The 230,686-nt window shown below is 37.2% G+C and carries 227 protein-coding genes, 3 pseudogenes and 1 other annotated feature (1 of these 231 cut by a window edge); of the genes and pseudogenes, 213 read left to right on the top strand and 17 right to left on the bottom strand.

The genetic code is table 11. From position 1 onward, the window contains the following. On the bottom strand, positions 1 to 1,660 hold the 5' portion of the coding sequence (locus ACIQYS_RS04520) for an Rqc2 family fibronectin-binding protein (protein WP_402975569.1). 26 nt of this gene lie to the left of the window's left edge; the window shows 1,660 of its 1,686 coding nt (coding positions 1-1,660); the start codon lies at positions 1,658 to 1,660; its stop codon lies off the left edge, out of view. A 167-nt stretch (positions 1,661 to 1,827) separates the two neighbouring features. Here ACIQYS_RS04520 and gmk point away from each other — a divergent pair, with 167 nt between their 5' ends. The 12 genes from gmk to ACIQYS_RS04460 all read left to right on the top strand — a co-directional run bounded on the left by gmk (position 1,828) and on the right by ACIQYS_RS04460 (position 14,162). Continuing rightward, positions 1,828 to 2,448, top strand: a complete 621-nt coding sequence (gene gmk / locus ACIQYS_RS04515; protein WP_402975566.1) for a guanylate kinase — start codon at positions 1,828 to 1,830, stop codon at positions 2,446 to 2,448. Then, a complete protein-coding gene (gene rpoZ / locus ACIQYS_RS04510; protein ID WP_402818924.1) occupies positions 2,449 to 2,673 on the top strand; it encodes a DNA-directed RNA polymerase subunit omega in 225 nt (74 codons plus the stop codon). 73 nt (positions 2,674 to 2,746) lie between these two features. Next, positions 2,747 to 3,955: a bifunctional phosphopantothenoylcysteine decarboxylase/phosphopantothenate--cysteine ligase CoaBC gene (gene coaBC, locus ACIQYS_RS04505; protein WP_402975563.1), complete on the top strand. Its 1,209-nt coding sequence runs from the start codon at positions 2,747 to 2,749 to the stop codon at positions 3,953 to 3,955. After that, the gene (gene priA / locus ACIQYS_RS04500; RefSeq protein WP_402975560.1) at positions 3,952 to 6,363 is read left to right on the top strand and encodes a primosomal protein N'; all 2,412 of its coding nucleotides are present in this window, start codon (positions 3,952 to 3,954) and stop codon (positions 6,361 to 6,363) included. Before coaBC ends, priA begins: the two co-directional genes overlap by 4 nt. 23 nt (positions 6,364 to 6,386) lie before the next feature. Then, positions 6,387 to 6,875, top strand: a complete 489-nt coding sequence (gene def, locus ACIQYS_RS04495) for a peptide deformylase (RefSeq protein ID WP_402975557.1) — start codon at positions 6,387 to 6,389, stop codon at positions 6,873 to 6,875. Next, positions 6,872 to 7,813: a methionyl-tRNA formyltransferase gene (fmt, locus tag ACIQYS_RS04490; RefSeq protein ID WP_402975554.1), complete on the top strand. Its 942-nt coding sequence runs from the start codon at positions 6,872 to 6,874 to the stop codon at positions 7,811 to 7,813. Before def ends, fmt begins: the two co-directional genes overlap by 4 nt. After that, positions 7,810 to 9,159, top strand: a complete 1,350-nt coding sequence (gene rsmB, locus ACIQYS_RS04485; RefSeq protein ID WP_402975551.1) for a 16S rRNA (cytosine(967)-C(5))-methyltransferase RsmB — start codon at positions 7,810 to 7,812, stop codon at positions 9,157 to 9,159. Before fmt ends, rsmB begins: the two co-directional genes overlap by 4 nt. A 56-nt stretch (positions 9,160 to 9,215) precedes the next feature. After that, positions 9,216 to 9,953: a Stp1/IreP family PP2C-type Ser/Thr phosphatase gene (locus ACIQYS_RS04480; protein WP_402975548.1), complete on the top strand. Its 738-nt coding sequence runs from the start codon at positions 9,216 to 9,218 to the stop codon at positions 9,951 to 9,953. Between the two features lie 2 nt (positions 9,954 to 9,955). Continuing rightward, the gene (pknB, locus tag ACIQYS_RS04475; RefSeq protein WP_402975545.1) at positions 9,956 to 11,944 is read left to right on the top strand and encodes a Stk1 family PASTA domain-containing Ser/Thr kinase; all 1,989 of its coding nucleotides are present in this window, start codon (positions 9,956 to 9,958) and stop codon (positions 11,942 to 11,944) included. A 12-nt stretch (positions 11,945 to 11,956) separates the two neighbouring features. Further along, entirely contained in the window at positions 11,957 to 12,838 is an 882-nt protein-coding gene (rsgA, locus tag ACIQYS_RS04470; protein WP_402975540.1) for a ribosome small subunit-dependent GTPase A, read from the top strand. A 2-nt stretch (positions 12,839 to 12,840) separates the two neighbouring features. Further along, positions 12,841 to 13,509 (top strand): ribulose-phosphate 3-epimerase, encoded by a 669-nt coding sequence (gene rpe / locus ACIQYS_RS04465; RefSeq protein WP_402975537.1) that lies wholly within the window; start codon positions 12,841 to 12,843, stop codon positions 13,507 to 13,509. Continuing rightward, positions 13,506 to 14,162, top strand: a complete 657-nt coding sequence (locus ACIQYS_RS04460) for a thiamine diphosphokinase (protein ID WP_402975533.1) — start codon at positions 13,506 to 13,508, stop codon at positions 14,160 to 14,162. The genes rpe and ACIQYS_RS04460 overlap by 4 nt, the downstream gene beginning before the upstream one ends. 217 nt (positions 14,163 to 14,379) lie before the next feature. Here ACIQYS_RS04460 and rpmB read toward each other — a convergent pair whose 3' ends face one another. Next, positions 14,380 to 14,568 carry a 50S ribosomal protein L28 gene (gene rpmB / locus ACIQYS_RS04455; protein WP_053590016.1) on the bottom strand — a complete coding sequence of 63 codons (189 nt, stop codon included), beginning with the start codon at positions 14,566 to 14,568 and terminating at the stop codon, positions 14,380 to 14,382. Positions 14,569 to 15,381: 813 nt separating this feature from the next. Here rpmB and ACIQYS_RS04450 point away from each other — a divergent pair. The 135 genes and pseudogenes from ACIQYS_RS04450 (at position 15,382) to paaX (ending at position 152,868) form a co-directional block, all read left to right on the top strand. After that, a complete protein-coding gene (locus ACIQYS_RS04450; RefSeq protein WP_142605778.1) occupies positions 15,382 to 15,744 on the top strand; it encodes an Asp23/Gls24 family envelope stress response protein in 363 nt (120 codons plus the stop codon). A gap of 17 nt (positions 15,745 to 15,761) precedes the next feature. Continuing rightward, entirely contained in the window at positions 15,762 to 17,417 is a 1,656-nt protein-coding gene (locus ACIQYS_RS04445) for a DAK2 domain-containing protein (RefSeq protein ID WP_402975528.1), read from the top strand. 135 nt (positions 17,418 to 17,552) lie between these two features. Continuing rightward, positions 17,553 to 18,215, top strand: a complete 663-nt coding sequence (gene sdaAB / locus ACIQYS_RS04440) for an L-serine ammonia-lyase, iron-sulfur-dependent subunit beta (RefSeq protein ID WP_402975525.1) — start codon at positions 17,553 to 17,555, stop codon at positions 18,213 to 18,215. Positions 18,216 to 18,227: 12 nt separating this feature from the next. Beyond that, positions 18,228 to 19,127 (top strand): L-serine ammonia-lyase, iron-sulfur-dependent, subunit alpha, encoded by a 900-nt coding sequence (gene sdaAA, locus ACIQYS_RS04435; protein WP_402975522.1) that lies wholly within the window; start codon positions 18,228 to 18,230, stop codon positions 19,125 to 19,127. Continuing rightward, a complete protein-coding gene (recG, locus tag ACIQYS_RS04430) occupies positions 19,117 to 21,165 on the top strand; it encodes an ATP-dependent DNA helicase RecG (RefSeq protein ID WP_402975519.1) in 2,049 nt (682 codons plus the stop codon). Before sdaAA ends, recG begins: the two co-directional genes overlap by 11 nt. Before the next feature lie 95 nt (positions 21,166 to 21,260). Continuing rightward, a complete protein-coding gene (gene fapR / locus ACIQYS_RS04425; RefSeq protein ID WP_402975516.1) occupies positions 21,261 to 21,827 on the top strand; it encodes a transcription factor FapR in 567 nt (188 codons plus the stop codon). A gap of 16 nt (positions 21,828 to 21,843) precedes the next feature. Then, a complete protein-coding gene (gene plsX / locus ACIQYS_RS04420) occupies positions 21,844 to 22,839 on the top strand; it encodes a phosphate acyltransferase PlsX (protein ID WP_402975513.1) in 996 nt (331 codons plus the stop codon). Continuing rightward, positions 22,832 to 23,782 (top strand): ACP S-malonyltransferase, encoded by a 951-nt coding sequence (fabD, locus tag ACIQYS_RS04415; protein ID WP_402975510.1) that lies wholly within the window; start codon positions 22,832 to 22,834, stop codon positions 23,780 to 23,782. Before plsX ends, fabD begins: the two co-directional genes overlap by 8 nt. After that, on the top strand, positions 23,775 to 24,521 hold the full coding sequence (gene fabG / locus ACIQYS_RS04410; RefSeq protein ID WP_402975507.1) for a 3-oxoacyl-[acyl-carrier-protein] reductase: 747 nt from the start codon (positions 23,775 to 23,777) through the stop codon (positions 24,519 to 24,521). Before fabD ends, fabG begins: the two co-directional genes overlap by 8 nt. A 57-nt stretch (positions 24,522 to 24,578) precedes the next feature. Further along, positions 24,579 to 24,815, top strand: coding sequence for an acyl carrier protein (gene acpP / locus ACIQYS_RS04405; RefSeq protein WP_142537734.1), 237 nt, complete (start codon positions 24,579 to 24,581; stop codon positions 24,813 to 24,815). 143 nt (positions 24,816 to 24,958) lie between these two features. Then, entirely contained in the window at positions 24,959 to 25,717 is a 759-nt protein-coding gene (gene rnc, locus ACIQYS_RS04400) for a ribonuclease III (RefSeq protein WP_402975504.1), read from the top strand. Positions 25,718 to 25,720: 3 nt separating this feature from the next. Next, positions 25,721 to 29,275, top strand: a complete 3,555-nt coding sequence (smc, locus tag ACIQYS_RS04395) for a chromosome segregation protein SMC (RefSeq protein WP_402975501.1) — start codon at positions 25,721 to 25,723, stop codon at positions 29,273 to 29,275. A gap of 14 nt (positions 29,276 to 29,289) precedes the next feature. Beyond that, positions 29,290 to 30,306 carry a signal recognition particle-docking protein FtsY gene (gene ftsY, locus ACIQYS_RS04390; RefSeq protein WP_402975498.1) on the top strand — a complete coding sequence of 339 codons (1,017 nt, stop codon included), beginning with the start codon at positions 29,290 to 29,292 and terminating at the stop codon, positions 30,304 to 30,306. Positions 30,307 to 30,378: 72 nt separating this feature from the next. Next, a complete protein-coding gene (locus tag ACIQYS_RS04385; RefSeq protein WP_402975495.1) occupies positions 30,379 to 30,708 on the top strand; it encodes a putative DNA-binding protein in 330 nt (109 codons plus the stop codon). A gap of 12 nt (positions 30,709 to 30,720) precedes the next feature. After that, positions 30,721 to 32,076 (top strand): signal recognition particle protein, encoded by a 1,356-nt coding sequence (gene ffh, locus ACIQYS_RS04380; RefSeq protein WP_402975492.1) that lies wholly within the window; start codon positions 30,721 to 30,723, stop codon positions 32,074 to 32,076. 103 nt (positions 32,077 to 32,179) lie between these two features. Further along, positions 32,180 to 32,452 carry a 30S ribosomal protein S16 gene (gene rpsP, locus ACIQYS_RS04375; RefSeq protein WP_342600665.1) on the top strand — a complete coding sequence of 91 codons (273 nt, stop codon included), beginning with the start codon at positions 32,180 to 32,182 and terminating at the stop codon, positions 32,450 to 32,452. Between the two features lie 14 nt (positions 32,453 to 32,466). Beyond that, positions 32,467 to 32,700 carry a KH domain-containing protein gene (locus ACIQYS_RS04370; protein ID WP_402975487.1) on the top strand — a complete coding sequence of 78 codons (234 nt, stop codon included), beginning with the start codon at positions 32,467 to 32,469 and terminating at the stop codon, positions 32,698 to 32,700. A gap of 163 nt (positions 32,701 to 32,863) precedes the next feature. After that, positions 32,864 to 33,379, top strand: coding sequence for a ribosome maturation factor RimM (gene rimM / locus ACIQYS_RS04365; RefSeq protein WP_402975484.1), 516 nt, complete (start codon positions 32,864 to 32,866; stop codon positions 33,377 to 33,379). Further along, positions 33,379 to 34,113 (top strand): tRNA (guanosine(37)-N1)-methyltransferase TrmD, encoded by a 735-nt coding sequence (gene trmD / locus ACIQYS_RS04360; RefSeq protein ID WP_402975590.1) that lies wholly within the window; start codon positions 33,379 to 33,381, stop codon positions 34,111 to 34,113. Before rimM ends, trmD begins: the two co-directional genes overlap by 1 nt. A 121-nt stretch (positions 34,114 to 34,234) precedes the next feature. Continuing rightward, a complete protein-coding gene (rplS, locus tag ACIQYS_RS04355; RefSeq protein WP_402975481.1) occupies positions 34,235 to 34,579 on the top strand; it encodes a 50S ribosomal protein L19 in 345 nt (114 codons plus the stop codon). A 267-nt stretch (positions 34,580 to 34,846) separates the two neighbouring features. After that, positions 34,847 to 35,410 (top strand): signal peptidase I, encoded by a 564-nt coding sequence (gene lepB / locus ACIQYS_RS04350; protein ID WP_402975478.1) that lies wholly within the window; start codon positions 34,847 to 34,849, stop codon positions 35,408 to 35,410. A 15-nt stretch (positions 35,411 to 35,425) separates the two neighbouring features. Further along, on the top strand, positions 35,426 to 36,277 hold the full coding sequence (gene ylqF / locus ACIQYS_RS04345) for a ribosome biogenesis GTPase YlqF (protein ID WP_402975475.1): 852 nt from the start codon (positions 35,426 to 35,428) through the stop codon (positions 36,275 to 36,277). 552 nt (positions 36,278 to 36,829) lie between these two features. Beyond that, entirely contained in the window at positions 36,830 to 37,597 is a 768-nt protein-coding gene (locus tag ACIQYS_RS04340) for a ribonuclease HII (protein WP_402975587.1), read from the top strand. Between the two features lie 9 nt (positions 37,598 to 37,606). Continuing rightward, positions 37,607 to 39,454: a hypothetical protein gene (locus ACIQYS_RS04335; RefSeq protein ID WP_402975472.1), complete on the top strand. Its 1,848-nt coding sequence runs from the start codon at positions 37,607 to 37,609 to the stop codon at positions 39,452 to 39,454. Further along, positions 39,451 to 39,744, top strand: a complete 294-nt coding sequence (locus ACIQYS_RS04330) for an EscU/YscU/HrcU family type III secretion system export apparatus switch protein (RefSeq protein WP_402975469.1) — start codon at positions 39,451 to 39,453, stop codon at positions 39,742 to 39,744. The genes ACIQYS_RS04335 and ACIQYS_RS04330 overlap by 4 nt, the downstream gene beginning before the upstream one ends. 131 nt (positions 39,745 to 39,875) lie before the next feature. Continuing rightward, complete coding sequence (gene sucC / locus ACIQYS_RS04325; protein ID WP_402975466.1) at positions 39,876 to 41,036, top strand: ADP-forming succinate--CoA ligase subunit beta; 1,161 nt, start codon at positions 39,876 to 39,878, stop codon at positions 41,034 to 41,036. An 18-nt stretch (positions 41,037 to 41,054) separates the two neighbouring features. After that, positions 41,055 to 41,957, top strand: coding sequence for a succinate--CoA ligase subunit alpha (sucD, locus tag ACIQYS_RS04320; RefSeq protein WP_402975464.1), 903 nt, complete (start codon positions 41,055 to 41,057; stop codon positions 41,955 to 41,957). 58 nt (positions 41,958 to 42,015) lie between these two features. Then, positions 42,016 to 42,897, top strand: a complete 882-nt coding sequence (dprA, locus tag ACIQYS_RS04315; protein WP_402975461.1) for a DNA-processing protein DprA — start codon at positions 42,016 to 42,018, stop codon at positions 42,895 to 42,897. Positions 42,898 to 43,019: 122 nt separating this feature from the next. Next, positions 43,020 to 45,095 (top strand): type I DNA topoisomerase, encoded by a 2,076-nt coding sequence (gene topA / locus ACIQYS_RS04310; protein WP_402975458.1) that lies wholly within the window; start codon positions 43,020 to 43,022, stop codon positions 45,093 to 45,095. 17 nt (positions 45,096 to 45,112) lie between these two features. Next, positions 45,113 to 46,423 (top strand): FADH(2)-oxidizing methylenetetrahydrofolate--tRNA-(uracil(54)-C(5))-methyltransferase TrmFO, encoded by a 1,311-nt coding sequence (gene trmFO, locus ACIQYS_RS04305; RefSeq protein WP_402975455.1) that lies wholly within the window; start codon positions 45,113 to 45,115, stop codon positions 46,421 to 46,423. 72 nt (positions 46,424 to 46,495) lie between these two features. Continuing rightward, a complete protein-coding gene (gene xerC / locus ACIQYS_RS04300; RefSeq protein WP_402975452.1) occupies positions 46,496 to 47,389 on the top strand; it encodes a tyrosine recombinase XerC in 894 nt (297 codons plus the stop codon). 48 nt (positions 47,390 to 47,437) lie between these two features. Beyond that, positions 47,438 to 47,986, top strand: coding sequence for an ATP-dependent protease subunit HslV (gene hslV, locus ACIQYS_RS04295; protein ID WP_402975449.1), 549 nt, complete (start codon positions 47,438 to 47,440; stop codon positions 47,984 to 47,986). Then, positions 47,983 to 49,377 (top strand): ATP-dependent protease ATPase subunit HslU, encoded by a 1,395-nt coding sequence (gene hslU, locus ACIQYS_RS04290; RefSeq protein ID WP_402975446.1) that lies wholly within the window; start codon positions 47,983 to 47,985, stop codon positions 49,375 to 49,377. Before hslV ends, hslU begins: the two co-directional genes overlap by 4 nt. An 87-nt stretch (positions 49,378 to 49,464) precedes the next feature. After that, entirely contained in the window at positions 49,465 to 50,244 is a 780-nt protein-coding gene (gene codY / locus ACIQYS_RS04285) for a GTP-sensing pleiotropic transcriptional regulator CodY (RefSeq protein WP_402975443.1), read from the top strand. A 1,339-nt stretch (positions 50,245 to 51,583) separates the two neighbouring features. Next, entirely contained in the window at positions 51,584 to 51,979 is a 396-nt protein-coding gene (flgB, locus tag ACIQYS_RS04280; RefSeq protein WP_402975440.1) for a flagellar basal body rod protein FlgB, read from the top strand. Beyond that, on the top strand, positions 51,979 to 52,440 hold the full coding sequence (flgC, locus tag ACIQYS_RS04275) for a flagellar basal body rod protein FlgC (protein WP_402975437.1): 462 nt from the start codon (positions 51,979 to 51,981) through the stop codon (positions 52,438 to 52,440). The genes flgB and flgC overlap by 1 nt, the downstream gene beginning before the upstream one ends. A gap of 23 nt (positions 52,441 to 52,463) precedes the next feature. Further along, a complete protein-coding gene (gene fliE / locus ACIQYS_RS04270; RefSeq protein WP_402975434.1) occupies positions 52,464 to 52,769 on the top strand; it encodes a flagellar hook-basal body complex protein FliE in 306 nt (101 codons plus the stop codon). Positions 52,770 to 52,826: 57 nt separating this feature from the next. Continuing rightward, on the top strand, positions 52,827 to 54,416 hold the full coding sequence (gene fliF / locus ACIQYS_RS04265) for a flagellar basal-body MS-ring/collar protein FliF (protein WP_402975431.1): 1,590 nt from the start codon (positions 52,827 to 52,829) through the stop codon (positions 54,414 to 54,416). Between the two features lie 128 nt (positions 54,417 to 54,544). Continuing rightward, positions 54,545 to 55,558: a flagellar motor switch protein FliG gene (gene fliG / locus ACIQYS_RS04260; protein ID WP_402975428.1), complete on the top strand. Its 1,014-nt coding sequence runs from the start codon at positions 54,545 to 54,547 to the stop codon at positions 55,556 to 55,558. After that, positions 55,542 to 56,321, top strand: a complete 780-nt coding sequence (gene fliH / locus ACIQYS_RS04255) for a flagellar assembly protein FliH (protein WP_402975425.1) — start codon at positions 55,542 to 55,544, stop codon at positions 56,319 to 56,321. Before fliG ends, fliH begins: the two co-directional genes overlap by 17 nt. Before the next feature lie 5 nt (positions 56,322 to 56,326). Continuing rightward, the gene (fliI, locus tag ACIQYS_RS04250; RefSeq protein WP_402975423.1) at positions 56,327 to 57,649 is read left to right on the top strand and encodes a flagellar protein export ATPase FliI; all 1,323 of its coding nucleotides are present in this window, start codon (positions 56,327 to 56,329) and stop codon (positions 57,647 to 57,649) included. 1 nt (position 57,650) lies between these two features. Then, positions 57,651 to 58,100, top strand: coding sequence for a flagellar export protein FliJ (fliJ, locus tag ACIQYS_RS04245; RefSeq protein WP_402975419.1), 450 nt, complete (start codon positions 57,651 to 57,653; stop codon positions 58,098 to 58,100). A gap of 8 nt (positions 58,101 to 58,108) precedes the next feature. Continuing rightward, on the top strand, positions 58,109 to 58,708 hold the full coding sequence (locus ACIQYS_RS04240) for a MotE family protein (RefSeq protein ID WP_402975415.1): 600 nt from the start codon (positions 58,109 to 58,111) through the stop codon (positions 58,706 to 58,708). 30 nt (positions 58,709 to 58,738) lie between these two features. Beyond that, complete coding sequence (locus ACIQYS_RS04235) at positions 58,739 to 59,980, top strand: flagellar hook-length control protein FliK (protein WP_402975412.1); 1,242 nt, start codon at positions 58,739 to 58,741, stop codon at positions 59,978 to 59,980. Between the two features lie 2 nt (positions 59,981 to 59,982). Continuing rightward, positions 59,983 to 60,624: a flagellar hook assembly protein FlgD gene (gene flgD / locus ACIQYS_RS04230; RefSeq protein WP_402975409.1), complete on the top strand. Its 642-nt coding sequence runs from the start codon at positions 59,983 to 59,985 to the stop codon at positions 60,622 to 60,624. A 17-nt stretch (positions 60,625 to 60,641) separates the two neighbouring features. Then, on the top strand, positions 60,642 to 61,022 hold the full coding sequence (locus ACIQYS_RS04225) for a TIGR02530 family flagellar biosynthesis protein (protein ID WP_402975406.1): 381 nt from the start codon (positions 60,642 to 60,644) through the stop codon (positions 61,020 to 61,022). A gap of 81 nt (positions 61,023 to 61,103) precedes the next feature. Next, the gene (flgG, locus tag ACIQYS_RS04220) at positions 61,104 to 62,075 is read left to right on the top strand and encodes a flagellar basal body rod protein FlgG (RefSeq protein WP_402975403.1); all 972 of its coding nucleotides are present in this window, start codon (positions 61,104 to 61,106) and stop codon (positions 62,073 to 62,075) included. Positions 62,076 to 62,141: 66 nt separating this feature from the next. Next, positions 62,142 to 62,363, top strand: a complete 222-nt coding sequence (locus tag ACIQYS_RS04215) for a flagellar FlbD family protein (RefSeq protein ID WP_402975399.1) — start codon at positions 62,142 to 62,144, stop codon at positions 62,361 to 62,363. Continuing rightward, positions 62,353 to 62,784: a flagellar basal body-associated protein FliL gene (gene fliL / locus ACIQYS_RS04210; RefSeq protein ID WP_402975396.1), complete on the top strand. Its 432-nt coding sequence runs from the start codon at positions 62,353 to 62,355 to the stop codon at positions 62,782 to 62,784. Before ACIQYS_RS04215 ends, fliL begins: the two co-directional genes overlap by 11 nt. Before the next feature lie 28 nt (positions 62,785 to 62,812). Beyond that, entirely contained in the window at positions 62,813 to 63,811 is a 999-nt protein-coding gene (gene fliM / locus ACIQYS_RS04205) for a flagellar motor switch protein FliM (protein ID WP_402975393.1), read from the top strand. Beyond that, the gene (fliY, locus tag ACIQYS_RS04200) at positions 63,804 to 64,970 is read left to right on the top strand and encodes a flagellar motor switch phosphatase FliY (RefSeq protein ID WP_402975584.1); all 1,167 of its coding nucleotides are present in this window, start codon (positions 63,804 to 63,806) and stop codon (positions 64,968 to 64,970) included. The genes fliM and fliY overlap by 8 nt, the downstream gene beginning before the upstream one ends. A gap of 19 nt (positions 64,971 to 64,989) precedes the next feature. Next, positions 64,990 to 65,352 (top strand): response regulator, encoded by a 363-nt coding sequence (locus tag ACIQYS_RS04195; protein ID WP_402975390.1) that lies wholly within the window; start codon positions 64,990 to 64,992, stop codon positions 65,350 to 65,352. Next, positions 65,324 to 66,040: a flagellar biosynthetic protein FliO gene (locus tag ACIQYS_RS04190; protein WP_402975387.1), complete on the top strand. Its 717-nt coding sequence runs from the start codon at positions 65,324 to 65,326 to the stop codon at positions 66,038 to 66,040. Before ACIQYS_RS04195 ends, ACIQYS_RS04190 begins: the two co-directional genes overlap by 29 nt. Continuing rightward, positions 66,033 to 66,698 carry a flagellar type III secretion system pore protein FliP gene (fliP, locus tag ACIQYS_RS04185; protein WP_402975384.1) on the top strand — a complete coding sequence of 222 codons (666 nt, stop codon included), beginning with the start codon at positions 66,033 to 66,035 and terminating at the stop codon, positions 66,696 to 66,698. Before ACIQYS_RS04190 ends, fliP begins: the two co-directional genes overlap by 8 nt. Before the next feature lie 12 nt (positions 66,699 to 66,710). Then, on the top strand, positions 66,711 to 66,980 hold the full coding sequence (gene fliQ / locus ACIQYS_RS04180; protein ID WP_402975381.1) for a flagellar biosynthesis protein FliQ: 270 nt from the start codon (positions 66,711 to 66,713) through the stop codon (positions 66,978 to 66,980). Positions 66,981 to 66,984: 4 nt separating this feature from the next. After that, complete coding sequence (gene fliR / locus ACIQYS_RS04175) at positions 66,985 to 67,761, top strand: flagellar biosynthetic protein FliR (RefSeq protein ID WP_402975378.1); 777 nt, start codon at positions 66,985 to 66,987, stop codon at positions 67,759 to 67,761. A gap of 1 nt (position 67,762) precedes the next feature. Continuing rightward, positions 67,763 to 68,848 carry a flagellar biosynthesis protein FlhB gene (gene flhB / locus ACIQYS_RS04170; protein WP_402975375.1) on the top strand — a complete coding sequence of 362 codons (1,086 nt, stop codon included), beginning with the start codon at positions 67,763 to 67,765 and terminating at the stop codon, positions 68,846 to 68,848. A gap of 24 nt (positions 68,849 to 68,872) precedes the next feature. Continuing rightward, on the top strand, positions 68,873 to 70,906 hold the full coding sequence (gene flhA / locus ACIQYS_RS04165) for a flagellar biosynthesis protein FlhA (RefSeq protein ID WP_402975372.1): 2,034 nt from the start codon (positions 68,873 to 68,875) through the stop codon (positions 70,904 to 70,906). After that, entirely contained in the window at positions 70,903 to 72,018 is a 1,116-nt protein-coding gene (gene flhF, locus ACIQYS_RS04160; protein ID WP_402975369.1) for a flagellar biosynthesis GTPase FlhF, read from the top strand. Before flhA ends, flhF begins: the two co-directional genes overlap by 4 nt. Then, positions 72,002 to 72,868: a MinD/ParA family protein gene (locus tag ACIQYS_RS04155; protein WP_402975366.1), complete on the top strand. Its 867-nt coding sequence runs from the start codon at positions 72,002 to 72,004 to the stop codon at positions 72,866 to 72,868. The genes flhF and ACIQYS_RS04155 overlap by 17 nt, the downstream gene beginning before the upstream one ends. A 4-nt stretch (positions 72,869 to 72,872) precedes the next feature. Beyond that, positions 72,873 to 73,979, top strand: coding sequence for a protein-glutamate methylesterase/protein-glutamine glutaminase (locus ACIQYS_RS04150; protein ID WP_402975363.1), 1,107 nt, complete (start codon positions 72,873 to 72,875; stop codon positions 73,977 to 73,979). 14 nt (positions 73,980 to 73,993) lie between these two features. Beyond that, positions 73,994 to 76,057 (top strand): chemotaxis protein CheW, encoded by a 2,064-nt coding sequence (locus ACIQYS_RS04145; RefSeq protein WP_402975360.1) that lies wholly within the window; start codon positions 73,994 to 73,996, stop codon positions 76,055 to 76,057. Between the two features lie 223 nt (positions 76,058 to 76,280). Then, positions 76,281 to 76,736: a chemotaxis protein CheW gene (locus ACIQYS_RS04140; protein ID WP_402975357.1), complete on the top strand. Its 456-nt coding sequence runs from the start codon at positions 76,281 to 76,283 to the stop codon at positions 76,734 to 76,736. A gap of 3 nt (positions 76,737 to 76,739) precedes the next feature. Then, on the top strand, positions 76,740 to 77,369 hold the full coding sequence (locus tag ACIQYS_RS04135; RefSeq protein WP_402975354.1) for a chemotaxis protein CheC: 630 nt from the start codon (positions 76,740 to 76,742) through the stop codon (positions 77,367 to 77,369). Between the two features lies 1 nt (position 77,370). Continuing rightward, a complete protein-coding gene (locus ACIQYS_RS04130) occupies positions 77,371 to 77,868 on the top strand; it encodes a chemotaxis protein CheD (RefSeq protein ID WP_402975351.1) in 498 nt (165 codons plus the stop codon). Between the two features lie 110 nt (positions 77,869 to 77,978). After that, positions 77,979 to 78,161 (top strand): hypothetical protein, encoded by a 183-nt coding sequence (locus tag ACIQYS_RS04125; protein WP_402975348.1) that lies wholly within the window; start codon positions 77,979 to 77,981, stop codon positions 78,159 to 78,161. 94 nt (positions 78,162 to 78,255) lie between these two features. After that, positions 78,256 to 79,029, top strand: a complete 774-nt coding sequence (locus tag ACIQYS_RS04120; RefSeq protein WP_402975345.1) for a FliA/WhiG family RNA polymerase sigma factor — start codon at positions 78,256 to 78,258, stop codon at positions 79,027 to 79,029. Positions 79,030 to 79,955: 926 nt separating this feature from the next. Beyond that, positions 79,956 to 80,258: an RNA polymerase subunit sigma gene (locus ACIQYS_RS04115; protein ID WP_402975342.1), complete on the top strand. Its 303-nt coding sequence runs from the start codon at positions 79,956 to 79,958 to the stop codon at positions 80,256 to 80,258. Positions 80,259 to 80,267: 9 nt separating this feature from the next. Then, positions 80,268 to 80,750 carry a DUF6115 domain-containing protein gene (locus ACIQYS_RS04110; RefSeq protein WP_402975339.1) on the top strand — a complete coding sequence of 161 codons (483 nt, stop codon included), beginning with the start codon at positions 80,268 to 80,270 and terminating at the stop codon, positions 80,748 to 80,750. 151 nt (positions 80,751 to 80,901) lie between these two features. Then, the gene (gene rpsB / locus ACIQYS_RS04105; protein ID WP_402975336.1) at positions 80,902 to 81,624 is read left to right on the top strand and encodes a 30S ribosomal protein S2; all 723 of its coding nucleotides are present in this window, start codon (positions 80,902 to 80,904) and stop codon (positions 81,622 to 81,624) included. 90 nt (positions 81,625 to 81,714) lie between these two features. Beyond that, positions 81,715 to 82,599 (top strand): translation elongation factor Ts, encoded by an 885-nt coding sequence (gene tsf, locus ACIQYS_RS04100; RefSeq protein WP_402975333.1) that lies wholly within the window; start codon positions 81,715 to 81,717, stop codon positions 82,597 to 82,599. A 99-nt stretch (positions 82,600 to 82,698) separates the two neighbouring features. After that, positions 82,699 to 83,424 carry a UMP kinase gene (gene pyrH / locus ACIQYS_RS04095; protein WP_402975330.1) on the top strand — a complete coding sequence of 242 codons (726 nt, stop codon included), beginning with the start codon at positions 82,699 to 82,701 and terminating at the stop codon, positions 83,422 to 83,424. Then, positions 83,424 to 83,981: a ribosome recycling factor gene (frr, locus tag ACIQYS_RS04090; RefSeq protein ID WP_402975327.1), complete on the top strand. Its 558-nt coding sequence runs from the start codon at positions 83,424 to 83,426 to the stop codon at positions 83,979 to 83,981. The genes pyrH and frr overlap by 1 nt, the downstream gene beginning before the upstream one ends. A gap of 143 nt (positions 83,982 to 84,124) precedes the next feature. Continuing rightward, positions 84,125 to 84,919, top strand: coding sequence for an undecaprenyl pyrophosphate synthase (locus tag ACIQYS_RS04085; protein ID WP_402975324.1), 795 nt, complete (start codon positions 84,125 to 84,127; stop codon positions 84,917 to 84,919). Next, positions 84,916 to 85,707: a phosphatidate cytidylyltransferase gene (locus ACIQYS_RS04080; RefSeq protein WP_402975321.1), complete on the top strand. Its 792-nt coding sequence runs from the start codon at positions 84,916 to 84,918 to the stop codon at positions 85,705 to 85,707. The genes ACIQYS_RS04085 and ACIQYS_RS04080 overlap by 4 nt, the downstream gene beginning before the upstream one ends. Before the next feature lie 14 nt (positions 85,708 to 85,721). Beyond that, complete coding sequence (gene dxr, locus ACIQYS_RS04075; protein ID WP_402975318.1) at positions 85,722 to 86,870, top strand: 1-deoxy-D-xylulose-5-phosphate reductoisomerase; 1,149 nt, start codon at positions 85,722 to 85,724, stop codon at positions 86,868 to 86,870. A gap of 35 nt (positions 86,871 to 86,905) precedes the next feature. Next, complete coding sequence (rseP, locus tag ACIQYS_RS04070) at positions 86,906 to 88,165, top strand: RIP metalloprotease RseP (RefSeq protein WP_402975313.1); 1,260 nt, start codon at positions 86,906 to 86,908, stop codon at positions 88,163 to 88,165. A 275-nt stretch (positions 88,166 to 88,440) separates the two neighbouring features. Beyond that, positions 88,441 to 92,754 (top strand): PolC-type DNA polymerase III, encoded by a 4,314-nt coding sequence (locus ACIQYS_RS04065; RefSeq protein ID WP_402975308.1) that lies wholly within the window; start codon positions 88,441 to 88,443, stop codon positions 92,752 to 92,754. A 574-nt stretch (positions 92,755 to 93,328) separates the two neighbouring features. Further along, positions 93,329 to 93,808 carry a ribosome maturation factor RimP gene (gene rimP, locus ACIQYS_RS04060; RefSeq protein ID WP_402975305.1) on the top strand — a complete coding sequence of 160 codons (480 nt, stop codon included), beginning with the start codon at positions 93,329 to 93,331 and terminating at the stop codon, positions 93,806 to 93,808. Positions 93,809 to 93,830: 22 nt separating this feature from the next. Further along, complete coding sequence (nusA, locus tag ACIQYS_RS04055) at positions 93,831 to 94,961, top strand: transcription termination factor NusA (RefSeq protein ID WP_402975302.1); 1,131 nt, start codon at positions 93,831 to 93,833, stop codon at positions 94,959 to 94,961. A gap of 25 nt (positions 94,962 to 94,986) precedes the next feature. Beyond that, on the top strand, positions 94,987 to 95,265 hold the full coding sequence (rnpM, locus tag ACIQYS_RS04050; protein WP_093263079.1) for an RNase P modulator RnpM: 279 nt from the start codon (positions 94,987 to 94,989) through the stop codon (positions 95,263 to 95,265). Continuing rightward, entirely contained in the window at positions 95,262 to 95,582 is a 321-nt protein-coding gene (locus tag ACIQYS_RS04045) for a YlxQ family RNA-binding protein (RefSeq protein ID WP_093263075.1), read from the top strand. The genes rnpM and ACIQYS_RS04045 overlap by 4 nt, the downstream gene beginning before the upstream one ends. Before the next feature lie 4 nt (positions 95,583 to 95,586). Beyond that, the gene (gene infB, locus ACIQYS_RS04040; protein WP_402975297.1) at positions 95,587 to 97,809 is read left to right on the top strand and encodes a translation initiation factor IF-2; all 2,223 of its coding nucleotides are present in this window, start codon (positions 95,587 to 95,589) and stop codon (positions 97,807 to 97,809) included. Further along, complete coding sequence (locus ACIQYS_RS04035; protein ID WP_402975294.1) at positions 97,809 to 98,087, top strand: DUF503 domain-containing protein; 279 nt, start codon at positions 97,809 to 97,811, stop codon at positions 98,085 to 98,087. The genes infB and ACIQYS_RS04035 overlap by 1 nt, the downstream gene beginning before the upstream one ends. Positions 98,088 to 98,109: 22 nt before the next feature. Further along, positions 98,110 to 98,454 carry a 30S ribosome-binding factor RbfA gene (gene rbfA / locus ACIQYS_RS04030; RefSeq protein ID WP_402975291.1) on the top strand — a complete coding sequence of 115 codons (345 nt, stop codon included), beginning with the start codon at positions 98,110 to 98,112 and terminating at the stop codon, positions 98,452 to 98,454. Positions 98,455 to 98,526: 72 nt separating this feature from the next. Further along, complete coding sequence (truB, locus tag ACIQYS_RS04025; RefSeq protein ID WP_402975288.1) at positions 98,527 to 99,435, top strand: tRNA pseudouridine(55) synthase TruB; 909 nt, start codon at positions 98,527 to 98,529, stop codon at positions 99,433 to 99,435. Between the two features lie 14 nt (positions 99,436 to 99,449). After that, positions 99,450 to 100,397, top strand: a complete 948-nt coding sequence (gene ribF / locus ACIQYS_RS04020) for a riboflavin biosynthesis protein RibF (protein WP_402975285.1) — start codon at positions 99,450 to 99,452, stop codon at positions 100,395 to 100,397. A gap of 133 nt (positions 100,398 to 100,530) precedes the next feature. Further along, positions 100,531 to 100,800, top strand: coding sequence for a 30S ribosomal protein S15 (gene rpsO, locus ACIQYS_RS04015; protein ID WP_093263058.1), 270 nt, complete (start codon positions 100,531 to 100,533; stop codon positions 100,798 to 100,800). A gap of 367 nt (positions 100,801 to 101,167) precedes the next feature. Further along, on the top strand, positions 101,168 to 103,288 hold the full coding sequence (pnp, locus tag ACIQYS_RS04010; RefSeq protein WP_402975281.1) for a polyribonucleotide nucleotidyltransferase: 2,121 nt from the start codon (positions 101,168 to 101,170) through the stop codon (positions 103,286 to 103,288). A 95-nt stretch (positions 103,289 to 103,383) separates the two neighbouring features. After that, positions 103,384 to 104,619: a M16 family metallopeptidase gene (locus ACIQYS_RS04005; RefSeq protein ID WP_402975278.1), complete on the top strand. Its 1,236-nt coding sequence runs from the start codon at positions 103,384 to 103,386 to the stop codon at positions 104,617 to 104,619. A gap of 1,129 nt (positions 104,620 to 105,748) precedes the next feature. After that, positions 105,749 to 106,021: a YlmC/YmxH family sporulation protein gene (locus tag ACIQYS_RS04000; protein WP_402975275.1), complete on the top strand. Its 273-nt coding sequence runs from the start codon at positions 105,749 to 105,751 to the stop codon at positions 106,019 to 106,021. Beyond that, positions 106,018 to 106,836, top strand: coding sequence for an NAD(P)-dependent oxidoreductase (locus tag ACIQYS_RS03995; protein WP_402975272.1), 819 nt, complete (start codon positions 106,018 to 106,020; stop codon positions 106,834 to 106,836). Before ACIQYS_RS04000 ends, ACIQYS_RS03995 begins: the two co-directional genes overlap by 4 nt. Then, complete coding sequence (locus ACIQYS_RS03990; RefSeq protein ID WP_402975269.1) at positions 106,820 to 107,407, top strand: dipicolinate synthase subunit B; 588 nt, start codon at positions 106,820 to 106,822, stop codon at positions 107,405 to 107,407. The genes ACIQYS_RS03995 and ACIQYS_RS03990 overlap by 17 nt, the downstream gene beginning before the upstream one ends. A gap of 78 nt (positions 107,408 to 107,485) precedes the next feature. Continuing rightward, positions 107,486 to 108,532, top strand: a complete 1,047-nt coding sequence (locus ACIQYS_RS03985; RefSeq protein WP_402975266.1) for an aspartate-semialdehyde dehydrogenase — start codon at positions 107,486 to 107,488, stop codon at positions 108,530 to 108,532. 4 nt (positions 108,533 to 108,536) lie between these two features. Beyond that, positions 108,537 to 109,418 (top strand): 4-hydroxy-tetrahydrodipicolinate synthase, encoded by an 882-nt coding sequence (gene dapA, locus ACIQYS_RS03980; RefSeq protein ID WP_402975263.1) that lies wholly within the window; start codon positions 108,537 to 108,539, stop codon positions 109,416 to 109,418. 153 nt (positions 109,419 to 109,571) lie between these two features. Beyond that, positions 109,572 to 111,239: a ribonuclease J gene (locus ACIQYS_RS03975; protein ID WP_402975260.1), complete on the top strand. Its 1,668-nt coding sequence runs from the start codon at positions 109,572 to 109,574 to the stop codon at positions 111,237 to 111,239. A 289-nt stretch (positions 111,240 to 111,528) separates the two neighbouring features. Next, positions 111,529 to 113,769, top strand: coding sequence for a DNA translocase FtsK (locus ACIQYS_RS03970; RefSeq protein ID WP_402975581.1), 2,241 nt, complete (start codon positions 111,529 to 111,531; stop codon positions 113,767 to 113,769). 155 nt (positions 113,770 to 113,924) lie between these two features. Continuing rightward, positions 113,925 to 114,581: pseudogene (locus ACIQYS_RS03965) on the top strand (GntR family transcriptional regulator). Positions 114,582 to 114,685: 104 nt separating this feature from the next. Continuing rightward, positions 114,686 to 115,765, top strand: coding sequence for a BMP family lipoprotein (locus ACIQYS_RS03960; RefSeq protein ID WP_402975257.1), 1,080 nt, complete (start codon positions 114,686 to 114,688; stop codon positions 115,763 to 115,765). 173 nt (positions 115,766 to 115,938) lie between these two features. Then, the gene (locus ACIQYS_RS03955) at positions 115,939 to 116,100 is read left to right on the top strand and encodes a DNA translocase FtsK (protein ID WP_402975254.1); all 162 of its coding nucleotides are present in this window, start codon (positions 115,939 to 115,941) and stop codon (positions 116,098 to 116,100) included. A 248-nt stretch (positions 116,101 to 116,348) separates the two neighbouring features. Next, positions 116,349 to 117,077 (top strand): GntR family transcriptional regulator, encoded by a 729-nt coding sequence (locus tag ACIQYS_RS03950; RefSeq protein ID WP_402975251.1) that lies wholly within the window; start codon positions 116,349 to 116,351, stop codon positions 117,075 to 117,077. A gap of 47 nt (positions 117,078 to 117,124) precedes the next feature. Next, positions 117,125 to 118,192, top strand: coding sequence for a BMP family lipoprotein (locus tag ACIQYS_RS03945; protein WP_402975248.1), 1,068 nt, complete (start codon positions 117,125 to 117,127; stop codon positions 118,190 to 118,192). A gap of 132 nt (positions 118,193 to 118,324) precedes the next feature. Then, positions 118,325 to 119,875, top strand: coding sequence for an ABC transporter ATP-binding protein (locus ACIQYS_RS03940; protein WP_402975245.1), 1,551 nt, complete (start codon positions 118,325 to 118,327; stop codon positions 119,873 to 119,875). Beyond that, positions 119,865 to 120,911: an ABC transporter permease gene (locus ACIQYS_RS03935; protein ID WP_402975242.1), complete on the top strand. Its 1,047-nt coding sequence runs from the start codon at positions 119,865 to 119,867 to the stop codon at positions 120,909 to 120,911. The genes ACIQYS_RS03940 and ACIQYS_RS03935 overlap by 11 nt, the downstream gene beginning before the upstream one ends. A gap of 1 nt (position 120,912) precedes the next feature. Beyond that, positions 120,913 to 121,872, top strand: coding sequence for an ABC transporter permease (locus ACIQYS_RS03930; protein ID WP_402975239.1), 960 nt, complete (start codon positions 120,913 to 120,915; stop codon positions 121,870 to 121,872). 900 nt (positions 121,873 to 122,772) lie between these two features. Continuing rightward, a complete protein-coding gene (gene yfmF / locus ACIQYS_RS03925; RefSeq protein ID WP_402975236.1) occupies positions 122,773 to 124,050 on the top strand; it encodes an EF-P 5-aminopentanol modification-associated protein YfmF in 1,278 nt (425 codons plus the stop codon). Continuing rightward, positions 124,043 to 125,347 carry an EF-P 5-aminopentanol modification-associated protein YfmH gene (gene yfmH, locus ACIQYS_RS03920; protein ID WP_402975233.1) on the top strand — a complete coding sequence of 435 codons (1,305 nt, stop codon included), beginning with the start codon at positions 124,043 to 124,045 and terminating at the stop codon, positions 125,345 to 125,347. Before yfmF ends, yfmH begins: the two co-directional genes overlap by 8 nt. Further along, a complete protein-coding gene (gene ymfI / locus ACIQYS_RS03915) occupies positions 125,340 to 126,071 on the top strand; it encodes an elongation factor P 5-aminopentanone reductase (protein WP_402975230.1) in 732 nt (243 codons plus the stop codon). The genes yfmH and ymfI overlap by 8 nt, the downstream gene beginning before the upstream one ends. Before the next feature lie 369 nt (positions 126,072 to 126,440). After that, positions 126,441 to 127,247 carry a DUF3388 domain-containing protein gene (locus ACIQYS_RS03910; protein ID WP_402975227.1) on the top strand — a complete coding sequence of 269 codons (807 nt, stop codon included), beginning with the start codon at positions 126,441 to 126,443 and terminating at the stop codon, positions 127,245 to 127,247. Positions 127,248 to 127,263: 16 nt separating this feature from the next. After that, positions 127,264 to 128,121 (top strand): helix-turn-helix domain-containing protein, encoded by an 858-nt coding sequence (locus ACIQYS_RS03905; protein ID WP_402975224.1) that lies wholly within the window; start codon positions 127,264 to 127,266, stop codon positions 128,119 to 128,121. 50 nt (positions 128,122 to 128,171) lie between these two features. Further along, entirely contained in the window at positions 128,172 to 128,750 is a 579-nt protein-coding gene (pgsA, locus tag ACIQYS_RS03900) for a CDP-diacylglycerol--glycerol-3-phosphate 3-phosphatidyltransferase (protein ID WP_402975221.1), read from the top strand. 15 nt (positions 128,751 to 128,765) lie between these two features. Beyond that, complete coding sequence (locus ACIQYS_RS03895) at positions 128,766 to 130,013, top strand: competence/damage-inducible protein A (protein WP_402975218.1); 1,248 nt, start codon at positions 128,766 to 128,768, stop codon at positions 130,011 to 130,013. A 183-nt stretch (positions 130,014 to 130,196) separates the two neighbouring features. Next, positions 130,197 to 131,261: a recombinase RecA gene (gene recA, locus ACIQYS_RS03890; protein ID WP_402975215.1), complete on the top strand. Its 1,065-nt coding sequence runs from the start codon at positions 130,197 to 130,199 to the stop codon at positions 131,259 to 131,261. Between the two features lie 422 nt (positions 131,262 to 131,683). Next, positions 131,684 to 133,246 (top strand): ribonuclease Y, encoded by a 1,563-nt coding sequence (gene rny, locus ACIQYS_RS03885; protein ID WP_402975212.1) that lies wholly within the window; start codon positions 131,684 to 131,686, stop codon positions 133,244 to 133,246. A 52-nt stretch (positions 133,247 to 133,298) separates the two neighbouring features. Then, the gene (locus tag ACIQYS_RS03880) at positions 133,299 to 134,096 is read left to right on the top strand and encodes a TIGR00282 family metallophosphoesterase (protein WP_402975209.1); all 798 of its coding nucleotides are present in this window, start codon (positions 133,299 to 133,301) and stop codon (positions 134,094 to 134,096) included. A gap of 85 nt (positions 134,097 to 134,181) precedes the next feature. Next, the gene (locus tag ACIQYS_RS03875) at positions 134,182 to 134,448 is read left to right on the top strand and encodes a stage V sporulation protein S (protein WP_402975206.1); all 267 of its coding nucleotides are present in this window, start codon (positions 134,182 to 134,184) and stop codon (positions 134,446 to 134,448) included. Between the two features lie 185 nt (positions 134,449 to 134,633). Continuing rightward, complete coding sequence (locus ACIQYS_RS03870; protein WP_402975203.1) at positions 134,634 to 136,376, top strand: 2-oxoacid:acceptor oxidoreductase subunit alpha; 1,743 nt, start codon at positions 134,634 to 134,636, stop codon at positions 136,374 to 136,376. Beyond that, positions 136,376 to 137,242 (top strand): 2-oxoacid:ferredoxin oxidoreductase subunit beta, encoded by an 867-nt coding sequence (locus ACIQYS_RS03865; protein WP_402975200.1) that lies wholly within the window; start codon positions 136,376 to 136,378, stop codon positions 137,240 to 137,242. The genes ACIQYS_RS03870 and ACIQYS_RS03865 overlap by 1 nt, the downstream gene beginning before the upstream one ends. Before the next feature lie 410 nt (positions 137,243 to 137,652). After that, positions 137,653 to 139,200 carry a tRNA (N6-isopentenyl adenosine(37)-C2)-methylthiotransferase MiaB gene (gene miaB, locus ACIQYS_RS03860; protein ID WP_402975197.1) on the top strand — a complete coding sequence of 516 codons (1,548 nt, stop codon included), beginning with the start codon at positions 137,653 to 137,655 and terminating at the stop codon, positions 139,198 to 139,200. Then, complete coding sequence (locus ACIQYS_RS03855; RefSeq protein WP_402975194.1) at positions 139,200 to 139,634, top strand: YlbF/YmcA family competence regulator; 435 nt, start codon at positions 139,200 to 139,202, stop codon at positions 139,632 to 139,634. The genes miaB and ACIQYS_RS03855 overlap by 1 nt, the downstream gene beginning before the upstream one ends. A gap of 123 nt (positions 139,635 to 139,757) precedes the next feature. After that, positions 139,758 to 140,774 (top strand): LytTR family transcriptional regulator DNA-binding domain-containing protein, encoded by a 1,017-nt coding sequence (locus ACIQYS_RS03850; RefSeq protein WP_402975191.1) that lies wholly within the window; start codon positions 139,758 to 139,760, stop codon positions 140,772 to 140,774. Positions 140,775 to 140,893: 119 nt separating this feature from the next. Beyond that, entirely contained in the window at positions 140,894 to 141,742 is an 849-nt protein-coding gene (locus ACIQYS_RS03845) for an ABC transporter ATP-binding protein (RefSeq protein ID WP_402975188.1), read from the top strand. Beyond that, the gene (locus ACIQYS_RS03840) at positions 141,739 to 142,446 is read left to right on the top strand and encodes an ABC transporter permease (protein WP_402975184.1); all 708 of its coding nucleotides are present in this window, start codon (positions 141,739 to 141,741) and stop codon (positions 142,444 to 142,446) included. Before ACIQYS_RS03845 ends, ACIQYS_RS03840 begins: the two co-directional genes overlap by 4 nt. 185 nt (positions 142,447 to 142,631) lie before the next feature. Continuing rightward, the gene (locus tag ACIQYS_RS03835) at positions 142,632 to 142,790 is read left to right on the top strand and encodes a hypothetical protein (RefSeq protein WP_402975180.1); all 159 of its coding nucleotides are present in this window, start codon (positions 142,632 to 142,634) and stop codon (positions 142,788 to 142,790) included. Positions 142,791 to 143,162: 372 nt separating this feature from the next. Next, a complete protein-coding gene (locus tag ACIQYS_RS03830; protein WP_402975578.1) occupies positions 143,163 to 144,482 on the top strand; it encodes a phenylacetate--CoA ligase family protein in 1,320 nt (439 codons plus the stop codon). 25 nt (positions 144,483 to 144,507) lie between these two features. Continuing rightward, positions 144,508 to 145,527 carry an NAD(P)/FAD-dependent oxidoreductase gene (locus tag ACIQYS_RS03825; RefSeq protein WP_402975177.1) on the top strand — a complete coding sequence of 340 codons (1,020 nt, stop codon included), beginning with the start codon at positions 144,508 to 144,510 and terminating at the stop codon, positions 145,525 to 145,527. A 155-nt stretch (positions 145,528 to 145,682) separates the two neighbouring features. Next, complete coding sequence (paaA, locus tag ACIQYS_RS03820; protein WP_402975174.1) at positions 145,683 to 146,636, top strand: 1,2-phenylacetyl-CoA epoxidase subunit PaaA; 954 nt, start codon at positions 145,683 to 145,685, stop codon at positions 146,634 to 146,636. Positions 146,637 to 146,653: 17 nt separating this feature from the next. Then, on the top strand, positions 146,654 to 147,001 hold the full coding sequence (paaB, locus tag ACIQYS_RS03815; RefSeq protein WP_402975171.1) for a 1,2-phenylacetyl-CoA epoxidase subunit PaaB: 348 nt from the start codon (positions 146,654 to 146,656) through the stop codon (positions 146,999 to 147,001). Further along, a complete protein-coding gene (gene paaC / locus ACIQYS_RS03810; RefSeq protein WP_402975168.1) occupies positions 146,998 to 147,810 on the top strand; it encodes a 1,2-phenylacetyl-CoA epoxidase subunit PaaC in 813 nt (270 codons plus the stop codon). The genes paaB and paaC overlap by 4 nt, the downstream gene beginning before the upstream one ends. Before the next feature lie 31 nt (positions 147,811 to 147,841). Then, positions 147,842 to 148,342 (top strand): 1,2-phenylacetyl-CoA epoxidase subunit PaaD, encoded by a 501-nt coding sequence (gene paaD / locus ACIQYS_RS03805; protein WP_402975164.1) that lies wholly within the window; start codon positions 147,842 to 147,844, stop codon positions 148,340 to 148,342. 17 nt (positions 148,343 to 148,359) lie between these two features. Further along, positions 148,360 to 148,662, top strand: coding sequence for an EthD family reductase (locus tag ACIQYS_RS03800; protein ID WP_402975161.1), 303 nt, complete (start codon positions 148,360 to 148,362; stop codon positions 148,660 to 148,662). Continuing rightward, complete coding sequence (locus tag ACIQYS_RS03795) at positions 148,662 to 149,438, top strand: enoyl-CoA hydratase/isomerase family protein (RefSeq protein ID WP_402975158.1); 777 nt, start codon at positions 148,662 to 148,664, stop codon at positions 149,436 to 149,438. Before ACIQYS_RS03800 ends, ACIQYS_RS03795 begins: the two co-directional genes overlap by 1 nt. Positions 149,439 to 149,450: 12 nt before the next feature. Further along, positions 149,451 to 150,224 carry an enoyl-CoA hydratase-related protein gene (locus ACIQYS_RS03790; protein WP_402975155.1) on the top strand — a complete coding sequence of 258 codons (774 nt, stop codon included), beginning with the start codon at positions 149,451 to 149,453 and terminating at the stop codon, positions 150,222 to 150,224. Between the two features lie 14 nt (positions 150,225 to 150,238). Then, complete coding sequence (locus tag ACIQYS_RS03785; RefSeq protein ID WP_402975152.1) at positions 150,239 to 151,756, top strand: aldehyde dehydrogenase family protein; 1,518 nt, start codon at positions 150,239 to 150,241, stop codon at positions 151,754 to 151,756. Positions 151,757 to 151,989: 233 nt separating this feature from the next. Further along, positions 151,990 to 152,868 (top strand): phenylacetic acid degradation operon negative regulatory protein PaaX, encoded by an 879-nt coding sequence (gene paaX, locus ACIQYS_RS03780; RefSeq protein ID WP_402975149.1) that lies wholly within the window; start codon positions 151,990 to 151,992, stop codon positions 152,866 to 152,868. 137 nt (positions 152,869 to 153,005) lie between these two features. Here the strand turns inward: paaX and ACIQYS_RS03775 are convergent, their stop codons facing one another. Further along, positions 153,006 to 153,539, bottom strand: coding sequence for a gamma carbonic anhydrase family protein (locus tag ACIQYS_RS03775; protein WP_402975146.1), 534 nt, complete (start codon positions 153,537 to 153,539; stop codon positions 153,006 to 153,008). A gap of 84 nt (positions 153,540 to 153,623) precedes the next feature. Between ACIQYS_RS03775 and ACIQYS_RS03770 the strand changes: the two genes are divergently transcribed. Beyond that, entirely contained in the window at positions 153,624 to 154,685 is a 1,062-nt protein-coding gene (locus tag ACIQYS_RS03770) for an NAD(P)H-dependent flavin oxidoreductase (protein WP_402975143.1), read from the top strand. 28 nt (positions 154,686 to 154,713) lie between these two features. On the opposite strand, the gene ACIQYS_RS03765 is transcribed toward ACIQYS_RS03770, so the two are convergent. Continuing rightward, positions 154,714 to 155,346, bottom strand: a complete 633-nt coding sequence (locus tag ACIQYS_RS03765; RefSeq protein WP_402975140.1) for a GntR family transcriptional regulator — start codon at positions 155,344 to 155,346, stop codon at positions 154,714 to 154,716. Positions 155,347 to 155,696: 350 nt separating this feature from the next. Here ACIQYS_RS03765 and ACIQYS_RS03760 point away from each other — a divergent pair, with 350 nt between their 5' ends. From ACIQYS_RS03760 to ACIQYS_RS03675, 18 genes are all read left to right on the top strand, one after another. Beyond that, a complete protein-coding gene (locus ACIQYS_RS03760) occupies positions 155,697 to 156,107 on the top strand; it encodes a thioesterase family protein (RefSeq protein WP_402975137.1) in 411 nt (136 codons plus the stop codon). A 22-nt stretch (positions 156,108 to 156,129) separates the two neighbouring features. Next, on the top strand, positions 156,130 to 157,275 hold the full coding sequence (locus tag ACIQYS_RS03755) for a Leu/Phe/Val dehydrogenase (protein ID WP_402975134.1): 1,146 nt from the start codon (positions 156,130 to 156,132) through the stop codon (positions 157,273 to 157,275). Between the two features lie 15 nt (positions 157,276 to 157,290). Further along, positions 157,291 to 158,346: a pyruvate dehydrogenase (acetyl-transferring) E1 component subunit alpha gene (gene pdhA, locus ACIQYS_RS03750; RefSeq protein ID WP_402975131.1), complete on the top strand. Its 1,056-nt coding sequence runs from the start codon at positions 157,291 to 157,293 to the stop codon at positions 158,344 to 158,346. Between the two features lie 3 nt (positions 158,347 to 158,349). Beyond that, on the top strand, positions 158,350 to 159,366 hold the full coding sequence (locus tag ACIQYS_RS03745) for an alpha-ketoacid dehydrogenase subunit beta (protein WP_402975128.1): 1,017 nt from the start codon (positions 158,350 to 158,352) through the stop codon (positions 159,364 to 159,366). A 12-nt stretch (positions 159,367 to 159,378) separates the two neighbouring features. Continuing rightward, positions 159,379 to 160,599, top strand: coding sequence for a dihydrolipoamide acetyltransferase family protein (locus ACIQYS_RS03740; protein ID WP_402975125.1), 1,221 nt, complete (start codon positions 159,379 to 159,381; stop codon positions 160,597 to 160,599). Between the two features lies 1 nt (position 160,600). Continuing rightward, positions 160,601 to 162,040: a dihydrolipoyl dehydrogenase family protein gene (locus ACIQYS_RS03735; protein WP_402975122.1), complete on the top strand. Its 1,440-nt coding sequence runs from the start codon at positions 160,601 to 160,603 to the stop codon at positions 162,038 to 162,040. A 164-nt stretch (positions 162,041 to 162,204) separates the two neighbouring features. Next, positions 162,205 to 163,179, top strand: a complete 975-nt coding sequence (locus tag ACIQYS_RS03730; RefSeq protein ID WP_402975119.1) for an ABC transporter substrate-binding protein — start codon at positions 162,205 to 162,207, stop codon at positions 163,177 to 163,179. Between the two features lie 13 nt (positions 163,180 to 163,192). Next, positions 163,193 to 164,242 (top strand): ABC transporter permease, encoded by a 1,050-nt coding sequence (locus ACIQYS_RS03725; RefSeq protein WP_402975116.1) that lies wholly within the window; start codon positions 163,193 to 163,195, stop codon positions 164,240 to 164,242. Further along, positions 164,220 to 165,017 carry an ABC transporter ATP-binding protein gene (locus tag ACIQYS_RS03720; protein ID WP_402975113.1) on the top strand — a complete coding sequence of 266 codons (798 nt, stop codon included), beginning with the start codon at positions 164,220 to 164,222 and terminating at the stop codon, positions 165,015 to 165,017. Before ACIQYS_RS03725 ends, ACIQYS_RS03720 begins: the two co-directional genes overlap by 23 nt. 162 nt (positions 165,018 to 165,179) lie before the next feature. Continuing rightward, a complete protein-coding gene (locus tag ACIQYS_RS03715) occupies positions 165,180 to 165,971 on the top strand; it encodes a fumarylacetoacetate hydrolase family protein (protein ID WP_402975110.1) in 792 nt (263 codons plus the stop codon). After that, positions 165,968 to 166,726, top strand: coding sequence for a fumarylacetoacetate hydrolase family protein (locus ACIQYS_RS03710; RefSeq protein ID WP_402975107.1), 759 nt, complete (start codon positions 165,968 to 165,970; stop codon positions 166,724 to 166,726). The genes ACIQYS_RS03715 and ACIQYS_RS03710 overlap by 4 nt, the downstream gene beginning before the upstream one ends. Before the next feature lie 20 nt (positions 166,727 to 166,746). Continuing rightward, entirely contained in the window at positions 166,747 to 167,130 is a 384-nt protein-coding gene (locus ACIQYS_RS03705; protein ID WP_402975104.1) for a 5-carboxymethyl-2-hydroxymuconate Delta-isomerase, read from the top strand. Between the two features lie 122 nt (positions 167,131 to 167,252). Next, the gene (gene hpaB / locus ACIQYS_RS03700; protein WP_402975101.1) at positions 167,253 to 168,734 is read left to right on the top strand and encodes a 4-hydroxyphenylacetate 3-monooxygenase, oxygenase component; all 1,482 of its coding nucleotides are present in this window, start codon (positions 167,253 to 167,255) and stop codon (positions 168,732 to 168,734) included. 42 nt (positions 168,735 to 168,776) lie between these two features. Continuing rightward, positions 168,777 to 169,271 carry a flavin reductase family protein gene (locus ACIQYS_RS03695; protein ID WP_402975098.1) on the top strand — a complete coding sequence of 165 codons (495 nt, stop codon included), beginning with the start codon at positions 168,777 to 168,779 and terminating at the stop codon, positions 169,269 to 169,271. A gap of 6 nt (positions 169,272 to 169,277) precedes the next feature. Beyond that, positions 169,278 to 170,204 (top strand): 2,4-dihydroxyhept-2-ene-1,7-dioic acid aldolase, encoded by a 927-nt coding sequence (hpaI, locus tag ACIQYS_RS03690; protein ID WP_402975093.1) that lies wholly within the window; start codon positions 169,278 to 169,280, stop codon positions 170,202 to 170,204. A 12-nt stretch (positions 170,205 to 170,216) separates the two neighbouring features. Continuing rightward, positions 170,217 to 171,737 carry a 5-carboxymethyl-2-hydroxymuconate semialdehyde dehydrogenase gene (gene hpaE / locus ACIQYS_RS03685; RefSeq protein WP_402975089.1) on the top strand — a complete coding sequence of 507 codons (1,521 nt, stop codon included), beginning with the start codon at positions 170,217 to 170,219 and terminating at the stop codon, positions 171,735 to 171,737. 20 nt (positions 171,738 to 171,757) lie between these two features. Further along, entirely contained in the window at positions 171,758 to 172,741 is a 984-nt protein-coding gene (hpaD, locus tag ACIQYS_RS03680) for a 3,4-dihydroxyphenylacetate 2,3-dioxygenase (RefSeq protein ID WP_402975086.1), read from the top strand. A 305-nt stretch (positions 172,742 to 173,046) separates the two neighbouring features. Next, positions 173,047 to 173,664 (top strand): trimeric intracellular cation channel family protein, encoded by a 618-nt coding sequence (locus ACIQYS_RS03675; RefSeq protein WP_402975083.1) that lies wholly within the window; start codon positions 173,047 to 173,049, stop codon positions 173,662 to 173,664. 155 nt (positions 173,665 to 173,819) lie between these two features. Here ACIQYS_RS03675 and ACIQYS_RS03670 read toward each other — a convergent pair whose 3' ends face one another. Beyond that, positions 173,820 to 175,067, bottom strand: coding sequence for an MFS transporter (locus tag ACIQYS_RS03670; protein WP_402975080.1), 1,248 nt, complete (start codon positions 175,065 to 175,067; stop codon positions 173,820 to 173,822). A gap of 89 nt (positions 175,068 to 175,156) precedes the next feature. Continuing rightward, positions 175,157 to 175,894, bottom strand: coding sequence for an SDR family NAD(P)-dependent oxidoreductase (locus ACIQYS_RS03665; RefSeq protein WP_402975077.1), 738 nt, complete (start codon positions 175,892 to 175,894; stop codon positions 175,157 to 175,159). 167 nt (positions 175,895 to 176,061) lie between these two features. Between ACIQYS_RS03665 and ACIQYS_RS03660 the strand changes: the two genes are divergently transcribed. The 6 genes from ACIQYS_RS03660 (at position 176,062) to ACIQYS_RS03635 (ending at position 180,266) form a co-directional block, all read left to right on the top strand. Then, positions 176,062 to 176,949, top strand: coding sequence for a LysR family transcriptional regulator (locus ACIQYS_RS03660; protein WP_402975074.1), 888 nt, complete (start codon positions 176,062 to 176,064; stop codon positions 176,947 to 176,949). A gap of 416 nt (positions 176,950 to 177,365) precedes the next feature. Next, positions 177,366 to 177,839, top strand: coding sequence for a hypothetical protein (locus ACIQYS_RS03655; protein ID WP_402975071.1), 474 nt, complete (start codon positions 177,366 to 177,368; stop codon positions 177,837 to 177,839). Positions 177,840 to 177,993: 154 nt separating this feature from the next. Beyond that, on the top strand, positions 177,994 to 178,383 hold the full coding sequence (locus ACIQYS_RS03650) for a VOC family protein (protein ID WP_402975068.1): 390 nt from the start codon (positions 177,994 to 177,996) through the stop codon (positions 178,381 to 178,383). Between the two features lie 184 nt (positions 178,384 to 178,567). After that, entirely contained in the window at positions 178,568 to 179,053 is a 486-nt protein-coding gene (locus ACIQYS_RS03645) for a GNAT family N-acetyltransferase (protein ID WP_402975065.1), read from the top strand. 258 nt (positions 179,054 to 179,311) lie between these two features. Beyond that, positions 179,312 to 179,632 (top strand): hypothetical protein, encoded by a 321-nt coding sequence (locus ACIQYS_RS03640; RefSeq protein WP_402975062.1) that lies wholly within the window; start codon positions 179,312 to 179,314, stop codon positions 179,630 to 179,632. 136 nt (positions 179,633 to 179,768) lie between these two features. After that, positions 179,769 to 180,266 (top strand): nucleotidyltransferase domain-containing protein, encoded by a 498-nt coding sequence (locus ACIQYS_RS03635; protein WP_402975059.1) that lies wholly within the window; start codon positions 179,769 to 179,771, stop codon positions 180,264 to 180,266. Between the two features lie 286 nt (positions 180,267 to 180,552). Here ACIQYS_RS03635 and ACIQYS_RS03630 read toward each other — a convergent pair whose 3' ends face one another. After that, a complete protein-coding gene (locus ACIQYS_RS03630; protein ID WP_402975056.1) occupies positions 180,553 to 181,389 on the bottom strand; it encodes an NAD(P)-dependent oxidoreductase in 837 nt (278 codons plus the stop codon). A gap of 1,068 nt (positions 181,390 to 182,457) precedes the next feature. On the opposite strand from ACIQYS_RS03630, the gene ACIQYS_RS03625 reads away from it, so the two are divergent. Both ACIQYS_RS03625 and ACIQYS_RS03620 read left to right on the top strand, forming a co-directional pair. Then, positions 182,458 to 183,777, top strand: coding sequence for a GntP family permease (locus tag ACIQYS_RS03625; RefSeq protein WP_402975053.1), 1,320 nt, complete (start codon positions 182,458 to 182,460; stop codon positions 183,775 to 183,777). 123 nt (positions 183,778 to 183,900) lie between these two features. After that, positions 183,901 to 184,029, top strand: a sequence feature (23S ribosomal RNA rRNA prediction is too short). Between the two features lie 5 nt (positions 184,030 to 184,034). Then, positions 184,035 to 184,868: an NAD(P)-dependent oxidoreductase gene (locus ACIQYS_RS03620; protein WP_402975050.1), complete on the top strand. Its 834-nt coding sequence runs from the start codon at positions 184,035 to 184,037 to the stop codon at positions 184,866 to 184,868. A gap of 72 nt (positions 184,869 to 184,940) precedes the next feature. On the opposite strand, the gene ACIQYS_RS03615 is transcribed toward ACIQYS_RS03620, so the two are convergent. The 3 genes from ACIQYS_RS03615 to ACIQYS_RS03605 form a co-directional block, all read right to left on the bottom strand. Beyond that, positions 184,941 to 185,282, bottom strand: a complete 342-nt coding sequence (locus ACIQYS_RS03615; protein WP_402975047.1) for a cytochrome c oxidase subunit II — start codon at positions 185,280 to 185,282, stop codon at positions 184,941 to 184,943. A gap of 335 nt (positions 185,283 to 185,617) precedes the next feature. Next, positions 185,618 to 186,802, bottom strand: coding sequence for an NAD(P)/FAD-dependent oxidoreductase (locus tag ACIQYS_RS03610; protein WP_402975044.1), 1,185 nt, complete (start codon positions 186,800 to 186,802; stop codon positions 185,618 to 185,620). Between the two features lie 39 nt (positions 186,803 to 186,841). Next, positions 186,842 to 187,252: a DUF1641 domain-containing protein gene (locus tag ACIQYS_RS03605; protein WP_402975041.1), complete on the bottom strand. Its 411-nt coding sequence runs from the start codon at positions 187,250 to 187,252 to the stop codon at positions 186,842 to 186,844. Positions 187,253 to 187,704: 452 nt separating this feature from the next. Between ACIQYS_RS03605 and ACIQYS_RS03600 the strand changes: the two genes are divergently transcribed. The 11 genes from ACIQYS_RS03600 to ACIQYS_RS03550 all read left to right on the top strand — a co-directional run bounded on the left by ACIQYS_RS03600 (position 187,705) and on the right by ACIQYS_RS03550 (position 196,572). Further along, positions 187,705 to 188,589, top strand: coding sequence for a LysR family transcriptional regulator (locus tag ACIQYS_RS03600; RefSeq protein WP_402975038.1), 885 nt, complete (start codon positions 187,705 to 187,707; stop codon positions 188,587 to 188,589). A gap of 109 nt (positions 188,590 to 188,698) precedes the next feature. Continuing rightward, positions 188,699 to 189,124, top strand: a complete 426-nt coding sequence (locus ACIQYS_RS03595; RefSeq protein WP_402975035.1) for a carboxymuconolactone decarboxylase family protein — start codon at positions 188,699 to 188,701, stop codon at positions 189,122 to 189,124. 584 nt (positions 189,125 to 189,708) lie between these two features. Then, on the top strand, positions 189,709 to 190,134 hold the full coding sequence (locus ACIQYS_RS03590) for a GNAT family N-acetyltransferase (protein ID WP_402975032.1): 426 nt from the start codon (positions 189,709 to 189,711) through the stop codon (positions 190,132 to 190,134). A gap of 153 nt (positions 190,135 to 190,287) precedes the next feature. Beyond that, on the top strand, positions 190,288 to 190,944 hold the full coding sequence (locus ACIQYS_RS03585) for an HAD family hydrolase (RefSeq protein ID WP_402975029.1): 657 nt from the start codon (positions 190,288 to 190,290) through the stop codon (positions 190,942 to 190,944). 157 nt (positions 190,945 to 191,101) lie between these two features. Beyond that, entirely contained in the window at positions 191,102 to 191,848 is a 747-nt protein-coding gene (locus tag ACIQYS_RS03580) for a class I SAM-dependent methyltransferase (RefSeq protein ID WP_402975026.1), read from the top strand. Between the two features lie 168 nt (positions 191,849 to 192,016). Beyond that, positions 192,017 to 192,916 carry a protein kinase domain-containing protein gene (locus ACIQYS_RS03575; protein ID WP_402975024.1) on the top strand — a complete coding sequence of 300 codons (900 nt, stop codon included), beginning with the start codon at positions 192,017 to 192,019 and terminating at the stop codon, positions 192,914 to 192,916. A 243-nt stretch (positions 192,917 to 193,159) separates the two neighbouring features. Continuing rightward, the gene (locus tag ACIQYS_RS03570) at positions 193,160 to 193,801 is read left to right on the top strand and encodes a histidine phosphatase family protein (protein WP_402975021.1); all 642 of its coding nucleotides are present in this window, start codon (positions 193,160 to 193,162) and stop codon (positions 193,799 to 193,801) included. Continuing rightward, positions 193,794 to 194,243, top strand: coding sequence for an NUDIX domain-containing protein (locus ACIQYS_RS03565; RefSeq protein ID WP_402975019.1), 450 nt, complete (start codon positions 193,794 to 193,796; stop codon positions 194,241 to 194,243). The genes ACIQYS_RS03570 and ACIQYS_RS03565 overlap by 8 nt, the downstream gene beginning before the upstream one ends. A gap of 218 nt (positions 194,244 to 194,461) precedes the next feature. Continuing rightward, a complete protein-coding gene (locus ACIQYS_RS03560; RefSeq protein WP_402975016.1) occupies positions 194,462 to 194,650 on the top strand; it encodes a hypothetical protein in 189 nt (62 codons plus the stop codon). A 175-nt stretch (positions 194,651 to 194,825) separates the two neighbouring features. Continuing rightward, a complete protein-coding gene (locus ACIQYS_RS03555) occupies positions 194,826 to 195,818 on the top strand; it encodes a S66 family peptidase (RefSeq protein WP_402975013.1) in 993 nt (330 codons plus the stop codon). Positions 195,819 to 195,978: 160 nt separating this feature from the next. Then, a complete protein-coding gene (locus ACIQYS_RS03550) occupies positions 195,979 to 196,572 on the top strand; it encodes a YdeI/OmpD-associated family protein (RefSeq protein WP_402975010.1) in 594 nt (197 codons plus the stop codon). Positions 196,573 to 196,667: 95 nt separating this feature from the next. Here the strand turns inward: ACIQYS_RS03550 and ACIQYS_RS03545 are convergent, their stop codons facing one another. Beyond that, positions 196,668 to 197,381: a CPBP family intramembrane glutamic endopeptidase gene (locus ACIQYS_RS03545; protein WP_402975007.1), complete on the bottom strand. Its 714-nt coding sequence runs from the start codon at positions 197,379 to 197,381 to the stop codon at positions 196,668 to 196,670. 552 nt (positions 197,382 to 197,933) lie between these two features. Here ACIQYS_RS03545 and ACIQYS_RS03540 point away from each other — a divergent pair. From ACIQYS_RS03540 to ACIQYS_RS03520, 5 genes and pseudogenes are all read left to right on the top strand, one after another. Continuing rightward, positions 197,934 to 198,047, top strand: a complete 114-nt coding sequence (locus tag ACIQYS_RS03540) for a YjcZ family sporulation protein (RefSeq protein WP_402975004.1) — start codon at positions 197,934 to 197,936, stop codon at positions 198,045 to 198,047. Between the two features lie 441 nt (positions 198,048 to 198,488). Beyond that, positions 198,489 to 198,915, top strand: a pseudogene (fabZ, locus tag ACIQYS_RS03535) (3-hydroxyacyl-ACP dehydratase FabZ). A 56-nt stretch (positions 198,916 to 198,971) separates the two neighbouring features. Next, positions 198,972 to 200,442: pseudogene (locus ACIQYS_RS03530) on the top strand (amidase family protein). A 148-nt stretch (positions 200,443 to 200,590) separates the two neighbouring features. Further along, positions 200,591 to 200,962: a hypothetical protein gene (locus ACIQYS_RS03525; RefSeq protein WP_402975001.1), complete on the top strand. Its 372-nt coding sequence runs from the start codon at positions 200,591 to 200,593 to the stop codon at positions 200,960 to 200,962. 2 nt (positions 200,963 to 200,964) lie between these two features. Then, entirely contained in the window at positions 200,965 to 201,486 is a 522-nt protein-coding gene (locus ACIQYS_RS03520) for a hypothetical protein (RefSeq protein WP_402974998.1), read from the top strand. A 266-nt stretch (positions 201,487 to 201,752) separates the two neighbouring features. On the opposite strand, the gene ACIQYS_RS03515 is transcribed toward ACIQYS_RS03520, so the two are convergent. After that, positions 201,753 to 202,721 carry a DUF2268 domain-containing putative Zn-dependent protease gene (locus ACIQYS_RS03515; RefSeq protein ID WP_402974995.1) on the bottom strand — a complete coding sequence of 323 codons (969 nt, stop codon included), beginning with the start codon at positions 202,719 to 202,721 and terminating at the stop codon, positions 201,753 to 201,755. A gap of 207 nt (positions 202,722 to 202,928) precedes the next feature. On the opposite strand from ACIQYS_RS03515, the gene ACIQYS_RS03510 reads away from it, so the two are divergent. From ACIQYS_RS03510 to ACIQYS_RS03495, 4 genes are all read left to right on the top strand, one after another. After that, positions 202,929 to 203,375 carry an NUDIX hydrolase gene (locus tag ACIQYS_RS03510; RefSeq protein ID WP_402974993.1) on the top strand — a complete coding sequence of 149 codons (447 nt, stop codon included), beginning with the start codon at positions 202,929 to 202,931 and terminating at the stop codon, positions 203,373 to 203,375. A gap of 31 nt (positions 203,376 to 203,406) precedes the next feature. After that, a complete protein-coding gene (gene fosX, locus ACIQYS_RS03505; protein ID WP_402974990.1) occupies positions 203,407 to 203,823 on the top strand; it encodes a FosX/FosE/FosI family fosfomycin resistance hydrolase in 417 nt (138 codons plus the stop codon). Between the two features lie 137 nt (positions 203,824 to 203,960). Beyond that, complete coding sequence (locus tag ACIQYS_RS03500) at positions 203,961 to 204,596, top strand: LysE family transporter (RefSeq protein WP_402974987.1); 636 nt, start codon at positions 203,961 to 203,963, stop codon at positions 204,594 to 204,596. A 76-nt stretch (positions 204,597 to 204,672) separates the two neighbouring features. After that, complete coding sequence (locus ACIQYS_RS03495) at positions 204,673 to 205,902, top strand: transglycosylase SLT domain-containing protein (protein WP_402974984.1); 1,230 nt, start codon at positions 204,673 to 204,675, stop codon at positions 205,900 to 205,902. A 173-nt stretch (positions 205,903 to 206,075) separates the two neighbouring features. Here the strand turns inward: ACIQYS_RS03495 and ACIQYS_RS03490 are convergent, their stop codons facing one another. Beyond that, positions 206,076 to 207,164, bottom strand: coding sequence for a DUF4179 domain-containing protein (locus ACIQYS_RS03490; RefSeq protein WP_402974981.1), 1,089 nt, complete (start codon positions 207,162 to 207,164; stop codon positions 206,076 to 206,078). Further along, the gene (locus tag ACIQYS_RS03485; RefSeq protein WP_402974978.1) at positions 207,148 to 207,723 is read right to left on the bottom strand and encodes a sigma-70 family RNA polymerase sigma factor; all 576 of its coding nucleotides are present in this window, start codon (positions 207,721 to 207,723) and stop codon (positions 207,148 to 207,150) included. The genes ACIQYS_RS03490 and ACIQYS_RS03485 overlap by 17 nt, the downstream gene beginning before the upstream one ends. A gap of 420 nt (positions 207,724 to 208,143) precedes the next feature. On the opposite strand from ACIQYS_RS03485, the gene ACIQYS_RS03480 reads away from it, so the two are divergent. From ACIQYS_RS03480 to ACIQYS_RS03460, 5 genes are all read left to right on the top strand, one after another. After that, positions 208,144 to 208,950: an aminoglycoside adenylyltransferase domain-containing protein gene (locus ACIQYS_RS03480; protein ID WP_402974975.1), complete on the top strand. Its 807-nt coding sequence runs from the start codon at positions 208,144 to 208,146 to the stop codon at positions 208,948 to 208,950. 35 nt (positions 208,951 to 208,985) lie between these two features. Continuing rightward, on the top strand, positions 208,986 to 209,705 hold the full coding sequence (locus ACIQYS_RS03475; protein ID WP_402974972.1) for a nucleotidyltransferase domain-containing protein: 720 nt from the start codon (positions 208,986 to 208,988) through the stop codon (positions 209,703 to 209,705). A gap of 16 nt (positions 209,706 to 209,721) precedes the next feature. Then, on the top strand, positions 209,722 to 210,147 hold the full coding sequence (locus ACIQYS_RS03470) for a VOC family protein (protein WP_402974969.1): 426 nt from the start codon (positions 209,722 to 209,724) through the stop codon (positions 210,145 to 210,147). Positions 210,148 to 210,389: 242 nt separating this feature from the next. Continuing rightward, complete coding sequence (helD, locus tag ACIQYS_RS03465; protein WP_402974966.1) at positions 210,390 to 212,714, top strand: RNA polymerase recycling motor HelD; 2,325 nt, start codon at positions 210,390 to 210,392, stop codon at positions 212,712 to 212,714. A 201-nt stretch (positions 212,715 to 212,915) separates the two neighbouring features. After that, positions 212,916 to 213,971 (top strand): nitric oxide synthase oxygenase, encoded by a 1,056-nt coding sequence (locus ACIQYS_RS03460; protein ID WP_402974963.1) that lies wholly within the window; start codon positions 212,916 to 212,918, stop codon positions 213,969 to 213,971. A gap of 252 nt (positions 213,972 to 214,223) precedes the next feature. On the opposite strand, the gene ACIQYS_RS03455 is transcribed toward ACIQYS_RS03460, so the two are convergent. Together ACIQYS_RS03455 and ACIQYS_RS03450 are read right to left on the bottom strand one after the other, a co-directional pair. Further along, complete coding sequence (locus tag ACIQYS_RS03455) at positions 214,224 to 215,135, bottom strand: aminoglycoside phosphotransferase family protein (RefSeq protein ID WP_402974960.1); 912 nt, start codon at positions 215,133 to 215,135, stop codon at positions 214,224 to 214,226. A 208-nt stretch (positions 215,136 to 215,343) separates the two neighbouring features. Further along, the gene (locus tag ACIQYS_RS03450) at positions 215,344 to 216,075 is read right to left on the bottom strand and encodes a class I SAM-dependent methyltransferase (RefSeq protein WP_402974955.1); all 732 of its coding nucleotides are present in this window, start codon (positions 216,073 to 216,075) and stop codon (positions 215,344 to 215,346) included. 211 nt (positions 216,076 to 216,286) lie between these two features. Between ACIQYS_RS03450 and ACIQYS_RS03445 the strand changes: the two genes are divergently transcribed. The 3 genes from ACIQYS_RS03445 to ACIQYS_RS03435 all read left to right on the top strand — a co-directional run bounded on the left by ACIQYS_RS03445 (position 216,287) and on the right by ACIQYS_RS03435 (position 218,922). Beyond that, positions 216,287 to 216,409 carry a hypothetical protein gene (locus tag ACIQYS_RS03445; RefSeq protein ID WP_402974951.1) on the top strand — a complete coding sequence of 41 codons (123 nt, stop codon included), beginning with the start codon at positions 216,287 to 216,289 and terminating at the stop codon, positions 216,407 to 216,409. Between the two features lie 745 nt (positions 216,410 to 217,154). Further along, entirely contained in the window at positions 217,155 to 218,351 is a 1,197-nt protein-coding gene (locus ACIQYS_RS03440) for an acyl-CoA dehydrogenase family protein (protein WP_402974947.1), read from the top strand. 61 nt (positions 218,352 to 218,412) lie between these two features. After that, entirely contained in the window at positions 218,413 to 218,922 is a 510-nt protein-coding gene (locus ACIQYS_RS03435; protein ID WP_402974944.1) for a flavin reductase family protein, read from the top strand. 181 nt (positions 218,923 to 219,103) lie between these two features. On the opposite strand, the gene ACIQYS_RS03430 is transcribed toward ACIQYS_RS03435, so the two are convergent. Beyond that, the gene (locus ACIQYS_RS03430; protein ID WP_402974941.1) at positions 219,104 to 220,018 is read right to left on the bottom strand and encodes a LysR family transcriptional regulator; all 915 of its coding nucleotides are present in this window, start codon (positions 220,016 to 220,018) and stop codon (positions 219,104 to 219,106) included. A 168-nt stretch (positions 220,019 to 220,186) separates the two neighbouring features. On the opposite strand from ACIQYS_RS03430, the gene ACIQYS_RS03425 reads away from it, so the two are divergent. The 11 genes from ACIQYS_RS03425 to ACIQYS_RS03375 all read left to right on the top strand — a co-directional run. Further along, positions 220,187 to 220,600 (top strand): acyl-CoA thioesterase, encoded by a 414-nt coding sequence (locus ACIQYS_RS03425; RefSeq protein WP_402974938.1) that lies wholly within the window; start codon positions 220,187 to 220,189, stop codon positions 220,598 to 220,600. 35 nt (positions 220,601 to 220,635) lie between these two features. Then, positions 220,636 to 221,508, top strand: a complete 873-nt coding sequence (locus ACIQYS_RS03420; protein WP_402974936.1) for a beta-keto acid cleavage family enzyme — start codon at positions 220,636 to 220,638, stop codon at positions 221,506 to 221,508. Positions 221,509 to 221,599: 91 nt separating this feature from the next. Continuing rightward, positions 221,600 to 222,361 carry a cyclase family protein gene (locus tag ACIQYS_RS03415; protein ID WP_402974933.1) on the top strand — a complete coding sequence of 254 codons (762 nt, stop codon included), beginning with the start codon at positions 221,600 to 221,602 and terminating at the stop codon, positions 222,359 to 222,361. Between the two features lie 129 nt (positions 222,362 to 222,490). Continuing rightward, positions 222,491 to 223,399: a LysR family transcriptional regulator gene (locus tag ACIQYS_RS03410; RefSeq protein WP_402974930.1), complete on the top strand. Its 909-nt coding sequence runs from the start codon at positions 222,491 to 222,493 to the stop codon at positions 223,397 to 223,399. A gap of 121 nt (positions 223,400 to 223,520) precedes the next feature. Beyond that, a complete protein-coding gene (locus ACIQYS_RS03405) occupies positions 223,521 to 224,246 on the top strand; it encodes a VOC family protein (RefSeq protein WP_402974927.1) in 726 nt (241 codons plus the stop codon). Between the two features lie 15 nt (positions 224,247 to 224,261). Beyond that, on the top strand, positions 224,262 to 225,164 hold the full coding sequence (locus ACIQYS_RS03400) for a VOC family protein (protein ID WP_402974924.1): 903 nt from the start codon (positions 224,262 to 224,264) through the stop codon (positions 225,162 to 225,164). Between the two features lie 311 nt (positions 225,165 to 225,475). Continuing rightward, a complete protein-coding gene (locus ACIQYS_RS03395; RefSeq protein ID WP_402974920.1) occupies positions 225,476 to 226,726 on the top strand; it encodes an MFS transporter in 1,251 nt (416 codons plus the stop codon). A gap of 151 nt (positions 226,727 to 226,877) precedes the next feature. After that, on the top strand, positions 226,878 to 227,921 hold the full coding sequence (locus ACIQYS_RS03390) for a dihydrodipicolinate synthase family protein (protein ID WP_402974917.1): 1,044 nt from the start codon (positions 226,878 to 226,880) through the stop codon (positions 227,919 to 227,921). 5 nt (positions 227,922 to 227,926) lie between these two features. Continuing rightward, complete coding sequence (locus ACIQYS_RS03385; RefSeq protein WP_402974914.1) at positions 227,927 to 228,913, top strand: ornithine cyclodeaminase family protein; 987 nt, start codon at positions 227,927 to 227,929, stop codon at positions 228,911 to 228,913. Between the two features lie 16 nt (positions 228,914 to 228,929). Next, a complete protein-coding gene (locus ACIQYS_RS03380) occupies positions 228,930 to 230,369 on the top strand; it encodes an aldehyde dehydrogenase family protein (RefSeq protein ID WP_402974911.1) in 1,440 nt (479 codons plus the stop codon). A 43-nt stretch (positions 230,370 to 230,412) separates the two neighbouring features. Continuing rightward, a partial coding sequence (locus tag ACIQYS_RS03375) for an FAD-dependent oxidoreductase (protein ID WP_402974908.1) occupies positions 230,413 to 230,686 on the top strand: 274 nt, incomplete at its 3' end.

Here is a 230,686-nt window from a genome sequence, read left to right as displayed (position 1 = left end):
CCTCATCCGGCGTAACAAACAGCGTAGTCTGCTCAAAATAAATAACAAACCCAGGTTTAGCCCCACTAGGCTTCTTCACCTGCTTAATCACCGTATAATCGACCGGCACCGAAGCAGACTCCCGAGCTTTACTAAAATAAGCGGCAAGATTCGCTGCTTCTAGCAATGCTACTTCCGAAGGATTATCGGAATGTATAACGACATGGGATCCTGGGATATCCTTAGTATGGAGCCATGTGTCTGATTTTTTGGCTAGCTTGAATGTCACGAAATCATTTTGTTTATTGTTTTTACCAACTGAAATCTCCGTGCCGTCGGATGCGATGAATTTTTCTGGTGTTGGTTTCAACGGTTTTTTCTTCTTTTTGGATGCTCTTGCTTTAAGTAAGCCTTGCTCCATTAGTTCTTCTCGAATTTCTTCAATGTCTGTTGGAGATGCTTGCATCACTTGTTGTAGTAGTAATTCGAAATACGCAATATCGTCTTTTGTGATTTCAAATTGCTGTTCAATTTTAAGTAATGCCGTTTTTGCTTTTGTGTAGCGATTGTAATAACTTTGTGCATTTTGGGTTGCTGTTTTTCGGTTATCTAATGGGATGATGACCGTTTTACCATCCTCATCGTAGTAGTTGACAAGCTCGACTTCTTTTAGTCCTTTTTCTATTGCATAGGAATTTGCCATTAATAGCTCTCCGTATAATTGGAATGTATCTAGTTTTTCGGCTTGTTCGAAATCTTTTTGGAGTTTTTTCATTTTTAGCTTCAATTTGTTTAATTCGTTTTGAAGCCATCTTTCTAGGTCTCCTGCTTGCTGTTTTACACGATCTCGTTCCGCTTTGGCAAAATACACTCGGTCTAGTAAATTTCCTAGCGTTTCTTCGCTAAATTTGTCGCCAGTTAAATGCGTTAGTTTATTCGGTGAATAATACGTTTTTCCGCTTGATTCGACAATTTGTATCGAAGCTCCACCTTGTTTAAATTCTTCCATGTACGTCTTATAAATTTCGACACGATTCGCTCCGTTTTGGAATCGATGTAGTAATTCCTTTGCGTGTAAAGGCGAGAAGCCAGAAATTTGTTCGACGATTTCTTTTGATTCATTTGCCGATTGAATCACGTTTAGTAGTCCCTCTGAATATTCTAAAGGATGGAGCTTATTTTGGGCAGGTGGTGCAATGTAAGGTTGCCCAGGTAAGATCGTCCGGTAGCTATTCATGGAAGGAGATAAATGCTTAATACTTTCTAAAATTAGATTGCGCGTAGGATCGACTAATAGTAAGTTACTATGACGACCCATTATTTCCATATGGATTTCTCGTGTTATGTCGTCTCCGATTTCATTTTTACTTTGAATTTGGAAAATGATAATTCGGTCTGTTTCATGTTGTCGAATAGAATGAATTATGCCACCTTCTAAATGTTTGCGTAGCACCATGCAAAATAGCGGAGGCTGTGCCGGGTTATCGATTGTTTCATTTGTAATTTGTACACGAGAATAAGAAGGGTGTACAGAAAATAGTAATTTATAGTTTTGCCCTTGTGCTCGGATGTGCATTAAAATTTCTTGCGCATTTGGTTGATGTATTTTAGAAATACGTCCTGAAACTAATTGTTGCAGTTCTGTTGTCATTGCTATAGTAAATAAACCGTCAAAAGCCATAATAGTATCCTCTTTCAAAACAATATTGTCTTACTAGCCAATTGCCACACTTTAGGCAATAAACGCTTTTCTAATATGATATCATTTTAAAGGAAACTTGTGTTATAATCAGTAAAGTATATAATGAAACAACGAAACGGAGTAAGCATATATTTGAAGGAGACGTTATGCGAAGAGAAAAAGGTATATTAATCGTTTTATCAGGTCCATCTGGAGTTGGTAAAGGGACAGTGAGAAAAGAATTGTTTTCCGAGCCTGGAACAAATTATGAGTATTCCATTTCTATGACTACGAGACTTCCAAGAGAAGGCGAAGTAGATGGAGTAGATTATTTCTTTAAACAGAAAGAAGAATTTGAACAGTTAATCGGACAAGGGAAGTTATTAGAATATGCCTCTTATGTCGGCAATTATTACGGAACTCCCATTGACTATGTAAACGAAACACTCGATTCTGGGCGCGATGTATTTTTAGAAATCGAAGTACAAGGAGCAGCACTTGTACGAGAAAAAGCACCAGATGCGCTTTTTATATTCCTTGCACCGCCTAGTTTGTCTGAGTTAGAACAACGACTAATAGGTAGAGGGACGGAAACCGAAGATGTGATCAATTCTAGAATCCAAGCTGCAAGACTAGAACTGGAAATGATGCATCTGTATGATTATGTAGTGGAAAATGATGAAGTAGCAAAAGCTTGTGCGAAAATAAATGCCATCGTTGCTGCAGAGCATTGTAGACGTGAACGTGTTGAAAAAAGATATTTAGCAATGTTGGAAGGGGAAATATAAATGTTATATCCATCAGTAGATTCATTAAAAAATAAAATCGATTCCAAATACTCTTTAGTAAGTGTGGCTTCTAAAAGAGCACGACAGTTACAAGAAGAAGGCGGCGAACGTTTAACTTCATACGTATCTGCTAAACAGGTTGGGAAAGCGTTAGAAGAAGTTGCAGCCGGAGAACTGGCGATTGAGTCATCTAACGAAAACATAGTTTACGAAGACGAAGTGTAATAGGATGCATGAAACACCTCCCAAAGAATGAACGGTTCTTTGGGAGGTTGTTATTTAGAGGGGAGAAATTAAGATGTTAACTTCTAAAAAAATAGTCGTTTGTGTAACTGGTGGGATTGCCGTTTATAAAGCGGTTGCACTTGTTAGTAAGCTTACGCAAGCTGGTGCCAATGTAAAAGTGATCATGACGAAATCTGCGATGGAATTCGTACAACCACTAACTTTTCAAGCTATGTCTAGAAATGATGTATATTTCGATACATTCGATGAAAAAGATTCGAGCGTAATCGCACATATCAATTTAGCAGATTGGGCAGATTTAGTCATTGTGGCTCCTGCAACAGCGAATGTTATCGGCAAGCTTGCAAATGGTATCGCGGATGATATGGTGACAACTACTTTACTTGCGACGACAGCAAAGGTTTGGATTGCACCAGCAATGAATGTACATATGTATGAAAATGCAGCAGTTATACGAAATATAGATCAACTTTCAAAAGACGGATATTCATTCGTAGAACCTTCTGAAGGTTTTTTAGCATGTGGCTATGTTGGAAAAGGCCGCCTGGAGGAACCAGAAAAAATTGTACGACTTGTGGAAGACTACTTTTCACCAAAGGACTTACCTCTTAAAGGGCAGAAGGTTGTTGTAACTGCTGGTCCTACGAGAGAAAGAATTGACCCTGTTCGCTTTTTAACGAACTTTTCAAGCGGGAAAATGGGCTATGCAATGGCGGAAGCAGCGGCTGATTTAGGTGCGGAAACGATTCTTATTTCGGGACCTGTCAGTATAAATCCACCTTCTGATGTGAAAGTTATTTCAGTGGAAAGTGCGAAAGAAATGTATGAGGCCGTTTTGGAGCAGTTTGAGACAGCCTCTATCGTCATTAAAACAGCTGCAGTAGCAGACTATAAACCGAAAGAAGTACATGATAGGAAGATGAAAAAGCAACCAGGAGATGCGACGATCGTACTGGAGCGAACAACGGATATTTTAGCAGCGCTTGGTCAAAGGAAAACGACTCAATTATTAATAGGGTTTGCTGCAGAAACGAATGATGTCAAGCATTATGCAAAAGGAAAACTAGCAAAGAAAAATGCGGATTATATTATCGCAAATGACGTAACAGAAGCAGGTTCAGGGTTTGGTACGGATACAAATTCCGTTACATTAGTTGGGAAAAATGATGTGGAAATACATTTTGACCACTTACCTAAAAAGGACCTTGCGCTCCAATTGCTACAAACGATTATGACATTAGAAACAGCTGAGTCAAAATGATTGTAGAAGTAATTGTCGATGTTTCTGCCTATCCAATTGATCGTCCTTTTGATTATATCGTACCCGAAGCATTGGAGACTCTTGTGGAACGGGGAAGTCGCGTGCATGTTCCTTTTGGACCTCGTAAAGTGCAAGGCTTTATAACGAATATAAAAGAAGAAACGGATTTAGATAAGTCAAAGCTAAAAGAAGTGCACTCCATTTTGGACGTGGAACCTATTGTAACAGAAGAGCTATTGAAGTTATCCAAATGGCTGACCAATAAAACACTTTGCTATGAAATAGATGCACTGCAAGTAATGCTTCCAGCGGCTTTGCGTGCTTCTTATAAGAAAAATATCAAGTTAATCGATCCATCTGCACTGGATGAAGATTTTTTAGCTTTGTTCGGGAAAAAAGAGATCGTTTCTTACGAAGTTATTGAAAAGGCTGGTTACTTGCGTTCAATGAAGAAGCACTTAACAGGTGGGGCGCTTCAATTAGAAACGGTTATTAAACAGCATGCTAAAGCAAAAACTATTGTGAAATACAAAGTAACACCAGATAGAGAATTCATTGTCGAACAGTTAAACAGTTTAACGAAACAAGCAGTGAAGCAAAAAGAGTTAATCGAATGGCTATTACAGCAACAACAAACTGCTTTTACGATGCAACAATTGATAGAACTAGCTAACGCAAGTAATAGTACAGTAAAAGCATTAATCGAAAAAGGTGTTTTAGAAAAAGAAAAAGAAGAAGTTTATCGGGAGATTTCTTCTTTGGAATATCATGACAAAGATAAACGATTCCAGCTTACAGAAGAACAAACAAATGCACTAACGAAGATAAATCATGCACAGGAACATGCCGAAAATACGACATTTCTACTACATGGGATTACAGGTAGTGGAAAAACAGAAATCTATTTAAACGCCATCGAAAATTCTATCTTAAAAGGAAAGCAAGCAATCATGCTTGTACCCGAAATTTCGTTAACACCCCAAATGACACATCGTTTTAAGTTGCGTTTTGGTGACCAAGTAGCGGTTATGCATAGCGGTTTATCCATCGGTGAAAAATACGATGAATGGCGAAAGATATGGCGCGGTGAAGTAAAAGTCGTGGTTGGAGCTAGATCTGCCATATTTGCACCGTTCAAAGATCTAGGGATCATCATTTTAGATGAAGAACATGAGTCAACTTATAAACAAGAGGACAATCCTAGATATCATGCAAGGGATGTTGCAATTTGGCGTAGTGAATTTCATCAGTGCCCGGTTATTTTAGGAAGTGCTACACCATCACTTGAATCTTATGCTCGTGCATCTAAAGGGGTTTATTCTTTATTGACATTACAAATGCGTGCGAAAGAACAAGCGCTACCAACTGTGAATGTTGTAGATATGCGGGCGGAGTTGAAAAATGGGAACCGTTCGATGTTTAGTGTTGACCTTGCTGATGCGGTAAGAGAGAAGTTAGATAAAAAGGAACAAATCGTGTTGTTTTTAAATAAACGAGGGTTTTCTTCCTTCGTCTTATGTCGAGACTGTGGAACGGTAGTAGAGTGTAAACAATGTGATATTTCCCTTACGTATCACCGCGCGGGGGAACAACTAAAATGTCATTACTGTGGTCATGAAGAACCTGTGCCAACAACGTGTCCTGAATGTAGTAGTGAACATATCCGCTTTTTCGGCACTGGTACACAAAAAGTCGAAGAAGAAATTGCAAAGTTGTTTCCGTATGCGAGAGTGCTTCGAATGGATGTGGACACGACCAGAACTAAGGGATCGCATGAGCGAATTTTGAAGCAGTTTGGTGATGGTGAAGCTGATATATTACTCGGTACGCAAATGATTGCGAAAGGATTAGACTTTCCAAATATTACACTAGTAGGTGTATTAAATGCCGATACAACGCTACATTTAGCAGATTTCAGAGCAGCGGAAAAAACCTTTCAATTGATGACCCAAGTAAGCGGTAGAGCTGGTAGACATGATAAAGAAGGACAAGTATATATTCAAACGTATACACCAGAGCATTATGCGATTGAACTATCCAAATCCCAATTATATGAACCTTTTTATCATACAGAAATGCTCACACGAAAACAGTATGGCTATCCACCTTTCTACTTTTTAACATTAGTGCAAGTAACACATGAAAATGTCATGCTCGCTTCTGAATATGCAAAGCTTGCGACAGATTGGTTAAGAGCAAATTTATCGTCCACGACAATGGTTGTTGGTCCTACTGCAAGTGCTATTAGTAAAATACAAAATAGATATCGTTACCAATGTTTGATAAAATACAAAAAAGAACCATTATTAATCGAAAAATTACAGCAATTAATAAAAATATACCGTACAGAATGGATAAAAAAAGGCGTTATATTAACGATTGATTTAGACCCTTCAACTATTTTATGAGCTGTTTGAAATGAGGAAATGACATGGCAATTAGACCAATTATTACACACCCGAACGAACTTCTGACGACGAAATGTCGAGAAGTAAAAGTTTTTGACGAAAAGTTAGCGACACTACTTGATGATATGTATGACACAATGATTGCTTCTGATGGAATTGGAATCGCAGCACCACAAATTGGAGAAACGATTCAAGTGGCAATTGTCGACCTTGGGGAAGGGCAAGAAGTTATCGAACTGATTAATCCAGAAGTCGTGGAAATCGGCGGATCCGAAATCGAAGTGGAAGGTTGTTTAAGTTTTCCTGATATTTATGGGGAAGTAGAACGCCCATTTTATGTAAAAGTAGAAGCACAAGATCGCGATGGTGCTTTGTATGAACTAGAAGCAGAGGACTATGAAGCAAGAGCTATTTTACATGAAATCGATCACTTACACGGCGTTTTATTTACAACTAAAGTGATTCGTTATGTAGATTTAGAGGAACTGGAAAATGAGGAGGAAGAAGCATGACCAATATCGTTTTCATGGGGACACCTGCATTTTCAGCACCAATATTACGAATGCTTGTCGAAGAAGGCTATAACGTACTAGCAGTTGTAACGCAACCAGATCGCCCAGTAGGAAGAAAAAAGGTGTTAACTGCTCCCCCAGTTAAAGAAGAAGCGGTTAGACTGGGGCTACCAGTCATCCAGCCTACAAAGCTAAAAGGATCACCAGAACTAAAAGAAATTATTGCGCTAGCTCCAGATTTAATCGTGACGGCTGCATTCGGACAACTATTACCGAAAGAACTTCTTGATGCGCCGTCACTCGGTTGCATTAATGTGCACGCATCACTATTACCTGCTTACCGCGGGGGAGCACCGATTCATCAAGCAATTATAGATGGGCAAGACAAAACGGGCGTAACGATTATGTATATGGAAGAAAAGCTAGATGCTGGGGATATTATTTCGCAAAGCGAAATCCCGATTGCACATACAGATGATACAGGATTGCTTTTTGATAAGTTAAGTGAAGTCGGTTCTAATTTATTGAAAGAAACATTACCGTCGATCATTTCGAAAACAAATAATCGAGTAAAGCAAGATGAGTCACAAGTAACGTTTGCCAGAAATATTTCACGCGAGCAAGAACGAATCGATTGGAACAAATCGGCGTTAGATATACACAACCAAATCCGCGGTTTACATCCATGGCCAGTAGCGTATACTTCGCTCGCAGGGCAAACTGTAAAAGTGTGGAAAGCAGATACAATACAAGTAAAGTCAAAAGAATTACCAGGAACTGTTGTGAAAATTGAATCGGATTATTTTGTCGTGCAAACAGGTTTGGAAGAAGCAATTCGAATAAATGAATTACAGCCAGCTGGAAAAAAGAAAATGTCCGCAGAAGATTATTTGCGTGGCGTTGGTTCGAAATTGCGAATAGGGGATACATTTGAATGACAAAAAAACAAGAAAAAATTTGGACAGGCAATGTTAGGGACGCAGCACTCAATATACTAATGGCCGTAGAAAAGCAACAAGCGTATAGCAACTTATTATTACATCAAACAATTGAAAAATATAAAATTGATGATAAAGATCGTGCGTTATTAACCGAGTTAACGTATGGAACACTGCAATATAAAATGACATTGGACTATTATTTAGAACCATTCATTAAAGGGAAATTAGATGATTGGGTCAAACAATTACTTCGTCTTTCTTTATACCAAATTCATTACTTATCTCGTATCCCGGATCATGCAGCGGTAAATGAAGCGGTCAATATTGCGAAAAGAAGAGGGCATAAAGGAATTTCAGGAGCGGTAAATGGTATTCTCCGTTCCATTTTAAGAGAAGGTGTCCGTTCGACGGAAGAGATAAAAGATGAATTGGAGCGACTTTCGATTGAAACGAGTCATCCACTTTGGATGGTGAAACGATTCGTTTCGGAATATGGTTTTGAAACAACTGCGAAAATGTTAAAGGAAAATAATGAGCAACCTGTGACGACACTTCGTGTGAATTTATTTAAACGAACGGTGGAACAAGTGCTGCATTTATTGACACAAGAAGGGTATGTCGTTGCACAAAGTGAAGTAATTCCCGAATGTATTTATTTGTTTAATGGGCAAGCTGCGAAAACGACCGCTTTTCAAAAAGGTTTCGTCACGATTCAAGATGAAAGCTCCATGATTCCTGCCTACGCACTTCAAGCAGAACCTGGTATGACAGTGCTAGATATGTGCTCGGCTCCAGGTGGAAAAACAACGCATATTGCTGAGAAAATGCGTAACACTGGAAAACTAGTAGCGATGGATATTCATGAACATAAATTAAAGCTAGTAAAAGAAAATGCTGAAAGACTCGGTTTCGATTTTATCGAAACAGTACAAATGGATGGTCGTAAATCCTCGGAAGCGTACGAAGCCGAATCATTTGATCGTATATTAGTCGATGCACCATGTAGTGGCCTAGGGGTAATGAAGCGTAAGCCGGATATAAAATACACGAAAAACGAAAAAGATTTCGCATCGCTAAAGCCAATCCAATTGAATCTACTAGACGAGGCGTATAAGCTATTAAAAAAAGATGGACTTTTAGTGTATAGCACATGTACGGTAGACCGAGATGAAAATGAGGGAACAGCCAAATTGTTTTTAGAGGCGCATCCTGATATGGAACTACAGCGTTTCCCAAGCGTTATTACGAATATAAAAGAACAAGAACAGGAAGGAATGCTCCAACTTTTCCCGCAGGATTTAAGAAGTGATGGATTCTTTGTTGCAATTTTCAAGAAGAGGTAAGCTTCTAAAAGGAAAAATTGTATTTTCTTTTCATTTTAAAAGAGGTGAAGGAAGAAATGAAGTTCGTTGTCGAAACTGATGTTGGCTTAAAAAGGACAGTAAATGAGGACCGGGTGGATGTGTTCGTCCGCGATGATCATCGAATACTTGCGGTTGTTGCAGACGGTATGGGTGGTCATAATGCTGGGGATGTGGCAAGTGAATTAGCTATATCTGAGTTCAAAAAGTATTTTACGACGTATAATCCCGCTGTTATTAAAGCAAAAGATTGGCTCACTTACACATTCCAATCGATTAACCAATCCATAGCTAGGCATTCGTCCATAACTGCCGGCTGTGAAGGAATGGGGACGACATTAATCGCTGGACTATTTGACTACCATAAAGGAATCATCGCTCATGTCGGTGATAGTCGTGTTTATCAAATTACGAAAGAAAAAGTGGTGCAAATAACAAGAGACCATTCTTACGTAAATGTATTAATCGATTCAGGCGAAATAAGTGAAGAACAAGCGAAAACGCATCCGAAAAAAAATGTATTGATGAAAGCAATTGGTACCGAACGAACGATTCAACCTGATTTTTACGATGTAGAATTTATGCCGAACTCTTACTTTCTGTTTTGTACGGATGGATTAAGCAATAAACTAAGCGAAGCCTTTATACAATCCCTCCTCTATTCGGATAAAACGCTTGAAGAAAAAGCAAGTCAATTAGTGGAGGAAGCAAATCAGTCTGGTGGGGAAGATAATATTTCATTAGTCTTACTATCAAACAATGATGAGGAGGTGTAAGGATGTTAATAGGCAAACGAATTAGCGGCAGATACAAATTGCTTGAAATGATTGGTGGAGGCGGCATGTCCAATGTATATTTGGCACATGATATGATTTTAGACCGTGATGTGGCGATCAAAATTTTACGCTATGATTTTTCGAATGAAGAAGAATTACGCCGAAGATTTCAACGAGAAGCACTATCTGCGACAAGTCTTACACACCCAAATATAGTGAATATATACGATGTTGGGGAAGATGGTGATATTCACTATATTGTCATGGAATATGTGAAAGGGGAAACATTAAAACAATACATACAACGGAATGCTCCCGTTTCACCTAAAAAATCAGTAACGATTATGAAACAGCTTACTTCCGCTATAGCAAATGCACATAATAATCATATTATTCATCGGGATGTTAAGCCTCAAAATATTTTGTTGGATGAAGAAGAAAATATTAAAATAACGGACTTTGGAATAGCAATGGCTCTTAGTGCAACTTCTTATACACAAACGAATTCTGTGTTAGGGACAGTCCATTATTTATCGCCAGAACAAGCACGTGGGGGAACAGCTACAAACCAGTCCGATATTTATGCTTTAGGGATTGTTTTGTTTGAACTACTTACTGGTCAGCTACCGTTTTCCGGAGAGTCTGCCGTCTCGATTGCACTAAAGCATTTACAATCCGAAACGCCCTCCATTCGAGCGATTAACCCATCTATACCGCAAAGCTTAGAAAATGTCGTATTGAAAGCAACTGCGAAAGATCAAAAAAACCGATATCGTACGGCAGAGGAAATGGAAGCAGATTTAGCAACTGCTCTATCGCCGGAAAGAGCGGAAGAGGCGAAGTTTGTTATTGCGGTGGATGATGATGCAACAAAAGTATTACCAGTTATTAAAGAACCAGTTTCTTTTGAAGAAGTTTCGGAGACGAAAAAAATTCCTATCCAAAACCCGGCGGCAATGGAGCAGGAAAAGCCAAAAAATAAACGAAAAAAAAGAAAGATAATTGGCGCTATAATAGCAAGTGTTATAGTGCTTGCACTACTTGTTATAATCGTATTTCCTGGATTATTTAAAGCGAAAAAAATAGAAGTACCAGATGTATCCAATTTAGAAGTTGAGTTAGCTATCGAACAGCTAGAAGCGGAAGGATTTACAATCGGTGAGCAAACATTAGAGTTTTCCGAAGACGTGGAAGAAGACCATGTTATTCGGACAACACCGGAAGCAGGTAAAATGAGAGATAAACAAACTGAGATTCATCTCTTTGTCTCTTCTGGAAAAGAAACATCTGCTATTGGAAATTATGTAGGAGAAGATATAGATCAAGTGAAAAGGTTGCTTCAAAATCAATTACTTGATATTAAAGAAGAAGAAATATTCGACTCTAAGCCTGTTGGAACGATTTTAGAACAAACTCCAGTAGGTGGTACTGAAGTAATTCCAGAAGAAACGGAATTACGATTTGTCGTAAGTAAAGGTCCTGACTTAAGAACGGTGAATGATCTAACGAATTACAATGAGAAAGCTTTAAAAGATACGGAGAAGTCTTCAGGATTTAAGATAAGAGTAGTTGGTAAAGAAAAATCTGATAATGTTCAAAAAGGGAATGTGATTAGGCAAAACCCAAAACCGAATGCCAAAGTAGCACCAGGCAGTACAATCGAAGTTGTAATATCGGACGGACCAAAAGAAAAGCCAACTAAATTCTTTACCAAAACAATTACAATTCCATATATACAACCGAATTCAAATAGAGACGGGGTAGAAGATGAACAGCAAGACGGCGAAATAGAAGTGCAGCCACAAGTTGTGCGTATTTATATACAAGATAAAACAAGGTCGCTTGCAGAGCCTGTAGAGGAGTTTCTTTTAACGGAAACGACAGAAAGACAGCTTAAATTAGAAATTAGTGAAGGACAAAAGGCAGTTTATCGTATTGTGGTGAATTCAAATGTAATTGCAGATGAAACGATTGCTTATGACGATATTTAAAGGAGGTTTCGGATGCCACAAGGTCAAATTAGAAAAGCATTAAGTGGATTTTATTATGTATATGATGATGGAAAGATCATTCAATGCCGTGCTAGAGGAGTTTTCAGAAACAGAGGAGAATCTCCTTTAGTAGGTGATTTCGTAGATTATACTGTAGAGGGAGAAAATGATGGTACGATTACCGTTATTCATGAGCGTAAAAATAATTTAGTTCGCCCTCCAATCGCAAACATTGACCAAGCGATCTTAGTGTTTTCGATAAAAGAACCAGATTTCAATACAATCTTATTGGATCGCTTTTTAGTAGTGCTTGAATCATTCCGTGTCGATCCAATCATTTGTTTAACGAAAAGTGATTTAATGGATGAGCAAATGGGGAAAACGATGGATGCATATATTAAAGAATATGAAGAAATCGGTTATCAAGTATTGATGACATTTAAAGATGATCCGTCGTTTGATGAGAAAATAGCACCGCTACTAAAAGATAAAACGACTGTACTAGCAGGGCAATCTGGTGTCGGTAAATCTACACTTTTAAATACTATTTTACCTTCTCTAGATTTAAAAACGGGTGTTATTTCCAATGCGTTAGGACGAGGAAAACATACGACAAGGCATGTAGAGCTTATCGAAGTTTGCGATGGATTACTTGCTGACACCCCAGGGTTTAGCTCCTTTGAGTTTGACTTGATGGAAAAAGAAGAACTATCCAAATGTTTTCCAGAGTTTGTGGAAAAACAAGATGGGTGCAAGTTTAGAGAATGTATGCATGTGAAAGAACCAAAATGTGCGGTAAAAGATGCTGTAGAAACGGGAGAAATCAAAGAATACCGTTATAAGCATTATTTACAGTTTTTAGATGAAATAGTAGAGAGAAAGCCGAGGTACTAAATATGGTGAAAATAGCTCCATCCATTTTAGCAGCAAATTTTGCGAAACTTGGAGAAGAAGTATTAGAAGTTGAAAAAGCAGGAGCGGAATTGATTCATATCGATGTCATGGATGGTCATTTCGTACCTAATATTACGATGGGGCCAATTGTAGTGGAAGCACTACGTCCACTAACCACTTTACCGCTTGATGTCCATCTAATGATTGAAAATGCAGATCAATATATCGAAGCATTTGCAAAAGCTGGTGCGGACTATATTACGGTGCATGTGGAGGCTTGTCCTCATCTTCATCGAACGATTCAATTAATCAGATCTTTTGGTGTAAAGCCCGGAGTTGTGTTAAACCCACATACACCAATTGAAACGATTCAACACGTTCTAGAAGATATTGATATGGTTCTCTTTATGACGGTAAATCCAGGGTTCGGTGGGCAAAAGTTTATTCATTCAGTCGTTCCAAAAGTGAAGCAATTAGCAGATATTATTCGAGAAAGAAATCTGTCTATTGAGATTGAAATTGATGGTGGAATAAATGAAGAAACGATTAAGCCTTGTGTCGAAGCTGGAGCTACTATTTTAGTGGCAGGATCCGCTATTTATAACGCCCCAGATAAGGCTAAAGCTTTACAAGCGATTAAAGAAGCTGGTTTGAGTGTATTTGCGAAATGAAACGGGTAATTGTTTGTTCTGGAGGTCCAGTAGAGGAAGTTGTTGATTTTGAACAGCTTCCTCTTTTGGAAGAAGAGACTGTTTTTATCGGCGCTGATCGAGGCGCTCTTCATTTATTGGCAAAAGGAATAACACCTACTGAAATTATCGGTGATTTCGACTCGCTGACAAAAGAAGAATTTCAGTTAGTAAAACAACGCGTAAGTAATGTTACAGTGCTAGAAGTAGAAAAAGACGAGACGGACACCCATATAGCACTTCAAAAGGCAATTACATATAAACCAGACGAGATAATATTGACCGGAGTTACTGGAGGTCGATTAGATCATTACGAAGCGGTGTTACATGATTTATGCCGTTTTCAAATGAATCAGCCTGATATACTTTTCTCCATACAAAATAATCAAAACATCATCCAATTTTTGTTACCAGGAAGTCATGAAATCGAGCGTGACGATTATTATAAATATATTTCTTTTTTTTCTTTTGGCGAAAAAGTAGAGAAAATTTCATTAACAGGATTTTTGTACAATGTGTCGGAAGAAAATATGACGGTGGGCAATGCAAAGTTCACGAGTAATGAACTAAAAGGACGAACAAGTACTATCTCTTTTATAGCGGGCATATGTTTAATGATAAGAAGCAGTGACTAAAAGGGAGGAATTGTGTGAAGGTCTACACATTTAGATTGCCTAAATCCGTTAGTAGTTTAATGAAAGTTTGTATTCGTCTGTTTAGAAGAGAAGAAGTAAAGAAATAAAAGACCCTGATGACTCCATAGGTTTTGGGGTCATTTTTTTGCACTGGAGACTATAAAATGAAAAAATGCCAGGTCGACAGTTGTCGGCCTGACATTAATGATGAGTGTGATTAAACACGCTCAACTTTTCCTGATTTTAAAGCTCTAGCAGAAACCCATACACGTTTAGGTTTACCGTCTACAAGAATGCGGACCTTTTGAAGGTTTGCTCCCCACGTACGTTTGTTAGCGTTCATAGCGTGAGAACGAGCATTACCAGAACGAGCTTTACGCCCAGTGATTGCACATACTTTTGGCATTATATTTCCTCCTCTTAAAAGAAGCTGAAAGATTTTTCAGTTCGATATTTCACATACTTTAATAATTTACCACAGACTTTTACTATGCGCAAGCCTTATCAAGAAAAAAACCTTTACAGACAAAAAGTATTCAATATAGAAAATAATGCGTCGCAAGGAAATTACCGCTGGGATTTCTGCTCCAGGGCGGACGCTTTCCGGGGGTGAGCGATGAGCTATCACCGACGCTACGCGTACGTTGTTATAGCTCATCTGTCTCACTCATCCCGCTGGAGTCGCCGCCCTTCCGCTCCAATCCGTCAAATTTGCTAGCTAATCAGCGTCACTGTTTTAAACTAAATCAGCATGAGAGCAACCAAATTGCTGGTGATAGTAACTAATTCTTAAATTAGCAAGTTTACTTGGATTGAGACGACGAAAAATAAGAGGTGTTATTTCAATAAAGTAGTTGAATGAAACAAGTTTAATCTTAGTAATGCTTCAATGATTTTGAGACAGAAATTTCTATTTAGGTTTAATAAATATTCGCGTAGTGGACCTAATAAATTTAAATCTCTGATATCTGCAGACGTTAAATTAGCAAGAAATTCCTATTGATTGTAGTGGAAGGCGGCTAATCCAGCGGGAATAGCAGATGTTTTTTGCGCGGAAAGCGTCCGCCTGCAGTGGAAATCAATGCGGTCATCCAATAGGGCTTTTTACGACGCATTATTCCAAAACAGTGAATTTGTAGACGAAAAGAAACGTTTCTTTTATAATTTCTATGGGTGTAGTACAATAAAGGGTAGTCAAAAAGACTTGGGAGGTTTCAACATGTCAATTGAATTGAAAAACGAATTCGGACAAATTGATATATCACAAGATGCGGTTGCTCAAATTGCTGGAGGTGCTGCGATTGAGTGCTATGGTATTGTTGGTATGGCATCAAAGCACCAAATAAGAGACGGACTAACAGATATATTAAGAAAAGAAAACTTCACAAAAGGTGTAGTAGTCAGACAAGAGAAAGAGCATTTACATATTGATATGTATATTATTGTAAGTTACGGGACGAAAATTTCGGAAATAGCTTATCAAATACAATCGAAAGTGAAATACACACTGAACAAATCTCTTGGAATGTCCGTGGAATCCGTAAACGTGTATGTACAAGGAGTTCGCGTGGCAAACGTGTGAATAAGGGAGAGAACATAATGAAATTAATTAATGGAATTCAATTTGCGGATATGGTCAAGATGGGAGCTCATCATCTTTTTCAAAACGCAGATTATGTAGACGCTCTAAACGTATTTCCAGTTCCAGATGGAGACACTGGAACAAATATGAATCTTTCCATGACTTCGGGTGCAAAAGAAACTGCAGCACATTCAGGAGAACATATTGGGAAAACAGCACAATCCTTATCTAAAGGATTGCTCATGGGTGCACGTGGTAATTCAGGTGTTATTTTATCACAATTGTTTAGAGGTTTTGGAAAATCAGTAGAGCAATATGAAACGTTAAATGCCAAACAATTTGCACAAGCGTTAAATTATGGTGTGGAAACAGCATATAAAGCGGTGATGAAACCTGTCGAAGGTACTATACTAACTGTGGCGAAAGACGCAGCGAAAAAAGCGGTCGTAGTGAGTGAAACAGAGGACGATATTCGTGAGTTAATGGCAGCAATCGTAGAAGAGGCGAAACAGTCATTAAACAGAACACCAGATTTATTACCAGTGTTAAAAGAAGTAGGAGTAGTGGATAGCGGTGGGCAAGGGCTCGTTTTCGTCTATGAAGGCTTTTTGGCTAGCTTAAGAGGGGAAGCGCTTCCTGAAAAAACGGTTGCTTCTTCGATGGATGATTTAGTAAGTGCAGAACATCATAAAAGCGTGCAAGGATTTATGGACACAGCAGACATCGAATTTGGTTTCTGTACCGAATTTATGGTTCGTTTAGAAGAAGGTAAAAAAGCATTCGATGAAACAACATTTCGTAATGATTTAAGTGCTTTCGGTGATTCGTTATTGGTAATTTCGGATGAGGAAGTAGCGAAAATTCATATTCACTCGGAAACACCGGGTGACGTATTAACGTATGGTCAACAATATGGTGATTTGATCAAAATTAAAATTGAAAATATGCGCGAGCAACACTCAGAAATCGTTGGTGATGATTTCGCTAAAGAAATACCTTCGAAAAAAGCAGAAGTTCATCCATACGCAGTAGTTACAGTTGCAATGGGAAGCGGTGTATCCGAACTGCTTAAAAGTTTAGGTGCATCTGCTGTCATCGAAGGTGGTCAAACGATGAACCCTTCAACAGAAGATATTGTGAAAGCAATTGAAGCTGTTGGGGCAGAACGCGTATTAATATTACCAAATAACAAAAATATTGTTATGGCTGCTGAACAAGCAGCTGAATTGCTAGGAATCGAAGCTGCTGTTGTTCCGACAAAAACAATCCCACAAGGAATGGCAGCTATCTTAGCATTTAATGCACAAGCAACTGTCGAAGAAAATCAAAGAAATATGACGAACGCGTTTGCGCATGTCAAAACAGGTCAAGTTACTTTTGCGGTTCGTGACACAACAATTGACGGTGTGGAAATCAAAAAAGATGACTTCATGGCACTTGCAGAAGGAAAAATTATTTTATCTAATCCTTCTAGAGAAGAATCTGCAACCAGCTTAGCTAAAGCATTGATTGATGAAGATGCAGAAATCGTTACGATTATTTATGGGGAAGATGTTTCAGAAGAAGAAGCAAATGTTTTTGCTGCATTCATTGAAGAACAATTTGAAGATATCGAAGTGGAAGTATACAACGGTAAACAACCTCTTTATCCATACATTTTATCTGTCGAATAATGCGATGCCACGGGAAAGAACAGTTCCCGTGGTTTTTTATTTCTAACAATATTTTCTAGCAATAATATTTTTGTTTAATCTATCTATTAAGTGTAAAATAGAAAGTAAATATATAGTTAACTGGAGGTCTATGCATTGAAATTCAAATCCGTTTTTGACATAATTGGACCCGTTATGATAGGACCGTCTTCTTCCCATACGGCAGGAGCAGCACGAATTGGTCGAGTAGCAAGAGATTTATTTGGAAAACAACCTACATGGGCAAAAATACATTTATATGGATCATTTGCAGAAACGTATAAAGGACATGGTACAGATGTGGCAATAATTGGCGGATTGCTCGATTATGATACATTTGATGAGCGCATTAAAACGGCTTTTGAAGATGCGGAAAAAGCAGGGCTTACCTTTGAATTTATACCTGAAACTGCAAATACAGAACATCCAAATACCGCACGTATCGTCATTGGAGATGATAAGCAAGAAATGTCGATGGTTGGTATCTCTATCGGCGGCGGGAAAACGGAAATAACTGAACTAAATGGATTTCCACTTCGACTTTCTGGAAATTTAGCAGCCATTTTAGTTGTGCACGATGACCGATCTGGATGTATTGCCAATGTGGCTAATTGCTTAGCAAAATACGATATTAATATTGGTCATATGGAAGTTTCTCGAAAAGAAAAAGGAAACATGGCGTTAATGGTTATAGAAGTGGATCAAACAGTAGATGAGCAGATACTTGCAGAAATTGGAACACTACCGAATATTACGCAAGTAACGAGAATAGCAGATTAAGGAGGATATAATATGGATGTGTTATTTCATAATGTTCGTGAGTTAGTAGATAGAGCGAATAGCGAGCAAAAGTTAATTTCAGAAATCATGATTGAACAAGAAATGTTAATCACCGGTCGCTCGCGGGAAGAAATTATGGCCCAAATGGATCGTAATTTGACTGTCATGGAAGAAGCAGTTGAAAAGGGGCTAAATGGCGTGCGTTCTACTTCCGGATTGACTGGAGGAGACGCGGTACTTCTTCAAGAGTATATGAGAAAAGGGAACACGTTATCTGGTGAATTAATGCTAGATGCTGTTAGTAAAGCGGTAGCTACAAATGAAGTTAATGCGGCAATGGGGACTATTTGCGCTACTCCAACAGCAGGTTCTGCGGGAGTAGTACCAGGTACTCTGTTTGCGGTGAAAAACAAATTAAATCCAACGAGAGAACAAATGATTCGCTATTTATTTAATGCAGGTGCATTTGGTTTTGTAGTTGCGAATAATGCTTCGATTTCTGGTGCCGCTGGTGGTTGTCAAGCAGAGGTTGGCTCAGCAGCTGGAATGGCAGCAGCGGCAATTGTAGAAATGGCCGGTGGAACTCCGGAACAAAGTTCTACGGCATTTGCAATAACGCTGAAAAATATGCTTGGTTTAGTATGTGATCCTGTAGCGGGGTTAGTGGAAGTTCCTTGTGTAAAACGAAACGCAATGGGTGCTTCAAACTCTTTAGTAGCTGCAGATATGGCACTTGCTGGTGTCACTAGTCGTATTCCTTGTGATGAAGTAATCGATGCAATGTATAAAATTGGGCAAACAATGCCAACTGCTTTAAAAGAAACAGCTCAAGGTGGGCTTGCTGCAACTCCTACTGGAAAATGGTTAGAAGCAAAAATATTCGGTGGAGCAGTTGTTAGTAGTGGAAACTAAAAAAGATGAGTTAGTGACGAGCTTAAAAGGAGTAGGAAGTGGAACCGCTAACGCATTGCAAGACCTTGGGATAGTGACATTAGAAGATTTAGTCATGACATTCCCTTATCGGCACGAGGATTTTCGATTAAAAAATATAGCAGAAACCCCACATAATGAGCGTGTCACTGTAGAAGGAAGGGTCGAAAGTGAGCCTTCCTTACTTTTTTTAGGACAAAAAAAATCGCGAATGCAAGTCCGTTTACTAGCAGGTCAGCATCTGATTAAAGCTGTATTTTTCAACCAAGCATATTTAAAAAATAAAATAGTCCCTGGATCAATCGTTACTGTAACTGGGAAATGGGATAGAGGTAGGCAAGTCATTAATGTGTCTACTTTTTCAGCCGGTCCTAAAACGGATCAGCAAGACTTTGAACCAGTCTATTCATTAAAAGGTTCTATTAGCCAAAAGGTGTTTCGCAAATTTATGCGCCAAGCGTTAGATGAAGTGAATGGCAATTTAATAGACCCCTTACCGGAATCAATAAGAGTGTCTTATCGGCTACCTAATATAGCAGAAGCGCTAGAAGGAATTCATTTTCCACAAAATGTAGACCATTCCAAAAACGCTCGGCGGCGCTTTGTATACGAAGAATTGCTTATTTTTCAGTTGAAAATGCAAGCAATCAAAAAAGTCCGTAAAGAGCAAAATGTTGGGAATAGTATAGCGTTTGATAATGAAAAACTAAAAAAGTTAATAGAAACATTGCCGTATGAACTAACGAACGCACAAAAAAGAGTCGTAAATGAGATCTGTCGTGATTTGAAAGAACCGCATCGGATGAATCGTTTACTACAAGGAGATGTTGGTTCTGGTAAAACAATTGTAGCAGCCATTTGCTTGTATGCGGCAATAACAGCAGGGTATCAAGGAGCACTTATGGCACCGACGGAAATTTTAGCGGAACAACATGCCAGCTCTTTAGACGAATGGTTAGCGCCGATTGGTATAAAAATTGCTTTACTGACAGGGTCGACAAAAGCAAAAGCACGTCGCACAGTATTAGAAAACCTACAAGCTGGGAACATTGATTTATTAATCGGAACGCATGCATTAATACAGCCAGATGTGACATTTAAACAACTTGGCTTAGTAATTACGGATGAGCAACATCGATTTGGTGTCGAGCAGCGAAGAGTATTAAAAGAAAAAGGCGAAAACCCGGATGTATTGTTTATGACTGCAACTCCGATACCGCGAACTTTGGCGATTACCGCTTTTGGAGAGATGGACGTCTCGATTATTGATGAAATGCCAGCTGGTCGTAAGAAAATTGATACATATTGGATGAAGCAGGAACAGCTTCACAAACTCATTATTCGATTAAAAGCAGAATTGGCAAATGGTAGACAAGCTTATATTATTTGTCCGCTCATTGAGGAATCGGAAAAGTTAGATGTTCAAAATGCAGTAGATGTGTATAATATGATGGCTGCGGAACTTGGTAAAGAATATTCGGTAGGCTTAATGCATGGTCGCCTGCACCCGAATGAGAAAGAAGAAGTAATGAGAAGTTTTTCGGACGGGGAAGTAAAAGTGCTAGTTTCTACAACAGTGGTGGAAGTTGGAGTGAATGTACCAAATGCCACATTTATGATTATATTCGATGCGGAGCGTTTTGGACTTGCTCAACTCCATCAGTTAAGAGGCCGAGTAGGACGAGGAGAGCACCAGTCCTACTGCATTTTACTTGCTGATCCAAAATCAGAAGAAGGTAAAGAGCGCATGACGTCGATGACTGAAACAAATGATGGATTTGTGCTTGCAGAAAAAGATTTAGAGCTAAGAGGTCCAGGTGACTTTTTCGGTCGGAAACAAAGTGGCTTGCCCGAATTTAAAATGGCAGACCTTGTACATGATTATCGTGCACTTAATACAGCAAAGGTAGATGCTGAAAGGCTTTTAAACTCGGAGGAATTTTGGAAGTCTGATGAGATGGAAGGTCTACGAACGACTCTTATCAATTCAAAAGCACTGGACGGAGAACGCATAGATTAAGAAGAATGCAAGAAGGATGTGAATCTATTCTTGCATTCTTTTTTTAATATTTATATACTGATATTAGTACCAAGTGCTAAAATGGTGGTGATTGGATGAAATACACAAAAAAAGACAGACAACAACTACTTCTTGAGACATTAGAGAAAAATCCATTTATCACGGATGAAAAATTGGCTTCGACTTTCAATGTAAGCGTTCAAACGATTCGTCTTGATCGAATGGAGTTATCTATACCGGAATTGCGCGAACGAATAAAATCAGTAGCGGCACATAACTTTGGAGAAGAAGTGAAGTCACTTTCGCTAAATGAGATAATTGGTGAAATTATCGATATCGATTTGGATAAACAAGCCATCTCTATATTGGATATTACACAAGATCATGTATTTGCAAGGAATGGCATTGCAAGGGGACATCATTTGTTTGCCCAAGCAAACTCCTTAGCGGTAGCAGTGATAAATGATGAATTAGCACTTACTCGAAAATCTACGATTACGTTTGTGAAACCTGTCAAAGCGGGAGATAGAGTAATTGCAAAAGCAGTCGTTTTATCTAATGATACAGAAAAAAATAGTACGCTAATTGAAGTGACTAGTAAAGTAGATAATGATACTGTTTTTATCGGGCAATTTAGTATGTACCGCGTGACAAAGTCTTAAATAAAGGTGATGACAAATGAAAATTTCCATTGATGCAATGGGTGGAGATAATGCCCCACATGAAATTGTAAAAGGTGTATATGAAGCGCTACAAGCTTTTAATGATATTGAAATCCAGTTGTACGGGGATGAACAAAAGCTAGCTCCACTCCTTACAGCACATGATCGATTACAAGTGATACATACAACGGAAGTGATTGAAGGTACGGATGAACCAGTACGTGCTATTCGAAGAAAGAAAAATTCTTCTTTAGTAAAAATGGCTGAATCTGTGAAAAACGGTGAATCAGATGCATGTGTTTCGGCTGGGAATACTGGGGCTTTAATGGCTGCTGGTTTGTTTGTTGTTGGACGCATTGATCAAGTAGACCGTCCTGCTCTTGCACCTACTTTGCCGACGCTAGACGGTAAAGGGTTCGTGATGCTGGATCTAGGAGCAAATTCAGATGCAAAACCAGAGCACTTAGAGCAGTTTGCGGTTATGGGTAGTGTATATGCAGAAAAAGTACGCGGCATTGCGAATCCGCGTGTTGGGCTTTTAAATATCGGAACGGAAGATATTAAAGGAAATGATCTAACAAAAGCGGCATTCAATCTATTGAAAAATGCACCGATTAACTTTATTGGAAATGTGGAGTCTCGAGATTTATTAACCGGTGTTGCGGATGTTGTCGTTACAGATGGGTTTACCGGTAATATGGTATTGAAAACAATCGAAGGCACGGCATCGGGTATTTTTACGTTGCTGAAAGAAGCTTTTAACACTTCTACCAAAACAAAAATTTCTGCGTTATTAGTAAAAGATCAGCTTCGTGGGTTGAAAAACAAGTTAGACTACTCGGAGTATGGTGGTGCGGGGTTATTTGGTTTGAAAGCACCTGTTATTAAAGCGCATGGTTCTTCCAATGCGAATGCCATTTTTCATGCGATCCGCCAAGCAAGAACAATGGTGGAGTACGATGTGTGTGGAATTATTCAAAGTACGTTAAGAAAGGAATTATCCAATGACTAAAATTGCATTTATCTTTCCGGGACAAGGCTCCCAATCAGTTGGCATGGGCCAACAGCTTATCGAAAGTAATGAAGAAAGTAAAAAGTATTATGAGCAAGCTGATGAAGTATTAGGATTTTCTTTATCGAACATTATGTTAGAAGGTCCTGCGGAGGAACTGACAAAAACATACCATGCACAACCTGCGCTACTGACGACTAGTACAATGGTGGCGAAAAAACTTTTGGATGCGGGCATTTCACCAGAGTATACGGCAGGTCATAGTTTAGGGGAGTATTCCGCACTTGTTGCTTCAGGTGTACTGAGCTTTGAAGATGCTGTTTTATTAGTGCATAAAAGAGGCCTTTTTATGAATGAAGCAGTACCCGCTGGAGAAGGGGCAATGGCTGCTATTTTAGGGTTAGATAAAGATTCGTTAAACGAAGTAACGAAGGAAGTATCTGCAAATGGTGAAACAGTACAAGTAGCGAACTTGAATTGCCCAGGTCAAATTGTTATTTCTGGAACTGCTGCTGGTGTGGAAGAGGCTTCGGCAAAGGCGAAAGAAGCAGGTGCGAAAAGAGCAATCCCTCTAGTAGTAAGCGGACCATTCCATTCCGAATTAATGCGACCAGCAGCAGATAAATTAGATGCTGCCATCTCTTCAATTGACTTAAAAAAAGCGAGTATACCAGTTATTTCGAATGTGACCGCACTTCCGGTAACAGAAAGCACGACTATTAAAAACCTATTAGTGGAGCAGCTTTATTCACCTGTTCGATGGGAAGAATCTGTACAAAAAATGATCGAACTAGGAGTCACTACATTTATCGAATGTGGTCCAGGTAAAGTGTTAAGTGGATTAGTGAAAAAAATCGATCGTTCTGTTACTACTTATTGCGTATTTGATGAGGAATCATTGCAACAAGTAATGGACTTGTTAGGAGAGAATAAAAATGGGTAAATTAGACGGAAAATCAGCAATTGTTACAGGAGCATCCCGCGGGATTGGGAAAGATATAGCACTTTACCTTGCGAAAGAAGGTGCAAAAGTAGCGGTAAACTATAGTGGAAGCAAAGAAAAAGCAGAAGCTGTAGTAGAGGAGATTAAAGCACGTGGTGGCGAAGCATTTGCGATACAAGCAAATGTGGATCAATCAGAAGATATCAAAGAATTGGTGAATGCTACACTAGAACAATTCGGATCGATTGATATTTTAGTGAATAATGCAGGTATTACACGCGATAATCTATTAATGCGTATGAAAGAACAAGAATGGGACGATGTACTAAATACGAATTTAAAAGGCGTGTTCCTATGTACGAAAGCTGTCACAAGACAAATGATGAAACAACGTGCTGGTCGTATTATTAATATTACGTCAATCGTTGGTGTATCTGGAAATCCGGGACAAGCGAATTATGTAGCGGCAAAAGCAGGTGTTATTGGATTAACGAAAACATCGGCATTAGAGCTTGCAAGTCGTAATATTACAGTGAACTCAGTTGCACCAGGGTTTATCACTACAGATATGACGGATGCGCTGCCAGAAGAAGTGAAAGCACAGATGTTGAGCCAAATCCCACTTGCTAAGTTTGGTAACACAGAAGATATTGCAAAAGCAGTTGCGTTTTTAGCTTCAGATGATGCAAACTATATAACGGGTCAAACTCTCCATGTAAACGGTGGAATGTTCATGTAATCTCCTCTTTCATTAGGCGAGAGAATTTTGTATAATCATTGAGGGGAGGTGACTAATGTGTCAACAGTATTAGAACGCGTAACAAAAGTAATCGTGGATCGTCTAGGTGTAGACGAAAGCGAAGTGAAACTAGAAGCATCTTTCCGTGATGATCTAGGTGCTGACTCCCTAGATGTAGTTGAATTAGTAATGGAACTGGAAGATGAGTTCGATATGGAAATTTCAGATGAAGATGCTGAAAACATTTCAACTGTAGGTAGTGCAGTTAGCTATATTGAAAGTAAACAAAGCTAATGACAAATAGCGGAGGAGACGTCCTACTTATTCCAAGTGAATAAGGGCAGGACGTCTCTATTTCTTTTTGCACAATGCTTTATAAACAGGTAAACTTAAAAGCATGCATGATAAAGCAGAAAAGTGAGGAAGGCAGATTATTCATGAAAGTAAATCGCAAAAATAATCATACAAGAAAAACAGTATTCTCTGAAAATGTGAAAGAAAAATTTGAAGATTTTCAACAGCATTTTCAAATTCAATTTAAAAATCCAACACTATTGTATCAAGCCTTTACCCATTCATCCTATGTGAATGAGCATCGACGGAAATTTTTTGCCGATAATGAACGCTTAGAATTTCTTGGTGACGCTGTATTAGAACTATCCGTTTCCCAATATTTGTTTCAACAATATACGACGATGAGTGAAGGGGAGTTAACAAAGCTCCGTGCAGCAATCGTCTGTGAGCCTTCGCTCGTATTATTTGCCAATGAGTTAAACTTTGGTAAGTATGTATTGTTAGGAAAAGGAGAAGAATTAACAGGCGGACGAGAAAGACCAGCGTTACTTGCAGACGTTTTTGAGGCGTTTGTGGGCGCATTATATTTGGACCAGGGGTTAGACGAAGTCGTCTCCTTTCTAGAAAAAATTGTTTTTCCGAAAATAGAACTCGGTGCTTTTTCGCATGTGATGGATTATAAAAGTCAATTACAAGAAGTTATTCAACAACATAATAATGGAACACTTAGCTATGAAATTGTAGAGGAAAAAGGACCTGCGCATAATCGCACGTTTGTTTCGCGTGTTTTACTAAACGCAAAAGAATTAGGAATTGGAAAAGGTCGTTCTAAAAAAGAAGCAGAGCAACAAGCAGCAAGACTAGCGATACTTGCAATAAAGGATCAAGAACAGGGGGAATAATCATTGTTCCTTAAACGATTAGAAATTATTGGTTTTAAGTCATTTGCAGACCGGATTGGCATAGATTTTGTACCGGGTGTTACAGCGGTTGTAGGTCCTAATGGAAGTGGGAAAAGTAATGTAACCGATGCGATACGATGGGTACTAGGAGAACAATCCGCTAAATCACTACGTGGTGCAAAAATGGAAGATGTTATTTTTGCGGGAAGTGATTCTAGAAAAGCGTTAAACTTTGCGGAAGTTACATTAATATTAGATAACTCGGATAACTTGGTGCCGCTCGATTTTGCAGAAATTAGCGTAACAAGAAGGGTTTTTAGATCCGGCGATAGCGAATATTTATTGAACAAACAAACTTGTAGATTAAAAGATATTACGGATTTGTTTATGGATTCTGGTCTTGGGAAAGAAGCTTTTTCGATTATTTCACAAGGTCGAGTCGATGAAATATTAAATAGTCGTCCGGAAGATAGAAGAACTATTTTTGAGGAAACTGCTGGTGTATTAAAATACAAACAGCGAAAAAAGAAAGCGGAATTTAAATTAATCGAAACAGACGATAATTTAAATCGTGTATTAGATATATTACATGAATTAGATAGTCGCATGGAGCCTTTACAAATCCAGTCTTCCCTTGCATCCGACTATTTGAGAATGTCAGAGGAACTAAAAGGTATTGAGATTGCTGTAATTGCGCATGATTTACGATTATATGTACAAGAGAACGCTGCATTACATAGTAAATTACAAGCAATGGAAGAAACGAAAAAAGCACTTTTAGAACAAATTCATACGATGGAAGTTTCTATTCAAAAAGATCGAAAAACAATGTCTCAAATAGATGAGAAGTTGGATGCAGAACAAAGTGAATTAGTAGAGACAAGTTCTGAATTAGAGCGGTTAGAAGGTCGGAAGCTTTTACTTGCAGAAAAGCAACATAATGCAAGTCAGCAAATTTCGCAACTAAGAAAAACGCTAGAAGAGGAACAAGAAAAACTTGTTTCTTTAGAGCAACAATTAAAAGAAAATAATGTTTCCAAATCGCAAAAACAATCTCTGTTAAAAGAACTTCGTGCTAAAAAGCATCAAATCGATCTCGTATTAAGTAAATCTGCCTCAGAAGTAGAAGACGAAATAGAAGAGTTAAAAAGCACATATATCGATTTATTAAACGAAGAAGCAACGATGAAAAATGAAATGAAGCATATGGAGCAGCAATTGCATTTTGAACATGTTTCTTCCGAAAAAATGATTGAAGACTATCGGGACATAAAAGAAGAGTTAGAAAAACTTACTTCCCGTAAACAGGAATTAGACAAATTACTAGCAACTTGTCAAAAAGAATTAGAACAAAAACTACACGACTTCGCGCAGAAACGAGAAGCTTCGGAACAACTGGAAACGACATTTGAAGAGCAGCAAACAATGCTCCAAAAAGCGTATCAAATGAAGCATCAAATGCAAGCAAGAAAAGATTCGCTCGAGGAGTTGGAATCCGAGTTTTCAGGATTTTTTCAAGGTGTAAAAGAAGTATTAAAAGCGAGAGATAAAAAAGAATTACAAGGAATTCATGGGGCAGTAGCAGAGCTCATCCAAATACCACATGAGTATATGAATGCAATTGATACGGCTATTGGTCAGCAATCTCAGCATATTATTACAGATACGAGCCAAGATGCGCGAATGGCGATTGAATGGTTGAAAAAGAAAAGGGTCGGTAGAGCAACATTTTTACCGCTCCAAGTGATGAAGTCTCGTAAACTAAACGAGCATACATTAGCTTCGATCAGCGGGCATCCATCATTTGTCAATACAGCAGATAAGCTTGTTAATTATAGTGACGGCTATCAAATTATTGTGGAAAACTTGCTCGGGAATATTATTATTGCAAAAGATTTAAAAGGCGCAAATGAAATGGCGTCTCGTTTGCAATATAAATTCCGATTTGTCACGTTAGATGGAGATGTAGTCAACGCAGGTGGTTCACTTACTGGTGGTTCGGTGAAACAGCAATCCTCCCTGTTTACACGTAAAGCCGAGCTGGATCAATTAAATGACAAGCTAATTGAACTAGAAAAGTCTGTTTACCAAGCGGAAAAAGCCGTTTCTTCTAGGAAACAAGAAGTTCAGCAGTTAAAAATTGAATTAGAGGAAACGCGGCTTATGGGCGAAACATTACGGGGGGAAGAGCATAGACTGCTTTCTGAAACGAGAGAATGTGCCGCGATCATTTCCAGACTTACGCATCAATTACTTGAATACGATGAGGAAAAAAACGAAAAGAATCATTTACAAGAGAACCTCGTTCGTAAAAAAGATCAAACTGCGATTAGAAATGCTGAGATTAAGGAATCATTAGCTACTATTTCACAAACAATTGATCAACTACAATTGCTGAAACAACAATCCATGGAAGAAAAAGATAAGTTTCAAAATGAACTTGGAGAGCTACTATCTCATATCGCTGTAGTAAACGAACAAGTTTCTCAGCAAGAAAAAGAAAGAGCTCAGCTAGAAAGCTCAATTTTAACGAGTACTCAAAAAGTGGCGACATTGCAAAAAGAAATTGCCTGGTACGAAAATGATGAACAAGGTGGTACTTCCGCCGAGGAGCTTGTTTTATTGATTGGTCAACTGAAAGAGAAAAAAGATCATTTAGTTGGACAAATTCAAGCTGATAAAACAAATAGGCTTGACCTTGTGCATCAAATAAGTAAGCTCGAACATGCTTTAAAGGCAGTGCAAAATGAAGCGAACCTACATACAAATGTAGAACGAGATTTGGAAATCAAGCTAAGTAAGATAGAAGTAGAGATGAATACTTTACAACATCATTTAGAAGAAACGTATGAAATGACTTTAGAAGAGGCAGAGCGCGATTTTCCATTTACGCTAGAAGAAGAATTGGCTCGTAAAAAAGTGAAGCTTTTGAAACTTTCTATTGAGGAACTTGGACCGATTAATTTAGGGTCTATTCAAGAATTCGAGCAAGTGAGTGAACGCCATGCATTTTTGACCGAGCAAAGAGAAGATTTATTATCTGCCCAAGAGACGTTGCATGAAGTGATCAAAGAGATGGACGAAGAGATGACAATTCGTTTTGAAACGACTTTCCAGGAAATACAAAAACATTTTAAAGTAGTATTCCGTGAACTGTTCGGTGGTGGTCAGGCAGACTTAATCTTGACGGATCCGACTTCTTTATTGGATACAGGGATTGATATTATCGCGCAGCCTCCAGGGAAAAAATTGCAAAACCTTTCCTTGTTGTCGGGCGGGGAGCGTGCACTAACAGCGATTGCTTTACTATTTGCAATTCTTCATACAAGACCAGTTCCATTTTGTATTTTGGATGAGGTGGAAGCAGCGCTAGATGAAGCAAATGTTACTCGTTATAGTGATTATTTGAAAAAGTTCAGTCACAACACACAATTTATCGTTATTACGCACCGAAAAGGAACAATGGAAGGTGCGGATGTTTTGTATGGTATTACGATGCAAGAGTCCGGAATTTCCAAATTAGTTTCTGTTAAACTAGAAGAACAATTAGTAACGTAAAGGAGTTTATACGGATGAGTTTTTTTAAAAAGTTAAAAGAGAAAATGCTTGGGACAACAGAAGAAGTCCAAGAGACGGTTACGATTACAAATAAGTTTAAAGAAGGATTAGCAAAAACGAGAAACCAGTTTACTTCTAAAGTAAATGACCTTGTTGCGAAGTATCGTAAAGTAGATGAAGATTTTTTCGAAGAATTGGAAGAAATTTTACTGCAAGCAGACGTTGGTTTTGAAACGGTAGATGAGCTAATGGAAGCATTACGCTTTGAAGTACAGCGAAAAAACATAAAGGACACTGCGGGAATCCAGTCGGTTATTTCGGAAAAATTAGTAGAAATTTATGAAGCGGGCGATGAAAATATAACAGATTTAAAACTGGAAGAAGAGGGATTATCTGTTATTTTATTCGTCGGTGTAAATGGTGTTGGGAAAACTACTACGATAGGAAAACTAGCGCATCGTCTAAAAGGTGAAGGGAAGAAAGTAATGCTCGCTGCAGGAGACACATTCCGTGCAGGTGCTATTGACCAACTTCAAGTTTGGGGCGACAGAGTAGGTGTAGAAGTGATTAAACAAGCGGAAGGCTCTGACCCTGCTGCGGTTATGTACGATGCTATTAGAGCAGCCAAAACGAGAAATGCAGATGTATTAATATGTGATACTGCTGGTCGTCTTCAAAACAAAGTAAACTTAATGAATGAATTAGAAAAAATTCATCGCGTTATTTCTCGGGAAATACCGAACGCTCCACATGAAGTTTTACTTGCGCTTGACGCTACGACAGGTCAAAATGCACTTGTGCAAGCGCAAACGTTTAAAGAAGCAACAAATGTTACGGGTATCGTATTAACAAAGTTAGATGGTACTGCAAAAGGTGGTATCGTGTTAGCTATTCGCACGAAATTGCATATACCAGTAAAATTCGTTGGTCTTGGAGAACAAATGGATGATTTACAACCATTTGATGCAGAGAAATATGTATATGGACTTTTCGCAGAAGGCCTAGAGCATGAAAATGAAGAAGACAAGTAAAATTACTTGACAGTTACATTTTCTATTACTAAACTAGAGTAAGACCATTCAAAATGGTAAGGAGAGATGGGAATGATTGAAAAAACAACTCGTATGAATTTTCTCTTCGATTTTTACCAGGCTTTATTAACCGATAAACAAAGAAGCTATATGCAGCTTTATTATTTAGATGATTTATCACTTGGAGAAATAGCAGAAGAATATGATATTTCGAGACAAGCAGTTTATGATAATATTCGGCGAACAGAAGCAATGTTAGAAGAGTATGAAGAAAAGCTTAATCTGTTTACGAAATTTGAAAAACGGCAGGAAACGATTGACCAGCTACTGCTAGTAGTAAAGGAACAATCATCTGAAGAAACACTGATTCAACTCATTAATCAATTAAAAGAATGGGATTAGGAGGCGGCATACATGGCATTTGAAGGATTAGCTGAGCGACTCCAAGGGACGCTTCAGAAAATCAAAGGCAAAGGAAAAATTTCTGAAGCAGACGTTAAAGAAATGATGAAAGACGTAAGGCGTGCGTTAATCGAAGCAGACGTTAACTTAAAAGTAGTAAAAGAATTTGTCAAAAACGTATCCGAACGAGCAGTTGGTCAAGAAGTGATGAAAAGCTTAACTCCTGGTCAACATGTCATTAAGATCGTTAAAGATGAACTAACGGAGTTAATGGGCGGCGAGCAAAGTCAAATTTCTTTTGCAACGAGACCTCCGACTGTCATTATGATGGTTGGACTTCAAGGTGCAGGTAAAACAACAACTACTGGGAAACTAGCGAATGTACTGCGTAAAAAGTACAACAAGAAGCCTTTACTCGTTGCTGCCGATATTTATCGCCCAGCAGCTGTAAAACAGCTAGAAACGCTCGGGAAACAGTTATCTTTACCGGTCTTTGCATTAGGGACAGACATTTCACCTGTTGAAATTGTGAAACAGGCGCTGGAACATGCAAAAGAAGAGCATCATGATGTCGTTATTGTCGATACAGCAGGTCGACTTCATATTGACGAAACACTTATGCAAGAGTTAAAAGATATTCGTGCGATCAAAGAACCAGATGAAATCTTCTTAGTTGTCGATGCGATGACAGGGCAAGATGCAGTCAATGTAGCGAATAATTTTAATGAAACTATTGGTATCACCGGCGTTGTCTTAACAAAACTGGACGGCGATACTCGTGGTGGTGCGGCTTTATCTATTCGTTCCGTAACGCAAAAGCCGATTAAATTTGTCGGGATGGGTGAAAAGATGGATGCTTTAGAAGCCTTCCATCCAGAACGAATGGCTTCCCGTATTTTAGGTATGGGAGATATGATGTCTCTTATCGAAAAAGCCCAAGCAAATGTAGACGAAGAAAAAGCGAAGGAATTAGAAGAAAAATTCCGCACACAATCTTTTACATTTGATGACTTTTTAGAGCAAATTAGTCAAGTGAAACAAATGGGACCATTAGATGAAATATTAAAAATGCTTCCAGGAGCAGGCAAGATTAAAGGGCTTGAAAATGCGAAAGTCGACGAAAAGCAAATGGATCGCGTAGAAGCAATCATTTATTCGATGACTAAGCAAGAAAAAACAACGCCTGAAGTGATCAATGGCCCAAGAAAGAAACGAATTGCGAAAGGGTCTGGTACGTCCATTCAAGACGTGAACAGATTATTGAAACAATTTGAAGACATGAAAAAAATGATGAAACAAATGACGAACATGCAACAAAAAGGAAAGAAAAAGATGAGAATGCCTGGTTTAGACTCACTTTTTAAGTGAAAAATTTAGAAAAAAATAAGGTGTTAAGAAAAAACACTTTACAAACAAATAAAAGCTTGATAATATACTATCTTGTGTGAAACTATTCGGAGGTGCAATAAAAATGGCAGTTAAAATTCGTTTAAAACGTATGGGAGCAAAAAAATCTCCTTTCTATCGTATTGTAGTAGCAGACTCTCGCTCACCACGTGATGGTCGTCAAATCGAAACAGTAGGTACTTACAACCCACTTACAAAACCAGCTGAAGTTAAAATTAACGAAGAATTAGCGTTAAAATGGCTTCAAGACGGTGCGAAACCATCTGATACAGTACGTAACTTGTTCTCAGAACAAGGAATTATGGAAAAATTCCATAACGTAAAACTCGGCAAATAATCGGAGGGGACAATGTGAAGCAGCTGATCGAAGCAATCGTAAAACCATTAGTTGATTATCCTGATAAAGTTCAAGTTGAAAAAGAGGAAAATGTAAACCGTATAGTTTATAAACTTTCTGTTCATCCTGAAGATATGGGAAAAGTAATTGGCAAACAAGGGCGAGTAGCAAAAGCGATTCGTACTATTGTTTACTCAGCAGCAGGCAGTCACCAAAAGAAAAAAACATATGTCGACATTCAAGATTAAGGGAGAACACTTTGTTCTTCCTTTTTTGATAGGTCCAGCGCCTTGCCTGTCGGAGGCCTGCAGGATGCAGGTCATACAGTCGTTGCAACACGATGTCGCGAATTTAGACTGTAATCCTCTAACATAGGCGCTTGCGCTTTTCTAGATAGGAGGAATTTTTTTAATGGAATGGTTTAATGTCGGGAAAATTGTAAACACGCATGGTATTTGGGGAGAAGTTCGCGTTATTTCAACTACTGACTTTGCAGATGAACGCTATGAAGTAGGTAGCGAGCTTGGACTTTATAAAGCAGATGGATCTAAACCGATTATTGTCAAAGTGGCTAGTCATCGAAAGCATAAAAACTTTGATTTATTAACATTTGAGGGATATACATTATTAAAAGACGTAGAAGCTTTCCGTGATGCTGTATTAAAAGTATCAGAAAAATATCTTTCTGATTTAGAAGAGAATGAATTTTATTACCACGAAATTATTGGATGTTCTGTTGTATCTTTAGAAGGCGAAGATATAGGGACTGTTACGGAAATCATTCAAACAGGAGCAAATGACGTTTGGGCAGTGCAACCTGTAAAAGGAAAAACACATTATATCCCGTATATCGAGGACGTTGTTAAAACGGTCGATATTGCAAATAAAAAAATCACGATTGACGTGCTGGATGGTTTGTTATCATGATGAACATTCATATTCTTTCGCTTTTTCCAGAGATGTTTACGGGAGTTTTTAATTCCTCTATTTTGAAAAAAGCGCAGGAAAAAGAGGAAGTTGCGATTAACGTAGTAAACTTCCGAGACTTTTCTGGCAATAAACATCATCAAGTAGATGATTATCCATATGGCGGCGGTGCTGGTATGGTGTTGAAGCCAGAACCTATTTTTAATGCAGTAGAAGCGCTTATTACACAAAGGGAACACAAACGACGTATTATTCTTCTTTGCCCTCAAGGAGAGCGATTTACGCAACAAAAAGCAGAAGAACTTGCGAACGAAGAAGAACTCCTACTCATTTGCGGTCATTATGAAGGCTATGACGAACGCATTCGAGAACATTTGGTGACAGATGAGATTTCCATTGGCGATTTCGTTCTAACAGGTGGAGAGTTAGCAGCGATGACTGTTGTTGACAGCGTTGTGAGACTTTTGCCAAATGTACTAGGAAAAGCTGAATCACATGAACAAGATTCTTTTTCGACTGGATTGTTAGAGCATCCGCATTATACTCGTCCAGTAGAATTTCGTGGCTATAAAGTGCCAGATGTTTTATTGTCCGGTAATCATGCGGCCATTGATAAATGGAGAAGAGAGCAGTCGCTAAAACGAACGGTAGAAAGAAGACCCGATTTATTAGACCGTGTTGAATTAGAAGAAGCGGAAATACAATTTATTAATGAATTAAAAAGCAAATTATAATTGCATGTAACAAATAGTTATGATATATTCTATTATGTACTTTTATGTAAAGTATTGATTTTGGGTGTTCCGCTGCAACAGTTAATGTGTGTAAGAGCATTCTAGAGAAGGAGAGAAAATGATGCAAAACATTATTTCAGAAATCACAAAAGAACAATTACGCTCAGATCTTCCTACTTTCCGTCCTGGTGACACTGTTCGTGTACACGTTAAGGTAGTAGAGGGAACTCGCGAACGTATCCAAATGTACGAAGGTGTTGTAATTAAACGTCGTGGTGGCGGAATTAGCGAAACTTTCACAGTTCGTAAAATTTCTTCTGGCGTTGGTGTTGAACGTACATTCCCTGTACACACACCAAAAATTGCAAACTTAGAAGTTGTTCGTCGTGGTAAAGTTCGTCGTGCTAAATTGTACTACTTACGTGAACTACGTGGTAAAGCAGCTCGTATTAAAGAACGTCGCTAATAGTCTTAGAAAAGCGGAAGCGCCTGTCACAGCCCCGACAGGCAAATGGGGAATAGCGAGGAGGCAGTTCTTCAGCCACCACAGCTATTTCTCATTTGACCCCGAGGGGCTAGGCGCTGAAGTCTAGACAATAAAGTAAATGTTGTAGTGAAGGTGATGCCACTTTTGCTACAACATTTTTTCTTTTTAAAAGAAAAGTTGTCATTCCTTTTGCTTGAAACTAATTTTCCTTGTACAATATAGAGAGTGAATAAAGGAGGCAAATTGATGGAACAAGTAAAAAAGGAAAAGAATGAATTATGGGAGTGGTCGAAAGCCCTTTTAATCGCTTTTGGACTAGCAGCAATAATTCGTTTCTTTTTATTTACACCAATTGTAGTAGACGGAGAATCCATGATGCCTACTTTACATAATGGGGATCGTATGGTTGTTAACAAAATCGGATACATGGTTGGCAAACCAGATCGTTACGATATAGTAGTATTTCATGCACCAGAACAAAAGAATTATATTAAACGAGTAATTGGTCTACCTGGCGATCATGTAGAGTTTAAAAATGACCAATTATTGATTAATGGAAAAGCACTACCAGAACCGTATTTAGAACAGTATAAAAGTGAAATTAGTGAAGGAACACTGACGGAAGACTTCACATTAGAAGAGACTGCTGCACTAGTTAATGAAATCCCGGAAGGATACATATTCGTCATGGGAGATAATCGCAGATATAGTAAAGATAGTAGACATATTGGACTTGTTGCGATCGACGAGGTAATCGGAAATACGAACTTCGTGTTCTGGCCAATGGATGATATTGGTTTTGTAAAGTAAAGAGGGTGGAACGAAATGACGATTCAATGGTTTCCTGGTCATATGGCCAAAGCGAGAAGAGAAGTAACGGAAAACTTAAAACTAGTTGATATTATATTTGAGTTGATAGATGCGCGTTTGCCGTTATCTTCTAGAAATCCGATGATTGACGAAGTTGTTCATCAAAAAACAAGATTACTTATCTTAAACAAAATGGATATGGCGGATGAAGCGCAGACGAAAAAATGGATAGCTTATTTTGAGTCAAAAGGGCATCCTGCTGTTGCGATAAACTCTTTAGAAGGAAAAGGATTACAAACTGTTTTCAAAGCCGCTAAAGAGCTTTTAAAGCCGAAATGGGATCGTATGAAAGATCGAGGCATTAAACCTCGTGCCATTCGAGCAATGATTGTTGGAATTCCGAACGTAGGAAAATCTACACTCATAAACCGATTTGCGAAGAAAAATATTGCGAGAACCGGTAATACACCAGGTGTGACCAAAAGACAACAGTGGATCAAAGTAGAAAAGGAAATAGAACTACTCGATACACCGGGTATTCTATGGCCAAGGTTTGAAGATCAGCAAGTTGGATATAAGTTGGCGCTTACTGGTGCGATAAAAGATGCAGTGATCAATATGGAAGACCTAGCTGTTTATGGGCTTCGTTTTCTACAAGAGCATTATCCAAAGCGTATGGAAGAACGTTATCAGCTAACAGAGGTTAGTGAGGATTTAGTGGAAACGTTCGACCATATTGGAAAGTTACGAAGATGTTATGCAGGTGGAGGAGAAATTGATTACGATCAAGTCGCGGAGCTAATTGTTCGAGATGTCCGTAATCTACATCTTGGTAAGTTGACTTTTGATTTTGTTGATGAATATTAATGTGAAAATATACCCTTTTTGCCATATGGTAAAGAGGGTTTTCTCGTTCATTCGAACATAGTAAAATTTATGATAAGGGGATAGTTTAGAAATAGTGCGTCGTAAAAAAAGCGCTGTTTAGTGCCCGCAGGGATTTCCGCTGCAGGGCGGACGCTTTCCGCCGGGTGAGCGATGAACCATCACCGACGCTACGCGTACGTTGTGATGTTTCATCTGTCTCGCTGATCCGGCTGGAGTCGCCGCCCTTCCGCTCCAATCCACGAAAATTACTAACTAATCAGTTCTGAATTTTACAGTATATGGTAGAATGAGACAAAATCCACTGCGAACGCGACAAACTAGCCTTTGAACACGACAAAGACTACCCCGAGCACGACAAAAAGACCGCTCAACACGACAAACTCAAAGATCCTATCCTTACGACACATTATCTCTACAATATGAATTATAGATTCATATAGTTAGAAAAAAAATGAAAGTATGCAAGCGCTTTTTAATTATACAGAAAAATGACCGATACAGAATAATAAGCAAGAGAAAGTAGATGTGAAAATGTTAAGTTTGAAAGAAATAAAAGAAAAACTAGAAGTAGCAACTGGTTCAGAAACTTGGATACAAGAATTAGAAAATGACACTAGAATTGGTGCACAAAAACTATTGAAAAGTTGGAACAGAAAACAGCAAATGATATTAGTGGAAAAACAAGCACATGAAGCGAAAGTATTATTCGATCGAAGTTATTGTGCAAACGAAAATGAGCTTGTGGCTGGAGTCGATGAAGCGGGAAGAGGACCTTTAGCGGGACCTGTAGTGACAGCGGCAGTCATATTAAATAATGATGCAGAAGATCTAATTGGCTTAAACGATTCCAAGCAGCTTTCAAAGGAAAAGCGAAATGAACTAGCTATAAAAATTAAAAACAATGCGATAAGCTATTTCATTCATTTTCAGACCGTCGAAAAAATTGATGAGCTAAATATTTACGAAGCAACAAAGCAATCTATGACAGAATCGGTTTTACAATTACATAAACGACCTTCCATTGTGCTAGTAGATGCGATGAAGTTACCGATTGATATACAAACGCACTCTATTATAAAAGGGGATGCACAAAGCTTAGTAATTGCCGCGGCATCGATACTTGCTAAAACAGCTCGCGATGAATACATGGATCAATTACACGAAAAATATCCACAGTATTTATTCAATAAACATGCTGGATACGGGACAAAAGAGCATGTTGAACGGATAGAGAAATACGGACCTACTGAACATCATCGAAAAACGTTTGAACCGATTAAGTCCATTTTAAAAAAATGAGGTGAATATATGACTTCTACATCTTTTTCATCTATTGTAGCACAGTCATCTAAAGTTGTTACAACTAGTAAACAAATGCCGATGAAAGAAGGACAAGTAGTACACGGAGTGATAAAAAAACTATATCCTAACCAAACCGCAGAAGTGCAAATAGGCAATCAGAAAGTCATCGCAAAACTGGAAACACCTTTAAAAGCGGGAGACGCACACTTTTTTCAAGTAACGAATGCGTCTCCAGAAATTCAATTAAAAGTAGTGACTGGTCCATTAACAGGCGGCAATACTTTCGCACAACAAGCGACCCAATTAATACAGGCTATGAATTTGACGAGAACGAGTGAAATGCAAGCAGTTATCCAGTTTTTCTTAAAAGAACAATTACCCATTTCGAAAGATATACTAGTACAAGCAGAGCAGCTGCTAAAACAGTTGCCACCAGGAGTCTCGCTAAAAGTGGGGTTAGAGGCTATTCAAAAAATGACAGAGTTACAGTTGCCTCTCACACAAAACCTTTTGGAAGCAGTCATAAGCGGGAAATCCACGGATGGCTTGCAGTCATCAATAAATAATTTTAAATTAGTATTACAACAAGATTCGACTATTTCGCAAACTTTAAAAAATGATGTGCTGCAAAACTTACAAAAAATTGCAGAGCCTTTTCGTTTACCAGCTGCAGGTGCGGTTTTGGGAAAGCAAATAGAGATACTTCAAAATCAGCAAACAAGTGTTTCGACAAGATTACCTATTTTGCAAGCATTAAAAGAAGTGGCAGTATTACCAGCAGCGGCCTCTTTATCGACCCCTACACCTCTAGTTAGTCAGCAGTCGTTACTTAATTCAGCGGGTCAATGGATGGCACAATTGGCACAAGCTGCTCCAATTGAAAAAGGGGTAATAGTGGAACAATTGAGTAACTGGATAAATGCACAACCATTATTGACAGTAGGGCAAAAAGAACAAGTGTTGCCTTTGTTAAAAGAAAATAGTCAACTCCAACCAATCCATAATGCGCTTGTTAAAATATTTGCAGAACAAAGTCAACAGGCCATTTTCAGGGAAGATACAAATCGTTTAACCGCTAAAGAGCATTTAGTGACACTACTTGGAAAAGGACAAACAGTAGAAAGTATTAGCCAAGTATTACAACAAGTAATTACAACAGTAAAAAGTAGCCCTAATAGTTTAAACTCGCAGTTAATCACTCAGTCAGAGCAGTCTGTATTAAACCAATTGGATGGAAAAGCGTTTGAACATGCGATGAAAGAAGTATTAAAATCACTAGGATTTAGTTATGAAGCAAAACTAGGAAATAACACGGAAGAAATAAGAAATATTGCGCTCCAGTTAAAGCCTCAATTAGTCGAACTGATACAACATCACAGTATTTCTGCATCACTAAGAGATAGTGCAGAGGGGTTACTTGGACGAATGAATGGTTTGCAAATTTTGTCGGGTGAAAACGGACCTCAACATCAACTGCTTATGCAAGTGCCGCTAGAATTTCTAGGGAAGAAAATGGATGCGACGCTTGAGTGGAAAGGTCGGATGAAAGAAGACGGTAAAATAGATTCCGATTTTGCGAGAATTATGTTTTATTTAAATTTAGAGACGCTAGATGAAACAATAGTGGATATGCAAGTGCAAAATAGAATAGTAACAATCACTGTGTACAACGATGACGCGCAATTGCAGCAGATCGCCAATGCATTTAAAACGACTCTAAAAGATGGGTTAATAGCAGTTGGATACACATTATCTGGTTTATTTGTGAAAACATTTGAAGAACAAAAACTTGCATCAAATTTCCAGTCAAAAGTAGCTTCGAAGGAATCGCAAGGAGTGGATATACGCATATGACAGAAGAGAAACAAGTCCGAAAAGAAGCGATTGCACTAACGTATAAACCTGGTGTTGTGGATGCGCCGACTGTAGTTGCAAAAGGAAAAGGAAAAATTGCCGAAAATATATTAGCAAAAGCAAAAGAACATGATGTACCTATTCAACAAGATGCAAGTTTAGTAGGACTTCTTGGTCAGCTTGATATTAATCAGTCCATCCCGGAGGAGTTATATCAAGCGGTGGCAGAGGTGTTTGCTTTTATTTATAAAGTTGATCAGGAAAAAGGAAAAAGCAATCTACCATTCTAATTCTTCCGTTATGAAATTGGAATATTCGATAAATTATATAAATACTAGACTTTTGTGGACAAGTTGTGACAGTTTTAATACAATGAAAAGGTAGTATATTACTTGACACAAGTTTGATTGGAGGATGCAAGATGAATATCCATGAATATCAAGGGAAACAACTCCTCAGACAATATGGCGTAGCAGTTTCAAACGGAATTGTTGCTTTTTCACCTGAAGAGGCAGTAAAAGCGGCAAAAGAGTTAGGCTCAAGCGTTATTGTTGTGAAAGCTCAAATCCACGCAGGTGGTCGTGGTAAAGCTGGTGGAGTAAAAATCGCAAAAAATTTAGATGAAGTACGTGAATACGCGAAGGAACTTTTAGGGAAAGTGTTAGTAACACACCAAACAGGTCCGGAAGGTAAAGAAATTAAACGTTTACTAATCGAAGAAGGTAGCGATATTAAGAAGGAGTATTATGTAGGTTTAGTACTAGACCGTGCAACTTCTCGTGTAACATTGATGGGCTCTGAAGAGGGCGGTATGGATATCGAGGAAGTAGCTGCAAATACACCGGAAAAGCTTTTCTATGAAGAGATTGACCCTGTTGTAGGTTTAACAGGTTTCCAAGCTCGTCGCATGGCTTTTAATATGAATATTCCAGCAAAACTTGTTAATAAAGCAGCTAAATTTATGCTTGGCTTATACCAAGTGTATAAAGAAAAAGATGCTTCAATCGTTGAGATCAACCCGTTAGTAGTAACTGCGGATGACAATGTATTAGCGCTTGATGCAAAATTCAACTTCGATGCAAACGCTTTATATCGCCATAGCGATATTTTAGAAATGCGTGATTTTGATGAAGAAGATGCAAAAGAAATCGAAGCTTCTAAATATGACTTAAGCTATATTTCATTAGATGGAAATATTGGTTGTATGGTTAATGGAGCAGGTCTTGCAATGGCTACGATGGATACGATCAGCTATTACGGCGGTTCACCCGCAAACTTCCTGGACGTTGGGGGCGGTGCTACAGCTGAAAAAGTTACAGAAGCATTCAAAATCATCCTTTCTGATGCAAACGTAAAAGGTATTTTCGTAAATATCTTCGGTGGTATTATGAAATGTGACGTTATCGCAGAAGGTGTTATTATTGCTGCGAAAGAAGTAGGACTTTCTGTGCCATTAGTAGTTCGTTTAGAAGGTACAAATGTCGATTTAGGTAAAAAATTATTAAATGAATCCGGCTTAAATATAATCGCTGCTGACTCAATGGCAGACGGTGCTCAAAAAATCGTTAATCTTGTAGGATAAGAAAGGCAGGGACATATTGTGGGCGTATATATTAATAAAGATACGAAAGTAATCGTTCAAGGAATTACGGGCTCAACTGCTCTTTTCCATACAAAACAAATGCTTGAATACGGTACGAAAATCGTTGCTGGGGTTACACCTGGTAAAGGTGGTACAGAAGTAGAAGGCGTTCCAGTTTTCAATACAGTAGAAGATGCTGTAAAAGCTACTGGTGCGAACGTTTCCGTAATTTATGTACCAGCTCCATTTGCTGCTGATGCGATTATGGAGGCGGTAGATGCCGATCTAGATATGACAATCTGTATTACAGAACATATCCCAGTGCTTGACATGGTAAACGTAAAACGTTATATGGAAGGCAAGAAAACTCGTCTAGTAGGACCAAACTGCCCAGGTGTTATTACGGCAGACGAATGTAAAATCGGTATTATGCCAGGATATATTCATACAAAAGGTCATGTAGGCGTTGTATCACGTTCTGGTACATTAACGTATGAAGCAGTTCATCAGTTAACACAAGCTGGTATCGGTCAAACAACAGCTGTAGGTATTGGTGGAGATCCTGTAAACGGAACAAACTTTATCGATGCATTAACTGCATTCAATGAAGATGAAGAAACGTATGCAGTTGTAATGATTGGTGAGATCGGTGGTACTGCAGAAGAAGAAGCAGCAGCATGGATTAAAGCAAACATGAAAAAACCAGTTGTAGGATTTATTGGTGGTCAAACAGCTCCTGAAGGAAAACGTATGGGACATGCTGGAGCAATTATCTCTGGTGGCCAAGGTACTGCAGAAGGAAAAATCCAAGCGATGAAAGATGCAGGAATGAAAGTTGCTGCAACTCCATCTGTAATTGGTGAAACTTTAATAGAAGCAATAAAAGAAGCAGGACTTTACGACGCTTGTAAAACACATTAATATTAGTAGTACGGTGCATCGAATGATGCTACCGTACTATTTTTATAGGAGGGCAGAAATGAGAGATGAAACATTCATTAAACGATTTTTAGCTTTGCATTATGTATTTCCAGTTCCTTTAAACAAGCTAAATCCTCTACTTGAGTATGACCCACAATTAACTCAATTAGACAAAATGGAGACTCAAAAGCTTGCAAATATTTGTAGAATTTCGCAAAAACGCGCGATAAATTTACAACAAATGTACCAAAAAATTGTCGAAATCCCACTTCTACAAATGTATGAAAAACATACCATATCCCCCATTATTTACACTAATCCCATTTACCCATCGAATCTATTAAACTTGTATGATCCGCCAGCAGTATTATATGTAAAAGGTGATGTAAATTTACTGCAAAATGATAAGAAACTTGCAATTATTGGTTCAAGAGAAGCGTCCGAATACTCTAAAAGTAGTATTGAAAAAATTTTACCTCCATTAATAGAAAAAAACTATGTCATCGTTAGTGGACTAGCGAAAGGTGCCGATACATTAGCACATGAAATTACGATGCGATATGGTGGAAAAACAATTGCTGTATTAGGTACTGGATTTTTTCATATGTATCCAAAACAAAACGTAGACCTAGCGCATAAAATGTCGATAAATCAGTTATTAGTAACAGAATATCCTCCGTATATAACACCAAAAAAGTGGAATTTTCCTATGCGAAATCGAATCATTAGTGGATTGTCACAAGGTGTCGTTATTACAGAAGCAAAAGCAAAAAGTGGTACAGTTTCGACAATGGAACATGCACTTGAAAACGGAAAAGAAATATTTGCGATTCCAGGGTCTATCTTTTCCCCCCTTTCTGCAGGCCCGCATCTCCTTATACTAGAAGGCGCGAAGCCTGTTTGGGATGGACATCAAATACTAGAAGAATTACTAAAATAACAAACGAATAAAATAATTTAAAAATGAAAAGTCTTGCATTTATTAAGAAACTGTTATACATTTTGCAACAGGTATTTGTTTTGTAGAATAAAGCGAGTTACCTTCTATAAGGAGGCACATTTATGTCGGATTATTTAGTTATAGTAGAATCGCCAGCAAAAGCAAAAACGATTGAGCGATACCTTGGAAAAAAATATAAAGTAAAAGCATCAGTCGGTCATGTACGCGATTTACCTAGAAGTCAAATGGGTGTCGATGTGGAAAATGACTATGAGCCAAAATATATTACGATACGTGGAAAAGGTCCCATATTACAAGATTTAAAAAAAGCGGCAAAAAAAGCGAAGAAAGTATATCTCGCAGCTGACCCCGACAGAGAAGGGGAAGCGATTGCATGGCATTTAGCTAACTCATTAAATGTTGATATTGAATCTGATTGTCGTGTTGTATTTAATGAAATTACAAAAGATGCCATTCTAGAATCTTTTAAGCATCCTAGACCGATTAATATGGATTTAGTAGATGCACAGCAAGCAAGAAGAATTTTGGATCGCCTCGTAGGTTACAATATTAGCCCTATACTATGGAAGAAAGTCAAAAAAGGTCTTTCGGCAGGCCGTGTTCAATCCGTTGCACTTCGTTTGATCATTGACCGCGAAAACGAAATTAATAATTTTGTCCCTGAGGAGTACTGGACGATTGAAGGGCAATTCGAAAAAGATAAGAAAGCATTTGATGCACTTTATTACGGTACGGAAAAAGAAAAAGTAAAGCTGTCAAATGAGCAAGAAGTAAAAGCAATTTTAAATGTGATGAAGGGCAAAAAATTCGAAGTAACGAACGTAGTGAAAAAAGAGCGCAAAAGAAATCCCGCGCCTTCTTTTACGACTTCATCCCTTCAACAAGAAGCGGCTCGCAAGCTCAACTTTAGAGCTAGAAAAACGATGATGCTTGCGCAACAATTATACGAAGGTATTGATCTTGGTAAAAAAGAAGGTACTGTCGGTCTAATTACTTACATGCGAACAGACTCTACGCGAATTTCGGAAACTGCAAAAGCAGATGCACAAGAATTCATAACACAAGAATACGGTTCAGAGTTTATTGCAACGAAAAAAGCAGAAAAACAGTCAAAAAAAGCACAAGATGCCCATGAAGCAGTACGTCCTACAAGTGTTTTAAGAACACCAAATGAGTTGAAGGCAATTTTGTCTCGTGACTTATTTCGTTTGTACAAGTTAATATGGGAACGATTTATCGCCAGTCAAATGGCTCCTGCCATTTTAGATACAGTTGCAGTAGATTTGAAAAACGGGGAAGCTGTATTTCGTGCAAATGGTTCGCAAATAAAATTCCCTGGTTTTATGAAAGTGTATGTAGAAGGATCAGATGATCAAACAGATGATAAAGACAAACTTTTACCTGTGTTAGCGGTCGGAGATAAAGTAAGTGCTTTATCCATTGAACCGAAGCAGCATTTTACGCAACCGCCTCCAAGATATTCGGAAGCAAGACTCGTAAAAACACTAGAAGAGCTAGGGATAGGTAGACCATCCACTTACGCACCGACGCTCGATACGATTCAAAAAAGAGGGTATGTTGCATTAGAAACGAAACGTTTCGTGCCTACTGAACTTGGAATGATTGTCCATCAACTCGTATTAGAATTTTTTCCGAACATTTTGGATATTGAATTTACTGTTCAAATGGAACAAGATTTAGATAGTGTCGAAGAAGGACAAGTGAAATGGGTAGAAGTAATTGATGGTTTCTACCAAGACTTTGCGAAACACGTGGAGCATGCAGATGCTGAAATGGAAAAAATCGTCATAAAAGATGAACCTACTGGAGAGGACTGTGAAAATTGTGGTTCTCCCATGGTATATAAATTAGGACGCTATGGTAAATTTATGGCTTGTAGCAATTTTCCGGATTGTAGAAATACAAAAGCGATTATTAAGGAAATTGGCGTGCCATGTCCATCTTGTAAAAAAGGGCAGATTGTCGAACGAAAAAGTAAAACAAAACGATTGTTTTACGGCTGTGACCAATACCCAACATGTGATTTTGTTTCGTGGGACAAGCCTATCAATCGACCATGTCCTAAATGTAATGCTATGCTAGTAGAGAAGAAATTGAAAAAAGGTATACAAATACAATGCGTTTCTTGCGACTATAAAGAAGATCCGCAGAGTTAAAGAAAGAAGGATACGACATGACTGAAATTGTAAACGTTATTGGTGGAGGACTTGCAGGAAGTGAAGCAGCTTGGCAAATTGCAAAAAGAGGCGTGAAAGTGCGTCTTTATGAAATGCGCCCTGTAAAACAAACACCAGCTCATCATACAGATAAATTTGCGGAGCTAGTATGTTCCAATTCCCTTCGAGCAAATAATTTAACGAATGCTGTAGGCGTTATTAAAGAAGAAATGCGTATGTTAGATTCCCTTATTATTGAGTCCGCTGATAATAGTAGTGTACCAGCTGGTGGTGCACTTGCAGTTGATCGACATGATTTTGCTGGAAGAGTGACAGAGGCTATTCGCAATCATCCATTGATTGAAGTTGTGAGTGGAGAAGTAACGGAAATCCCAGAAGGTATTACGGTTATCGCAACAGGGCCTTTAACTTCTCCAGCACTTGCAGAAAAAGTTCAAAAAATGACAGGTCAAGAATACTTATACTTCTACGATGCTGCTGCTCCAATTGTGGAAAAAGACAGTATCGATATGGACAAAGTATATTTGAAATCCCGTTATGATAAAGGGGAAGCGGCTTATTTAAACTGTCCGATGACAGAAGAAGAGTTCAATCGCTTCTATGATGCATTAGTAGCAGCAGAAGTAGTGCCTTTAAAAGAATTTGAGAAAGAAATTTATTTTGAAGGCTGTATGCCAGTAGAAGTAATGGCGGAGCGTGGTCGCAAAACATTGTTATTCGGACCGATGAAGCCAGTAGGTCTAGAAGATCCGAAAACGGGCAAACGTCCATATGCGGTTGTACAACTTAGACAAGATGATGCAGCTGGAACACTTTATAATATCGTAGGATTCCAAACGCATTTAAAATGGGGTCCACAAAAAGAAGTGTTGAAGTTAATACCTGGTCTTGAAAATGTGGAAATCGTTCGATATGGTGTAATGCATCGTAATACGTTCATCAATTCGCCATATGTGTTACAACCGACGTATCAATTAAAAGCAAATCAAAACATTTTCTTTGCTGGACAAATGACGGGTGTAGAAGGATATGTAGAATCAGCTGGTAGTGGGCTACTCGCAGGTATTAATGCGGCGAAACTTGCAAAAGGGGAAGAGTTAGTCGTATTCCCAAGTGAAACAGCACTTGGTAGTATGGCGCGATATATAACTGAAGCAGACCCAAAGAACTTCCAACCTATGAATATAAACTTTGGCTTATTCCCAGAATTACAGCCTAAAGTGAGAGATAAAAAGGCAAGAACAGAACAATTAGCGAACAGAGCGCTAACGACAATTCGAAATTTTATGAAAAATACAGCAATATAATTGCTTTAAGCCTCTTAAAAGTTGTATACTTTTAGAGGCTTTTACTATGGAAATGTAATGGAGTTGTTTTGCATGATTGAATCTGATAAATTACATGCTTTCATCGCGTATATTCAATTAGAAAAAAATTATTCAAATCTAACTGTTCGCGAATATGAAAACGATATAAAACAATTTATCCAGTTTCTAGAGATAGAAGGAGTAAATAATTTAAATGATGTAGAGTATGTCCATGCAAGATTGTATGTTACGAACTTATATGAGGAGCAACTTGCAAGAACTTCTATTTCTCGGAAGATATCTTCCATACGCTCTTACTATAAATTTTTGCATAGAGAATACAATATTCGAGATGATGCTTTCCAATCATTATACCATCCGAAGAAAGAAACGAGGCTGCCACATTTCTTTTATGAAGAAGAAATGGCGAAATTATTTGAAGCGAATAAGGCGACCGATCCATTATCCGTTCGTAATATAGCGATACTTGAATTATTATATGCAACTGGAATACGTGTAAGTGAACTTATATCAATCGAATTACGTCATATAGATAGTAATTACGGGGTCGTTCGTGTCTTAGGAAAAGGTAGAAAAGAGCGATATGTACCTGTAGGCGACTTTGCACTTTCTGCGGTAGAAGAATATGTGTTGAATAGTCGGCCCAAACTGATGAAGCGCTCTTCCCATCCTTTTTTATTCGTGAATAACAGGGGAGAACATTTAACGACAGAAGGAGTACGGTATATTTTAAATGGAATGATGGAAAAAGCATCTATGCATTCAACGATTTATCCTCATATGCTACGCCATACTTTTGCCACGCATTTATTAAACAATGGGGCGGATTTAAGAAGCGTTCAAGAGCTATTAGGTCACTCGCATCTATCTTCTACTCAAGTATACACCCATGTAACGAAAGAACATTTACGAAAAACGTATATGAATGCTCATCCTCGAGCATAGCATTCAATAACAATAAAGTGAATTTGATCTATTGGAGGTAATGGTAAAATGTCTAGTATTCATGCAACAACGATTTTTGCGGTTAGTCATAACGGTACTCATGCTATGGCAGGAGATGGGCAAGTTACATTAGGCAATCAAGTCGTGATGAAACATACAGCGAAAAAAGTAAGAAGATTATTTAACGGTCAAGTTGTAGCAGGATTTGCTGGTTCCGTAGCAGATGCATTTACATTATTTGAAATGTTTGAAGGGAAACTAATGGAGTATAATGGAAACCTTCAACGTGCAGCTGTTGAGCTTGCCAAACAATGGCGAGGAGACAAAATGCTACGACAACTAGAGGCAATGCTCTTAGTAATGGATAGCAAAAATCTATTATTAGTCTCTGGTACTGGGGAAGTAATTGAACCAGACGATGGAATTCTTGCGATTGGATCTGGTGGGAATTACGCACTTGCCGCTGGGAGAGCATTAAAACAGTATGCTGGAGATAAAATGTCTGCAAAAGAAATTGCGGTTGCGTCTTTAACTACTGCTGCTGATATTTGCGTATTTACGAATCATCAAATTATTGTGGAGGTATTAGGTGAATGAAAGAAACTAACTTAACCCCAAAACAAATTACAGAGCATTTAAATAACTTTATCGTTGGTCAGGAAACGGCTAAAAAAGCTGTGGCAGTTGCACTTCGAAATCGATATCGAAGACAATTACTAAACGAAGAGATGAAGAATGAAGTAATACCGAAAAATATCTTAATGATTGGACCTACTGGTGTAGGGAAAACGGAAATTGCTAGAAGAATTGCAAAACTGACAAAGGCGCCTTTTGTAAAAGTGGAAGCAACTAAGTTTACAGAAGTCGGGTATGTCGGTAGAGATGTGGAATCGATGGTAAGAGATCTAGTTGAAGCAGCCATTCGAATTGTAAAAGAAGAAAAAATGGAAGAAGTTAAGGATCAAGCCATTCGTTTGGCAAACGATGCAATTGTTAAGTTATTAGTTCCATCATTGAAGAAAAAGAATGCCAATCAAAATCCGTTTGAAGCTCTTTTTGGTGGAAAAGCCGAAGATGAAAATTCTGATATAGAAGATACAGATATACGTTTAAAACGCTCCCAAATTGCCGAAGATTTAAGAGACGGTAAACTCGAGGATGAAATTGTAACAGTCGAAGTAACGGAAGCAGCACCATCGATTTTTGACGCGTTGCAAGGCGGCGGAATGGAAAGCATGGGTATGAATATGCAAGACGCGTTTTCTAGTTTAATGCCAAAGAAAAAGAAGAAAAGAAAAATGAAAGTGAAAGATGCGCGGAAAGTTTTAGTTCATGAAGAAGCGGGTAAGTTAATAGACAATGATGAAATTGCCCAAATTGCAATCGAAAAAACAGAACAATCCGGGATAATCTTTATCGATGAGATGGATAAGATTGCGAGTAGGAGTGGAAGTAATTCTTCTGTGGATGTTTCAAGGGAGGGTGTTCAACGAGATATTTTACCGATTGTGGAAGGTTCTACTGTTACGACTAAATATGGAGCAGTTAAAACAGATTATATTTTGTTTATTGCTGCAGGAGCTTTTCATATGTCGAAACCATCGGATCTCATTCCGGAATTGCAGGGTCGTTTTCCGATTCGTGTAGAACTGGAAAAGCTAACGAAAGATGATTTTGTTCGAATTTTAAAAGAGCCTCAACATTCTCTAGTGAAGCAATACGAAGCTTTACTTCAAACAGAAGGAGTAACGATAACATTTTCAGACGAATCAATCGAACGAATTGGGGAAATCGCTTATGAAGTCAACCAAGAAACTGATAATATTGGAGCTAGAAGACTTCATACCATTCTGGAGAAAATTTTAGAAGAACTTTCTTATGAAGCTTCTGACATTTCACCAGCCCATATTCAAATCACACCAACTTATATCGATCAAAAACTTGACAATATTGTGAAAAACAAAGATTTATCTCAGTTTATACTGTAGAATGGAATACTGGGTGTTTTCAAAAAATAATTGAAAAGCTTTAGAATATAAAAAATAAATAATGGAACTACAATGGAGGATACAAAAATGAATTTATTAGACAAAACAAGAAAGATTAACTCGATGCTACAAGCATCTGCTGGTAAACCAGTTAACTTTAAAGAAATGGCAGCAACATTAAGTGAAGTAATCGAATGTAATGCATTCATCGTAAGCAGAAAAGGTAAATTACTTGGATTTGAAGTACACCAACAAATTGAAAACGAACGTATTATAAAAATGATGGAAGAGCGTCAATTTCCGGAAGAATATACAAAAAATTTGTTTACAGTAACTGAGACTTCACCTAACTTAGATGTGTACAGTAAACATTCTGTATTTCCTGAGGAAAACCGTGAGTTATTTAATGAAGGCTTAACAACAATCGTCCCAATTATTGGCGGAGGCGAGCGTTTAGGTACGTTGATTCTAGGTCGTTTGAAACAAGAATTCCATGATGATGATCTAATCCTTGGTGAATATGGTGCGACTGTAGTTGGTATGGAAATCCTTCGTGAAAAATCGGAAGAAATTGAAGAAGAAGCACGTAGTAAAGCAGTCGTTCAAATGGCGATTAATTCATTATCTTACAGTGAATTAGAAGCGATTGAGCATATTTTTGAAGAACTAGATGGCAATGAAGGATTACTTGTTGCTTCTAAAATTGCGGATCGTGTAGGAATCACTCGTTCTGTAATTGTAAACGCACTACGTAAACTAGAAAGTGCTGGAGTAATTGAATCAAGATCATTAGGAATGAAAGGAACTTATATTAAAGTTCTAAACGACAAATTCCTTGCTGAATTAGCTCAGTTGAAAATGAAATAATACGTAAAATAAAATTAGCCTCTTCTACTTAATGGTAGAAGAGGTTTTTTGTGGGGCAAAAATTTTGTAAATTTAGCGAAATCCCACAGTATTGCTACAAGTAGTATTTAATAAAAATGACCTTATATTATTTGCACACTGCCCTTCGCTTTTTAGGAATAATGCGTCTTAGCAAGTTGAATCAAGTGTCCGCAAGGATTTTCGCTACAGGGCGGACGCTTTTTTTAGCGGGGTGAGCGATGAGCGATGAACCTTCACCGACGCTACGCGTGCGCTGTGAAGGTTCATCTGTCTCAACAGAAGAACGAAGGCTAAGTGTGCCACATCGTGTGGCAACGCCTTCATGACCAACATCCTGTTGGCCTCCGCTGGAGTCGCCGCCCTTCCGCAAGGATCAGAGGAGCTTGCTGACTAATTAGATTATCGCTTTATAAACCAAAAGTTTTATTAGAATCGAAGAGGGAAATCCATTATTAGTAAGTATCTCGTAGAAATTTATCCAGTTAATGGATAAGAGCAACCAATTTATGTACGGAAGCAATTATTTCTCAAATCCAAGAGTTTGCTTAATAGGAGACGACCATTAATTTTATAAAAATATACATTATTTGGCTATTTGTAACATAGTGAGGTTTATGTTCTCTGTTTAACAATTTTTTTCATATAGTGATAGCTGCCACTTTTGCCTTCGTGCAGCGGTTTAAATATTTTTTTGGTTTGTCTAGCTAAACGCTAATTAGCTAGCATATTTCATTGATGCAGCGTAAGGCGGCGACTCCAGCCGGATGAGCGAGAAAGATAAGCCATCACAACGTACGCGTAAGCGGCGGTGTTGGCTTATCGCTCACCCGGCGGAAAGCGTCGTCCGCCTGCAGCGAAAATCCAAGCGGTAACTTCCTTAAAATGCATTATTCCTATTTAATGAATTAAAGCTCAGTAACAGGCTCGATACAAAACACAAATCATAGTTTTTTTAATAGTAAATTGTTAAATGCGAAAAAAGGTATTTCTTGTCGAAGAAGCGACTAATAAATGTCGGAAAGCAATTAGGTGGATAAAAAGTCATACTAGTGACGCTTTTTAGATATTTCTAACATTAAGTTTTTGTGAAACTTGATGTTTTTTGATTGATTTTTAGAGGCAATGTATGCAAAAATTAACAATTGTATAGAACAGACAATAAAAAGTCGAATATTAGCGAAAAAAAGGAAAAAGGACCTATTAAATCAACTTAAATTGAATAGACACATTGTAACGTTTTCATTACAATTAGATTATTATGATTTTCGTAGATTCTTATTATAAAGAAAAGTCGAAAAAGCAAAATGAGGTGAAATAGTTGGATTTATTTGGTGGAACAATTTCAAATCTGGAAAGAGGATTAGGTTTCTCTGCGGCGAAACAAAAAACAATTGCGCAAAATATAGCGAATGTTGACACACCGAATTACAAAGCGAGAACTGTTAGCTTTAACGAATTTTTATCGAAAGCAAAAAATAGTACTATATCAGCTAATCGAACAGAACAGAAACATATGAATTTTAGCGCGCAAACTAGTGCTTCTGGATTATTCGACTATAATAATTACCGTTACAGCAATAATGGAAATGGAGTTGACATGGATAAAGAGCAAGCAAATCTTGCGACCAATCAGCTTTACTACAATGCGCTTGTCGACCGTGTTAGTGGGAAACTGAATACACTTCAAACGGTTATTAAAGGAGGAAGCAGATAATGTCGATTTTTCATGGGATGAATACCACGGCTTCCGCTTTAACTGCTCAACGTCTTCGGATGGATGTTATTTCTTCTAATATGGCAAATGTCGACACGACACGTGCTAAATTGGTCGATGGGGAGTGGCAAGCTTATAGAAGAAAAACAGTCACATTACAACCAATAGAAGGGAAATTTTCGAATTTCTTAAATGTAGCAATGGGAACAGCTAATAAAGATAGTCTAGGACATGGAGTAAAAGTAACTAAAATAAACGAAGATACAGAAACTCCATTCAAATTAGTGTATGACCCTACGCATATAGATGCGAATGAGGAAGGGTATGTAGAAATGCCTAATGTTGACCCTTTAAAAGAAATGGTTGACTTAATATCAGCTACACGCTCTTATGAAGCGAATGTCACAGTTTTTAATGCAAACAAAGCGATGTTATCTAAAGCATTAGAAATTGGAAAATAAGAAGAAAGAAGGTTTGAGCTAAAATGGCAATTGAATCTGTTTCGTTATTTAACCCTTCCCAAATAAATCCTGCCTCTACAACTTCCAAAGTGAGTTCCGCAGAAGCACAAGAAAAATTTGGTGATTTTTTGAAAGGCGCGATTGACTCTGTAAATGCAAATCAAAAAGCATCTGATGTTGCTACAGAAAAATTAATTCGTGGAGAAAATATAGAATTGCACGATGTGATGATTGCTTCACAAAAAGCGAGTATTACATTGAACGCAACTTTAGAAATTCGAAACAAAGTAATTGAAGCGTATCAAGAAATCATGCGAATGCCAGTTTAAACTCTCGGTTATCGCTAAATATCGAGCAAAAATATTCACCATAACCGGAGGATAATAATGAATGAACGTATAAAAAAAATCACAAATGATATAAGCCTATTTTGGAAAAGTAGAACGAAAGCACAAAAAGGGACAATAATAGGTAGTGGTGTTGCCGTTATATTACTAGCCGCTCTACTTACCTACTTCTTAACCAAAACAGAATTTGTTCCTCTATACTCGGATGTTTCTCCTTCTGAAATAGGACGTATTAAAGAAACATTAGATGCACAAGGAGTACCGAATGAGATTGCCGCTGGTGGGACATCGATTTCCGTTCCCGCAGATCAAGTAGATGCACTATTAGTACAACTAGCGGCAGAAGGGTTTCCACAGTCAGGAATGATTGACTATAGCTTCTTTTCTCAAAATGCTGGTTTCGGAATGACAGACAACGAATTTAACGTTTTAAAATTAGCTTCAATGCAAACGGAATTAGCTAATCTGATTAAAGGTGTAAAGGGAATAAAAGACGCTAAAGTAATGATTACATTACCAGAAGAAAGCGTGTTTTTATCACAAAGCAATGGAACGGCTAGTGCTGCAATTATATTAAATACAGAACCAGGATATCAGTTTACGGAATCTCAAATTACGTCTTTATACAACTTAGTATCTAAATCCGTTCCAAACTTATCTACTGAAGATATTACAATTCGAAATCAGTATTTAGAATATTTTGATATGGCACAGGCGACTACCGGTATGGGCGGAACAAGCGTAACTGATCAAATGACGATTAAAAAGACCATTGAACGCGACCTACAAAGACAAGTACAAACGATGTTAGGCACTCTAATGGGGCAAGACAAAGTAGTTGTTTCGGTTACAACGGATATCGATTTCCAACAAGAAAATAGAGAAGAAAATTTAGTGCTTCCTGTTGATGAAGAAAATATGGCTGGAATCGAGATTAGTGCACAGCGTATTTCAGAGACGTTCACAGGAAATAACCCTATTGCAGGGGGAACACCTCAAGCAGAAGATGCGACGGATAACTTTACGAACTATGTAGAAGGTTCTACAGCAAACGGTGATTATGAAAGAACCGAAGATATGATTAATAGTGAAGTGAATCGAATTCGAAAAGAAATTGTCGAAAGCCCTTATAAAATTAGAGATATCGGAATTCAAGTAATGGTAGAACCACCAAATCCTGAAGATATTGCATCGATGCCTACTGGCGTCCAAGGGGATATCGAACAAATCCTTGCAACAATTATTCGAACTTCTATTGATAAAGATGAAGTAGGAGTACTAACGGAACAACAACTTCAAGAAAAAATTGTAGTGTCTGTACAACAATTTAATGGTAAATCTGTAGCGAATGTAGAAACTACTGCTACTATTCCTTGGTGGGTGTACGTAGTAGGAGGTATTTTACTAGTTGCGATTATCCTTCTTGTAATTTTCATTTTACGATCTAGAAGAAATGACGAAGAAGAACAAGTTATTCTCGAAGAACAAAGAGAAGTATTGAAAATCGATGACATTAATGATGAAAAAGAAACAGAAGCTAGCTTAAGACGAAAACAACTTGAAAAAATGGCAAAAGACAAGCCAGAAGATTTCGCGAAATTGTTACGTACTTGGATTGCCGAAGATTGACTATATTCTACAGAATAAAGTTAAAGCCTCCGGCGGATGTCACAGATTTTGAAGGGAGTTAAATGCGCTCGCGGAATTCAAAATCTGGACGCAATTACGCCGAGGCGTAATTGATTGGGGAGACTGCTATGAATAAAAAAGAAAAAGAACTAAGTGGTAAACAAAAAGCCGCACTCTTATTGATTTCTCTTGGACCTGAAGTGTCAGCTTCCATTTATAAACATTTAAATGAAGAAGAAATCGAGCGTTTAACATTAGAAATATCTAGCGTTAAAAAAGTAGAGCCGGATATTAAAGAAGATATTATTGAAGAATTTCACAATATTGCCCTTGCGCAAGATTATATTTCGCAAGGCGGTATCGGGTATGCCAAGACGGTTCTTGAAAAAGCACTTGGTTCAGATCATGCCCAAGCGATTATTAATCGTTTAACATCTTCCTTACAAGTGCGACCTTTTGATTTTGCAAGACGAGCCGAGCCGACACAATTATTTAATTTCATTCAAAATGAGCATCCACAAACAATTGCGCTGATCTTATCTTATTTAGAAGCACAGCAAGCTGGGATTATTCTTTCTTCATTGCCACAAGAAATGCAGGCAGATATTGCAAAACGAATCGCGACGATGGATTCTACATCACCTGAAGTAATAAGTGAAATTGAATCGGTGTTAGAACGAAAACTTTCTTCCACTGTTACCCAGGACTATACCGAAACTGGTGGAGTCGATGCGGTAGTCGAAGTACTGAACGGTGTCGATCGTACAACCGAAAAAACAATTTTAGACGCTTTAGAAATTCAAGATCCGGAACTTGCAGAAGAGATCAAGAAACGAATGTTTGTATTCGAGGACATTGTTACATTGGACAACCGATCGATTCAACGGGTTATTCGCGATTGTGAAAACGAAGATTTACTTCTTTCTATGAAAGTATCGAGTGAAGAAGTTAAAGATGTTATTTTCCGGAATATGTCCACACGCATGGCAGAATCCTTTAAAGAAGAAATGGAATTTATGGGGCCGGTTCGTTTACGAGATGTGGAAGAAGCACAATCTCGTATCGTAACAGTTATTCGAAGATTAGAAGATGCGGGCGAAATCATTATTGCACGTGGTGGAGGAGATGACATTATTGTCTAGAATTTTCCGAAGCGTACAAGTAAGTGAAAACAGCGAAAAATTAAAGTCAATTGAAATAAGAAATCTTCATGTACAAGAAGAAATAGATACCGAGCAACCTCTTACTTTAGAAATCCTATTAAGAGAAAGAGAAAAGATGGTGCAAGAAGTAGAGCAAGAAATTGCGCAAAAAAAAGCTACATTGGCAAGTGAAATAGAAGAAGCCTATCAATCGATTGAACACGAACGAAAAGCATGGGATGAACAGAAACTGGCATTTCAACAACAAGCATATGACGAAGGTTTTACCCAAGGAATAGAGGAAGGGCGTCAAAAAGCCCTTTCCGATATGCAACATTCTATACAAATTGCAAATGAAACGATGCAAATAGCTCATGAAAATGCAGCAAATTATTTGCAACAGCAAGAACAAGTAATATTGGAACTTGGTCTGCGAACAGCTGAGCGAATAATAAGTACCAAATTAGAAGAAGACACTGAATTGTTTTTATCTATCGTGAAAAGAGGATTAAAAGAAGCAAGAGAGATGAAAGAAATTAAGCTCTATGTATCATCAACTTATTTTGCTTTAGTATCAAGCAATCGGGAAGAGCTTGCCTCTTTGTTTCCAGTAGATGTGCCTTTTATGATATTCGTGGACGAAGAAATGGCTGCTACGGATTGTTTTATCGAAACAAATCATGGAAGAATTGTCGTCAGTATCGATGAACAACTACAGGAGTTAAGACAAAAACTAGTAGACATGCTAGAGAGCTTGGAGTGAATGTGATGAAAGCGGTCGATTTAGTTCAACAAATTTCCAATGTACCTACATTTAAAAAATATGGTCGTGTGAATCGTGTTGTTGGATTAATGATTGAATCTCAAGGTCCTGAAAGCTCGATAGGGGATGTTTGTAAAATCCATATAAATTCTTCCAAAAATGGTCATTCTGTTATTTTTGCTGAAGTGGTTGGTTTCAAAGAAGAAATAGTCATTTTAATGCCTTACACAAATATTCGAGAAATATCAACAGGTTGTTTGGTGGAAGGGACAAACAGTCCTTTAGAGATAAAAGTGGGTCCAGAATTAATAGGTAAAGTGCTCGATTCTATGGGCAATCCAATTGACGGAACCGTGCTGCCAAAAGGTTTGATGACGGTCGGTACAGAACAAGATCCACCCAATCCCCTTACTCGTCCACCAATTGATGAACGAATTGAAGTGGGAGTTAAAGCGATTGACGGTATGCTCACAATTGGAAAAGGACAAAGAGTTGGGATTTTTGCCGGATCTGGTGTTGGTAAAAGTACATTGCTTGGAATGATTGCAAGAAATACGAATGCCGATTTAAATGTGATTGCGCTTATCGGAGAACGTGGGAGAGAAGTGCGTGAATTTATCGAGCGAGATTTAGGGAAAGAAGGATTAGCAAGATCGATAGTTGTGGCAGCTACATCGGATTCTCCTGCTTTAATGCGGATAAAAGGTGCCTTTACTGCTACTGCGATTGCTGAATATTTCCGAGATAAAGGCTTGAATGTCATGCTAATGATGGACTCTGTTACTCGTGTTGCGATGGCTCAACGAGAAATTGGACTTGCAGTTGGGGAGCCACCTGCTACAAGAGGGTATACGCCTTCTGTGTTCTCTATTTTACCGAAACTACTAGAAAGAACTGGTACAAATGAACACGGGACTATTACCGCTTTTTATACCGTATTAGTAGACGGAGATGATATGAATGAACCGATTGCTGACACCGTCCGAGGTATTTTAGATGGACATATCGTACTTGACCGTTCTTTAGCAAACAAAGGACAGTATCCAGCGATTAATGTGTTAAAGAGTATTAGCCGATTGATGAATCATATATCGGATGAAAACCATAAAAAAGCGGCTGAACGATTGCGCGATTTATATTTTACGTATAACAAATCAGAGGATTTGATTAATATCGGTGCTTATAAACGAGGCACATCCAGAGAAATTGATGAAGCAATACAATATGAGCCTTTAATCACATCATTCTTAAAACAAGGCTATTTAGACAAAGTATCGCTTGCGTCGAGTGTGGATGAATTAGTGAAATTAGCGGGTGGTGGTTCGTAAAATGGTAGCCTATCAATATAAATTTGCAAAAGTGTTAAACATCCGGGAACAAGAAAAATCAGAAACGGAACTTGCGTATAAAGAATCGGTGCACATGTTTGAAAAAGTAGCTACCAAGTTATATGAGTTGTTAAAAAAGCAAGAAGACACAGTAGATGCGCAAAATAATCGATTAACTGCAGGATTATCCATTGACCAAGTCCATCATTATTCTAATTATATAGAAGGTTTACAAAAAAGAATTGATGTTGTTCAAAAAGAAGTAATACAAGCGCGTTCCAAAATGAACTGGTTTGAAGAAAAACTAGTGGAAAAATCATTGGAAGTACGAAAGTTTGAAAAGATGAAAGAAAAAGACTTTGAACAATTCAGGCAAGAACAACAGCGACTAGAAACGATACAGTTAGATGAAATATCTTCTTTAAAGTTTCAAAACAAAGAGATTAGGTGAGTAAAAGCATGGCTAACCGGAACAAATCGAATAAAAGCATTCCACAAGAGAAAAATAGCGCAAAAGGTATAAGCAAAATGAAAATGTTTTTTTATTGGTTTATCATTCCTTTGTTATTTGCTTTAGCTCTCCTACTAATTATTGCTCAAATATTGAACGTGAATGTTTTTGAAAAAGCAAAAGACTTAACCGGCGTCGGAAAAACGGAAGTAGTAACAGAAGATAAACAAACGAATCGACTTGAGGAACGAGTTGTTTCCCTACAAGCGGAAATCCAACAAAAAGAAGCAGAAATAAATCAATTACAAGTAAAGATCGAAAACTCTTCGAAATCAAATGAAGCACTTCTAGTGGAACAACAACGACTACTAGATGAAATAGAAACACTTCAAAGAGAACAAACGAGCACAAAACAAGCATACAGTGAAATCGTATCTACATTCGAGAAAATGTCTGCTAAAGCAGCAGCACCTGTTATTACGAAAATGAGTGACGCAGAAGCTTTACGTATACTAACTAGTTTAAAGCCAGATACAGTGGCGAAAATTTATGAAAAAATGACACCAGAAGATGCAGCAAAATATACAGAGCTTATGACAGAGCAATAAATATATTTAATAAAGAAGGGAGGTGAACTAGTGAATATAGCAGCAGTGGTAAACATGGGGAACAATATAGCGATTCAGCCAAAAGAACAGCAACAAATGCCACTTACCCAAAATAATCAAATATTCGGCAATGTATTTGGTCAAATACTATCCAATCAGCAAGCGATACAACCGGTTACACAAATGCCGAATGAAACGCAACAGAATTTGGTCCAAGATTTACTTTCTATATTAGATGCAGGATCATTGGAAGAAGTTGAAACTTTATTAGATTCAAAAGGAATAGCTGTTGATCCGAAAGAATTGAAAGAGTTACTTAGTAAGCTGCTAGGAGAAGAAATAGATCCTTCAGAAGAAATGACCGAATCCAATGTATGGGACTTACTAGCTGGCATTAACGAGCAAGCAAGTAAGCTGACAGATGCTATAGTTCTTGCTCTTAATGGAAAAGGGCCAGCATCACCAGTTGAAGCTAAGCAAGCTGTACAGTTATTAAAAGTTGCCCAATTAATAGGAAATAAATCAGATCTTACTTTAAAACAAGAGTCAACACTTTTTGACTTAAAGCAACTTCTTGAGGGAGTTAGAGAAAAAGCCACGAAGACGATGGAAAACGAAAGTCAAAAACCAGTCGTTATTCAAGCGTTAAAGCCAGTTGTTCATCAAGTGAACATTCAACAAGAGCAAAAACCAGTTGTTCAACAAATGATTGTAAAACAATTTTCAACACAAGTTCCAAATGAAACAATTGTTGAAACGAAAGAGGTAACATCAAATGTCCAAGGTCAGTCTTCAACAATTATTCAAACAAAAGTAGAAACAGTATCGATGACATTACCAACTGAAAAAACTGCACAATCTGAAGAATTTGTGAAAGAACTACAAAAAGTCATGAATCGTGTTCAGTTCGGTCAAACGAATGGGGCAAACAGATTAGTTATTAAACTATATCCGGAGCACCTAGGAACAATACGTATTGAATTAGTCCAAAAAGACGGGATCTTAACCGCGAAAATGTTGGCATCTACGGCACTTGGAAAAGAAATGTTAGATTCAAATTCGAATCATTTAAGGCAAAGCTTAGTTAGCCAAAATATCCAGCTAGATAAGCTGGAAATAATGCAAGCACTGCAAGATACAAATAGACAAGAAAGAAACCAATCTTTCCAAGAGTCATTTAGACAACAGCAACAACAGCAACAAAAACAAAGTGACGAGTCGTTTGAAGAACAATCTTCATTCGAAGAATTTTTAAAGGAAATGGAGGTTTAAAAATGGCAGATTTGAACCCAATTACAAGTAATATGTACTTGGCCAATCAAAAAAAAGTAGAAAAACAAACAGGGAACAGTCCACTTGGTAAAGATGCATTTTTAAAAATATTAATGACGCAATTACAAAACCAAGATCCAACAAACCCAATGAAAGACACCGAATTTATCGCACAAATGGCTCAATTCTCTTCATTAGAGCAAATGGCAAACTTAACGAAAGCATTCGAGAACTTTGCGGAAGTACAAGAACAAAGCCAAATGATTGAGTATAGTAGCTTCGTAGGAAAAGAAGTGAAATGGCATGAGTTAACAGAAAAATTAGATGAAGCTGGCAAGCCAATTACAAATGAAGGTACCGGACAAATAAGTGCGATTAAGTTTGTAAATGGCAAAGTAGAATTTACACTTGCGGACGGTAAAGTAATTTCACCAGGAAATATTTCCGAAGTATTATCAAGTGGGTCAAGTGCAAACAACTTAGTTGAAGCAAGTATGATGATTGGTAAAACAGTAGGCTATATGAACGGTGAAACAGAAGGAACCGGACAAGTTGTTTCGGTAACGAAAAAAGACGGTTCGATTGTATATAACTTAAGTGATAACACGACAATAAAAGCTGATCAAATCAATTCGATTAGTTAATAGAACGGAGATATGCAATGGACAACATGAAGATGAATCGGGTTCCGCTGCAACCAACAATCCGTCAACCCTATACGTCCAAACAAGTCACAACACCAAAACAATCGTTTTTACAGCATTTACATGATGCAACCGTAAATACAGAGTTGAAAGTTAGTAAACATGCTAATCAACGGTTAATTGATAGAAATATTCACATCTCAGAAGCAGAATGGCAACTGATTAATGACAAAGTAGCAGAAGCACGTTCAAAAGGTGTAAAAGACTCTTTAGTATTGATGGATCAAGCAGCATTAATCGTCAGTGCAAAAAATGCGACTGTGATTACTGCAATGGATCGCACGGAAGCAAAAGATCAATTATTTACGAATATCGACGGCACCATTGTGTTGAACTAATAAATAGCAGGACCTTTAAAAGGGTGCTATGTGCAGCGGACTGAATGAAGCTAGCACACAAATTGAAGGGAGAAAAATTAAATGATTCGCTCAATGTACTCAGGAATTTCAGGTTTAAAAAACTTTCAAACAAAACTAGATGTAATCGGGAATAATATTGCCAATGTTAATACGTATGGATTTAAAAAAGGGCGTACTATTTTTAAAGATTTGATTTCACAAACTACTGCCGGGGCATCAGCTGGAACGGATACTCGTGGTGGAGTCAATGCCAAACAAGTTGGATTAGGATCGCAGTTATCCGCTATTGATACAATTCACTCTGGAGGTTCTATGCAATCTACAGGGAACACTTTAGATTTGGCGATTTCTGGAGATGGATTCTTCATAGTAGGAGATGGGATTGATGTTTCTCCAGCAGGTGGTGGTGAGTTTACCAATCCGTTATACACAAGAGCCGGTAATTTTTACATGGATGGAAATGGCTACTTAATTAACTCTGACGGAAAATTTGTGGTTGGTGTAGCAGCTTCTGATTGGGACGGCGAACCTGATTCGGTTTCAGATGCTTATCCCAATGCATCAGATGTTACAAGTGCAGGTGAAACTGGAAACCTAGCGGGGGAAGATGCTGAAGGGATTTCAGATTATACTGTTCCGACTTCAGAAGGTGAGTACACTCCAATCCGAATTCCAACAAATGCGCAAAGCATGAGCATTGGACAAGATGGAACTGTTACATTTGTTGATGCTGAAGGCACACTAAAATGGGCTGGTCAATTAGTACTTGCGAAATTTCCTAATCCAGGTGGACTTACAAAAGCCGGTTCAAACTATTTTCAAGCATCTCCTAACTCTGGGAATCCGTTAAACCAAGTGGCAACAAAAGAGGGTATGGGATCTGTAAACTCCGGATTCCTAGAAATGTCAAACGTTGACCTTTCAGAGGAATTCACAGACATGATCGTTGCACAACGTGGGTTCCAAGCAAACACACGTATCATTACAACATCTGACTCCATTTTAGAAGAGCTAATAAACTTAAAACGTTAATCTATTAAACTACTAAATTTGTAAAGGAGGGTTGGGCCGCTCCTTCGTGGCCCGGCCCTTATATAAATGATTAACTTAACAAGATTAAACGGCAAAGAGTTTTCGTTGAATGCTCTATACATAGAGACGGTGGAAGCTTTTCCGGATACAACGATAACACTTACAAACGGTCATAAATATGTTGCGTTGGAATCAAGAGAAGAAGTACACGCTCAAATTGCTCGATTTTACAAGGAAATACATATACTTGCGAACCCCCATATAAGAGGTGAAGAAATTGAAGAGTAAAAACAAACTGCTAACGATTATGCTAATCATTTTAGTTTCCATTACTTTAGTAGGTGTCATCGCTTTGCTAATTATTTTTCAACTAAACAAAGGTGATGAAGAAACAGGACCAACTATTGACGAAATCGTTGAATCATCGGTGGATATACCAGAAATTACAACCAATCTTGCAGGTAACAAATTCATTCGTATTTCATTGAAAGTGCAAATGGATAGTCCAGAAGCTGCAGAAGAACTATTGAAACGTGATTTCCAAGTAAAAAATATAGTCATTACGGAGCTTTCTGAGATGACCCCAGCGGATTTAGAAGGAAAGCAAGGAAAAACAGTGTTTCAAGCAGCTTTAAAAACGAAAATTGATGAGTTAATGGATGAAGGAGAAGTACAGCAAGTTTATATTACTTCTTATATCATTCAGTAAAGCAATACTTTGAATGGAGGTGGGCAGATTGGCAGGAGATATATTATCTCAATCGGAAATAGATGCGTTGTTAAGTGCTCTTTCAACAGGCGAAATGACAGCAGATGAGATGAAAAGTGAACAGGAAGCTAGAAAAGTTAGAGTGTATGACTTTAAGCGAGCACTTCGTTTCTCCAAAGATCAAATTCGTAGTTTAACGCGAATTCATGAAAATTTTGCTCGTTTATTAACAACCTTTTTTTCTGCCCAATTAAGATCGTACGTGCAAATTTCTGTCGTATCCGTGGATCAAATTCCGTTCGAAGAATTTATTCGTTCGGTACCACATATGACGCTGATCAATGTGTTTGAAGTTCCCCCATTAGAAGGAAATATTTTAATGGAGATTAATCCAAATATCGCCTACACGATGTTAGATTTACTAATGGGTGGTCGAGGAGAAACACATACAAAGGCAGATAACTTAACAGAGATTGAAACAAAAATTATGACGAATTTATTTGAACGTTCGTTTGATAATCTCAGAGAAGCTTGGGCTAATATTGCGGATATTGATCCGATACTTACGGAGCTTGAAGTCAATCCGCAATTTTTACAAATGATTTCTCCAAACGAAACTGTAGTTGTTATATCTTTTAATACGATTATTGGAGAAACAAGTGGAATGATTAATATTTGTATACCACATGTCGTTTTAGAACCAATTGTACCAAACTTATCGGTGCGTTATTGGATGCAAACGAATAAAAAAGAAGTATCTCCGGAGCAGCTAAAAGTACTTGAAAAACGAGTAAAATCAGCTGAGCTACCAATAGTAGCGGAAATAGGCACCACGGATATTTCCATTGAAGACATGTTGTATTTGCAATTAGGAGATGTTATCCAGTTGAATACTAAAATAGACGAGCCATTAACAGTTAAAGTTGGGAGCATTCCTAAGTTCAAAGCACAACCAGGGAAACTAAAAAAACGAATGGCTGTACAAGTCATCGAAACATTGAAAGGAGGAGAGGATGATGATGAGTGATGATATGCTCTCCCAAGATGAAATTGAGGCTCTCCTAAGAGGAACAACATTAGAGGAAGAAAAAAATAATCAAGACACTGAAGTAATAAAAGTAGAAGATTATTTAGATGATTTTGCACGAGATACACTCGGAGAGATTGGAAATATTTCTTTTGGTAGCTCTGCTACTGCATTATCAGCTCTTTTAGGTCAGAAGGTAGAAATAACAACTCCACATATTAGCATGATTAATCGATCCAAACTAAAAGAGGAATTCCCACATCCATATGTAGCTGTACAAGTGCAATATACAGCTGGACTCATTGGGATGAATCTTCTCGTGATAAAACAATCAGATGCTACGATTATTGCAGATTTAATGCTTGGTGGAGATGGAATTGATCCAAAACCAGAGCTTAGTGAAATCCAATTAAGTGCAGTGCAAGAAGCGATGAACCAAATGATGGGCTCTGCGGCAACTTCCATGTCAACTGTATTTAATAAGAAAGTAGATATTTCTCCACCGTCTATCGATTTGATGAATTTATTAGCAGATGAAGGTACGGAGACCATTCCAAACGATGAAATGCTAATAAAAGTGTCGTTCCGCTTAAAAATTGGCGAATTAATCGATTCGAATATTATGCAACTACTTCCACTTGAATTTGGCTTAAATTTAGTTAAATCGCTAATGGGAGAAGATGGTGAGCAAGAAGCTGCTGCAACGATTATGGAAGAAAGAGTGGAAGTAACTCCGACTCAAACACAAGCTCATTCGGCGCCGGTACAACAAGTGCAGGAACCAATTCAAGCGCAAGCACCAATGCAATTTAGTCAACCGCGCCAAGTCGCGCCACAGGTAGAAGTACAGCAAGCACAATTTGCTAGTTTTGATGCACCTAGTCTATCACAAAATGAATCGAGAAATTTAAATTTACTACTTGATATACCGCTACAAGTAACAGTAGAATTAGGTCGTACAAAAAGAACAGTGAAGGACATACTGGAACTAACAAGTGGTTCTATTATTGAACTGGATAAATTAGCTGGGGAACCGGTTGATATTTTAGTGAATAATAGACATATTGCTAAAGGGGAAGTCGTTGTAATCGATGAAAACTTCGGAGTTCGAATTACCGATATTCTAAGCCAAGCAGATCGTATTAACAATTTAAGATAAGTACTGGAGGAGACATACTATGTCGAAAAGAATTTTGATAGTGGACGATGCAGCATTTATGCGCATGATGATTAAAGATATTTTAACTAAAAACGGGTTTGAAGTTGTTGGAGAAGCTGGGGACGGGGTACAAGCTATCGAGAAATATGCAGAACTAAAACCAGATTTAGTAACAATGGATATTACAATGCCTGAAATGGATGGAATTGCTGCATTAAAAGAAATTAAAGCAAAAGATCCAAATGCGATTATTATTATGTGTTCAGCTATGGGCCAACAAGCAATGGTCATTGATGCTATTCAAGCAGGTGCAAAAGATTTTATCGTGAAACCATTCCAAGCGGACCGAGTAATTGAAGCAATTTCTAAAGCAATCGGGTAATACAATGATAAGGAAGTTCACACTCGTTTTTTGTATCATCTCTACTTTATTTTTACTATTCAATAGTAATGTATATGCCGCAATAGATTCGAATGAAAGTATTGAAGAATACTTTAACAAGACAAAGAACGATAATTTAGAAGAACAACCTGCTCCTAAAGAAGAACAAGAAGTACAGAAAGAAAACAAAACAGATCCTGTGTCTGTTACTATTTGGGACTACGTCAAAATGATTTTCGCTTTACTATTCGTTGTGTTATTACTTTACGGTCTATTACGGTTCGTCAATAGTAGAAATAAAACGTTCCAACATAATCAGCTAATACAAAACTTAGGTGGAGTTGGCGTTAGTCAAGGTAAATCTGTTCAATTATTACAAGTTGGGAATTCTCTCTTTTTAGTAGGTATTGGGGAAGATATTACTTTATTAAAAGAGATTGAGGACCCGGAAGAAATAGAGAAACTAACGAAAATATATGAAGAAAAACATGATATTGGAAAAACAGTTCCTTACATAACAGAACTAGTTCAACGTTTTAAAGGAAATGTAGCTTCTAAATCGAAAAGTAATGAGAAAAAAGATCCATCATTTAACGAAACGTTCCAAAAAAAGTTGCGAGAAATAAAAAAAGACCGTAGTGATGTATTAGAGGATTGGAAGACAAAGGAGCGCGAAAAAAATGAATGATTTTGTCCAGTTCTTTTCGGACAGTGATCCGTCAAATGTCTCTACTTCAATCAAGTTAATGCTATTGCTAACGGTTTTATCTTTGGCACCAAGCATTTTAATATTAATGACGAGCTTTGCTCGAATCGTTATTATTCTTTCCTTTGTACGGACGGCGCTTGCTACACAGCAAATGCCTCCGAACCAGGTTATTGTTGGTCTGGCGTTATTTTTGACGTTTTTCATCATGGCGCCTACATTCCAACAAGTGAATGAAGAGGCCCTAACACCTCTATTCAATGAAGAAATAACATTAGAACAAGCGTATGAGAATGCAAGTGGACCATTTAAAGAATTTATGAGCAAGCATACGAGACAAAAAGATTTAGAGTTATTTTTACGTTATACAGAAGCAGAAAGACCAGAAACGATTGATGATATTCCGCTAACCGTGATGGTGCCTGCATTTGCATTAAGTGAAATTAAAACTGCTTTTCAAATTGGATTTATGATTTTTATTCCTTTTTTAGTAATTGATATGATTGTAGCCAGTATATTAATGTCGATGGGTATGATGATGTTACCACCAGTAATGATATCTTTACCATTTAAAATATTATTATTTGTTTTAGTAGATGGTTGGTACTTAGTCATGAAATCCATTTTACAAAGTTTTTAGGAGCTGATAGTAATGAATAGTGAAATGGTTATTTCGATTGCAGAACAAGCTATTTGGGTCATTCTTCTTACATCAGGTCCTCTTCTTTTAGTCGCTTTAATAACTGGTCTTGCAGTAAGTATTTTTCAAGCGACAACGCAAATTCAAGAACAAACATTAGCATTTGTTCCTAAAATTATTGCTGTACTAGTTGCGATTATTTTTTTTGGACCGTGGATGTTATCTCATGTGACATCGTATGCATCGGATATCTTTGAGAATTTAATACGATACATTGGTTGATGGCATGGAAGAAATTTTACCAAAATTAACTGTTCTCTTACTTGTTATTGCAAGGGTTTCTGCTTTTTTCGTCACGTTACCACTTTTTTCGCATCGAACGATACCGGCAACACATCGAGTTGCATTTGCAGTCGTGCTGTCGTGGATGATGTATTACACGATGGATGTAGAACCATTTGAAGTGAATGGGGACTACTTATTATTAATCGTGAAAGAAGTAATGGTTGGCTTATTTATCGGATTACTTGCTTATATCATTATGTCCGCAGTACAAATTGCTGGAGGGTTTATCGACTTTCAGATGGGATTTGCGATAGCGAATGTAATTGATCCGCAAACGGGAGCACAAAGCCCTTTAATTGGTCAATTTTTAAATACGTTAGCACTTCTGTTATTACTTGCTTTAAATGGTCATCATTTATTGTTAGACGGTATTTTTTATAGCTATCAATTTATCCCGATGGAGCTTGCATGGCCCGCTTTTGGACAAGAAAATTATGTAGAGTTTATTATGAAAACATTTGCCGGTATTTTTGCGGTAGCATTTCAAATGTCTATCCCAATTGTGGCAACACTTTTTTTAGTAGATATTGCATTAGGAATTACAGCTAGAACAGTTCCTCAGCTAAATATCTTCGTTGTAGGTTTTCCTATTAAAATAGGTGTTAGTTTTTTAGTATTATTTGTAATGTTGGGTGTATTAATGAAAGTTATTCAAAAAATGTTTGAAATCATGGTCGTAAGTATGCGAGATTTAATGATAATTTTAGGTGGTGGCTAATATGTTCAAACTCCGATTAGACTTACAGTTTTTCGCTGGAGAAAAAACAGAAAAAGCGACACCGAAAAAAAGACAAGATTCACGTAAAAAAGGACAAGTGTTAAAAAGTCAAGATGTAACTAGTGCAATTGTACTATTATCCGTTTTCCTATTCTTATTTTTCTTTTCAGGTTATTTACGAACAGAAATATTTTCTTTCTTTGATGTTCCATTTACAAAATATATGCTAATTGAAACATTGACAATTGATACATCCATTGAAATTTATAAAGAGTTTCTAATGAAAATGGCTAAAGTTTTGTTGCCAATCATGTTAGTAGCTGTAGTAGCCGCGATCGCTGCAAACTTTTTTCAATTTGGTTTACTTTTTACAACGGAGCCTCTTAAGTTTGATTTGAAAAAGATTGATCCAATTAAAGGGTTAAAGCGTATTTTTTCACTAAAAGCAATTATCGAGCTATTGAAATCTATTTTAAAAATTTCATTTATTGGATCGGTCACAACACTTATTTTATGGATGAATCTAGAACAAGTGCTGTCTTTGTCTTTTAAAACAGCTTGGGATACGCTATCGACTGTTGGATGGTTGACTGGCATGATGGGAATAGCTGCATCTTTTGTATTGTTATTTATTTCTGTTTTAGATTTCTTTTATCAGCGATTTGACTATGAAAAAAACTTGAAAATGTCGAAACAAGACATTAAAGATGAACATAAAAACTCAGATGGAGATCCGATTATTAAATCTCGTATAAGACAGAGACAAAGGGAAATGGCAATGCGTCGGATGATGCAAGAAATTCCTACGGCAGATGTGGTCATCACAAACCCAACTCACTTTGCTATTGCACTTAAATACGACGATGAGTCAATGGATGCTCCAATAGTTGTTGCTAAAGGTGCGGATTTTATCGCCCAAAAAATTAAGCTCATTGCAAAAGAAAATGATGTTGTGATGGTTGAAAATCGCCCACTTGCCAGAGCTATGTTTGATCAAGTGGAAATCGGTCAACGTATTCCAGATGAATTTTTCAAGGCAGTAGCCGAAGTGTTAGCTTATGTATATCGAATTAAACAAAAAATTTAAAGGCAAAGATTGAGGTGGAAGTATATGCAGGTCCGCGATATAACTGTATTAGCAGCTGTAATATCTATTGTTGCGATGCTAGTAATACCTCTTCCACACTGGTTATTGAGTTTTTTAATAATCATTAATATTACCATTGCGTTGCTCATTTTAATGACTGCCATGAATATGAAAGAAGCACTTCAATTTTCTGTATTTCCTCCTTTACTATTACTCGTTACTTTGTTCCGACTTGGTCTGAATGTTTCTACTACGAGAGCTATTTTGTCGGAAGGGGACGCGGGTAAAGTTGTTGAAACGTTTGGTACGTTTGTAACAGGTGGTAATATTCTCGTAGGTTTAGTCGTATTTGCCATCCTAGTCATTATTCAATTCATTGTTATTACTAAAGGGGCGGAGCGTGTATCGGAAGTTGCCGCACGTTTTACATTAGATGCAATGCCAGGTAAGCAAATGAGTATCGATGCGGATTTAAATGCAGGAATGATTTCTGAAAAGGAAGCGCGAGAAAGACGTGAAAAGGTTAGTGGAGAGGCAGACTTTTACGGTGCGATGGATGGGGCAACTAAATTCGTAAAAGGGGATGCCATTGCCGGAATTATTATTGTCCTTATTAACTTAGTAGTAGGGATCATTATAGGAGTTGTTCAGTTAGGACTTCCATTTGGAGAAGCAGCTGTTCTGTTTTCTACACTTACTGTAGGGGATGGTTTAGTATCTCAGATTCCTGCACTATTGATTTCGACTGCAACAGGTATCGTTGTGACGAGAGCGGCTTCGGAAGGAAATCTAGGAAGTGATATTACAAGTCAATTGTTTTCGCAGCCTCCGTTGTTATATGTTGCAGCGGCAACAATTGCACTTCTCGGAGTTGTTACACCTATTGGCATATTCATCACATTCCCAATTGCAATTGCGTTGGCAATAGGTGCCTACATGATGTCGAAAAGCAGTAAAGAGGATCCGAATGAAATGGAAGAATTTGAAGAAGAAGTTACTACTGACAACATGAAAAGTCCTGAGAATGTTATCAATCTTCTAAATGTAGACCCAATCGAATTTGAATTTGGTTATGGACTTATACCGTTAGTAGATGCCGCTCAAGGCGGTGACTTGCTCGATCGTGTTGTGATGATTCGTAGGCAGTTAGCACTTGAATTAGGAGTAGTAATTCCAGTCGTCCGTATTCGAGATAATATTCAATTGCAGCCAAACGAATATCGGATAAAAATTAAAGGAAATGAGATGGCAAGAGGCGAACTTTTACTTGATCACTATTTAGCTATGAGCCCAGGTGATGATGATTCCATCGAAGGAATCGATACAATTGAACCTTCTTTTGGATTACCAGCTAAATGGATAACGGAATCCGTAAAAGAAGAAGCCGAAATTCTTGGTTATACAGTCGTAGATCCACCGAGTGTGGTATCTACTCATATGACGGAAATTATTCGAAACAACGCGCATGAACTACTAGGTCGTCAAGAAACGAAACAGCTTATTGACCACATTAGAGAAACATATCCAATCCTTGTAGATGAACTAACGCCTACACCTTTAACGGTCGGAGAAATTCAAAAGGTGTTAGGAAATTTATTGCGTGAGCATGTGTCCATTCGTAACTTGCCAATCATTTTTGAAACACTTGCCGATTATTCAAAAATGACGTCAGATGTCGATGTATTAACTGAGTATACGAGACAATCATTAGCGAAACAAATTACAACGCAATATGTGGGAAATAATCATGTATTAAAAGTATTAACGGTATCAGGTAGAGTAGAAAAATTAATAGCGGATAGCATTCAACAAACAGAACATGGCAATTACTTATCAATCGATCCAAACGATTCACAAGCAATTTTAGAATCAATGGCAAAAGAAATAGAGCGAGCATCTTTAATGGAGCAATCTCCAATTATTTTATGTTCTCCTGCAGTGCGTATGTATTTGCGACAAATGACAGAACGGTATTTCCCTCAAATTCCGATTCTTTCATACAATGAACTAGAATCATCTATTGAGGTACAAAGTGTTGGGGTGGTGAATATAGAGTGAAAATGAAAAAGTATACGGCTAACACAATGCCTGAGGCGATGAAACTAATTCGAAAGGAATTAGGAGAAGAAGCGGTAATTTTAAATTCTAAAGTTGTCTATTCGAAAGGCTTTTTAGGGATGTTTAAAAAGAAATCGATTGAAGTATTAGCAGGTATGGATGCGATAGATAGTCCAGCACCTCCATTAGAAAAACCAATTATTCAACATGTACAAGAAGATACTAGTTCGGTTGCGATAAAAAAGGAATTAGAAGACTTGAAACAAATGGTTAAGTCGATTCGACGTCCACAAACAAATAGGGCCTATCCGGATGAACTAGAAGCTCTTATTCATCATTTGAAGGAGCAAGAATTAGCAGAAGAGCTTATCACATCGATCAGTGATGAGCTTTTCGTGCATATGAAAAAAAACGAGGACCATATTTCAATGGAAACGCAAAAAAAATTAGCGAAAGATTACTTACAATCTCAGCTAGAGGAATTCCAATTTGGCGGTATTTCGTATACGAAGAAATATATTAACGTCCTTGGTCCTACTGGAGTTGGAAAAACGACGACCATTGCTAAAATGGCTGCCCGTGCTGTATTAGAAAAAAAGAAAAAAGTTGGATTTATTACGACGGATACATACCGAATTGCAGCAATTGAACAATTAAAAACGTATGCAGGGTTGTTACAAGCACCGATTGAAATTGTCTATAGCGAACAGGATTTACAACAAGCAATGCACAAATTTGAAGCATTAGATGTAGTATTCATCGATACTGCGGGTCGAAATTATAAAGAAGCAAAATTTGTAGAAGACTTGCAAAATCTAATTGACTTAAAAGAAAATACCGAAACATTTCTTGTATTATCTTCTACATCTAAACAGAAGGATATGGAAGTAATTATTGAACAATTCAGGGATTTTCCGATCGGAAAGTTTATTTTTACAAAAGTAGATGAAACAAATTCTATTGGCTCAATTATTAATTTAATGGTTAAATATAAGAAGGGACTTGCTTACTATACAGATGGTCAAGAAGTCCCGGAGGATATTGAGGAAGCTAGTCTAGATGAATTACTCAACATGCTTTTAAAGGGGATTCGTTATGAGAGATCAAGCTGAAGAGTTACGAATGCGAATGCTTCGAAGTCAACAGAAGCTAGGTCGATCTATTGCTGTTGTCAGTGGAAAAGGTGGCGTTGGGAAAAGTAATTTTTCGATGAATTTTACGACCACTTTAAGTGCAATAGGGAAAAAAGTAGTGCTCATTGACATGGACATTGGTATGGGGAATATTCATATATTGATTGGAAAAACAGTTCCTACCAATTTGAAAGATTATTTAGTCGGAGAAAAAACGATTGAAGAAGTCATGTTCGAAGGACCAAATAATTTACAATACATTTCTGGAGGATCTGGTTTAGCAGGTGTGATGGAGTGGAACGACAAAATGTTCGACCGCCTAATCGAAGCGTTTGAATATTTACAAAAAAATTATGATTACATCGTGTTTGATATGGGAGCTGGTGCAACTAGTCAAACCCTAGAATTACTAGTTTCTGTTGACGACATTATTGTTATCACTACCGCAGAACCGACTTCCATAACAGATGCATATTCTATGATGAAGTATATCCATTTCAAAGATCCCGATAAGCACTTTTTTTTACTTTGCAATCGAGCGTTTTCAGAAGAAGAAGGGGTCGAAACGACATCGAGATTAAAACTTGCGATGTCTAAATTCTTATCAAAAGAAGTTATCGTGCTTGGCTCTTTGCCCGAAGACCCCGTCGTGCGCAAATCTGTGAAGGAACAAGTACCTTTTTCGATCTTATATCCAAATGCCGCTATTACAAAAAAGCTAAAACAAATTGTGCGTAGATTTGCTGACTTTGAGGTACAAGAAACAGATATTCCAAACGAAAGTACATTCATTTCTCGATTAAAAAATCTGTTTTCGAGGAGGTTATGAGCAAATGGTTCTTTTGACAAAAAAGAAATTATTAATTGTTGATGACTCCGCGTTTATGCGTAAGCTAATAGGTGACTTTTTCAAAGAAAGTAATGTAATAGAAGTGGTAGGGATTGCACGGAACGGGAAAGATGCTATCCGAAAAATAAAAGCATTAAAACCAGATGTTGTTACACTAGACGTGGAGATGCCTGAGATGAATGGCTTGGACGCGTTGAAACAAATTATGTCCGAAACACCTGTTGCGGTCGTTATGTTATCTAGTACTACGCAAAGTGGCACCGAAATTACGTTGCAGGCAATGGAGTATGGTGCAGTAGACTTTATCGCTAAGCCAAGTGGAACGATTTCATTAGATTTACATAAGATTAAAGAAGAATTAGTAGCAAAAGTAGAAAATGCTGCGAACATTTCCATTAGTAAACTAAATAACATAACTCCTAAAGTTTCGGTAGCGGCGCCTGACTTGCTAGATAGAAAAACAGAAGTAGGCAAACCTATTCATACAAAGAAAGTGACCAATTGGAGTAAAGCAACGAAGAAAATGGTATTGATCGGCACCTCTACAGGAGGTCCTAGGGCTTTGCAAGAAGTGATTACAAAGTTTCCGAAAGACATGCAAGCTCCGGTGCTCATTGTTCAACATATGCCAGCAGGTTTTACCAAATCTTTAGCTGAAAGACTCAATCAATTAGCTGAGATTGAAGTAAAAGAAGCGGAAAATGGAGATATTATTCGCAATGGTCATGCATATATAGCGCCTGGTGGATACCATATGAAAATCAATAGAATAGGAAGTACATACAGCATTGTTTTAGATAATGAAGAACCCCCTAGAGCAGGACATAGACCCGCTGTGGATGTACTTTTCGAAGATAATAGTCACTATAATGATTTTGATAAAATTGCTGTCATTATGACAGGGATGGGATCAGACGGCTCTATGGGGCTTAAGCAACTGAAGAGAAATGGAAATGTAGTAGCTATCGCTGAGTCGGCTGATTCTTGCATTGTATATGGCATGCCAAAAGCAGCAGTGGAAACGAATTTAGTAAACGAAGTAGTAGAATTAAAAAATATCGCAAAAGCTATCATACAATATTTACCTTAAAGGGGTGTTAATGAATGGATACAAGTCAATATTTAGAAATGTTTATCGAAGAGAGTAAAGAACATTTACAAGCTTGTAATGAACACTTATTAGAATTGGAAAAAAGTCCAGAAGATATTGCCATTGTCAATGAAGTCTTTCGTTCGGCACATACATTAAAAGGTATGTCTGCAACTATGGGTTATGAAGATATTGCAAATTTAACACATAAAATGGAAAACGTACTAGACGAAATAAGAAATAATCGTTTGCAAGTAACACCTGATTTACTAGATGTTGTATTTACAGCAGTAGATCAGTTAGAAGAAATGGTGTTAGATATTGCGGCAGGTGGTAACGGGAAGTTAGATGTAGAGGATACTGTCCAAAAGCTGCATGCAATTGAAACAGGGGAAGACGTACCTGTTGCAGCAACTACTACGGATGAAACTGTTCCTATCATTACTTCCCCAGGGGAGAATTGGTTAACCTATGATGATTATGAATTAACTGTCATTCAACAATCATTAGAGCAGGATTATCATACGTATGAAATTTCTGTAAAATTACGGGAAGATTGCTTATTAAAAGCGGCACGTGTGTATATGGTTTTTGAACTTTTAGAGAAAATGGGAGATGTTATTAAGTCCTCTCCAACAGTAGAAAAATTAGAAGAAGAAGATTTTGATGAAGTTTTCTATATCGCTCTTGTCACCTCTGAACCAAAAGAGGATGTACAAAAGAAATTGATGAAAGTTTCTGAAGTAACGGAAGTAGTTGTACAACCTGTTACGCTAGAGCAACTAAAAACACGCCAACAGGATGATATAAGCAAAGTAGAGAACATCGAGCATGTAGTTGTGCAATCGGACGAAACAATGATACAAACTGTGGAATCGAAGCCTGAGAAAAAGGAAAAATCATCTACGACAAAAAGTAATACATCTACTGGCAGTAAAACAATACGTGTAAACATTGAACGTTTAGATGTTCTCATGAATTTGTTTGAAGAGTTAGTAATTGATCGTGGTCGATTACAGTCCATTTCAGAAGAACTTCGAAACGCTGAATTAGATGAGACGGTAGAACGGATGTCTCGAATTACAGGTGATCTTCAAAATATCATATTAAATATGCGTATGGTGCCTGTGGAAACTGTATTTAACCGATTCCCACGGATGGTAAGACAATTAGCAAGAGATTTAAATAAGAAAATAAACTTAGAAGTTATTGGGGCAGAAACGGAATTAGATCGTACCGTAATTGATGAAATTGGGGATCCACTTGTTCACCTTATTCGTAATTCACTCGATCATGGGATAGAAAGCCCGGAAGTGAGAAAATCAAAAGGTAAACCAGAAGAAGGCACGGTCGTACTACGTGCGTACCATAGCGGAAACCATGTCTTTATCGAAATAGAAGATGATGGAGCCGGGATTAATCGCGAAAAAGTGCTAAAGAAAGCAATATCTAAAGGCATTGTAAGCGAAGAAGTTGCTTTAACATTAACAGATAAACAAGTTGCGGAACTTATTTTATCTTCTGGTTTTTCTACAGCGGATGTCATTTCAGATGTATCTGGACGAGGCGTTGGTTTAGATGTTGTCAAAACGACGATTGAATCGCTCGGAGGAACAATGGATATTTCTTCAACAGAAGGAAAAGGATCTTTATTTTCTATCCAATTACCTTTAACACTATCGATTATTTCCGTTATGTTAGTGGAACTTGGAGAAGAAATTTATGCAATTCCACTTTCCTCCATTATTGAAACAGCTATTATTCGTTCTTCGGACATTTTAAATGCACACAATCAAAAAGTAATTGATTTCCGAGGAAAAGTAGTTCCATTAGTCTTCTTAGAGGATGTGTTTGAAGTACCAAGAGAAAGTACAACAGAAGAATTCCATTCTGTCGTCCTTGTTCGAAAAGGAGACAAATTAGCGGGGCTTGTGGTAGATTCGTTTATCGGTCAACAAGAAGTTGTATTGAAATCGCTAGGGACATACTTATCAAGTGTGTTTGCTATTTCAGGCGCGACCATATTAGGAAATGGAAAAGTAGCATTAATCGTAGATTGTAATGCATTAATAATATAAGCTTTTATCTTCATTCAGCTGTAAAACTCCCACTTCTATAGGTGGTGAGATGAACGCGATTTTGTTTACTGTTCAGTGGGTGTTCAAACACCCGCTGAACGAAGATAAAGCCTCCGGCGGATGTCACAGATTTTGAAAGGAGTCAATCGAGCATGCTCGATTCAAAATCTGGACGCAATTACGCCGAGGCGTAATTGATCTTTTAGGAAGGATGCGAAACTAGATGACAGAAACAGTAGACGTTCAAAATTTAAAAGTAGTCGTTTTTCAATTGGCTGATAAAGAATATGTTATTCCAGTCACACATGTACAAGGAATTGAAAAATTTACGCATATTACGAGAGTTCCTAAAACACCTTCTTATGTAAAAGGAGTAATTAATTTAAGAGGGGTAGTTACACCAATTATTGATTTGAAAAAACGTCTTGGGCTTGGGGAAAGTGATTTGAATGAATCTTCTCGAATCATCATAATTACGTTAGAAGATATGGACGTAGGTGTAATTGTAGATGCTGCAAATGATGTATTAGACATTCCATCAGATTCAATAGAACCACAACCCGAAGTAGTTGGCGGATTAGAAGAAGATTATATAGCTGGTGTCGCTAAACTGGACAGTCGTTTGCTAATATTGCTACATATGAATCTCGTATTGAACCCGATAAAGACAGGTGTTTAATACATGTATGAAAAAAATATTACATCGCTGCATTTAGATGTTCTAAAAGAAATAGGAAATATTGGCGCTGCACATGCAGCGACCGCTCTTTCGACTTTATTAAATAAAAAAATAGATATGAAAGTTCCAAAAGTAGAAATGGTTTCTTTCGATGATATGATGGATTTAGCTGGAGGTCCAGAAAACGTTGTTGCAGGCATTTATCTTCGAATTGAGGGCGATGTGACGGGTAGTATGTTTTTTGTATTACCGGTCGAGCAAGCTAACCGGTTCATCAAAGCGTTAGTGCAAGATAGTAGTTTAGATTTTCAGACCGGGAACGTTTCAGAGTTAGGAGTATCTGCCATGCAAGAATTAGGTAATATTCTTTCCGGATCCTATTTATCTGCATTGTCTGATTTTACGAGTCTTAAAATCTATCCTACGGTGCCTGCATTAAGTGTAGATATGGTTGGAGCTATCGTTAGTTTTGGATTAGTAGAAGTTTCTCATATTAGTGATTATGTTATCGTGATTGATACCGCGATAACGGAGGAAAGTACGCCAGACGGGGAAAGTGTGAATGGGCATTTCTTCTTGCTGCCAGACCCGGATTCATTTAAAGCTATTTTCAGTGCTTTAGGAGTACATTAGGATGGCTGGAGAAGGTCGAGTAGTAAAAGTTGGAATTGCGGATATGAACACAGTAAAAGCCCCGGACACGATACGTACATCTGGTCTCGGATCATGTGTTGGAGTTGTATTGTACGATGAAAGAGCTAAAATCGCCGGATTAGTACATGTAATGCTACCAGATTCTAGTTTAGGTAGGACAGAAACGATTAATATTGCCAAATTCGCGGATACTGGTATTCCTGCTATGATCGAGCAACTCAAATTAGAAGGTGTACAACCTTTTAAATTGCGTGCAAAAATTGCGGGTGGTGCACAAATGTTTCAGTTTACTTCGGGGAAAGACACGATGCGAATTGGACCTCGAAATGTAGAAGCAGTAAAAGAATATTTAAAAAAGTATTCCATACCAATTGTTTCCGAAGATACAGGTGGAAGTAGTGGGAGGACGATTGAATTTAATCCAACTACAAATCTACTAAATATTCGAACGGTAAACCAAGGAGTGAGGGATATTTAATGGTTGGTACAATTCTTTCTAATTTTTGGGTAGCCCTTATTGCTTTCAGTACTTATTTTCTCTCATCATACCCTTTTTTGAATGGAAGGAGTATATTATGGAAGGCAAGTATGTTAGCTTTGCTATTTTACTTATTGACGTTTATCGCTAGGGCAATCATTGCATTCGTCCTGGCTAATCCGGTGAATAGGGAGGAAGAAATAGTGATTACTACGCAAAAAGAAATAGATGCAGTGGAACCTTCTTCTGAGGAGCACGCGAAAATTGTCAAATCTATGTTAAACGAACAATGAAAGGAGGGGATGTCGATGTTTTCGACTCCCCTTTTTGAGTAGAAATTTGCTATAATATACATATTCATAAGATATATTGGAGAGGAGGGTAATAGTGGCAAAAGATAATTCGACAGAGGAACAACTCCTTTGGGAGAAATGGATAGAAAGTAAAGATTCAGAGGCCGGAGATTTACTTATACGAAAGTATACGCCCCTAGTTACCTATCATGTTCAGCGTATTGGCGCAAGCATCCCTAAAAATATATCAAGAGACGAACTGAAAAGCCTAGGTATGATGGGCTTATTTGATGCGCTTAATAAATTTGATTATTCCAGAGAGTTAAAGTTTGATACGTATGCTTCTTTCCGAGTTCGTGGTGCAATTATAGACGGTTTAAGAAAAGAAGATTGGCTTCCAAGATCATCTCGTGAAAAGGCGAAGAGATTAGAAGCTAAAATTGAAGAGCTCGAACAACGATTATTAAGACATGCATCTGCTGAAGAAATAGCAGATTATGTCGAAATGCCGGTGGACGATGTTTATCAAACGGTTCAAGAACATTTTTTTTCCAACGTATTATCCATTGATGAACAGTTACAAGATAACGAAGAAGTAGATTCGAAGTCATTTGTGATCAGAGATGATGCCCAAAAAACTCCGGAGCAGCATATGGTAAAAGAAGAATTACTCCGGGATCTTGCTGGACAAATTCAGCAATTAAATGAAAATGAACAATTAGTTTTGAGTCTATTTTATACAGAAGAGTTAACATTAACAGTAATTGGCGAAATGCTTGGATTATCAACATCCAGAATTTCACAAATTCACTCAAAAGCACTGTTCAAGTTAAGAAAGCTACTTGCAAGTGAAATGATGAATGCTTAAGAAAAAGAGTATTATGTTATCAGTTTCTTCAAATACCATTAGTCTTGCAATCGTATGCTTCACCATTTACGCTTTATAAATATTATCGTATTGCATGTCTGCTGGTCATCCATATTATTCGTTGAGTGAAAAAGATATAGCTAATAGTTTTATGGTTCGGCTCGCTAAGTAGGGATAATGTGCGTAAGAAAGTTACTGCTGGGATTTCCGCTGCAATCAATGGGAATTTCCTGATAATTTGGCATATGCAGTTACCGGGGATTTAGATTTATCAAGTCCACTATGCAATATTTATTAAACCTAATAAGAAAATTTTGTCTCCAATAAGTGGAGCATTTACTAGGACAAAGTTCGTTTCATTCATTGTCATCTCACACTAAGTAAACTTGTTATTTTAAGGATTGGTTGCTTTCACCAGCAATTTGGTTACTCTCTTGCTAATTTGGTTGCTCTCCGAATAGAACTGATTGCTTTCAATAACTGATTGATTGCTATTAGCCATTTACTGGATATTTATACATTGAAATACAAGACCGCATAGATAATAAGTATATCAAAACATAAATTGGCTTGGTTTAGTCGTGTTCAGCAGTCAATTTGTCGCTTTCGAGATGGGCTTCGTCGTGTTTACTGCGTATAAAGTCTCGTTCGACCATTTATTGGATCTTATTTTCAGGAAACACTACAAAAGACTGAATTTAGAGCAGTGACGCTGATTAGCTAATAATTTATGGATTGGAGCGGAAGGGCGGCGACTCCAACCGGATGAGTGAGACAGATGAGCCATAGCAGGCGAACGCGTAAGCGTCGGCGATGGCTCATCGCTCACCCGGCGGAAAGCGTCCGCCCTGTAGCGGAAATCCAAGTGGTATCACTATTGAGCTACTTTATTTTTAATGTCTTAATTCGTAGAAGGAGGCAGTCCGATGAGTTTGAAAGGCGTGGAGCTCCAAATTGCTATTCCGAAAACATTCGATGCGGGAAAAGTCGCAGAGCAACTGCAGCAACAAAGCTCGGTAAACCAAGCGAATGCACAAGCAGCTTCTGAGAGACAACTAGAAAAAAATAGAGAATCAGTATTAGAATCGAATAACACAACCGAAGCGGATCTAGACAATAAAGAAAACGAACAAGCAGAGCAAGAACGAAAAAAACGGGAAAAACAAGAACAAAAAATAAGAGATGCAAAACATCCCTTTAAAGGGAATTTTGTGGATCTTAGCGGATAGGAGCAGGTAATGACGTCCATTATTCTAGTCATATTATCTTTACTGCAATTAATCAGTTTTTACTTCATTGCTTTACTACACGCAAAACTAACTAAATTTAATAATATGGAGTATAAACAAGAGCAATTATTAGCGGAAATTGAAGACTCATTCAGTGCATATATTGCCGAGATCAAAGATGAAAATGATCGTCTTTTGCAAGAATTAAATAATGCGAATCATGTTGTAGCAGCAACTGTAGAACATGTAGAGAAGAAAGAAAGTGAAAAAGAAGTAAGTCCGCTTTTGGAAATACCTAAAACATTTGTATCCAAACAACTTGCAGCAAATAGTTATATAAAAACAGCATCCATAACAGAAAAAAAGGAACCTGTTACGATAAAAGAAAAAGTTTTTTTCTATGCTGATGAAGGAAAAAGTATTGATGAAATTGCAAAAATACTACAAATCGGTAAAACAGAAGTGGAGCTTTTCTTAAAGTTTAAGCATTAAAATAGTTGAAAGTATGTAATATGTATGGTATATTACAATACGGTATGAATACACACGCAGTTCGGATGGATTTAGCAGGTGCTCTATTTATAGAGTAGCTAAAGAAAAATGATGACTGCGGAAGACTAAACCAAACCAGGAGGAAATAATCATGTCAGTAATCTCAATGAAACAATTACTTGAAGCTGGTGTACACTTTGGACACCAAACTCGCCGTTGGAACCCAAAAATGAAAAAGTACATTTTTGTTGAACGTAACGGTATCTACATCATCGATCTTCAAAAAACGGTGAAAAAATTAGAAGAAGCTTACGATTTCATGCGTCAAGTTGGTCAAGACGGTGGAAAAGTTCTATTCGTTGGAACTAAAAAACAAGCGCAAGAAGCTATTAAAGAAGAAGCTGAACGTTCAGGTAACTACTACATCAACCAACGTTGGTTAGGTGGTACTTTAACAAACTTCGGTACTATTCAAAAACGTGTAGCTCGTCTAAAAGCGATTGAAAAAATGGAAGAAGACGGTACATTCGCTGTACTTCCTAAAAAAGAAGTAGTTCAACTTAAAAAAGAACACGAACGTCTTGTTAAATTCTTAGGCGGTATCCGTGATATGAAAGCTATTCCAGACGTAATGTTCGTTGTTGACCCACGCAAAGAGCGCATCGCTGTTGCGGAAGCACGCAAATTGAACATTCCATTAGTAGGAATTGTTGATACAAACTGTGATCCAGATGAAATCGACTATGTAATTCCTGCAAATGACGACGCAATTCGTGCAGTTAAATTATTAACAGCTAAAATGGCGGATGCATTACTTGAAGCTAGACAAGGTGAAGACGAAGAAGTAACTCCAGCTGAAGTTGCTGCTGAGTAAGACACATGTAATGAACAGGTGATAAGCGGCCAAACCACTTATCACCTTTTTTTGAGAAGATGAATTTATTCGTACTAGGAGGAATTTAAAATGGCAGTTACAGCACAAATGGTAAAAGAATTGCGTGAAAAAACTGGCGCAGGTATGATGGATTGTAAAAAAGCTTTAGTTCAAACAGACGGTAATTTAGAAGCAGCAATCGACTTTTTACGTGAAAAAGGTCTTTCTTCTGCAGCTAAAAAAGCAGATCGTGTCGCAGCTGAAGGTACTACTTTTATCCAAATCGAAGGAAACAAAGCAGTACTTTTAGAAATGAATGCAGAAACAGATTTCGTTGCAAAAAACGAAGCTTTCCAACAATTAGTTCAACAAGTTGCTTCTCATTTATTAGCGACTGAGCCAGCTACAGTAGAAGAAGCTTTAGCATCTACAATCGAAGAAGGCGTGACAGTAGAAAACGCTATTTCTAACGCAGTTGCTAAAATCGGAGAAAAAATTACACTTCGCCGTTTTGTAGTAGAAACAAAAACGGATGCAGATGCATTCGGTCCTTACCTACACATGGGTGGACGCATTGGTGTTCTAACTGTTCTTGAAGGTTCAACTGACGAGCAAGCAGCTAAAGACGTTGCAATGCACATTGCAGCACTTAACCCTGCATACATTTCTCGTGACGAAGTATCTGCTGATGAAGTAGAGCACGAGCGTAAAGTATTAACAGAACAAGCATTAAACGAAGGCAAACCTGAAAATATCGTAGCGAAAATGGTAGAAGGTCGCCTTGGCAAATATTTCGAAGAAGTTTGCTTATTAGATCAATCTTTCGTTAAAAACCCAGATCAAAAAGTAGGCGTATTTGTTGAATCAACTGGTGGTAAACTAGTTTCATTCACTCGCTATGCTGTTGGTGAAGGTATTGAAAAACGTGAAGATAACTTCGCAGAAGAAGTAATGAGCCAAGTAAAAGGTAACTAATTAGAAAAGCGAAATGTATGTTTCGCTAAATAGACAAAAACTCTAGGGAACACGCAATTAGTGTTCCCTATTTTTCAAGAAAAGAGATGGAGGATACCTATGAGCACACCACAATACAAAAGAATCGTTTTAAAATTGAGTGGCGAAGCATTAGCTGGAGAGCAAGGTTTCGGACTATCACCTGAAATTATCAAGTCTGTAGCAGAGCAAGTCAAAGAAGTAGTGGAATTAGGTGTCGAAGTTGCCGTTGTAGTAGGTGGGGGTAACATTTGGCGAGGAAAAGTAGGAAGCGAAATGGGTATGGATCGTGCAACTGCAGATTATATGGGTATGCTTGCTACGGTTATGAATTCACTTGCACTACAAGATTCACTTGAAAAATGCGGGATTGAGACTCGTGTTCAAACTTCCATCGAAATGCGTCAAGTTGCAGAGCCATACATACGAAGACGAGCAATTCGTCATTTAGAAAAAAAACGAGTAGTTATTTTTGCAGCTGGAACAGGGAATCCTTACTTCTCAACGGATACGACTGCCGCTTTGAGAGCAGCGGAAATAGAAGCGGATGTTATTTTAATGGCTAAAAATAATGTAGACGGTGTATATTCTGCAGATCCTAAGACGGATACTACAGCTATTAAATACGATGAGTTATCATTTATCGAAGTAATCCAACAGGGCTTACAAGTGATGGATTCTACTGCATCTACATTATGTATGGACAATGATATTGCACTTATTGTATTCTCAGTTATGGAAAGTGGAAATATTAAAAAGGCTGTACTTGGGGAAACGATTGGTACAGTCGTTAGGAGGAATTCATAATGCCGAAACAAGTAATTGAGCAAACGAAAGATAAAATGGCAAAAACGATTCAAGTTTACACAAGAGAACTTGCGTCAATCCGAGCTGGTCGTGCAAATGCATCTTTGCTCGACAAAATTTCGATTGATTACTATGGTGCACCAACACCGATTAATCAAATGGCAGGTATTTCGACTCCAGAAGCTCGATTAATCACCATCCAACCTTATGACAAATCAGTACTTGGAGAGATTGAAAAGGCAATTTTAAAGTCGGATATAGGTATTACACCTACTAATGACGGATCGGTAATTCGTCTAGCGATTCCTGCTCTTACGGAAGAACGTCGTAAAGAATTAGTGAAAACAGTGAAAAAAGAAGCAGAAGATGCAAAAGTTAATATTCGTAATGTTCGCCGCGATGGGAACGAGGAACTTAAGAAGTTGGAAAAATCTGGTGACATCACGGAAGATGACTTAAGAAACTACACAGATGAAATTCAAAAACTAACGGATTCAAATATTGATAAAATCGATGCAATTACGAAAGATAAAGAAAAAGAAATCTTGGAAGTGTAACTTAATCTAGTAATGATTCCAGATGACTATTTGAACTTTTTGTTTGGAAAAGGCGTCCTTTTAGTGGGACGCCTTTTTATATTGCGATATATTTGATATGATAGGTCATATATGTTCCTAGTTAGTAAGGTGGGGGTTTCAGTATGTTAAAAAAACTTATCCGTAAAAATGAAAAATCGATAAGTATTCCTTTAAAGAAACGAAAAGAAAATGCCCAACAAGAACAATTGCCGGGCCATATTGCGATTATTATGGACGGAAATGGTAGATGGGCTAATAAGCGAGCGCTACCCCGCATAGCTGGTCATCACGAGGGCATGAAGACTGTAAAGAAAATAACTAAGTTTGCGAATGAAGTTGGTATAAAAGTGTTAACTTTATACGCATTCTCAACGGAAAATTGGAAAAGACCTAAACTCGAAGTGGAATTTTTAATGCGCTTGCCTGAGGAATTTTTAGGCACGTATTTACCGGAACTAATTGAGCAAAATGTACAAGTACAAATGATGGGAAATATCGAATTATTGCCCGAACATACAAAAAGAGCTGTTAAAAAAGCAATGGATCAAACTGCAACGAATGATGGGCTAATTTTAAACTTTGCTTTAAATTATGGGAGCAGAGATGAAATTGTTCAAGCGGTCAGCCAAATTGTTCGCGATGTACAAGAAGGAAATGTTGCGGTTGAAGAGATTTCAGAGGAACTATTAAGCAATCACTTAATGACGAAGTATTTAAGTGATCCAGATTTACTTATTCGTACGAGTGGAGAAGTACGTTTAAGTAATTTTATGCTTTGGCAGCTTGCTTATACAGAATTTTGGTTTACAGACACTTTATGGCCAGATTTTGATGAATCGTGTTTAATGGATGCGATTGAAAATTATCAAAAACGAAATAGGAGATATGGTGGATTGAAGGAGGGAGAAGGGAATTGAAGGTACGTATCATTACGGCTGTTATTGCGGCAGCACTTTTTCTTCCTATTGTTTTGCTAGGTGGACCTATTTTTACTGTACTTATATACATAATGGCTGCAATAGGAGTGTATGAGTTGTTGCGGATGAAAGATTTACCATTATTTTCATTTGCAGGAGTTATCTCTTTGCTTTTATTATTTATACTGTTAATGCCATCATCCATTGCGGATTATGTATTGGCACTAACAGGTCATTCAAAATTGGAATTGGTTTATGTAGTTGTTTTTCTGCTGCTTATTTATACGGTACTAGTGAAGAATCGTTTTACATTCGACGATGCAGCATTTATGTTGTTAGGTACTTTGTACGTAGGAATCGGATTTTACTATTTCATCGAGACCAGAGATGCAGGATTAACCTATTTAATATTTGCACTAATAGTTGTTTGGGCAACAGATTCAGGTGCTTATTTTACAGGTAGGAAAGTTGGAAAGCGCAAATTATGGCCAGAAATCTCACCAAATAAAACGGTAGAAGGTTTTCTCGGAGGTATAATATGGGCATTAGTAGCAGCATTTATTATTCACTTAATAAGCCCACTTACGACCTCTTACTTCATATTAATAGGAATTACGATCGCTGCATCTATTTTTGGACAGCTAGGTGATTTGGTAGAGTCTGCGATTAAAAGGCATTATAATGTAAAAGATTCAGGTAAGATTTTACCTGGCCATGGCGGTATATTAGATCGCTTTGACAGCCTTCTTTTCGTCTTGCCGTTATTACATTTTTTACATTTCATCTAAGGAGACATAATTTCATGCAGAAGAGAATAAGTTTATTAGGAGCTACTGGTTCTATAGGGATTCAAACATTAGATATTATTAGAGAGCATCCAGCGTATTTTCAGTTGGTTGCATTTTCGGTCGGAAAAAACATAGCAGAAACGAGAAAAATTTTGCGTGAGTTTTCTGTGCCATTAGTTTCCGTTAAATCGGAAGTGGATGCACGACAATTACAACAAGAATTTCCACATGTTGAATTCGTATACGGGGATAAAGGATTAGTACAAGTTGCTGCTCATACAAATGCAGATGTATTAGTTAATGCAGTACTCGGAAGTGTTGGGTTGAATCCGACGCTCGAGGCGATAAAAAAAGGAATAACGATTGCCATCGCCAATAAAGAAACACTTGTTACAGCTGGTTATCTTGTAATGCAAGCTGCAAAAGAAAATAATGTGCCAATTTTACCTGTAGATAGTGAACATTCTGCTCTTTTTCAAGCGATGAATGGAGAAAAGAAATCAGAGATCGCAAAGTTAATCATAACTGCTTCTGGCGGTAGTTTCCGAGATCGTACGAGAGAAGAGCTACAAAATGTGACAGTAAAAGATGCTTTAAATCATCCTAACTGGTCTATGGGGTCTAAGATTACGATTGATTCGGCAACAATGATGAATAAAGGATTAGAAGTAATTGAAGCACGTGTTCTTTTTGATATATCGTACGATGATATAGAAGTGTTGTTACATAGAGAAAGTATTATTCATTCTATGGTTGAATTTGAAGATACGAGTGTTATCGCTCAACTTGGAACTCCAGATATGAGAGTTCCGATTCAATATGCCTTGTCTTATCCAAATAGACTTCCACGTCCACAAGCGAAGCGACTAAGTTTGGCGGAAATTGGCCAATTACATTTTGAAGAAATGGATTATAAGCGTTATCATGCGTTAAAGCTCGCAGTTGATGCAGGACGAGCAGGTGGCACGATGACGACTGTTTTAAATGCAGCAAATGAAGCAGCGGTGGCTTTGTTTTTACAAGAGAAAATTGGCTTTTTAACAATTGATGAACTAATCGAGCGAGCAATGGATGCACATGTGAACATTTCAAGTCCAGATTTAGAAACAATCTTACATGTAGACGCTGAAACAAGAAAAACCGTACAAAACATGATAAAATAATGCAAGACAAGCTGGAATAATGAAGGTGGGATATAATGGAAACAGCCATTGCGTTTATAATAATTTTTGGAAGTATTGTATTTTTCCATGAGCTAGGGCATTTTATTTTTGCAAAAAAAGCGGGAATAATGGTGCGAGAGTTTGCGATTGGGATGGGTCCAAAAATTTTTGCTATGACGAAAGGTGAAACACTTTATACGATTCGTCTATTACCTATAGGTGGGTATGTGCGGATGGCAGGAGAAGATATGGACTCTATCGAACTTCAACCTGGGTACCGCCTAGGTATTCGAGTGAACGAGTCGAATGAGATCGAACAAATCGTCCTCAATCAAAATAAGCAATTCCCGGATCTACTTTTTTTAGAGGTAGAGAAATCGGATTTGATGAAGGAAATGTTCATCGAAGGATATGACGAAGAGGAACGATTAGTTAGATATAAAGTAGCTAGAAATGCCTCGATCAATGAGAATGGTAAAGAAACGTTCATTGCCCCATATGATCGTCAATTCGGTTCCAAAACAGTAGGACAAAGATCAATGGCTATTTTTGCAGGTCCACTTTTTAACTTTATATTAGCGTTTTTCATTTTTTTATTGCTTGGTTTATTTCAAGGGGTACCAACATACGAACCTGTTATTACAACCGTAGTTGCAGATAGTCCTGCAGCACAAGCTGGGATGAAAGATGGAGATTTAGTAACGGCAATTAATGGAACTCCAATTTCTACGTGGGATAAGTTTTCGGAAGAAGTAAAAGTAAGTCCAAATGAGAATATGAACTTCACAATTGATCGAAATGGCGAAACATTAGAATTAGCTGTTAAGCCCAATGAAGTTGTGGTAGGCAAAGAAAAAGTTGGACAAATTGGTGTTCAGTATATTAGCCCATTAGAAAAAAATCCAGTGAAGGCCGTAGCATATGGTGCTGTGCAAACATATGACACGACTGTACGAATCTTTACATTGTTAGGTACTTTAATTGCGGGTAATTTCTCCATAGATGATTTATCAGGTCCGGTTGGAATTTATAAAGCGACAGAAGAAGTTGCGCAATACGGCGTGTTTAATTTAATGTATTGGGCAGCATTGCTAAGTATTAACTTAGGAATTATGAACTTGTTGCCATTACCTGCATTAGATGGTGGGAGATTATTATTTTTCTTATTCGAAGCAATTCGAGGAAAGCCAGTAGATAAGCAAAAAGAAGGAATGGTTCACTTTGTTGGAATTATGCTTCTAATGGTTTTAATGGTCGTCGTCACTTGGAACGATATACAACGGTTTTTCTTTTAAGAAAAACTGGAAGAAGGGAAAGTTCGCACCAATGAACTTTCCTTTCTTTTTTCAGTTAAAGGTTAACTTGACTCAGCAAATAATAACTGCTGAGTCAAGTTAAGCCTCTGGCGGATGTTACAGATTTTGAAGGGAGTATTAGAAAGATGTTAGCCTAAAATCGTCGCATCCATGCGACAACGGCTAACTGACCTGCATCACGCAGGCCTAAGCGCAATTCAAAATGTGGACACAATTATGCCGAGGCATAATTGATTTAAGGAGGTATCGCTAGTATGCAAGATGGTAAAATGAGAATGCACTTATTGCTGCAACAACTTGAATTAACAGAGGATTCTTTCGTTAAGTACTTTGAACATGCATCAATCACTAGATTCACAGTCCATAAAAAAATCCGACAGTGGCAATTTCAAATCCAATTATCGGCTATTTTGCCAATTGATGTATACACTATTTTACATACTCGTTTACAAGAAAAATTTGCGGGCATCGCAAGCGTTTCTTTAACGATCAAATGTGAAAATGCAAGCGTATCAGATGGGTTAGTCAAACAATATTGGACAACTGTACTAAAAGAAATGAGCGATATGTCTCCACCGCTAAAAGATTGTTTGCAAAAGCAACAACCAGAGTGGAACGGACAAATGATTCAACTAACATGTGGAAACGAGTTAGAGCTTCTCACATTAAAAAAGAAATATATAGAATTACTATCGAACGTATTTGAAGGTTTTGGTTTTCCAAAAGTAGCAATCGATTTTCGATTAGTGGAAAATACAGAAGCGATGGCAGAAGCACAAATGGCATTCTTAGAACAAAAAAGATTAGAAGAAGAAGCACTTGGGCAGAAGGCTTTATTAGACTTACAAAATAGGGAACAACAACGCCAAGATTCTGGAGACGATGTAGAGAATGGACCTTTCCAGCTAGGGATACCGTTGAAGAAAGAAGAACCGATTTTAGAAATTAGAACGATTCAAGACGAAGAAAGAAGGGTAACGATTGAAGGGTTTGTATTTGACGTTGAAGTAAGAGAACTGCGAAGTGGACGTTCGCTCCTTACAGCAAAAGTAACGGATTATACAGATTCGATTCTTGTCAAAATGTTCTCTCGCGACAAAGAGGATGCACAAATGATGGCTCGTCTTCAAAAAGGTATGTGGATAAAAGTAAGAGGATCCGTACAAAACGATACTTTCGTTCGAGATCTCATTATTATGGCGCAAGATATGTCAGAGATAAACCCTGTTATCCGTATAGATACAGCGCAAGAAAAGCGAGTAGAATTGCATATGCACTCGCCAATGAGTCAAATGGATGCAGTATCTTCGGTATCTTCCATTGTATCTCAAGCAGCAAAATGGGGACATAAAGCAATTGCTATAACCGATCATGCAAACGTACAATCGTTTCCGGAAGCGTATGCGGCTGGCAAAAAGAATGGGATTAAAATTTTATATGGATTAGAAGCAAATCTAGTGCATGATGGAGTTCCGATTGCTTACGATGAACAACATACACGACTTGAAGATGCTACTTATATAGTTTTTGACGTTGAGACGACTGGTTTATCTGCAACATACGATAAAATCATTGAATTAGCCGCAGTCAAAATGAAAAATGGTAATATTATTGATAAATTTGAACGATTTGCAAATCCGCATCATGCCTTATCTGCAACTACTATTGAGTTAACAGGAATTACTGATGAGATGGTACAAAATGCACCGGAAATTGAAGATGTCATTAAAGACTTTTATGAATTCATCGGCGATGGCATAATTGTTGCGCATAACGCTTCATTTGATATGGGCTTTTTATATGAAGGGTATCGCAGATGTGGCATTGACCACTTCACACATCCCGTAATCGATACATTAGAGCTTGCAAGATTTTTACATCCTGAAATGAAGACACATCGTCTTGGTTCTTTGGCGAAAAAATTTAATATCGAGTTGACGCAAGCCCACCGTGCGATATTTGACTGTGAAGCGACGGGATATTTACTGCTTCATTTATTGAAAGAAGCGGAAGAAAAAAATATCGAATACCATGATGACTTTAACAAACATATTGGACAAGGAGATTCTTATAAAAGAGCAAGACCTTCTCACTGCACCATTTTAGCAGTGAATGATGAAGGGCTTAAAAATTTATTTAAATTAGTGTCTCTTTCGCATACGACTACTTTTTACCGTGTTCCTAGAATTAAACGATCCGTATTACAAAAACATCGAGCAGGCTTAATCATTGGTTCCGGTTGTGATAAAGGAGAAGTTTTTGAAGGGCTTATGCAAAAACCACTTGAGCAAGTGGAAGAAATTGCGAAGTTCTATGACTATTTAGAAATACATCCAAAAGAAGTATATAGTCACTTACTAGAGCTTGAACTAGTGCGAGATGAATGGAATTTAGAAGATATTATTCGCAAGATGATTAAACTAGGGAAAAAGTTGAACCTTCCTGTAGTAGCAACAGGGAATGTCCATTATTTGCATGAAAATGATGCGATTTTCAGAAAGATATTAGTGAACTCTCAAGGTGGGGCAAATCCGCTCAATCGTCATAAGTTACCTAAAGTGCATTTCCGTACAACAAACGAGATGCTCGATGCATTTGCATTCCTTGGGGAAGAATTAGCGAAAGAAATTGTCATAACGAATCCAAATAAAATTGCGGATTCTATCGAAGAGATTAAACCGATTAAAGACGATTTATATACACCGAAAATCGAAGGAGCAGACGAAGAAGTTAGATCGTTAACTTATTCGAAAGCAAGAGAGATTTATGGAGAAGAACTACCTGAAATTGTAGAAGCTCGTATAGAAAAAGAGTTAACATCTATTATTGGGCACGGATTTGCGGTTATTTATTTAATTTCACATAAACTAGTGAAAAAATCGCTAGATGATGGATACTTAGTTGGTTCGCGTGGATCGGTTGGATCTTCCTTAGTTGCAACGCTGACAGAAATTACAGAAGTAAATCCATTACCACCACATTACGTTTGCCCAAGCTGCCAACATTCGGAGTTTTTCCAAGATGGTTCCGTCGGATCTGGGTTTGACTTGCCAAATAAGTCTTGCGTAAAATGTGATACTCCTTATGTAAAAGATGGACAAGATATCCCGTTCGAAACTTTCCTAGGATTTAAAGGAGATAAAGTTCCGGATATCGACTTAAACTTCAGTGGGGAATATCAACCGGTAGCGCATAACTATACGAAAGAGCTTTTCGGAGAAGAGTATGTTTACCGAGCAGGTACAATTGGGACGGTTGCCGAAAAAACGGCTTATGGATATGTCCGAGGGTATATGAATGATAATAATTTAACGATGCGAGGCGCAGAAATTGACCGGTTAGTGCAAGGATGTACAGGAGTTAAACGGACGACTGGCCAGCATCCCGGGGGAATTATTGTAGTTCCGGATTATATGGATATCTTTGATTTCTCGCCAATTCAATTCCCTGCAGATGCGCAAGATTCGGAATGGAAAACAACCCATTTTGACTTCCACTCTATCCATGATAATTTATTGAAACTCGATATCCTTGGACACGATGATCCAACGGTTATTCGGATGCTCCAAGATTTATCTGGAATTGATCCGAAAACAATTCCGACAGATGATCCGGAAGTTATGAAAATATTTAGTGGTACCGAATCATTAGGCGTTACAGAAGAGCAAATTGATTGTAAAACAGGAACACTCGGAATACCTGAATTTGGTACGCGCTTTGTTCGTCAAATGTTAGAAGAGACGAAGCCGTCGACGTTTTCAGAACTTGTCCAAATATCGGGTCTTTCCCATGGAACTGACGTATGGCTTGGAAATGCACAAGAGCTCATCCAAGATGGGACATGTCAATTATCAGATGTAATTGGTTGTCGAGATGACATTATGGTTTATTTAATCTATCAAGGTCTGGAACCTTCTTTAGCATTTAAAATAATGGAATCGGTTCGAAAAGGGAAAGGGTTAACACCAGAATTTGAATCGGAAATGAAAGCAAAAGGTGTAGCAAATTGGTATATTGAATCATGTAAAAAGATTAAGTACATGTTCCCGAAAGCCCATGCCGCTGCTTACGTATTAATGGCAGTTCGTATTGCATATTTCAAAGTACATTTTCCGATACTATATTATGCGGCGTATTTTACCGTTCGAGCTTCCGATTTTGATTTAATCTCTATGGTGAATGGATCGCAAACAATGCGGGCAAAATTAGATGAAATCAACGCAAAAGGACTCGATGCCGCTCCTAAAGAAAAAAGTTTACTAACAGTGCTTGAAATTGCCCTGGAAATGTCCGAGCGGGGGATTAAAATGCAGAAAGTAGATTTGTACAAATCGAAAGCAGCTGAGTTTACCATTGAAGGAAATACACTTATCCCGCCTTTTAATGCGATTCCAGGTCTTGGAACAAACGTTGCAATACAAATTACAAAAGCAAGACTAGATGGTGAATTTTTGTCGAAAGAAGACCTACAGCAAAGAGGACGAGTTTCAAAAACGATTATTGAATATATGGATGCAATGGGTTGTTTAGAAGGCCTTCCAGAAGCAAACCAGTTATCGTTGTTTTAAGATAGTGAAATATGCATGGCTAGGAACAGCATTGAGTATAAATAGTGTTGTTCTAATAAACTTCTTAATAAAATCCGGTAAAAGGATTTAGCAATGCTCTGTTACACATTTTCCAAATAAATAAATGGATAACATTGCCATACAGCAGTGTCACTGATTAAGCAAGTGAACTCTATTGATTGGAGCGGAAGGAAGGCAACTCCAGCGGAGGCCAACAGGATGTTGGTCATGAAGGCGTAGCCACACGATGTGGCGCACTTAGCCTTCGTTCCTCTGGTGAGACAGATAAGCCATCACATCGCACGCGTAGCGTCGGTGATGGCTTATCGCTCCCCTCCCCGCGGAAAACGTCCTCCCTGTAGCGGAAATTTTAGATGAAACTTATTAGTGCCCACTATTTCCGTATTATTAACTAACGATCCTCTTTACGGGGAGTTTTCTTAGTAATTTGCATGAAGAACATAAGTATGGTAATATAAAACTACCAATGTTTCATAGTTCTGTGACGAAAGAGTGGGATTTCCCGCTCTTTTCTGTTGTTATATAGAAAATCATTGTTGTGTAGGAGGCTTATATGAGTAATATTACAAGCGAAATTGAGAACCTTGTAACGCCTATTTTACAAGAGTTGAACTTAGAGCTTATTGACATTGAATATGTAAAAGAGGGTCGCGATTGGTTTTTACGAATCTATATTGATACACCGACTGGTGGTATAGATATAGAACAATGTGCTCAAGTTAGTGAAAAACTAAGCGAAAAATTAGACGTAGTTGACCCCATTAAAGAAAATTATTTTTTAGAAGTTTCTTCACCAGGAGCAGAGCGTCCATTGAAAAAAGATGCGGATTTTACTGCAGCGGTTGGAAAATATGTTTTCATTAAAACGTATGAACCGATTAATGGCGCAAAAGAATTTGAAGGGACATTGCTTTCCTTTTCAGTAGAAGAAGGCGCATTGATAGAAGTTCGTGTGAAAACAAGAAGAGTTAAAATTCAAATTGATAAAGAGAAAATTGCGCTTGCTCGTTTAGCAATCGATTTCTCTGCATAATGTATATTGAGGAGTGATAGCGATGAGTAGTGATTTATTAGATGCGTTAACGGCGCTCGAAAAACAAAAAGGCATTGCAAGAGATGTGCTAATTGAAGCAATTGAAGCAGCGTTAGTAACTGCATATAAACGTAATTTTAACCAAGCGCAAAATGTACGAGTAGATATTAATTTAGCAGTGGGAACTATGCTTGTTTATTCTCGTAAAGATGTAGTGGAAGAAGTAACAGACGACCGCCTACAAATTTCGTTAGAAGACGCTCAAGCGATTAATCCCCATTATGCCATAGGGGATATCGTGGAAGAGGAAGTAACTCCACGTAATTTCGGTCGTATTGCCGCACAAACAGCGAAACAAGTGGTGACACAACGCGTACGTGAAGCAGAACGTGGGCTTATTTACGAAGAGTATGTAGATCGCGAAGACGATATTGTAAATGGAATCGTGGAGCGTCTAGATGCACGTAATATTTACGTAGGATTAGGTAAAGTAGAAGCAGTTCTTCCAGCGAATGAACAAATCCAAACAGAAACGTATCGCCCCCATGATCGTATTAAAGTGTATATTACGAAAGTGGAACGAACTTCTAGAGGACCTCAAGTGTTTGTTTCTAGAACACACCCGGGCTTCCTTCGCCGCTTGTTTGAAATGGAAGTTCCAGAAATCTTCGAAGGCATCGTCGAGATAAAATCGATTGCCCGTGAAGCAGGAGACCGCTCGAAAATATCCGTGTATGCGCATAACGAAGAAATCGATCCAGTCGGCTCATGTGTTGGAGCAAAAGGAGCTCGCGTACAAACAATTGTAAACGAGTTAAGCGGAGAAAAAATCGACATTGTAGAATGGTCAGAAGATCCAGTCGTTTTCGTTGCAAATGCACTTAGTCCTTCCAAAGTATTGGATGTACAAGTAAACGAAGAAGAGAAATCTACTACAGTAGTAGTTCCAGATTACCAACTATCTCTTGCAATTGGAAAAAGAGGCCAAAATGCTAGACTTGCGGCTAAATTAACTGGTTGGAAAATTGATATTAAGAGTGAAACAGATGCAAGAGAATTAGGAATTTATCCAAACGAAAACTCTCCTAAAGTCATTTTAGAGAGTTTCGATGATGAAATGGATGATTTCGATTTTTATAAAGACGAAGAGTAAGAATAAGCAAGGATGGTGAGCTTGTATGGCTATTCAAAAGAAAATACCATTACGTAAATGTGTTGCTACTGGTGAAATGTTCCCGAAAAAGGAAATGATTCGGATCGTTCGTTCAAAAGAAGGCGAAGTTACGGTCGATTTAACTGGAAAAAAATCAGGTCGTGGCGCATACGTATCTAAAACGATCGAAGCGGTAAACCAAGCGAAAAAGAAAAATTCGTTAGCTAATCATTTAGAAGCTTCAATTCCAAATGAAATATATGATGAATTGATCGTTATCATCGAAAGAGAAAAACTAAAATGACCATAGAGCAGCAAATTACCCAATTGCTTGGACTTGCAACACGTGCAAGAAAAACGATATCTGGTGAAGAGTTAGTCGTCAAAGAAATAAGAAGTAAAAAAGCAAAACTTGTCATTTTAGCATCAGATGCTTCTGACAATACAGCAAAAAAACTGAATGATAAATGTGCATCTTTTAACGTTGAGCTGCATGTCTTTGGAGACCGGCACGATCTCGGACATGCGACGGGAAAAGAGGCCAGAGTGGCAATAGCCATTATGGATGACGGTTTCGCTAAAAAACTGTCCGGCCTTCTCAACGAATATAACCGGGGGTGAGCTAATGACTAAAATCAGAGTTCATGAATACGCGAAACAAATAGATAAATCGAGTAAAGAAGTTATAGAGCAACTAGGAAAGCTTAATATTCAAGTGACGAATCATATGTCGATGCTTGAAGGAGATGCTGTTCAAAAATTAGATGGTATTTATAAAAAGTCTACCGCTAAACCTAGCAAACCAGCTCAAAACCAATCACAATCAAGACCAGCTGGGCAATCACAATCAAGACCAGCAAATCAATCACAATCGAGACCAGTAAATCAATCGCAAGCAAAACCGACTCAAACTAGCACGAACCAAGGCTCAAATAATCAATCAAAAGATAAAAAGCCTTTTAATAACAATAATCGCCCAGGCGGAAATAACCGACCAGGCGGGCAAAATAGACCCGGACAAAAATTCCAAAAAAGAAGAAAAGGTCCAACAACTCCTGTTCAACCGCCAGTACCGAGAAAAGAAAGAGAACTTCCTGAAAAAATTACATTTACTGAGTCACTAACAGTAATGGAGTTAGCGAAAAAACTTGGTCGTGAACCAGCAGAAATTATTAAAAAACTGTTTTTACTTGGCGTAATGGCAACGATAAACCAAGAATTGGATAAGGATGCAATTGAGTTAATTTGTGCAGACTACGGGGTAGAAGTAGAAGAAGAAATTAAAATCGATATTACAGATTTAGAAGTACATTTCGAAACTTCCGAAGAAGACGCAGCTAACTTATCAGAACGTCCACCAGTTGTTACAATTATGGGACATGTTGACCACGGGAAAACAACGTTATTAGACTCCATTCGCCATACGAAAGTTACGGCTGGAGAAGCTGGTGGGATTACACAACATATTGGTGCTTACCAAGTAGTGGACAACGGTAAAAAAATTACATTCCTAGATACACCTGGACATGCTGCATTTACAACAATGCGTGCACGTGGAGCAAAAATAACGGATATTACCATTCTTGTCGTTGCTGCAGATGATGGCGTTATGCCACAAACTGTTGAAGCGATTAACCACGCGAAAGCTGCAGAAGTACCAATTATCGTTGCTGTTAACAAAATGGATAAACCATCTGCAAACCCGGATCGTGTTATGCAAGAACTTACCGAACACGGTTTAGTTCCAGAAGCGTGGGGCGGGGAAACGATTTTCGTTCCAATCTCTGCATTAAAAGGTGAAGGAATTGATAGTCTACTGGAAATGGTATTGTTAGTATCAGAAGTTGGAGAACTAACTGCTAATCCAAAACGTCTTGCAAGAGGTTCTGTCATTGAAGCTCAACTTGATAAAGGTAGAGGGTCAGTTGCAACGCTATTAGTACAAGATGGAACACTTAAAGTTGGAGATCCAATCGTAGTAGGTCATGCATTCGGGCGTGTTCGTGCAATGGTGAATGATCTTGGACGTCGAGTAAAAGAAGCCGGCCCATCTACACCAGTAGAAATTACTGGATTAAATGAAGTACCACAAGCAGGGGATCGCTTCGTTGTATTTGAAGATGAAAAAACAGCTCGACAAGTTGGGGAAACTCGTGCTTCCCTAGCGCAAGTTAACCAACGATCTGAAAAAACTCGTGTGACTTTAGACAATTTATTTGATCAAATGTCGCAAGGGGAAATGAAAGAGCTAAACTTAATCGTTAAAGCAGACGTTCAGGGAACTGTAGAGGCAATGGCGGCTTCATTGATGAAAATTGAAGTTGAAGGTGTAAATGTTCGAATCATTCATACTGGTGCCGGAGCAATTACAGAGTCGGATATTAGCCTTGCAGCAGCTTCTAACGCTATTGTAATCGGATTTAATGTTCGCCCTGACACGAATGCAAAACGTGCAGCTGACGAAGAAGGCGTAGATATCCGCTTACACCGCGTTATTTATAAAGTAATCGAAGAAATTGAATTTGCAATGAAAGGATTACTTGATCCTGAATTCCAAGAGAAAATTATTGGGCAAGCAGAAGTTCGTGAAACATTTAAAGTGTCAAAAGTTGGAACGATTGCTGGTTCATACGTAATCGAAGGTAAAATTACGAGAGACAGTGGTGTTCGAATTATACGCGATTCCATCGTCATTTTCGAAGGTGAATTAGATACATTAAAACGTTTCAAAGATGACGCGAAAGAAGTAGCAAAAGGATACGAATGTGGTATTACGATTAAAAACTTCAATGATATTAAAGAAGGCGATATTATCGAAGCGTATATTATGGAAGAGATTAAACGATAATGATCGTTTATGCAGAGTGTGATTTTCTAATTCCTACTGCACATTCTTTGAAAGAAAAAAGAGCAGTTCTTCAACGAACGCTCTCTCGCACCAAACAAAAGTTCAATGTTTCTATTTCCGAAATTGATCATCAAGATGTATGGCAGCGGACGACTATAGGAATCGTATGTGTTGCTTCCCAAAAGGATGCTGCTGAACGAGAGCTTACACATGCCATCGGCCATTTAGAATCTTTTCCGGAATGGGAATGCATTGATATAAGAAAAGAACATTTATGATAGAAAATGAGGTGTAGCCATCATGTCGATGCGCGCTAACCGAGTTGCTGAACAAATGAAAAAAGAGTTAGGCGATATTATTGGCCGAAAATTAAAAGATCCTCGTATCGGATTTGTTACGGTAACGGATGTTGCAGTAACAGGTGATTTACAGCAAGCGACAATTTATATAACTGTCCTTGATGGAAACCGAGAAGATACGTTAAAAGCTTTAGAAAAAGCAAAAGGATTTATCCGTTCGGAAATCGGACAACGTATTAGATTACGTATAACGCCTGAACTGTTATTTGAATTTGATGAGTCAGCAGCTTATGGTAATCGAATAGATGATTTACTAAGACAGATTAACAAATCATCTGAAGAGTAATAAACAAAGAAGTCTGCTTAAAACAACAAGCAGACTTCTTTGTTGTATCTTATGAATTTAGAGGTGAACTATATGTACGAAGGTATACTTCCTTTATGGAAAGAAAAAGGAATGACTTCCCATGATTGCGTATTTAGATTACGCAAACTATTAAAAATGAAACGAATCGGCCATACAGGTACATTAGATCCGAACGTAGAAGGTGTTCTACCTATCTGTTTAGGGCAAGCAACAAAAGTATCCGAATATATTATGAACGAAGGCAAGACATATATTGCGACCGTTTTTATTGGTTCATCCACTTCAACAGAAGATGCAGACGGAGAAGTAATCGAACAAAATAATGAAGAAAAACACTTTTCACGAGCGCAAATTTTAGAAGTACTTAAACAACTAACTGGAGAAATCACCCAAACCCCACCAATGTATTCAGCTGTTAAAGTAAATGGGAAAAAGCTTTATGAATATGCAAGAGAAGGAAAAGAAGTAGAACGTCCGAGTAGACAAGTAACCATCTATAAACTGAGCTTACTAGACGACCAGGAATATTTTTCTGGTAATAATATACAATTCACGATTGAAATAGGATGTAGTAAAGGGACATATATTCGAACTCTTGCCGTACAAATTGGGGAACTACTTGGTTATCCTGCACATATGTCATCCTTAGTACGAACAACCTCGGGCAATTTTACGAAAGCACAATGCTTAACACTTCAAGAAGTACAACAAGCAGTAGAAAGTAATCTACTAAATGACGCTATTTTACCATTAAAAGATGCGTTAGGGCATTGGCCAACCATCGAAATAACAGATGAAACAAAAAAGAGTATTACAAACGGGCAAGTAGTAGAATCTCATCCATTATTAGAGATAAATGATAAAATTATATACACATTACATTCCAATCCGATTGCTATTTATATTAAACATCCAACAAAAGATGGTATGATGAAACCAGAGAAAATGTTTTCAGCTTAAAAAAGGAGATTAATATGGAAGTATATCACTTATCTTATCCGAATCATTTATATAATAACAAAAAAAATGAACCCTATGCTTTAGCTATTGGTTTCTTTGATGGGGTACATGCTGGTCATCAAGCAGTTATTCAGGAAGCTTTAAATAAAGGAAAAGAGCAAAACATGAAAACGGCTGTAATGACTTTTGACCCACATCCTTCCTTAGTTCTTGGTGGTAGGAAAGAACAAATATTTTATATAACACCACTTGAACAAAAAATAGAAATATTGAAAGAGCTACAAGTAGATGCTGTTTTTGTTGTACGTTTTACATCTGATTTTGCGAAATTGACTCCTTCACAATTCATCGAATCGTTTATCAAACAAGCAAACGTGAAGCATGTTACAGCAGGTTTTGATTTTACATTTGGAGCTTTTGGGAAAGGAACGATGGAAGACATGGAACAACTTTCAAAAGGAGAATATACAGTTTCTGTTGTTGGTAAGCAAGTACTATCCGGAGAGAAAATTAGCTCTACTAGAATAAGAGAAGAGTTAAAAGCGGGAAATATGGAAAAGGTAAAAGAATTACTTGGTCGGCCGTTTATGTTATCGGGAGTAGTTATTCACGGCGATAAACGAGGAAGAACGATCGATTTTCCGACTGCTAATATACAACCCGCTGAAGGTCAATACACTCCTGCAACCGGAGTATATGCGGTGAAAATTCGCGTCCAAGAGAAATGGTATGATGGGGTTTGTAATGTTGGGTTTAAGCCAACTTTTAATAATCCAGATGAAAAAAAATTATCGATTGAAGTACATATTATCCATTTTGATCAATCTATATACGGAGAAGAAGTAATTGTGCATTGGTATAATCGAATTCGCTCTGAGCAAAAGTTTGATGGAATAGAAGCATTAAAAGCACAAATTGCAAAGGATAAATTAGTGGCAATCGATTATTTCAAACAAGCATAATTTGTTGCTTCGTATAAAATAATATGTTATTCTGTAAAAGTACAAAATTGTACTCAACCTTTCCTTGGCTTTTTCGATTCTCCAACGATTGCTCAGGAACAGGGGATATTATGAATTTTAGGAGGAAACAAACATGGCAATTACAAAAGAACGTAAAAATGAATTAATCGCTGAGTTCAGAACTCACGAAAGCGATACAGGATCTGCTGATATTCAAATCGCAGTTCTAACTGAAGAAATCAATTCTTTAAACGAACATTTACGTACACACAAGAAAGATCATCACTCACGTCGTGGTCTATTCAAAATGGTTGGACGTCGCCGTAACTTGTTAAAATACTTACGTGAAAACGAAGTACAACGTTACCGTGAGCTAATCGCAAAACTTGGTTTACGTCGATAAGATACTACTTAGGAAAGCGGGATTTATCCCGCTTTTTCTTATGTCTAGGAAACAAAAAACTATGACGTTTGGATGGCTTTCTATAAATGAGTCCTTGTCTAGACTCCAGCGCAAAGCTCGTCACAAACAAAAGCGTTTGTGGTGACTGAGGAGCTACCTCCTGGGCCTGCACGAAGCAGGTCATACAGTCGTTGCGACACGATGTAGCAAACTTAGACTGTATTCCTCTAACAGAGGCGCTTCCGCTTTTTTTATTTGCGTAAAATACTTCGCATAGTTTTGGTTTTTTTGATACACTACTTATGATACATATAACTTTTATATACGTTATTCAAGCAGTTTTGAAGTTGAGAGGAGTTTTGATTAAATGAGTGAAAAGAAAGTGTTTACGTACGAATGGGCAGGTCGTCCGTTACAAGTAGAAATCGGACAACTTGCAAAGCAAGCAAATGGAGCAGTATTAGTTAGATACGGGGATACAAGTGTATTATCTGTAGCAACTGCTTCCAAACAACCCAAAAATTTAGATTTCTTCCCCCTAACAGTGAACTATGAAGAAAAATTATACGCTGTTGGTAAAATTCCTGGTGGATTTATTAAACGGGAAGGACGCCCTTCTGAAAGAGCGATTTTAACAAGTCGTTTAATCGACCGTCCAATTCGTCCATTATTTCCAGACGGTTTCCGTAATGAAGTACAAGTAATCTCCATCGTAATGTCCGTTGATCAAAACTGCTCATCTGAGATGGCAGCAATGCTAGGTTCTTCTTTAGCACTTAGCGTGTCAGACATTCCGTTTGACGGCCCAATTGCGGGAGTTCAAGTTGGTTTAATTGGAGACGAATTGATCATTAACCCAACTGTTGAACAAATGGAAAAAAGCACACTAGATTTAACAGTTGCGGGAACAAAAGACGCGATTAATATGGTGGAAGCTGGAGCGAAAGAAGTTTCAGAAGAAGTCGTATTAGAAGCAATCATGTTCGGTCATAGCGAAATTATTAAATTGATTGAGTTCCAAGAACAAGTAGTTGCTGAAATTGGAAAAGAGAAAAAAGAAATTCCTCTTTTTGAACTAGATAAAGAACTTTTGGAAGAAGTAAAAGGCATTTGCGAAACAAAACTTGTACAAGCTATTCAAGTTCAAGAAAAACATGCACGTGAAGATGCTATTACGGAAGTAAAAAATGAAGTATTAGAACAATATACAGAAAAAGAAGCAGATGAATCAACGTTAAAACAAGTGAAAGAAATTTTAGATGCAATGGTGAAAGAGGAAGTTCGCCGTTTAATCACAGAAGATAAAATCCGTCCAGACGGTCGTGGCGTAGCAGAAATTCGTCCTTTATCTTCTGAGGTAGGCGTCTTACAAAGAACACATGGTTCTGGATTATTTACTCGAGGCCAAACACAAGCATTAAGTATTTGTACTTTAGGGCCACTTGGCGATGTACAAATTATTGATGGCCTTGGTTTAGAAGAAACAAAACGTTTCATGCATCATTACAATTTCCCGCAATTTAGCGTTGGGGAAACGGGCCCAATTCGTGCTCCAGGTCGTCGTGAAATCGGACATGGTGCCCTTGGTGAGCGTGCGTTAGAAGCGGTTATTCCAGATGAAGCAGATTTCCCATATACACTTCGTCTAGTGGCAGAAGTATTAGAATCGAATGGTTCTACTTCTCAAGCAAGTATTTGTGCATCAACGCTTGCGATGATGGATGCAGGTGTTCCGCTAAAAGCTCCAGTAGCAGGTATAGCAATGGGTCTAGTGAAAAAAGGCGAAAACTACACGATATTAACCGATATCCAAGGGATGGAAGATCATCTCGGAGATATGGACTTTAAAGTTGCTGGTACATCTAAAGGGATTACAGCACTTCAAATGGATATTAAAATCGAAGGATTATCTAAAACGATTTTAGAAGAAGCACTTGAACAAGCGAAAATTGGTCGTATGCAGATTTTAGAAAGCATGCTTGCAACAATTAACCAACCACGTGAAAAATTATCCGAATACGCACCGAAAATTACAATGATCAAAATTAATCCAGACAAAATCCGTGATGTAATTGGACCTGGTGGTAAACAGATCAATAAAATCATTGATGAAACTGGCGTAAAAATTGATACCGAGCAAGATGGTACAATTTATATTGCATCACCAGATGAAGAAATGATTGCACGTGCGAAACAAATTATTGAAGATATCGTTCGAGTAGCCCAAGTAGGCGAATATTATTTAGGAAAAGTAAAACGCATTGAAAAATTCGGTGCTTTCGTAGAAATATTCAACGGGAAAGATGGTCTCCTACACATTTCGGAAATTCAAGAAGAACGTACGAAAAATGTAGAAGACGTGCTTAAGCTTGGAGATGAGCTTCTAGTGAAAGTAATCGAAATTGACAATCAAGGTCGCGTAAACCTATCTCGCAAAGTCGTATTAAAAGAAGAAAAAGAACGCGAAGAGCAAAAAGAAAACCAATAATCATATATTTTCCAGTAACGTAATGGGTTGACCGTAGAAATGTTTCTACGGCAACTTTTTTTAATACTTGAATAAACTAGGCAGAGGTGCAAATATTGATAAAGAAAATTACTTGTAATAATGGGCTTCGGATTGTTGCTGAACACATTCCTCATGTGCGTTCTGTAGCGGTCGGAATATGGGTGCAAGCCGGTTCTAGATATGAACTTCCAGAAGAAAATGGTTTAACACATTTTATCGAGCATATGTTGTTTAAAGGGACAGAAAAAAGAACGGCTAAACAAATAGCAGAGGAATTCGATCGAATTGGCGGTAATATTAACGCGTTTACATCGAAAGAAAATACTTGTTACTACGCAAAAGTATTAGATCATCATGCAAAGCACGCTGTGGAAATACTCGCAGATATGTTCTTCCATTCTGTATTTGACCCAATTGAAATTGAAAAAGAACGACAAGTCGTTTTAGAAGAAATAAATATGGTAGAAGACACGCCAGATGATATTGTCCATGAGTATTTATGGAGAGAAATGTATGGAAATCACCCATTAGGAGCACCTATTTTAGGAACAGTGGAAACGCTGAATACCTTTACAAAAGAAATGATTTTATCGTATATGGAAAAGCATTATATCCCTGAAAACGTCGTTATTTCCGTAGCGGGTAATATTCCAGAAGGACTTACTGATTACGTTGAATCGTTATTTGGAAAGTTCTCATATACGAAATCACAGGATATTACTGATTTTGCTACTCCGGTGATGAGCCCTATTTATACCGAAAAAAGTAGAGAAACAGAACAAGCACATATTTGTTTAGCGTATCCTGGTTTAGCAGTAAAGGCTGATAATATTTATAGCTTAGTCATCCTAAATAATATTTTAGGTGGAAGTATGTCATCTAGATTATTCCAAGAAATTAGAGAAGATAAAGGGCTCGCCTACTCTATTTACTCTTATCATTCTTCTTATGAAGATACTGGGATACTTGCTGTGTACGGGGGTACTTCTAGCAATCAATTAAACGAATTAAAGTCTTCTATTAACGATACGATTCAGACGATTATTCAGAACGGATTTACAGAAACCGAAGTATCAAATGCAAAAGAGCAATTAAAAGGGAATTTATTATTAGGTTTAGAAAGTACGAATTCACGGATGAGCCGCAATGGTAAAAACGAGTTGTTATATGGAAAACATCGCTCACTTGATGAAGTGAGTGAAACAATAGATGAAGTAACACTGGCATCTGTGATGGATCTAGCAAAAGAAATTTTTTCATACAAACCTGCTATATCCATTATCATGCCTAAAAACGCCGATCAATCATGATCGACGTTTTTTTTATACCCTTTTCAGTTTATTTTAGCTACTAAAGAAAAAACGATGGTCTATTGTTATATGTTTCGTTTCGCTTTAAAGGGATAATGCGTCGTAAAAAAGCGCTGTTTAGTGCCTGCTAGGATTTCCGCTACAGGGCGGACGCTTTCCGCCGGGTGAGCGATGAGCCATCGCCGACGCTTACGCGTTCGCCTGCGATGTCTCATCTTTCTCACTCATCCGGCAGGAGTCGCCGCCCTTCCGCTCCAATCCACCCAAATTGCTAGCTAATCAGTTTCACTGCTCTAAATTCAATCTTATGTAGTATTTCCAGAAAGTGAAATCCAATAAGTGGTTGAACGAGACTGAATACGCAGTAAACAAGAAGAAGCCCATCTCGAAAGCGACAAATTGGCCGCTGAACACGACCACCAATCTAATCCAACAGATACCGTGGTGTGTGCTTTATCTCTAAACTGTATAGTATTTCGATATATAAGTATCCAGTAAATGGCTAAGCGCATTCAATTAATTATTGAAAGCAACTAGTTCTATTCGAAAAGCAACTAAATTGCGCGAGAGCACCCAAATTGCTAGTGAAAGCAACCAATTCTTATAATAACAAGTTTACTTAGGGTGAGACGATAATGAATACAGGATATTATCCCAATAAATAGTTGGGTGAAACGAACTTTATCTTAGTAAATGCTCCATTTATTTGAGAAGTATTTTCTAATTAGGTTTAATAAATATTGCGTAGTGGACTGGATAAATTTAAATCTCTGATAACTGCATATGCCAATATAGCAGGAAATTCCCATTGATTGGAGCGGAAGGCGGCGACTCCGACGGGATCAAGTGAGATAGATGAGACTTCACAACGTACGCGCAAGCGACGGTGAAGGCTCATCGCTCACCCCGTGGAAAGCGTCCGCCTGCAGCGGAAATCATTACGGACACTAAATCGAGCTTTTTACGCGGCATTATTCCTATTATGCACAACACTCATTGAGCTGCTGAATTTTCTCCGTCCATGCTTCAGACATTAAGTTGCCCTTAAAGCTTGATTGCTTTATTTCTTATTCACTATGTCTAATAAAATGGCATATACATAAATAGAAAGAAATAAGGAGGGAAATGATTGTTACTTTCGGAACTGGCAGAAAAAGAATTAATACAAGTGAAAGACGGTGCGAGATACGGGAAGCTAGCGGACACAGAACTACTTTTCAATCCAAAGACAGGTAAAATAGAAGGATTTGAAGTTTTTCAAAAGACAGCATCTTTTTTTCAAGCAAACAAAGCAAATAAGAAAAAAGAATTTATTGCTTGGGAAGAAATCATCCTTATTGGTAAAGATCGTATATTATTCAATGAAACAGATTCTTCCAGTGAAGCAAGTGAATATTCATGAAGAAAAAATGTCTTATTATTGGAACTGACCTGCGCTTATCCTACTTCCACACAGCAATTAGTAACGACTTAGACACAAAATTATTGGCCACGATGAAGTGGGATGACGAACTAAAAGATGCAATCGATCAATTTGAACCACATATACTATTTTTGCCGATTCAACCACTTCAAATGGAATGTCCTTTTATTCTACCAGAATCGTGCGAAGTCCTATTTGTTGGCAAAAAAAATGAAGAGATCAAGCAAGAAATAGAGCGTAAGGACATTCAAGTGTTTGCCTATTTAGAAGATGAGCAATATATTTGGGATAATGCCAATCTTACTGCAGAAGGATTTATAAATTATTTTTATAAACATGAAAAAAAAGCGATTTATAATAAGCAATTTATCATTACAGGTTATGGGAGAGTAGGGAAAAGACTTGCTTATGCATTGCATCACTTAGGAGCAAAAGTAGTAGTTTCCGTACGATCGGAACATCAATTATTTGAAGCGAAAAGTTACGGTTATGACATAGAAACGTTTGAAAATGTATTAGAAAAACAAAAGAGTCAATCGGCATATTTGATCAATACTATACCATCCAGATGGTTAGAAAATACACAGGCGGATTGCTTTAAACAAGTTTTCGATCTTGCTTCCAATCCAGGATGTTTACTCGATCCAGAGGAAAACATACCATCTAATTATGCGCTTGCGACTAGTTTACCTGGCATGTATTTTCCAAAAGATGCTGGTTTACTTATTGCCCAGTCGGTTCAAAATCATTTGTCTTTTTTAAAGGAGGAAAAGTATAGTGTTGAAAGATCTTAGAATAGGTCTTGGTATTACGGCATCTCATTGTACGTATGAGGAAGTAATACCGATGATTAAACAATTTAAAGAAGTAGGCGCGATAGTTGTGCCTATTATTACGTATTCTGTATTAACAGCAGCAACCCGGTTTGGAACAGGAGAGGAATGGATTGAAAAGATTGAATACGCAAGTGGCAGTAAAGTAATTTCCAAAATTGTAGAAGCAGAGCCTTTTGGACCGACTAATCCACTTGACTGTATGGTCATTGCACCGATGACTGGTAATTCGATTAGTAAACTGGCGAATGCGCAAACAGATTCACCTGTTTTAATGGCTGCAAAAGCAACATTACGAAATGGAAAACCAGTTGTTCTAGGTATATCTACAAACGATGCATTAGGATTAAATGGGATGAATATCATGAAGCTTTTGTCTACAAAAAATATTTATTTTATTCCTTTTGGTCAAGACAATCCTCACTCTAAACCAAACTCACTAATCGCTGATTTCACAAGTATTGTACCTACTGTGGAGCATGCCATCCAGAAAAAACAACTACAGCCTCTGCTCATAACGCATTTATCATAAATATAAATAGTGATGTATTTTCATGTATAATATGATACAATATCGCCAATATGTTTTGATTTTAGGAGGAGAGCTTTTATGTCACAAGGTTATACAGTAGCAGTAGTAGGAGCGACAGGTGCTGTCGGTCAAAAAATTATCGAAAAGTTAGTAGAAAGAAGCTTTCCATTTTCAAAGTTAAAGCTTTTAGCTTCCGAACGATCTGCAGGTAAAGAAGTGGAAGTTAATGGTTTAACATATACGCTCGAGGAAGCTACACCAGAATCATTCGAAGGAGTAGACGTTGCATTTTTTTCGGCAGGTGGCTCTATCTCGAAGGGGCTAGCAAAAGAAGCAGTTAGTCGAGGAGCAATCGTCGTCGACAATACAAGTGCATTTCGAATGGATAAAGATACACCACTTGTCGTTCCTGAAGTCAATAAACAAGCGTTACATGCACATCAAGGGATTATAGCTAATCCTAATTGTTCCACTATTCAGATGGTTTGCGCGCTTGAACCTATTCATAAACAGTATGGTTTAAATAAAGTCATAGTCTCCACTTACCAAGCAGTTTCAGGTGCAGGTGCAGCGGCAATCGATGAGTTAATAACACAAAGTGAAGCAATTAAAGAAAAAGATCCGAATCCAACGATTTTACCAGTAAAAAGCGCAGAGAAGCATTATCCAATTGCAGGTAACGTTATTCCACAAATTGATGTATTTGAGGAAGATGGTTTTACATTTGAAGAGCATAAAATGATGAATGAAACGAAGAAGATTATGTCACTTCCGGGGCTCTCTATTGCGGCAACTTGTGTTCGGGTACCCGTCGTAACTGGTCATTCGGAATCTGTTTATATCGAGATAGATAAAGAGAATGTAACAGTAGATGAGTTGAAACAATTACTTGCGAATACAAAAGGGATCACTTTGCAAGATGCTCCGGAACTACAGCAATATCCGATGCCTTATTATGCAACAGATAAAGATGATGTTTTTGTCGGACGTATTAGAAAAGATCCTTCTAATACTAATGGCTTCCACATGTGGATCGTATCTGATAATCTATTAAAAGGTGCAGCACTTAACTCCATTCAAATTGCGGAAGCATTAATTGAGGAACGTATTTTAAAAGAGGTGTAATTAAATGAATATCGGTCATATTTCAACAGCAATGGTTACTCCGTTTGCGGAAGACGGATCCATTGATTTTATTGCAACAGAAAAGTTAATCGAACATTTACTAAAAACTGGAACGGAATCACTCGTTGTTTGCGGAACAACTGGAGAGTCTCCAACATTATCAACGGACGAGAAGCTGGCACTCTTACAGTTTGTAGTAGAAAAAGTAAATAAGAGAGTTCCGATCATTGCAGGAACGGGGAGTAATAATACAGCCGCATCGATTGACTTGTCACAAAAGGCAGAAGCACTTGGCGTGGATGCACTGATGATTGTTACCCCGTATTACAATAAACCAAACCAACGAGGAATGATTGCGCATTTTGAAGCAATTGCAGATGCTACAACATTACCGATCGTTGTATACAATATTCCAGGACGCTCGGTCGTAAATTTAGAAGCTGATTCCATGATCGCTTTAAGTAAAATCCCATCTATTCAAATCGCAAAAGAAGCGAGTGGGAATTTGGATCAAATGACGAAAATTTTAGCTGGTACAGGTGATGACTTCAGAGTTTATAGTGGAGATGATGCGTTAACTCTACCGTTATTAGCACTTGGGGGAGCCGGAATAATTTCAGTCGCATCTCATGTTATTGGGAACGATATGCAAGAAATGATACAAGCATTTCTTGCTGGAGATCAACAAAAGGCTGCGAACATCCATCAAGCGATCTTACCAGTTATAAACGGATTGTTCGCACAACCCAATCCGGTAGTAGTGAAATATGCACTTTCCAAAGTGGGAGTGGAAGTAGGCTCTCTTCGATTACCACTCGTAGAAATGACAGACGACGAGAAAAAAGCATTTGACCTTATTTGGGAAGAATACTTGAAAAATAAATAAATTTACCAAAAAGACTGAGGAAAGTTAAAGTGATACCCTTCACTCGGGGCATTTAATTTTCTTTCTGTCTTTTTTTTATTTGTGTGAATCGTTGTCGTTCGATATAATAAAAAATAGTGGATGTTGGTCGGGTAAATATTAGGAGGAAAAGATTTGGTTAAAGTAAAAAATGAACTTATTCGCATTATCCCACTCGGTGGAGTAGGGGAAATCGGAAAAGCAATGTATGTAGTAGAAATAGATGAAGAAATATTTGTCGTAGACAGTGGACTTATGTTCCCTGAAAATGAAATGCTTGGAATTGATATCGTCATTCCAGATATTACGTATTTAGAAGAAAACAAAGACCGAGTAAAAGGGATCTTTTTAACGCATGGACATGAAGATGCAATTGGATCCATTTCGTATTTATTGCAAAAAGTTCAAGCACCTGTTTACGGTTCAAAATTGACCATTGCTTTAGCAAAAACGCATGTAAAAGCATTTCCAACGAAACAAGCAGTCAAATATTTTGAAGTAACAAACAAAAGTCGCATGAATTTTCAAAGTACACATGTAACATTCTTCCACACAACACATAGTATCCCAGATTCACTTGGAATTGTTTTTCATACGTCAGAAGGTGCAATCATACACACGGGCGAATTTAAATTTGATCAATCAGCAAAAGGAAAATATCGTCCGGATATCGCTAAAATCGCTGGACTAGGAGAAGAAGGAGTATTCATTCTTTTATCCGATTCAACGGAAGCAGAAAGACCGGGTTATACAACTTCAGAAGCGGTTATCGAAAATCAACTATCCGAAACATTCCACGCAGCTCGTGGTCGTATTTTAGTAGCTTTATATGCATCGAATTTTATCCGTATTCAGCAAGTTTTAGATAAAGCAGCTGAAACTGGAAAAAAAGTAGCGATAGCGGGAAAAACATTAGAAAATACGTTCCAAATTGGATTGGATCTTGGGTATTTCACAGTGCAAGAAGACACACTTATTTCGATAAAAGAAATTGCCAAGCATGAAGACGAAAATGTTGTAATCATCGTTTCTGGAAATCAAGGAGAACCGTTAGAAGCGCTTGAAAAAATGATTCGTAAACACCACAAAGATATTAAAATTAAAGATACAGACACTGTGCTCATTACGTTCACTCCTTCACCAGGAATGGAAGTTGGCATGTACCAAACGATGAACCAAATCGCAAAAGTAGGCGCAAAAGTATTGACTGCTAGCAAAAATGTCCATGTATCCGGACATGGTAGCCAAGAAGATTTAAAAATGATGCTTAACTTAACGAAACCAAAATATTTCATTCCGATTCAAGGGGAATATCGTATGTTAATGGCTCACTCGAAAGTAGCGCAAGATATTGGTATGACAAAATCAGAAATATTTATCGCGGATAAAGGGGATATTGTCGAATACAAGAATGGTAAAATGCGCATGAGTGGAAGAGTACAAGCTGGTAACGTACTTATTGATGGAATTGGTGTAGGGGATGTTGGAAATATCGTTTTACGTGATCGTAAGCTTCTTTCTCAAGACGGTATTTTTATCGTAGTAGTTACATTGAACCGCGCTCAAAAGAAAATAGCGTCTGGTCCAGAAATTCTTTCAAGAGGTTTCGTCTATGTACGGGAATCAGAGGAACTAATGGAGGAATCAGCGCAATTAGTTCGAACAATTGTTGAAAAATATGTGAATAAAGAAACGTTTGAATGGACAAACATAAAACAAGAAATCCGTGATACGCTAAATTCATATTTATTCCAACAAACTAAACGCCGTCCAATGATTATCCCGATTATTATGGAATATTAATATGAATAATAGAGGGATTTCCTTTCCGATAACGGAGGGAAATCCCTTTTTATAAGAGATAAGAAAGTATAAGCTTTTTTACTCAGTATCAATCCAGCTCCAGCGCCTTGCCCCACGGGGTCAAATGGAAAAAAGCTGCGGTGGCTGAAGAGCTGCCTCCTCGCTTTTCCCCATTTGCCTGTCAGGGCAGACATAGGCGCTTGCGCATTTCTTATAACGAAAGCAGGTGATATTGTTGGCACAACAAAAGAGAAAACCAACTAAAAAAGCAGCACCCCAAAAACAAACAATGCATCCACTAATGTTTGAAATAATTGGATTGCTCATAATCGGACTAGCAATCATTTCCTTTTTTGAATACGGTCTAGTCGGTCGAGGACTCGCTTATATCGGCTATTTTCTATTCGGAAATTGGCATATCGCCATTCCTTTTATATTTATCGTATATGCACTTATCATTATGATGAAGCAAACCTTCCCAGCATGGAATCACCGTCTCTTATTGGGAAGTGGGTTTATATTAAGTAGTTTATTGCTATTTAGTCATTTAGCACTTTTTCAACAGTTATTTGAAGGAAAAGGATTAATGACAAATTCAATTTTAAGGGAAAGTTATCGTGTGTTAGTGGAAAGTGGAGGTATAACAAATCAAACGAGTTCGCTTGGCGGTGGTATAATAGGGGCTATTTTATTTGCAGCTTTTCATGTTTTGTTTGATTCTGCTGGAGCTAAGATTGCTGGATGGCTATTGTTATTAATAGGAATTATTTTATGGACTGGAAAAGCGCTTGTACCGTTAGTAATTGAAATAGCACCAATACTTAGAGAAAAAGTAGTCAATCGAAAGAAAAAGAAAAAGAAAAAACCAGCACCAACTAAAAAGACAGGAAGACGTTCGAAGAAAGAAACGTTACAAGAGGAAGCGGTGACCGTCCACGAGGAGATCCTTACGATTAGAGAACAAGAGGTAGAACAAGTTACAGCACCTATCATTTCCGCCTTTACAGAACGGATCGTAAGAAAAGAAGAAAAAGTTGAACCAGAAGAAATAACCGATCCAATCGAGATTAATATGGAAACAGAAGAAGTAGAAAATGAGGATTATCAATTACCTCCGATTACATTATTAGATGCACCCGAACATAGTGACCAAAGTGGCGAGTTAAATGCACTTCAAGCAAATGCACAAAAACTAGAAAAAACGTTTTTAAGCTTTGGCGTTAAAGCAAAAGTAACGCAAGTACATTTAGGGCCGGCAGTGACAAAATACGAAGTACTGCCTGATGTTGGGGTAAAAGTAAGTCGGATTGTCAGTTTACATGATGATTTAGCGCTAGCGCTTGCTGCAAGAGATATTCGTATTGAAGCGCCTATTCCTGGTAAATCTGCTATTGGGATAGAAGTACCGAACACAGAAGTTGCCATCGTCAGCTTGAGAGAAGTTTTAGAAGCGGAAGAAAATAATAAACCGAATTTAAAACTACTCATAGGATTTGGCCGTGACGTAACAGGACAAGCAGTGCTTGCACAATTAAACAAAATGCCCCATCTATTAGTAGCGGGTTCAACTGGAAGCGGAAAAAGTGTCTGCATCAACGGAATCATTACAAGTATTATGATGAGAGCAAAGCCACATGAAGTGAAAATGATGATGATCGATCCGAAAATGGTAGAGTTAAATGTATATAATGGAATACCGCATTTACTTGCTCCAGTTGTTACGGATCCTCGAAAAGCATCACAAGCACTGAAAAAAATCGTTTCGGAAATGGAACGACGATATGAGTTGTTCTCGCATACTGGTACACGAAATATGGAAGGCTATAATGAGTATATTGACAAATGGAACGAAGAAAACGAAGAAAAACATCCGAAGCTTCCATATATCGTTGTAATTGTGGATGAGTTAGCGGATTTAATGATGGTTGCATCCAATGATGTAGAAGATTCCATCACGCGTTTGGCACAAATGGCACGTGCTGCTGGAATTCATTTGATCATTGCGACACAAAGACCGAGCGTGGACGTTATTACAGGGATTATAAAAGCAAATATTCCTTCCAGAATTGCGTTCGCTGTGTCTTCTGCGATCGATTCCCGCACAATACTCGATATGGGAGGAGCAGAAAAACTTTTAGGTCGTGGTGATATGCTATTTTTACCAGCTGGAAGTTCAAAACCAGTTCGTGTGCAAGGGGCTTATTTGTCTGACGCTGAAGTAGAGCGTATGGTAGACTTTGTCATTGAACAGCAAAAAGCAAATTATCAGGAAGAGATGATTCCAGATGAAGTGGAAGAATCTCAAGAACAAGTAGATAGGGACGAGCTTTATGACGATGCTGCTCAATTAGTAACAGATATGCAAACTGCATCGGTGTCTCTAATCCAAAGACGGTTTAGAGTAGGCTATTCAAGAGCCGCAAGAATCATCGATCAACTCGAAATGGGTGGAATAGTAGGACCTTATGAAGGAAGTAAGCCACGTCAAGTACTTATCTCAAAAAACGCTGTAGATCCTGATTCTATATGACAAAAAGATTACAAATAGATAAAGTTTATGTAAAGTCAATAGTTAATAAATTAATAAAAGTATTTATTTTGAACTTTTAAAGTGTTATAGTATGACTGATTAGTAGGAATGTTTTACATCAGAGGTCCGATCTCAAAAAATAGTGGTGTTTTTATATGACAATAAAAGTAGAACATTGTCCTTTATATCTTCAAGTGATTGATCGTATCAAAGAAAACATTTCAAGGGAAAGGAAAAGCTTCCTTCTGAATTGAATTAGCAAAATCACTAGGCGTTAGTCGTGCAACTTTAAGAGAGGCTCTACGTTCATTGGAAGAAGAAAATGTAATTGTCAGACGACATGGAGTCGGGACTTTTGTTAATTCAAAACCCGTCTTCGCGTCGGGTTTTGATTAGCTTTCGAGTTTTTCTTCTATGATTCGAAGTGCGGGCATGGAATCTGGTACTGTTTATTTGAGTTCGATGCAATCGCTTCCAATTGAAGAAGATATTAAGCGCTTCCATTCTAAAGAAGAGTAATCGATTATTTCAATGGAACGAGTCCGTACTGCAAATGGAGATCCAGCTGTGTATTGTATCGATAAAGTTCCAAAGAATTACTTACCTAATGAATTTCTCATTAGAGAAGAAGGTTCTATTTTTACTGCATTGTAGGAATCTGGAGACACACGTGTATTCATACGGTCTCGTTTATAGTCCCTGTTGGATACCATAGAGTTGCTTCACCAACTTTGAATTGTGAACCGGAAACTTCTTTACTTGTGTTAAAACAACTTCACTATGACGAATATGATCGTGTGGTTTTGTATTAGAAAGATTATTTTCGAGCATATAAATTTAGCTTTCATGTTGTTCGGAAAAGGGTGTAAAATGGTTTAAATTCCTGCTAATAAGAAAATTAACGGAGGTTTTCATTTTGACAAAACGTAAATTTGGTTTAGGTCTATCACTTGTATTAGCTGCCGGTACTATCCTTGGAGCTTGTGGTACAAAAGACGATGAAAAAGCAACAACAGGTTCAGAAGGTGCAGATACTGGAACTACAGAAACAAAAGATTTCTCTATCGCTATGGTAACGGACGTTGGTGGAGTAGATGATAAATCTTTCAACCAATTAGCATGGGAAGGTATTGAAGCATTCGGTAAAGAAAATGGCCTTAAAAAAGGTGACGGTGGCTACGATTACCTTCAATCTGGTTCAGACGCTGATTATCTCACAAACTTAAATAGCTTAGTACGTCGTGATTTCGATGTTGTTTATGGAATCGGTTTCTTAATGGAAGAGCCAATTGGTACTATTGCAGACCAACAACCAGAAGCACAACTTGCTATAATCGACTCTATTGTTGATAAACCAAATGTTGCTTCTGTAATGTTTAAAGAGCAAGAAGGTTCTTTCTTAGCGGGTGTTGCAGCTGCATTAATGTCAGAAACGAAGCATGTAGGTTTCGTTGGTGGGATGGAAATTCCAGTTATCGAACGTTTCCATGCAGGTTTCGTTGAAGGTGTAAAAGCTGTAGATCCAAGCATCAAGGTTGATGTTCAATATACAGGTAAATTTGATGATGCAGCTCTTGGTAAAACAACTGCTAACCGTATGTATTCTTCAGGCGTTGATATTATTTTCCACGCAGCTGGCGGTACTGGTAACGGTGTATTCGCGGAAGCTAAAGAACGTAAAACAAAAGATCCGAATGCAAAAGTATGGGTAATCGGAGTTGACTCCGACCAATATGATGAAGGTGCTGTAGGTGATACTAACATTACACTTACTTCCATGCAAAAACGTGTAGACGTTGCAGTACAAACAATTGCAAAAGAAGCAATGGCTGGAAACTTCCCTGGTGGGAAAACAGTAACTTATGGTCTAGCAGAAAAAGGGGTCCAGCTTGCTGACTCTCGCGGAGCTATCCCACAAGATATTCTAGACCAAATCGAAGAATTCTCTAAAAAAATCATTGATGGCGAAATCACTGTTCCTGAAACAGTAGAATAATTTGTTTTTCTAATATCATAAAGGCCGAAGCTTATCGGTCTTTATGATATTTTAATTAATAGAAGAAAGATTTTAAGAATTCAATACATTCGTTAAATTTTATAGAACTTTAACTTTAATTTACAAGATTTAAGGTCTTTCCTGTATTAATTTTGTAAAAGTACCAAGAAGAAATGATTCCGGATGAAGTGGAAGAGCAACAAGAACAAATAGACCTGGATGAATTGTATGGTGAGGCTGCACAATTAGTGACAGATATGCAAACCGCATCGGTGTTATTAATCCAAAGCCCCTTTAGAGTGGGCTATTTGCGAGCTGGCAGAATCATCGACTAACTCGAGTTAGGTGGAATAGTAGGACCTTATGAAGGAAATAAGCCACATCAAGTACTTGTTTCGAAAAATGCCGTAGATACTGATTATATATGACAAAACGATTACAAATAGATTAAGTTGTTGTAAAGTAAATAGTTAAAAAATTATTAAAAGTATTTATTTCACTAATTAAAAGTGTTATAGTATGACTGATTAGTAGGAATGTTTTACATCAGAGGTCTGATCTCTAAAAATGGTGGTGTTTTTATATGACAATAAAAGTAGATCATCGTCATTTATATCTTCAAGTGATTGATCGTATAAAAGAAGACATTGAAAATGGCATATTCAAGGAAAAGGAAAAACTTCCTTCTGAGTTTGAATTAGCAAAATCACTAGGTGTCAGTCGTGCAACTTTAAGAGAAGCGTTACGTCTTTTGGAAGAAGAAAATGTAATTGTCAGACGACATGGAGTTGGGACATTTGTTAATTCAAAACCCGTCTTCACGTCTGGTATTGAACAGCTTTCAAGTATTTCTTCTATGATACGAAGCGCGGGCATGGAACCAGGTACAATTTATTTGAGTTCGATGCAATCGCTTCCAACAGAAGAAGATATGGATCGCTTTGAATGTAAGGACGAGCAATCGATTATATCGATGGAGCGTGTCCGAACTGCCAATGGCGAGCCGGTAGTGTATTGCGTGGATAAAGTTCCTAAAAGTTACTTACCCGGTGATTTTCTCATTAGAGAAGAAGGCTCTATTTTTTCTGCGCTAGAGGAATCTGGAGAAATTCATGTATCTCATGCGGTAGCATACATCGATCCTGTTGGATACCATGAAGTTGCTTCTCCTACATTAAATTGTGCACCTGAGACGTCATTGCTTGTGTTAAAACAATTGCATTATGACGAAAATGATCGTGTGGTATTGTATTCGAAAAATTATTTTCGAGCAGATAAATTTAGCTTTCATGTTGTTCGGAAAAGGGTGTAAAAAGTTTTCAATTCCTGCTAATAAGAAAATAAATGGAGGTTTTCATTTTGACAAAGCGTAAATTTGGTTTAGGACTTTCGCTTGTATTAGCTGCAGGTACGATTCTTGGAGCTTGTGGTACAAAAGACAATGAAAAAGCAACAACAGGTTCAGAAGGTACTACAGAATCAGCAGATTTCTCTATTGCCATGATTACTGACGTTGGTGGAGTAGATGACAAATCCTTCAACCAATCCGCTTGGGAAGGTATCCAAGCATGGGGAGCAGAACATGGTCTTGAAAAAGGAGATGGTGGTTTTGACTATCTTCAATCAGCAGGAGACGCTGATTATGTAACAAACTTAAATAACTTAGTACGTCGTGATTTCGACATCGTTTATGGTATTGGTTTCTTATTAGAAGAGCCGATTGGAACAATTGCGGACCAAAAACCAGATAATAAATTTGTTATTCTTGATGGTGTTGCGGATAAACCAAATGTTGTTTCTGTATTGTTTAAAGAACAAGAGGTAGCATACCTTGCTGGTGTTGCAGCTGCACTTATGTCAGAAACTAAACAAATTGGTTTCGTTGGAGGAATGGAAATTCCAGTTATCGAACGTTTCGAAGCAGGATTCGTTGAAGGTGTTAAAGCAGTAGATCCAAGTATTAAAGTAGATGTACAATACACTGGTAAATTTGATGATGCTGCACTTGGTAAAACAACTGCTAACCGTATGTATTCTTCAGGTGTTGATATTATTGCACACGCTGCTGGTGGTACTGGTAACGGTGTATTTGCGGAAGCAAAAGAACGTAAAACAAAAGATCCGAATGCAAATGTATGGGTAATCGGAGTTGACTCTGACCAATACGAAGAAGGTGCCGTTGGCGATTCCAACGTAACACTTACTTCCATGTTGAAAAAAGTAGGAATTGCGGTACAAGACGTAGCGAATGATGCAATGGCTGGTAATTTCCCAGGCGGTACTACAGTAACTTATGGTTTAGCTGAAGAAGGAGTTGGTCTTGCTGATTCACGTGGCGTTATCCCACAAGACATTTTAGACCAAATCCAAGAATACTCAGATAAAGTTGCTTCTGGAGAAATTATTGTTTCAGAAACGTTGGAATAATTTGTTAAACGAAAATCATAAAGACCGAGATATTTCGGTCTTTATGATATTTTAATTAATAGAAGAAAGATTTTAAAAATTTAAAGTCTTTCCTGTATTAATTTTATACTAGTATAGTAGGGAGTGAATTCATTGGAATATGTAATAGAGATGCTAGGCATTCGAAAAGAGTTTGGATCATTTGTTGCGAATGATAATATTACCCTCCAATTAAAAAAAGGAGAGATTCATGCTCTTTTAGGAGAAAATGGAGCTGGAAAGTCCACTCTTATGAATGTACTATTTGGCCTATATCAACCGGAAGCCGGAGAGATAAAAGTGCATGGGAAGACTGTGAATATAACAGATCCGAACGTAGCGAATGATCTTGGTATCGGGATGGTTCATCAGCATTTTATGCTTGTGGAAAATTTCACGGTGACAGAAAACATTATTTTAGGGAATGAATTAACGAAGGGCGGCGTGATCGATATTAAAGATGCTGCCAAAAAAATTCATTCTTTATCAGAAATGTACGGTTTGGCAGTGGATCCATACGCTAAAATTGAAGATATATCTGTTGGTATGCAACAACGTGTAGAAATTTTAAAAACACTATACCGAGGCGCAGAAATACTAATATTCGACGAACCGACCGCATCTCTCACTCCTCAAGAAATAGTGGAGCTCATCCAGATTATGAAGCGACTCATTCAAGAAGGAAAGTCAATCATTTTAATCACACATAAATTAAAAGAGATTATGGACGTTTCAGACAGAGTGACCGTTATCCGAAAAGGAGAAGGAATTGGAACGGTTATTACAGCAGAAACCAATCCAAATGAACTTGCTTCTTTAATGGTTGGTAGACAAGTTGATTTTACAACAGTGAAAGACGAAGCAAATCCTACTGATGATGCTCTAGTTGTTAAAAATTTAGTTGTTACTGATTACCGTGGCGTTGAAAAAGTAAAGAATTTAAATTTAACAGTACGTAAAGGCGAGATTTTAGGAATTGCAGGAATTGACGGAAATGGTCAATCGGAGTTAATCGAAGCTATTACTGGACTCAGAAAAACAAAGAGTGGATCTATTTCTATTAATGGACAAGACATTACGAACAAAAAGCCTCGTAAAGTTACAGAAACAGGGGTTGGGCATATTCCACAAGACCGTCATAAGCACGGGTTAGTACTGGATTTCCCAATCGGGCATAATATTGCATTACAAACGTACTACGTAGATCCGATTTCCAAAAATGGTATTATGGACTATGGAAAAGTTTCGGAGCTAGCACAGAAAATAATTCGAGAATATGATGTTCGAACACAAGGAGAACATACTCCAGCACGTGCTTTGTCTGGTGGTAATCAGCAAAAAGCGATTATTGGACGAGAGATCGAACGAAATCCTGAATTATTAATTGCTGCACTTCCAACTAGGGGATTAGATGTTGGTGCAATTGAATTTATTCACCAACGTTTGATCGAACAACGTAATAAAGGTAAAGCGGTACTTCTACTATCGTTTGAATTAGATGAAGTAATGAACGTTTCAGATCGTATCGCGGTTATTTATGATGGACAAATTGTGGATACATTATTGCCAAAAGAAACAACAGAGCAAGAACTAGGGTTGTTAATGGCAGGTCAAACTAACAAGGAAAAAGTTGTAAAACAGGGGGATAAAGAGCATGCCGAATAGAGTAGTTAATATACTTGTCCCTGTTATTTCCGTTATATTAGGTCTACTTGTTGGAGCAGTAGTAATGTTAGCAAGTGGATACGATCCAGTAGCAGGTTATACAGCATTATGGAACGGTATTTTTGGAGATTACTATACAATTGGAGAAACCATTCGTACAATAACTCCTTATTTGTTATCCGGTTTAGCAGTGGCTTTTGCTTTCCGTACAGGGTTATTTAATATCGGTGTAGAAGGACAATTACTAGTCGGTTGGTTCGCAGCTGCATATGTAGGAATTGCGTTCGATCTACCAATGTATATTCATTTACCACTTGCCATTATTGCAGCCGCAGTGGCTGGAGGACTATGGGCATTTATACCTGGTCTGTTAAAAGCAAAATTACAAGTACACGAAGTAATTGTAACGATTATGATGAACTATATTGCACTTCATACGACGAATGTGCTTATACGTATGGTTGCAAATGGGAAAGAAACAACAGAAACTATTAAAGAAACGGCTTCTTTGAAATCTGCTTTTTTTGAAAGTGTGACAGATTTTTCTAGATTACATTATGGTATTTTCATAGCACTTGCTATGGTATTAGTAATGTGGTTTATTTTGGAAAAAACAACGACTGGTTTTGAATTGAAGGCAGTTGGATTTAATAAGCATGCATCCGCTTACGCTGGTATGAATGTAAACAAAAATATTATTCTTTCAATGGTCATTTCTGGAGCTTTTGCAGGGCTTGCTGGTGCTATGGAAGCACTTGGTACATTCCAATACGCGAGTGTAAAAGGTGGCTTTACGGGAATCGGATTTGACGGAATAGCAGTAGCTCTTTTAGGTGCAAATACTCCTCTAGGGGTTGTGTTCGGTGCTACCTTGTTCGGTGCGTTGAAATTTGGTTCATTAAATATGCCGAACGCAGCTGGTATACCGGTTGAAATCGTTTCGATTGTCATCGCACTTATTATTTTCTTTGTAGCATGTGGTTACATCATTCGCTATTTCCTTGTTAAGATAAACAAGAAAAAGGAGGCGAAATAATATGAGCTTTTTAGAAGTTCTATATTTCATTATTCCGTCCGCCATATTTTATGCCGCTCCGTTAATCTTTACCGCAATCGGTGGGGTTTTCTCTGAACGTTCTGGTGTTGTTAACATTGGACTAGAAGGTTTAATGGTAATGGGAGCATTTATCGGGATTATTTTCAACTTGACGTTTGTCGGTACTTTTGGTGCGATGACTCCTTGGGTTTCGATAATAGCGGCAATGATCGTTTCTGGTATATTTGCGATTATGCATGCTGTAGCAACGATTTCATTCCGTGCAGATCAAACGATTTCCGGGGTAGCGATCAATATGCTAGGTGTCGCGATTGCATTGTTCTCCGTTAAAATGATTTACGGGAAAGGACAAACAGATTATATTCAAGAACGATTTATCCGTTTTGATATTCCTTTTTTAAGTGATATTCCGGTTCTAGGACCTATGCTTTTTAAAGATGTCTATTCGACATCGATTTTAGCTTTCATCGTAGCAATCGGTGCTTGGTTTGTTATATATAAAACACCATTTGGTTTACGCCTTCGCGCAGTAGGGGAACACCCGATGGCAGCAGATACGATGGGTGTTAATGTTACGAAAATGCGCTATATAGCCGTTATTTTATCTGGAATGTTCGCTGGGGTTGGTGGGGCAGTTTATGCACAATCTATTTCAGCTGAATTTAGCCATTCGACGATTAATGGACAAGGGTTTATGGCGCTTGCTGCGATGATTTTCGGTAAATGGCATCCACTTGGAGCGCTAGGTGCTGCATTATTCTTTGGTTTTGCACAAGCATTAAGTATTGTCGGTGGACAAATTCCGATTATCAATCAAGTACCAAGTTATTACTTGCATATATTACCGTATGTATTGACGATTTTAGCGGTAGCTGGATTTATCGGTAAAGCACATGCACCGAAAGCGAGTGGTGTACCATATATTAAAGGAAAACGATAAAATGTAAGGGACCAATTAAATTTGGTCCCTTTTTGTTACATAGGAAACTATTAAAACTTTTGACATGTGGTTAACTTTTTTAAGTAACATAAAGTATGGCATTTTTTATATTGTACGTGTTATAGGGATACTGCGTGTCAAAAGATGTCCGCTAATATTTTGCTGCAGGTCGGACGCATTCCGCGGGGTGAGCGACGAGCCTTCACCGCGGCTTCACGTACGTTGTGAAGTCACATTCGTCTCAACAGAGGAACGAAGGCTAAGTGCGCCACATCGTGTGGAAACGCCTTCGTGACCAACATCCTGTTGGCCTCCACTGGAGTCGCTGCCTGCTGCGAAAATCAAAGAAGCTTGCTGACTATTTAATTTCTCGTTTTAAAACAAAAAGGTTTATTAGAAAAGCAGTTAAAAATCCAATATAAGGATAAGGGCAATCAATTGATCATTGAAAGCAACCATTTCTATGTTGAAAGCAACTAAATTAGTATGAGTGCAACCAATTTACTAATGTAAGCAACCAACTCCCATATTGAAGAAATTACTAATAGGAAATGACAATTACTAATTATTCAGCGTATTTTTGTTGATTGAAGCGCAAGGCGGCGACTCCGTCGGGAACAGCGCAAGCTGAAGACCCTGGACTGAGCGTAGCGAAATTAATTTTTGCGACGAGCTTGCGCAGGAGCAAGGGAAGCGGCTGAAGCCGTGCCCGCGGAAAGCGTCCGCCTGGAGCGGAAATCAACTGCACTTGCGGTTACTCTTTACGACGCATTATCCCCATTATGTACGTCATTCCATTCATAGTTCCCATTTGCTGTAGTTGTTTGGATATGTACAATGAATACATGTATAGTAAAATGGTATAAGAGATAAACTAGAAAGAAAAAGGGGGATAACGATATGTTCCAACAATTTGAACTTGCGCGTGGCGTTAAGCTTTATGTAAGACCGACAGAACAATTTAAAACGATTAATATATCGTTCAAATGGAAACAACAATTGACCGAGGAGCAAGCTGCTATACGTTCCGTTTTAGCGAACGTCTTGCAGTATAGCAATGATGTATATCAAACAAACGCAGAATTCCGAAAACGTCTAGATGACTTATATGGAGCTGTTTTATATTTTGATACAGGGAAGAAAGGAGCACATCATATTTTTTCGCTGAATGCGGAAACTGTAAACGATGCTTACCTATCCAATGAAAAAGTAGTAGATGAGGTCTTCAACTTATTACATACCGTCTTATTTAAACCAAAGTTGGTAGATGGAAAATTTGTAGATTCGATTGTCACTAGAGAAAAAGAACAAGTCATTGAACGTATACAATCGATGTATGACGATAAAACAAGATATGCGCAGCAACGTTTACTAGAGAACATTCGCCCAGATCACGCTGCTTCTATTTCTGCTAATGGGACTGTCCAAGCTGTAAAAGCAGTAACGAATGAACAACTAGTAGCAATGCACCAAACGATTCTCTCAGAAGACAATTTATCTATTTATATTGTCGGGGATGTCAATGCGCAAGAAATAAAAGAAAAAATAGCTAGTCATTTTCCATTTACGGATAGATCCTCCGAACTTGCACACGACGTAGAAGTAGCAAAAGCATCAACAGAAAAAGGGTTTTTACATGAAATACAAGATATGAAACAAGGGAAGTTGCATATAGCCTATCGCACACCGATCACTTTCTTCTCAGAGGAGTTTCCGGTTATGCAGATGACGAACGGCATATTAGGAGGCTTTTCACATTCCAAAATATTTATGAACGTGCGAGAAAAAGAAAGCATGGCCTATTATGCATCCAGTAGTTATGCATCTTTATATGGGTTAATATTCGTCTTAGCAGGAATTGATGCTAATTTACAGGAAAAAGCGGTCAATTTAATAGATGAACAATTAAAAGCAATGCAACAAGGAGATATTTCTGATTTAGAAATCAATCAAACAAAATCGATGCTATCGAATCAATTAAAAGAAGCATTGGATTCTGCTCGCGCACAAATTGAAATTTACGATCAATATAAAGAAATAAACGAGTCATTTACAGTGGAAAACTGGGTTTCTAAATGGTCCAATGTAACGAAGGATCAAATCAGTCAAATGGCTCAGAAAATAGAGAAGGAATTCGTCTATTTCCTATCTGGTAAGGAGGGTGCAGGCAATGAATGAAACATATTTTGAACAACTAGAAGAAACGTTATACCATGAGCAATTGCCGAATGGTTTAAACGTATATATTTTACCGAAAAAAGGATTTTCAAAGACATTCGTAACCTTTTCAACGAAGTATGGATCGATCGACCGTGAATTTATTCCGCTTGGTAAAAAGGAAGCAGTAATAGTTCCCGATGGTATCGCCCATTTTTTAGAGCATAAAATGTTCGAAAAAGAAGAAGGAGACGTTTTTCAACAATTCAGTGAAAAAGGTGCTTCTGCTAATGCGTTCACTTCTTTTACTAAAACGACTTACTTATTCTCGTCCACTGATCATGTATTAGAAAATACGAAGACATTGCTTGATTTTGTACAGCAACCTTATTTCACAGAAGAAACAGTGGAAAAAGAAAAGGGAATCATTGCCCAGGAAATAACGATGTATGATGATCAGCCTGATTGGCGTTTATACTTTGGCGCTATTGAAAATATGTATAAAGACCATCCGGTGAAAATTGATATTGCAGGAACGGTAGAGTCCATTGATAAAATTACGGCAGATCATTTATATGAGTGTTATCACACATTTTATCACCCGTCTAATATGACAGTATTTGTTGTTGGTGCGGTGAATCCAAAGGAAATGATGGATTTTATTAAACAAGATCAAGCGGCTAAAACATTCGAATCCCCGCAAGAAATACAACGTTTTTTCCCAACGGAACAATCCAATGTTGCTTTTTCGGAGCGCAGTTTACAAATGGATGTCCAAAAACCAAAAGTTATTTATGGTATTAAGTCAGCAAATACCGATATTTCGGGTAAAGAAATGTTGAATTATGAGCTATCAATGCAAGTAGCAATCGAACTACTATTTGGAAGAACTTCTGCATTTTATCAAGATGTTTATGAAAAAGGATTAATCGATGAATCCTATTCAGCAGACTTTTCAATGGAAAAAGGGTACGGATTTACTATGATCGGTTCTGATACAGTTAATGCGAAAGAACTAGCTGAGAAGATTAAACAATCGATTAAAGATCACGCAAAAGAATGGCAGTTTACGGACGAGGATTTAAAGCGAGTTACCCGTAAAAAAATTGGCTTCTTCCTACGAGCTTTGAATTCAATCGAATATATCGCAAACCAATTTACAAGATACTCATTTAACGACATGAATCTATTCGATGTTGTTCCTGCACTCGAAAATTTAAAGATGGAACAAGTGATTCAAGCATTTAAATCTTTGCAGGATGAACAGACACATACTGTATTTACAGTCGTTCCATTCGAAAAAAACAGCAATGGGTAAAAAGTTCGCATTAGTTGTAGGGGCTTCTGGAGAAATAGGAAATACCATTTGTCATAACCTAGCTGAAGCTGGTTGGTCTCTATACCTACATTATTCAAGCAATAAAGCGCGTGTAAGCGCGCTTATGAACGATTTGGAACATTTATACCCGACGCAAGAATTTATGCTTATACAGGCAGATATGCGAGAAGCAAGTTCCATCGAAAAATTAGCAAATTCAATTTTTTCCCTTAATTCAATCGTTTTTGCCCATGGGCACAGTTTGTACAAAGGGCTTGAAGATACAACTTTGGAAGATATCCGCCATTTGTTTCAAGTGCATGTAGAACATCCGATGTTCCTATTAGGGAAACTGACACCGAAGCTTCGAAAGCATTTGCATTGTTCGATTATTTTCGTTGGATCTATTTGGGGGGAAACGGGGGCTTCCTATGAAGCGGCGTACTCTGCTGCTAAAGGAGCACAGCATGCATTTGTGAAAGCTTATGCCAAAGAGGTTGCACACGCAAGAATTACTGTGAATGCGGTCGCTCCGGGATTCATCGATACGAAAATGAATATTCATGTAGAAAACGAAGCTCGTGCACTTATTTTAGAAGAAATACCAGCTGGTGTTTTCGGTTCGACACAAGATGTTGCAAATGCGATCGTCTTTTTGACTAGTGAAAAAGCAAATTATATAACAGGTCAAATAATCCGCGTAAATGGTGGATGGTATATTTAACTTGACAAAGCAAAAAAACAACTGCTGAGTAGAGGAACTCTGGCTAAGTTCGCCGCGTCCTGCGGCAACGCCTGAGTGACCAACATCCTGTTGGCCAAGCCTCCGGCGGATGTCACAGATTTTGAAGGGAGTTATAGGATGCTAGCCTAAATACGTTGCATCCATGCGACAACGGCTACATGACCTGCATCACGCAGGCCTAATCGCAATTCAAAATCCGGACCTAATTATGCCGAGGCATAATTGATCAGGAAGAAAAGAGAGAAGTTCATGCTCTTTTCTTTTTTTCTTTTATTCGTTATAGAATTCATATATGATAGAACTTATAATAGCTAAATAACGTCATCTAACGAGAGAGGAAAGATAGTTATGACAAGTGAGTGGTTTTTTGAATACGAAATTCAAATAAATCGTCCCGGTCTTTTAGGAGACATTTCTTCTTTACTTGGTATGCTTCGTGTAAATATTGTTACGATTAATGGCGTAGATGAAGGTCGTCGTGGTATGCTTATAAAAGCAGATAAAAAGGAAAATATAGAACGCTTTGAACATATTGCTTCTACGATGGAAACGATTCATTTAACTAAATTTAGAGAACCAAAGCTAAGAGATCGTCTAGCAGTACGTCATGGGCGTTATATTCAGCGGGATGCAGATGACAAAAAAACATTCCGATTTGTCCGTGGAGAACTAGGTATTCTTGTAGATTTTATGGCCGAAATTTTTAAACAAGAAGGTCATAAGCTCATTGGGATAAGAGGAATGCCACGAGTTGGTAAAACAGAATCGGTCGTTGCTGCAAGTGTTTGTGCGAATAAAAAATGGATATTTCTTTCTTCCACAATGATTAAACAAACTATTCGAAGTCAACTGATTGGGGACGAGTTTAGCGATCGCAATATTTTCATCCTCGATGGCATTGTGACAAGAAATTCAAATGATGAAAAACATCAAATGTTAGTAAGAGAAATGATGCGAATGCCTACGATTAAAGTAGTAGAGCATCCAGATATGTTCATACAACATTCCGAATATTCCATTGATGATTTTGATTATATTATTGAGCTTCGTCATAATCCAGAAGAAGAAATTTCGTATGAAATGATGGAGAAAAACCACTCTATGTCGGACAAAGGAATGACTGGTTACGGCGGATTTGGTGGATTTAATTTTTAACGGGTAGGTGTTTTAGTTGACTGAACTGGGCGCTCGCTTAAAAGAAGCGAGATTAGCAAAAGGGTATAGTATTGATGATTTACAAGAAATAACGAAGATTCAAAAAAGGTATTTGGCAGGCATAGAAGAAGGAAATTATGCGACCATGCCAGGCGCATTTTACGTGCGCGCGTTTATTAAGCAATATGCAGAGGCAGTCGGTTTAAATGGAGACGAACTTTTGGAAACGTACAAAACGGATATTCCTTCTCCTTCAAATGATGAAGTATCTAAAAGTATTCCAGCGATCCCATCTAGACGAACTTTAGGGGGACGCTCTTCAAATAAGCTTATGGAAGTTTTTCCGATGATCGTCGTTGCACTATTTATTATCGCGATTATTGTAATTGTTTGGACTTTATATCAAAATAAACCAGGAGATTCCAAAGATCTACTTGAACCAACTGATGAAGTGATGTTCGAACAACAGCCTCAAACGGAGCAAAACCCAAAAGACCCGGTAGTGGAAGAACAAGCTGATCCAGAAGAACCTGTTGAGGAAGAAGTAGAAGAGCCGGTTATCGCCGAGCAACTAACGTTTGTGGAAACACAAGGGGAAACGTCTACGTATGATTTAACTGGTGCTGAAAACTATGTAGTCAAATTGGTTACGACAAATAGAACTTGGTTGAACATAAGAGACCAAGATAACAAAATTTTGGTTGACCAAGAAATAGCAGCTGGTCAGACTTTTGAATTAGATGTAGCTAGTTCATCTAGAGTTCGCGTACGTATTGGTTCGACACCTGGTAATACAGTATATATGAATGATCAAGTAGTTGAATTCCCAACCGATAGAGCTACACAAAACTTAGTCATACAGTTTCAAAAATAGTCATCTTTTAGATGGCTATTTTGTTTGAAAACGAAAGGAGTTACATATAAATGAATATACCAAATCAAATTACGATGTTCCGCATTTTTTTAATACCAGTATTTATGTTTTTTATGCTTGTCCCTTTTAACTGGGGTGATGTCAGTTTTCTTGGTGCAACGATTCCAGTAGGGCATTTAATTGGAGCTATTATTTTCATTATCGCATCGATTACGGACTTTATTGATGGTTACTATGCGAGAAAATATAATTTAGTAACGAATATGGGGAAATTTTTGGACCCACTGGCAGATAAATTACTTGTATCTGCTGCACTAATTATTTTAGTCCAACTTGGAACAGCTCCAGCTTGGGTAGTTATTGTAATTATTAGCCGTGAGTTTGCGGTAACTGGTCTACGTTTAATCCTTGCAAACGAAGGAGAAGTAGTTGCTGCTAACCAGCTTGGTAAGATTAAAATGTGGACGCAAATTATTGCGGTTTCATCATTATTATTAGGAAATGTATTTTTTGAAATGTTCCATATTCCGTTCGATATGATTATGTTGTATGTTTGTTTATTCTTTACATTATGGTCCGGATTTGATTATTTTTATCTAAATCGTAAAGTGTTATTGGATTCTAAGTAGGAAGGAAGTTTTCACATGAAAGCTGAAATTATTGCAGTTGGCTCCGAGTTATTATTAGGGCAAATTCCTAATACAAATGCAAGGTTCATTTCTTCCCAATTAGCAGAGTTAGGTATCGATGTATACTATCATACTGTCGTTGGCGATAATCCTAATCGGTTAGTAGACTCCATTAAAATTGCGGAGAATCGAGCAGACTTAATCATTTTTACTGGAGGATTAGGACCTACTAAAGATGATTTAACGAAAGAGACAATCTCGAGACATTTAAACAAAAGTCTTGTTTTAGATCATCATGCACTCATTTATATTGAAGATTTCTTCCAACGCATGAATCGAAAAATGACAGAAAACAATAAAAAACAAGCGCTTGTCTTGGAAGGTTGCACTGTTTTAGAAAACAAGCACGGGATGGCACCAGGAATGCTGCTATCGACAGAAACGCATTCCTATATTTTACTTCCAGGTCCACCAAAAGAAATGGAGCCCATGTTCCAATTCGAAGCAAAGCCTCTTCTTTCAAAGCTATTACATCACGAAGCCATCATTAAGTCTCATGTCATTCGATTTTATGGAATTGGGGAAGCAGAGCTAGAAACGGAAGTACAGGATCTATTGTACAATCAAACAAATCCAACGCTTGCCCCGCTTGCATCTGATGGAGAAGTGACCTTACGACTAACTGCTAAAAGCGATACGGAAGAAGAAGCTTGGAAACTAATTGATGCGCTTCAAACGGAAATTTTCAATCGAGTTGGGAAGTTTGTGTATGGATACAATAATGATTCCCTTGCATCGACACTACGAGATATACTTGTTGAAAATAATTTAACGATCTCTGCTGCTGAAAGTATGACGGCCGGCTTATTTCAATCAGAACTAGCTGCGGTCTCCGGTATGGGGCAGGCATTAGTTGGTGGGATGATTACGTACACCGAAGATATAAAAGTAAAGCAACTAGGTGTCAAGGAAACGACAATTAAAGAATTTAGCGTCGTTTCTAGTCAATGTGCAGAAGAAATGGCTGTGCGAGTAAAAGAGAAGTTTGGTACTAATATTGGTGTCGGTATTACAGGAGCAGCTGGACCAGATGGGCATGGCGGACAACCGGCAGGAACGGTTTGGATTGGCATTGCATTCGACGATTTAGCACCTATTTCCTACAAGTTAAACTTATCAGGTATGCGGAATACGAACAGACTAAGAGCGGTGAAGTTTACGATCCATTATTTAATACGATTACTTCATGACCGAGGATTGTAGAAAATAAATTTTGAATATAAAAAACAGCCTAAAATTGAATTTTGGGCTGTTTTTAGCGACCAAAATGAAATAGTCGTAAAAATTAACGAATAAACGTTCGCTTTTTTCTTGTATATTTCTCAAAAACCTAGTATAGTAAACATAGAAATAAAAAACAGAGAATCTTCTAAGGAGGAAATATAATTGTCTAATGATCGTAAAGCGGCGCTTGAGATGGCGTTAAAGCAAATAGAGAAGCAGTTCGGTAAAGGTTCTGTTATGAAATTAGGAGAAAAAACAGACCGTGAAATATCCACTTCTTCAAGTGGTTCTTTAGCACTTGATGCAGCACTAGGAATAGGTGGATATCCAAGAGGACGTATTATTGAAATATACGGTCCTGAGAGCTCGGGTAAAACCACTGTTGCTCTACATGCCATTGCAGAAGTACAAAAAACTGGTGGTCAAGCAGCATTTATCGATGCAGAGCATGCATTAGATCCAGTTTATGCACAAAAACTTGGTGTTAATATTGATGAATTATTATTATCTCAACCAGATACAGGGGAGCAAGCGCTTGAAATTGCAGAAGCACTAGTGCGTAGTGGTGCAATTGAGATTTTAGTAATTGACTCGGTTGCAGCTTTAGTACCTAAAGCTGAAATTGAAGGAGAAATGGGAGATTCACATATGGGTCTTCAAGCTCGACTAATGTCTCAAGCATTACGTAAACTTTCAGGTGTTATTAATAAATCGAATACAATCGCAATTTTCATCAACCAAGTTCGTGAAAAAATTGGAGTAATGTTCGGAAATCCGGAAACTACACCAGGTGGTCGCGCACTTAAATTCTATAGTTCAGTCCGTTTAGAAGTTAGACGTGCAGAAGCGATTAAACAAGGCACAGATATAATGGGGAACAAAACTAAAATAAAAGTTGTAAAAAACAAAGTAGCACCACCATTTAGAACTGCTGAAGTAGATATTATGTACGGTGAAGGAATTTCTCAAGAAGGAGAAATTGTCGACATCGGTTCAGAGTTTGATATTATTCAAAAAAGTGGTTCATGGTATGCTTACAATGAAGAACGAATTGGGCAAGGTAGAGAAAATGTAAAACAATACTTAAAAGAAAACCCAACTATTAAAAATGAGATTTCTTTAAAGATTCGTGAATCTCTTGGAATGGCAAGTGCCTTAACAATCGGTGGCCATGAAGTAGAGGAAGAAGACGACGCAGAATTTGATTTATTATTAGATGAAGAATAAAATAATCAAAGTCTCTCAACTTGTTGAGGGGCTTTTTTTTATCGACCAGAAAGTACTAGCTTGTTTTCCGATTTGACGTTTCTTTCTTCTCTTTTTAGGAATAATGCGTCTTAAAAAGCTCGATTCAGTGTCGGCCCTGTAGCGGAAATCCTAACGGACTTTTCTTTATGAAGCATTATTTCTATTTCATGAAGTAAAGTTTCAGCAAACAGTTGCGTTCCTTTAGAACACTAGGTCTTTTCTCCATAAAAAAGCTTGTGAAATCAATAATATTCCTATCGTTTCCTTGACAGAGTATTTCTACATCTATACAATTAAAACTGTATAATTTCTTTACTAAATAATGAAAAGGCAATACATGTATACACGTGCATATATGAGCCGACTGAAACTTAAAAAGAATAGCAATAGGGGGTGTTCGAATGCCATTATTGGAAATTATCATCTCCGCTTTGCTTGGTCTGTTTGTCGGTGCCGTTGTTGGTTATAATTATCTTAAAAAAGTGAACGATTCAAAAGTGACTGGTGCAAAACAAACTTCTGCACTCATCTTAGATGAAGCAAAGCGAGAAGCAGAAGCATTAAAGAAAGAAGCACTATTAGAAGCCAAAGATGAAACTCACCAATTACGAAATGAAGCAGAATCTGACATCCGTGAACGCCGTATGGAACTGCAAAAACAGGAAAATCGGTTATTACAAAGAGAAGAGAACCTTGATCGTAAGGATGATGCTCTAAACAAGAGAGAAGTAGGTCTTGAGCGTAAAGAAGATGCTCTAACCGAAAGACAACAGCATATCGAACGGAAAGAAAGTAAAGTGGACGAGCTTGTTGATAAACAACAAAGTGAACTTGAACGAATTTCTACGTTAACTCGTGAAGAAGCAAGAGCAGTTATTCTTCGAGAAGTAGAAAATGAGCTTGCTACTGATATTGCTGTAATGACGAAAGAATCAGAGACAAGAGCAAAAGAAGAGTCTGATAAGAAGGCTCGTGAAATTCTTTCACTCGCGTTACAACGATTTGCAGCTGATCATGTAGCAGAAACAACTGTTTCCGTTGTTAATCTACCGAATGACGAAATGAAAGGTCGTATCATTGGTCGTGAAGGTCGGAACATTCGTACGCTCGAAACTTTAACTGGAATCGATTTAATTATTGATGATACACCAGAAGCTGTTATACTATCAGGATTCGATCCGATACGAAGAGAAACTGCTCGTCTAGCACTAGAAAAATTAGTACAAGACGGACGGATTCATCCAGCACGTATTGAAGAAATGGTAGAAAAATCGAGACGGGAAGTTGATGAACAGATTCGAGAAATCGGAGAACAAACTACATTTGATGTAGGTGTTCATAATTTACATCCTGACTTGATCAAGATTCTTGGAAGATTGCGTTATCGTACAAGCTATGGTCAAAACGTATTGAAGCATTCAACAGAAGTAGCGGTTTTAGCCGGTTTACTTGCTGCTGAACTTGGAGAAGATGTGACCCTTGCAAGACGCGCAGGATTACTTCACGATATTGGGAAAGCGATTGACCATGAAGTAGAAGGAAGCCATGTAGAAATTGGCGTCGAGCTTGCGACGAAATACAAAGAACATCCAGTCGTTATTAATAGTATTGCTTCTCACCACGGGGATACTGAAGCCACTTCTGTTATTGCTGTATTAGTAGCAGCTGCAGATGCTTTATCCGCAGCACGACCTGGTGCAAGAAGTGAAACATTAGAAAACTACATTCGTCGTTTAGAAAAACTAGAAGAAATTTCGGAATCCTATGATGGGGTGGAAAAATCTTTTGCCATTCAAGCAGGAAGAGAGATTCGTATTATGGTACGCCCAGATCAAATAGATGATATTTCTGCTCATCGTTTGGCAAGGGATATTCGTAAGCGAATCGAGGAAGAACTCGATTATCCTGGTCATATTAAAGTTACGGTCATTAGAGAAACAAGAGCTGTAGAATACGCAAAATAGAAGGAAGGCTTCTAATAAGAAGCCTTTTTTTCGTTAAGGAAGTGGTTGAATAATGAAGATTTTATTTATAGGGGATATCGTCGGTTCGATTGGTAGAGACACACTAGAAAGTTATTTACCGAGATTAAAAAGGAAATATAACCCGGATGTTGTTATTGCAAACGGTGAAAATGCTGCAGCTGGTCGCGGAATTACGAAGAATATTTTCCAATCCTTGCTGCATATGGGTGTGGATGTCGTAACGATGGGGAATCATACTTGGGATCAAAAAGAAATTATGGATTTTATTGATGATACGGATTATTTGATTCGTCCAGCCAATTTCTCAGAAGAAGCACCAGGTAAAGGGATGACGTCTGTGACGAAAAACGGGCATACTATTTCAGTTATTAATATGCACGGAAGAACATTTTTACCGCCTCATGATGATCCGTTTATAAAAGCAACGGAGTTAGTAGAGGAGGCGAAGAAAGTATCGCCGATTGTTTTTGTGGATTTTCATGCGGAAGCAACGAGTGAAAAAATTGCTTTTGGATGGCATCTAGATGGAAAAGCATCTGTTGTTGTTGGAACGCATACGCATGTACAAACAGCCGATTCTCGCATATTACCAGGTGGGACCGCTTATATTACAGACGTAGGTATGACGGGACCCTATGATGAAGTACTAGGGATGAAAAAAGAAGACGTGTTATATCGTTTCCAAACGAATATGCCAACTCGTTTTGAAGTGCCAAAAAGTGGTCGTTCTGTATTAAGTGGATTTTTTGTGGAAGTAGATAATTCTACGGGAAAAGCTATTCATCAAGAACGTGTCTATATTAATGATGACTACCCATTTCAAGGGTAAAAGAGTCTAAAAATTTTCTTCGAAGCATAAGGTAGGGTATGGACGAAAGCAAGTTCATAATCTAGCTATAAAAGGAGAAATGATAGTGGATTCTTTAAAAGTATCTTCTCGTTCTAACCCCAATTCCGTTGCTGGAGCACTTGTTGCAGTAATTAGAGAACAAGGGTATGCAGAGATGCAAGCAGTAGGGGCAGGCGCATTAAATCAGGCAATTAAAGCAATTGCCATTGCAAGAGGATTTGTTGCACCTAGTGGTACAGACTTAACTTGTTCACCTGCTTTCACAGATATTGTAATTTCAGGTGAAGATCGAACTGCTTTAAAGTTATTAGTAGAAAGAAAAGTAAAATAAGCGTGAAGTCGCTACTTCCAGCCGTAGCGACTTCCTTTTGTTTTTCGAATATATTGTGACGATTTGTTTTCCGTCAAAGGTCTGATTTTGACGAAAAACATTGTGAATACATAGTGAATCGTACTACTTCATGGTAAACTAATGAAGGAAAAAAGCATTCAACGAGACAGTAAGGAGATGTTTATATGTTGCAACAGCTTTCTTGGAAAGTAGGAGGGCAGCAAGGAGAGGGTATTGAAAGTACTGGGGAAATTTTCTCTATGGCGATGAACCGCCTTGGTTATTACCTATACGGATACCGTCATTTCTCTTCTCGAATTAAAGGTGGCCATACAAACAATAAAATCTGTGTACGCCCTACGCAAGTACGTACAATTCCAGATGATTTAGATATTTTAGTAGCATTCGATCAAGAAACAATAGATGTAAACTACAAAGAACTAACAGAAAAAAGCGTTATTTTAGCAGATGCAAAATTTTCACCAGTCACACCGGAAGATTGCTTAGCACCGATGTATATTGTTCCATTTACAGAAGTCGCTGCAGAACTTGGCACATCACTGATGAAAAACATGGTCGCAATAGGAGCTACATCTGCACTTTTAAACTTAGATAAAGCCGTTTTCCAAGAAGTTGTAGATGAAATTTTCGGTAAAAAGGGCCAAGAAGTTGTTGAAAAGAATATGCAAGCAATTCAACAAGGCTTTGATACAATGGCGGAACAATTAGGTGATCGTTTAGGTGAATGGGAGTTAGTTCCAGCTGACGGCCAACATCGAATGTTTATGATTGGGAATGATGCAATCGCACTTGGTGCTTTAGCTGCTGGTGTACGTTTTATGGCAGCATACCCGATTACGCCAGCTTCTGAGATTATGGAATATATGATTAAAAAGCTGCCGTTATTTGGCGGAGCAGTTATCCAAACAGAAGATGAAATTGCAGCTGCTACAATGGCGATTGGATCTAACTATGGTGGTGTACGTGCATTTACCGCTTCTGCGGGTCCCGGATTATCCCTTATGATGGAAGCAATCGGTTTATCCGGCATGACAGAGCAGCCACTTGTTATTGTCGATACGCAGCGTGGTGGTCCATCTACTGGACTTCCAACGAAACAAGAGCAATCCGATTTAATGCAAATGATTTATGGTACACATGGAGAGATTCCGAAGGTAGTTATTGCTCCAAGTACTGGGGAAGAGGCGTTCTACGATACTATTCAAGCATTTAATATTGCGGAAGAATTACAGCTTCCAGTAATCATTTTATCGGATTTACAGCTTTCACTTGGTAAGCAAACGGTTGAACCATTCGATTATTCGAAAATTGAAATTCGCCGCGGTAAATTAGTGCAAAATGAAGAGATTCCAGAAGCAGTAGATAAATCATATTTTAAACGCTTTGAAGTTACAGAGGATGGCGTGTCGCCACGAGTATTACCAGGAACAGAGCATGCCATTCACCACGTTACAGGTGTAGAGCATGATGAAACTGGTAAGCCTTCAGAAGCGGCATCTAACCGTAAAGCTCAAATGGACAAGCGTATGAAAAAGCTACAACATGTAAACTTTAACGAGCCAGTTTATGTAAACGCACCTTATGGAGAAGCTGACATTTTATTCGTAGGTTTCAATTCTACTAGAGGTGTGTTAGAAGAATTACAACAAACACTTATTACGCAAGGGATGAAAGTCAATCATGCACATATCCGATTGATCCACCCATTCCCGGTGAAGGATATACAACCACTTGTCGCAAATGCGAAAAAAGTAGTCGTTGTGGAAAATAACGCAACAGGCCAACTAGCGAACATTTTAAAAATGAATGTCGGTGGTCATGAAAAAGTGATAAATGTATTGAAATATGATGGAACACCATTCTTACCAATACAGCTTGAAAAACAAGTAAAGGAGCTGCTTAACTAATGGTAACATTTAAAGATTTTCGTAATAATGTAAAACCAAACTGGTGTCCAGGATGTGGAGACTTTTCTGTTCAAGCAGCTATCCAACGTGCGGCAGCCAATGTTGGCATACAGCCCCATGATTTAGCGGTAATTTCAGGTATCGGCTGTTCAGGACGTATTTCTGGGTATATTCATTCATACGGATTCCATGGTATCCATGGACGTGCCTTACCAATAGCACAAGGATTAAAAATGGCAAACAAAGATTTGCACGTTATCGCATCTGGTGGTGACGGAGATGGATTCGCGATCGGTATTGGGCATACGATTCATTCGATTCGTCGTAATATCGATTTAACGTATGTTGTGATGGACAACCAAATTTACGGTTTAACAAAAGGGCAAACTTCTCCGCGTTCAGCAGAAGGCTTTAAAACAAAATCGACACCAGGTGGAGCAATTGAGCCATCCCTTAAACCGCTTGAACTAGCACTTACTTCTGGAGCAACGTTTGTAGCACAAGGGTTCTCTTCTGATATTAAAGAGCTAACTGCGATTATTGAAGCTGGTATTAACCATAAAGGTTTTTCGTTCATCAATGTATTCAGTCCTTGCGTAACGTACAATAAAGTAAATACGTACGACTGGTTTAAAGAAAACTTAACGAAACTTTCCGATGTGGAAGGGTATGATCATACAAATCGTGAAGAAGCAATGCGCGTCGTTATGGAGAATGAAGGACTAGTGACAGGAATCATTTATCAAAATGAACATGCACCGTCTTACCAAGAACAAGTCCCGGGCTATGCACCAACGCCACTCGTAGACCAAAACTTGAAGATGAGTGAAAAAGAATTTAATACATTATTGCAAGATTTTATGTAAATGAAAACAAAGCTACCCACGTTAAAAAATGGGTAGTTTTTTTATTAGTTAATTTTCTATTAAAATCAAACATCCAGAGTTCGGTGTTTCGAGGAGTTGCAAAATAACCTCATCGAATCCCAAGATCCCCATCTCAACATAGTGAATCGCAAAATCCCCATTTTAACGTGGTGAATCGCAAGATTGTATGCGCAAATCGCAAATTCCCATCTTCGAATCGCAAGTTAGAGCCCGCAAATCGCAAGATCCTAGCTGAAAGACAAGAATTTAATTCATAATATAAAAAGAATTCATATTATGACCAATTAAGCACTTTTAAGCTTTATACCTTGTGGCTATACCTTGCTTTTCAGTATAATAGGTTGATGGGTATTCGTATTAGTTACGAATGAAAGAAAGGAGAGTCTTCTATGAACGAAGAATCGCGCTTACAAAGTACACAAATAAAGGAACCTAATTCTCCGGACAAAAAATCCGAGAAGGATTATAGCAAATATTTTCAAGCAGTTTACACACCGCCGTCCCTAAAGGAAGCAAAAAAACGAGGCAAAGAAGAAGTTGCCTATCATAATGATTTTGCCATTGCCGAGCAATTTAAAGGAATGGGACAAAATCGTAAATTTTATATTCGTACGTACGGTTGCCAAATGAACGAGCATGACACAGAAGTGATGGCAGGTATTTTCATGCAGCTTGGCTATGAACCTACTGACACGGTAGATGACGCAAATGTTATTTTACTTAACACATGTGCTATTCGTGAAAATGCAGAAAACAAAGTGTTCGGTGAGCTAGGTCATTTAAAACATTTAAAACAAAATAATCCAGACGTGTTAATCGGTGTTTGTGGATGTATGTCCCAAGAAGAATCCGTCGTCAATAAAATATTAAAAACATATAACCAAGTAGATATGATTTTCGGAACGCATAATATTCACCGACTACCTAATATTCTAAATGAAGCGTATCTTTCGAAGGAAATGGTCGTAGAAGTTTGGTCTAAAGAAGGGGACGTTATTGAAAATTTACCTCGCGTTCGAAAAGGTTCGATTAAAGCATGGGTAAACATTATGTATGGTTGCGATAAATTCTGTACATATTGTATCGTTCCTTATACACGAGGAAAAGAGCGTAGCCGACGTCCAGAAGATATTATTCAAGAGATTAGACATTTAGCTGCGCAAGGCTATAAAGAAGTGACGTTACTTGGTCAAAACGTAAATGCTTATGGAAAAGATTTCGAAGACTTAGATTACCGTTTTGGTGATTTAATGGATGATCTTCGCAAAATCGACGTTGCTCGTATTCGTTTTATGACGAGCCATCCTAGAGATTTTGATGATCATTTAATAGAAGTACTTGCAAAAGGCGGAAACTTAGTCGACCATATTCATTTACCAGTTCAGTCAGGATCTTCTGATATTTTAAAAATAATGGCTCGTAAATATTCAAGAGAACATTATTTGGAGCTAGTTCGTAAGATTAAAGCTGCCATTCCAAACGTATCGTTAACAACGGACATTATTGTAGGATTCCCGAATGAAACAGAAGAGCAATTTGAGGAAACGATGTCTTTATATAAAGAAGTAGGATTTGAAATAGCTTATACGTATATTTACTCCCCACGTGAAGGTACTCCTGCTGCGAAAATGGTAGATAATGTACCGATGGAAGTGAAAAAAGAACGTTTACAACGTTTAAATAAGTTAGTAAATGATATGTCAGCAGAAGCTATGAAAAAATATCAAGGTCAAGTGGTGGAAGTGTTAGTAGAAGGGGAAAGTAAAAATAACCCAGATGTACTTGCAGGATATACGCCAAAAAGCAAGTTAGTTAACTTTGTTGGACCAAAAGATATTATTGGTAAGCTCGTGCAAGTGAAAATTACAGAAGCTAAAACATGGTCGCTTACTGGGGAACTAGTAGAAGTACCAAATGAACAAAAGGTGGGAATATAATGACTGCTAAATATACAAGAGACGATATAATTGAAAAAGCAAAAGAGATCGCTACAATGATTGCTAATACTGAAGAAGTCGATTTCTTTAAACGTGCAGAAGCGCAAATTAATGAAAATCAAACAGTAAGAGAAAAAATAGCGAGTCTTAAAAGCTTACAAAAACAAGCAGTAAACTTTCAGCATTTAGGGAAAGAAAAAGGGCTAAAATTGATTGAAGGAAAAATTGAAGCAATCGAAGCGGAAATTGATGACCTTCCGATTGTGCAAGAATTCAAGCAATCGCAAGGAGATGTGAATAGCCTTCTGCAATTAGTGGCAAACTCGATTTCCAATAATGTAACGAACCAAATTATTGAAGCAACAGATGGTGATTTATTAAGAGGCGAAACTGGCTCTAAAGTTAAAAATACTACGTATGATAGTTGTTCTTAATAAATAATAAAGGAAGAAAACGCACATGAAATCTGACAAGATTTCATGTGTGTTTTTTATATTGGCGTCTCCATTATACTGTTATAATAAAAGTATTAAGAATAATAGAAATGAGGATTTTTGATGGCGATGAATTTTTTTCAAGCGGAAAAACATATCCATGATACGATTGTTTTCCCAGCTTTTGATCTTGAAATAGGAAGTGGGGAGGTTGCTGCAATTTGTTCGAATGTGAACGTGCGAGAGCAACTCATTGATATTTTATTAGGAAAAAGCTTATTATCCAATGGAGTAGTACAATGTGCGGATAAGAAAAAGTTAGCGTTCTTTTTTCTGGACGAAGGCTTGCATGAGCGACTTACTGTGCAAGAATTCCTTAAATATTACCATCAATTGTATCAATCCAAACAATCCATAGAAGAGACTACTCGTTTAGTACAACTAGATGCGCAGAAAAACAAAAAAATAATAGATCTTACGTACTCGGAAAAGAAACGCGCCCAGCTAGCATACATACTTATTCAAAATGCAGAAACTTACATAATGGAAGAACCTGACCAAAACCTAGACGCAGAATCTAAACGCATATTAATCTCCGTATTAAACGAACTTCGAAAGTTACAAAAAACAGTACTTGTATTAACGAGCTACTTAGAAACAGCAGTGACCGTTGCGGATAAAATAGTTCGGTTGGACGATAAAGGACTTCATGAAGTGCAAACAGAAGAAGAGGACTCAGAAGAACTACAAAACGAAACCTTAATAGAAAATGAAATAGAAGAAAAAATAGTACAACCAATTCGATTTGAAAAAATACCAACGAAAGTAAATGAAAAAATCGTACTATTTGATCCACCAGAAATTGACTATATTGAAAGTACAGAAGGACAAACTTATTTGCATATTAAAGGGGAAAATTTCCCTTGTAGTTTTACGTTAAATGAATTAGAGGAGAGATTATTGCCATTCGGATTTTTCCGTTGTCACCGTTCGTATATTGTCAATTTACAAAAAGTACGAGAAGTAATCACATGGACAAGAAATAGTTATAGCCTAGTACTCGATGATGCAGAGAAATCATCTGTCCCTTTGTCTAAAACGAAAATGGCGGATTTAAAGGGAATGTTGGGCCTCAAATAAGCTCCATTCACCCCCAAAATGACTCCTTTCACCGTAAATAGGATGTTTTCTATATGAAAAACGCTTAATGTTAGGGCTGTAGAAACGAAATGTGCAACTAACCATTGAGGAGGATGAATATGGAAAACGCAATAGAAGTAAAAGGTTTAGCAAAATATTTTGCTAATTTTAAAGCGATTGAAGGTGTCGATTTTCAAGTGAAAAAGGGTGAAATTTTTGGATTTCTTGGTCCAAGTGGATCGGGAAAAACAACGACGATCAAAATATTAACTGGTCAACTGGACCCAACAGAAGGAGAAGCAATTGTATTTGGAGAAAATGTTTCCCATTTAAAAAATCCAAAAGCCCGTAAACGTTTTGGTGTATTGACGGATAATAGTGGATTATACGGAAGATTGACAATTTACGAGAATTTAAAATTGTATTGTGAACTATATGACCTACCACTTCATAAAATTGACGAAGCACTTGGATTTGTGAATTTAAAAGAAGAAAGCAAGAAAAAAGTGGCTACATTATCGAAAGGAATGACGCAAAGAGTCATTCTAGCAAGAGCGATTCTGCATGAACCAGAGCTATTATTTTTAGATGAACCGACATCTGCACTAGATCCTGTAAATACACTCCATATATATGAAGGATTACGTGCGCTAAATAAGAAAGGAACGACCATCTTTTTAACGACACATGATATGCACGAGGCAGATACATTATGTAATCGTGTTGCCTTTTTAAATAAAGGAAAGATCCGCTTACTTGATAAACCTAGTGAGTTAAAAAAGCAATATGCAGATTCCACCATAACAGTAGAACTAACGAATGATGAAAAAATACAACTCTGTAAAGACGCAACAGGTGCAGAAAAAATGTACCAGCTGATGAAAGAAAATCGAGTTGTGACGGTACATTCCAATGAACCAACATTAGGAGATATTTTTGTGAAGGTAACGGGAGGAGAATTAGTATGACATTTTCATGGAAGCGTGTGAACGCGATACTTCAAAAAGATTTTAAAGATTTTTCGAGAAATACGGCAGTATCGATCGTTATTTTTTTACCGATTATTTTGGCAGCAATATATGGTCGTATGGGGATGGATTCTATTCAAGCGCATTTTATGAATATTAATATGACATTCTCAATGGTTGGTACATATGTGCAGTGCTGTTTAATAGCAGAAGAAAAAGAGAAAAATACGTTAAGAGGGCTAATGTTGTCACCAGCAAGTACGCTTGAAATTCTTGGTGGAAAAAGTTTACTATCATTTCTATTAACGATTATTATTGTATTCTTTAGTGCATTATTATCTGAATACAAACCGGCAAACATTACGATTGTAGCATTTGCTATTATTTTATCGACGTTATTTTATATTGGTATTGGTACGTTATTAGGGCTTATTGCAAAGTCTGTAATGGAGTCATCTGTTATTGTACTTCCGGTTATTGGTATCTTTACAATGGGTTCCTTTGTAACGGCATGGACTAAAGAATACCCGATATTAAAAGTGGCGGAATTTTTACCAAGCGTTCAATTGATCGAGTTGGCAGAAGAAGTGGAACAAGGTGCAAGTTTTGTTCAAGTGCTTTCTAATTTGGGTATCATCGGTATTTGGATAGTTGTTGTGTTTGCGGTGACTGTAGTTGTATATCGAAAACGTATGGTGGATTAGGGGATATTTAGGAAGAATGTGTCGCAACTAGTCACCACTAAGATTTACCAACAGCCGGTGCTTTCCGTGTGGTCTCGCTGATGGGGCCACTGAAAAAGTCCAATCTCTATAAAAAGCGTTAGATATCTCGATTCATACGAGGTATCTAACGCTTTTTATTTTACTAGTATGTAGGTGGTATCGAAATGATCGTTGTGCTAAAAGATAATATGCTGCGCCAAATCAATGAATTTCAGAGTGGAATGAACTTAGACGGGCGCAAAATATTTCTGATACCCCTTTTAAATGAAACAGGTAAAAAAACAAGCGTGAATCAAGTTTTGAAGAATCTTTTTTTCAAATAGATTCTTTATATTACCTGAAAACATGTTTTCATTTATTAACGTCGACCTATTCATTTAGCATCAGCTTTTTTTATTTCTATCCTCTACACGTATGAAACTTGACGACTTCTTCCTCTTTTTTTCTCTTCTAAACTCTAGTCTCTGCTAAAAGTGAAAATCACTCTATAGTTCGTTGGATTCTGTTTATAGCATAGTTATCTATAAACTTTTCTGAATATTTTGTTGACTTATTCTTTTCGAAATATTAATCTGTATACATATTACAATTAAAATGATAATCGTTTTTAAAGTGTTATATAAAGTTGTATGAAAAGTAGATCCAAAATAAACATAAAGTAAACATAGGAGGAATGATGTTTGTATAATCCATTAATGGAAACGATGAAGCGCGAAGATATGGAGAGTCTACAACTTGAGCGTCTACAAAATACGGTACGAAACGTTTATGAACATGTTGAATTCTATCGCACTAAATTCGAAGAACTAGGGATTACTCCAGACATTATACAAAGTTTAGATGATATATCGAAATTACCATTCACGAAAAAACAAGACTTACGCGATCAGTATCCGTTTGGTTTATTCGCTGTTCCGCAAGAACAGATTGTTCGAATCCACGCATCATCTGGTACGAGTGGCAAACCGACAGTTGTAGGATATACAGCAAACGATATAGAAATGTGGGCTGAAGTTGTAGCACGTTCGATTGTTGCTGCAGGTGGAAAAAAATCGGATATTTTTCATAACGCGTACGGCTACGGTTTGTTTACAGGGGGAATTGGCCTTCATTATGGTGCGGAAGTGCTTGGAGCTACAGTTGTTCCAATGTCAGGTGGAAACACAGAAAGACAGATTACATTGATTGAAGATTTTAAACCAAGAGGAATATGTGCAACGCCTTCTTATATGTTGAACATAGCAGAGAAAATGAGGGAGATAGGAATTGATCCAGGGCAATCGTCCATGGAGTATGGGATTTTTGGAGCAGAACCTTGGTCAAAAGAAATGCGTACAAAGCTTGAGGAAACGTTCAATTTAAAAGCAATCGATATTTATGGATTGAGTGAAATCATTGGACCGGGTGTTTCTATTGAATGTCACGAAGCACAAAATGGCTTACACGTGCATGAAGATCATTTCTTTGTTGAAATTATTAATCCTGAAACACTTGAACCGGTTGCTGAAGGGGAAGAAGGTGAACTAGTTTTTACGAGTTTAACAAAGAAGGCTCTTCCGATCATTCGGTATCGCACAGGTGATATCTCTTCCATCACACGAGAGGTGTGTAAATGTGGCAGGACCTCAACGAGAATGTCGAGAGTAAAAGGTCGCACAGATGACATGCTGATTATTCGCGGTGTAAATGTATTCCCATCGGAAGTTGAACGAGTTCTTCTACAGGCTGGAGAAGACAAGTTGGTGCCGCATTATCAAATTCATTTATTAAGAAAAGATGAAATGGATAGAGCAGTGCTACATGTAGAAATTAACAGTAAGTTACACGAAATGATTGCAGGAGACTTGAACGATTCGCAAATAGTTCAACTGAAGTTAAAAATTCAAAGTTTGATGAAAACGACTTGTTTAGTATCGGTGGATGTCGTTATCAATACTCCTAAAACGATTCCACGTTCAGAAGGAAAAGCGATTCGAATTGTAGATTACAGAGATAAAAATATAATTGGCGTGTAAGTGCATTCAGAAGGGGGGATAAAATTTGTCTCAAAGCGAGGAAATTTTTGACGTAACTATTATCGGAGGAGGACCGGTTGGCATATTCACAGCATTTTATGCTGGCCTTCGAAATATGTCTTGCAAAATTATCGAAAGCCTTCCTCAGCTGGGAGGGCAATTGTCGGCATTATATCCGGAAAAGTATATTTACGATGTTGCGGGATTTCCAAAAATAACAGCGCAACAACTCGTCGATAAATTAATGGAACAAATGGGTCAATTTAAACAAACAATTTGTTTAAATGAAGCAGTGGAAGAAATTGAAAGACAGCCGAACGGTTCTTTTAAACTAACGACGAACATAGAGACACATTTTACTAAAACAATTATTATAACTGCGGGAAATGGAGCATTTCAACCGAAGAAGCTAGACCTTGCTAATTTGTCAAGGTTTGAAAAAAGCAACTTGCATTACTTTATCCATGATTTACAACAGTTTGCAGGAAAAAAAGTGCAGCTATTCGGTGGAGGAGATTCTGCAGTAGACTGGGCTCTTATGCTAGAACAAATTGCAGAAAAAGTATCACTCGTACATCGCCGCGATAAATTCCGAGCACATGAACATACAGTGGAAAAGCTGATGAGTTCTTCTGTTACTGTTTTGACTCCATTTGTTCCAACAGAATTTATCGGAGAAGAAAAAATTACACAAGTCGTGCTCAAAGAAGTGAAAGGCGATGAAACAAAGGTAGTTGACGTTGACGATGTCATTGTCAATTATGGTTTCGTGTCTTCTCTTGGTCCGATCAAAAATTGGGGATTTCAATTAGATAAAAAAAGCATTGTCGTTAATTCCAAAATGGAAACTAGTATTCCGGGCATATACGCTGCTGGAGATATATGCACATATGAAGGAAAAGTGAAGTTGATCGCGAGCGGATTTGGAGAAGCACCAACAGCGATTAGCAATGCAAAAGTGTATATTGACCCGACATCAAAAGTCCAGCCGCTACATAGCACTAGTGTTATGGATAAAACGGAGAAGCATGATGAAAAAGCTTAATAAAAATGAGCCGATTATAAAAGAAATGCTTAGGAGAATGTATCTCTAATTAGCAGAATTAGCTCGCTATTTATATAGCGATATCATTTAATGTCGTTAATTAATTGTTATACACAGTGCCGGCAATACATAAATTAGATATTGGGGGGGTAGAAATGAATAATCTACACAACACCGCAGAAGATCAACAAATGGCTCATTTCATGCAGCGTATTGAAGCTGGTGACAAAATCGAAGCCGATGATTGGATGCCAGAGGAATACAGACTGACATTAATAAGATTAATTTCCATGCACGGGATAAGTGAAATAATGGGTGCATTGCCAGAGAAAGAATGGGTGCCAAAAGCTCCTTCTCTTAGTAGGAAACTTGGCATTATGGCAAAGGTGCAGGATGAAATGGGTCATGGTCAATTGCTTTTACGCGTTACGGAAGACTTACTTCGACCGTATGGGAAAAATCGCGGGGATATAATGCAAGACCTATTCAATGGCGATTTGAAATTTCATAATGTATTCCATATGGAAACGAAAACATGGGCGGATGCAGGAATCATTGGTTGGCTTGTGGATGGTGCGGCTATTATTACACAATCAAATATGCTTGGTGCTTCATATGCTCCATACGCAAGAGCACTACAGCGAATTTGTGCGGAAGAGGTGTTCCATGCACAGCATGGCGAATCGATTATCATGGCGCTAGCAGAAGGTACAGATGAGCAAAAAGCAATGATTCAGGAATCACTCAATCGTTGGTGGGAAGCTCTACTCATGTTTTTTGGACCAGCGAGCAAAGAAACGACGGGTTCATCGAAACAAGACTTGACGATTAAATATAAAATTCGCACGAAAACAAACGAAGAATTTAGGCAAATCTTTTTTGACAAATATATACCGCGTATTTTATCACTCGGATTGACAATTCCAGACCCAACGCTTCATTTAGATAAAGAAAGTAAACAATGGTCATATAAACAGCCTGATTGGAATGAATTTAAGAAAATCATTAAAAACGGGGGACCACGTTCACTAGCTCGTTTAAATTTACGACGATCTTCGTACGAAAATAACGCTTGGGTGCGCGATGCATTAGCTGCAACGGTCGACTAAAGGAAGGAGTTAGGATAATGGCTGAAAACAAAACTTTTTATCAAGAATATGAAATTTTTAGCAAGCGAACGCCAAGCTCTGCATTCCAACACCAGTTCAGCTTATTGGCTCCAAATGAAGACATGGCACTAATTTTAGCGCAGGAAAATTTCATGCGTCGCGAACCGGTGGCTGATATTTGGATTGTGAATAGAAAGAATATTAGAAAGATGGATACCGAAGAGAAAATGTCTCTTGATAGACTGGACAACAAAGACTATCGAACGACAAAAGGTTACGGCTACTTAAAGAAAAAATGGCGTCAATACGAGCAGCAAATTTTGGATGAAAAAGAGATTTTGTCATGGGGAGGTGAACGCAAATGAGCGAAAAAGAGACTGGCATGAGTCTAGAGTATAAAGAAGCGCTAGCTAGCTTGTTATTCCAACTGGCTGATGATGATTTTTTGTACGCCTATCGAAGTTCTGAATGGCTTGGGCTTGCTCCTCATATTGAGGAGGACGTTGCTTCTGCCTCCATTAGCCAAGACAGTATGGGGCATGCAGCTATGTACTACAAACTTCTAGAAGATTTAGGGCAAGGAACTGCCGACGACCTTGCGCATTTGCGTCCGGCTCAAGACAGAAGAAACAGCATATTGACGGAGCGAGTGAACGGTGAAGGTTATTATATGGAAACACCCGAATATGATTGGGCGTATCAAGTTGTAAGAAGTTACTTTTATACACAGGCGAAAAAAGCAAAAATTGATTCGTTATGTGAAAGTTCGTATAGCCCTCTCGCAGAAATAGCAGTAAAAGTGCGAATGGAGCTATATTATCATAGGTTGCACTGGGAAATATGGTTCAAACAATTATTAAGCTCTACAGATGTAGCGAAAAAGAAAATGCATGATGCCATCAAGCTCGTTATGGCTGATTTTGGCGATGTATTTTCTTATGGTAAAGAGAAACGAGTTATTGAAAATAGTAGATTAATAGCAAGTGAAGAAATATTGAAAGAAAAATGGAAAGCAAGTCTTAAGCCAGTGTTGCTTGCTCTTCAAATGGAAGTACCGGAGATTCCGGGGCAACCTACAAAAAACGGGCGAAACGGTGATCATACAAAAGACTTGGATGAAGCATTACTCACACTTTCCGAAGTTTACAAGCTTGATCCAGTAGCGAGCTGGTAAGTAATACGAATACGAAATGAGGGGGGACTAAATGACTGCATCTATAGAAGTTTCTACCGAGCGTGTTTGGGAAGTACTGAAACATGTAAATGACCCGGAAATTGATTCTATCAGCATTATAGACCTTGGTATGGTTGGAGAAGTTACTACAGAAGGAAATAATGTAAAAGTCGTGCTACTTCCGACTTTTTTAGGATGTCCAGCTCTGGAAATTATCAAATCAAATACGATGAATGCTGTGAAAGAAATTCCGGAAGTAAAAGATGTCGAAGTCAAATTCGTCTTTCATCCACCTTGGACGTCAGATCGAATAACCGAACAAGGACATGTGAATCTTCGGAAATTTGGAATAGCACCTCCCCCCCGTTATTTTGAAGGGGACGGCTCGTGGCATGTGGATTGTGCCTATTGTGGATCTACCTATGTAACGATGGAAAATATTTTTGGACCGACAGCTTGCAGAAGTATTCTGTACTGCAAGAGTTGTAAAAATGTCTTCGAAGCAATGAAACCTGTTTCAACATTAATGTAAAAGTGAGGAGAAGAGAAATGGCTAAATTAATCGCATTATACAAACACCCTGAAAATAAAGAGGCTTTTGATCAACATTATTTCAACGTGCATGCACCACTTACAGCAAAAATACCTGGACTTCGTGAAATGAAAGTGACCAAAGTGACAGGATCTCCGATGGGGGGAGAAGGAAAATACTATCTTACTTGTGAGATGCACTATGACAATTTAGAAGCATTGCAGCAAGGCTTACGTTCACCTGAAGGTAAAGCTTCAGGGAAAGATCTGATGGGATTTGCAGGTGATCTTGTCACATTAATGATCGGTGAGGAAGCATAATGAACAATTTTGAATTCATTGAAACTTTCCTGACTGGAAATGTAGCGGTAATTGAACTAAATCGGCCTCGTCAGTTAAATTCATTGAATCGAAAAATGGTCCATGAAATCGTCTTTGCGATGGAAGGATATGACCGAGATGAAAACGTTCGTGTGATAGTCCTTGCCGGTAAAGGACGTGCATTTTCAGCAGGAGCTGATATTGATGAAATGATGAATGACCATCCAATTAGCTTAGAAATGCTGAATCAATTTGCTGATTGGGACCGTTTTGCACTCATTAAAAAACCGATAATCGGTGCAGTAAATGGGTTTGTTTTCGGAGGGGGATTTGAGCTTGCACTAAGCTGTGATTTATTAATCGCTGCAAGCGGTACGGAGTTTTCATTTCCAGAAGTAGGCCTTGGTGTCATGCCGGGCGCAGGAGGTACACAACGGCTGACGAAACTTGTTGGCCGTAAGAAAGCCATTGAATGGTTATGGACAGGAGAACGAATTTCTGCAGAAACCGCTCTTAAACATGGAGTCATCAATAAAATCGTTGCGCCCGAATTAATAATGGAAGAAACGTTGAAGTTTGCAGAGCGTCTTGCAAAACAGCCGCCTCTATCCTTGCGCCTCATCAAGGATTCGGTAAACAAAGCGGTAGACTATCCCTTGTATGAAGGAATGCAATATGAACGAAAAAACTTCTACCTACTTTTCGCTTCACAAGATCAAAAAGAGGGGATGAATGCATTTGTCGAAAAAAGAAAGCCGAATTATCAAGGAAAGTAAGGAGGTAATTACATGTTTGAAACGATTCGATATCACGTTAAAGATGGCATTGCATGGCTTTATTTTAATAGACCAGATAAATTAAATGCGTTTATCGCACAAATGAACCGGGAAGTGAAAGATGCAGTTAAAGCAGCTACTTTTGATGACCAAGTTCGTTGTATTGTCATTACAGGTGAAGGAAGGGCATTTTGTTCTGGCCAAGATTTAGCAGAAGTCGATGAAAATATGGATCTAGGTCAAGTATTAAGAGATCAATATGGACCGATGATTAAGCAAATTAGACTATGTGAAAAGCCCATTGTCGCAGCCGTAAATGGGGTAGCGGCTGGAGCAGGATTCAGCTTAGCACTTGCTTGTGATTTCAGACTTGTTTCGGAACGTGCCAGTTTTTTGAACGCATTCATCCATGTCGGCCTCATTCCAGATTCAGGTAACCTATATTATTTAACTCAGTTAGTTGGTCAGTCTAAAGCTGTGGAGCTATCTATTCTTGGAGAAAAAGTTCAGGCTACTGATGCAGTGGCAATGGGGCTAGCGAACAGACTCATTCCATTGGAATCATGGGAACAAGACGTTTCCGCTTTTGCCGAACGTCTTGCTGCCTTGCCGACAAAAGCGATAGGCTTAACTAAGCGCTCGTTAAATGCACTAATAGATCTTTCGTTTGAAGATTATCTGGAGCTAGAAGCACAAGGTCAGCGAATTGCTAGTTTAACAAAGGATCACCGCGAAGGTGTCCAGGCTTTTATGGAAAAAAGAAAACCTGTTTTTTCAGGACAATAGGGAGAGTAGAGAACATGACAACAATTGGCGAAAATGAAATCGAACAAGAAGCGATGAAACGTGACTTTTATCATTTAATTATTAATGGTGAAAAAGTTAAAAGCAGTACAGGTGAAACAATTAAAACATACAATCCAGCAACAGGTGAACTTGTAGCAGAAGTGGCAAAAGCATCAAAAGAAGACGCTGAAAATGCTGTAGCGGCAGCTCGACATGCATTTGATAACGGTAAGTGGAAATTGTATCCGGTTGGTCGCCGTGCGCAGGTACTTAACAAAATTGCTGCAATCATGCGCGCTCGTTTTAAAGAGCTCGTAGAATTGGAAATTCTCGATACAGGTAAATCTCTTCATGCAGCACAAGGTCAAGTTTCTCAAGCAATTGAAGACTTTGAGTTTTATGCTGGAGCAATCGTTGGACATAGAGGTACAGTAAACAATGTCCCAGGTCAATTTCACAACTATACGGAGAAAGAGCCAGTAGGGGTTTGCGCACAAATCATTCCGTGGAATTACCCACTTATGATGGCTGCTTGGAAAGTGGCACCTGCTATTGCTGTTGGTTGTTCAGTTATTGTGAAACCGGCATCGCTTACTCCGTTAACTGCTATTATCCTAGGAGAAATTTGCTTGGAAGCAGGTGTTCCAGCGGGCGTGGTAAATGTTATACCAGGTTCAGGGGCTGAAATCGGAAATTTATTAGTGGAGCATCCGCTAGTTGATAAAGTAGCATTTACTGGCTCAACGCCAATCGGAAAAGACATCATGGGAAAAGCATCTCAAACGTTAAAGCGTGTCACGCTTGAGCTTGGTGGAAAATCTCCAAGTCTAGTATTTGAAGATGCAGATATTGACGCCGCAGTAGATGGTTCTTTGTTTGGCATTTTTTACAACTCAGGTCAATCGTGTGAAGCTCGATCTCGATTGTACATTCATGAAGATATTTATGATGAATTCATGAGCAAGTTTGTGGAAAAAACGAAAAAATTACAGTTAGGAAATCCATTTGATAAAGGAACACATGTCGGAGCAATTATTGACCAAGGTCAGCTAGATACAATCGATGGTTATGTCGAATCTGCTCGCAAAGAAGGCGCAGAAATTCTTGTTGGTGGTAATGTTGCGAAACCAGATGGATATGAAAATGGTTTCTGGTATGAACCGACTATTATTGCTAACGTACATCACGATATGCCAGTGGTGAAAGAAGAAATTTTTGGCCCAGTTGTCGTTGTGATGAAGTTTAAAGATGAAAAAGAAGCAATACGTGTTGCGAACGATACAGAGTTCGGATTAGGTTCCGCTATTTGGTCAAAAGATGGAGCACGTGCTACACGTGTTGCAAATCAAATCCAAGCAGGAATTGTTATGGTCAACTGTCCGTTTTCAGCATTTCCAGGAACACCGTTTGGTGGATATAAGCAATCCGGATTCGGACGCGAGCTATGCATCGAAACACTTGATCTCTACTCCGAAACGAAAAGCATTTTATCTTACTATGGCAGTCGTCCAATAAATCCGTTCGGACTGTAAAAATAAAGCGGGATTACGGACAGGGATCTATTAAACCCCTGTCCGTAGAAGATATGTTTTCCTTTCTCAGCGAATGATTAAAAATTGTTAATTCATATGCCTTGGATCGCCACTGGACTCCTTCTTTCGCTCTGATTAGCTTGTTGCGTTTATTTCCCTATAACATATTAATGAAAGAATTGTAGAAACATGTTATATTGGTAGTTAGGGGAAAAAGGAAAGAGTGAGTTAATATGTCGAATACACAATCTATGATATTTACTATATATGGTGATTACATCCGCCATTACGGCAATAAAATATGGATTGGTAGCTTGATCCGATTATTGAAGGAATTTGGCCACCATGAACAATCGGTTCGAGTAGCCATTTCAAGGATGATGAAACAAGGTTGGTTAGAATCTGAGAAGAAAGGCAATAAGAGCTATTACTATCTAACGACACGTGGAGAAGCTCGGATGGAAGAAGCAGCAATTCGGATTTTTAAATTGATGCCTAACGATTGGGACGGGAAATGGCGCATGCTAATGTATACGATTCCGGAAGAAAAAAGGCAAATTCGGGATGAACTTCGAAAAGAGCTATTATGGAGCGGATTCGGCAGTTTTTCAAATGGGTGCTGGATTTCACCGAACAATCTTGAAAAAGAAGTAGAATTTCTTATAAAAAAATATGACATTCAAACTTACGTTGATTTCTTTGTATCCGAGTATAAAGGACCGCAAACAAACAGAGCACTTGTTGAAAAAAGTTGGCCACTTCAGGAGATAGAAGGAAAATATAAAGAATTTATTTCGACTTATAGCAACCAATTTATTATCCATCAAAGTTTGATGAACGATGGAAAAATGACAGACGCAGAGTGTTTTGTGGAAAGGACAAATCTGGTGCATGAATACCGCAAATTTCTTTTTATGGATCCTGGTCTACCGAAAGAACTGCTACCAGAAATATGGAGTGGGAACCACGCCGCTCTTTTATTCGAGCAATACTATAAATTACTTGCACCATCAGCAAGCTATTTTTTCGAGGACGTATTCCAAGAAGATAATGACATGCGTAGAAAAGACAAGGCGTATGATGCTGGTAATCATCCGCTTCTTAAAGACTAAAGCAAAAATATAATTATTCATTAGGCAACTTGTTTTTTTATCCAGTTAGCTCTTGAATATCTAATTATTAATAGAACCCAATTCCAACGAGAAAATTGGGTTCTTTTTCTGGTTTTTATCCAAGAAAAGAGAGCAGGTTACCCGTTGTTATCTTTCTTATCTTGAAGAATCTCACGATAATCGTATCCTTTTTGAACATACGTATCAATGGATAACTGAATAAGTTCCAGATCCTTGTCAGTTAGTTCCCTTACTACTTTACCGGGTGAACCGACGACAAGTGAACGGGGGGGTATTTTCTTTCCAGGTGGAATTAATGTGTTAGCACCGATAATACACTCTTCTCCAATTTCAGCATGATCTAGAATGGTAGAGCCCATTCCAACAATGGATCGTTTACCAATTTTACAACCGTGTAAGATCACATTATGACCAATCGTAACTTCATCTTCCATTACAACTGGAGCATCCTCATATAAATGAATGGTCGAATTGTCTTGAATACTACATCTTTTTCCAATCGTAATCGATCCTTCATCTCCCCGCAGTACTGCATTAAACCAAATAGTGGATTCTTCTCCAATTAAGACCTCCCCGATAATTTTAGCCCCGGGAGCAATAAATACGGATGGTTCCAGCACGGGTGTTTTCTCTTTATACGTAATAATCATTAATTTTCCCTCCACTTTTAGAATTTTCATAATTGTATTTCTACTAATAGTAATATAACATATTTTAATATGGGGGGATGAAAAATGATATATGTTTGTGAAAAGCTACAAATTAAATATCCAATAATTCAAGGTGGAATGGGCAATATTAGCAATGCACAGCTTACTGCGGCTGTATCAGAAGCTGGTGGGCTTGGCACAATAGGGTGCGGAACAATGACGCCAAATGAAGTGGAGAAGATAATAGCTGAAACGAAAAAGCTAACCGATAAACATTTTGCGATTAACATTGCAATTAGCGTCTCACCTTATGCGAATGAACTGATTGATCTTGTTATTAAGCATAACGTTTCCGTTGTTTCGTTATCAGCAGGTAATCCGGCGCCATATATCCCTAAACTGCATGAACATGGTGTCACAGTTATAGCGCTTGTCGCATCCGTCAAGCATGCTCAGAAAGCGGAAGCAGCTGGAGCGGATATTCTAGTGGCAGAAGGATTCGAAGCAGCTGGAATTAATTCTACTCTGGAACTGACGACATTCACGCTAATACCACAACTTGTGAAACATGTAAAAGTACCAGTAATCGCAGCGGGTGGAATTGGTGATGGTAAAGGGTTGGCAGCTGCACTTATGTTAGGGGCATGTGGTGTACAGATTGGTACTCGCTTGATTGCGACAAAGGAAGCTCCATTCCATGACACATACAAACAGAATCTTGTCAGAGCAAGTGATACAGATACATTACTTATAGGACGTAGCGTAGGGAGATTGAGGCGTATATTAAAGACATCCTATGCAAAGAAGCTAACTGATTTAGAAAAATCGGGAATGACGATAGATCAATACAGTGAAATGACTTCAGAAAAACACCATGTTAAAGGTGCAATTGAAGGCGATATGGAAAATGGCTTTATCAATAGCGGGCAAATCTCAGGTTTAATTGAAGACATCCCATCTGTAAAAGATTTACTCGATAATATGATGGAAGTAGCAGAAGATCAACTGAACAAGTCTGTGAGGGAATTTAGAAAAATACAAACTACTAGTTTCTCACCTGACAGCACGTCCGCTGTAAGCGAGCGGACTTTCGGCAGGCAACAATATAATCATTTAACAGAGCCCACTAAAAAAACGCCGACCTAATTGTTAGTGCGGCGTTCGTTTTGAGAAATTAATTTCGCTCTTTAAATGCTTCAAGTGTAATTAGTTTATGTTTACGTGCATATTCTTCGATTTCCGAGCTATCTGCGCGTTCTTTCAATAGTTTAATAAGAGTAGAGTGTTCCTCTATTGATTGAGGCGTACGCTTTGGATAGAAAGTGAAACCTGCTTGTCTAACAATATCTAACCGATTCCACGTTTCCCGAATATTTTTTTTCAATAAATTGTTCGGACAATAGGAATAGATTTGGAAGTGAAATTCTCTATTTAAGGCTCCCAATTTATCCAATTCATAGTTTTCTAGCATCTCTTTCATTTCGTTATTAATGTTTTCCAACGTCTTTATTCCGTTGGTTGTAATAAGCGGTGCACTAAGTGCCGTTGCATGACCTTCTAATAATGCTAAAACATGCATCGTTTCCATGTAAAGTTCGTTATCAATACCTCGAACAATTGCTCCTACATTAGGTTTAAATTCAATTAGTTGATCGGACTCTAATTGATGGATGGCTTCTCTAACCGGTATATGACTAGAGCCTACCTCCTTTGCAATTTGATTGATGATTATCCTTTGGCCAGGGGAATAAGTACCGTCTACAATTCTGGTGCGAATGACTTTATAAGCATATTGGCGTTTATTCATATTATTTTTCATAGTAAACAGATTGTATATCAATTAATATATGATTGCAATAATAGTTCTCTAAAATGTCAGAATTTATTGAAAGAAAGGGTGATCAGAAACGCTTTGTTAATGGGATTCAGATTATAACAAAAATTCAGATAAGTACTTGAAATAATATACTCTATCATATATGATAGTTGTAAATTAACAGTTACAATAACAGAATTTCGTAGACCGGTCGTAAGTACAAACTTATTAATACGGTCTTATATTTGTTTTTAATTTGTAAGCGTTTTCAATATAAGCTTTTAACTATTTTAAGCATTCAGTTGAGTTACTTAAAATATACATGAAGTAGGTGATAGTTAATGATACGAGGATTGGACGTTGGCAGACAAGAAATAATCGAGATAACTGTGACAGAGGATATGTTTGCTTCATTTGAGGGTGTAGTCGTACATCCGGTCTATTCAACAGTCGCAATGACCTATCATATGGAATGGGTTTCTCGAAAAATCATTCTTCCATTTTTGGAAGACCAAGAAGAAGGAATGGGTGCATCCGTTCAGCTGAAGCATCTTGCAGCAGCTCCACTCGGATGCAAGGTTATCTTAACTGCAATCTTACTGGAGCTTCGGGGCAATAAAGTTATTACAAAAGTCACCGCAGAAAATCACTTGGGGATTATCGGAATAGGAGAAGTGACACAAGTCATATTACCAAAGGAAAAAATTGCGATGAGACTGAAAGAAGCCTCATCCAAAAAAGAGATAATGTAGATTTAAAGGGGGAAATCTCTAAATGCTAGCAGAGAAAATGTCTATGACGAAGGAATTTGAACTTTTTGAACAAATGAGTGAGCATGAGCAAGTCGTTTTTTGCAATGACCCTTCTACAGGTTTACGAGCAATTATTGCCATTCATGATACAACGCTTGGACCGGCACTCGGTGGATGTCGCATGCAACCTTATAGCAGTGTGGGAGAGGCATTAGAGGATGTTCTTCGACTTTCAAAAGGAATGACATATAAGTGCGCCGCTGCTGATGTCGATTTCGGGGGTGGAAAAGCAGTTATTATCGGTGATCCTAAAACGGAAAAATCTCCTGAACTATTTCGTGCATTCGGTCAATTTGTGAACTCACTAGGTGGCCGCTTTTATACAGGGACAGATATGGGAACGACGATGGATGATTTCATTCATGCGATGAAAGAAACGAACTTCGTTAATGGTCTTCCAGAAGCTTATGGAGGTGGTGGTGATTCATCGATACCAACTGCTGCAGGAGTTCTTAACGGTATTAAAGCGACCAATCAGTTGCTCTATGGAAACGATGCATTAGGTCCACATGTTTATGCCATTCAAGGTCTAGGAAAAGTTGGATTTAAAGTTGCAGTTGGATTGCTGGAAGCAGGTGCCCATATTTACGTAACGGATATTAGTGAGGAAAGTCTGCGAGCAATTGGAGAAGTAGCAGTAAAAACAACAGGTACAGTACAAAGGGTTGCAAAAGAAGCTATTTATTCGCAAAAGGCGGATATTTTCGTTCCGTGTGCATTTGGTGGGATTATTAACGACACGACAATTCCTCAGTTTAAAGTAAAAGCAATCGTGGGTTCAGCAAACAATCAGTTATTAGATGCTAGGCATGGTAAGTTGTTGCAGGATAAAGGAATTTTATATGCACCAGACTATATCGTGAATGCTGGTGGTCTAATTCAAGTGGCGGATGAATTATATGGCTTTAACAAGGAACGAGTACTTGCTAAAACAAAACATATATATGATGCGGTTTTGGAAGTGTACAGGGATGCAACAAGTAGTGGAAAAACAACAGAGGAATCTGCGAATGCGATGTGTGAGAAAAGAATAGCAACTCGAGGGAAACGCAATAGTTTTTACTCAGAGTCCGTGAAACCAAAGTGGTCCATTCGCAAACAATCCTGATTGGAGGTAAGTTAAATGGAACATAACTATCCTATGAAAAGAATCATAGACAATCAAGGCTTTCTTGTAGACGCTAGTTTTGAAGATCAGATAGATGAACAATTGGTTAATGACCTTTATTATCACATGTTAAGAATACGCACATTCGATAGAAAAGCTATTAACTTGCAACGCCAAGGACGTCTAGGAACGTATGCACCACTAGAAGGGCAGGAAGCAGCTCAAGTTGGTAGTTCACTTGCATTAAGTCCTGCTGACTGGGTTTTTCCAACTTATCGGGATCATGGTGCGACCATCACGTTCGGAAAAGGTATGGCTAGAACATTTTTATACTGGAACGGCAGAGTGGAAGGGTGTGTAGCTCCCGCAAATAGAAATATTTTCCCACCAGCTGTTCCAATTGCAACTCAAATTCCTCATGCCGCAGGAGCTGCCTGGGCTGAAAAGAAAAGAGGGACTCAAAATATTGCCATTGCCTATTTTGGAGATGGTGCAACTTCAGAAGGGGATTTTCATGAAGGATTGAATTTTGCGAGTGTATTCCAATTGCCAGTCGTCTTCTTTAACCAAAATAATGGATACGCGATTTCAGTTCCGATTGAAAAACAAATGAATTCTGCAACAATCGCACAAAAATCTGTTTCCTATGATATTCCAGGTGTCCGACTTGATGGGAATGATTGTTTCGCCGTTTATTTTGAAACGAAAAAGGCTTTCGACCATGCAAGGAGTGGAAATGGCCCAACATTAATAGAAGCAGTTACGTGGCGAAAGGGTGCGCATACGACTGCGGATGATCCATCGAAATATCGTCCAGAAAAACAAGGGGAGCATATAGTTGATCCTCTTATACGATTAGAATTATTTATGAAAAATTACGGCTATTGGAATGAAGATTGGATTCAAGCTACGAAAGAAAAAACGAGTAGTGAAGTCGAGGCGGCTGTGGAAGAAATGGAAAAGTTCCCGCCGCCAAACGTAGAAGACGTTTTCGATCATGTATATGCTGAAATGCCAGCTCAACTTGCTGATCAAAAAGAAGCGTACCTTGATTATTTGGGGAGGCAGTGACAAATGGCACAAATGAAAGAGTCGAGTCCAAAAAATGAAACGACAAAACAACTCACATTAATTCAAGCCATCAATGAGGCTATGCGTTTGATGCTAGAAGAGGATAACCGAACCATCATACTCGGAGAAGATATCGGTAAAAATGGCGGCGTCTTCCGGGCGACAGAAGGACTCCAGGAAGCGTTTGGTGATGACCGGGTAGTCGATACTCCACTTTCAGAAGCAGGAATTATCGGTACGTCCATTGGTCTTGCAGTTAATGGTTTTAGACCGGTTGCAGAAATTCAATTTCTCGGTTTTATCTATCCCGCATACGAACAGATTATGACGCATGTCTCCCGAATTCGAATGCGGTCCATGTCGCGTTTTACAGTGCCAATGGTTATCCGTGCACCATACGGAGCAGGAATTCGTGCGCCTGAAATACATTCTGACAGTACAGAAATCTTATTTACACATATGCCAGGCATCAAAGTTGTTTGTCCTTCTAATCCATACGATGCAAAAGGATTATTGATTGCAGCAATGGAAGATCCAGATCCGGTGCTCGTTTTGGAGCCAATGAAAAACTATCGCGCAAAGAAAGAAGCAATACCTGTTGGAAAATATACCGTTGAAATTGGTAAAGGAAAAATAGTACGTGAAGGAAAGGATGTCACACTTATTGCTTGGGGGGCTATGATTTCAATCGCAGAAAAAGCAGCAGAACAGGTGGATAAAAAGGGGATTAGTTGTGAAATTATCGATCTGCGAACATTGTATCCATTGGATCGTGACATCATAGCGGAGTCCGTGCAAAAGACAACGAGAGCGGTAGTCATACATGAAGCACATAATACTGGGGGGTTAGGAAACGATATTGTGTCCCTTATTAACGATACAGCTTTCCTTTATCTACGAGCTCCAATTGAACGTGTTACCGGATTTGACGTACCGGTTCCATTCTTTACATTAGAAGAACATTATCTACCAACTCCCGCACGCGTAGTTGAGGGAATAGAAAAAGTGGTTCATTTTTAAGGAGGAAATGGAATGTTCGAAGTAAAGTTACATGATATCGGGGAAGGAATGATGGAAGGTGAAGTGATCCATTACTTAGTTCAAGTTGGAGATTCGGTTAGGACGGATCAGCCGCTTGTCGAAGTGCAAACGGACAAAATGGTCGCTGAACTTACTTCGCCCTGTACAGGTATTGTGAAAGAAATTCGAATTGATGTAGGTGAAACCGTCAAGGTCGGAACATGTCTACTATACATTGAAGCAGATGAAGTTGCTCAAACTGAACAAAAAAACCAAGTAAATTCAAAACAAAATATGGAGAAGAAAGCAATTGTTGAGATGAACAAAGGCTTAAAAGCTCTGCCCATTTCTTATAATCGAGTACTCGCTGCACCATATACACGGAAAATTGCGCGCGACAACAATGTAAATCTGGAGGATGTAAAGCCGATTGACCCTTCAGGGAGAATAACAGAAGAAGATGTTTACCGATTTCTGAATGGATTGCAAACGAATGATGCTGATGTGAAGAGTGTGAAGCAAGAAGTTGTACTTCAAGAAATCCCAGATGAAATCCCATTTAGAGGGATACGTAAAAAGATTGCAGAAAAGATGACGAAGTCACTCTATACTATTCCTCATGTCACTCATTTCGATGAAGTTAATATGACAAACCTATTTGAAATGAAGGAGCAAATGAAAATAGCTGATGAATCAGTGAGTATTCCAGCATTTCTTATAAAAGCACTTGTTATTTCATTGAAGGATTTTCCGATTTTTAATGCTGAGCTGGATGAAGAAAATAGTCGAATACTCCTCAAGAAGAATTATCATATTGGCATTGCCACAAACACAGAAAATGGACTTATTGTCCCTGTACTCCATGATGTCGATAAGAAATCAATTAAACAGATTAACCAAGAAGTCAAAGGATTAACAGAAAGAGCAATCGCTGGTAGTTTACAACCGTATGAATTGCGAAATAGTACATTTACGGTGAGTAATGTTGGGCCATTAGGTAGTACAGGTGCAACGCCAATTATCAACTATCCAGAAACTGCCCTAATTGCTTTTCACAAAACGAAAAAACAACCAATCGTTAATAATTATGATGAAATCGTAATCGGTCATATCATGACACTTTCATTTGTCTTTGACCACCGTGTTGCTGATGGCGCGACAGCTGTTAAATTTACGAACCGCTTTGCGAGCCTGATTGAACAGCCTCACAAATTGATGATGGAGATGATATAAAATGGTTGTTGGGGAAATCAGCCAGGAACGAAATCTCATTATTATTGGTGGAGGACCAGGCGGTTACAGTGCTGCGATAAGGGCTGCACAGCTTGGTCTCTCGGTCACAATCATTGAACAGGCTCAAATGGGTGGCGTTTGTTTGAATGAAGGATGTATTCCTTCTAAAATTTTTACACATGCAGCAACTAAACGCTCAGAAAACGCTCATTTACAAGATCTTGGAATTGGAAATGCAGATAACCTTTTCGATATAAAAAAGCTGAGTAATTATATGTCTAAAGTCATCCATCAGCTTAGGACTGGCGTAGAAAGTCTATGTAAATCAAACAAGATTGAAATAATAAATGGGAAAGCTACTTTTCTCGCAATAGACAAAATTGGTGTAGAAAATGGCCATCAATTCGATATTTTTGAATTTGAGCAAGTTATTATTGCAACAGGTAGTTCCACAATTTTGCCGCCTACTATTAAAGAAAAGGGGGAAAGGATATTATTTCCTCATGAACTATATAAATTGGATCAGTTACCAGACCACATTATTATAAGAGGCCAAGATTACATTGACCTTGAAGTGGCTTCCAGTTTTGCGGCATTAGGTACACAAGTCAGTATGGTGGTAGATTACGAAGCAGGCTTTCCTTTCGATGAAACTATTAATAAAGAGTTAAGTCGTTTATTTAAAAAACGCAAAATTAAAGTGTATAAAGAAATGGAATTAATTTCTGTTAATGAAACAAAAGATGGTATTACGATATCTTTTCTAACAGATAAAAATGTAGAAGAAACAATTAGTGGATCTCATCTATTCGTTTCCGGAACAAGGAAACCTAACTTGGATTCTCTAGGAATAAAACGTTTTGGAATTGCGCAAACAGATGAGGGCTTTATAAAGATAGACGGAAATATGCAATCATCGATACCTTCCATCTATGCAATTGGTGATGTAACGGAAGGTCCAATGCTCGCAGTTAAAGCAATCAAACAAGGAAAAGCTGCTGCGGCATCCATTGCAGGTGAACAATCGGAAGTTGACCTTACATTTATGCCAGTTGTTGCACATACTATTCCGCCTGCCGTTTCTGTGGGCCTTACGGAACAAAGTGCACGGAATTACGGATTGGCTATTCGTGTCAGTCAATTTGCTCTTGGTGCTAACGGTTATGCAACCATCACTGGTAAAAAGGATGGGTTGATTAAAGTTATTTCTGATTCAACTACAGAAATTATTCATGGGATTCATATGATTGGTGAAGGGGCTATTGAAATGTCTGGGTCCTTTATACAGTTGCTTGAAATGGCCGCAAAAGAAGAAGACATTAAATTCCCCCACTATGCACATCCAGCATTCAATGAAGCACTACTTGAAGCGGTGGAGGGGTTAATCGGTCAATCCATTCACTCTACCACTGTTAATAAGGCTGACTATATTAAAATCTAATAAAAAAACTCTATCAAAGTAGTGAAAGAAAATGTATAATAAACAATTAATAAATCAGAACATTCAAAAACATCTGAACTGATTTTTATTGAGTTAGTAGTAAAGTGTCGTGCGTTGGGTTCAAATAACTACTAAATAAAACAGCTTGATGAGGGGGAAATGAAATGAAGAACAGATGGAAAATAATGATGGCTGTTATTTTCAGTACAACATTAATACTGGCAGCATGTGGTGGTGGCGGGGAAAAAACGGCATCCTCGAAGAAATATAAAATTGGTGTCACTCAAATTGTAGAACACCCATCACTTAATGCAGCTTACGATGGTTTTAAAAAGGCTTTAGAAGATGCTGGAATTGATGCAGAATATGATACACAAATCGCTCAAGGGGATAATAGTGCTAACACAACAATAGCGACGAATCTTGTCAGTGCAAAGGTGGATCTAATATTTGCAAACTCTACTCCTAGTGCTCAAGCGGCTGCCAGTGCTACATCGGATATTCCAATCGTTTTTACTTCTGTAACAGATGCAGTTGGAGCAGAACTCGTTAAATCTATGGAAAGTCCAGGAGGTAATGTAACAGGTACCATTGATGCTCATCCTGATGCAATTTCCGATACAATGAAGTTCCTAAAAGAACAATTAGGTGCGAAAAAGGTTGGAATGGTGTTTAACTCTGGAGAGCAAAACTCACGTGCTCAAGTAGATGCAGTAAAAGAAATGTTAAAAGGTATGGATATGACTGTTGTGGAAGCGTCTGTTGCTACTTCAGCAGATGTAAAGCAAGCAGCTGAATCATTAATTGGTAAAGTAGACTCTATGTATATCATTACAGATAATACGGTTGTTTCCGCGCTTGAATCTGTCATTTCAGTCGCAAACGACAATAAAATCCCGGTGATGGTAGGCGAATTTGACTCTGTTAAACGAGGCGGGTTAGCAGCTTACGGCTTTGAGTATTATGATATTGGCTACGAAGCTGGACAAATGGCAGTCAAAATCTTAAAAGGCGAAAGTAAGCCAGCTGAATTACCAGTTCAGATCCCACAAAATTTAAAACTAGTTATGAATAAAAAAACGGCTTCTATTTTAGGACTCGATATCAAAGATGAATGGAAAGCTGAGCTTGTTGAATAGGAGGTGATTCTATATGTTTACAGCTGTATTTGGCTCTGTGGAGCAAGGAATCATCTATGCAATTATGGCACTTGGAGTGTATATTTCATTCCGAGTGCTAGATTTTCCGGATTTAACTGTGGACGGTAGTTTTGTAACAGGAGCTGGGGTTGCTGCCACAATGATTATCTCTGGATATCATCCGGTAGTAGCTACGACAGTAGCTATAGTTATCGGTTTTCTTGCTGGATGTGTAACCGGTCTCCTACATACAAAAGGAAAAATTAATGCACTGCTTTCTGGAATATTAATGATGATTGCCTTGTATTCCATTAATTTACGCATAATGGGGCTGACGTCTCCAAATTCCATTGGCCGTCCGAATATACCTTTATTAAATGCTGAAACAATGTTTAGTAAGTTCCAAACATTTTGGGGTTCCTTAGGCATCGATACAGCCATTAACAATTTCTTTAGTAATCAAGGGTTTCAGTACTTGCCTTCCACCTGGGGGACAGTGTTTATCATGATTATTATTGTTTTAATCATAAAATTTATCGTTGATTGGTTTTTGAAAACCGAAGTAGGTCTTGCGATAAGAGCTACTGGCGATAATAAGAAAATGATTCGTAGTTTATCTGCTAATACAGATACGCTCATTATTGTTGGCCTAGGGTTTTCCAATGCACTTGTAGCCTTCTCCGGAGCATTGATCGCTCAGTATGCAAAATTTGCTGACATCGGAATGGGTATTGGAATGATTATTATTGGACTCGCTTCCGTTATTATTGGTGAGGCAATATTTGGTACGAAAACGATTGTACGAACAACATTTGCAGTAATTGCTGGTGCCATCATTTATAGAATTGTACTTGGCATAGCACTTAGAGTGGACTTTCTTGATACGGGAGATATGAAACTAATTACCGCAGTTATTGTCATTTGCGCGCTAATCTTGCCCCAATTTTTTGAAAAGCAGCGGGAAAAAAATAGGAAAGCAAAACGCCATGCGGAACGATTAGCAGAGCAAAAACGATTGCTAATGAAGGAGGGGAACGTCGTTGTTAAAGCTCAGTCAGATTAATAAATTGTTTAATGAATCAACACCTGATGAAAAAATTGCATTAGATCAAATCAATCTTCAGTTAAATCCTGGTGATTTTATGACTGTGATTGGAAGCAATGGAGCTGGGAAATCGACTATGTTGAATATGATTTCCGGCGCTCTTTCTCCTGATTTTGGTGTAATCGAAATTGCTAATGAAGACGTTACAAAAATGCCGGAATATAAGCGTTCTCAAATGATTGGTAGAGTATTCCAAGATCCAATGGCAGGGACCGCTCCTACGATGACGATTGAGGAAAACTTGGCAATGGCTTATTCAAGAAACAAAAAACGCTCATTAAAAAAGGGTGTAGATAAGAAACGTCGTGAATTTTTCCGTACATCACTTGAAACGCTTCATTTAAACCTGGAAAATCGATTGAATGCAAAAGTAGGTATGCTTTCTGGTGGAGAGAGGCAAGCCCTTTCTCTATTAATGGCTACCTTTACACAACCGTCTATTTTACTTCTGGATGAACATACTGCCGCACTAGACCCATCGCGTGCAGAACTAATTACTAATTTAACAAAGCAGCTAGTGGAAAAGGATCAGCTCACTACACTAATGATTACTCATAATATGCAACAGGCCCTAGATTTAGGGAACAGGCTTATTATGATGGATAAAGGCCAAATCATTTTAGAAATAGAAGCAGAAGAAAAGAAAAAATTAACCATTTCGAAGCTGATGGATGAATTCCAACGGATTCGTGGCGAGAAATTAACTAGTGATAAAGCATTGTTATCAGTATAATATACCTTCTGAATTGTAGGGACACCTATTTTTATAGTTTGTGGTTTGAAAACTTCATCCTAGAAGAAAGGTGCCCTTTTTGTGCATCGTAGTTTGTATTTCTTAGGAAATATAGTTGTGTTGCTATTGAAAAATAGCCTGGCAGTTAAAGGAGTGAAACGTATGAGCAGGGCAAGGATCAAAGTATTAGGGGACCGTAATTTAGCATTAGTGGACGTGCAAACAAGTACGAATACAGTTGTTTTAGGGAACAGTGTGTTAAGTAGTAATGAAGTACAGTTCGACAACCCGATTATCGGTACAGTTTATGGTACGCTACTGAACTATAAAGGGGCACTTGAAAAATTGGGAGATGCTGTTAATAACAAACCATATAGTTCGCCGCCTATCGCTCCTATTCTTTATATTAAACCAGCAAATACATTCAATCATTATGGAGCAGCAATCCCCATGCCCCCAGGAATAGAGAAATTGGAGATGGGCGCAGCACTCGGAATAGTAATAGGGAGGTTAGCGGTTGCAGTTGATGAAAAGAATGCATTAACTTACGTAGCTGGCTATACAATCGTGAACGATGTCAGTGTGCCGAATGAAAGCGTTTACCGACCAGGAATTCAATATAGAGCACGTGATGGATTTTGTCCGATGGGACCATGGATTATAGATTGTCATGAAGTGAAGAACCCAGATGATTTGACCATAAGCGTATTTATTAATGATATTCTCCAGCAAGAAAATTCGACTTCCAATTTGATCCGTTCGGTCTCTCGCCTACTTGCAGATGTCACGGAGTTCATGACATTAAGTCCTGGAGATGTATTACTCGTAGGAGTACCTGAAGACGCTCCACAAGCCAAGGTAGGAGATAAAGTACGAATCGAAATTGCTGGGATTGGGTGCTTAGAAAATATGATTGTGGATGAAAGTGAAATAAATGGGAGAGGGAAGAGATGAGAAAAGCGCGAATAGCATATGGGGGTGCCATTCATGAAGCGATTGAATGGGAAGGGAGACTAAAGTTAGATGATGGCCGAATAGTAGACGGAAATGAAGTCACTTGGCTTACACCGATTGTGCCGCGCACGGTGTTTGCATTAGGGCTGAACTATGCGGATCATGCAGCAGAACTTTCATTTGATGCCCCGTCAGAACCACTTGTCTTTTTAAAAGGACCGAATACGTTTATTGGGCACCAAGCATATACGCGACGTCCAGCAGATGCCACTTATATGCACTATGAATGTGAACTCGCTGTAATTATCGGTGAAACAGCTAGACATGTGAAAAAAGATGAAGCATACAAATATATTAAGGGGTACAGTGTTGCAAATGATTATGCCATCAGAGATTATTTAGAAAATTATTACCGTCCTAATCTTCGAGTGAAAAATCGTGATACTTGTACACCATTCGGGCCATGGATAGTGGATGGAACAGATATCGCGGACCCCATGAATCTAAAGATAACTACACATGTCAATAATAAACTGGTTCAAGAAGGAACAACAGCTGATATGATCTTTGATATTCCTTCGCTTATTGTTTATTTAAGTAGCTTTATGACATTAAGTGAAAATGATGTCATTCTTACAGGCACTCCTAAAGGATCAGTAAATACTACTGTTGGAGATGTAGTTGTCACGGAAGTCGAGGGAATTGGTCGCTTAGTAAATACTATAATCGGAGATGAATCCTTTACAAATCGATAATACAAAAGGGGAGAATTTATTTGCCGCATTTTATTGTGGAATACACGGATAACATTAAAGAGGAAGCGAATCTCGCCAAGTTGTTGGAGGAAATCCATCGAGTGTTGATTGCACGAGCCCCTGTTTTTCCAATAGGAGGTATTCGCTCAAGAGCGATTGAGTTAAAAGACTATCGAGTGGCGGATGGAGCAGAGGATGACGCATTCGTCCATGCAGTGCTAAAAATTGGCGCAGGACGTTCTGAGGAAATGAAGCAAGAAGTTTGTCATACACTATTTAAAGTAATGAAAGAGCATTTCTCCATATTAATGTCCAAAAGGTACTTAGCTTTGTCCATGGAGCTTATTGAATTTAGTGAAGTTGGTACGTATAAACAAAATAATATTCATACCAGATTTGAATAGTAAAATGTGAAATTATAGCTATAATCATATATTATTTCATATATCTTTATACATTTATTATTCTGAAAATTACGAAAATAACTATTTTAGCCTAACAAATAAAAATTAGAGGAGGGAATAGAATGGGCGCTCGAACGGGGAAAGAATATATCGAAGGCATTAAAAAGAAGAATACGGAAGTATGGATTCATGGGGGAAAAGTGGAAGACGTAACTACACATCCAGCATTTAAAAATGTAGTAGAAAGCATTGCAGGCCTATACGATTTACAACATGAGAAGCCAGATAAAATGCTCTATACTTCCCCTACAACTGGAAATAAAATTGGGCTTTCCTTTATTGCACCTAAAACGAAAGAAGATCTGTTTAAAAGACGGGAGATGCATACCGAATGGGCGGCTTTTTCAGGTGGCATGATGGGACGTTCACCAGACTACTTGAATACCAGTATTATGGCTTTCGGAACCGCTAGCCAGTTTTTTGCGCAAGAGGGCGGTGGAAGTGAACAGTTTGCTAAAAATGCAGCAAATTACTATGAATATGCACGGGAAAACGACATTAGTCTAACTCATACATTAATTCATCCTCAGGTAAATCGATCCATGTTAACGCAAGCAGAACAAAAAGATCCATTTCTATCCGCGCGTATTACAAAAAAGACGCCAGATGGAATTATTGTAAATGGTTGTCGTCTCCTGGCTACATTAGGAGGTATTACAGATGAACTCGTCGTATTTCCTTCTACTATAAATAAAACACCGGGAACTACGGATGATCCATTCGCATTTGCGTTTGCAATTCCAAATAATACTTCGGGTTTGAAATTCCTATCTCGTGAATCATTTGACTATGGAAAAAGCAAATGGGATCACCCACTAGGCGCTAGGTTTGATGAGAGTGATGCCATTATTTCGTTTGAAGATGTATTAGTTCCATGGGAAAGAGTTTTTGTATGTGAAAGTACCAATATATGCAATCGTACGTATGCCGAGACAAATGCGGTAATACATATGACGCATCAGGTTATTTCGAAAAACGTCGTAAAAACAGAGTTCATACTAGGTGTCGTTATAAGTATGATGGAAGCAATTGGTATTGATCAATTCATGCATGTGAAAGAAAAAGCAAGTGAAATCATGGTTATTTTAGAGGTGATGCGCTCGCATTTATACAGAGCAGAACATAATGCCAAAATCGATCAGTACGGCAATATGACGCCTGACTTTGAACCTTTAAATGCAGCGCGTAACTGGTTCCCAAAAATGTATCAGCGTATGAATGAAATCATTAAAATTCTAGGGGCTTCCGGATTAATGGCACTGCCAACAGAGGCCGACTTCAGCAACACCGATGTTGGTCCGTTAGTCCATCGTTACACACAAGGTGCAAATATAAACGGTGAGGAAAAAGTACAGCTATTCCGCTTAGCGTGGGATATATCTATTAGTGCTTTCGGTAATCGCCAAGCACTTTACGAATACTATTTCTTTGGGGATCCCGTGAGAATGTCGAATGCTTATTATGATGGTTTTGACAAGCAACCTTATAAAGATATGGTGACAAACTTTTTAAATAAAGCAAAAAAGGAAGCGGGAATAATCTAATACCTAGTTAACGTCTCCTAAAACTAGAGAGGTGGATGACTGATGCACAGTGAAAATCACGAGATTGATGATCGGTTATTCCGAAATGCGATGGGCTGTTTTGCAACAGGTGTAACCGTCATTACAACAAAAATAGAGGAAGATATTTTTGGCATGACTGCGAATGCTTTTATGTCCGTTTCTCTAAATCCAAAGTTAGTGGCAATTAGTATCGGGAAAAACGCAAAAATGCATGAGCATGTTAAAGTTTCGAAGCAATTTGCTATTAATATATTATCTACTAACCAGCAAAACGAATCGAAGCAATTTGCAGGTCAGCTAGTTGCAGAATCCAACATCACATTCGCTTCCTTTAAAAATGTACCAATACTAGAAGATACGGTAGCGGTTGTTACGTGTGAACTGCATAGCGAATATATAGTCGGAGACCATACAATTTTTATTGGTAAAGTGACTGGAGTAAAAATGAATCAAGGTGAACCTTTATTATTTAGTCAAGGAAAGTATCGCGAACTAAAAGAGCTAGAAAGGGAGTAGATTCTATTGGCATATGAAGAAGCTAAAAAGAAGTTAAAAGGTTCTATTTGTCCTGTCATTACACCTTTTACTGAAAGTGGTGCGATTGACGAAAAAGTATTGATCGAACTGATCAATTGGCAAATTGAAAGTGGCAGTCATGGGATATCTGTTACAGGTACGAGTGGCGAACCAAGTTCTTTAACAATAGAAGAAAGAAAAAGGATAATGAAACTTGCAAAAGAGGCGATAGATGGACGGGTGTTTTTTGCACCAGGAACAGGGTCTACCAATCATGATGAAACAATGGAGTTAACGAAATATGCAGAAGAGCTAGGTGCTGATGCTGCCATGGTTATCGTGCCTTACTACAATAAACCGAATCAAGAAGCACTCTATCAGCACTTTAAAACGGTAGCAGATTCAGTAGAAACACCAATCATTATTTATAACATTCCAGGTCGATCAGCTGTCAATATGGAAGTGAGCACGATGAAGCGGTTAGTAGAAGATTGCCCAAATATTATCGGTGTCAAAGAAGCAAATAAAGACTTTGAGCACGTAAATCGGGTGCTACTAAACTGTGGTAGAGATTTTCTACTATTTTCAGGAATTGAATTACTTTGCTACCCAATGCTTGCAATTGGAGGAGCAGGGTTCATTAGTGCTACAGCAAATGTCGAGCCTGCAAAAGTAGCAGAGCTGTACAATGCATGGGAAGCTGGAGATGTTGCAAAATCACAGGATCTTCATTTTGAATTAATGCCATTAAATGATGCGCTATTTAGAGACACAAACCCTGCACCGGTTAAAGTGGCACTCGGCATGATGGGCAAAATTACTCCAAAGCTCCGCTTACCTTTAGGATTACCTTCACGAACAATACAAGAAGAAGTTCGGCAATCACTAATTGATCTTGCCATTTTGCCTAAGGAATCAGTTTTAAAACTATAATAAAGAAATTAGGTGATTAGTTTGGTATCTTCTCAGAAGTTAGCTTCTTTTAAACATGAAATTCAAAAGGATATTTCACTGTATATAAATGGAGAATTTACAACCTCTATAAGTGGAATGACGTTTAAAAATATGAATCCATTTACAAATGAACAAATTAATGAAGTTGCGGAAGGGCAATCGGATGATATAAATAAAGCGGTTGCAGCTGCGCGAGTTGCTTTTGATCATGGTCCATGGAAAACGATGAAGCTCACTAAAAGATTGGCATACATTTACCGTATAGCCGATTTGATTGATGAAGAAATTGAGCGAATCGCTTACTTAGAAGCACTTGATACAGGGCTTCCTATCAGTCAAACGAGAAAGATGGTAAGTCGTGCTTCCGAAAACTTCCGATTTTATGCTCGAATGGTAGAAAATCGATTGGTTGGTGATGCCTATCAAGTAGATGATGAATTTATCAACTATACAATTCATGCACCTGTAGGGGTGGCAGGATTAATCACACCATGGAATGCTCCCTTCATGCTAGAAACATGGAAAGTGGCGCCAGCACTTGCTACTGGTAATACAGTTGTCTTAAAGCCGGCAGAACTTTCTCCACTTTCAGCAAATCTATTAGCGGAAGTGATTCATAAAGCGGATCTTCCAAAAGGCGTTTTCAACGTTGTTCATGGCCGAGGGGAAATTGCGGGCGATGCGCTTGTAAAACACCCTGATGTCCAACTTATTTCTTTCACTGGGGAAACAACTACGGGTTCATCGATTATAAAAAATAGTGCGGATACAATGAAAAGCTGCTCCATGGAACTTGGTGGAAAATCTCCCATTATTGTTTTTGAGGATGCTGATTTTGACCGCGCTTTAGATGCTTGTGTCTGGGGAATCTATTCATTTAACGGGGAAAGATGTACGGCGAACTCACGCTTGTTTTTACAGGAAGGAATCCAAGATAGATTTATTGAAGCTTTAAAGATTCGTGTTGCGAATATTAAAATTGGTGATCCACTAGACACAAATACAGAAGTGGGACCATTAATTGATAAAGAGCATTACAGCAAGGTGAAAGGTTACTTAGAAATTGCAAATGAAGAAGGTACAGAAGTCATTACAGGAGACATCCCACAACAACTTGCAAAAGGGAACTTTGTTGCACCGACGCTTATTCTAAATGCCAAAAATAACATGCGCGTTTCACAAGAGGAAATCTTCGGTCCTATACTGACTGTCATGACATTTAAAGATGAAGAAGAAGTCATTCAGTTGGCAAATGATATTAAATATGGACTTGCGGGTTATGTATGGACGAACGATATTAAACGAGGTCACCGTGTTGCGCATAAAGTAGAAGCTGGAATGCTTTGGATCAATGCTCAAAATGTTCGTGATTTGAGAACCCCTTTTGGAGGTTCAAAATCCTCTGGAATCGGACGTGAAGGTGGACATTACGGCTTCGATTTTTATACGGAACAGAAAATTATCCATGTTTCAATTGCTGACCATCATATACAGCAATTCGGGAAAAAATAGTGGAAGGTAAGGTGAACACGGTGGATTTTTCAATCATTCGATTCGCACGAACTGTTCTTCATGTATTGGATTTGGAGGTGTCCCGTAAATTTTATGTGGATGGTTTAGGCATGATTGAAACAGAAAGGGATGACAATCATATCTATTTACGAGGTTTAGAAGAACATTCGCATCATAGTTTATTATTGAAAAAAGCAGAAAAAGCTGCTGTAGAAGTAATAAGTTATAAAGTGATAAAAGAACAGGATCTCGATGAAATTGAAAAGCTATTTATCTCGAAGGGTCTCAAAACAAAGTGGATGGCAAAAGGCGAGCAGCATGCAATGGGAAGAACCCTTCGAGTCCATGATGTCTCTGGGATTCCATTAGAATTTTTTGCGGAAATGATCACTGTTGACCGGATGCTGCAACGCTACGACCTATATCATGGAGCCAAAATACAGCGCATTGACCATGTTAACTGTGCAGTACCCGATGTTCAAAAAGCTTATGATTTCTTTGTAAACCAACTAGGATTCTCGTGTTCTGAATATACAGATACGGAAGATGGTGAATTATGGGCAGCATGGCTTTATCGAAAACCAACTGTTCATGATCAAGCCTTTATGAGTGGTCCTGGGCCTAAGTTACATCATTTTGCATACACACTATCAGATCGACTAAGCGTACTCGATTGTTGTGACATTTTAGCGAGTATGGGCTATGCAGATTCTATTGAACGTGGACCAGGACGTCATGGATTATCTAACGCTTTCTTCCTCTACTTGAGAGATCCAGATGGGCATCGCATAGAGCTGTACACAGGTGATTACTTAACAAGTGATCCAGATTTAATACCAAAACGTTGGGATCTAAATGACCCACTTCGTCAAACGTTCTGGGGACACCAAGCACCAGATCGATGGTTTAATGAAACAAGTACATTCCTTGATATTGAAACGGGCGAAGAAATAGAATGGAAAGAACCAGTTTTGGAACAAAGAAAACCAAAGATTATTGTTTAAACAATTTATAAACCACCTATGAAAACGATTGCTATTTCATAGGTGGTTTTGTATTGATCTAGAAATTAATTTAGGTAAAACGATGGAATTAGTTTAAACAGCAGTATTTTAGGGTATTTTTTACATAAGAGATATTGTTCTTGTAGATAAAATTGGAATTAAGGAGTTTGTTAGAAAGCAGAACTAGCTAGAACTATTAAAATATTTCATCAGCATGCTAATAAAACAGTAGAGTCGTTCAATATTTACTATTTGAGCGACTCTTTTATGCTTAAATCGGTCCAGAGAGGATAGGAGGAATTAATTTGACATGGGACATTCTTAATATTATTGGTACCGTTGCTTTTGCAATAAGTGGTGTGCTTATCGCTATAGAAGAGGATTATGATCTATTCGGTATGTACGTATTAGGGTTTACGACAGCATTCGGAGGCGGTCTCATACGTAATATATTGATTGGGATACCAATTGAAAACTTTTGGATACAAGGTTATTTATTTGAAATCGCATTTTTGGCTATTACTATGGTTTATATATTTCCGAATAAATGGATTAGTAAATGGAAAAACAGTGTGGTGTTTTTTGATGCCATTGGTTTAGCAGCTTTCGCCATTCAAGGTGCAAATTATGCTGTATCTATTGATGCACCATTAATGGCAGTAATTATAGCAGCTTGCATGACAGGTACAGGTGGCGGGATGATAAGAGATGTGTTCGCAGGTCGAAAACCGATGATTTTTTGTTCTGGAATCTATGCCTTTTGGGCAGTATTAGCAGGTCTTGTCATTGGTTTGGATTGGATACGTGGCCCCTATGCTACATTTTCTCTGTTAATCATAATCGCTATGTTAAGGATATTAAGTGTCTATTTTAACTGGAATCTACCACATAAGATCTATAACAAAGGAAGTATGGACAAATAAAAAGGGATCATGAGTCATGGTGCTTTAGTTGAAGATCATGGGTTTTAGAAAATTCTTTTTTTCTTAAAGTGCACTAACTGCGTGCTTTAGCGAAATATAAAGCTGACAATAAAAAACACCTACAAAATGATCGAACTTTGTAGGTGTTTAAATGTTTAGTAATTTAATTTTTTCTTCCAGTTTAAAGAGAATAAACTAGAAGAAATCGTAATAATAAAGAGCACAATGACAATAATGAAAACGATGTAGTAAGAACCAGTCGAGTCAAATAGGTAACTGAATAATGTTGTACCGAATGCTACACCTAACGTAGAAGCTGACATAATTGTAGTATAAATAGATGCATAATCACGTCCGCCAAACACTTCTCGAATTACTACTGGTGGAAGTAAGGTAGATCCAGAGAACCCAATACCAAATAGTAATGCACCAACATAAAGCACACCAATTCCGAACGAATCCGAAATTAGCAATGCAACTACACCAATCATACCACCGCCAATACCAACAAATAGCGCGGTTTTAATCCCAAATTTATCATTAATTGCCCCAAGTAAGAATTTACCACCTGTTTGACCAATCGTTACACAAGTTACTCCTGTAGCAGCCATTGTAGCTGTAAATCCTACTGATTGTACAAAGTTTGGTACGTGGAAGCTTACCGTTGAAGCCAAACCAAACAATCCTGTAAATAACAGTACTAAATAAAATGCTGGTGATTTCATCGCTACACCTTTTAAAACACCTTTTTCAGGTGCTTTTTGTACATTAGAAGCATTATCATCAACTTCATCGGCACCATAAGCAGTCATATTTAGTTGTTCTGGCTTTGAACGAATGACAAAAATTGAGAATGGTAAGATTAGAATTGCTACAATAATACCCAATACGATATAAGTTGAACGCCAACCAATGGATTCAATCAAAACACCTGTAATTTGAGCGAAAACTGCACCACCAACTCCCATAAATGCCATAGCGATACCTAAAGAAGTACCTGCTTTTGCTTTAAACCAGTTGTTCATGATTAAGGGAATCGAACCGTAAATTAAGAATGTACTCCCAATCCCTAACGCAATTCCCGAAACATAAAATGGGATAACCGAATGATAAGTACCCATTAGCCCAAATGCTAGTGCGTTAATAATACCAGCAATTGTTAAAATATATCGTATATCAAATTTGTACAATACTTTCCCTGCAAAAGGTAGTAAAATTGTGATAGTTAAATACATTAATGATGTATACAAACTAATTTCAGAAACACCTACATTAAAGTCTTCAGCTACAGCACGGTATAGTAAACCGGCACAGCTAACGATAATTCCAACGCTTGCGGCATAAATCGCAGCACTTGCTACCATAATCCACCAAGCATAGTGAATTTTGCCTCGCTTTTTCATATTTCCACCTCATAAAAATGGAGAAGCAAGCACTGTTGCTCCTCCGTTGTATATTTATTGATCAGTTAAGACTACTTTTAATTATGAAATTATTGAATTGTGAATCCGCCATCAATTGGAACAATTGCACCATTCATGAATTTCGCTTCATCAGATGCTAAAAATACTGCTAAATCTGCTACTTGCTCTACTTGTCCAAATGTACGAGTTGGTACTAAATCTTTAGGGATATCTGCTAAAACATCTTTAGTTAAAGGTGTTTCGATTGTACCCGGACAAAGCGCATTAATTTTAATTCCATAGCGCGCATATTCGGAAGATAAGTGTTTTGTATATCCAATTACTCCATGTTTAGTAGCTGTATAAGCCGCTCCACCTTTACCTGCAACAAGACCTGCAACTGAAGCAATATTAACAATTGAACCAGTACCACGTTCGATCATGCTTGGTAATACAGCATTCGAAAATTCGAACACACTTGTTAAGTTAATATTAATGAAAAAGTTCCATTGGTCTAAAGTCGTGTCTAATGATTTAGCATATTTATCGAATACACCTGCATTATTTACTAATACATCAACTGGGCCGAATGTCTCTTCTGTTACTTTTACGCAATTTAGTATATCTTCGGTTTTCATAACGTTTACTGATACAGCGATAGCTTCCCCACCAAAAGCATTAATTTCATCAGCCACTGCTTGTGCTCCTTCTAAATTTAAGTCAGCTACTACTATTTTTGCTCCTTCTTTTGCAAAGCGGATAGCTTCCCCTTGTCCCATGCCTGATGCTGCTCCTGTAATGATTGCAACTTTGTCTTTTAATCTCATATTCGACAACTCCCTCTATTTAGTTCATACTTTGTCCACAATTATGTATGATTCACAAATTGTTCACATATCAGTGACAATGTACATATTATACTCATTTTGATATAATTAAAAATACTTATTTATTATTTACTTATAACTTTAGGTTATAAATAATGAGGTGAACTATGGACTTAATTAAATTAAAATACTTTTATATAACAGCAGAATTAGAAAATATGTCACTAGCTGCAAAAGAACTTTTGATATCGCAGCCAGCGTTAAGCAAGGCGATTACAAATCTCGAGGCAGAGCTAAAAATGGATCTATTTTTCCGTAATGGTAAACACATTTCATTAAATGAAAATGGCCGTTTTTTATTTAGAGAAGCAGAGCATGTTTTCTCCGTAATACGTAATTTAGAGCGTGGATTGGAGGAGAGACGAGGGGAAGGAAATGGTAATTTATCAATAGTTACAACTCTTCCATACACATTTTCAAATATTATAGATATATTTTTTAATGAGTATCCACATGTGAAATATCAACAAGTTCCGTTATCGAAAGAAAATTTGCAACAGTTTATTGAAAATGGCAAATATGATGTGTGTATTACAACAGAAAAAATAGAACATTCGAATGTAGAGTGGGTGCCATTATTTGAAGAAGAAATTTTTTTAACTGTTCCAAAATCATTTAAAGAGGCTAAAACAGGTACAATTGACTTAATGGAATTGGAGAATATATCATTTATCGGATTAACAGATCAGTACAGTTTTCGTCAATTTACGGATCAATTTTGCAAAACAGTAGGATATACGCCTATTTATCAAGTAGAAGTAGAAGAAGCAACAACGATTTTGCAGTTAGTAAAAAATGGACGTGGGGCAGCGTTTACACCTGAAACATCTGTTAATTTATATGAAGATAAAATAAAGCATTTAAAAATTAAAAATGGGAAGTTTACACGTACGATTGGCTTATTAAAGCATCGATATACATACCCAACAAAAATCTCAGAGGCTTTCGTTTCGCATTGTCACAGCTATTTTCAGGGTATAAGAAAGGATAAATAGAAACAAAGAAAATTATCAAATTTTGAATTTATCTTGTACATAATAATTCAAGATGTTGAAATGATTGATGATCCTCTTTTAATTTTAATAAATAGCACCTAGAACTTCAGTCTGACGCTTATATATTTCCATGGAAAATTTATATATAAATCAGATACAGACTGGATAGCAAAAGACCATCATTTTCGATGGTCTTTTTACTTACAAAACATCAGGTAGACTTCGGTGATCCATCTTATCCGCTTTTTGAAATTAATAGCATTGATTATGTATCGTCGAATAAATTAAGTAAAGTAGTATATTTTTGAAATAACCGGACTGAGATTAAGAGTAATCTATTGTTCCTAAAAAGTACGATTAAAGGGATTATTGCCAAACGTATAGAATGATAGACTAAACGAAAGGATGTTTTATAAGTGCTTGTTGAAATAGTTAAACGTATCTTAATTGGAATAGTAGCAACTGCATTATTAAGTATATCAATTGCCGTTTTTGCTTATGAGCCTATTTCAAATAGACAACCAAATACTTCTTATACTTCTCTTTCGGGACTATTTATTATCTATACTACATACTCGGGTCCTATATTAATAATAGCGGGTGTTATTTGGTCGTTTATTATTGATAATTTGTGTGTGAAGTACCAAAAACAATTTGGTAGTATAAGGTATTTTATAAACTTAGTTTGTTATATTTTGGCGGGAGTTGTTAGTACTATTATTTTTTTGTTAATACTTTCAAATGGTGCAGTTGAATTTAATTCAGAGACAATTAATTTTATGGGTCTTGGGATAATTGCATCACTCATTTACTATCATATACTAGTTATTTGGAGGTCTTTTTTTAACAAATGGGGACTTTTGCAGAACAGGTCTGTTAGGAGAAAGTAAAATTGTAATTTAAAGGAACTTTTATTAGTACCGTATTTGCCAAATGACATCGATCAGAAGGTCGAACTACGTAGCAGTTTAGTCTAAGAATAAGAAGGAGTATTATCTCGACTCCTAGAATTTATAGATATATACAATTCTAGGAGGGAAATAAATGATTTTTGAAATAACTAATCAAATCCGTGTAACTAATATTCAACAAGGTCATAGGTGGTATGAAATTTTACTAAACAAAAAGCCTGATCTAATACCACACGATGGATTCATCGAATGGGAAATCCTACCTGGTTGTTGGTTGCAAGTTGCTGAAGGAACGCCTTATGAAGGTAGTGGACCTTTACGTTTAGGGGTTACTAATATAATTGCCGAAAGAGATAGACTTGTTAAAGAGTTGGGAATTGAGAACTTTGAGATATTCTCACGTGAAGAAGTCTCTGCAAAATGGGGAACTTTCACTGACCCTTGGGGGAATCAACTGGGTTTCTTTGAGTATTTGGATAAGAAAGAAGAAAATAACCGTATTAAAACTATTTTGGGGATATAAGGGAATTTATGGTTCGAGGCAACTTCGAGTAAAAAATAAGTTTCTTATTTTAACTAACGCCGAGTGCTTTAGTTAAAATCATTGGGTTGCTCAGGTAACTCTTTTTTTCTTATTGTACATGTGTCACTTACGATTAAAGATGAATCTGTTGTAACAATACAAAACTATATGGAGGATGGTACAAGTGAGTTTCATAATTCGTAAAATGATAAAAGAAGATACGGGAAAAGTTCAAGATGTAGCACAAAAAAGTTGGAATGCGACTTATGAAGGGATTATCCCATCTGAGATACAAGAACAATTTTTAAACTCAGCATACAGCGATGAAATGATGGAAAAACGTTTAAATGGTTCATTATTACTTGTTGCAGAAGTAAAAAATAGCATCGTAGGTTTTGCTAATTTCTCCCCAGTTAAAAATGAAGGTGAAGTTGAATTAGGGGCAATATATATTTATCCTGAACATCAAGGAGGGGGAATAGGTACTGCTTTGTTACGAGAAGGGATTAAAATGTTAGAAGATGTAAGAGAGATTTATATAAACGTAGAAAAAGATAATAAAATAGGTAAAACTTTTTATGAAGCTAAAGGTTTTAACACAGTTGAAGAATTTGACGATGATTTTGATGGTCATATTCTAAAAACAGTACGAATGGTTTTAGAAGTTTAGATGAAGTAGTTGATACCTATAAGGCTAGGCTTTCCTCCAAGTCTCTTACATCCAGTAAACGATTAATTCTAGTTTACTAGATGGTTTGTTAGAGTTGGGGAAAGTGTTCACGACATCTCAGCAAAACTGTCTGTTTTAGTATAGCCGATACAGAATTCTAGTTTAATGGAAAAAGACTAAATATTTGTAAAACTAAACGTTTGTTTAATCGTATATATTTTAGATACATAGTACTTGAATCGGAAAGGGGAAGACAATATGAAACGAAAATTACTAACCATTGTTATAACTTTATTAGTTTTATTAGGTTTGAGTTTCGGTATAACATATTTCACTCATACGAAATTCATTGACTATTCATTTTTAATTGGATTATCAGTTACCATTATTATTTGGTTTTTTACTTCAAAGGGTAGTCTTGGTTCCCGACACTTGGATATGACCATTCAAGGTTCCACAGGTATTAGAATGGAAAGTCAAAAGTTTGAGTTTTCACCTAATATTGTTTTTATCACATCTTTGGCATACACAATCATAACACTAGCAGCAATGCTTTATGATTACAGAAGTTATTTCTAAGAGTACCTTTGGGGCAGCTGTCAATAGCGAAATTTAAGAAAGCTTTGATCTCCAGATAACCCTTTTTCACATTTTAAAAGAAAGTTTGCAAAATACCTGATGGTGCAATATCTAGTTTTTTGAGGAGGGAGTCCCGATGATTTTAGACGATGTAGTGCATGCAATTGTAAACAGTCTGAAGAAAGACAACAGGGTGCAATCGATTTTCTTAAAAGGTTCAATAGGGCGCGGCGAACAGGACGAGCACTCAGATATAGATCTGTATTGCCTGGTGAATGATGAAGATGAAAAAGAATTCCTTCAAAGCAGGATCCAACATTTAGAGGCTTATAATAAAATACTGTTTCATGATGATATTGTCATTGTGGCTCCACAGATCCTAGCAGTCTATGAGAATTTAGTGCATGTTGATCTGTTTACCGTGACCGAACATACATATATCGAAAAGGATTATTTGAGAGTCCTTTTCGAGCTCCACCATGTCATGACACATCTATCAAGAGTGTTGCTGCACCGCTATAAACCGAGGAGAGCCCAATTGGGAATGAAAACAGTTGAGACATCCCTTCCCGAAGAAATCGTCAATGAAATCAAGGTGGTCTATGAGAATTTGACGCCCCAAAAACATCCATAACAATAATAGCAAGTCCTTGTTTATCCCCTGAGGCAATACCTCCTGTTGAGCTGCTGTACAAACCAATAGATATAACAATTTTCAGCTACATTTATAATAGAATCACAACAGACAAGACCAAATTTAATAGATTAATTTTATAGGTGTATAAATAGGTTTAGTTACTAAAATAATGTATTTATTAAAATTCATGCAAAACAAATAAGGAAAGCATTCTGTTCAACACAGAACACTTTCCTATTAGAATTATTGTATAATCAACCAATTAAGTGGTAACTTTATTCAACTATTTGGCCTCTGGTTTCTCTTTTCCCATAGAATCAAATAATTGTGTAGATGATAAGGCATTGAACGGCATCAATACATTATGGTTAAGCCCTTCGTTATAAGCCGCTTTTAAGTCTTTAAGTAAAACAGCCAAGGCAGTGTCTGCTGTCCATTCAGAAATATCGCTCCAATTTCTAACTACCCAACTATCCCCTGTACTTACTTTTAATAGGTTTAAGATCTCTTCTTGGGGTAAGTTATAGTGATTTCCTAATTTAAGTCCTTCAGCTACGGCATTCATGTTAATACCTAAAATCATATTATTAACTAATTTTGCTACTTGGCTGTTTCCTGGTTCCTCGCCATAGTAGAATGTATTGGATCCAATCGCATCAAAGTAGGCCTTAAAAGATTTCACGATGTCTTCTGAACCAGCTGTCATAATCGATAATGTTCCAGCTTGAGCACCTGAAGCACCACCGCTTACCGCAGCGCTAATTAATCTCAAATCACTTTCTTCTTCGACTTTTTTTCCTAATTGATTCATTGTTTCAGGGTCAAGTGTACTCATGACAATAATTGTTTTATTTTTAGGTTGGGCAGATAATAGAGCGCCTTCACCAAAAATAATGTCAACATTTTGGTTAAAGTCACGAACCATTGAGATAATCGCTTCGTCAGCTTGTTCCGCCACTTCTTTTAACGTCTCTACCATTGTTATTCCTGCAGCTTCTGCCTTCTTATAAACACCTTTAAATGCATCATAACCAATTACTTCAAAACCAGCTTTTTTTAAATTAACGGCCATCGGGAAGCCCATTGTACCTAATCCTACAAATCCAATTTTTTTACTCATTATAAAAACCTCCATAATTTAAATTTGTGTTCCCATTTAGTTTACATCTCAAATTAGTATGAGTAAAATGAATGAAAAGAATACAAATTATGTATATATTTCATAGTTCTTTAGTGGAATGATTGGCGGAAATTTAGGGATTTGGATTTTCCCAAAGCCCATTTGAAATAAGGCGATCAAGATTTAATCAAGGCGATTCCCATCGATAATCCAAGTATTCCTTGGAATTTAGGATTTATTTTAAAAAATATGAAATACGCTTCACCTGCAGTTCGTGCATTTATCCAGTATATTTCAGCTGAAATACCTCATCAATCATGAAAAAAAGGAATGTGTTCCATGAATTATATATATTTTACGAATTTGTGAAAACTGGTTATAGTATTACTGTCAAATACAGATAACATCTTGGGAGGAAAACAACAAGGAAAATAATGCGTTTCCAAATAGGTTTAGATATTACATAGGATAGACGAATTTAAAGAACATGCATCTGATTTAGAGAGTTATATTGTTGAATTTGTTTTTGGAGATATTTATTCACGAGAGGGCTAACTGATCAGTAACGTACGCTTGCCACAATCACTTCTCATGTACTCTAGATACAGAGTCGCTTCAACACAGGACTTACAGTTGGATTAACTCCAGAAGAAATTGTTGGAACTGTGATTCCATGGAAGAGCTTCCCGCGTGTACTGAATGATCTATAGGTGGTAAAAAAGTTTTCCTCAAAGAAATGTAACAAGTAAGGATTTAGAAATACAGACATAATATTGAAACTGCTAAGAAGATTTAAATGACCATATGTTAAAGCAGCTTGGTTTGAACATAAACGTGCTAGTTAATAGAAATCAAGCCATAAATAATTCTCAATTATACATACCTCTAATTTTTAAAAAAACGTTGTTTTTTAATCAATTCGGACTTTAACTGTGCAACCAAATTAAACAATAAACAGCACCACAATACGTTTTGAGATAGATTTTAGAAAAAGTATGAATGATTTAGGGAAATAGTTGCTTACTTAATACCGTTAACAACTAGAGAAGAAAAAGAGGCAGAGTTAAAATGGATATATTAGGTATTTTAGGGATATTATTAGGTATACTAACTATTATTATCTTAATAATTAAAAAGTTCAATATCATCATTGCAGCACCAATAGCGACGATTGTCGTGTTGCTATTTAACGATGTGCCTATACTAGAAACCGTATTTGGTAAAGAAAATTCTTATATGGGGTCACTTGCTGGGTTTGTTGCATCAAATTTCACTATATTCTTATTAGGTTCAATATTAGCGAAATACATGGATAAAAGCGGTGCAACTGTTTCCATTGCAAATAGAGTATTGTCGGTAGTAGGAACAAAGAACCCGTACAACGCATTAGTGGCATTATTTATTATTTCTGCCATTCTTACTTACGGTGGTATTAATGTATTCGTCATCATATTCGCATTAATTCCTATGGCTAAACCTATCTTTAGAGAACTTAATATTTCGTGGAAATTAGTTGCCATTCCTGTGTTTGGTGGGACTTCAACGTTCACGATGACGATGTTACCTGGGGCACCTTCATTACACAATATTGTGCCTTCAACGGCTTTGGGAACTACACTAACTGCTGCGCCGCTTATCGGAATCGTCACTTCCATCGTAGCAATTGTCTTCATACTAGTATTTATGAAATTGTCGTTATCCAAAAGCTTGCGTAATAACGAGACATTTAATGTGAAAGAAAAGGTTGGAAATAGTGATGTGACAGCTACACGAGTGCTTCCATCATTCATTATCAGCTTACTGCCTATCATCGTGTTATTAGCCATAATCTTAATATTTAGTTCTGTGAGCAGCATTATCATTATCGCTTTGATTGTTGCGATTCTTTTGAGTGCGATATTATTCCGTAAACAAATCGCTCAGCAAAAAGAAGTATTAAATCAAGGTGCTAACGAATCGGTAACATCAACGATTACAACGGGTAGTACGATTGCATTTGGTAGCATTGCAACAAGTGTTCCTGCGTTTAACGGTGTATTTAAATTAATTCAATCAATTCCGGGACCTCCCGTACTCTCATTAATGATTGGTACAGGTATTATTAGTGGTATTACTGCTTCTGCTGTTGGAGCAATTGGTATTGCTGTTACGAATTTTGCCCCATACTATTTGGGATTGGGATTAGATCCAGCAACGGTTCACCGCGCTATTGCAGTCGGATCTGGAGCTCTAGCAATTGTTCCTTACTCTGGATTCCTGATTATATTTAACAATTTAACGGGATTAACGATGAAAGACACTTTCAAAAATGCATTTATCAGTATAAGCGTTACCAGCTGGGTAGCAATGGCCGTTATCGTTGTCATGACACTCTTAGGTTTAGCTTAATTATTTTACTGTAGCAAGTTTCCATACTTGTAATGACTTTTTCAACACTAACGAATCATTTAGAACCTTATGCTAACACTTTATATAAGATCGATTTAATTAATATAAAAAACAAAGTATACGTTAAGTGGAAAATGACGTGGAGTTGCATAGACAACCAGAATGTTGGCATAGAAGCAGCCACCATCTAATGAGTGCGTAATAGCTAACTGGTCGAGTGACTCTACGCAGAAAATTTGATATTGGAGGAAATAAATATGAGTAAAAAAATTGGATTTATCGGATTAGGAACAATGGGCTTCCCAATGGCAGTTAACTTAAAAAAAGCTGGTTTTGAAGTAATCGGTTACGATGCATTTAAAGGTGTTTACGAAAAAGCAGAAGCTGCTGGTATTACAATGGTAGAAACTATAAAAGAAGTAGGCGAACAAGCCGACGAAGCAATTATCTCAATGGTTCGTGACTATGCACAAACTGTAGACGTTATTTTTGGTGAAGGTGGTCTTTTAACTGCCGGGCCTAAAAATAAAACAGTTATTGTTATGAGTACACTTGATCCTGATACAATGAATCAATTAGGTAAAGAAGTTGAAGAAAAAAGTGATTTAACATTAATTAGTGCAGCAGTAAGCGGTGGTGCTTCAGGTGCTCAGGCTGGAACATTATCGATTATGACAGCTGGTTCAGAAGACATCGTGAAATCATCTAATCCATACTTTGATGCGATTGGATCTAATACATTCTACTATGGTACAGAACCAGGTAACAGCCAAGTAGCAAAATTAGTTAATAACATGATCTTAGGTGTTAACATGAATGCGGTGGCTGAAGGTTTAAAATTAGGTAAACACTATAACTTACCTGAAGAAGAAATTTTAAACTTATTAAAAGTGAGTACAGGGGATAGCTGGGTAGTTAGAAACTGGAGTGACGTTTCAGAATGGACAGCAGCAACTGCATTATCTGTTCTATTAAAAGACTTAATCGCAACTTACAACCAAGGAATTAAACATAATGTATCAATGCCATTTAACGCTTTATCATCAACACAATTATTTGACTCAATGGGTAAAGAAAAACCAAAAGCTTAATAATTGAATAGAGTTTCCATTTAATTGGTTGATTATACAATCTCTTTCTCTTTAATAGGAAAGTGTTCTGTGTTAAACAGAATGCTTTCCTTTTTTGTTTAGAGTGAACATGAATGAAAAGAGGAAATTAGGCTTTTTACAGATTGCTTCCACAAGTGCACTTCCTTCAATATGAGGAGGTTCATAATCTGGACTTTGTTTAGAAGCACGGTATTTAATTAACACGAATATTAAGATGGCGAAAACTACAAGGACAATACCTGACATGAGCCAGATGGATAACATAATATCATCAGCTTGGGTTTTTGCCTGAGGGCCTTTTGGATCTAAAACTAATAATGGTTCACAGCCGGCTAGCACAGTGGTAATAGTGATAATCATTGTGAAAAAAGCCCATTTTATATTCAATTTCATAGGTGTATCCCTTTCAAATATCTTTATAGAATTTGTATTAACTAGCAAGGCAAATTTATTGAAGATATTTTTTTCTCTATGTTCATTTAAAGAAATTGATTAAAAAAAGCAATAAATAATAGCCACTGTGCTACCAAAAGTTTCATACAGAACTTTGGTACCAAATAACAATGACCAAACGGGAGAGGGAGTGCATGCTCGAAAATCATCTTTTGTTCATTTGAATTTAGGAAATATATTCTTGCACTTTTCTAAATTCATTGAGCTTGTATTACTTCCTGATGGTCATTGAAACTTTAGACACAGTGGCTTTCTTTTTTGGGTTAAGTAGGAATCTAGTATGCTAAAGCATACAATGCTTTAATATGTGATAAGTAGCGGATGTTACTTGCTTCTTTCATTAATGATGCAGGAAGTCCTTTAAGTGGAGTTTCGTTTCCTCCAACGATCGCAACACCATCTTTACGTCCAAGGCTTGCAAGCGTACCTGAATTTATAGGCGAAAATACGTCCATTTTTTTGTCTTGTAAGTATGCAAATAAGTTGAACCCTACAAGTTCACCCATTTGCCAAGCATTTTGGGCAGTTGGTGCGTATAATGGGCGACCACCATCACCAGGTAATGCAACTGAGCAATCACCAACAACAAATACGTCCTGATGAGAGGTTGATTGAAGGTATTCGTTGATTGTTGCTTTACCGCGGTCACATGCAAGACCAGATTCGCCAACGATAGGAAGAGCTGCAACGCCACCTGTCCAGATGAATGTATTTGCTTTAATTGTTGAACCATCTTTTAATGAAATTTTGTTTTTGTCAACGCCTATTACAGGAAGACCAGTTAAGAATTCAACGCCACGAGAAGCTAAGCTTTCTGTTGCGCGTGCGATTAATTGGTCAGGTAAAACTGGTAGAATTTTTGGACCAGCTTCAACAAGTTTGATCTTCATGTCTTTGAAGTCAACGCCATATTTTTTAGCAACTTTAGGGAAGTTGTCAACGATTTCACCAACAAGTTCAACACCAGTTAGTCCGCCACCGCCGATAACGATTGTTGCATCCGCTTCGTTTTTAGATTGAGCATAAGCTGCAATACGGCTTTCGATATGGTTATAAATACGGTTTGCATCTTCAACCGATTTTAACACCATGCTGTTTTCTTCTAGGCCGGGGATGCCAAAGAAACCAGTTTGACTACCTAATGAAACGACAAGTGCATCGTACGTTAAAGTTGTCCCATTTACTAGGTTTACTAGCTTTTTATCCACATTAAAAGATTCAACTTTTGCAATTTGAAGGTCGATATCTTTGCCTTTGAAGATTTTTTCTAATGGAATTGATATGGCTGGTTCAGCAATTGCTCCACCAGCAAGACGATGTAGTTCTGTAATGATTTGGTGGGTTGGGTATTGATTTACTACTGTAACTTTTGCTTCATTGTTGTTTAAATATTTACGAACAGTTAAAGCAGATAGTAATCCGCCATAACCTGCACCTATGATAACAATATGTTTCGACATTATTAATCCTCCGTTCTTACTGATTAAATATAAATAGTACTATTTTTGAGTATTTTTTCTTGCAGAAATTTGAAGAAAAGCCTTAGTGAAACGGAAAAGTTTTTGTATTTGTGGATCTTTTAACATTCTCATTAGATCGAAAATACCGACATTTTCAACATTTGACTCTGAATAATCTTTTGCTTCAATTGCAGTTGCCGCAACATGTTTTATAGATTCAACAACTGGAACTGCGAGTTCTGTAATAGCACTTACAGTATCATTTTTTAATATTTCGTCTGTTGAAATTGATTGAGCAAAGTCATAGGATTTATTTAAAAGAGTTATTAACTCAGTTAATTTTGGTAATTCCTCTATTAATATGTTGAGGGATTCCTGAACTTCAGGTTTTAATAATTGATTTAGTACATCTAATTGATCCGCTTCTGATTGAGTATTCTTTTCTGACATTTCTAATTCTCCTCTTTTCCCAAAAATTTAAGTAATATAGTACTATCAATGCGAGGGGATGATTTGGAGAAAGTGGGGTATACATAGATATAGACTTCACGTTTTGAAGGAACTTTTTCGCCCAGATTTAGTCACTCAACGCTTTATATCAATTACCCTTGATTTGATATACTATTTTTGTCTGCAGTATTCTTATATTTGGTAATCAAGTTAGTCTTGGGTGTTGCACTTAGTATTACAATCCGTAGTTGATAAGGGTAGCCCTACAAAAACGATTTTATTAGTTGCCCCGTAATTACGGACTCTTTGATTTCAAATATTTTATTCATGATACCACTCCCATAATTTAAAATTTTGTTCTCCCATTGAGTATACATCTCCAATTAGTATGAGTAAAATGAATGGTAGGAATACAAATTATATATATATTTCATAGATAGGAGATTACATTCATGGATATACGTCACCTCACTTACTTTATAGAAGTAGCCAAATACAAAAGTTTTACTAAAGCTTCCCAATCTCTCCACTTGTCGCAGTCTACAATAAGTAAAGTAGTCAAAAGTTTGGAAGAAGAATTAAATGTAGAACTGATTGACCGTTCCGCAAAGAAAATTGAATTAACGGAAGCAGGAGAAATCGTTTTGGCAGAAGGGGAAAGGATTATGGAATCGCTAAATGATTTATCTATACATCTATATGATTTAATGAACTTAAAAAAAGGCAAAATAAAAATTGGCATACCGCCAATAATTGGTTTTTTATTTTTCCCCAAAATCATTAAAGGATTCAATAATCTGTACCCAGATATCAAAATAAAACTCTTTGAAGATGATTCAAAAAAGGTTAAACAGGAAGTCAGAGACGGAACATTAGATCTTGGTGTGGTTATGCTACCCGTGGATGAAAAGGAGTTTGATGTTGTTCCCTTTGTTTATGATGAACTGTCGCTCTTCGTCCATAATTCCCATCCCTTAGCGAAGTGGGAAAAAGTTGAAATGAAAGAGTTACAAAATGAAACTTTCATTCTATTTAAGCAAGAGTTTGCTATTCATGACCTCATTATTCAAGAATGCCTACGAGTTGGTTTTCGTCCGGAAATTGCTTTCGAAAGTTCTCAATGGGATTTTATTAGTGGAATGATTGGTGAAAACTTAGGGATTTCTATTTTTCCAAAACCTATGGCAAAAAAAGTCGATCAAGATTTAATCAAGGCGATTCCTATCGATAATCCAAGATTTCCTTGGAATTTAGGATTTATTTCAAAAAAAGAAAAACACGCATCACCTGCAGTTCGTGAATTTATCAAGTATATTTCAGCTGAGTTACCTTTTTAAAATGAAAAAAAGGAATGAATCGCATGAGTTATATGTATTTTACGCATAATTAAAACTGCGTTATAGTTATTTCTGTTAAATACTTATGACTTTTTAGGAGGAAAATAATATGGCAGAAATAAATCGTTATCAAAGAGGTTTAGATATAATAAATGAGTATACATTAGAAGGAAATAATGAAATCTCAACAGTCTCTCAAATTCAAGAAGCATTTAAAGATCTTGCACCAGATTTAGATAATTTTATTGTTGAATTTGGTTTTGGAGATATTTATTCACGTGAGGGGTTAACGAATCAGCAACGTACCATTGCCACAATCGCTTCTCTTGTAACTCTAGGTACAGAGCCACAATTGGAATTGCATATCAACTCAGGACTTAATATTGGATTAACTCCAAAAGAAATTGTTGGAACTGTCGTGCACTTGCTTCCATATACAGGTTTCCCACGTGTCTTGAACGCTCTAAAAATTGTTAAAAAAGTCTTTGCTCAACGAAATGTAAAAATTGACGATTTAGCAATCATGTCAAAATAAAACCGCTAACATGCCTTAAACAACCACCTATTAAAGCAGGTGGATTTGGACATAAATGTTGACGGTTAAAGTCATCTCAAAGTCATTAAGCATAATAAATTTCTCGACATATTCAGTCTTCAATCCTGAATATGTCGTTTTTTTCTTCATTGACTTGATTAGGTACATGATAATTCTTTCTTCTGTCATGTTTTTACTGTGGCTCAGATATAGCCTCTAACTCATAAGTGTTGTCCCCAATACTTCCCTCAGATGATTTATATTCCCGTTATTCCAATTCTAGATCCTTAAAATAACCAATTAGTAGCAAAGACTGTAACTGGTTGGCCTTCAATGTCTGCGGCGGAAAACCCTCTATTTGTTAATCAGCTTCAAATTAAGACCATGCTTTTGGCAAAAAAATAAATAACATAGGGTGATTGTTCTAATAGGGAATCGCCTTTTTTCTTTTTAATTTCATTCTTTTTGGAAGAGGGAACTATTATTTAATTGCAATAGAGAACGATAATATAATTGGATGGATTCTATTACTGATAAGAAATGGATTTATTTACGAAATATTTGACTTATATGGAGGGAAAATTATGAAAATAACTCAGCAATGGAATCAAGAAGACAGTGATTATATTCGTAAAAAGGTAATTGAACACAACCTTTCTAAACTACCAGATGAAGTAAAACACCCAGTCAAAAACATTAGCTTTATCCTTAGAGATGAAGAGGAGAAAATTTTAGGTGGTATTACAGGAACGATTTTTTGGTATCACTTACATATTGATTTCTTATGGGTTGATGAATCTCTTAGAGGTGAAGGGTACGGAAAACAGTTATTAGATAATATAGAAGGAATTGCAAGAGAGAATAGATGCAAACTCATTCAACTAGATACATTTAGCTTTCAAGCCCCAAATTTCTATCAAAAATATGGTTATGAAGTAGTCGGTGTAATAGAAGAACATCCTAATAAAGATAATCAACAGTATTATCTTTCAAAGAAACTTGCTTATTAAGAAATCCTAGTTCTCTAACTGGTGCTAGAAGTAAATACCGCAAGGAAACAAAAGGTGGTATGAGTACTATTACGCACTCTTCAACAGAAATTGGTTAGACTATTCTGTTTTTATGGTAAACTGTAGAGGCAACGGCAAAAGGGAGAGAAAGCAATGTTACAATCACTGATTTTTGATATGGATGGAACTCTATTTCAAACAGATAGAATTTTAGAATTATCACTTGACGATACATTTAACCATTTACGGTCATTAAATAAATGGGATACAGTGACCCCAATTGATAAATATCGTGAAATTATGGGGGTACCCTTACCAAAAGTATGGGAAGCCTTGTTGCCAGAGCATTCCAATGAAGTAAGAGAACAAACGGATGCTTATTTTCTGGAAAGGTTAGTTGAAAATATAAGAAGTGGGAAAGGTGCTTTATATCCTAATGTAAAGGAAGTTTTCAGTTATTTAAAAGAGAATAATTTTACCATTTACATAGCGAGTAATGGTTTAATGGAATACTTAAAAGCAATTGTGAGTTATTATAATTTAGATAATTGGGTTACTGAAACATTTAGTATTCAACAAATACAGACGCTGGATAAAGGAGATTTAGTTAAAACTATTATAAAGAAATATGATATAAAAAAAGCAGCAGTAGTCGGAGACCGTCTCTCTGATATTAATGCGGCAAAAGATAATGGTTTAATTGCAATTGGATGTAATTTTGATTTTGCGCAAGAAGATGAACTCGCAAAGGCAGATTTGGTAATAGATGATTTAATTGAACTGAAAACAATATTACCTAAAATAAAATAACTTCTACAACTAACGGATGCGTTTCTACAACAAGTAGAGGCGCATTAAAAAAAGCTGTTTAAGTTTTTTGAATAGTCATTATTTTACTAACAACTTTTTAAACTACCACGGTAAGGTAGTTCAAAAGAAAAAAACAAATAGTTTGGGGGCGATTTTGTTGAATGAATATTATGGAGAACTTTGCACACTAATATACGAAAAAGATAAATCCATTGCAGTAGGGAAAGAACTTGAGTTTTTTATGTCTTTTGTCAAAGACAAAAAGATGAAAGTGTTAGAACCTATGTGTGGAAACGGTAGAATGCTTATTCCTTTTATGGAAAAAGGAATTAATATCGAGGGATTTGATATTTCAGAAGAAATGTTGCGAGTATGTAAATTAAAGGGTCAGAAATTAAACCTTAAACCAAATGTTTCTTACGGCAAAATAGAAGAATTTAAAGGCGACAAAAACTATGATTTAATTATGATACCATTTGGTTCTTTTTCACTTTTACCAGATGAATTGGTTAATGTTAGTCTTGCTAACATGAAATCACTTTTAAAAGAAGATGGTAAATTACTTTTAACTGTCATGACAAACATAAGTACAGTAGAAGATATTTCTGAATGGATTGAAACGAATAGACATCACATTGATCACAATGAGATTGTTGAATATAAGAAAGTCAATTATGACCAAGCAAGGAAAATGTTAAATACAAAACTGAAATATCAATTAATAAAGGATGGGAAAATAGAGAAATCAGAAATAATGGATTTCCAAATTCGCCTTTATGAATCTGGAGAATTTGAAGATATTCTAAAATCAAATGATTTTGATGAAATTATACTTCATGAAGTTATTAACGGATATGGAGAAGGAAGTTCATTTCATGTATATGAATGTGTAAAAAAAGCTTAATAATTATTTCTTGTTTAACTGATGGTTAAATCCTGTTGCTGGTTATCTATTAGGAGCCATATTGCTTGGAGAACCTATTACGATATTTTCAGTAATTGGAACGATCTTGGTTTTATTTGGCCTATATTTGTCGAAAAATTTTAGCATAAAACCTATTGGGAGGATTAAATGAATGGATCACAAGTAATTAGTTTAGGTAGTGTTTCATTTCAATTAAAAGAGAAACATGATTTTGAATGGCTTAAAAGTCTTGGCGATGTTTTTTGTGTTTTTGATGAACAAGATTCTGGAAATATATGTTTTGGGGTTGAAAAAAATGGAACTAAAAGGTTTGTGAAGTATGCAGGAGCGAAGACTTTAGAGTATTCAGGACACCCGGAAGATGCCATAGCAAGATTAAAAAGGTCTATATCACTTTATCAGGATTTGAATCATCCACACTTGATAAATCTATTAGATTATTTCGAGGTTGAGAACGGATATGGGTTAGTGTTTGATTGGTTCAATGGAGAATGTCTACATTCTCATTGGTCTTTTCCTCCACCACATAAATATAATCATCCTGATTCCCCTTTTTATCGATATAAACAATTACCGATTGCATATCGCTTAGCATCATTAAAGAGTATTTTTGAATTCCATCTACATGTAGAAAAGAAGAATTATGTAGCTGTTGATTTTTATGACGGTAGTATTTTATATGATTTTAAGAATAACATAACAAAGATATGTGATATTGATCTATATATGGCAAAACCATTCATTAATACTATGGGAAGGCTTTGGGGTTCTTCAAGATTTATGTCGCCAGAAGAATTTAAACTTGGTGCTGAAATAGATGAAAAAACTAACGTGTTTAACATGGGTGCAATTGCATTTGGACTATTAGGAGGAGAACTTGACCGTTCATTTTTAAAATGGGATGCGGGACATGAACTTTATGAAGTTGCGCTCAAGGCAGTTGAAGAAGATAGAAGTCGCAGGTACTCCTCAGTTGAAGACTTCTTCATAGCTTGGAACATTGCCTCAAAAAAAATGATTGAACTAATTAATACTATCAAGCATTAACCTCTATTTGATGGGGTCTATATCCTTATTCTCACTGGAGTTCAAAAGATTGGTTCTAAAAGAATACCAAAATAGAAATTGTTTCATTAAAGAATTGTGCACTAAATGCGGGGCGGATCGTCAAGAAACGCCTCCATTTTTATTTATTTCTGTTTAAACCAAAGTTTATCTTTGTTATCAATGTCAAAATCGTAAAACTAGTTGCAAGAAATTTTTGGATAATTATTATTGAAGGGGGTATATATGCTAACTTTGTATATAACTAGACATGGTGAAACTGTATGGAATACACAAAAAAGAATGCAAGGTTGGAGTGATTCAGAATTAACAGAGAATGGAATTTGTAATGCAATATCTTTAGGAAATACGCTTAAAGAAGTAAAATTTGATGCAATCTATACAAGTCCCAGTAAAAGAACTGTTTCAACCGCTAACTTAATTAAAGGCGGAAGAGAAATCCCTATTATTCTTGATGAAAATTTAAGGGAAATAAATATGGGATTATGGGAAGGTCAAACTTTTTCAGCTATAGAGGATATATATCCAATGGAATATTACTCTTTTTGGAATACACCACATCTATATAAATCATTAAATGGTGAAAGTTTTGCAGTCCTAAAAAACAGAGTAGTGAATGCTATTATTTCCGTACAAGAGAAACATAGCTCAGGAAATATTCTAATTGTTACTCATTCTGTTGTTATTAAAACGTTATTAGCTTTTTTTAAAAATTATCCATTAGAAAAATTATGGGAGCCTCCTTTTATTCATGACACTAGTCTAACGATCATCCAGTTAAATGGTAAAGAAAGCAACATTGTTTTAGAAGGTGATTTGTCACATCGGAATATTGAGATACAGAAAGAGAAGGGGATAAATGATTAGAAAAGCTGTCGGTGCAATAGTTTTTAATCGAAATAAGTTTTTAGTTGTATGTAAAACCACCATAAATACTTCTGAAGGTAAACAGATTATTAAAGGGGAATGGGACTTTATTAAAGGTGGGGTAGAAAAAAACGACAAGGATTATTACGATGCACTATTACGTGAATTACACGAAGAGACGGGTTCGATTGAATATAAAATTATCAAAGAGTTTGACAAAAAAATTCACTTTGATTTTTCAGATGAACTTATAATTAAAATTGGATACGTCAAACAAGAAACAACGATGTTTCTTGTAGAATTTATTGGGGACATCAACACACTTAGTCCAATTGATCATGAAGTAAGTGATGCAGTATTCATTGATAAAAACAAGGTGATAGAAATACTCACTCATCAAGAAACGAGAGATTACTTTATAGAATATCTAACAGAGCGGTAATCCTGAGTTTTTTAAAGATAAAAGAGATTGATAGAACGATAAAATACAACCTAAATAGCATAAAATATCGAACCCGAAAAGTCATTCATAATATTTAAAACTATAGGTAACTAATATGCTAATTAAGAAAAAAGGTAGGGTTTTACGTAGAAAAAAACAATGATTATGGAATAAAAGGCTTGTTTATACTCTTTTAGTACAAAGGTAAACTATAGGCTATGGCTATGCAGACTGTAGAAAAAGTATTTAAAGAGAAACCAGGACAATATTTTATAATGCAGGTTGTTGAAAATAAGCGTGCGGTTGCCTTTTGGAAAAAAGTTTATATTAAATTAAATATTGAAACTCAAGAAAGACTGGAACTAATTGATGATGAGGTATGTCTAATTCAAACGTTTAAAATTTAATTCAACAAAAGAGTGCTTGAGTTCAAGAACATGGAGCTTGAGCTCTTTTTCTTTTTGACTAAATTTTATCCTATGATGTTGTAGTTTTTAATTTATATTAAAGTGTTAACCGCTCTTTTACTGAGGAATTGACTGGTCACATATTTTATCAAGGCTTAGAAAGTAGGTTGAAAATATGTTTCAACGTTTAAAAATGGGAGATAAGATTGGGATATTTACCCCGTCATCTCCTGCAACAGTAACAGCCCATCAACGCTATCAACGTGCGAAAGTTTTTTTAGAAGAAAAAGGTTTTGTTATTGTAGAAGGTGAATTGACAGGGCAATCAGATATATATCGTTCTGGCTCACCCAAAGAACGGGCAGAGGAGCTAAATAAATTAATAAGAAATCCAGACATTAAGATGATTATGTCAACTATTGGTGGCACAAATTCAAATAGTTTGTTGCCATATATTGATTATAAAGCATTTAAGGATAATCCAAAGTTAATCGTTGGATATTCTGATGTAACAGCTGTTTTACTTGCCCTTTATGCAAAAACAGGTATTACAACCTATTATGGGCCTGCTCTTATCCCTTCTTTTGGTGAATTTGAGCCTCTTGTGAATGATACATATCGATATTTTGAACAATATTTTATGGAAGAAAATAAGCTTCCATACGAAGTACCGATTCCACCATTTTGGTCAGATGAACCAGTGAATTGGCTTGAAAAAACGACTGAAAAAACTCTATATCATAATGAGTGGATAACTGGGAAAAGTGGAGTAGCAGAAGGGCGATTAATAGGCGGCAACGTAAATGCAATGTATGGATTTATTGGTTCGCCTTATTTTCCACCAATTGAACCTGGCGATATACTATTTATGGAAGACTGTAATAAAGATGCATCCGTTGTTGAGAAAAACTTTGCAATGCTTAAGTTACAAGGTGTTTTTGAAAAAGTAGCTGGCATTATCTTAGGTAAACATGAACAATATAATGATTTAGGCACAGGAAAACGACCTTTAGACATATTAATTGAACAACTAGATGGACTAGACATTCCAATTTTAGCTGACTTCGATACATGTCACACCCATCCGATGCATCCATTAGGTATCGGTAAAAAAGTGAAGTTAGATTCAGATGCTAAAAAGGTAATATGCATAGAAAACTGGTTATAAAATTGGACTCCCAAAAAGTGAGTTTAACAATATTCTTGGATGTGCTTGACAAAAGGGTCATGGTTAATCAAAATGTAAATACAAAAAGTGGCAGAAAGAATTAGAGATTGAACATTCTTAGCTGTCAGCTAATCGAAAAATTGAAGAGGGGCGTTCCTTGATGACAAGTAGTAGAATGAATCCTAAAGTTGATGAATTTTTAAGTAAAGCTCAAAAGTGGAAGGAAGAATATGAGAAGTTGAGAAATATCGTTCTTGACTGTGAGCTGACTGAAGAATTTAAGTGGATGCATCCTTGTTATACGTTTGAGAAAAAAAACATAGTTATCATACATGGATTTAAAGATTATTGTGCGCTTCTGTTTCACAAAGGTGTCTTGTTAAAGGATACCCATGGGATTCTAATCCAACAAACGGAGAATGTACAGGCGGCGCGTCAGATTCGGTTTACCAATGTCCAAGAAATAGTTGAAATGGAATCCATCTTAAAGGACTATATTTATGAGGCCATTGAAGTTGAAAAAGCAGGTTTGGAAGTGAATTTCAAAAAAAATACAGAACTGATAATTCCTGAAGAGCTTCAAAATAAATTCGATGAAATACCTGCATTGAAAACTGCTTTTGAAGCATTGACGCCAGGACGACAAAGAGCGTACGTTCTCTATTTTTCTGATCCCAAACAATCCAAAACTAGAGTATCAAGGGTTGAAAAATACAAACAGAAAATTCTCGATGGAAAGGGATTAAATGATTAGTCAATTAAACGAGGGGATTCTGATTTGAAAGATGTAATTTATATGAGATAAAAAAGATGCAAAGGTCATCCCTTGCATCTTTCTGTTTTAAATAACTAAACCGCAATCTCTTGATTGTTAATGGATGGCCTTTGATTGGATGTAAACGCAAATTTTACATCAATTAGAAAATGAATTAAAATACACAACCATAAGTTACCTGTTACAAGAAATACATATAACAATATACCTCCTAGGTATGCTGTGCCAAGGACTCCCTTCCAACCTTGATACAAATGAACGATTCCGAATAATAGACTTAACACAATTATTAACGAAACAATAGAGAATTCAAAAGGAAGATGTTCAAAGTAGTACAACAGAACACTGCGAAACACAACCTCTTCACAAAATCCTGCTGTAATAGCAACAAAAATAAAAAGTATTCTTTCCCTTAATGTGATTGGTAACATAAATCGAATCGCATCTATTTGGTTGTTCATCCATTTTGAAAATCCTTGCTTTAATTTTGGAGTAAAAATAAAAATTAATGCGTAAACAACCAAAGTAGTAATAGCTCCGATCCCTATGGTTTTCATTCTGTCTGCATGAGCTGAAAGAATTGGATTGTCCACATAAAATAAATCAACGAACGAACGTTCAGTTAAAAACAAATACGCAAATAAAATAGCGACAATTACCCATTGGGGTATAATGATCGTCAGATACATTCTGCTTTTATTGCTGAAATTTCCTTTTTTCATATAAAAATAATCCCATAAAGGATAACCAACAACTATACTTACTAAAAATACGCTCAAAAAAATCATTGATTATCACCTCGCAACTATACTATAATCTCATTTTACCATATTACTATAGATAAAAAATACTATATGATATACAAGAGTGAATAATTAAAAAGAAATCCAAGCATTTCTGTCTCTTAGTAAAATCTAATCTTTATACTGGAGATAAAAGAATCCATTTTGAAAATATTCAAAATGGATTCTTTCTTTATGATTTCGTATAGTTTTAGTTTAATTATTTTTCTTTTTCTTTATTGTACTAAAGGACCCTTTAGCCATCCATGTAGCGCAGAACCAAGTATTCTAAGCCTAAATAAACTAATGGATGCATTGATAATTGTGACTTCATCTGCGGTTTTCACTAGACCCCTCCTAGATCAGATTTTGGATCAAAACAGAGTTTAAGTAGTAAGAAAGATTGATGCTCTTTTTGTTGAAATCGTTTCTAAACTCCTCATATCAAGAATGGCCAGATCTAAGATAATAAAATTTAAAAAGTTAACTTAATGTTATTTACCTAATCTAAAGATTTTTATTCTCATAATCTAGTTATATAAGAGGAGGTGGTATAAGATGTCTGAATATGTAGGTGAAAATAGTGGATACGGTAATCGTGGTAATAACTTTGCTTTGATTGTAGTATTGTTTATTCTACTAATTATTGTGGGTGCGTCATTTTTGTACTAAAAAAGTACAATAGACATCTTTCGGATTAATAGAGCGAGTTTTAACTCTGGAACGAATCACTTTTATAGTCGTGGCCATTCTATTTGTATGTTTTATCGAACGGTTACTAGAGAAAGGCGTAATCAGAGAGGTTAAAACAAAACAATACAATACAATACAATACTCCTTTTTCTCCATTCTAAAGAAGCGACCATCTCATAAGTGAGGTGGTCGTTTCTATTATTAATTTAAGTTATTTTCTTTACTTTTATCAAGTGAAGGTGATCTATGTGATAATCGAACTGCTATGGATGCGATTATACCTTTTGAATTATTTAGACATCAAACCTTAATGACGAAATCAATTTCAGGATACAATTTTTATAATACCAACTGTAGTATCAAGTGATAGAATTAAATAGACAGATTTTTATAAAAAGTGTTGTTGGGTGGGATTAAATGATGTTAGATATTCAAGTGATTAAGGAAGTTATAAGACATCGTTATCCATTTCTTTTAATCGATAAGATTTTGGAATTAGAAGAAGGAAAACGGGCGGTTGGTATTAAAAATGTAACAGCAAATGAGGAATTTTTTAAAGCACACTTCCCTGATTATCCCGTTATGCCAGGTGTATTAATAGTAGAGGCATTGACTCAGGTAAGTGCAGTTATAATGTTAACTAAAGAAGGAAATCAAGGACGATTAGGGCTTTTAGCAGGTATAGAGAAATGCCGTTTTAAACAGCAAGTTAAACCAGGGGGATCAACTCCGTCTTGAAGTAGATATCACCCGATTAAAGGGTCCTATTGGAAAAGGCAAAGGTATTGCTACAGTGAATGGCGAACTAGTTTGCGAAACAGAAATAATATTTGCATTTGGTGATTAAAAGCTATTAAATCGCAATATATTTATTATTTATTCAGATTATTGGGGGAGCAATATATGAAAATTAAGTTTAACAATTTTTTTTAGAGAAGAGTTAACGATTAACGATATTCAAGCAGCCATCGAAAATGGAGAAGTAACCTCAAAAGAGTTGGTTATGTATTATCTGGACCGAATAGCCAAGTATGACCAAGATGGTCGGAAGATAAATTCCGTACTTGAAATAAATCCCGATGCAATTTTTATTGCGGAAGCACTAGATTATGAAAGAAAGACAAGGGGAATTAGGGGGCCACTACATGGTATACCTGTATTTCTTAAAGATAATATTGAAACAAATGATTCCATGCATACAAGTGCAGGAACACTTGCGTTAGAAAATCATCTTAGCAACCATGACGCATTCCTAGTTGAAAAACTCCGCGAATCAGGTGCGATAATATTAGGTAAAACAAATATGACAGAATTAGCTAATGGAATGTCAACTGAAATGTGGGCAGGCTATAGTTCCAGAGGTGGACAAGTATTAAATCCATATGGTGATGCGGACCTTTTTGTTGGTGGATCAAGCTCTGGTTCTGCGGTGGCAGTTGCTGCAAATTTTACCGCATTGTCTGTTGGTACGGAGACAGATGCGTCCATCCTGAGTCCTGCGATTCAAAACTCGGTAGTTGGGATAAAACCGACAGTTGGGTTAATCAGTCGCACTGGAATTATTCCATTTACATACTCGCAAGATACAGCAGGACCTTTTGCAAGAACAGTTACGGACGCGGCTATTTTATTAGGTGCATTAACAGGTGTCGATAAACTCGATCCAGCTACATATAAGAGTGAAGGTATATCAAAACAAGATTATACCGTCTTTTTAGATTCTCAAGGATTGAAAGGTGCTAGAATCGGTATATTCAATCAAGCTTCGGAGGAATATTATCACTCAGGAGAATACGATGAAAATCTGTTTAAACATGTCATTCAAACCTTACACCATGAAGGAACAGAAGTTGTCAATAATATAGAAATACCTTCATTCAATAGAGATTGGAGTTGGGGAGTACCAATATATGAATTGAAACATAGCTTAGGAAATTATTTATCCAAGTTACCTTCTTACATACCAATTCATTCTGACACAGAATTGATTCAATTTAATAAACAGCATGAACAAAAAGCCCTGAAATATGGTCAGAATAAGTTGGAGTATAGAGAAAGTCTACCAAATATTTTAAGAAATCCCGAGTATTTAAATGCGAAATTAGAAGATTTGTATTTTTCCCAGGACATGGGGATTGACTTTGCTTTAAAAACGTATGATCTTGATGCGATAATTTTTCCATCTTATATTGGCTCAACCATATGTGCTAAAGCTGGCTATCCATCTATAGCGGTACCTGCTGGTTACATGGAAAGTGGAAGACCATTTGGCATAACATTTGCAGGTACGGCTTTTAGTGAAGGTGTATTAATTAAACTTGCTTATGCTTATGAACAAGCTACGAAACATCGGAAATGCCCAAAATTGATATAACAAAAGACAAAAGTTCTTCAACTAACGGAACTTTAGTCAAGTAGAGCAACGTTTTTTAAGTCGTTGCTCTGTTTTATGGGAATTATCAAACCTAAACAACATGCTGCTAGCCAATATTTTGTTATTATTAATATAGGAGGTAAGTGTATTGAAAACCGAACTGGAACTATTATTTTTTGTTGATTCAAAGCTTCGGAGTGAAGTCATTAAGATATTTAATAATTATAATATTTTTGTAGAATCCCCTGAATTGGATAGGACTTCTGAAGTTACCTTTAATTTTAAGGTTCCTCTTGATAAATGTATAAACTATAACACTGTTAAAGTGATTTATGAATACTTAGAAAAACAATTGAAAATTGATTCAATCGGTGAAAAAATTAATTTCATTTGTTCAGATGATGAATACATGCAGTCTCCATTATTTGTTTTGGATTCGACAGGTAATTCTCAAAATGCATTTTTAGAAGATAAGGAACAAAGTTTCATAAGAAAACATTTTGCAAAGTTTGCGGACTGATCATGAGAGAGCAACTTTCTTCGTTAGTAATAGATACATCCAAAATAAAAGATAGATATATGGTAAATGTAGGACCCTTTTGGGTAGTTTCTAAGAAAATGGTAGACTTAATGAACAAATGGAACCTTAAAGGATATGATTTAAATCCTGTGGTGCATAAAGGACCTGAAGCAGGTAGACAACAAGCATATCAAATTATACCGAAACACACTCTCCCTAATTGGAGTTCTCAAATGGTACACTTTTATTTTGCTACAGAACCAGAACCATGCATTTGCGGTATCAAACGTACTATAAATGGACCATTTCATTACGATAAAGAAGACTTAAAAGATCTTGAGTCGGATATATACCTATCAGCCGAATGGAGCCACGACGGTAAATATGTATACAAAAAGACATTATTCAGTAAGAAGTTCCGTGATTTAATTATAGAAAATAAAATTACCAAAGATATTAGAGGATCTGATGATGAAAATTATGGTTCAAAAGATTGGTTATTCGAGCCAGGAATATTAGTTTGACGATTGAAAAGTTAAGTTAAAAAACCACCAGTTTTCAAAATAATCATCAAAAATGCCTCCTAATGTTCTAAATGGGCATTAGTGCATATTTTATTTAGCCTTATTCGGATCACGTCTATCCATATGGATTGCTGTAAATCATGGAAGTAGATTATCGAGTGCATACTCATTTTCTAGACTTATAGATGGTACTTTTCAAATTCCTTCTATATTCAGTAGGTCAATTTATACTGAGTGAGGAATTTTGTAGACCCCGTTGAAGTATTCTACTCGTAGTTAGCCATGTAATTACCTTCTTCAAATATTTCTTTAGGACTTTTGGATGTCCATTCTTCTACTGTCATATCGGGATGCAGATTTAGGTAAGATCTAATCATTTTGTAGCCTTCACTATAGCCATAATAATCAGGTAAACCATTAGAGCCACCTATTAGAAATTCAACGGAATAACTACTCTCCAGATATGTTTCAATCTTGCTCCAATATTCTTTATAAAAGCTTTCATCAACTACATAATCAGTACTATTTGAATCGGGATACACTAAGGTTTCAAACATCACGGCCTGTCCTTCCATTATTAAATCATCTAAAACTGTCAAATAATAATCTTCCGTAGAATGTTTTTCGGTCCAAACACTATGATGATATTCATGGGACATACCTGATTTATAATAATCATAAAAACCATTGAATAAGACTAAAATTTTCCCTATACCGACTGTAATCATGTCAGAAGGAAAGCTTGCATTTTCAGGAAACACACATACTGTTGTTTTATTATTTGATGACAGTATGTCTGAGGATTTAATAAGGGATTCTTCAAATAACTCATTTAAATAATCTTTATCCATTGATTCAATTTGTTTCTTAATACTATTAAAATCACTTTCTTCCGGTGTCCATTCAAATACACTAAATTTATGGTATTCCGCATCTTTAAAACAAGCATCATATACAGGGTCGATAATCACCTGTTTATATAATTGGTATGGTGATTCATCTGGATTATCCTTTACAGTTTCAAAATAGTTTTCATATAGCATGTAAGCATGAATTATATTAAATTCTTGGCCTGTATTGGGGTTTTTAAAAGAATAGGTTATATTTTGTTGTTCTTGTTGTTCATTTTCCATAATTATATTCTCGTGAGATTGTTCAGTTTGCTTACAGGCTGATAAAGTAAAAATTAAGAGAAGCATACCACTTGAATTTAATACTTTTTTTGCTATATTCATAAACTTATTCTCCTTTTACTATATTGATAAATCAAAATATTCATTAAAATTTATTTTATAACAAAACATAATTAATTTAAACTAGAGGGGAATAAGCTCTACCGGTATTCATATAAATGATCGAGGCCGTATATTTTAAAAAAAAAGAGGGAATTCCTTAAAAATATCGAATTGACATATTTATAATATAATTTTTAGGAGGTAATTATGGGTTATATTGAGGATTTGCGCAAGATTGTGGGAAACCAACCTTTGATATTAGTTGGAGTAGCAGTTGCTGTTATGAATGCTAGTGGTGAAATTCTATTACAAAAACGAATGGATGGAGTTTGGGGAGTTCCTGGTGGATTTATTGAATTAGGAGAATCTACTGAGGAAGCAGGTAGAAGAGAAGTTTTGGAAGAAACAGGAATTGAAGTCGGTAAACTTGATCTGGTTGGTGTTTTTTCGGGAAAAAAGAATTTTGTTAAATTGCCAAATGGTGATGAATTTTATCCTGTAACAATAGCTTATATTACAAAAGAAATTAAGGGTGGCATCTTAAATGCAGATGGTAAAGAAACTACTGAAGTGAAGTTTTTTAAAGTAAATAAATTACCAGATAGACTTAATCCTTTAATTAGAAATTTAATTATACAATACTCACTTTCTTGATCATCCTAATATAACAGGAAGGAAGACTAAAATGATCGATAATATAAGTCATATTACATACGTAGTGAAGGATTTAGATAGAACAACTCAATTATATAAAGAATTATTTGGAGCTAAAGAAGTATATTATAGTGGTGAAAAAACACACTCTTTGTCAAGGGAAAGATTTTTCATTATAGGCGGACAATGGATAGCAGTCATGGAAAATAAAGAAACGGTTAATCGAACATACCATCATGTTGCTTTCAAAATAAGAGAAGAAGAGATAGACAACTATCTTGAAAAAATAAAGGCATTAAACTTAGAAATGAAACCGCCTAGAACGAGAATTAAAGGAGAAGGTTACTCCATTTATTTCTATGATTATGACAATAATTTTTTTGAATTACATACTGGTACATTAGAAGAAAGACTCTCTAATTACAAAGAAGTGGACAATAAAGAGTGATCTTTGAAAGGGAGCTATAAAAGCATACCTGAGGCATGTTCTTTATTAAGAGGTAGATTTATTGGGGATGAAATTCTGTATAATTAAAACAAACGGAGAATTACTATGCAAATATAGACTGAAAGAAGTTTTGCTTTTTGGATTTGTACTTGAAATTCGTATTAGTAGGGTTTTCAATTGCACTACCGATAGGTGCAATTAGTGTGGAAATGACAAAACAGGGATTAAAAAATGGTTTTTTACATGGTTGGGCAGTTGGAATTGGTGGTATGACTATTGATTTATTGTTGATTTTAGCATTGTATTTTGGACTTGCTGAGATTTTATCGTTGCCGTATGTGCAAATACCATTATGGATAATAGGAGCAGGGTTTTTATTCATGTTAGCCTATGATTCTATTAAAAATGCAGATAGAGATATTACACTTGCTGGCGAAAAAGTAAATAAATCATTAGTAATAACTTATCGCAATGGTTTATTAGTTGCTATATCGCCAGGTAATCTAGTGTTCTGGGTTTCAGTCTTTGGTGTAGTTTTAGCTGATTCGTATTCACAAACAAATTCTAGCAGTTTTATAGTTGCTGCACTAGGTATATTAACAGGTATTTTATTGCATGATATTGGTTTGTTAAGTATTGTATCCGTTACACGAAAAATAATGAATCGGACTATGATTAAGTGGACCTCTATAATAGCGGGAATATTATTATTCGGATTTGCTTGTTATTTTTTATATGAATTTTATTTAGATATAAAGTTTTATATTAATTAATAGAGTTAAAATTATCATCTAACATGGTAAAATATACTAGATAAATATAAAAGTTTAATGGAAGGAGTATGAATGAATGAAATCAATCAAAATGATAGCAGGATTCTTAACTTGTTTAATGCTACTAGGTTGGTCTTATGAAGAAGCTTTCGCTGAGTCAGCTTGGGCATCTAAATGTTCATCTTATGGTGAAATAAAACCAAACCAAAATCCTGCTTTTCAGCATATGAACTGCTTACTTACGAATGCAGCTTTAGAAGCAAAAATCCCACCCGAAGTGGTAAAAGCTGTCGCGTCAAAAGAAAATGGTAGTTGGAAACAATTTGATGAGAATGGCCAGCCTATAATCTCAAAAGATAATGGGATCGGTCTTATGCAAATTACCAACCAAGCTGGCTATGATCAAGAGAAATTGAAATATGATATCAATTATAATATTGAGGCAGGCGTCGAAATCCTTCGTAGCATGTATCAACGTAAAGATCTGCCTAAAATAAATAAGCAAGGACCAGAAGTAATCGAAAATTGGTATTTTCCGGTCATGGCTTATAACGGTACAAAACCTGTTAACAGTCCTCTTTATCAGTCCAGTGGATCAAAAAATATAGACGCCTATCAAGAAAAAGTCTTTGCGTTTATTGAAAAAGATAGTTACTTAAACAGTACGACATTAGGACAGTTTCCTTTCCATACATCAGACTTTGAATATGACCCGAACAGCAGTGATAATATTGTATTCAAAAAGATGGAATATGCATTAACGGGTCAGCTGCATACTTCTGCATATCAATTTCAAAAAGGAGATAAGGTATTGATAACAGAAGACGCTGTAAAATTAAGGTCACTTCCTAGTACTTCTTCGGTTGCAAAAGCCTTATCGAAAAATACTACCTTGATTATTGAAGGAAATTTCGTATATGATCAATCTTTGACAAGTGTAAACCAATTTGTATGGTACCCCGTTAAAACAGAGGATCAAAAGTTAGCGGGTTATATTTCCTCTGCTTACATGACGAAAAAGTTAGATGTGCCAACTGGAAAAGTTATGTGGGGGAAAACAGAACTAAAATTAGGGCAAATAGGTAAAGTTACTATTCTATCTAATACAAACTTGGTCAAAATGGAGAGCGACGGTTCATTGACTACGGTTCGTACGTTGAAAAAAGGCGAAGAATATAGAGTTTATAACTATAAGAGTAATCATGGCGGTTTATATGGTGTGGGTGGAGGAAATTATGTTCAAAAGTCCACCAAAGTAAAATACGAAACACCATCTAAAAGCAAGTTAGCTTTGCTTGCACAATAACCCAATGCACGAGTAAATAGACCAATCAATCTATGTAATTACATATGGTTGATTTAGAAGAGGATATACAATTTTTCGGTGCCGTCGTTACTGGGAATGGTTGTTTTTGCTCTTAACGTTAGAAGAAAAAATAATCCCTTTAGTGAGTGCTTCACTTAAGGGATTATTTTCACCTACTTCTTCACGTTAATAATAATCTCGTTTAGTTTAAATTCTTCGATGTCGGCTTTACTATTTTCCAAGCGATAGTTAGCTTTTATCGGCTGACCATCCGCCCGATAACCAATAGTTTCATAATCCATGAGTTCAACGACTGGTGTAACAATGAGTTGTGTTGCTTTCGGATCAAGTTTACCAAACGTTTTACTCCAACTTATATCATATAAACCATTTCCTCCATTGTCCTTGTTAATATAAACGTTTCCAAGATCATCTTTTACTTCAATATCCATAAAAACATGATCCCACTGGTCAATTATTTCATCTGAAACAATTTGTTCAAAATAGATAAGAAAAGACATTGGAGTGAAAGTCACTTTCTCGATTTTTGCAGTTATCCCATTTCCCTTAATACTTTGATCTACAAGTTGTGTTTTGCTGTCCACTGCTTCTAGGTTAAAATGAAACTCCCATTCGCCTTCGATTACCTCTGCGTCTTTGCTATAGCCATTTGGTATGATGCCTTCCAACACCCAATCAACGCTAACTTCACTTAGTTCAATATCATTATAGTGGGTAACAGTTGTGATGCCGATATATTTATTTTCCTTAATCTTAGTAATTTCATGTTGTCCACTATTGCCACTTGTCCCATACGTTGGAATACCTTCAATCCATGCATGATCTCCCAAATCTTTATCCGATTCAATCATATAGGTGACAACTACCGATCTCCCATCAAAAGTTGCATCATTTATAGTGATTTTAATCCCGTTACTCTCTTCTGAAACATTGAGTTTATTGGAGTTTTCTTCATAATTATCATAGAAGCCATCTTTACTGAAGTATTTAAAAATATTCCCTAAAAAAGGAATCTCTTCAGCAAATGCAGAAAACGATAACCCAACTAAAGCAGTCGAAGTTAAACTAACTGCGATTGCAGCAGCGGCAAAAGTTTTCTTCCATTTCCTCTGTTTTGTTTTTGTAATCCTGTTTTTCAATTCGCTTTTCACTTTCATTTTTTCCAATTCACTTACTTCCATTTCTTCAAACTCGCTAACGTCTATTTCCATATCATTCATAAGTTCATAGATATTTTTCATAAACCCTGCCTCCAAGCTTTATATTTGCTGCTTGCTTATTCAGTTTCTTTTTCCCACGATAGATTCGATTATCAATCGATGATTTGGTCATTCCGAGTTGATCTGCTATTTCATCTGACTTCAAATCTAAAAAATATTTCATGAAAATGATTTTTTGATCGATTGGTTCCAACTCTTGGAGGAGATGTATGACCTCATCTTTATTCTCTAATTGAATAATCTCCTCTTCTACGGAATATTTATCAGGAATTTCTAAATATCCAACATCAACCTCATTGTTTTTTAATGCCTTGCGGTAATAATCGATTGCTTTAAATTTCGCAATTGTACATATCCAACTTTTAAAATTATCTACATCACCATTGAAGTACTTTGCATTTTTCCAAATCGATAGAAAAATATCATTAATACATTCCTCAATAAGCCCATTATCAATCGGAGTAAGAATTTTGTATGAAATGCCTTTAATAAGGGGCAGATATACATCAACGATATACTCAATGGCATCTTCTTTCTCTGATTTCAGACGTTTGATAAAATTTTTTTCATTTGACTTCATCAATATAGTCTCCTTTAAACTTTGTAAAAGCTTTTACACCTTATATAACGTAGGCGGGAAAATTTTTTCTCGATATTATGTAAAATATTTTATTTTTTCTCTATTGAATCAATTCCATTATAGCGAACGAATGTTGAAATCCGAACAAAGTGGATTTTCTTTCAAGCGGACGCTTGCCGGTTATCTTGCAGAATAACGAGTCTTTTTAGTATTTATTCAGACTAATAGGTGAGGTAAATACAATAAGAAATAAGTGCAAATAAAGGATTTTGATTTTCTATGTAGAAACCAATAAGTACAACACATCTGTAGGAGAAGACATTGAGCTATTTAATGTAGGAGAAGACATTGAGCTATTTAACACAACCAATCAAAGAATTCATGAATGTGTTTGCTATGAAAAATATTTGGAGGTTCAAAATGGATAAGATTCCCCAACTAATACATGAAGTATTAGATGATTATTTTCATCTACTAGAATGGAAATTACCGAATTTGCTAGAAGGCTATTATCTATATGGCTCTACATCGTTAGGAGCATTTGAGGATGGCTATAGTGATATTGACTTTATTGCAATTATTAAACGAAAATTAACGGAATCAGATATAAAAAAGTTGCAGGAAATTCATAAGGATATGCAAAGAAAATGCCCTAAAACGATTCTAGATGGGTTCTATATAGTGAAAGATGATATGCTGTCCTTAAATGAAGGTAAGGTTTCAAGTGTTCGCTTTAATGATGGAAAGTTTAATGGATTTACAGAGTTCAATAAAAACTCAATAGATGCTTATCAATTAAAAAAATATGGGATTCATATAAAAGGACAACTTGTAGAATTTAACTATGAGGTAGAATGGAATGTTTTAATAGTTAATATGAGAAATAATCTTAATACATATTGGCGTGCTTGGATAAGTGGTCGTAAGAGGTTCCCTTCCTTCAAATATATAGGTGTATTATTTGACTTACACATGGTTGAGTGGGGAGTTTTGGGAGTTTCTCGTCTTTATTACACATTTAAAGAAAAAGACATTACTTCAAAAGTCGGAGCAGGAGAGTATGCGTTAAGTGTGGTTCCTAAAAAGTACCATAAGATTATTAAGGAATCGATGAGATTACGACAAGGTAATAAAAAGTCCTACTATCAATCAATTTTTGGAAGGCGGAAAGATTCGATGGATTATATGGAGTTTATGATTCGAGAATGTAATAATCTTTTCGAGTAGAGCATTACATACTCAACTAAGAAAGAGGGATCCGAGTGGGGAATATTAAAAAGCTAGAACCAGTCATAGCGGCACAAAAGTTTATAAATAAATATTTTCCAAATTGTGATGGAGCTTTATTGGCAGGAAGTGTTGTTCGAGGGGAAGCGACGGAAACATCAGACCTGGATATTGTCATATTTGATCAAACATTTAGCGCATGTTATAGAGAGTCGCTAATTGATTTTGACTGGCGTGTAGAAGTATTCGTACATAACTTAAATTCTTATGAAGTATTTTTCGAAAGTGATAGGAAAAGAGCTCGACCTTCATTACCACGAATGATATCCGAAGGTATAATTTTAAAAGATAGTGGTGTAATTGGTCCTATTAAGTCTGAGGCTGAAAAGTTATTATCAAACGGTCCAGAAAAATGGTCAGTTGAAACGATAAATACTAAACGATACTTTATAACGGATACATTAGATGACTTTATCGGTTCCAACGATCGAGCAGAAGAAATATTTATTGCGAATACACTTGCTGAACTGGCTAGTGAATTTGTGTTAAGAACAAATAATAGGTGGATAGGTGCTTCCAAATGGATCGTACGTTCCTTAAAAAGTTACGACGTGCAGTTTGCAGCACAATTTGTTGAGGCTTTTGATACGTTTTATCGAAACGGTTCCAAGCATAAACTGATTAAGTTAATGGATGATATATTACTTCCTTACGGAGGACGTTTATTTAATGGATTTTCATTAGGGAAAAAATGATACGGGGAGGATTAAAATGAGCGCAAAATTAATAAGAGTTGGAACGATCTATATTCCAGTAACGAATGTCAAACGGGCATCTGAATGGTATATAAACAAATTAGGGGCGGAGTTAAGCTATCAAGATGAAGACAAAGCGATTCTTAACTTTGTCAACCAAAGTATTTTTCTTGTGAAATCTAAGGAAGATCAAAGCACTAATTTCGTTGATATTTATGGGGAAGAACGTTTTTCTATAACGTTTGAAGTTAATGGATTAAGTGAATTAGAGGCGATACACAAAGACTTTTTAGATAAAAAGATAAGGATTGGAGAAATTGAAGACAGAGGACATGCAGGAAGGAATTTTGTTTTCTATGATGTAGATGGAAACAAATTCGATGTGTGGAGTGAATTAAGCCCAAGTTTCAAGGAAAATTTTCTTACCTCCTTTGACAAATAACGACGTTCTTGATGATCTATTGAGATACCGGCAGAACAAAAAGAAAAGGTGGCAGATTCTAGAGTACTTTAGAATCTGCCACCTTATATTTGTATAAAATAGATTGATAAAAGTTAAAAAACATGATATGTTAATATAGAAACACAATTTTAATGTTGTAGGTTATATTTTCCCTACTATAAGTATACACCATGTTTTTTTTCTAGTCAACCCATTTTTATTTTGAAAAAGGAGTGCTTGGTATGAATACGGAACTTCGGCAAGAACAAGAACGGTTAGACAGCGTAATGGACGTAATTACGGAACAAATCGGCAAGCTGACAGATGAAAGAGACATGCGTCGGAAAGAGGTAGTTGATTTCCGCAAACACTTTTGGGATGACGTTAAGGTTAACACAGATACTTTCGATGATTATCTTGAGACGGTTATAAGCTTGAGACAACAGGCTCAGAACCTTTCCGTAAGCCAAAGCACCCACAGACAAGTTTCTAATAAACTATCCGCACTTGAGCGCATGCAAAAGGTGCCTTATTTTGGTCGAATCGATTTTGTAGAAGAAGGAACTGCAGATACGGAAAGAATTTATATAGGCATTTCTACGCTCATGGATATAAGTGGAGAGAACATCCTTATCTACGACTGGCGGGCGCCAATCTCGAGCGTCTACTACAATTACTCACCAGGTCCCTCCGAGTACACTACACCCGAGGGAGTTATCGATGGCACGTTGAAACAAAAGTGGCAATATATTATCCGTGATGGTGTTGTAAAATCCATGTTCGATACTAGTATCACGATCGGAGATGAAATTTTGCAGCAGGTGCTCGGCAAAAGCACGGAAAAACATTTGCATAGTATTGTTTCTACTATTCAACTGGAGCAAAACCGGATTATCCGGCACGATCATGGGCGGCTACTTATCGTTCAAGGTTCGGCTGGCAGTGGCAAGACATCGGCCGCTCTTCAGCGAATTGCTTATTTACTCTATAAATACCGGGATAGATTGAAAGCGGATCAAATCATTTTATTCTCGCCTAATTCGATGTTTAACAGTTATATATCCAATGTGTTACCTGAACTTGGTGAAGAGAATATGCAACAGGTCACATTCCAGGAATACTTGCATCATCGGCTAAGTAACGAATTTCAAGTAGAGGGTCCTTATGAACAATTGGAATTTGTATTGACTGCTACGAATCAGCCATCATACCGAGTTAGAACAGAGAGCATTCGTTTCAAAGCTTCGGTTCGTTTTTTTGAGGCGCTCAAAGCTTACAGAGAATCACTTGAAATATGTGGTATGTTATTCAAAGGAATTACATTTAGAGGAAAATCAATTGTCAGTGCTAAGCAAATCAATGAAAGGTTTTATAGCACTGACACATCCCTTCGTTTTCATAACAGACTTGAAAAGTTAACGGATTGGCTAACCAAGCAAGTGGATGAAGCGGTAAAGAGCGAACGAACGAAGTCCTGGGTACAGGAAGAAATCGAGTTACTTAGTGAAGAAAACTACCAAAAGGCCTATGCCTACTTAAGGAAGAAACGCGGTTTTAAAGGAAAATCGTTTGACGATTATGAGATGGAACCTGAAGCTCTCTCTCAATTGATTGTTCGTCAAAAATTTAAACCGATCCGCAAACGAATTCGAATGCTCCATTTCATAGACATTAAGGGAATATACAAGCAACTCTTCGCCGATTCAACTTGGATGAAGGGGGAAACACCTGAAGAATGGGAGGGTATTTGCCAATCAACATTGAAAATGCTAGACGAAGGTAAACTATATTACGAAGATGCTACTCCATTTTTACTTTTGAAAGAGTTGATACAAGGCTTTCAGACGAACACCTCCATTAAACATGTACTTATAGACGAAGCGCAAGATTATTCTCCATTTCAATTTGAGTTTTTGAAACGTTTGTTTCCTTCAGCAAGGATGACTGTGCTTGGCGATTTTAATCAGGCGATATTTGCCCATGCAAGCGAAACGGTAGACTTCGATACACTTACTTACTTATACGGACCGAATGAAACGAATACGATTAATCTAACCCGTAGCTACAGATCCACACGACCAATCGTCGAATTTACACGCAGACTCGTGCCTAATGGGGAAAAGATTATCACTTTTGAACGCGAAGGGGAAATCCCTATATTGACTCAATTAACCAATCGTGAAGAATTGCATTATCAAATCGTTTCCAAAGTATCCTATTTGCGAAAACAAAAGTATAATACGATCGCTATAATATGTAAATCCGCAGAGGAAAGCATCGTTGCATACGAAGCCCTAAGGGATATAAAAGAAGTAAAACTTGTAAAGAGCAACTCTATGGAATATGAACAAGGCGTTGTTGTGATTCCGGCGTATTTGGCAAAAGGTATTGAATTCGATGCAGTTATCATATATGATGCATCGGCGAAAGTCTACGACGAGGAGAGCTTACGCAGACTGTTTTACACAGCCTGTACTCGAGCTATGCATTATTTGCAATTATACAGTGTAGGAGAACCGAGCCCTTTATTGCTCAACATTGAGCCAGAGTGTTTAGTTCGGAGCTAGCATTAACATAGGATTAATCTCCCATAAATGCTACCTGGAAAGGGAGAGATGTCATTGATTTTTCCATGGAATTAAGAAACGATCTTAACTATCCGGTTTTTTTCTGTCATAAATCCCTCACAACTTCCGACGGCTTGGCACTTGTATGCACCAAGCCGTTTCTTCTATGATGGAGGGAGACAGTAGGAGGGATTTTCAGTCATGTTCAATGAAGCTAACAATTTTATCCGAACTTATTATGAAGAAACTGGTCAATCGGAGCAGGAAATGGGGATTCGTTTAATAGAAGTAGAGCAACAAATTTTAAAACAAGGTACATACGAACATTCGATAGATGAGCTCAGTTACGGGGCTAAAATGGCTTGGCGAAATAGTAATAAATGCATTGGCCGACTTTTTTGGCAAAGTTTAAACGTCTTAGATAAAAGGTATTTGCATGATGAGGAGTCCATATTCGATGCGCTTTTAGAGCATATTGAATTTGCAACGAATAATGGAAGAATTCGTCCGACGATTACGGTTTTTTCCCAAAAAGATGTACGGATTTGGAATCAGCAATTAATCCGTTATGCAGGCTACGAAACGGAGAATGGAATAATTGGGGATCCAGATTCGGTAGCATTCACAAAAGTGTGCCAAAATCTCGGTTGGAAAGGAAATAATGGCTTGTTTGACGTGTTGCCACTCGTTATTCAAATCAAAGACAATCCGCCAAAATTATTTGATATACCGCAAGTATCCATTTTAGAAGTATCCATTCGACATCCGGAATTCGACTGGTTTGCAGATTTAGGGTTGAAATGGTATGCCGTTCCGATGATTTCCAGTATGAAATTGGAAGTAGGCGGTATTTCTTACGTAGCCGCTCCATTTAACGGATGGTATATGGGAACAGAAATTGGTGCGCGTAATTTAGCAGACGACAATCGCTATAATATGCTTCCGGTGATTGCTGAACAGATGGGACTGAATACGAAATCGAATGCTTCTCTTTGGAAGGATCGTGCATTAGTAGAACTGAATGCCGCTGTTTTATTTTCTTATAAAGAAGATGGGGTGAGTATCGTAGATCATCACACGGCTGCCCAACAGTTTAAACGGTTTGAAACAAATGAACACGAAGCAGGACGTGATGTAACAGGAAACTGGAGTTGGCTAATTCCTCCATTATCTCCCGCTACGACTCATATTTTTCATAAGCCTTATGCAAATGAAAAGAAAACGCCCAATTACTTTTACCAAAAGGCACCGTACTAAAAAAGAGGAATTAGCTTACCGCTGATTCCTCTTTTTGTTATTCAATAGTGGACACAAATCGATTCCTTCCAGTATGCATACCAGCAATAAATATTTGAGTGGCAAAATAGAGCGGTAGAGAGAGAAAAAGAAAAGAGGGTTAAATATAACGAGTTAACATACTAACACGAAAAAACGCCTAGAGAATATTTCTTTAAATGTTTATTTCTTTTTTTATTCAATTAAAGCACCTGTTAATTGAATAAGAGGAAGCTATAAGGTGTTCTTTATTTTTCGACTTAAAAAATGAACTCGATTGAGATAGTAATCCCTTTTAGCAGAATCATTGATTAAGGTGGTGAATAGTATGGATAACATTAAAGCAGTATCTAGTCGATAAATTGACTGTATAACTTCATCAGTATTTATGATAATGTCTACATTTTTGTAACCTTTTAGAAATTCTTCCTCAATTAACTCTTGAGATTCAGAAATTCTCATTAACTCCATAATCGGATTACCAATGAATGCATTATCCCAATCTATAATCCCTTTAATAACTCCATTTTCCCCTATAATATTAGGTGGTCTAACATCAAGGTGGAGTAAACTGTCCTTTGTTTGTGCTGTATTCAGAATTGCTTCCATTTCCTCTGAATCGGGAATAATGATACTATTATTTATCAGATTAGATAGTAAATGAACACGTTCTGTTATTCTGTTAGAAATAATATTACTTAATGTTCGTTCATTCTGATCAATGATTGATAAATTATTCAACGGTACCTTATGTATTTTAGAAGTGAGCTGACCAACATCGTAGGAAGGTATCTCTTGAGCATCTCCCGATACAAAATCAGTTACTAAAAAGTTAATTTCTTCATCTAAATAAAGCCTATGAACTTTTGGTACTGGGATATTGTATTTATGACAATGTTCGGAGATAGTTGCTTCTTTTTTCAATGAAATAATGCCACTTAAATTTATATCATTTGTGTTTTCTTCTGTTCTCCAAGGAGTTCTGATAGCAAGCATTCCAAAATTTTTTTCTTTAACCAAAAAAACAGCGTTATTAACTCCATTACCTATAAATTTTATTTCAACAATCTGCCATTTCATAATGTTATTTAAAACATTAGCAATGCTAATTCTTAAAGTTTCAATTTTATTATTTGTTAATCTCATAGACCAACCCCCCTTGTAATCAAATAATAATAATTTTATCTATTATCATATCACTCTTATTTAGCACCCGTAGTTGAATAATGTACTCTTTAGATGTTTTTTAAAGCAAGTTTAACCGATGTATTTATTTGCTCTTTGAACACAATTTTTGTCAATGGCTAATAATTCATCTTTCAAATATTTTTAAAATAATATTAGGATATTTATTTTACTTCATACAAGAAAAAGCCAGTACAATAGGAATTCGTTGTCTTCTAACAAATTCATCTTCACTACTAAAATGTTCGCGTTTTGGTGTACCTTCACGTAAATCTAATACTGTAAAACCAGCTTGTCTAAGTGCTATAAAATATTGTTCAATTGTGCGATGATACTTAACCACTACTTGATCAATCCAAGGTTCTTTTCTTTCACCATCATGGAAATAGTCATCGACAATCCTATTACCACGTTTATCCCCAGTTTGCTTACTAGCAAATGAAGAAGTTGTAAGAGGATGTTGGATACTAAAAATAAATCTACCGTTTTCTTTAAGTGTTTTATGAACATATTGAAACAGGGTGTCAATGTCTGAAACATAATGAAAGGCGAATCGAGATGTTACAAGATCAAATGCCTCTTTCGGATAATCATACGATTCCATTGTTTCACAGTGTATTGTTCCGTTTTGTTCTAATAAGTTTGAGCGCGCAGCTTCCACCATTTGTTCCGAACCTTCTACTCCTGTATAGTATTTTGCCCCTAGATGTAAAAGTTTTTTACCGAATGAGGCATCACCACACCCTAAATCTAAGATGCTTTTATCTTGAATGCTCCCAATTAATTCATAGATAATCGGACCTTCTATGGCATTATTTGGACTATCTTGTCTGTTTCTTCTTTTCATGTAATTTGAAAAAAAATCCGTTTGATCGTAAACACTAGCTCCTCTGAATTCCATCAAAACATCTCCTCATCTAATCCTCTTTTACTTTCTTTTTCTAGTAGAAAAAAATTAATTAATAATATCGAGAGAATCATCGCTCAATGCACAAATTAATGTATTCTATCATGTATTCAATAAAAAGAAAAGTAAGAAATTACTTGCTCTGCAGAAAAATCAAACATTTATAATTTAACATAGATATCCAGTTTGAGGAAGAATGGTCTTATTGAATGAGATTATTTTAAAGAAATCAATTGAAATCGGGAAAAATATTTGGGAAGCCATATTTGAAAAGCAACGTAAAAGAAGAAATGATTTTGGAGCAAATATTGAAACTGAAATGAAATAAAAATAAAATTGAATTATATCCTAACCCGTGTATTTTGATCAATCTTTTTTCAAAATGCATGGGTTTCATCTATTATAATATCAACGTTTGCAGTAAACTTTATTCCAAACCTACGATAGATCCAATAGCTGGAAGAATAGAAGGTTTCGTTTTGGAAATAATGAAGTATTGAATGGTGTGAACTAGAGTTGAATCGTTCCTAATCTTTTTTGGGAAAACTCAATAACAAGTAAACTTGTTTTCCATTAAACTATTTTTATATGTATATAAGTTTTTCTTATTAATATGATAATTTTAATGTATTTCCAAGTATTATAGACTAGCTATATAATTTATTTCAAGCTAACAACATTCTAATGGCAACGAGATGGAGGCATTAGTATGCTTTCTTTGTAAGCGATTTCAGGCAAAGTAATATTAATAAAAATCGGCATATATTACTAGCGATGGTCCAGGCATCTGCCGAGCGCAGATTGAAAGGTTTCTAAACGAAGGCACTCGTGTCAGCATAAAAGAATGTTTTTTGCACTAAAATGACGGAATATTACGTCTACCGAAATGAGGAAAGAGGAAAGAGGAAAGAGGCAAGTAATTAAAATTGCCTCCTTTCATGGAAATCATGCTGATAATTTGAATGTATTCGTTTATTTCGAGAAACAGATGTTGATTAGCTAACAATCTGCATGAATGCTCGCGAATTGGAGTCTAGAATAGAGCCACAAAATATATCAAAGGAGGTCATTTTTTGACTCAATTAACGTATGCGTTAACACATGAAGAAGTTGTAGAAATCGCTAAAACATTAGCACTCAAGGTGAAGCCACGCTTTAATTTAACGGAGGAACTGTCCCGTCAACCTCAAGAAAACATTCAAGATTTTATTGACTCAGGCCTTGTTCGTACGATGACGCCGAAGCATTGGGGTGGCTACGAGTTAGGTTTTGATACTTTGTATGAAACAGTAAAGGAAATCTCAAAAGCAGATCCATCTGCGGGATGGTGCTACTCACTTTTACTAATCCATTCATGGATGCTAGCTTACTTCCCGGAAGAAGTACAGCGTGAGGTTTGGGAGAACGATATTGATGCGCTGATTGCCTCTTCGTTCAATCCTGCTCCAATGAACAAAGTGATATCTGTTGAAGGCGGTTATCAACTGAATGGTCAATGGGGCTTTTCATCTGGAATTGATCACAGCGATTGGGTGATGGTGATGGGATTTGTAGATCTAAACCCAGACACTGGGGCACCAAGTGAAGTGTTGATGATGATGGTGCCGAAAGAAGATATAGTAGTGCAAAATACATGGAAAACAGTTGCGACAAAAGGAACTGGTAGTAATAATATTTTACTGGAAAATGTGTTTGTTCCGAAACATAGAACATTGGATATGATCGCTTGGTGCCAACGAGGAGAAGGTCCTGGTAGACGGATTAATACAAGTCTTTTATATAGCTATCCTTTATTTGCAGCGATGCCAGTTAGCTTATCATCCTCTTTAATAGGCGCGAGTATCGGAGCTTATGAACAGTGGAGAGAGACGATGCGTAGCAAAGTGAACAAAAGCAATGAGAAGGTAGCTGATTTTACGCATCAACAAATTCGTATAGCAGAAGTTTCAGCGACCATAACAGCAGCTGAAGCGCTATTAGAAAAAACAATCATCAGACTTACTACGGGAGAAACAATTGATATTTATGAAAAGTTAGTAAATCGTCGAAATTATGGTTATGTTGCCAGACTATGTAACCAAGCGGTAAAAGCAATTGTGGATAATGCTGGAGCATCTATGATTTATGAGTCTAACCCATTACAACGTTACTGGAGAGATGTCCAAGCATCATCTTTACATTATGCATTTAACTTAGATATGTTAGGTGAGTTGTTTGGAAAAATGGAATTGGGCATTGAGCTTAATCCGAAAAGTATATTAATTGTTTGAAAATATAGATTTTCCGAAGAGGTAGTAATATATTGTTTAAACAAAGGGAGATGGTCTGGAAATGGAAACAAAGTTAGTACAACAACAATTATTTAAAAATGCATTAGGAAACTATCCAACTGGTGTTACTGTTGTAACAGCCACAACTGAGGAAAACCTACCAGTTGGTTTAACGGTAAACTCGTTTGCATCGGTTTCGCTTGACCCATTATTAATTTTGTGGTCAATCGATCACCGTGTTTCAACGCTTAAAACCTTTACAGAAGGTGGCAAATTCGGGGTCCATATTTTAGCTGGTGACCAACAAGAACTGTGTAAAACATTTTCAAGTAAGCACGAGGACCGCTTTAGCACTTGTACTTGGTCACAATCTGAATTAGGTGTACCAGTTATTGAAGGGGCTTTTGCAGTGCTTGAGTGTACAACGCATCAAGCGATTGAAGCGGGTGACCATACAATTTTAATCGGTGCTGTGCAAAATATTTCAATTGACGAAAGTAAAAATCCGATGCTGTATCATCGCCGTCACTTCGGCGAAATACCAGCTGAATTTTATCCTGTTATGATATAGACGATGAATGACTGAAAAACTGCTCCTTGTAGCAGTTTTTCTTTATTTGTAGGCAAATTAATTAGATGTCACTTACTATTGCATGTTTCAAACTAAATAATAAAAGTGCCAGTACTTTAATTTAGAGTACTGGCTCTCCATTCTTTATTGAACATTTCCTTCCAATTATTGAAAAGGAATCTTAGTACGTATCAACGATCTTTTGTTTTAAATCATTCATAAACGCTTTTGTTATTTTAGGTAAATGACTAATTTTAGGTAGTACACTAATTAAGTATGTAGTCCCATAATATGGCGTTTCATCGACATAGGGAAGCGCAATAATATCTCCACTTGAAACTAAAGGATTATGACGAACCCAAAACTCTGAATAAATGCCAACTGCTATATTGTTAGAGATAATATTTATTATGACGTCATGACTGTTTGAATAAAAAATGACGTTGCCTTCCCCATAATCTAAAAATAATTTATTCCAGAAACGTTCTGCAAATTTCTCATTTCGAATGACTAAAGGCTGTTTAATTAATTCTTCTGGCGTAACAGACTTGTTGTAAGCGAGTGGTGAATATTTGCTCACACAGACCATAATTTTAGATTTTAGTAATACATCTAATGTAATACGGGGATCTTTGATATTTAAAGTTTCATCTGTTCCTAAAACGAGTCCGATATCAAACACATTACTTTTGATTGCTTCTATAATATTTTGGGTATCATTTTCATGAATTTCGATTTTGACTTTAGGGAACTCTTTGCGGAATGAATACATGAACTCCGGTAAAAAAGTAGAGTAATAAATTGTTGATGCCGTAATTTTTAAATTTCCTTCAAGCAATTCAGATTGTTGATTAATCCTTTTTAATTCCTCTAGTTTATTCATCATTTCCAAAGAAAGTTTAATAACCGTTTTGCCCTCTTCGGTCAATTGACTACCTGAGCGAGAGCGTTTAAAGACAGAGACGCCGAGTTCAGATTCTATACTACTAATTGCTTGGCTAATGGCTGAATGTGACACATGCAATTTATCTGCTGCTTTCGCAATTGTTCCTTGCTCTGATACTTCAATCATATATTTTAAATGGTCCATATTCATATTTTATCCCCCCGTTTTTTGTTTATTGTAAGTTTTTCTTATGTAAACCTAAATAATCTTAACTTTATCTTTATGATAAACTTTCGTAATATTTAGTCAATGGTAATTGAAGAAAGTGTTACTACTTCAAAACTAATTTACTAAAACAAAGGGGGAGAAATAAGTTCAATGATTACCAAGACAATTCGTATTCAGTTTGTTGATACTGATATGTCAGGACGTATTCATTATAGTTCGATTTTTAAGTACTTCGAAATAATGGATCATGATTTTTTTAGACGTATCGGTTATTCATACAAAAAAATTTTTAAATCGGGCTTAGACATGCCACGTGTACATGTAGAGTGTAGCTATTTGGGAGAAATCGAATATGACGATGAATTAGAGGCGCAAGTTTCCGTAACGAAGATTGGTAATTCGTCTTATAAACTATCATTCGGTTTTTATAAAGAAGAGAAGCCAGTTGCGAAAGGTAGTTTAACAAATGTCTTTGTTGATCGTGATACTGGTAAATCAGTGTCAATACCGGAGTTTATAAAGACTGAATTAGTAAAGCATCTTGAACCAGTATCTATTACGTAAAATGTAAGCGCTATAAAAAATTGGAGGAATGAAAGATGGCTAAAAAGAAAATTATTATAACCGTTGCACCAACAAGTAATTTCCATGGTAAAGAAGCAAACCCTGCATTACCAGAACAACCAAATGAAATTGCACGTGAAGTTCAACGTTGTTATGATGCGGGTGCTGCAATCGCACACATTCATGCACGCGATTCAAAAGGGGTTCCAACAAATGATGTGAACGTTTTCAAAGAGATTAAAGCAGAAGTAGCAGCAAAAACTAATATAATACAACAATTCTCTACAGCACCAGCGATGATCCCGGGTACGCATATTGATGATGGTTTACAAGTGCTAGACGCTTATCCAGAGATGGCTTCTTTAGATTGTGGTCTGATGCAAGCGTATGTTGGAGACATGATCAAGCCAACGCTTTGGGATCGTGACTGGTTACGGAATGCTGCGACATTGATGAAAGAACGTAACATCAAGCCAGAATTAGAAATCTTTAACCATGCGCAATTAGAAGATGTAGTCAACATTTTAGCGCCTGAAGGACTTTTTGATGGTCCTCTATCATTTAACTTCGTATTTGGAATGTTAAAAATCAACCAAGGTGCCATTAACTTTAGCATGGAAAACATCACACATCTAGTACGTAAATTACCACAAAACGCATACTTTGGTGCAATGGGAATCGCAGCTCAACAACACCAAGCTACAATTGCATCCCTTTTACTTGGTGGTAACGCACGAGTAGGCTTTGAGGATAATATCTACTTCCGAAAAGGCGAACTAGCAACAAGTAATGCACAGCTCGTTGAACGTATTGTAGGCATTGCAACAGACTTAGGCTATGAAATTGCAACGCCAGACGAAGCGCGTGAAATGTTAGGTATTAAAAAGGTAACAGCATTAAGAAATTAATGAATAGTTTTAATATGTGGGCGGAGTTACGACATTGCATTAGTAACACCTTTCTTTTTATTAAAACTTTAGTCTTTGGAGGGAAAGAAAATTGAACTTGTATGATTTAAGTGTTTATTGGGAACCCAATCATTTTGCAGAGCCATGGCCACCAAAAGTTGAACTCTCCACTAGCGAAGAGCAAGCAGAGCTTTTAGCGAAGAAGCTAAATATTGCGCCGAGTGATTTTCAGGACGGTCTAGCATTAGCTGTTGAAAGTGTCAGTGCAGAAGTATTTACACATATTGGGACACATTGTGATGCTCCGATTCATTTTGGCCCAATTACAGAGGGGAAGCCGTCTCGAACAATCGATGAGTTACCGTTAGAAGACTTTTATGGAGATGGCGTTATTTTAGATTTGCGTCATAAAGAGCCAAGAAGCGGTATAACAGTCGAAGATTTAAAGCAATCACTTGCAGAAATCGACTATACAATTAAACCGCGAGATATCGTTTTATTAATGACAGGCTATGACAAATATATTTATGAAGAGAAATATCTTCAAGATCAACCTGGTATGACAGGTGAAGCTACAGAATGGTTAATTGAACAAGGGGTCAAATTGATGGGGATTGATACGTACACATTTGACCGTCCTTTCGGTGCAATGGTAGCGGACGTAAAAGCTGGTAATAAAGAAGCATTATTCCCTGCGCATTTCATGGGTCGTAAAAAAGAGTATTATCACATTGAAAAGTTAGGTAATCTGGATAAAGTGCCAGTACGACACGGTTTTAAGTTCTGTGCCTTTCCAATTAAAGTTAAAGGCGGTACAGCGGGCTCTGTTCGTGCAGTAGCAATGGTCGAATAATGATTACTAATAATTCCTTATGATTAATTATTTGTTAGCTTCTGTATTCGGATAATGTGTTTTGTATAGAATCCGAAATGATTTGGAAATAAAAAATAATTGAAATAAGAGTCCCATAAGGAGGAGGTTATGGAAATACGTCAGTTACGTTATTTTATTTCTGTTGCAGAACATTTGAATTTTACACAGGCAGCTAAAAAATTATTTGTGGCACAACCAGCAATCAGTCAGCAAATTGCGAGTTTAGAAAAAAAGATGGGCTTGAAATTATTCGAACGTGATAAACATTCCGTGAGATTAACGCATGCTGGCAAAGTTTTTTTGGATGACGCGATCGAACTGTTAGAAAAAACGGAGGAATCGATTAATAGAGCCAAAAAAGCTGCTGTTGGTGAAATTGGTCACTTAAGCATTGGTTTTTTATATGCACCGGTTAAGAATTTCTTGCCTTCTTTTATTAAAAGTTTTCGTGAAAAATATCCAAGTGTACAAATCAGTATGAACCATTATCAAACAGCAGAGGTCATTGAAAAGCTAACGAATAATGATGTTGATATTGCGTTTATCATGTCATTTAAGCCAGAGGATCGAGCAGAATGGGAGTATCACTCCTTGTTTTCCCAACCATATTGTGTATTTATCGATCAGCATCATCCGCTTGCCAAAAAACAGAGTATTTCTATTAAAGAATTAACAAACGAGCCAATTGTAATGCTTGATCGCAAAGAATCTCCTCATGGATACGATCATTTAATTACACTTTTTGCAAGTCATGGTTCGCTACCTAATATCTCCATGCATACTGAACGCATTGAAACGGTATTAATGCTAGTTGAATCGGGATTAGGTGTAGCGATATTACCGAAGCATTTACATGTCTATGCGAATCCATCTATTCGTTGTATCGAGATTATGGATTGGAAACATACAGTAGACATCGGAGTTGCATGGAAAAAGGAAAATGCTAATCCATCCATTGCATTATTTCTAAACGAGCTTGAAATGAAACACTTTCCGCAATATAACAAAATTGTGTAGTGAAATGATGTATTAAGGTGTTTTTTAACCGAAAGATTGGGGAGGGAGGCTAAAAACGGTAACGTGTATGCTTAGATTCTTTTAAACATATTCGATAAATAGAGAAATAGGAGTGGTAGTATTGACCGGATCTATACAAAAAAAATTGAAATTCGAGACGAGCAAAATTACTAAGATAGGTTTCTTGTTCCATGATGAAAAAGCGATGAACTCTCTCACAAAATTATTAGATACTATAACTTCGGAAGACTATCTAAACACAGGAAACCATGCATTTTTAGATACACGTGAGAAATATAAAACGCTTATCGAACTTTTAAAGGATGGAGACCCCAAAACAGAAGATCCATTATCAATAGGCTCTGGAGATAACCAATATGAAGGAAAAGCATTACTTGGCACAAATAAAATTGTCCAAATTGCGCTTGTTGTTGAAGATATTCGTGAAGCTCAAAAAGCTTGGTGTGAGTTATTAGGTGCAGAGTCTTTAACAATCTTCCATTCTGGATTTGAAGCAGCTAACAAAGTGGCTACATACAAAGGACAGGAAGCAATTGGACGCAGTCACTTTACATTTATTGATACTCCTCATATTCAAGTAGAGTTAATTCAGCCGGATAAAGATTCCCGAAGTACTTGGCTTGAACAATTAGAGAAAAATGGAGAAAGTCTGCATCATATTGCTTTTATAGTCGACAATCTAGATGAAAAAGTGAAGTTATTCAATAGTTTAGGATTCCCAACAATACAAGAAGGACCTCTCTATGATGGTTCAGGTAAATATGCTTATATCGATACGACATCTGATTACTCAGTGATCTTCGAGCTACTAGAAATGTTCAAATAAAAGGAGGATTAATAAATGGGAATTGAAAGACTAGCACACGCGGAGCTCCGTGTTCCAGATATCGGCAAGGCACTTGATTATAATGTCAATGCATTTGGTTTGAAACAAATGGATAAAATAGGTGATACGTATTATTTGGGCTGTGGTTTCGATCATCATTACGATTTAGCATTAACACCAGGCGGTACAGGCATCGCACACTATGCTTTTACTGTAAATAATGAGGATGATCTAATCCATTACAAAAAACGTGTAGAAGATTATGGTATTCAAGTATCTGAATTTACAGATCGTGAACCAGGCGAATTAAAAGGCATTGGCTTTGATATTCCGGGTGCTAATATTCCACTGCGTATGGAACTAATAACAATTGCTAATAAATCAGTTTCATATATTAACCCAGCAGCTACACCAGCTCGTACATTTCACGGAGCAGGACCACATGATCTAGATCATTTAGGTTTAAAAGTGAAAGATCCAAAAGAGTTAGCTTTCTTTTTAGAAAAAGCTTTAGACTTTAGAATGTCTGATATTTTCATGCCAAAACCAGGCGTTTACGGTGCTGTATGGGCTCGTATTCGTGATTATCATCATGAATTAGCGTTCATGGGTGGTGTCGGTGGCGATAAAGAATCACTTGACCATATCGCATTCAGCTTTGAAAATATTGATCATATGAAACGTGCCCTTGATATGCTTGCACATTATGGTTTGGAATTAGAATTCGGAGTAGGGCGACATGCAGCAGGGGCAAATCTTTATGCATATTATTGGGCATTTGGTAACCGTTATGAATTAAGTGCTGAGATGCCTAGAATGGTAGATGATTCTGCTGAAACCATTATTTGGGATGATATTTCTAAGTCAATTAGTTCATGGGGGATGAAAATTCCAAGTTCAATGAAGGAAGGCTCTTAATCTTTAAAAAAACGCCAAAGTTTTATAACAAAAAAAGAACTTAGGCTCTTATTAATATTTAAATAAGGAAGCTAATGAAACAAAACGCTAAAAATATTTTCAATATTCTGAAATTAAATTTGATTTAACGCCACAAATCAGTTCCTATTCCTCGAGTTATAAATGAGTGTGTCAATCCGTCGCTTGTATATTAGATCTTCTCATTGCTCGTAGGAATCCAGACGGTAGTAAGCTTTTACTAATCATCTCGGTATCATCGTATTTTTATGTTTATCTAGGACAATACATGATTTTAAGGAAGGGTGTTCATAATGGAAAAAAAGAAATTTTGGAGTTATGAGAATAAATTAGTGATGATTTTCTTCTTCTCAATCGGGTTTGTATTCTTTGATCGTTTAGCTATTAACTATCTTATACCATTTATACAAGAGGATTTTAGTTTAACGAATACACAAATCGGTTTAGTTAGTGCAGCATTGGCGATAACATGGTCAATTTCAGGCCCAATAGGTGGGATTTTATCAGATAAAGCAAAGAGCAAAAAAGCTGTTTTAGCAATATTCGTCTTATTATTTTCGGTGGTTTCATTATTGCATGGATTAGTTGGATCATTCGTGATGTTATTTGTTTTACGTTTAATAATGGGGCTTGTGGAAGGTCCAATTGTTCCAATAACCCAATCAATTTTGACTGTGGAATCATCCGAAAACCGCCGTGGTTTTAACTCGGGATTTACTATGAATACAGGGAATGCGGTGTTCGGTAGCTTTTTAGCTCCGCTTGTAATTGTTGCGTTAGCGAATGCATTTGATTGGCATACAGCATTTTATTTAACCATCGTTCCGGGAGTTATTTTAGCGTTCGTCATTTTTAAGTATGTCAAAAATCCAGATCAAGCAAAAATTACACAAGTTTCGTCGTTGGCACCTAAGGAGAAGATTAACTTTAAGCAAATGTTGAAACATCGTAACGTTTGGTTATCGATTGTTATTTTCAGTGCCTTTATGACATACATTATGGCCTTCAACATTTATGGACCGTTATTTTTAGTGAATGTAAAAGGTGTATCAGCATCAACGATGAGTATCGTGATGGCTTCGTTCGGTGCCGGCTTTGCGCTCTTCGGTGTTATTGTGCCAGCGATTTCAGATCGAATCGGACGAAAACCTATTTCGCTTGCATTCGGTTTCCTTTCTATCTTTACGCCACTTGTATTAATATACGTAGATTCATTAGCGCTTACCCTTATTTTAGTATTCGCCTTTTCTTCAGGTACAGGTGTCGCTGCTTTAGTAATGTCTGCAATTCCTACTGAATCAGTGCCATTTCAATACGCAGGGGCGGCTATAGGATTAACGATTGGCATCGGAGAATTCTTTGGTGGATTCTTAAATCCAATCATAAGTGGTATAGCAGCAGATACTTTTGGGCTTACAGCGCCATTATTTATCAGCTCCGGTGCAGCAACTGTCGCATTCTTATGCTCATTTTTACTTATTGAATCATCGCCATCTAAGGTAGCGGTGGAACAAACAGAATCGAGTAGTCTAGTAAAAGTATAAGTTTACTAAACTTACAAATGACGTATTTCATTTTGGTAAAAAGAAATTCTTATTACGAGCATAATTTTAGTGTATTTCACATTATAAGGAACATTTTATATGATAAAGATGTGATATATTTTCAGAATTTTTAAAAAGGAGAGTCATAGTAATGGCATATTATCAGAAAGCAGAAGCAAGAAAATGGGCGAAGGAAAATTTAGACGGTCTTGCAAATGTGATCATTCCTTCATTCACAGCAGACTTAAAAGCATTAAACGAACAGGGGATCCGTCATGACGTACGTCGTTGTATCGAATTAGGCTTCACTGGTACGTTATTAGTATCCGAACTAGCATTGAGTAAAGAAGAATATATCCAATTTGCAACATGGGTGGCAGATGAAGCACAAGGTCGTCTTCAACTCATTCACCATGCGAGCTTTAATACATTAGAAGAAAATATCGAAATTGTTCAAGCGGTGGAAGAATTAGTTGACCTAGTATTACTGTCTTATCCTGCTAACTTCTATCCTGAAGACAGTCAAGGTGTTTATGAATATACTAAGAGATTCGCGGAAGCAACAGATGTCGGCATTATTTTATTTCCAGTACCATTATGGAACTTCGAACGCTTACATCCAGCAGCTATCGATCCAAAAGTGATCCGCCAACTCATTGATGATGTGCCAAACATCGTTTCCATCAAAGCAGAAGGTGGTATGCCACTAATCGCTGGATTCACTCAATGTTACCAATTATTCAATGAAGAAGTAGTTGTAACAACACCATTAGAAAAAGATGCGTTCGCAATTGGAAATATTATTCCAATCCAATGGATGGGTACTAGTAACTATGAAATGTACGGAGATACTTTACCGTTATTATTTAACAAAATGAAAGAAGGAAAGATTGACGAAGTATATGAGCAATATTGGAAAATGCAACCTGCTCGTATAGCAGTTGGTAAATTAATGGCATCTTCTGACGGTGCTGGTCTAGTTAACCGTATGCTTTGGAAGTATGCAGCTTGGTTAAATGGCTTCAATGGTGGACCATTACGTCAACCAACAATGAAGATTAACGCTTCACAGATGTCTGCAATCCGCAACGCACTTATTCAATCGGGTATTCCTGTAACTGAAGAGAGCGATCGCGAATTCTTCATCGGTCGTAATCCGGTAGCGACATTAGAAAAAACTACAGTAAAGGGGTGATATAAATGACTTTAATATTAAATTCGCAAGATGTAAAACAAGCTATCAATTTGCGTACAATTATTGATCAAATTGAAAAAGGGCTTGTTGAAGAATATAACGGTCATACAGAGAACCCGCCACGTTTGAACATGCGTACTGGCAATGATGGTTTCTATCGTATTATGTCAGCAGTAATGAATGAAAGTGGCTATCAAGGTTTTAAAGTATTCTTTAAAGGTGGTCCAAGTGTCCGTTATTTAATCGGAATAATAAACCAACAGACGAATGATTTAGAAGCAATGATGGATTCAGCATATATTACAGCGGTTCGCACAGGTGCTACGACAGGTTTAGCAACTAAATATTTAGCACGTGAAGATGCAAAAACGATCGGTTTAATTGGTTCAGGTTTAGAAGGACGTACAAATTTAGAAGCAGTATGTGCAGTACGCAAAATCGATTCTGCCAAAGTGTTCAGTCCAACACCTGCTCGTCGTGAAGCCTTCGCAATTGAAATGAGTGAAAAACTTGGTATTAAAATCGAAGCGGTGGACACACCTGAGAAAGCAGTAGAAGGCGTAGATATTATCAATGTATGTACAAACACTTCCACAAAAGGTAATAATGTAGCGTTCCAAGGTAAATGGGTAAGCCCTGGCGTACATGTAAACTCTATTGGTTCTACAATGCCATTGATGCGCGAAATTGATACGGATACATTTGCAAAGGCAGATGGAATTGTTATCGATACAAAACATCTGGAAGAAGAATCAGGTGATGTAATCGAAGCTATTAAAGAAGGTAAATACGATGCATCTATCGTAACCGTGTTACCAGCTTTAGTTACAGGACATAAAGTGCGAACAAGCGAAAATCAAGTAACATTATTTAAATCAGTTGGTACAGCGATTCAAGATATTATGGCAGCTCGTGCAGTATATGAAGAAGCAAAAAAATTAAACATCGGAACAGATGTTGGTGAATTTTTAGAATCAAAATTATTTAACTAAGTGGGGAGAGGTTGGAGTGACTACAGCACTTAAGCACGAAACAGGCCTGTATATTAATGGGCAGTGGTTAGAGTCCAAACAAAAAATGAAAGTGTATGACAAGTTTACGGATGAAGTGATTGGCGAAGTTACAGTTGCAAGTCAGCAAAATGTAGATCAAGCAGTTGATGCGGCAAATGAGGCGATGAAAAATCGCCCTCTTCCAGCACATGAACGTTACGAAATATTAAACCGGACAGCCGAGCTTGTTGAGAAAAATGTCGATGTGATGGCACGATTGATCGCTAGAGAAGCTGGTAAACCAATCAAAGATGCAATTGTCGAAGTAAATCGAGCAGTACAAGTTATTAAAACTGCTTCAGAAGAAGCAAAACGTATTCATGGTGAGACAATACCATTAGATGCTGTACCAGGATCAGAAAATCGCATGGGTCTTTATATTCGTGTCCCTGTTGGTGTTATTGCAGCGGTAACACCATTTAACTTTCCGATAAATTTAGTTGTGCATAAAGTAGCACCGGCAATAGCTGCGGGATGTGCAATCGTTTTAAAACCAGCATCGACAACGCCATTAACAGCGATTCTTTTATGTAAATTATTAGAAGAAGCGGGTTTACCAAGTGGCTATATTAATTTAGTAATCGGTTCAGGAAGTACAATTGGTGATTATTTAGTTGCGCATCCAGGCAAAAAAATGGTGACATTCACAGGTAGTCCATCTGTAGGTTTACAAATTAAAAAAAATAGCGGCTTCAACCGCGTAACATTAGAGCTAGGTAACAACTCAGGCAATATTGTGCATGAAGATGCGGATATCGATTTAGCAGCAGAATTATTAGCAAAACGAGCATTTGGTTCAGCAGGTCAATTTTGTGTATCCGTTCAACGTATTTATGTACATGAAAAAATTATGGAAGAGTTCACACAAAAAATAGAAGAAGCAACGAAATGCCTAGTTGTTGGTAATCCATTAGATTCTGCAACTGACGTGGGACCAATGATTAGCTTAAAAGAAGCGGAACGTGTGGAAGAATGGGTAACAGAAGCTATTCGTGATGGTGCAAAAGTCATTGTTGGTGGAAATCGTGAAGGTTCGATTATGTATCCAACGATTCTAACGAATGTGAAGCCAACCATGAAAGTAGTATGTGAAGAAGTATTTGGACCAACAGCATCTATCGTTCCTTATAAAACATTTGATGATGCAATTGACCTTGTAAATGATTCTGAATACGGTTTACAAGCTGGCGTATTTACGAAAAATGTTGACTTAGCATGGAAAGCAGCGAAGAAAATACGCACTGGTGGCGTAATTATTAATGATACATCAGCATATCGTGCAGACATTATGCCATATGGTGGAATCGATAAGAGTGGAGCAGGACGAGAAGGCCCAAGATTTTCTGTAGAAGAGATGTCAGAAATTCGCATGATCGTATTCAATGTTCAAGAATAAATGTCATAAGCGGCATTATGAAAATGTAAGGGGTAGATGAATAATGTCAGTTTTTCAAAAGGTAGATTTTTTCTCTGATTCAATTGAAGTGCTAGTAGTTGGTGGGGGCCCTGTTGGACTTTCTACAGCGATGGAACTAGGTTTACGTGGCATAAAAGTGGTCATCGTTGAACCACGTAAGGAAGTTTCACATTTACGCCCTCGTGCGAAAACAACAAATGCACGTTCCATGGAGCATTTCCGTCGCTTAGGAATTGCAAATGATATTCGTGCTGCGGCAGCGCTAAAGCCCGAATGGTCCCAAGAAGTCAGCTTCT

It is taken from the genome of Psychrobacillus sp. NPDC096426 (assembly GCF_044762745.1).
Classification (GTDB): domain Bacteria; phylum Bacillota; class Bacilli; order Bacillales_A; family Planococcaceae; genus Psychrobacillus.
The sequence above is the reverse complement of the archived record's forward strand: the minus strand, read 5'-3'. Positions and strand labels throughout refer to the sequence as shown.

Excerpts from the sequence above, each read along its gene's own strand:
- gmk (WP_402975566.1), top strand. The coding sequence starts at position 1,828 with ATGCGAAGAGAAAAAGGTATATTAATCGTTTTATCAGGTCCATCTGGA.
- rpoZ (WP_402818924.1), top strand. The coding sequence starts at position 2,449 with ATGTTATATCCATCAGTAGATTCATTAAAAAATAAAATCGATTCCAAA.
- coaBC (WP_402975563.1), top strand. The coding sequence starts at position 2,747 with ATGTTAACTTCTAAAAAAATAGTCGTTTGTGTAACTGGTGGGATTGCC.
- priA (WP_402975560.1), top strand. The coding sequence starts at position 3,952 with ATGATTGTAGAAGTAATTGTCGATGTTTCTGCCTATCCAATTGATCGT.
- def (WP_402975557.1), top strand. The coding sequence starts at position 6,387 with ATGGCAATTAGACCAATTATTACACACCCGAACGAACTTCTGACGACG.
- fmt (WP_402975554.1), top strand. The coding sequence starts at position 6,872 with ATGACCAATATCGTTTTCATGGGGACACCTGCATTTTCAGCACCAATA.
- rsmB (WP_402975551.1), top strand. The coding sequence starts at position 7,810 with ATGACAAAAAAACAAGAAAAAATTTGGACAGGCAATGTTAGGGACGCA.
- ACIQYS_RS04480 (WP_402975548.1), top strand. The coding sequence starts at position 9,216 with ATGAAGTTCGTTGTCGAAACTGATGTTGGCTTAAAAAGGACAGTAAAT.
- pknB (WP_402975545.1), top strand. The coding sequence starts at position 9,956 with ATGTTAATAGGCAAACGAATTAGCGGCAGATACAAATTGCTTGAAATG.
- rsgA (WP_402975540.1), top strand. The coding sequence starts at position 11,957 with ATGCCACAAGGTCAAATTAGAAAAGCATTAAGTGGATTTTATTATGTA.
- rpe (WP_402975537.1), top strand. The coding sequence starts at position 12,841 with ATGGTGAAAATAGCTCCATCCATTTTAGCAGCAAATTTTGCGAAACTT.
- ACIQYS_RS04460 (WP_402975533.1), top strand. The coding sequence starts at position 13,506 with ATGAAACGGGTAATTGTTTGTTCTGGAGGTCCAGTAGAGGAAGTTGTT.
- rpmB (WP_053590016.1), bottom strand. The coding sequence starts at position 14,568 with ATGCCAAAAGTATGTGCAATCACTGGGCGTAAAGCTCGTTCTGGTAAT.
- ACIQYS_RS04450 (WP_142605778.1), top strand. The coding sequence starts at position 15,382 with ATGTCAATTGAATTGAAAAACGAATTCGGACAAATTGATATATCACAA.
- ACIQYS_RS04445 (WP_402975528.1), top strand. The coding sequence starts at position 15,762 with ATGAAATTAATTAATGGAATTCAATTTGCGGATATGGTCAAGATGGGA.
- sdaAA (WP_402975522.1), top strand. The coding sequence starts at position 18,228 with ATGGATGTGTTATTTCATAATGTTCGTGAGTTAGTAGATAGAGCGAAT.
- fapR (WP_402975516.1), top strand. The coding sequence starts at position 21,261 with ATGAAATACACAAAAAAAGACAGACAACAACTACTTCTTGAGACATTA.
- plsX (WP_402975513.1), top strand. The coding sequence starts at position 21,844 with ATGAAAATTTCCATTGATGCAATGGGTGGAGATAATGCCCCACATGAA.
- fabD (WP_402975510.1), top strand. The coding sequence starts at position 22,832 with ATGACTAAAATTGCATTTATCTTTCCGGGACAAGGCTCCCAATCAGTT.
- fabG (WP_402975507.1), top strand. The coding sequence starts at position 23,775 with ATGGGTAAATTAGACGGAAAATCAGCAATTGTTACAGGAGCATCCCGC.
- rnc (WP_402975504.1), top strand. The coding sequence starts at position 24,959 with ATGAAAGTAAATCGCAAAAATAATCATACAAGAAAAACAGTATTCTCT.
- ftsY (WP_402975498.1), top strand. The coding sequence starts at position 29,290 with ATGAGTTTTTTTAAAAAGTTAAAAGAGAAAATGCTTGGGACAACAGAA.
- ACIQYS_RS04385 (WP_402975495.1), top strand. The coding sequence starts at position 30,379 with ATGATTGAAAAAACAACTCGTATGAATTTTCTCTTCGATTTTTACCAG.
- ffh (WP_402975492.1), top strand. The coding sequence starts at position 30,721 with ATGGCATTTGAAGGATTAGCTGAGCGACTCCAAGGGACGCTTCAGAAA.
- rpsP (WP_342600665.1), top strand. The coding sequence starts at position 32,180 with ATGGCAGTTAAAATTCGTTTAAAACGTATGGGAGCAAAAAAATCTCCT.
- rimM (WP_402975484.1), top strand. The coding sequence starts at position 32,864 with ATGGAATGGTTTAATGTCGGGAAAATTGTAAACACGCATGGTATTTGG.
- trmD (WP_402975590.1), top strand. The coding sequence starts at position 33,379 with ATGAACATTCATATTCTTTCGCTTTTTCCAGAGATGTTTACGGGAGTT.
- rplS (WP_402975481.1), top strand. The coding sequence starts at position 34,235 with ATGCAAAACATTATTTCAGAAATCACAAAAGAACAATTACGCTCAGAT.
- lepB (WP_402975478.1), top strand. The coding sequence starts at position 34,847 with ATGGAACAAGTAAAAAAGGAAAAGAATGAATTATGGGAGTGGTCGAAA.
- ylqF (WP_402975475.1), top strand. The coding sequence starts at position 35,426 with ATGACGATTCAATGGTTTCCTGGTCATATGGCCAAAGCGAGAAGAGAA.
- ACIQYS_RS04340 (WP_402975587.1), top strand. The coding sequence starts at position 36,830 with ATGTTAAGTTTGAAAGAAATAAAAGAAAAACTAGAAGTAGCAACTGGT.
- ACIQYS_RS04335 (WP_402975472.1), top strand. The coding sequence starts at position 37,607 with ATGACTTCTACATCTTTTTCATCTATTGTAGCACAGTCATCTAAAGTT.
- ACIQYS_RS04330 (WP_402975469.1), top strand. The coding sequence starts at position 39,451 with ATGACAGAAGAGAAACAAGTCCGAAAAGAAGCGATTGCACTAACGTAT.
- sucC (WP_402975466.1), top strand. The coding sequence starts at position 39,876 with ATGAATATCCATGAATATCAAGGGAAACAACTCCTCAGACAATATGGC.
- dprA (WP_402975461.1), top strand. The coding sequence starts at position 42,016 with ATGAGAGATGAAACATTCATTAAACGATTTTTAGCTTTGCATTATGTA.
- topA (WP_402975458.1), top strand. The coding sequence starts at position 43,020 with ATGTCGGATTATTTAGTTATAGTAGAATCGCCAGCAAAAGCAAAAACG.
- trmFO (WP_402975455.1), top strand. The coding sequence starts at position 45,113 with ATGACTGAAATTGTAAACGTTATTGGTGGAGGACTTGCAGGAAGTGAA.
- xerC (WP_402975452.1), top strand. The coding sequence starts at position 46,496 with ATGATTGAATCTGATAAATTACATGCTTTCATCGCGTATATTCAATTA.
- hslV (WP_402975449.1), top strand. The coding sequence starts at position 47,438 with ATGTCTAGTATTCATGCAACAACGATTTTTGCGGTTAGTCATAACGGT.
- hslU (WP_402975446.1), top strand. The coding sequence starts at position 47,983 with ATGAAAGAAACTAACTTAACCCCAAAACAAATTACAGAGCATTTAAAT.
- codY (WP_402975443.1), top strand. The coding sequence starts at position 49,465 with ATGAATTTATTAGACAAAACAAGAAAGATTAACTCGATGCTACAAGCA.
- flgC (WP_402975437.1), top strand. The coding sequence starts at position 51,979 with ATGTCGATTTTTCATGGGATGAATACCACGGCTTCCGCTTTAACTGCT.
- fliE (WP_402975434.1), top strand. The coding sequence starts at position 52,464 with ATGGCAATTGAATCTGTTTCGTTATTTAACCCTTCCCAAATAAATCCT.
- fliF (WP_402975431.1), top strand. The coding sequence starts at position 52,827 with ATGAATGAACGTATAAAAAAAATCACAAATGATATAAGCCTATTTTGG.
- fliG (WP_402975428.1), top strand. The coding sequence starts at position 54,545 with ATGAATAAAAAAGAAAAAGAACTAAGTGGTAAACAAAAAGCCGCACTC.
- fliH (WP_402975425.1), top strand. The coding sequence starts at position 55,542 with ATGACATTATTGTCTAGAATTTTCCGAAGCGTACAAGTAAGTGAAAAC.
- fliI (WP_402975423.1), top strand. The coding sequence starts at position 56,327 with ATGAAAGCGGTCGATTTAGTTCAACAAATTTCCAATGTACCTACATTT.
- fliJ (WP_402975419.1), top strand. The coding sequence starts at position 57,651 with ATGGTAGCCTATCAATATAAATTTGCAAAAGTGTTAAACATCCGGGAA.
- ACIQYS_RS04240 (WP_402975415.1), top strand. The coding sequence starts at position 58,109 with ATGGCTAACCGGAACAAATCGAATAAAAGCATTCCACAAGAGAAAAAT.
- flgD (WP_402975409.1), top strand. The coding sequence starts at position 59,983 with ATGGCAGATTTGAACCCAATTACAAGTAATATGTACTTGGCCAATCAA.
- ACIQYS_RS04225 (WP_402975406.1), top strand. The coding sequence starts at position 60,642 with ATGGACAACATGAAGATGAATCGGGTTCCGCTGCAACCAACAATCCGT.
- flgG (WP_402975403.1), top strand. The coding sequence starts at position 61,104 with ATGATTCGCTCAATGTACTCAGGAATTTCAGGTTTAAAAAACTTTCAA.
- ACIQYS_RS04215 (WP_402975399.1), top strand. The coding sequence starts at position 62,142 with ATGATTAACTTAACAAGATTAAACGGCAAAGAGTTTTCGTTGAATGCT.
- fliY (WP_402975584.1), top strand. The coding sequence starts at position 63,804 with ATGAGTGATGATATGCTCTCCCAAGATGAAATTGAGGCTCTCCTAAGA.
- ACIQYS_RS04195 (WP_402975390.1), top strand. The coding sequence starts at position 64,990 with ATGTCGAAAAGAATTTTGATAGTGGACGATGCAGCATTTATGCGCATG.
- fliP (WP_402975384.1), top strand. The coding sequence starts at position 66,033 with ATGAATGATTTTGTCCAGTTCTTTTCGGACAGTGATCCGTCAAATGTC.
- fliQ (WP_402975381.1), top strand. The coding sequence starts at position 66,711 with ATGAATAGTGAAATGGTTATTTCGATTGCAGAACAAGCTATTTGGGTC.
- fliR (WP_402975378.1), top strand. The coding sequence starts at position 66,985 with ATGGAAGAAATTTTACCAAAATTAACTGTTCTCTTACTTGTTATTGCA.
- flhB (WP_402975375.1), top strand. The coding sequence starts at position 67,763 with ATGTTCAAACTCCGATTAGACTTACAGTTTTTCGCTGGAGAAAAAACA.
- flhA (WP_402975372.1), top strand. The coding sequence starts at position 68,873 with ATGCAGGTCCGCGATATAACTGTATTAGCAGCTGTAATATCTATTGTT.
- ACIQYS_RS04155 (WP_402975366.1), top strand. The coding sequence starts at position 72,002 with ATGAGAGATCAAGCTGAAGAGTTACGAATGCGAATGCTTCGAAGTCAA.
- ACIQYS_RS04150 (WP_402975363.1), top strand. The coding sequence starts at position 72,873 with ATGGTTCTTTTGACAAAAAAGAAATTATTAATTGTTGATGACTCCGCG.
- ACIQYS_RS04145 (WP_402975360.1), top strand. The coding sequence starts at position 73,994 with ATGGATACAAGTCAATATTTAGAAATGTTTATCGAAGAGAGTAAAGAA.
- ACIQYS_RS04140 (WP_402975357.1), top strand. The coding sequence starts at position 76,281 with ATGACAGAAACAGTAGACGTTCAAAATTTAAAAGTAGTCGTTTTTCAA.
- ACIQYS_RS04135 (WP_402975354.1), top strand. The coding sequence starts at position 76,740 with ATGTATGAAAAAAATATTACATCGCTGCATTTAGATGTTCTAAAAGAA.
- ACIQYS_RS04130 (WP_402975351.1), top strand. The coding sequence starts at position 77,371 with ATGGCTGGAGAAGGTCGAGTAGTAAAAGTTGGAATTGCGGATATGAAC.
- ACIQYS_RS04125 (WP_402975348.1), top strand. The coding sequence starts at position 77,979 with ATGTTAGCTTTGCTATTTTACTTATTGACGTTTATCGCTAGGGCAATC.
- ACIQYS_RS04115 (WP_402975342.1), top strand. The coding sequence starts at position 79,956 with ATGAGTTTGAAAGGCGTGGAGCTCCAAATTGCTATTCCGAAAACATTC.
- ACIQYS_RS04110 (WP_402975339.1), top strand. The coding sequence starts at position 80,268 with ATGACGTCCATTATTCTAGTCATATTATCTTTACTGCAATTAATCAGT.
- rpsB (WP_402975336.1), top strand. The coding sequence starts at position 80,902 with ATGTCAGTAATCTCAATGAAACAATTACTTGAAGCTGGTGTACACTTT.
- tsf (WP_402975333.1), top strand. The coding sequence starts at position 81,715 with ATGGCAGTTACAGCACAAATGGTAAAAGAATTGCGTGAAAAAACTGGC.
- pyrH (WP_402975330.1), top strand. The coding sequence starts at position 82,699 with ATGAGCACACCACAATACAAAAGAATCGTTTTAAAATTGAGTGGCGAA.
- frr (WP_402975327.1), top strand. The coding sequence starts at position 83,424 with ATGCCGAAACAAGTAATTGAGCAAACGAAAGATAAAATGGCAAAAACG.
- ACIQYS_RS04085 (WP_402975324.1), top strand. The coding sequence starts at position 84,125 with ATGTTAAAAAAACTTATCCGTAAAAATGAAAAATCGATAAGTATTCCT.
- dxr (WP_402975318.1), top strand. The coding sequence starts at position 85,722 with ATGCAGAAGAGAATAAGTTTATTAGGAGCTACTGGTTCTATAGGGATT.
- rseP (WP_402975313.1), top strand. The coding sequence starts at position 86,906 with ATGGAAACAGCCATTGCGTTTATAATAATTTTTGGAAGTATTGTATTT.
- ACIQYS_RS04065 (WP_402975308.1), top strand. The coding sequence starts at position 88,441 with ATGCAAGATGGTAAAATGAGAATGCACTTATTGCTGCAACAACTTGAA.
- rimP (WP_402975305.1), top strand. The coding sequence starts at position 93,329 with ATGAGTAATATTACAAGCGAAATTGAGAACCTTGTAACGCCTATTTTA.
- nusA (WP_402975302.1), top strand. The coding sequence starts at position 93,831 with ATGAGTAGTGATTTATTAGATGCGTTAACGGCGCTCGAAAAACAAAAA.
- rnpM (WP_093263079.1), top strand. The coding sequence starts at position 94,987 with ATGGCTATTCAAAAGAAAATACCATTACGTAAATGTGTTGCTACTGGT.
- ACIQYS_RS04045 (WP_093263075.1), top strand. The coding sequence starts at position 95,262 with ATGACCATAGAGCAGCAAATTACCCAATTGCTTGGACTTGCAACACGT.
- infB (WP_402975297.1), top strand. The coding sequence starts at position 95,587 with ATGACTAAAATCAGAGTTCATGAATACGCGAAACAAATAGATAAATCG.
- ACIQYS_RS04035 (WP_402975294.1), top strand. The coding sequence starts at position 97,809 with ATGATCGTTTATGCAGAGTGTGATTTTCTAATTCCTACTGCACATTCT.
- rbfA (WP_402975291.1), top strand. The coding sequence starts at position 98,110 with ATGTCGATGCGCGCTAACCGAGTTGCTGAACAAATGAAAAAAGAGTTA.
- truB (WP_402975288.1), top strand. The coding sequence starts at position 98,527 with ATGTACGAAGGTATACTTCCTTTATGGAAAGAAAAAGGAATGACTTCC.
- ribF (WP_402975285.1), top strand. The coding sequence starts at position 99,450 with ATGGAAGTATATCACTTATCTTATCCGAATCATTTATATAATAACAAA.
- rpsO (WP_093263058.1), top strand. The coding sequence starts at position 100,531 with ATGGCAATTACAAAAGAACGTAAAAATGAATTAATCGCTGAGTTCAGA.
- pnp (WP_402975281.1), top strand. The coding sequence starts at position 101,168 with ATGAGTGAAAAGAAAGTGTTTACGTACGAATGGGCAGGTCGTCCGTTA.
- ACIQYS_RS03995 (WP_402975272.1), top strand. The coding sequence starts at position 106,018 with ATGAAGAAAAAATGTCTTATTATTGGAACTGACCTGCGCTTATCCTAC.
- ACIQYS_RS03985 (WP_402975266.1), top strand. The coding sequence starts at position 107,486 with ATGTCACAAGGTTATACAGTAGCAGTAGTAGGAGCGACAGGTGCTGTC.
- dapA (WP_402975263.1), top strand. The coding sequence starts at position 108,537 with ATGAATATCGGTCATATTTCAACAGCAATGGTTACTCCGTTTGCGGAA.
- ACIQYS_RS03970 (WP_402975581.1), top strand. The coding sequence starts at position 111,529 with ATGCATCCACTAATGTTTGAAATAATTGGATTGCTCATAATCGGACTA.
- ACIQYS_RS03955 (WP_402975254.1), top strand. The coding sequence starts at position 115,939 with ATGATTCCGGATGAAGTGGAAGAGCAACAAGAACAAATAGACCTGGAT.
- ACIQYS_RS03950 (WP_402975251.1), top strand. The coding sequence starts at position 116,349 with ATGACAATAAAAGTAGATCATCGTCATTTATATCTTCAAGTGATTGAT.
- ACIQYS_RS03935 (WP_402975242.1), top strand. The coding sequence starts at position 119,865 with ATGCCGAATAGAGTAGTTAATATACTTGTCCCTGTTATTTCCGTTATA.
- ACIQYS_RS03930 (WP_402975239.1), top strand. The coding sequence starts at position 120,913 with ATGAGCTTTTTAGAAGTTCTATATTTCATTATTCCGTCCGCCATATTT.
- yfmF (WP_402975236.1), top strand. The coding sequence starts at position 122,773 with ATGTTCCAACAATTTGAACTTGCGCGTGGCGTTAAGCTTTATGTAAGA.
- yfmH (WP_402975233.1), top strand. The coding sequence starts at position 124,043 with ATGAATGAAACATATTTTGAACAACTAGAAGAAACGTTATACCATGAG.
- ymfI (WP_402975230.1), top strand. The coding sequence starts at position 125,340 with ATGGGTAAAAAGTTCGCATTAGTTGTAGGGGCTTCTGGAGAAATAGGA.
- ACIQYS_RS03910 (WP_402975227.1), top strand. The coding sequence starts at position 126,441 with ATGACAAGTGAGTGGTTTTTTGAATACGAAATTCAAATAAATCGTCCC.
- pgsA (WP_402975221.1), top strand. The coding sequence starts at position 128,172 with ATGAATATACCAAATCAAATTACGATGTTCCGCATTTTTTTAATACCA.
- ACIQYS_RS03895 (WP_402975218.1), top strand. The coding sequence starts at position 128,766 with ATGAAAGCTGAAATTATTGCAGTTGGCTCCGAGTTATTATTAGGGCAA.
- rny (WP_402975212.1), top strand. The coding sequence starts at position 131,684 with ATGCCATTATTGGAAATTATCATCTCCGCTTTGCTTGGTCTGTTTGTC.
- ACIQYS_RS03880 (WP_402975209.1), top strand. The coding sequence starts at position 133,299 with ATGAAGATTTTATTTATAGGGGATATCGTCGGTTCGATTGGTAGAGAC.
- ACIQYS_RS03870 (WP_402975203.1), top strand. The coding sequence starts at position 134,634 with ATGTTGCAACAGCTTTCTTGGAAAGTAGGAGGGCAGCAAGGAGAGGGT.
- ACIQYS_RS03865 (WP_402975200.1), top strand. The coding sequence starts at position 136,376 with ATGGTAACATTTAAAGATTTTCGTAATAATGTAAAACCAAACTGGTGT.
- miaB (WP_402975197.1), top strand. The coding sequence starts at position 137,653 with ATGAACGAAGAATCGCGCTTACAAAGTACACAAATAAAGGAACCTAAT.
- ACIQYS_RS03855 (WP_402975194.1), top strand. The coding sequence starts at position 139,200 with ATGACTGCTAAATATACAAGAGACGATATAATTGAAAAAGCAAAAGAG.
- ACIQYS_RS03850 (WP_402975191.1), top strand. The coding sequence starts at position 139,758 with ATGGCGATGAATTTTTTTCAAGCGGAAAAACATATCCATGATACGATT.
- ACIQYS_RS03845 (WP_402975188.1), top strand. The coding sequence starts at position 140,894 with ATGGAAAACGCAATAGAAGTAAAAGGTTTAGCAAAATATTTTGCTAAT.
- ACIQYS_RS03840 (WP_402975184.1), top strand. The coding sequence starts at position 141,739 with ATGACATTTTCATGGAAGCGTGTGAACGCGATACTTCAAAAAGATTTT.
- ACIQYS_RS03835 (WP_402975180.1), top strand. The coding sequence starts at position 142,632 with ATGATCGTTGTGCTAAAAGATAATATGCTGCGCCAAATCAATGAATTT.
- ACIQYS_RS03830 (WP_402975578.1), top strand. The coding sequence starts at position 143,163 with ATGGAAACGATGAAGCGCGAAGATATGGAGAGTCTACAACTTGAGCGT.
- paaA (WP_402975174.1), top strand. The coding sequence starts at position 145,683 with ATGAATAATCTACACAACACCGCAGAAGATCAACAAATGGCTCATTTC.
- paaB (WP_402975171.1), top strand. The coding sequence starts at position 146,654 with ATGGCTGAAAACAAAACTTTTTATCAAGAATATGAAATTTTTAGCAAG.
- paaC (WP_402975168.1), top strand. The coding sequence starts at position 146,998 with ATGAGCGAAAAAGAGACTGGCATGAGTCTAGAGTATAAAGAAGCGCTA.
- paaD (WP_402975164.1), top strand. The coding sequence starts at position 147,842 with ATGACTGCATCTATAGAAGTTTCTACCGAGCGTGTTTGGGAAGTACTG.
- ACIQYS_RS03800 (WP_402975161.1), top strand. The coding sequence starts at position 148,360 with ATGGCTAAATTAATCGCATTATACAAACACCCTGAAAATAAAGAGGCT.
- ACIQYS_RS03795 (WP_402975158.1), top strand. The coding sequence starts at position 148,662 with ATGAACAATTTTGAATTCATTGAAACTTTCCTGACTGGAAATGTAGCG.
- ACIQYS_RS03790 (WP_402975155.1), top strand. The coding sequence starts at position 149,451 with ATGTTTGAAACGATTCGATATCACGTTAAAGATGGCATTGCATGGCTT.
- ACIQYS_RS03785 (WP_402975152.1), top strand. The coding sequence starts at position 150,239 with ATGACAACAATTGGCGAAAATGAAATCGAACAAGAAGCGATGAAACGT.
- paaX (WP_402975149.1), top strand. The coding sequence starts at position 151,990 with ATGTCGAATACACAATCTATGATATTTACTATATATGGTGATTACATC.
- ACIQYS_RS03775 (WP_402975146.1), bottom strand. The coding sequence starts at position 153,539 with ATGATTATTACGTATAAAGAGAAAACACCCGTGCTGGAACCATCCGTA.
- ACIQYS_RS03770 (WP_402975143.1), top strand. The coding sequence starts at position 153,624 with ATGATATATGTTTGTGAAAAGCTACAAATTAAATATCCAATAATTCAA.
- ACIQYS_RS03765 (WP_402975140.1), bottom strand. The coding sequence starts at position 155,346 with ATGAATAAACGCCAATATGCTTATAAAGTCATTCGCACCAGAATTGTA.
- ACIQYS_RS03760 (WP_402975137.1), top strand. The coding sequence starts at position 155,697 with ATGATACGAGGATTGGACGTTGGCAGACAAGAAATAATCGAGATAACT.
- ACIQYS_RS03755 (WP_402975134.1), top strand. The coding sequence starts at position 156,130 with ATGCTAGCAGAGAAAATGTCTATGACGAAGGAATTTGAACTTTTTGAA.
- pdhA (WP_402975131.1), top strand. The coding sequence starts at position 157,291 with ATGGAACATAACTATCCTATGAAAAGAATCATAGACAATCAAGGCTTT.
- ACIQYS_RS03745 (WP_402975128.1), top strand. The coding sequence starts at position 158,350 with ATGGCACAAATGAAAGAGTCGAGTCCAAAAAATGAAACGACAAAACAA.
- ACIQYS_RS03740 (WP_402975125.1), top strand. The coding sequence starts at position 159,379 with ATGTTCGAAGTAAAGTTACATGATATCGGGGAAGGAATGATGGAAGGT.
- ACIQYS_RS03735 (WP_402975122.1), top strand. The coding sequence starts at position 160,601 with ATGGTTGTTGGGGAAATCAGCCAGGAACGAAATCTCATTATTATTGGT.
- ACIQYS_RS03730 (WP_402975119.1), top strand. The coding sequence starts at position 162,205 with ATGAAGAACAGATGGAAAATAATGATGGCTGTTATTTTCAGTACAACA.
- ACIQYS_RS03725 (WP_402975116.1), top strand. The coding sequence starts at position 163,193 with ATGTTTACAGCTGTATTTGGCTCTGTGGAGCAAGGAATCATCTATGCA.
- ACIQYS_RS03715 (WP_402975110.1), top strand. The coding sequence starts at position 165,180 with ATGAGCAGGGCAAGGATCAAAGTATTAGGGGACCGTAATTTAGCATTA.
- ACIQYS_RS03710 (WP_402975107.1), top strand. The coding sequence starts at position 165,968 with ATGAGAAAAGCGCGAATAGCATATGGGGGTGCCATTCATGAAGCGATT.
- hpaB (WP_402975101.1), top strand. The coding sequence starts at position 167,253 with ATGGGCGCTCGAACGGGGAAAGAATATATCGAAGGCATTAAAAAGAAG.
- ACIQYS_RS03695 (WP_402975098.1), top strand. The coding sequence starts at position 168,777 with ATGCACAGTGAAAATCACGAGATTGATGATCGGTTATTCCGAAATGCG.
- ACIQYS_RS03670 (WP_402975080.1), bottom strand. The coding sequence starts at position 175,067 with ATGAAAAAGCGAGGCAAAATTCACTATGCTTGGTGGATTATGGTAGCA.
- ACIQYS_RS03665 (WP_402975077.1), bottom strand. The coding sequence starts at position 175,894 with ATGAGATTAAAAGACAAAGTTGCAATCATTACAGGAGCAGCATCAGGC.
- ACIQYS_RS03660 (WP_402975074.1), top strand. The coding sequence starts at position 176,062 with ATGGACTTAATTAAATTAAAATACTTTTATATAACAGCAGAATTAGAA.
- ACIQYS_RS03650 (WP_402975068.1), top strand. The coding sequence starts at position 177,994 with ATGATTTTTGAAATAACTAATCAAATCCGTGTAACTAATATTCAACAA.
- ACIQYS_RS03640 (WP_402975062.1), top strand. The coding sequence starts at position 179,312 with ATGAAACGAAAATTACTAACCATTGTTATAACTTTATTAGTTTTATTA.
- ACIQYS_RS03635 (WP_402975059.1), top strand. The coding sequence starts at position 179,769 with ATGATTTTAGACGATGTAGTGCATGCAATTGTAAACAGTCTGAAGAAA.
- ACIQYS_RS03630 (WP_402975056.1), bottom strand. The coding sequence starts at position 181,389 with ATGAGTAAAAAAATTGGATTTGTAGGATTAGGTACAATGGGCTTCCCG.
- ACIQYS_RS03625 (WP_402975053.1), top strand. The coding sequence starts at position 182,458 with ATGGATATATTAGGTATTTTAGGGATATTATTAGGTATACTAACTATT.
- ACIQYS_RS03620 (WP_402975050.1), top strand. The coding sequence starts at position 184,035 with ATGAGTAAAAAAATTGGATTTATCGGATTAGGAACAATGGGCTTCCCA.
- ACIQYS_RS03615 (WP_402975047.1), bottom strand. The coding sequence starts at position 185,282 with ATGAAATTGAATATAAAATGGGCTTTTTTCACAATGATTATCACTATT.
- ACIQYS_RS03610 (WP_402975044.1), bottom strand. The coding sequence starts at position 186,802 with ATGTCGAAACATATTGTTATCATAGGTGCAGGTTATGGCGGATTACTA.
- ACIQYS_RS03605 (WP_402975041.1), bottom strand. The coding sequence starts at position 187,252 with ATGTCAGAAAAGAATACTCAATCAGAAGCGGATCAATTAGATGTACTA.
- ACIQYS_RS03600 (WP_402975038.1), top strand. The coding sequence starts at position 187,705 with ATGGATATACGTCACCTCACTTACTTTATAGAAGTAGCCAAATACAAA.
- ACIQYS_RS03595 (WP_402975035.1), top strand. The coding sequence starts at position 188,699 with ATGGCAGAAATAAATCGTTATCAAAGAGGTTTAGATATAATAAATGAG.
- ACIQYS_RS03590 (WP_402975032.1), top strand. The coding sequence starts at position 189,709 with ATGAAAATAACTCAGCAATGGAATCAAGAAGACAGTGATTATATTCGT.
- ACIQYS_RS03585 (WP_402975029.1), top strand. The coding sequence starts at position 190,288 with ATGTTACAATCACTGATTTTTGATATGGATGGAACTCTATTTCAAACA.
- ACIQYS_RS03575 (WP_402975024.1), top strand. The coding sequence starts at position 192,017 with ATGAATGGATCACAAGTAATTAGTTTAGGTAGTGTTTCATTTCAATTA.
- ACIQYS_RS03570 (WP_402975021.1), top strand. The coding sequence starts at position 193,160 with ATGCTAACTTTGTATATAACTAGACATGGTGAAACTGTATGGAATACA.
- ACIQYS_RS03565 (WP_402975019.1), top strand. The coding sequence starts at position 193,794 with ATGATTAGAAAAGCTGTCGGTGCAATAGTTTTTAATCGAAATAAGTTT.
- ACIQYS_RS03560 (WP_402975016.1), top strand. The coding sequence starts at position 194,462 with ATGGCTATGCAGACTGTAGAAAAAGTATTTAAAGAGAAACCAGGACAA.
- ACIQYS_RS03555 (WP_402975013.1), top strand. The coding sequence starts at position 194,826 with ATGTTTCAACGTTTAAAAATGGGAGATAAGATTGGGATATTTACCCCG.
- ACIQYS_RS03550 (WP_402975010.1), top strand. The coding sequence starts at position 195,979 with ATGACAAGTAGTAGAATGAATCCTAAAGTTGATGAATTTTTAAGTAAA.
- ACIQYS_RS03545 (WP_402975007.1), bottom strand. The coding sequence starts at position 197,381 with ATGATTTTTTTGAGCGTATTTTTAGTAAGTATAGTTGTTGGTTATCCT.
- ACIQYS_RS03540 (WP_402975004.1), top strand. The coding sequence starts at position 197,934 with ATGTCTGAATATGTAGGTGAAAATAGTGGATACGGTAATCGTGGTAAT.
- ACIQYS_RS03520 (WP_402974998.1), top strand. The coding sequence starts at position 200,965 with ATGAGAGAGCAACTTTCTTCGTTAGTAATAGATACATCCAAAATAAAA.
- ACIQYS_RS03515 (WP_402974995.1), bottom strand. The coding sequence starts at position 202,721 with ATGAATATAGCAAAAAAAGTATTAAATTCAAGTGGTATGCTTCTCTTA.
- ACIQYS_RS03510 (WP_402974993.1), top strand. The coding sequence starts at position 202,929 with ATGGGTTATATTGAGGATTTGCGCAAGATTGTGGGAAACCAACCTTTG.
- fosX (WP_402974990.1), top strand. The coding sequence starts at position 203,407 with ATGATCGATAATATAAGTCATATTACATACGTAGTGAAGGATTTAGAT.
- ACIQYS_RS03495 (WP_402974984.1), top strand. The coding sequence starts at position 204,673 with ATGAAATCAATCAAAATGATAGCAGGATTCTTAACTTGTTTAATGCTA.
- ACIQYS_RS03490 (WP_402974981.1), bottom strand. The coding sequence starts at position 207,164 with ATGAAAAATATCTATGAACTTATGAATGATATGGAAATAGACGTTAGC.
- ACIQYS_RS03485 (WP_402974978.1), bottom strand. The coding sequence starts at position 207,723 with ATGAAGTCAAATGAAAAAAATTTTATCAAACGTCTGAAATCAGAGAAA.
- ACIQYS_RS03480 (WP_402974975.1), top strand. The coding sequence starts at position 208,144 with ATGGATAAGATTCCCCAACTAATACATGAAGTATTAGATGATTATTTT.
- ACIQYS_RS03470 (WP_402974969.1), top strand. The coding sequence starts at position 209,722 with ATGAGCGCAAAATTAATAAGAGTTGGAACGATCTATATTCCAGTAACG.
- helD (WP_402974966.1), top strand. The coding sequence starts at position 210,390 with ATGAATACGGAACTTCGGCAAGAACAAGAACGGTTAGACAGCGTAATG.
- ACIQYS_RS03460 (WP_402974963.1), top strand. The coding sequence starts at position 212,916 with ATGTTCAATGAAGCTAACAATTTTATCCGAACTTATTATGAAGAAACT.
- ACIQYS_RS03455 (WP_402974960.1), bottom strand. The coding sequence starts at position 215,135 with ATGAGATTAACAAATAATAAAATTGAAACTTTAAGAATTAGCATTGCT.
- ACIQYS_RS03450 (WP_402974955.1), bottom strand. The coding sequence starts at position 216,075 with ATGGAATTCAGAGGAGCTAGTGTTTACGATCAAACGGATTTTTTTTCA.
- ACIQYS_RS03435 (WP_402974944.1), top strand. The coding sequence starts at position 218,413 with ATGGAAACAAAGTTAGTACAACAACAATTATTTAAAAATGCATTAGGA.
- ACIQYS_RS03430 (WP_402974941.1), bottom strand. The coding sequence starts at position 220,018 with ATGAATATGGACCATTTAAAATATATGATTGAAGTATCAGAGCAAGGA.
- ACIQYS_RS03425 (WP_402974938.1), top strand. The coding sequence starts at position 220,187 with ATGATTACCAAGACAATTCGTATTCAGTTTGTTGATACTGATATGTCA.
- ACIQYS_RS03420 (WP_402974936.1), top strand. The coding sequence starts at position 220,636 with ATGGCTAAAAAGAAAATTATTATAACCGTTGCACCAACAAGTAATTTC.
- ACIQYS_RS03410 (WP_402974930.1), top strand. The coding sequence starts at position 222,491 with ATGGAAATACGTCAGTTACGTTATTTTATTTCTGTTGCAGAACATTTG.
- ACIQYS_RS03400 (WP_402974924.1), top strand. The coding sequence starts at position 224,262 with ATGGGAATTGAAAGACTAGCACACGCGGAGCTCCGTGTTCCAGATATC.
- ACIQYS_RS03395 (WP_402974920.1), top strand. The coding sequence starts at position 225,476 with ATGGAAAAAAAGAAATTTTGGAGTTATGAGAATAAATTAGTGATGATT.
- ACIQYS_RS03390 (WP_402974917.1), top strand. The coding sequence starts at position 226,878 with ATGGCATATTATCAGAAAGCAGAAGCAAGAAAATGGGCGAAGGAAAAT.
- ACIQYS_RS03385 (WP_402974914.1), top strand. The coding sequence starts at position 227,927 with ATGACTTTAATATTAAATTCGCAAGATGTAAAACAAGCTATCAATTTG.